Source organism: Sorangium sp. So ce375 (assembly GCF_051473855.1).
GTDB lineage: Bacteria > Myxococcota_A > Polyangia > Polyangiales > Polyangiaceae > Sorangium.
The window spans coordinates 4801273-5031958 of sequence record NZ_CP150335.1 but is presented as its reverse complement, the minus strand read 5'-3'; the positions used below and the strand labels follow the sequence as shown (position 1 = coordinate 5031958).

165 protein-coding genes and 3 tRNA genes (2 of these 168 running past the window's edge) are annotated in these 230686 nt (G+C 71.8%); 82 read left to right on the top strand and 86 right to left on the bottom strand.

The window, feature by feature from the left end; all coding sequences use genetic code 11:
• The 4 genes from WME90_RS18655 to WME90_RS18640 form a co-directional block, all read right to left on the bottom strand.
• A protein-coding gene (locus WME90_RS18655) for a hypothetical protein (protein ID WP_437282504.1) crosses the window boundary here: on the bottom strand, positions 1 to 3223 show its 5' portion. The gene continues 914 nt to the left of window position 1, outside the view; only the first 3223 of its 4137 coding nucleotides appear in the window; it begins with the start codon at positions 3221 to 3223; its stop codon lies beyond the left edge, outside the window.
• 104 nt (positions 3224 to 3327) lie between these two features.
• The gene (locus WME90_RS18650; protein WP_437282503.1) at positions 3328 to 4344 is read right to left on the bottom strand and encodes a hypothetical protein; all 1017 of its coding nucleotides are present in this window, start codon (positions 4342 to 4344) and stop codon (positions 3328 to 3330) included.
• Between the two features lie 152 nt (positions 4345 to 4496).
• Positions 4497 to 6056: a methyltransferase domain-containing protein gene (locus WME90_RS18645; protein ID WP_437282502.1), complete on the bottom strand. Its 1560-nt coding sequence runs from the start codon at positions 6054 to 6056 to the stop codon at positions 4497 to 4499.
• Positions 6057 to 6062: 6 nt separating this feature from the next.
• Positions 6063 to 6713 (bottom strand): transaldolase family protein, encoded by a 651-nt coding sequence (locus tag WME90_RS18640; RefSeq protein ID WP_437282501.1) that lies wholly within the window; start codon positions 6711 to 6713, stop codon positions 6063 to 6065.
• A gap of 231 nt (positions 6714 to 6944) precedes the next feature.
• Between WME90_RS18640 and WME90_RS18635 the strand changes: the two genes are divergently transcribed.
• Entirely contained in the window at positions 6945 to 8486 is a 1542-nt protein-coding gene (locus WME90_RS18635) for an ATP-binding protein (RefSeq protein WP_437282500.1), read from the top strand.
• A 19-nt stretch (positions 8487 to 8505) separates the two neighbouring features.
• On the opposite strand, the gene WME90_RS18630 is transcribed toward WME90_RS18635, so the two are convergent.
• Positions 8506 to 10017 carry a sigma-54-dependent transcriptional regulator gene (locus WME90_RS18630; RefSeq protein ID WP_437282499.1) on the bottom strand — a complete coding sequence of 504 codons (1512 nt, stop codon included), beginning with the start codon at positions 10015 to 10017 and terminating at the stop codon, positions 8506 to 8508.
• Between the two features lie 119 nt (positions 10018 to 10136).
• On the opposite strand from WME90_RS18630, the gene WME90_RS18625 reads away from it, so the two are divergent.
• The 6 genes from WME90_RS18625 to WME90_RS18600 all read left to right on the top strand — a co-directional run bounded on the left by WME90_RS18625 (position 10137) and on the right by WME90_RS18600 (position 17987).
• Positions 10137 to 10991 carry an outer membrane protein assembly factor BamD gene (locus WME90_RS18625; protein WP_437282498.1) on the top strand — a complete coding sequence of 285 codons (855 nt, stop codon included), beginning with the start codon at positions 10137 to 10139 and terminating at the stop codon, positions 10989 to 10991.
• The gene (locus WME90_RS18620) at positions 10988 to 11302 is read left to right on the top strand and encodes a hypothetical protein (RefSeq protein WP_437282497.1); all 315 of its coding nucleotides are present in this window, start codon (positions 10988 to 10990) and stop codon (positions 11300 to 11302) included. The genes WME90_RS18625 and WME90_RS18620 overlap by 4 nt, the downstream gene beginning before the upstream one ends.
• A 102-nt stretch (positions 11303 to 11404) precedes the next feature.
• Positions 11405 to 11881, top strand: a complete 477-nt coding sequence (greA, locus tag WME90_RS18615) for a transcription elongation factor GreA (RefSeq protein WP_437282496.1) — start codon at positions 11405 to 11407, stop codon at positions 11879 to 11881.
• The gene (locus tag WME90_RS18610) at positions 11878 to 15387 is read left to right on the top strand and encodes a sulfatase-like hydrolase/transferase (RefSeq protein ID WP_437282495.1); all 3510 of its coding nucleotides are present in this window, start codon (positions 11878 to 11880) and stop codon (positions 15385 to 15387) included. The genes greA and WME90_RS18610 overlap by 4 nt, the downstream gene beginning before the upstream one ends.
• Before the next feature lie 31 nt (positions 15388 to 15418).
• A complete protein-coding gene (locus WME90_RS18605; RefSeq protein WP_437282494.1) occupies positions 15419 to 16729 on the top strand; it encodes a tetratricopeptide repeat protein in 1311 nt (436 codons plus the stop codon).
• Positions 16716 to 17987: an outer membrane protein assembly factor BamB family protein gene (locus WME90_RS18600; protein ID WP_437282493.1), complete on the top strand. Its 1272-nt coding sequence runs from the start codon at positions 16716 to 16718 to the stop codon at positions 17985 to 17987. Before WME90_RS18605 ends, WME90_RS18600 begins: the two co-directional genes overlap by 14 nt.
• Before the next feature lie 789 nt (positions 17988 to 18776).
• On the opposite strand, the gene WME90_RS18595 is transcribed toward WME90_RS18600, so the two are convergent.
• Together WME90_RS18595 and WME90_RS18590 are read right to left on the bottom strand one after the other, a co-directional pair.
• Positions 18777 to 19337, bottom strand: coding sequence for a GNAT family N-acetyltransferase (locus WME90_RS18595; RefSeq protein ID WP_437282492.1), 561 nt, complete (start codon positions 19335 to 19337; stop codon positions 18777 to 18779).
• A 110-nt stretch (positions 19338 to 19447) separates the two neighbouring features.
• Entirely contained in the window at positions 19448 to 21169 is a 1722-nt protein-coding gene (locus tag WME90_RS18590; protein ID WP_437282491.1) for a hypothetical protein, read from the bottom strand.
• A gap of 493 nt (positions 21170 to 21662) precedes the next feature.
• On the opposite strand from WME90_RS18590, the gene WME90_RS18585 reads away from it, so the two are divergent.
• Positions 21663 to 23090, top strand: a complete 1428-nt coding sequence (locus WME90_RS18585; RefSeq protein WP_437282490.1) for a serine/threonine protein kinase — start codon at positions 21663 to 21665, stop codon at positions 23088 to 23090.
• Between the two features lie 108 nt (positions 23091 to 23198).
• Here WME90_RS18585 and WME90_RS18580 read toward each other — a convergent pair whose 3' ends face one another.
• The 3 genes from WME90_RS18580 to WME90_RS18570 form a co-directional block, all read right to left on the bottom strand.
• Complete coding sequence (locus WME90_RS18580; RefSeq protein ID WP_437282489.1) at positions 23199 to 23969, bottom strand: hypothetical protein; 771 nt, start codon at positions 23967 to 23969, stop codon at positions 23199 to 23201.
• A gap of 257 nt (positions 23970 to 24226) precedes the next feature.
• Positions 24227 to 25354 carry a carboxylate-amine ligase gene (locus WME90_RS18575; RefSeq protein ID WP_437282488.1) on the bottom strand — a complete coding sequence of 376 codons (1128 nt, stop codon included), beginning with the start codon at positions 25352 to 25354 and terminating at the stop codon, positions 24227 to 24229.
• Positions 25351 to 26337, bottom strand: a complete 987-nt coding sequence (locus WME90_RS18570; protein WP_437282487.1) for an ATP-grasp domain-containing protein — start codon at positions 26335 to 26337, stop codon at positions 25351 to 25353. Before WME90_RS18570 ends, WME90_RS18575 begins: the two co-directional genes overlap by 4 nt.
• Before the next feature lie 392 nt (positions 26338 to 26729).
• On the opposite strand from WME90_RS18570, the gene WME90_RS18565 reads away from it, so the two are divergent.
• The 3 genes from WME90_RS18565 (at position 26730) to WME90_RS18555 (ending at position 27163) form a co-directional block, all read left to right on the top strand.
• Positions 26730 to 26801, top strand: a tRNA-Val gene (locus WME90_RS18565).
• A gap of 44 nt (positions 26802 to 26845) precedes the next feature.
• Positions 26846 to 26922, top strand: a tRNA-Asp gene (locus WME90_RS18560).
• A gap of 164 nt (positions 26923 to 27086) precedes the next feature.
• Positions 27087 to 27163, top strand: a tRNA-Asp gene (locus tag WME90_RS18555).
• A gap of 159 nt (positions 27164 to 27322) precedes the next feature.
• Here WME90_RS18555 and WME90_RS18550 read toward each other — a convergent pair.
• The 3 genes from WME90_RS18550 to WME90_RS18540 all read right to left on the bottom strand — a co-directional run bounded on the left by WME90_RS18550 (position 27323) and on the right by WME90_RS18540 (position 32163).
• Entirely contained in the window at positions 27323 to 28831 is a 1509-nt protein-coding gene (locus WME90_RS18550; protein ID WP_437282486.1) for a hypothetical protein, read from the bottom strand.
• 145 nt (positions 28832 to 28976) lie between these two features.
• Positions 28977 to 30338 (bottom strand): TIGR03013 family XrtA/PEP-CTERM system glycosyltransferase, encoded by a 1362-nt coding sequence (locus WME90_RS18545; protein WP_437282485.1) that lies wholly within the window; start codon positions 30336 to 30338, stop codon positions 28977 to 28979.
• A gap of 367 nt (positions 30339 to 30705) precedes the next feature.
• Positions 30706 to 32163, bottom strand: coding sequence for a hypothetical protein (locus WME90_RS18540; protein WP_437282484.1), 1458 nt, complete (start codon positions 32161 to 32163; stop codon positions 30706 to 30708).
• Positions 32164 to 32456: 293 nt separating this feature from the next.
• Between WME90_RS18540 and WME90_RS18535 the strand changes: the two genes are divergently transcribed.
• On the top strand, positions 32457 to 33764 hold the full coding sequence (locus tag WME90_RS18535) for a glycosyltransferase family 4 protein (protein ID WP_437282483.1): 1308 nt from the start codon (positions 32457 to 32459) through the stop codon (positions 33762 to 33764).
• Positions 33765 to 33820: 56 nt separating this feature from the next.
• On the opposite strand, the gene WME90_RS18530 is transcribed toward WME90_RS18535, so the two are convergent.
• Together WME90_RS18530 and WME90_RS18525 are read right to left on the bottom strand one after the other, a co-directional pair.
• Positions 33821 to 34429 carry a hypothetical protein gene (locus WME90_RS18530; protein WP_437282482.1) on the bottom strand — a complete coding sequence of 203 codons (609 nt, stop codon included), beginning with the start codon at positions 34427 to 34429 and terminating at the stop codon, positions 33821 to 33823.
• Between the two features lie 147 nt (positions 34430 to 34576).
• The gene (locus tag WME90_RS18525; RefSeq protein ID WP_437282481.1) at positions 34577 to 34885 is read right to left on the bottom strand and encodes a YciI family protein; all 309 of its coding nucleotides are present in this window, start codon (positions 34883 to 34885) and stop codon (positions 34577 to 34579) included.
• Between the two features lie 158 nt (positions 34886 to 35043).
• On the opposite strand from WME90_RS18525, the gene WME90_RS18520 reads away from it, so the two are divergent.
• Complete coding sequence (locus WME90_RS18520; RefSeq protein ID WP_437282480.1) at positions 35044 to 35958, top strand: hypothetical protein; 915 nt, start codon at positions 35044 to 35046, stop codon at positions 35956 to 35958.
• A 161-nt stretch (positions 35959 to 36119) separates the two neighbouring features.
• On the opposite strand, the gene gloA is transcribed toward WME90_RS18520, so the two are convergent.
• Positions 36120 to 36515: a lactoylglutathione lyase gene (gloA, locus tag WME90_RS18515; RefSeq protein ID WP_437282479.1), complete on the bottom strand. Its 396-nt coding sequence runs from the start codon at positions 36513 to 36515 to the stop codon at positions 36120 to 36122.
• A gap of 44 nt (positions 36516 to 36559) precedes the next feature.
• Positions 36560 to 37033 (bottom strand): transcription elongation factor GreB, encoded by a 474-nt coding sequence (greB, locus tag WME90_RS18510; RefSeq protein WP_437282478.1) that lies wholly within the window; start codon positions 37031 to 37033, stop codon positions 36560 to 36562.
• A gap of 259 nt (positions 37034 to 37292) precedes the next feature.
• On the opposite strand from greB, the gene WME90_RS18505 reads away from it, so the two are divergent.
• Positions 37293 to 39152 carry an acyl-CoA dehydrogenase gene (locus WME90_RS18505; RefSeq protein WP_437282477.1) on the top strand — a complete coding sequence of 620 codons (1860 nt, stop codon included), beginning with the start codon at positions 37293 to 37295 and terminating at the stop codon, positions 39150 to 39152.
• A 57-nt stretch (positions 39153 to 39209) separates the two neighbouring features.
• Here the strand turns inward: WME90_RS18505 and WME90_RS18500 are convergent, their stop codons facing one another.
• Complete coding sequence (locus WME90_RS18500; protein WP_437282476.1) at positions 39210 to 39695, bottom strand: hypothetical protein; 486 nt, start codon at positions 39693 to 39695, stop codon at positions 39210 to 39212.
• 228 nt (positions 39696 to 39923) lie between these two features.
• Here WME90_RS18500 and WME90_RS18495 point away from each other — a divergent pair, with 228 nt between their 5' ends.
• On the top strand, positions 39924 to 41462 hold the full coding sequence (locus WME90_RS18495) for a PGRS family protein (RefSeq protein ID WP_437282475.1): 1539 nt from the start codon (positions 39924 to 39926) through the stop codon (positions 41460 to 41462).
• Positions 41463 to 41491: 29 nt separating this feature from the next.
• Here WME90_RS18495 and WME90_RS18490 read toward each other — a convergent pair whose 3' ends face one another.
• Positions 41492 to 42277, bottom strand: a complete 786-nt coding sequence (locus tag WME90_RS18490; RefSeq protein WP_437282474.1) for a hypothetical protein — start codon at positions 42275 to 42277, stop codon at positions 41492 to 41494.
• 293 nt (positions 42278 to 42570) lie between these two features.
• On the opposite strand from WME90_RS18490, the gene WME90_RS18485 reads away from it, so the two are divergent.
• Entirely contained in the window at positions 42571 to 43722 is a 1152-nt protein-coding gene (locus WME90_RS18485) for a di-heme oxidoredictase family protein (RefSeq protein WP_437282473.1), read from the top strand.
• Between the two features lie 81 nt (positions 43723 to 43803).
• Positions 43804 to 44865, top strand: coding sequence for an imelysin family protein (locus WME90_RS18480; protein ID WP_437282472.1), 1062 nt, complete (start codon positions 43804 to 43806; stop codon positions 44863 to 44865).
• A 166-nt stretch (positions 44866 to 45031) separates the two neighbouring features.
• Here WME90_RS18480 and WME90_RS18475 read toward each other — a convergent pair whose 3' ends face one another.
• From WME90_RS18475 to WME90_RS18460, 4 genes are all read right to left on the bottom strand, one after another.
• The gene (locus tag WME90_RS18475; protein ID WP_437282471.1) at positions 45032 to 45805 is read right to left on the bottom strand and encodes a PP2C family protein-serine/threonine phosphatase; all 774 of its coding nucleotides are present in this window, start codon (positions 45803 to 45805) and stop codon (positions 45032 to 45034) included.
• A gap of 121 nt (positions 45806 to 45926) precedes the next feature.
• Complete coding sequence (locus WME90_RS18470; protein ID WP_437282470.1) at positions 45927 to 47432, bottom strand: hypothetical protein; 1506 nt, start codon at positions 47430 to 47432, stop codon at positions 45927 to 45929.
• Between the two features lie 251 nt (positions 47433 to 47683).
• The gene (locus tag WME90_RS18465; RefSeq protein ID WP_437282469.1) at positions 47684 to 49525 is read right to left on the bottom strand and encodes an OmpA family protein; all 1842 of its coding nucleotides are present in this window, start codon (positions 49523 to 49525) and stop codon (positions 47684 to 47686) included.
• Positions 49526 to 49612: 87 nt separating this feature from the next.
• Positions 49613 to 53017, bottom strand: a complete 3405-nt coding sequence (locus WME90_RS18460; RefSeq protein WP_437282468.1) for a Kelch repeat-containing protein — start codon at positions 53015 to 53017, stop codon at positions 49613 to 49615.
• A gap of 1122 nt (positions 53018 to 54139) precedes the next feature.
• Here WME90_RS18460 and WME90_RS18455 point away from each other — a divergent pair.
• Positions 54140 to 58129, top strand: coding sequence for a thrombospondin type 3 repeat-containing protein (locus WME90_RS18455; RefSeq protein WP_437282467.1), 3990 nt, complete (start codon positions 54140 to 54142; stop codon positions 58127 to 58129).
• 354 nt (positions 58130 to 58483) lie between these two features.
• On the opposite strand, the gene WME90_RS18450 is transcribed toward WME90_RS18455, so the two are convergent.
• From WME90_RS18450 to WME90_RS18435, 4 genes are all read right to left on the bottom strand, one after another.
• Positions 58484 to 60397 carry a PEGA domain-containing protein gene (locus WME90_RS18450; protein ID WP_437282466.1) on the bottom strand — a complete coding sequence of 638 codons (1914 nt, stop codon included), beginning with the start codon at positions 60395 to 60397 and terminating at the stop codon, positions 58484 to 58486.
• 36 nt (positions 60398 to 60433) lie between these two features.
• On the bottom strand, positions 60434 to 62221 hold the full coding sequence (locus WME90_RS18445) for a serine/threonine protein kinase (RefSeq protein ID WP_437282465.1): 1788 nt from the start codon (positions 62219 to 62221) through the stop codon (positions 60434 to 60436).
• 542 nt (positions 62222 to 62763) lie between these two features.
• Positions 62764 to 63438 carry a hypothetical protein gene (locus tag WME90_RS18440; protein WP_437282464.1) on the bottom strand — a complete coding sequence of 225 codons (675 nt, stop codon included), beginning with the start codon at positions 63436 to 63438 and terminating at the stop codon, positions 62764 to 62766.
• An 897-nt stretch (positions 63439 to 64335) separates the two neighbouring features.
• Complete coding sequence (locus WME90_RS18435) at positions 64336 to 65619, bottom strand: SUMF1/EgtB/PvdO family nonheme iron enzyme (RefSeq protein WP_437282463.1); 1284 nt, start codon at positions 65617 to 65619, stop codon at positions 64336 to 64338.
• Between the two features lie 115 nt (positions 65620 to 65734).
• On the opposite strand from WME90_RS18435, the gene WME90_RS18430 reads away from it, so the two are divergent.
• Positions 65735 to 67333 (top strand): metallophosphoesterase family protein, encoded by a 1599-nt coding sequence (locus WME90_RS18430; protein WP_437282462.1) that lies wholly within the window; start codon positions 65735 to 65737, stop codon positions 67331 to 67333.
• A gap of 331 nt (positions 67334 to 67664) precedes the next feature.
• The gene (locus WME90_RS18425; RefSeq protein ID WP_437282461.1) at positions 67665 to 68882 is read left to right on the top strand and encodes a vWA domain-containing protein; all 1218 of its coding nucleotides are present in this window, start codon (positions 67665 to 67667) and stop codon (positions 68880 to 68882) included.
• A 77-nt stretch (positions 68883 to 68959) separates the two neighbouring features.
• On the opposite strand, the gene WME90_RS18420 is transcribed toward WME90_RS18425, so the two are convergent.
• Positions 68960 to 69196, bottom strand: a complete 237-nt coding sequence (locus tag WME90_RS18420; RefSeq protein ID WP_437282460.1) for a hypothetical protein — start codon at positions 69194 to 69196, stop codon at positions 68960 to 68962.
• On the opposite strand from WME90_RS18420, the gene WME90_RS18415 reads away from it, so the two are divergent.
• The 4 genes from WME90_RS18415 (at position 69195) to WME90_RS18400 (ending at position 74144) form a co-directional block, all read left to right on the top strand.
• Entirely contained in the window at positions 69195 to 70277 is a 1083-nt protein-coding gene (locus WME90_RS18415) for a BMP family lipoprotein (protein ID WP_437282459.1), read from the top strand. The genes WME90_RS18420 and WME90_RS18415 overlap by 2 nt on opposite strands.
• 20 nt (positions 70278 to 70297) lie before the next feature.
• On the top strand, positions 70298 to 71926 hold the full coding sequence (locus WME90_RS18410) for an ABC transporter ATP-binding protein (protein ID WP_437282458.1): 1629 nt from the start codon (positions 70298 to 70300) through the stop codon (positions 71924 to 71926).
• Complete coding sequence (locus tag WME90_RS18405; protein ID WP_437282457.1) at positions 71923 to 73008, top strand: ABC transporter permease; 1086 nt, start codon at positions 71923 to 71925, stop codon at positions 73006 to 73008. The genes WME90_RS18410 and WME90_RS18405 overlap by 4 nt, the downstream gene beginning before the upstream one ends.
• A gap of 77 nt (positions 73009 to 73085) precedes the next feature.
• Positions 73086 to 74144, top strand: coding sequence for an ABC transporter permease (locus WME90_RS18400; RefSeq protein WP_437282456.1), 1059 nt, complete (start codon positions 73086 to 73088; stop codon positions 74142 to 74144).
• Here WME90_RS18400 and WME90_RS18395 read toward each other — a convergent pair.
• Positions 74129 to 75397: a DNRLRE domain-containing protein gene (locus WME90_RS18395; RefSeq protein ID WP_437282455.1), complete on the bottom strand. Its 1269-nt coding sequence runs from the start codon at positions 75395 to 75397 to the stop codon at positions 74129 to 74131. The genes WME90_RS18400 and WME90_RS18395 overlap by 16 nt on opposite strands.
• Before the next feature lie 705 nt (positions 75398 to 76102).
• On the opposite strand from WME90_RS18395, the gene WME90_RS18390 reads away from it, so the two are divergent.
• Both WME90_RS18390 and WME90_RS18385 read left to right on the top strand, forming a co-directional pair.
• Positions 76103 to 77233, top strand: coding sequence for a multiheme c-type cytochrome (locus WME90_RS18390; protein ID WP_437282454.1), 1131 nt, complete (start codon positions 76103 to 76105; stop codon positions 77231 to 77233).
• Complete coding sequence (locus tag WME90_RS18385) at positions 77230 to 78894, top strand: hypothetical protein (protein ID WP_437282453.1); 1665 nt, start codon at positions 77230 to 77232, stop codon at positions 78892 to 78894. Before WME90_RS18390 ends, WME90_RS18385 begins: the two co-directional genes overlap by 4 nt.
• A 5-nt stretch (positions 78895 to 78899) precedes the next feature.
• Here the strand turns inward: WME90_RS18385 and WME90_RS18380 are convergent, their stop codons facing one another.
• Positions 78900 to 79121, bottom strand: a complete 222-nt coding sequence (locus tag WME90_RS18380; RefSeq protein WP_437282452.1) for a hypothetical protein — start codon at positions 79119 to 79121, stop codon at positions 78900 to 78902.
• Positions 79122 to 79436: 315 nt separating this feature from the next.
• Between WME90_RS18380 and WME90_RS18375 the strand changes: the two genes are divergently transcribed.
• From WME90_RS18375 to gnd, 3 genes are all read left to right on the top strand, one after another.
• Positions 79437 to 79595, top strand: coding sequence for a hypothetical protein (locus WME90_RS18375; RefSeq protein WP_437282451.1), 159 nt, complete (start codon positions 79437 to 79439; stop codon positions 79593 to 79595).
• Complete coding sequence (locus WME90_RS18370) at positions 79595 to 80635, top strand: STAS domain-containing protein (RefSeq protein WP_437282450.1); 1041 nt, start codon at positions 79595 to 79597, stop codon at positions 80633 to 80635. The genes WME90_RS18375 and WME90_RS18370 overlap by 1 nt, the downstream gene beginning before the upstream one ends.
• 98 nt (positions 80636 to 80733) lie before the next feature.
• The gene (gnd, locus tag WME90_RS18365) at positions 80734 to 81729 is read left to right on the top strand and encodes a phosphogluconate dehydrogenase (NAD(+)-dependent, decarboxylating) (RefSeq protein ID WP_437282449.1); all 996 of its coding nucleotides are present in this window, start codon (positions 80734 to 80736) and stop codon (positions 81727 to 81729) included.
• A 153-nt stretch (positions 81730 to 81882) separates the two neighbouring features.
• Here gnd and WME90_RS18360 read toward each other — a convergent pair whose 3' ends face one another.
• Both WME90_RS18360 and WME90_RS18355 read right to left on the bottom strand, forming a co-directional pair.
• Positions 81883 to 83763, bottom strand: coding sequence for an inositol monophosphatase family protein (locus tag WME90_RS18360; protein ID WP_437282448.1), 1881 nt, complete (start codon positions 83761 to 83763; stop codon positions 81883 to 81885).
• A 29-nt stretch (positions 83764 to 83792) separates the two neighbouring features.
• The gene (locus WME90_RS18355) at positions 83793 to 84110 is read right to left on the bottom strand and encodes a LysR family transcriptional regulator (RefSeq protein ID WP_437282447.1); all 318 of its coding nucleotides are present in this window, start codon (positions 84108 to 84110) and stop codon (positions 83793 to 83795) included.
• A 105-nt stretch (positions 84111 to 84215) separates the two neighbouring features.
• Here WME90_RS18355 and map point away from each other — a divergent pair, with 105 nt between their 5' ends.
• Complete coding sequence (gene map, locus WME90_RS18350; RefSeq protein WP_437282446.1) at positions 84216 to 84965, top strand: type I methionyl aminopeptidase; 750 nt, start codon at positions 84216 to 84218, stop codon at positions 84963 to 84965.
• Positions 84966 to 85013: 48 nt separating this feature from the next.
• Here the strand turns inward: map and WME90_RS18345 are convergent, their stop codons facing one another.
• Together WME90_RS18345 and WME90_RS18340 are read right to left on the bottom strand one after the other, a co-directional pair.
• Complete coding sequence (locus tag WME90_RS18345) at positions 85014 to 85505, bottom strand: hotdog fold domain-containing protein (protein ID WP_437282445.1); 492 nt, start codon at positions 85503 to 85505, stop codon at positions 85014 to 85016.
• A 75-nt stretch (positions 85506 to 85580) separates the two neighbouring features.
• A complete protein-coding gene (locus WME90_RS18340; protein WP_437282444.1) occupies positions 85581 to 87203 on the bottom strand; it encodes a protein kinase domain-containing protein in 1623 nt (540 codons plus the stop codon).
• A gap of 173 nt (positions 87204 to 87376) precedes the next feature.
• On the opposite strand from WME90_RS18340, the gene WME90_RS18335 reads away from it, so the two are divergent.
• Together WME90_RS18335 and WME90_RS18330 are read left to right on the top strand one after the other, a co-directional pair.
• A complete protein-coding gene (locus WME90_RS18335; protein WP_437282443.1) occupies positions 87377 to 88633 on the top strand; it encodes a dicarboxylate/amino acid:cation symporter in 1257 nt (418 codons plus the stop codon).
• 110 nt (positions 88634 to 88743) lie between these two features.
• Positions 88744 to 89160, top strand: a complete 417-nt coding sequence (locus tag WME90_RS18330; RefSeq protein WP_437282442.1) for a hypothetical protein — start codon at positions 88744 to 88746, stop codon at positions 89158 to 89160.
• 261 nt (positions 89161 to 89421) lie between these two features.
• On the opposite strand, the gene WME90_RS18325 is transcribed toward WME90_RS18330, so the two are convergent.
• From WME90_RS18325 to WME90_RS18310, 4 genes are all read right to left on the bottom strand, one after another.
• Positions 89422 to 89739: a hypothetical protein gene (locus WME90_RS18325; protein ID WP_437282441.1), complete on the bottom strand. Its 318-nt coding sequence runs from the start codon at positions 89737 to 89739 to the stop codon at positions 89422 to 89424.
• A 120-nt stretch (positions 89740 to 89859) separates the two neighbouring features.
• Complete coding sequence (locus WME90_RS18320; protein ID WP_437282440.1) at positions 89860 to 90261, bottom strand: SPW repeat domain-containing protein; 402 nt, start codon at positions 90259 to 90261, stop codon at positions 89860 to 89862.
• A gap of 279 nt (positions 90262 to 90540) precedes the next feature.
• Complete coding sequence (locus WME90_RS18315; RefSeq protein WP_437282439.1) at positions 90541 to 91578, bottom strand: M23 family metallopeptidase; 1038 nt, start codon at positions 91576 to 91578, stop codon at positions 90541 to 90543.
• A 239-nt stretch (positions 91579 to 91817) separates the two neighbouring features.
• Positions 91818 to 93260 carry a DEAD/DEAH box helicase gene (locus WME90_RS18310; RefSeq protein ID WP_437282438.1) on the bottom strand — a complete coding sequence of 481 codons (1443 nt, stop codon included), beginning with the start codon at positions 93258 to 93260 and terminating at the stop codon, positions 91818 to 91820.
• A 554-nt stretch (positions 93261 to 93814) separates the two neighbouring features.
• Between WME90_RS18310 and WME90_RS18305 the strand changes: the two genes are divergently transcribed.
• Together WME90_RS18305 and WME90_RS18300 are read left to right on the top strand one after the other, a co-directional pair.
• Positions 93815 to 95107: a hypothetical protein gene (locus WME90_RS18305; RefSeq protein WP_437282437.1), complete on the top strand. Its 1293-nt coding sequence runs from the start codon at positions 93815 to 93817 to the stop codon at positions 95105 to 95107.
• 480 nt (positions 95108 to 95587) lie between these two features.
• Complete coding sequence (locus WME90_RS18300) at positions 95588 to 98827, top strand: UvrD-helicase domain-containing protein (RefSeq protein ID WP_437282436.1); 3240 nt, start codon at positions 95588 to 95590, stop codon at positions 98825 to 98827.
• A 210-nt stretch (positions 98828 to 99037) separates the two neighbouring features.
• Here the strand turns inward: WME90_RS18300 and WME90_RS18295 are convergent, their stop codons facing one another.
• Positions 99038 to 100657: an SEL1-like repeat protein gene (locus WME90_RS18295; protein WP_437282435.1), complete on the bottom strand. Its 1620-nt coding sequence runs from the start codon at positions 100655 to 100657 to the stop codon at positions 99038 to 99040.
• 124 nt (positions 100658 to 100781) lie between these two features.
• Here WME90_RS18295 and WME90_RS18290 point away from each other — a divergent pair, with 124 nt between their 5' ends.
• The 3 genes from WME90_RS18290 (at position 100782) to WME90_RS18280 (ending at position 102903) form a co-directional block, all read left to right on the top strand.
• Positions 100782 to 100928 (top strand): hypothetical protein, encoded by a 147-nt coding sequence (locus tag WME90_RS18290; protein WP_437282434.1) that lies wholly within the window; start codon positions 100782 to 100784, stop codon positions 100926 to 100928.
• A 211-nt stretch (positions 100929 to 101139) separates the two neighbouring features.
• Positions 101140 to 102573, top strand: a complete 1434-nt coding sequence (gene mgtE, locus WME90_RS18285; RefSeq protein ID WP_437282433.1) for a magnesium transporter — start codon at positions 101140 to 101142, stop codon at positions 102571 to 102573.
• Positions 102574 to 102612: 39 nt separating this feature from the next.
• A complete protein-coding gene (locus WME90_RS18280; RefSeq protein ID WP_437282432.1) occupies positions 102613 to 102903 on the top strand; it encodes a SelT/SelW/SelH family protein in 291 nt (96 codons plus the stop codon).
• 156 nt (positions 102904 to 103059) lie between these two features.
• Here WME90_RS18280 and WME90_RS18275 read toward each other — a convergent pair whose 3' ends face one another.
• Entirely contained in the window at positions 103060 to 104052 is a 993-nt protein-coding gene (locus WME90_RS18275) for a serine O-acetyltransferase (protein WP_437282431.1), read from the bottom strand.
• A 7-nt stretch (positions 104053 to 104059) separates the two neighbouring features.
• Positions 104060 to 105052, bottom strand: a complete 993-nt coding sequence (gene cysK / locus WME90_RS18270; protein ID WP_437282430.1) for a cysteine synthase A — start codon at positions 105050 to 105052, stop codon at positions 104060 to 104062.
• A gap of 921 nt (positions 105053 to 105973) precedes the next feature.
• Between cysK and WME90_RS18265 the strand changes: the two genes are divergently transcribed.
• The 6 genes from WME90_RS18265 (at position 105974) to WME90_RS18240 (ending at position 113126) form a co-directional block, all read left to right on the top strand.
• The gene (locus tag WME90_RS18265) at positions 105974 to 107212 is read left to right on the top strand and encodes a hypothetical protein (protein ID WP_437282429.1); all 1239 of its coding nucleotides are present in this window, start codon (positions 105974 to 105976) and stop codon (positions 107210 to 107212) included.
• A gap of 201 nt (positions 107213 to 107413) precedes the next feature.
• Positions 107414 to 108337, top strand: a complete 924-nt coding sequence (locus WME90_RS18260) for a hypothetical protein (protein WP_437282428.1) — start codon at positions 107414 to 107416, stop codon at positions 108335 to 108337.
• A gap of 564 nt (positions 108338 to 108901) precedes the next feature.
• On the top strand, positions 108902 to 110941 hold the full coding sequence (gene ligD, locus WME90_RS18255) for a DNA ligase D (RefSeq protein WP_437282427.1): 2040 nt from the start codon (positions 108902 to 108904) through the stop codon (positions 110939 to 110941).
• A 183-nt stretch (positions 110942 to 111124) separates the two neighbouring features.
• Entirely contained in the window at positions 111125 to 111757 is a 633-nt protein-coding gene (locus WME90_RS18250) for a hypothetical protein (RefSeq protein WP_437282426.1), read from the top strand.
• A 152-nt stretch (positions 111758 to 111909) separates the two neighbouring features.
• Entirely contained in the window at positions 111910 to 112509 is a 600-nt protein-coding gene (locus WME90_RS18245; RefSeq protein ID WP_437282425.1) for an RES family NAD+ phosphorylase, read from the top strand.
• A gap of 191 nt (positions 112510 to 112700) precedes the next feature.
• A complete protein-coding gene (locus WME90_RS18240; RefSeq protein WP_437282424.1) occupies positions 112701 to 113126 on the top strand; it encodes a hypothetical protein in 426 nt (141 codons plus the stop codon).
• A gap of 52 nt (positions 113127 to 113178) precedes the next feature.
• Here the strand turns inward: WME90_RS18240 and WME90_RS18235 are convergent, their stop codons facing one another.
• Entirely contained in the window at positions 113179 to 113787 is a 609-nt protein-coding gene (locus WME90_RS18235) for a DUF4360 domain-containing protein (RefSeq protein WP_437282423.1), read from the bottom strand.
• A 265-nt stretch (positions 113788 to 114052) separates the two neighbouring features.
• Complete coding sequence (locus WME90_RS18230) at positions 114053 to 115891, bottom strand: M14 family zinc carboxypeptidase (protein ID WP_437282422.1); 1839 nt, start codon at positions 115889 to 115891, stop codon at positions 114053 to 114055.
• Between the two features lie 77 nt (positions 115892 to 115968).
• Between WME90_RS18230 and WME90_RS18225 the strand changes: the two genes are divergently transcribed.
• From WME90_RS18225 to WME90_RS18215, 3 genes are all read left to right on the top strand, one after another.
• The gene (locus WME90_RS18225; RefSeq protein WP_437282421.1) at positions 115969 to 116997 is read left to right on the top strand and encodes an extensin family protein; all 1029 of its coding nucleotides are present in this window, start codon (positions 115969 to 115971) and stop codon (positions 116995 to 116997) included.
• A gap of 238 nt (positions 116998 to 117235) precedes the next feature.
• A complete protein-coding gene (locus WME90_RS18220; protein ID WP_437282420.1) occupies positions 117236 to 118870 on the top strand; it encodes a hypothetical protein in 1635 nt (544 codons plus the stop codon).
• A gap of 49 nt (positions 118871 to 118919) precedes the next feature.
• Entirely contained in the window at positions 118920 to 120461 is a 1542-nt protein-coding gene (locus WME90_RS18215) for a hypothetical protein (RefSeq protein WP_437282419.1), read from the top strand.
• Positions 120462 to 120528: 67 nt separating this feature from the next.
• On the opposite strand, the gene WME90_RS18210 is transcribed toward WME90_RS18215, so the two are convergent.
• Together WME90_RS18210 and WME90_RS18205 are read right to left on the bottom strand one after the other, a co-directional pair.
• A complete protein-coding gene (locus WME90_RS18210; protein ID WP_437282418.1) occupies positions 120529 to 120879 on the bottom strand; it encodes a hypothetical protein in 351 nt (116 codons plus the stop codon).
• 1209 nt (positions 120880 to 122088) lie between these two features.
• Complete coding sequence (locus tag WME90_RS18205; protein WP_437282417.1) at positions 122089 to 122577, bottom strand: hypothetical protein; 489 nt, start codon at positions 122575 to 122577, stop codon at positions 122089 to 122091.
• Between the two features lie 438 nt (positions 122578 to 123015).
• Between WME90_RS18205 and WME90_RS18200 the strand changes: the two genes are divergently transcribed.
• The 6 genes from WME90_RS18200 (at position 123016) to WME90_RS18175 (ending at position 131833) form a co-directional block, all read left to right on the top strand.
• On the top strand, positions 123016 to 124101 hold the full coding sequence (locus WME90_RS18200; protein ID WP_437282416.1) for an alpha/beta fold hydrolase: 1086 nt from the start codon (positions 123016 to 123018) through the stop codon (positions 124099 to 124101).
• Between the two features lie 93 nt (positions 124102 to 124194).
• Entirely contained in the window at positions 124195 to 125262 is a 1068-nt protein-coding gene (locus WME90_RS18195) for a hypothetical protein (protein ID WP_437282415.1), read from the top strand.
• A gap of 8 nt (positions 125263 to 125270) precedes the next feature.
• Entirely contained in the window at positions 125271 to 126272 is a 1002-nt protein-coding gene (locus tag WME90_RS18190; protein ID WP_437282414.1) for a zinc ribbon domain-containing protein, read from the top strand.
• Positions 126273 to 126494: 222 nt separating this feature from the next.
• Positions 126495 to 127025, top strand: coding sequence for a pyridoxamine 5'-phosphate oxidase family protein (locus WME90_RS18185; RefSeq protein ID WP_437282413.1), 531 nt, complete (start codon positions 126495 to 126497; stop codon positions 127023 to 127025).
• A gap of 223 nt (positions 127026 to 127248) precedes the next feature.
• Positions 127249 to 128346 (top strand): AI-2E family transporter, encoded by a 1098-nt coding sequence (locus tag WME90_RS18180; protein WP_437282412.1) that lies wholly within the window; start codon positions 127249 to 127251, stop codon positions 128344 to 128346.
• A gap of 43 nt (positions 128347 to 128389) precedes the next feature.
• Positions 128390 to 131833, top strand: a complete 3444-nt coding sequence (locus tag WME90_RS18175; protein WP_437282411.1) for an ATP-binding protein — start codon at positions 128390 to 128392, stop codon at positions 131831 to 131833.
• Here the strand turns inward: WME90_RS18175 and WME90_RS18170 are convergent.
• Together WME90_RS18170 and WME90_RS18165 are read right to left on the bottom strand one after the other, a co-directional pair.
• Positions 131785 to 132543, bottom strand: a complete 759-nt coding sequence (locus tag WME90_RS18170; protein ID WP_437282410.1) for a hypothetical protein — start codon at positions 132541 to 132543, stop codon at positions 131785 to 131787. The genes WME90_RS18175 and WME90_RS18170 overlap by 49 nt on opposite strands.
• A gap of 124 nt (positions 132544 to 132667) precedes the next feature.
• The gene (locus WME90_RS18165; RefSeq protein WP_437282409.1) at positions 132668 to 133543 is read right to left on the bottom strand and encodes an Fpg/Nei family DNA glycosylase; all 876 of its coding nucleotides are present in this window, start codon (positions 133541 to 133543) and stop codon (positions 132668 to 132670) included.
• 107 nt (positions 133544 to 133650) lie between these two features.
• Here WME90_RS18165 and WME90_RS18160 point away from each other — a divergent pair, with 107 nt between their 5' ends.
• From WME90_RS18160 to WME90_RS18145, 4 genes are all read left to right on the top strand, one after another.
• The gene (locus WME90_RS18160; protein ID WP_437282408.1) at positions 133651 to 134973 is read left to right on the top strand and encodes an AgmX/PglI C-terminal domain-containing protein; all 1323 of its coding nucleotides are present in this window, start codon (positions 133651 to 133653) and stop codon (positions 134971 to 134973) included.
• Positions 134974 to 135152: 179 nt separating this feature from the next.
• Entirely contained in the window at positions 135153 to 136931 is a 1779-nt protein-coding gene (locus WME90_RS18155) for a serine/threonine protein kinase (RefSeq protein ID WP_437282407.1), read from the top strand.
• Positions 136932 to 136975: 44 nt separating this feature from the next.
• The gene (locus tag WME90_RS18150; RefSeq protein ID WP_437282406.1) at positions 136976 to 138730 is read left to right on the top strand and encodes a PEGA domain-containing protein; all 1755 of its coding nucleotides are present in this window, start codon (positions 136976 to 136978) and stop codon (positions 138728 to 138730) included.
• 45 nt (positions 138731 to 138775) lie between these two features.
• Positions 138776 to 143056, top strand: a complete 4281-nt coding sequence (locus WME90_RS18145; RefSeq protein WP_437282405.1) for a kelch repeat-containing protein — start codon at positions 138776 to 138778, stop codon at positions 143054 to 143056.
• 153 nt (positions 143057 to 143209) lie between these two features.
• On the opposite strand, the gene WME90_RS18140 is transcribed toward WME90_RS18145, so the two are convergent.
• The 9 genes from WME90_RS18140 to WME90_RS18100 form a co-directional block, all read right to left on the bottom strand.
• Positions 143210 to 144811, bottom strand: a complete 1602-nt coding sequence (locus WME90_RS18140) for a PAS domain-containing protein (RefSeq protein WP_437282404.1) — start codon at positions 144809 to 144811, stop codon at positions 143210 to 143212.
• A gap of 190 nt (positions 144812 to 145001) precedes the next feature.
• Positions 145002 to 146174, bottom strand: coding sequence for a PAS domain-containing protein (locus WME90_RS18135; protein ID WP_437282403.1), 1173 nt, complete (start codon positions 146172 to 146174; stop codon positions 145002 to 145004).
• A gap of 92 nt (positions 146175 to 146266) precedes the next feature.
• Entirely contained in the window at positions 146267 to 147127 is an 861-nt protein-coding gene (locus WME90_RS18130; RefSeq protein ID WP_437282402.1) for an SDR family NAD(P)-dependent oxidoreductase, read from the bottom strand.
• A gap of 120 nt (positions 147128 to 147247) precedes the next feature.
• Positions 147248 to 148180, bottom strand: a complete 933-nt coding sequence (locus tag WME90_RS18125) for an AraC family transcriptional regulator (protein ID WP_437282401.1) — start codon at positions 148178 to 148180, stop codon at positions 147248 to 147250.
• A gap of 77 nt (positions 148181 to 148257) precedes the next feature.
• Complete coding sequence (locus tag WME90_RS18120; RefSeq protein WP_437282400.1) at positions 148258 to 154338, bottom strand: AAA family ATPase; 6081 nt, start codon at positions 154336 to 154338, stop codon at positions 148258 to 148260.
• A gap of 367 nt (positions 154339 to 154705) precedes the next feature.
• A complete protein-coding gene (locus tag WME90_RS18115; RefSeq protein ID WP_437282399.1) occupies positions 154706 to 156574 on the bottom strand; it encodes a serine/threonine-protein kinase in 1869 nt (622 codons plus the stop codon).
• Positions 156575 to 156844: 270 nt separating this feature from the next.
• Positions 156845 to 157162 (bottom strand): Rieske (2Fe-2S) protein, encoded by a 318-nt coding sequence (locus WME90_RS18110; RefSeq protein WP_437282398.1) that lies wholly within the window; start codon positions 157160 to 157162, stop codon positions 156845 to 156847.
• A gap of 11 nt (positions 157163 to 157173) precedes the next feature.
• Positions 157174 to 159618: a nitrite reductase large subunit NirB gene (gene nirB, locus WME90_RS18105; protein ID WP_437282397.1), complete on the bottom strand. Its 2445-nt coding sequence runs from the start codon at positions 159616 to 159618 to the stop codon at positions 157174 to 157176.
• Positions 159619 to 159621: 3 nt separating this feature from the next.
• On the bottom strand, positions 159622 to 159966 hold the full coding sequence (locus WME90_RS18100) for a hypothetical protein (protein ID WP_012236117.1): 345 nt from the start codon (positions 159964 to 159966) through the stop codon (positions 159622 to 159624).
• Between the two features lie 161 nt (positions 159967 to 160127).
• On the opposite strand from WME90_RS18100, the gene WME90_RS18095 reads away from it, so the two are divergent.
• Positions 160128 to 161696: a GMC family oxidoreductase gene (locus tag WME90_RS18095; RefSeq protein WP_437282396.1), complete on the top strand. Its 1569-nt coding sequence runs from the start codon at positions 160128 to 160130 to the stop codon at positions 161694 to 161696.
• 1151 nt (positions 161697 to 162847) lie between these two features.
• On the opposite strand, the gene WME90_RS18090 is transcribed toward WME90_RS18095, so the two are convergent.
• Both WME90_RS18090 and WME90_RS18085 read right to left on the bottom strand, forming a co-directional pair.
• Positions 162848 to 163234 (bottom strand): hypothetical protein, encoded by a 387-nt coding sequence (locus tag WME90_RS18090; RefSeq protein ID WP_437282395.1) that lies wholly within the window; start codon positions 163232 to 163234, stop codon positions 162848 to 162850.
• Between the two features lie 487 nt (positions 163235 to 163721).
• On the bottom strand, positions 163722 to 164423 hold the full coding sequence (locus WME90_RS18085) for a hypothetical protein (protein ID WP_437282394.1): 702 nt from the start codon (positions 164421 to 164423) through the stop codon (positions 163722 to 163724).
• 587 nt (positions 164424 to 165010) lie between these two features.
• Between WME90_RS18085 and WME90_RS18080 the strand changes: the two genes are divergently transcribed.
• The 4 genes from WME90_RS18080 to WME90_RS18065 all read left to right on the top strand — a co-directional run bounded on the left by WME90_RS18080 (position 165011) and on the right by WME90_RS18065 (position 169122).
• Positions 165011 to 166072 (top strand): alpha/beta fold hydrolase, encoded by a 1062-nt coding sequence (locus WME90_RS18080; RefSeq protein ID WP_437282393.1) that lies wholly within the window; start codon positions 165011 to 165013, stop codon positions 166070 to 166072.
• Positions 166073 to 166149: 77 nt separating this feature from the next.
• Positions 166150 to 167391, top strand: coding sequence for a fatty acid desaturase family protein (locus WME90_RS18075; RefSeq protein WP_437282392.1), 1242 nt, complete (start codon positions 166150 to 166152; stop codon positions 167389 to 167391).
• A gap of 84 nt (positions 167392 to 167475) precedes the next feature.
• Positions 167476 to 167970: a PaaI family thioesterase gene (locus WME90_RS18070; protein WP_437282391.1), complete on the top strand. Its 495-nt coding sequence runs from the start codon at positions 167476 to 167478 to the stop codon at positions 167968 to 167970.
• Between the two features lie 630 nt (positions 167971 to 168600).
• Entirely contained in the window at positions 168601 to 169122 is a 522-nt protein-coding gene (locus WME90_RS18065; protein ID WP_437282390.1) for a hypothetical protein, read from the top strand.
• Between the two features lie 9 nt (positions 169123 to 169131).
• Here the strand turns inward: WME90_RS18065 and WME90_RS18060 are convergent, their stop codons facing one another.
• From WME90_RS18060 to WME90_RS18045, 4 genes are all read right to left on the bottom strand, one after another.
• The gene (locus tag WME90_RS18060; RefSeq protein WP_437283623.1) at positions 169132 to 170142 is read right to left on the bottom strand and encodes a lipase secretion chaperone; all 1011 of its coding nucleotides are present in this window, start codon (positions 170140 to 170142) and stop codon (positions 169132 to 169134) included.
• Between the two features lie 54 nt (positions 170143 to 170196).
• A complete protein-coding gene (locus WME90_RS18055) occupies positions 170197 to 171108 on the bottom strand; it encodes an esterase/lipase family protein (RefSeq protein ID WP_437282389.1) in 912 nt (303 codons plus the stop codon).
• Positions 171109 to 171525: 417 nt separating this feature from the next.
• Positions 171526 to 175713 carry a serine/threonine-protein kinase gene (locus tag WME90_RS18050; protein ID WP_437282388.1) on the bottom strand — a complete coding sequence of 1396 codons (4188 nt, stop codon included), beginning with the start codon at positions 175711 to 175713 and terminating at the stop codon, positions 171526 to 171528.
• A 1-nt stretch (position 175714) separates the two neighbouring features.
• Complete coding sequence (locus tag WME90_RS18045; RefSeq protein ID WP_437282387.1) at positions 175715 to 176542, bottom strand: hypothetical protein; 828 nt, start codon at positions 176540 to 176542, stop codon at positions 175715 to 175717.
• A gap of 749 nt (positions 176543 to 177291) precedes the next feature.
• Between WME90_RS18045 and WME90_RS18040 the strand changes: the two genes are divergently transcribed.
• Complete coding sequence (locus WME90_RS18040; RefSeq protein WP_437282386.1) at positions 177292 to 177708, top strand: CBS domain-containing protein; 417 nt, start codon at positions 177292 to 177294, stop codon at positions 177706 to 177708.
• A gap of 265 nt (positions 177709 to 177973) precedes the next feature.
• On the opposite strand, the gene WME90_RS18035 is transcribed toward WME90_RS18040, so the two are convergent.
• The 9 genes from WME90_RS18035 to WME90_RS17995 all read right to left on the bottom strand — a co-directional run bounded on the left by WME90_RS18035 (position 177974) and on the right by WME90_RS17995 (position 186740).
• A complete protein-coding gene (locus tag WME90_RS18035; protein ID WP_437282385.1) occupies positions 177974 to 178786 on the bottom strand; it encodes a metallophosphoesterase family protein in 813 nt (270 codons plus the stop codon).
• Between the two features lie 14 nt (positions 178787 to 178800).
• Positions 178801 to 179151 carry a BolA family protein gene (locus WME90_RS18030; protein ID WP_437282384.1) on the bottom strand — a complete coding sequence of 117 codons (351 nt, stop codon included), beginning with the start codon at positions 179149 to 179151 and terminating at the stop codon, positions 178801 to 178803.
• A gap of 123 nt (positions 179152 to 179274) precedes the next feature.
• Positions 179275 to 180615: a hypothetical protein gene (locus WME90_RS18025; protein ID WP_437282383.1), complete on the bottom strand. Its 1341-nt coding sequence runs from the start codon at positions 180613 to 180615 to the stop codon at positions 179275 to 179277.
• A gap of 125 nt (positions 180616 to 180740) precedes the next feature.
• Positions 180741 to 181757, bottom strand: coding sequence for an ABC transporter ATP-binding protein (locus tag WME90_RS18020; protein WP_437282382.1), 1017 nt, complete (start codon positions 181755 to 181757; stop codon positions 180741 to 180743).
• The gene (locus WME90_RS18015; RefSeq protein ID WP_437282381.1) at positions 181754 to 182767 is read right to left on the bottom strand and encodes an ABC transporter ATP-binding protein; all 1014 of its coding nucleotides are present in this window, start codon (positions 182765 to 182767) and stop codon (positions 181754 to 181756) included. Before WME90_RS18015 ends, WME90_RS18020 begins: the two co-directional genes overlap by 4 nt.
• 49 nt (positions 182768 to 182816) lie before the next feature.
• On the bottom strand, positions 182817 to 183866 hold the full coding sequence (locus WME90_RS18010; RefSeq protein WP_437282380.1) for an ABC transporter permease: 1050 nt from the start codon (positions 183864 to 183866) through the stop codon (positions 182817 to 182819).
• A gap of 2 nt (positions 183867 to 183868) precedes the next feature.
• Complete coding sequence (locus WME90_RS18005) at positions 183869 to 184789, bottom strand: ABC transporter permease (RefSeq protein ID WP_437282379.1); 921 nt, start codon at positions 184787 to 184789, stop codon at positions 183869 to 183871.
• Positions 184790 to 185185: 396 nt separating this feature from the next.
• Positions 185186 to 185551, bottom strand: coding sequence for a glutaredoxin domain-containing protein (locus WME90_RS18000; RefSeq protein ID WP_437282378.1), 366 nt, complete (start codon positions 185549 to 185551; stop codon positions 185186 to 185188).
• 220 nt (positions 185552 to 185771) lie between these two features.
• A complete protein-coding gene (locus WME90_RS17995; RefSeq protein WP_437282377.1) occupies positions 185772 to 186740 on the bottom strand; it encodes a quinone oxidoreductase family protein in 969 nt (322 codons plus the stop codon).
• Between the two features lie 106 nt (positions 186741 to 186846).
• Here WME90_RS17995 and WME90_RS17990 point away from each other — a divergent pair, with 106 nt between their 5' ends.
• Entirely contained in the window at positions 186847 to 188358 is a 1512-nt protein-coding gene (locus tag WME90_RS17990) for a GH1 family beta-glucosidase (protein WP_437282376.1), read from the top strand.
• Between the two features lie 250 nt (positions 188359 to 188608).
• Positions 188609 to 189013, top strand: coding sequence for a hypothetical protein (locus WME90_RS17985; protein ID WP_437282375.1), 405 nt, complete (start codon positions 188609 to 188611; stop codon positions 189011 to 189013).
• Between the two features lie 113 nt (positions 189014 to 189126).
• Here WME90_RS17985 and WME90_RS17980 read toward each other — a convergent pair whose 3' ends face one another.
• Positions 189127 to 190065: a fibro-slime domain-containing protein gene (locus WME90_RS17980; protein ID WP_437282374.1), complete on the bottom strand. Its 939-nt coding sequence runs from the start codon at positions 190063 to 190065 to the stop codon at positions 189127 to 189129.
• Between the two features lie 226 nt (positions 190066 to 190291).
• The gene (locus tag WME90_RS17975) at positions 190292 to 191008 is read right to left on the bottom strand and encodes an SDR family oxidoreductase (RefSeq protein ID WP_437282373.1); all 717 of its coding nucleotides are present in this window, start codon (positions 191006 to 191008) and stop codon (positions 190292 to 190294) included.
• 49 nt (positions 191009 to 191057) lie between these two features.
• Here WME90_RS17975 and WME90_RS17970 point away from each other — a divergent pair, with 49 nt between their 5' ends.
• Positions 191058 to 191957 carry a LysR family transcriptional regulator gene (locus WME90_RS17970; protein ID WP_437282372.1) on the top strand — a complete coding sequence of 300 codons (900 nt, stop codon included), beginning with the start codon at positions 191058 to 191060 and terminating at the stop codon, positions 191955 to 191957.
• A gap of 26 nt (positions 191958 to 191983) precedes the next feature.
• Here WME90_RS17970 and WME90_RS17965 read toward each other — a convergent pair whose 3' ends face one another.
• Positions 191984 to 194377 (bottom strand): glycoside hydrolase family 31 protein, encoded by a 2394-nt coding sequence (locus WME90_RS17965; RefSeq protein WP_437282371.1) that lies wholly within the window; start codon positions 194375 to 194377, stop codon positions 191984 to 191986.
• Between the two features lie 78 nt (positions 194378 to 194455).
• Entirely contained in the window at positions 194456 to 194803 is a 348-nt protein-coding gene (locus WME90_RS17960; RefSeq protein WP_437282370.1) for a hypothetical protein, read from the bottom strand.
• Positions 194804 to 194924: 121 nt separating this feature from the next.
• Here WME90_RS17960 and WME90_RS17955 point away from each other — a divergent pair, with 121 nt between their 5' ends.
• Positions 194925 to 195416, top strand: a complete 492-nt coding sequence (locus WME90_RS17955) for an NADAR family protein (RefSeq protein WP_437282369.1) — start codon at positions 194925 to 194927, stop codon at positions 195414 to 195416.
• Positions 195417 to 195491: 75 nt separating this feature from the next.
• Here WME90_RS17955 and WME90_RS17950 read toward each other — a convergent pair whose 3' ends face one another.
• The 3 genes from WME90_RS17950 to WME90_RS17940 all read right to left on the bottom strand — a co-directional run bounded on the left by WME90_RS17950 (position 195492) and on the right by WME90_RS17940 (position 201617).
• Positions 195492 to 197828, bottom strand: coding sequence for a peptide ABC transporter substrate-binding protein (locus WME90_RS17950; protein ID WP_437282368.1), 2337 nt, complete (start codon positions 197826 to 197828; stop codon positions 195492 to 195494).
• Between the two features lie 189 nt (positions 197829 to 198017).
• Positions 198018 to 199034 carry a UDP-glucose 4-epimerase GalE gene (gene galE / locus WME90_RS17945; protein WP_437282367.1) on the bottom strand — a complete coding sequence of 339 codons (1017 nt, stop codon included), beginning with the start codon at positions 199032 to 199034 and terminating at the stop codon, positions 198018 to 198020.
• Positions 199035 to 199154: 120 nt separating this feature from the next.
• On the bottom strand, positions 199155 to 201617 hold the full coding sequence (locus WME90_RS17940; RefSeq protein ID WP_437282366.1) for an ABC transporter substrate-binding protein: 2463 nt from the start codon (positions 201615 to 201617) through the stop codon (positions 199155 to 199157).
• 69 nt (positions 201618 to 201686) lie between these two features.
• Here WME90_RS17940 and WME90_RS17935 point away from each other — a divergent pair, with 69 nt between their 5' ends.
• On the top strand, positions 201687 to 206087 hold the full coding sequence (locus WME90_RS17935) for a hypothetical protein (RefSeq protein ID WP_437282365.1): 4401 nt from the start codon (positions 201687 to 201689) through the stop codon (positions 206085 to 206087).
• Positions 206088 to 206113: 26 nt separating this feature from the next.
• Here WME90_RS17935 and WME90_RS17930 read toward each other — a convergent pair whose 3' ends face one another.
• Positions 206114 to 207169 (bottom strand): OmpA family protein, encoded by a 1056-nt coding sequence (locus tag WME90_RS17930; RefSeq protein ID WP_437282364.1) that lies wholly within the window; start codon positions 207167 to 207169, stop codon positions 206114 to 206116.
• A gap of 218 nt (positions 207170 to 207387) precedes the next feature.
• Positions 207388 to 208419, bottom strand: a complete 1032-nt coding sequence (locus tag WME90_RS17925; RefSeq protein WP_437282363.1) for a sigma factor — start codon at positions 208417 to 208419, stop codon at positions 207388 to 207390.
• A gap of 381 nt (positions 208420 to 208800) precedes the next feature.
• Here WME90_RS17925 and WME90_RS17920 point away from each other — a divergent pair, with 381 nt between their 5' ends.
• The 5 genes from WME90_RS17920 to WME90_RS17900 all read left to right on the top strand — a co-directional run bounded on the left by WME90_RS17920 (position 208801) and on the right by WME90_RS17900 (position 213662).
• Positions 208801 to 209253: a L,D-transpeptidase family protein gene (locus WME90_RS17920; protein WP_437282362.1), complete on the top strand. Its 453-nt coding sequence runs from the start codon at positions 208801 to 208803 to the stop codon at positions 209251 to 209253.
• 105 nt (positions 209254 to 209358) lie between these two features.
• Positions 209359 to 209784, top strand: coding sequence for an EVE domain-containing protein (locus tag WME90_RS17915; RefSeq protein WP_437282361.1), 426 nt, complete (start codon positions 209359 to 209361; stop codon positions 209782 to 209784).
• Between the two features lie 32 nt (positions 209785 to 209816).
• A complete protein-coding gene (locus WME90_RS17910) occupies positions 209817 to 210584 on the top strand; it encodes a hypothetical protein (RefSeq protein ID WP_437282360.1) in 768 nt (255 codons plus the stop codon).
• Positions 210585 to 210806: 222 nt separating this feature from the next.
• The gene (locus tag WME90_RS17905) at positions 210807 to 210986 is read left to right on the top strand and encodes a hypothetical protein (protein WP_437282359.1); all 180 of its coding nucleotides are present in this window, start codon (positions 210807 to 210809) and stop codon (positions 210984 to 210986) included.
• Positions 210987 to 211055: 69 nt separating this feature from the next.
• Entirely contained in the window at positions 211056 to 213662 is a 2607-nt protein-coding gene (locus WME90_RS17900; protein WP_437282358.1) for an efflux RND transporter permease subunit, read from the top strand.
• Between the two features lie 61 nt (positions 213663 to 213723).
• Here WME90_RS17900 and WME90_RS17895 read toward each other — a convergent pair whose 3' ends face one another.
• The gene (locus tag WME90_RS17895) at positions 213724 to 214197 is read right to left on the bottom strand and encodes an SRPBCC family protein (protein WP_437282357.1); all 474 of its coding nucleotides are present in this window, start codon (positions 214195 to 214197) and stop codon (positions 213724 to 213726) included.
• Positions 214198 to 214855: 658 nt separating this feature from the next.
• Here WME90_RS17895 and WME90_RS17890 point away from each other — a divergent pair.
• On the top strand, positions 214856 to 216133 hold the full coding sequence (locus WME90_RS17890; RefSeq protein ID WP_437282356.1) for an AAA family ATPase: 1278 nt from the start codon (positions 214856 to 214858) through the stop codon (positions 216131 to 216133).
• On the top strand, positions 216130 to 216708 hold the full coding sequence (locus WME90_RS17885) for a hypothetical protein (RefSeq protein ID WP_437282355.1): 579 nt from the start codon (positions 216130 to 216132) through the stop codon (positions 216706 to 216708). Before WME90_RS17890 ends, WME90_RS17885 begins: the two co-directional genes overlap by 4 nt.
• Before the next feature lie 115 nt (positions 216709 to 216823).
• Here WME90_RS17885 and WME90_RS17880 read toward each other — a convergent pair whose 3' ends face one another.
• A complete protein-coding gene (locus tag WME90_RS17880; RefSeq protein WP_437282354.1) occupies positions 216824 to 217846 on the bottom strand; it encodes a hypothetical protein in 1023 nt (340 codons plus the stop codon).
• 52 nt (positions 217847 to 217898) lie between these two features.
• Positions 217899 to 218900 (bottom strand): hypothetical protein, encoded by a 1002-nt coding sequence (locus WME90_RS17875; RefSeq protein ID WP_437282353.1) that lies wholly within the window; start codon positions 218898 to 218900, stop codon positions 217899 to 217901.
• A 350-nt stretch (positions 218901 to 219250) separates the two neighbouring features.
• Between WME90_RS17875 and WME90_RS17870 the strand changes: the two genes are divergently transcribed.
• From WME90_RS17870 to WME90_RS17850, 5 genes are all read left to right on the top strand, one after another.
• Complete coding sequence (locus WME90_RS17870; protein ID WP_437282352.1) at positions 219251 to 219592, top strand: hypothetical protein; 342 nt, start codon at positions 219251 to 219253, stop codon at positions 219590 to 219592.
• A gap of 117 nt (positions 219593 to 219709) precedes the next feature.
• Positions 219710 to 220567: an MNIO family bufferin maturase gene (bufB, locus tag WME90_RS17865; RefSeq protein ID WP_437282351.1), complete on the top strand. Its 858-nt coding sequence runs from the start codon at positions 219710 to 219712 to the stop codon at positions 220565 to 220567.
• The gene (locus WME90_RS17860) at positions 220551 to 221468 is read left to right on the top strand and encodes an HvfC/BufC family peptide modification chaperone (protein WP_437282350.1); all 918 of its coding nucleotides are present in this window, start codon (positions 220551 to 220553) and stop codon (positions 221466 to 221468) included. The genes bufB and WME90_RS17860 overlap by 17 nt, the downstream gene beginning before the upstream one ends.
• A 9-nt stretch (positions 221469 to 221477) precedes the next feature.
• Entirely contained in the window at positions 221478 to 221909 is a 432-nt protein-coding gene (locus WME90_RS17855) for a secondary thiamine-phosphate synthase enzyme YjbQ (protein ID WP_437282349.1), read from the top strand.
• Between the two features lie 178 nt (positions 221910 to 222087).
• Positions 222088 to 222837 carry a lysophospholipid acyltransferase family protein gene (locus WME90_RS17850; protein WP_437282348.1) on the top strand — a complete coding sequence of 250 codons (750 nt, stop codon included), beginning with the start codon at positions 222088 to 222090 and terminating at the stop codon, positions 222835 to 222837.
• A gap of 11 nt (positions 222838 to 222848) precedes the next feature.
• Here the strand turns inward: WME90_RS17850 and WME90_RS17845 are convergent, their stop codons facing one another.
• Entirely contained in the window at positions 222849 to 223718 is an 870-nt protein-coding gene (locus WME90_RS17845; RefSeq protein WP_437282347.1) for an SGNH/GDSL hydrolase family protein, read from the bottom strand.
• A 158-nt stretch (positions 223719 to 223876) separates the two neighbouring features.
• Here WME90_RS17845 and WME90_RS17840 point away from each other — a divergent pair, with 158 nt between their 5' ends.
• Both WME90_RS17840 and dut read left to right on the top strand, forming a co-directional pair.
• Positions 223877 to 225256 (top strand): site-2 protease family protein, encoded by a 1380-nt coding sequence (locus WME90_RS17840; protein ID WP_437282346.1) that lies wholly within the window; start codon positions 223877 to 223879, stop codon positions 225254 to 225256.
• 18 nt (positions 225257 to 225274) lie between these two features.
• Positions 225275 to 225733 (top strand): dUTP diphosphatase, encoded by a 459-nt coding sequence (dut, locus tag WME90_RS17835; protein WP_437282345.1) that lies wholly within the window; start codon positions 225275 to 225277, stop codon positions 225731 to 225733.
• Between the two features lie 38 nt (positions 225734 to 225771).
• On the opposite strand, the gene WME90_RS17830 is transcribed toward dut, so the two are convergent.
• The gene (locus tag WME90_RS17830) at positions 225772 to 226680 is read right to left on the bottom strand and encodes a LysR family transcriptional regulator (protein WP_437282344.1); all 909 of its coding nucleotides are present in this window, start codon (positions 226678 to 226680) and stop codon (positions 225772 to 225774) included.
• An 8-nt stretch (positions 226681 to 226688) separates the two neighbouring features.
• A complete protein-coding gene (locus tag WME90_RS17825; protein ID WP_437282343.1) occupies positions 226689 to 228197 on the bottom strand; it encodes a serine/threonine-protein kinase in 1509 nt (502 codons plus the stop codon).
• 340 nt (positions 228198 to 228537) lie between these two features.
• On the opposite strand from WME90_RS17825, the gene WME90_RS17820 reads away from it, so the two are divergent.
• Positions 228538 to 230686: the 5' portion of a phosphoenolpyruvate carboxylase gene (locus WME90_RS17820; RefSeq protein WP_437282342.1), read on the top strand. 593 nt of this gene lie beyond the right edge of the window; only the first 2149 of its 2742 coding nucleotides appear in the window; it begins with the start codon at positions 228538 to 228540; its stop codon lies off the right edge, out of view.

Here is a 230686-nt window from a genome sequence, read left to right as displayed (position 1 = left end):
TCGCGAGGTAGGCGATGACGGGCAGCTCCTTCACGAAGAGCAGCTTCGCGTAGCGGCCGATGTCGCTGCTCGGCCCCTGCTGCACGAAGCTCACCGCCCACGTGTCGCCCTGCCGCTGCGCGAACTTGAGCGCGCGGTTCGTGCGGTCGTAGTAGGCCACCGCCGGCTCGCCGCCCGGACCCACCGCGATGGAGGTCCAGAGGCCGACGTCGTCGCCAGGGTCGGTCTGACCCCCTCGGAACCCGCTCACGTCGAACTTGGCCGGGTCGACCGGCGGCTCGGCGGGCACGCCGTCGATCGCTTCCCACGCGACCGCCTCGCCGTCCCACGCGCCGACCACGAGGTCGCCCCACTGGAACGCGTTCTGCCAGTCGGCCTCCGCGTAGCCGGCGACCCAGACCGTGCGCTTGTCGGGGGCGACCGCGACCGACGTGTACGCCCCGATGAGCCCGTGCTCCAGCGCGATGCAGTCGGGCGCGACGCACCGCGCTTCCACCTCCGGCTCTTCGCTGCACGAGCATCCGGCGTGCGAGCCGAGGAGCGCGACGACGGCGACCCCGGTCAGCGCGCCCTTCACGCCGCGCGCGCCTCGACGCGCGGCGAGGCGCGGCGACGATCCCCGGGCGCCGCCGCGCCGCGCGAGCCGCAAGGCCGCCGCCGCCGCGACCGCGAGGGCGAGCCAGCGGCCGCCCGACGGCCCCTCGCCGGCGCCGCCAGCCACGACGCAGCCGCAGCCGGCCGACGGGTCGACGGGGAACCGGCCGCGGAGGATCGCCTGCCGCGCCGTGCCGAGGTTCCCCTCCTCGTCCACGGCCTCGACCTCGATGTCGACCGCGTCGCCGACGTCCACCGAGGTCGTCTCCGCCGCCGTCGACCAGGGCGACCACGCGCCGTCGTCGAGCCGCACGCGCACCTTCGCGCGCGCGGCGTCCGAGACCCGGTCGCGCACCTCGAGCGGCGCCCGGCCGTCCACCGCGGCGCCGACCGAGATGACCGGCGGATCGACGTCGACAACCATCTCCACCGTCGCCGGCGTGGGGTCGAGCGACAGGGGGGCGCCCGCGATCCGCGATCGCACCGAGATCACGTGGCGCCCCGGGAGCCGCAGCCAGTCGTCGCGCAGGTCGACGATGCGCTCGCGCGTGAACGGGCGCCACGCGCCGCTGTCGATGCGGTACGAATACTCGACGGCCCGCGTGCCGTCGTCGAGCGGCGAGCTCATGACGAGCCGCGCCGTCGGCCCGTTGTCGCGGGTCATCGTCGGCAGGCGGAGCCCCTCGGCGCGCACCTCCTTGCGGCTGAGCTCGGCCTGCGTGTCGCTCTTCAGCGAGCGCTGCTGCGCCGTCGTGCCGAACGCCGCGAAGATCCCGAGGTAGTTGTCCTCCCCCTTCGTGAGCTTCCGCAGCCCGGGGGAGCCCGCGCCCTCGGCCGACTCCGGGAGGATCAGCGAGAGCCCGAGCGCCGACAGCGGCCCGTCGAGATCGATCGCCGGGATGCCGCCGCCGATCAGCTGCCCGAGCTGACCGCTGAGGAGTCCTCCCAGCGCGTCCGCGATGGACTCGGGGTTCTCCCGGAGCAGCTCGTGGTTCGTCACCTCGCCGTTCTCGACCTTGAGCGCCGCGATCACCGGGGTGAGCCCCTCGGGGGTGACCGCGAGGTTCATGGGTACATCGACGTCGAACGTCGCCGTCATGAACCGGATGAACCTGTCGAGCGACCAGACGTAGAAATCGAAGCTCGCCCGCTCCAGCTGGATACGGATCAGCGGGTCGTCGCTCCCGTTCGTGCCGTGACCGAAGGTGACCCGAGGCGGCGCCTGCGGGCGGATGACGACCGCGACCTGCTGCGACTCGCGCTGCAGCGTGAGATCCTTTGCGGAAGGGGCCAGCAGACCCAGCGTGCCGGAGTTGAGGAGAGGCACCGTCTCCGTGGAGATCCCGAGACAGAGCAGGCCGCTATTGTAGAGACCGTTCATGGCATAATTCACGAAGCGCTCGGAGATCGCGAGACCGACGTGGGGGCCGGGAAGGTCGGCTGGCCAGTCGGAGACCGTGTTGGCGACGAGCTCATCGGGGATCGGGATGCCCGCCGGGAGCGCCATGTTCGACAGCGGCACACATTTCGATGTCGGCACCGGCTCGGCGCCACCGTAAAGGCCGAGGGTGAGCCCGTTGTCGACGGGGTTGAGGTCGCCCCACGCGAGATCGGAGCCGTCGTCTCGCTCGCTCGTGCCGCCGCCGGCGAGCAGGAGGTCGAACCCGCCCTGCGTGCCGGGGGAGATGCTCGCGAGCAGCCGGCCGAGATCGATGTGGCCCTCGACGCCGAGCAGCATCGAGGCGCACTCGTCGCTCGCGTGCGTGCCGTAGCGGCAGACGCCGCCGATGTCGTTCGTGCCGTCGGGGCAGGCCGGGTCCTGCGTCGGATCCGCCTTCTGACAGAGCTGCTGGTCGAGCTGGGCCTTCAGCGCCTTGGACATGGATCCCATGAAGCTCGTGATGATCGGCTTCACGAAATCCAGCGCATCGCCGACCCACGTGCCTCCGCAGTCGAGGTGCAGGCTCGACACGAGCTGGTCCTCGTCGATCGAGAGCCGGGCGACCTTGACGCGCGAGTAGCCCTGCCGCGAGTGCTGTGGATTGACGTCGATTTCGATCGAGAGCTCGATCTCGACATCGATGTTCGTGAAGGTCTGCTCCTCGGGCGGGCAGACGTCGTTGCCGTTGAGGGTGACGTACTGGGTGCTTTCGCCCAGGAGGCCGCCGTCCAGGAAGATGGGCAGGCTCTGCAGGCGCACCGGCAGAGGCCCCCGGACGATCAGGTTGTGCGGCGTCTTGGGCTGGATTTGCAGCGCCGCGCGCCCCGCGTCGATCTCGGCCACGCACCTCGGGGGAGTCGCTGAAGGATCGGCCCCGTCCGGGCAGAGCGTGTAATCGATGGCCCCGAGGGCAACGGAGCCCGAGGACCTGGGGACGGAGAACGTGATCGCGCCGCTCTCTCCACCCCCGAGCAGCGCGCGCCCGAGGACACCCAGGTTCTGCTCGAGGAACTGGACGCCCGACTGCGTGAGCCGCGCCGAGCCGGCGTTCTCGATGCGGTCCGCGGGCTTGAAGCCGGCGGGGAGGGGGGTCATTCCACAGCCGGCGCACCCGCCGCCGGAAGCGGCACACCCGGCGATGACAAGGAGAACAAGGATGGCGGAGAAATGCTTGATGAGGCGGGGCATAAGGAACCCTCCGGGGAGCACGACCCGCAGCGCTGGGCTCGCTGGGCGCGGGCTTCAGGACGCCACGGCAAATCGTACGCTCCCCGGAGAGCCGCCCGCAAGCGCTACGGCGGACAGAGACCGGTAATCTTGACGGCGCTCGCGGCATACTCGCCGCCAAGCGTATAGGCGTCGGCGCAGTCGTCCGTCGCGGCTGAGTTCGTCGCGCTGCACCAGTCGCCCTTCAGCACGATCTTGTCGCTCGCGTCGCGCTTGCAGGTATTGGGCGTCTCACCGGTGCCGTATTCTCCGATATCGCCCGAGAGCACGACACAGAGGCTCTGCTCGATCCCGGGGATGATCACCCGGTCGACCTCCTCCAGCGTGATGAACGCGGTGAGCTTGCCGCCGTTGATGAACGCAGGGGGATCGCCGTCCGGGCCGGGGAGGCAGGCGTCCATCGGGTCGAGCCCCTCGCGGTTGTACCGTCCAATGCAGTTGTTGTCCGTCGACAGCTTCGCGTCGGTGAGCTGCACCTGGTGCAGGGGCAGGACGATCGGCTCGGTGGCCGTGTCTCCCGCGCCCGTGTCCAGGAAGATCGGGACGTTCAGGATGTCGGCCGCGCCGCTCCATGCGCCGTCGGTCAGGGGGGCGTCGAGCTCCTTGGGCGCGATCTCGAACTCGCCGGCGGTCATGTTGGCGAAGCAGTAGCCCGCGAGCGGGTCGTTCGTGGGCATCGCGCCGCCGGTGCGCAGCTTGCCGGTCGCCGTGTCGAACTCGAGCAACCAGGAGAATGTCCCGGTGCCATTCAAGTTGCACACGGGCAGCTTCATCGTCAGCCCCTGGGCGACGAGGTTGGCGATATAGCCGTGCGCGAGCACGTCGGGCTTCGTGACCGTCAGCTGCGCCATCCGCAGACCGAACTTTGTCGAGCCCTGATCGTCGTGGACGGCAATACACTCCGAAGCGACAGCCGTGCAGGTCGGGTGCGTCGGCGAGCAGTCGCGGGGAGCCCCGCCGCCGGTCCCCGCTGTTGAGCTCGAGGTCGTCTCTCCGGCGTCGTCGCCCCCGCACCCCGCTGCCGTCGCCGCGCCGATCAGCGCGGACAGACCTAGTACGCAAAAACCCATCAGAAACCGCATCTCTTGCCTCCTCTGGTATTGCAAGGTGCGGAGTATAGGCGTCGGCAATGCGATGACCACGCGATCGCGGTGACGCCGCACCGCGTCGCCATCGCCACACTCACGTACTACTTGGGGAGGCGCGCGACGCCTGGCGGTGCGCGGCGTGACGCCTAGCGGCGCTCGTAGCGGTCGCCGAGCCGAGCGCCGACGGGGAGCGCGCGCAGCAGGCGAATCATTGTCCACACCGTGCCAGCCAGCTTGCGCAGCTTCGAGGTGCCGACGCGCTCGTTGTACTCGATGGGCATCTCCACCACACGATAGCCGCACTTTGCCGGGAAGAGCAGCGTGTCGATGGGCAACGCGTCGCCCTCGCCGTCGAAATCGAACGCGCGAATCACCGAGCAGCGGTAGGCGCGCATGCCGCTGTGGACGTCCGACGTAGGGATGCCGTGCATCGCGTGCGTCATGGCGGCAAAGGCGCGGTTGGCGATGTAGTTCGGGACCGGCATGGCCGCGGGCCTCGCGCGGGTGCGCGCGCAGTTCACCACGTCGGCGCCCTCCTCCTCGATGAGGCGCCTGAGCTCGGGGATGTTCTCGGCCGGATAGGTGAAGTCGCAATCCAGGTAGATGAGCAGGTCGCTCCGGGCGGCGGCGCTGTACATGAGGAGCTCCATGGCCGGGCCGTGGCCGCGGGGCGGCACCTGCCGGAGCACGCGCGCCCCGAGCCGGGCCGCGATCTCTGGCGTCTTGTCCCTCGTGGAGCTGTCGACGCAGAGGATCTCTGCGTCGGGCGCGGCCTTCCTGATCTCGCCGATCATGGCGCCGACGCTCTCCTCTTCATCCATCGTGAGCATGCCGACCGTGAGCCGCATCCGGCGGGGGCGCGGCGGCTTCCTGGCGACGATCACGTGCTGGAACGCGAGGAGGCCGGGCGCGCGGTCGGCGACGACGTCTTCCAGCGGGCGGACGAACGCGTGATACGCCTTGTAGGGGAGCGAGCCCCCGAGATCGGTGGGGTCGTCGCCCGCGCCGAGGCCGCGGAGGATGAGCCCCTTGGCGGCGCGGACGAGCATCGGGTTCTGCTCGACGCGGAGCACCTCGAGCCCGGCGCGCTCGACGAGCCGGACGGCCGACGCGCGCGTGAAGAAGCGCAGGTGCGCGTCGTCCAGGATGCCGCTCGGCTCGTAGTCGAACCGCCCGGCGAGCAGGCCGAGGCGCACCGGCCAGGCCGCGACGTTGGGGAGCGAGACGATGACGTGGCCGTCCTCCTCGAGGTGGGGCAGGAAGCGGCAGAGCACCGCCAGCGGGTCGGCGGTGTGCTCGAGGACGTCCGCGAACAGGAGGAGATCGAAGCGCCGGTCGCCGAGCGCGTCGCGCACGGCGGCGTCGCTCGTGATGTCGGCGGCGAGGACCTCGTCGAGCGCCTCGCCGGCGCGCGCGAGCGAGCCGGGCGCGATCTCGATCCCGGTCACGCGCGCGCCCGTGCGCTTGACGGCGGCGCCGTTGAGCCCGATCCCGCAGCCGACGTCGAGCACCGTCCGCGGCCGGCCGGCTGCGGCGACGAGGGCCCGGTTCACCTCCTCGACCACATACTTGCGCCCGGCGAGGGCCTCCGGGGCGGCGCTGGGCGGCGAGCGGCGGCCCGGGGCGTCGTCGCTCTCGGGAGGGCGCGGCCCTCGGATTTCCCCGTCTTCTGCGTCTGCTCGCGCGTGGCCGGGCTCGGCGTTCACGCGCGGCTACTTAGCACGCTTCTCCCAGGCGGCGTTGAATTCGCGGATCGTCTCCTCGGTCTTCGGGTTGTGGAGCATCGCCCGCAAGATGGCGGGAGGCACGGTCACGACGTGCGCGCCGGCATCGAGCGCCTCGTTCACGTCCATGAGGTGGCGGATCGAGCCGACGATGATCTCGGCGCCCAGCCGCTCGCGATCGAGCCTCGCGCGCGCTCGCTCGATGATCGGGGTCGCGGCGTAGCCCATGTCGCGGATGCGCCCGCTGAAGATCGAGACGTACGCGCCGCCGGCGAGCGCCGCGAGGTACGCCTGGTTGAAGCTCATCACGCACGTGACGTTGGTGCGCACGCCGCGCTTCGCGAGGGCGTGCGTCACCTTGAGGCCGACGTCGCCGAACGGCACCTTGATGCAGATCCGCTCGGGCGCCCACGCGTGATAGCGGCGCGCCTCGTCGAGCATCGCCGCCTCGTCCTCGCTCGTCAGCTCGACCGACACGGGCCCCGCCGACGCCGCGAGCACCTCGCGGATGCGCCGCTCGAGATCGACGCACCCCGCGTCGCGCGAGAGGATGAGGGGGTTCGTGGTCACGCCAGCGAGCACGCCCCAGGAGAACAGCTCCTTGATCTCGGCCGGGTTCGAGCTGTCGAGGAAGAACATGCAGCGCTCCTGAGGGCTCGCTCGAGCCCCGGCGGGGTCTAGGCCAATTCGATGGAACATAGAAGGGGAGAAGGGGAGACCGTCCACGCTGCGCGGCTCGCCGCGCTGCCTTGCGGTGACGTTTGCGGCGCTGCTTGTGTGAACGGCGTTGCAAAGGAGGGGAGTCCGCGCTTCAGTTCTCTTTGTCGGGGTTCTCTCTCCGACTGAACGTTTCTGCACGGCAGCGCGTCGATGAGCAGCGGACGATCGTCGAGGGACTCGGTCGAGCACGGCGCGCACAGCCCGCTGCTCGCGGCCTGCTCGCCGGCGGGGCTCTACGTCGCCTCGCCCGCCGGTCACCTCGTCGACTGCAACGAGGTGCTCGCCCGGCTGCTCGGCTATGGCTCGCGGGAGGAAGCGCTCGCGGCGGCCGATCTCCTCATGGTCGGGGGCGAGGCGGGCGGCACGGGCGCGAAGCAGCCGTCGGCCGGGGTGGTCGAGGGCTTCCTCACGCGGCGCGATGGCTCGGCGGTCCGGGTGATGAGGACCGAGGCGCTCGCGGAAGCGCGCGGCGAGCGGCTCGTGGTCGGCGCCATCGTCGATCTCTCCGCCGCGCGCGGCGCCGACGATCGACGGCGCGAGCTCTCGGAAGAGCTCCGCCAGGCGCAGAAGATGGAGGCCGTGGGGCGGCTCGCGGGCGGGATCGCCCACGACTACAACAACCTGCTCGCGATCATCCTGAACTACACGAGCCTCGTGATGGAGGAGCTCGACGAGCAGAGCCCTTTGCAGAAGGATCTCGCCGAGATCCAGCGCGCCGCGCAGCGGGCCGCGTCGCTGACGCGGCAGCTGCTCACGGTGAGCCGGCGGGGGCTCGCGCAGCCGGTCGTGCTGGATCTGCGGGACGTCGTGCGCAGCATGGACGGCGCGCTCCGCGCCGCCGTGGGCGGCGGCATCGATCTCGCGATCGCGCTCGGCCCGTCGGGCTGCCGGGTGCTGGCGGACGCGGGGCAGCTCGAGCAGGTGGTGATGAACCTCGCGCTGAACGCGCGCGACGCGATGCAAGGCGGCGGCCGGCTGTCGATCGAGGCGCGCGCGGTACGCGTCGGCGCCGCCGGGAGCTTGCACGACGCGCACCCGGCGGTCCCGCCCGGCAGGTACGCGCGCCTCGTGGTGAGCGACACGGGCAGCGGGATGAGCGACGACGTGCGGACGCGCGCCTTCGAGCCGTTCTTCACCACGAAGCCGAGGGGGAAGGGGACCGGCCTCGGGCTCGCCACCGTGTACGGGATCGTCAAGCAGTGGCACGGCCACATCGAGCTCGCCTCCCGGCCCGGGGAGGGCACGCGCGTCGAGATCTACCTGCCGCTCTCCGCGCGCGGGGCGTCCGCGCGGCGCGCGCGCTCGCTCCACGCTGCGCCGCGCCAGGGCGATGGAGGAACGGTGCTTGTCACCGACGACGAGGACGCGGTGGTCACGCTCGCGAGCCGGATCCTCGGTCAGAACGGGTACACGACGCTGACGGCGAAAGGACCGCGCGAGGCGCTGCGCGTCTGCGAGGCGCAGCGCGGGCGCGTCGATCTCCTGCTCACCGACGTGCTGATGCCCGAGATGACCGGCGGCGAGCTCGCCGATCGCCTCGTGAAGCTCAGGCCGGACATGAAGGTGCTCTTCATGTCCGGCTACACGGGCGACGCCCTCGCCGCCCGTCCGGGCACCGCGGTGCTGGGGAAGCCCTTCACGGCCGAGTCGCTCCTCCGCGCCGTCCGCAGGGCGCTCGAGGGGGTCGCGTAGGCGGGACGCAGGGCCGTGCCTACGGCGCCTCACCTCGTTTGATGCCGTACGCGCGGATCTTCTTGTGGAGGTTCGTGCGCTCGACGCCGAGCAGCACGGCCGCGCGCGAGATGTTCCAGTCGAGGCTGGCCAGCACCTCGACGATGTAGCGGCGCTCGGACCGATCGCGGAACTCGCGCAGCGTGAGGCGAGGGCGCTCCGGCTCGTGGCGGGCCGCGCCCGCGGATGGCTCGGCCGCGCCGGGGGCGGGGGGCGCGGTCGCGCCTTCACCGGCGGCGCCCTGCGCGTCGTCCTCGAACGGGTTCTCGTGCGGATCCTCCGGGAGATCCGCGATCGTGACGACATCGCTCGAGAGGATCGCGGCGCGCTCGATCACGTTCTTGAGCTCGCGGACGTTGCCCGGCCAGCTCCGGCGCTCGAGGGCGGCGTAGACCACCGGATCGATCGCCTTCTGCTTGAGGCCGTTCTCGTTGCAGAACGCTGCCATGAACGCGTCGGCGAGCGCGCGCAGGTCGTCCATGCGGTCGCGCAGCGCGGGGCTCTTGATGGGGAACACGGCGAGACGGAAGAAGAGGTCCTCGCGGAAGCGCAGCGCCGCGACCTCGCGCGAGAGGTCCTTGTTCGTCGCGGCGAGCACGCGGACGTCGACGTGCCGGCTGTGCTCGCTGCCGACGCGGCAGATCTCGCCCGACTGCAGCGCGCGCAGCACCTTGGCCTGGGCGGCGAGGTCCATGTCGCCGATCTCGTCGAGGAACAGCGTGCCGCCGTGGGCCTGCTCGAAGAAGCCCCGCTTCGGCCCGCTCGCCCCGGTGAACGCGCCGCGCTCGTGGCCGAAGAGCTCGCTCTCGATGAGCTCGCGCGGGATCGCGGCGCAGTTGACCCGGACGAAGGGGCCCCGCGCCCTCGGCGACAGCCGGTGGATGGCGCGGCTGATGAGCTCCTTGCCCGTGCCGCTCTCGCCCGTGATGAGCACGCTCGCCTTCGTCGGCGCGACGCGATCGATCTCCTTGAACAGCCGCTGCATCGCGGCGCTCTGGCCGATCATCTCGTAGCGCGCCTGCACCTGCGCCTTGAGGTCCTCGACCTCGCGAGCGAGCCGTGAGTTCTGCAGCGCGTTCTTCACGCCCACGAGGACGCGCTCGCGGTTGAGCGGCTTCTCGAAGAAGTCGGAGGCGCCGAGCTTGATGGCCTTGACGGCGTCGTTGACGGTCGCATGCCCGCTGATCACGATCACCGGGAGCTCGCGGGTCGCGTCGTCCTGGCGCATGCGCTGGAGGAGATCGAGGCCGTTCATCCCGGGCAGGAGCAGGTCGACGAGGGCGAGGTCGACGGGGCTGTCGCCGTGCGCGAGCAGCTCCAGCGCCGCCTCGGCGCTCGGGGCCTCCGCGACCTGGTAGCCCTCGCCTTGCAGCACGAGCGCGAGGGTGCGGCGGATGTTGCGCTCGTCGTCCACCACGAGCACGGTGGGCGCGGCGGCGCCTCCGGGCGGGGCGGTGGCCGCTGTGGCGGGTGGCGGAGAGGAAGCGGGCATGGGTCGACCATACCCCAGCTCAGCCGTGCGCCACGACGCGGGGAACGGGGGAGCACAAGCCCGCCTCCTCGGCGGAAGCCCTGGCGCGCCGGCGCCGGATTGGGTACGAGGCCTGCTCGATGAGACCCTCCGCCGCTGTCCTCGCCCTTTCCGGGTGCCTCGCTGCCCTGGGCGGGCTCGCGGGCTGCGATTTCGAGCTCAACGACGGCCGCACCGCCACGCTCACCTACACCGAGGACGCGCACGCCGCGTACAACGAGGCGATGGCCGCCTTCCAGGCCAAGGACTGGGAGGACGCGCGCGCCCTCTTCGGCGAGGTGAAGCGGCGCTTCGCGTACAGCCGCTACGCCCGGCTCGCCGATCTCAGGATCGCGGACCTCGATTTCGAGCAGGGGAAGTACCCGGAGGCGATCTCGGAGTACCGCGCGTTCATCCAGGAGCACCGCACGGACCGGAACGTCGAGTACGCGAAGTACCGGATGGCGAAGGCGCTCTTCCTGGACATCGACGACACGGTGTTCCTGCCGCCGGCCGAGGAGCGCGATCAGGCGACCACGCTCGAGGCCTACAAGGAGGTTCGGACGTTCCTCCGGCAGTTCCCGCGCAGCCGCTACCGCGACGACGCGGCCTACATGCTCGAGGTCGTGACGGGTCGGCTCGTGCGCCACGAGCTCTACGTGGCGCGCTACTACCTCAAGGAAGACGCGTTCGACGCGGCCCTGGCGCGGATCGACTACGCGCTGCGGACCTTCCCGGGCTCCGGGCTCGATCCGGAGGCGCTCGTCCTCAAGGGCGAGACGCTCCTCAAGATGAAGAAGCCCGACGAAGCGCGCGCCGTGTTCGAGTCGGTCATCCGGGACTGGGGCGGCCCGTTCGCCGTGACGGCGCGCCGGTTCCTCGACGAGATGGGCCAAAGCCGCCGCGCGCCTGCCAAGGCGGCGTCGGGCCGCGCCCCCGCGGGGCCTCGGCTGTGACGCAGGCCGTCGGGCGGCCGTCCGCCGGCGCTCGCTACGTGCTGGAGCAGGCCGACGCCGGCGAAGCGCCGGGCGAGTTCGTCTACCGGGGCTTCGTGCGGCTCCCGGACGCGGACGTCCCGGTCGAGGTGCGGGTCGCCGAGGCGACCGGCGCGGCCACGGCGACGGTGGACGCCGCGGCCGTCCCGCACGGCGGGCCGCGCGCCGAGGAGCTCACCAGGACGGCGGCGGCCCTCGTGCGGAGCGCGACCAAGTCAGCGGACGCCCATGCGCGGCGGCCGCCGCGGAAGATCGTGCGCTGGCGCGGGTAGGGCGCGGAGCGCGCTGCGGTCCGGGCGCCTGGCGCCTCGGGCGATCGGCGCGCCTAGGGCCGTCGTCTCCCGGCCGGGAGCCATGCTAAAAGCGTCCCCACCATGTCCGAGAAAGTACCGATGACGCCCGAAGGGCAAGCGCGGCTCCGCGAAGAGATGCGACGGCTGAAAGAGGTCGACCTGCCCCAGGTCGTCAAGGACATCGGGACGGCCCGGGAGCACGGGGATCTCTCGGAGAACGCCGAGTACCACGCCGCCAAGGAGCGGCAGGGCATGATCGTCGCCCGCATCAGCTACCTCGAGCAGACGCTCTCGCGCGCCGAGGTGATCGATCCGTCGAAGCTGAGCGGCAGCAAGGTCCAGTTCGGCGCCAAGGTCAAGCTCGCGAACGTGGACACGGACGAGGAGCAGAGCTTCCAGATCGTCGGGCCCGAGGAGGCCGATCTCAAGGTCGGGCGCATCTCCATCGCCTCGCCGCTCGCGCGCGCGCTGCTCGGCCATGAGGTCGGCGAGGAGGTCCGCGTGAATATGCCGGCCGGGCCGCGCACATACGAGATCCTCGAAGTCTCCTTCGCATGACCGAGCGCAACGGGGCCGCGCCGATGCGCCCGCGGGGCCATGGGGGCGCCGGCCGGCCTCCGGCGGGGCCCGTGCCCTCCGGGCGAGCCCTCCTGGGGAGCCGCCCTGACACGACGGCCGCCGCGGAGGGGGGCGGCGTCGTGCAGGGATCGGTCGGCCACCGGGCTCCGGCGGCGCCGCGCCCGCAGGCCGGGCCGGCGCGCCCGTCCACGCCGGCGCCCGCGCCGAGCCGCTCGACGTTCCCGAGCCGCAACTCCGACGCGCCTCCGCGGAAGCTGGAGACGGAGATCGGGTGGCGCATGGCGGACGCCTACCTCGCGATCGCGGCGCTCGCGCTCGCCGAGCTCCTGGTCGTCGGCGTGTGGCGGTGGCGAGAGCTCCTCGGGCCCTACGAGCTCGGCCGCGCGCTGCGCGACCTCGTGCCGCTCGCGCTCTCGGCCGCGGCGCCGTGCGCCGCCGTCCTCGGCGCCGTGCTCGAGATCGTCATGCGCGCCGAGCGCAAGGCGTTCCGCGCCGTGGCGGCGCTCATCGCGGGGGCGTTCGGCGGCGCGGTGGCCTTCGGCGTCTCGGCCGGGCGCATGCTCGAGGGAGGCCGGCGCGCGCCCTTCATCGCGGCGCTCGCCCTCGTCGCGGCCGCCGCGACCTTCGCTGCAGCGCCGCGGGCCGCGCGCGCCCTGAAGCGGGCGCGCTCGGCGGCCTCCGGCTGGTGGCTCGTCCTCGCCGCGATCTGCGCCATCGTCCTGCTCGAGATCGCGAACTTGCGCGTCTTGCCGCGCCTCTATGCGGCTTTCCACCTGGGGCTCGCGGCGCTCACGCTCGCCGCGGCGACCTTCGCGACGCCGGCGCTGCCCGCGCGCGCCGCGCGCCTGGAGGACGGGCACGCGCGGCGCTCGCCCAGGCTGGTGCGCGCGGCGCTCGCGCTCGTCCTCTTCGCGTTCGGCGCGGCGCTCGCGCCCGGCGCGGCGGACAGGCTCGCGCTGGCGGACAACATCCGGCTGATCTACGCGACGCACAGCCCGCTGCTCGGCCACGTGGTCGAGCTCGCCGCCGTGCTGTCGCCGCCCGAGCCGCTCGACGCCGCGCCGCTCGACGAGCGCGCGAGCGGGCACGCCATCGATCTGCGGGGGCGCGACATCGTGCTGATCAGCATCGACGCCCTGCGCGCCGACCACGTCGGGGCGTACGGCTACGAAAGGAAGATCACCCCGAACATCGATCGGCTCGCGGCCGAGGGCGTGCGCTTCGACGCGGCGTACACGCCGACGCCGCACACGTCGTACGCGGTGTCGTCGCTCATGACGGGCAAGTACATCCGCCCGCTCGTGCTGCAGGGGCTCGGGGACGACTCCGAGACCTTCGCGCAGCACCTCCGCCGCTACGGCTACAGGACGGCGGGCTTCTATCCGCCGGCGGTGTTCTTCATCGACGGCGAGCGCTTCGGCGCGCTGCGCGATCGGGCGCTCGACTTCGAGTACCGGAAGGTCGAGTTCGCGAGCGCGGAGCTCCGGCTGGAGCAGGTGCGGAGCTACCTCGCTGGGCTCGGGCCGGAGCAGCGCTCGTTCATGTGGGTGCACCTCTTCGAGCCGCACGAGCCGTACGAAGCGCACCCGGAGCACCCGCTCGGCGATCGCGACATCGACCGCTACGACGCCGAGATCGCCACGGCGGACGCGGGCGTGGGCGCGATCGTCGACGAGGTCCGCAAGGGGCGTCCGGACGCTGTCGTGATCGTCACGGCCGATCACGGCGAGGAGTTCGGCGAGCACGGCGGGCGCTACCACGGCACCACCGTGTACGAGGAGCAGGCGCGCGTGCCGCTCCTCGTGAGCGCGCCAGGACTGCTCTCGCCGCGCGTGGTTCGGGCGCCGGTGCAGCTCGTCGATCTCCTGCCGACGGTGCTCGCGGGGCTCGGGATCCCGAGGCCGGCGCGCGTGCGCGGCGCCGACCTCGGGCCGCTGCTCGCCTCCGGCGACGAGGCGGCGGAGCAGGGCAGGGCGGCCCCGCCCGGCGGCCCGCCCTCGCTCCCGGGCTTCGCGTTCGCCGAGACGGACACGCAGACGCTGCTCGCCAAGGGCACGCTGCGGCTGGTCTGCGCGCGCAAGATCGGCGCGTGCGCGCTCTACGACGTGGCGACCGATCCGCGTCAGCTGGAGGACATCTCCGCGCTGCGCCCCGCGGAGCTCGGCGCGCTGCGGTCGGAGCTGCGCGCCGTCGAGGCGTCGCACGGGCGCTACGAGGTCCGCGGCCTCCGGAAGGAGGGCAAGGGCTGGCCCGACGCGCTCCGCCGCGGCATCGCGGGCGACGCCGACGCGGTGGTGGAGGTCGCGGCGCTGCTCGACGACGCGGACGTGGCCATCCGGCGCAAGGCGGGCGAGGTGCTGTTCGATCTGCGCCGCTCCGAGGCGGCTCCGTCGCTGCGCCTCGCGCTCGTGCGCGACGAGGACGAAGAGGTGCGGCGCTGGGCGGCGCTCACGCTCACGCGGCTCGGCGAGGGCGCGCCGCTCACCCGCGATCTCGTCGTCGATCCCGATCGCAAGTGGCGGCGCCTCGCGGCGCTCGCGCTCGCGGAGTCGGGCGATCGCCGCGGCGACGACGTGCTCGTCGCGTGGCTGCGGCAGGTGGTCCGCGGCGCGGAGCAGGACGGCGGCGCCGACGCTGGCGAGGCGACGTCGTTCGAGCGGGCGCGCGAGATCGTGGACGCGCTCGCCAAGATCCGGGTGAAGGCCGCGTTGCCGCCGCTCATCGCGGCGCTCGGCGACGTGCGGCTCCGCCCGTACGCCGCCGCCGCGCTCGCGGCGATCGGGGAGGACGCCGCGCGGCCTGCGCTCGCCGAGCGGCTGAGCCAGGAGCCCTACCAGACCGCGCGGGTCGCCATCGCGGAGGCCCTCGTGAAGCTCGGCGCCGGCCCGGAGCTCCGGGCGCCTCTCCTGCGCATGCTCGGCACGCCCGATCCGCTGCCGGGGGGGCTCGGGCTCGCGCTCCGGGCCGACATCCTCGACTTGCTCGGCGGGCCGCGCGAGCGCGATCTCGGCCGCCTGCGCCGCTTCGCGAAGAGCGGGGTGGGCCTCGGCGTCGTGATCCCGAAGGCCGGCAACGGCAAGGGCGTACGCGTCATCTGCCGCGCGCGGACGGACGACGGGCGCCCCGGCGAGGTGCGGTTCGGCAGCCCCAGGCGAGGCTGGCGCCCGCCGAAGCGGGACGGGGCGTCGATCGTCCCGGCCAGCGCGCCGGAGCTCGATCCGGAGCGCGCGGTCACGCTCGCGATCCCGCCGGGGAGCGAGCCGACCGAGGCGTTCGCGACGCTGCCTCCAGCGGTGGGCGCGCGGGCCGGCAATTACGGCGATTTCGTGGTGTACGCGACCCAGAACGTCGAGGTGCTCGCGTGCGCGGTCGTCCCGCTCAGCGACGAGATCCCGCCCCCGCCGCCTGCGCCCTGGTCGCCCGACGAGCCCGGGGCGCCGCCGCGCTCGGACGACGGAGCGCCCGCCGCTCACCGGCCAGATTGACGCCGCAGGCCGCGAGACTAGAGTCCGCCGCGTGTCGGACAAGGACCGAGAGCAGGCCGAAGAGAAAGCCGCACGGAGCGACGGAGATGTCGCCACGCGGAGTGATGGCGACGAGGATGGGACCGCGGAGGCGGCCCCGGCGAGGCCGCCCCGCGGCGCTCCGGTGAAGGACGCCGGCGACGCCAGCGACGATCGCGAAGATGGCGACGACGAGGCCGCGCAGCGCGTGGCCGATGCGCTCGGCGTCGGCGACGCGGACGAGGCTCCCGCGCGGGAGGCGGCGAGCGAGGAGGCCGTCGAGGCGGCGCCGAACCGCGCGGCCCGCCGCCGCGACGAGGCCACCGCGCGCCGTCGCAAGAAGAAGGCGACCGGCGAGGAGCTGCCCAAGGACAAGAACGCCCGCGCGAAGGAGCTGCTCGCTCGCCGCAGGGAGCAGGCCGAGGGGCGCCGCCCTGTCCAGCTGCTGCCGGGCGAGATGGTCGAGGACGCGCTCAGCCGGATGACCAGCGGCGCGGGCCGGTGGATCAAGAACAACTTCCACGTCCTCCAGTGGGGCGTCGTGGCGGCGATCGTCGCGACCGGCGGCGTGCTGTTCTACGTGTCGCGGGCCGAGAAGAAGGACGCCGCGTCCACGTCGGCGCTCGTCGCGGCCGTCGCCGCGGACCGGGGCAGGGTGCTCGCCGAGGACACGCGCACCGACGAGGAGAAGGAGCTCGACATCACGAGGACCTTCAAGACTGCGGACGAACGGTCCTCCACCGCGCTCGCCGAGTACAACAAGGTCATCGACGAGCACGCCGGCACCGGGGCGGCGACCCTGGCGAAGCTCGGGCAGGCCGGCGTTTTGCTCGACAAGAAGGACTACGCTCACGCGCTGGAGGCGTACAGCGTCGTGGTCTCGTCGCCGCTGGCCGGGGCCGATCCCGACGTGAAGGGGCGCGCCATCGAGGGCATCGCCTTCGCCCGGGAGGGCAAGGGCGATCTCGACGGGGCGCTCGCCTCGTTCAAGGAGCTCGAGGCGATCGACATGAAGGGCTACAAGGAGCTCGCGCTGTACCACCAGGCGCGGATCCTCCTGGCCAAGGGCGACACCGACAAGGCGAAGGAGCTGCTCAAGAGCGCGCACGAGAAGCTCCAGGCGCCGTCGACGGAGGGCCGCCCGTTCCAGTTCCTCGAGGCGGTCGTCGAGGAGATGCTGCGCAAGATCGATCCGGCCGCCGTGCCGCCCCGCGCCGCGTTCGGCGGTCCGAAGGGCCAGTCGATGACGCCGGAGGAGATCGAGCAGCTGCTCCGCCGCGCGCGTGAGAACGCGGAGAAGAAGGCGGGCGATGCGCCGCACTAGCCGCGCAGCGGGCGTCGCGCTCGTCTGGTTGGGCCTCGCGCCGCTGAGCGGCTGCGGCAACCTCGGCGTCGCCGCGGCGCCCGACGCGCCGCTCTGGCTGCACCATCCGGGGGGCGCGCTCGGCATCACCATGCGCCGCGAGCTCACCGCGGAGGCGCGCAAGGTCGGCGAGGCCTACGAGCGCGGCCGCCCCGAGATCGACGTCGCGCACCGGCGCGTCTTCGTCGGATCGAGCGATCACGGCCTGTACGCGGTGCGCGCGGACACGAGCGACGTGCTCTGGCGCTTCGAGACGCTCGGCCCGGTGCAGAGCGAGCCGCTCTACGACGCCGCGACCGACGCGGTCTATTTCGGCTCGGACGACGGCGCGCTCTACAAGGTGCGCGCGTCGGACGGCACGCTGCTCTACCGCTTCATGACCAACGCGAAGGTCGCGCGTCGGCCGGCGCTGCGCGACGGCGTGCTCTACGTGACGAACGCGAACGACACGCTGATCGCGCTCGACGCGGCGACGGGTGCGATGCGCTGGCACCAGCACCGGACGCCGGCGGGAGGCATGGAGATCGCCGGGTACGCGGGCCCGGCGCTCGGGCGGGACAAGGTCTACACCGCGTTCTCGGACGGGGTCGTGATGGCGTACGACCAGAAGGACGGGTCCGAGCAGTGGGCGCTCGTGGATCTGGCCGCCGAGGCCGAGCAGAGCGCGGGCGGCCAGACGCCGAAGTACCTCGACACGGACACCACGCCGGTCCTCGGGAAGATCGCCTCGGGCGACGTGGTCTTCGTGGCGGGCTATGCGGGCGGGGTCTTCGCGCTCGACGCCGAGAACGGGACCCGGGCCTGGGTGAACGAGGCGGCGGTCGGCGTCACCGAGCTGCTGCTGTGGGAGCAGCCTGCGCACCAGCCAAGGAGCGGCGGCGGTCCGATCGTGCCCGCCCGGAAGGTGCTGCTTGCGTCCTCCGGCATGACCGGCCTGTGGGCGCTCGATCCGGAGGATGGCCGCACGATCTGGCGCCGGGACCTGCCTGACGGAGGCATCTCGGCCCCCGTGCCGTTCTCGGGGGCGCTGCTGGTGACGACCACGCGCTACGGGATCTTCCTGTTCTCGCCGCTGGACGGGTCCGTGATCGACGGCATCGAGACCGGCGGCGGCATCGCGATGACGCCGGCGGCGTATGGCCGGCGCGCGTTCGTCCTGACGAACGGCGGCTCGCTGCTGAGCCTCGACGTCGAGACGCCCCCGGTTCCGAAAGGCTGAACGCACGTCCAGTTTTGGACGCGGCGGCTCGACGCAGCTGGCAGGCTGAAGGGCGCGAAGGGCGTTCCTGACGGCAGTTCCGGGGCACGCTTCGGAGTCCGGAGGCGTGCTCCTGACCGGGGCACATGGCGGCCAGCTGAGCCAGGCGACAGCGACCGCGGGCGAGGCTGACCCAGGTTGCGCCGACGGGGCGACGGCGACGAGCGCTACGGCGGGCCGGGGTGTTTTGGCCCGAGTGAGGCAAGGCCGGCGAGGCTGACCCAGGTTGCGGCGGCGACCGACATCGCGCGGCCTCAGTGCCGTGGCCGACCCAGGTTGCGGCCGCGCGGGCGGTGAGGCCGACCCAGGTTGCGGCCGCGCGGGCGGTGAGGCCGACCCAGGTTGCGGCCGCGCGGGCGGTGCCGTGGCCGACCCAGGTTGCGGCCGCGCGGGCGGTGCCGTGGCCGACCCAGGTTGCGGCCGCGCGGGCGGTGAGGCCGACCCAGGTTGCGGCCGCGCGGGCGGCGACCGCCGTGAGATCCGCTCGTCAAATAGGCCCCAGGTTCATGAATTTGCTCATGAAATCGAGCCGAGCCCCCTGCCCCCCGCACCGGCCTTGGATCGCATAAGAAACATTATGTCAACTCGCGCCGCCGGCCGACGTTTCGGCCCCCATGGCTGGCGCCGAGCGCAGCCAAGCGAACCCCGTCGCACCCGAACCCCGTCCGCCCAGCTGCCCACGCTGAAACCGCGCCCCCGCCAGCGGGCGCACACCGGCACGCGACGGCCCGATCGAACAGCCCGGCGGATTCAGCCCTCGCTGATCTCGTCGCCCTCGCCCTCGTCCAGCGCTTCCGCCGGCTGTGGCGGGATGGCCGCCCACAGGACGACCTCGCCGGATCGAGTCAGCGGAGCCCCCGCAGCCTCCCGCTCGCTCCGCCACGCGCGGACCCTCGCGGGCGCATCGTCGCCGAGCGGCGCGAAGCCTCCCTTCTTCTTGTAGAACGCCTGCGCCGAGCTCGCGCTCTCCCCGGAGCGAACCACGATCTGCTCCATGCCGAGCTCCCGCGCCCGCTCCTGGAGCTCCGCGAGCAGCCGCCCACCGATGCCGCATCGCTGGTGGTCCGGGTGTACCGAGAGCTCCTCGATGACCGCGACCCCGGGCGCCTCGTCGCGCCAGGCCAGGTAGCCGGCCACCTCGCCGTCCACCTCTGCCACACGCACGTCGTGCCGCCGCGTCAGCGCGGCGAAGTCGGCGAGCGTCCGCGCCTCGACCTCTTCCGTCCCAGCGCCACCCTCACGGGACATCGCCGCGCAGGCCTGCTCCAGCGCGACGAGCGCCGGCAGCTGAGCCTCCTGAAGTCCTGTCACGCGGATCCGCTTCGGGGCTGACCGTTCGTCTTGCATCCCCCCGAGGCTACCGCCGATGCGCGGGATGCCCCACTTCTTGCCGATCGTCGGACCCGCGGCGCCGCGGCTGCTCAGCCGCGCAGCTGGAGCAGCCGCGCGATCGTCTCGCCGTCCCCAGCGGTCAACGGCACGAGGATCCCGAGCGCTGCGCCCCGTGGCGGGGCGTTCCTGCCGTCCATCGGAACGAGCCGAAGCTCCCCGGCGCTGGAGATGCCGATCACCGCGACCCGCAGCGCCGGCAGCGGCTCGATCTGGGACGCGGGCAGCCGCGGCGGCGGCGCCTGCCATTCCCCTTCGTAGGGCGGCTCGCTCCACGACGAGTCCGCCGCGGAGCGGCCACGATCGTCCGTCGGTGCTCCCTGCGACCAGGACGCCGCCCCCTCTTCCGCTCCTTCGCCCTGCACCGCGTCCGAGGGCTCGCCCGCCAACGTCGGATCTCCCTGCGGATTCACGGAGGCGATGCCGTCGTCGGCGTCATCCGGCTCGGCCTCCGTCCAGTCGGCGCGGTCGTCGGATGCGTGGGCCCCCTCCGGCGCATCCCGCGGCACGGCAGCGGGCTTGCCGTCGCCCGCCAGATCCTGCGGGAGCATCGGCGTCTCCTCGTCCAGATCCTCGATCCGGAGCTCCATCAGCACCCGCTGCTCCTGCGGCGTCAGGGGGCGGCGCGTGGTCCCCTCGTCGTCGCCTTCCGGCCAGAGCCGCGGGCGACGCTCGGTCGCATCCTGCGAAGAGCTCGCGCCGAGCGGCGTCCCCGGCCGCCGCGCCAGCGCCGCGGCCATGGCCGTCGACGTCGGCACCGTCGCGCGCTGATCGATCGGGGGATCCGCGTCGGTCGGCTGCTGCTCCCCGCTGGCGCTATCGCGCGCCGCGTCCGCCGCGCCCTGCCCCGGCTCCTGCTGGCCAGCGAGCGCACCCGCGGCCGGGAGCTTGACCGCCGGGACCTCCTCGGTCACCGCGGTGGTCGACGACACCCTGCCGTGGGGCGACGCCGCGAAGCCGGTGATCGCACGCGCGTTCGCCGGGACCCCACGGCCGTGCGAGCCGGCCGTCGAGGCAGCCGCCGCCGGCGGGGCGCCGGACTTCGTCGCGGCGGCGGGGCGCGCCGGGAGGCCCGGCGTGGGGCCGGGCGCGCGCGTCGCGGGCGACAGCTGCGTCGGGGTCACCTCGCGCAGGGCCGCTTGGCTCACCGGCGCGGGGGCGCGCCCCGGCGCGACCGACGCCGGCCGGCCCAGCACCGCCGCGGGCCTGGGCACGCCGACGTCGCGGAACATCGCCGCCGCCGAGGTGATCGGCCCAGGCGGAGCATCGCCGGCAGGCGCGCGGACCGAAGGCGCCCGCATCGCGGCCGGCGGCGCGCTCGCGCCGCTGCGCTCGGCTCGGCCCGCCTCCGCGCCCGGCGGCCACGACGGCCGCGCCGCGAACGACGCCGCCCCCGGCGCGCTCGGCCTGGGCGGCGGCGCGCTCGCCGTGGCGGGAGGAGCGCCGGACGCATGGCCGGGCGCGCTCGCGGCCGCATTCGGCGGCGCGCTCGCGGTCGGAGGCTCTGCGCCCGCCGCCGGATCCCCCTCGATCGCCGCGATCTTCTGGGCGACCTCCGCGGCGGCCTTGAAGAGCTCGAGGGCGCGCAGGTCGGCGTTGGCGTCCGAGGCCTGCTCCGCGGCGCGCCGAAGCCATTTCAGGGCCTCGTCACGCTCTCCGCGCCCCCACAGCGCGGTCGCGGTCGACAGCGCCCAGTGCACGTCTTCGTTGTCTTCGTCGTGCGGCGGCGGGATCGGGCGCAAATTGGCTTCCATGAGGCCTCGTCGAGCAGGTCGCTCCCCGTGTATCACGACTCCAGCGCCCGCGTCTTCAACGCGAGCTGGCGCACTTTTCGCACCTTTACACGCACTTTTACACGCGTCTTTACACCCAACGAATCGCCCCCTCGCGCGGCGCTCTCCTCCGTTCCGCTCCCTTCCGCTCCGCTCCGTTCCGCTCTCCTCCGTTCCCCTGTGTTCCCATCTCCTGCCGCCGCTTCGATCGCCCTGGCCGCGCTCGCTGCGTTCTCCGTGCGGCCGCGCTCGCGTACCCTCCGCTGCGATGCATCGAGGCGCCTGCGCCCCCGAGCTTGAGGTCTGTATACGCTTCGTGGCACCCTGGCTTTGCGGGACCTCCTTCGTGACGTGCAGGCGCGGTGGCGCTGCGTCGCTCCGGCAGACGTCGAGGCTACGGGCCTCCACGAACGTAACGGTGGCACTCGAGCCCTACTCCTCCAAACTCCGCCTCCCCATCTAGTAGGACCACCGCGTGCAGATCCTGTCGGACCTCAAGCCTGGAGACACGCTGGGCCGCTACGAGCTCCTCATGCCGGTCGCCCGTGGAGGGATGGCGGCCGTCTGGGCGGCGCGCCTCGTGGGATCCCGCGGCTTCCAGAAGATCGTCGCCATCAAGACGATGCTGCCGGAGTTCGGCGACGACCCGGCCTTCGAGGCGATGTTCCTCGACGAGGCGCGCCTCGCGTCGCGCATCCGGCACCCCCACGCGGTCGAGATCGTCGAGCTCGGCGACGAGAACGGCGTGCTCTACATCGTGATGGAGTGGGTCGACGGCGACACGATCGCCACGCTGAACAAGCTGGTGAAGTCGACCGGGGGCGTCCCCCTGCCGATCCTCCTCCGCATCGCCTCGTGCATCTGCGCCGGCCTGCACGCCGCGCACGAGCTGCGCGACGACGACGGCAGGCTCGTCGACCTCGTGCACCGCGACATCTCGCCGCAGAACGTGATGGTGTCGTTCGACGGCATCGTGAAGATCGTCGACTTCGGCGTCGCCAAGGCCACGGGCCGCCTGCACGAGACGCACGTCGCCGGCCAGCTCAAGGGAAAAATCCCGTACCTCTCGCCGGAGCAGCTCACCTCGGGCAAGGTCGATCGGCGCGCCGACATCTTCTCGCTCGGGGTCCTCCTGTACACGACCCTCAGCGGCTACCACCCGTTCCGCGGCAAGACGGACGCGAAGACGATGGAGAACATCATCCGCTTCGCCCCCGTCCCCATCCGCGAGCTCGTGCCGGACATCCCCTTCGATCTCGCGGTGGCGATCGAGCGCGCGCTGGCCAAGGATCCTGCAGACCGCTGGAGCGACTGCGCGTCGTTCCAGCGGACGCTCGACCAGATCGCGATCTCTCTCGGCGCCACGGTCACGGACGGCGACATCGGCCGCTTCGTCCGCGAGACGCTCGGGGACGCCGTGACCGAGCGCCGGAAGAAGCTCGCGACGGCCATCCAGCTCGCGGACAGCCGCCTGTCGTCGCGGGGGGAGATCCGCTCCACGGCCGCGCGGCGAGACGAGCCCCGCAGCAAGCGGCCGCCCGCCGGGAACACGCCGCTCCCCGCCACGTTCGCCGGCATCCTCCCCGTCTCCCTCGACGAGCCGCCGCCCAAGTCCGCCGCGTCGATGCCGCCGTCCAGCCGCTCGCGGCCGGTCGCGTCCGCGCCTCCGGCCCTGATCACGCCGGCGCCCCGCCGACGGCGAAGGTGGAGCCGCACCATCTTCCTGCTCTTCCTGGTGGTCCTGCTGCTCCTCTCGGGGGCGGCGCTCGCCGCCCGTGCGGGCCTCCTGCCCGTGCCCGGCGAGGTCCACGATGCCCTGCGCGACGGGCGCGCGCTCCTGCGCGGCGCGCGCGAGCTGCTCCGCGGCGCCCTCGAGCGGCTGAGCGCCCTCCTGGCGGACTAGCTCCGCGCGCGCTTACCGCGACCCGCCCTCCTGGCGGAGGAGCTCCGCGCGCCCGCACCCCCGTCCGCGCGCCGTGGGTTCAGCGCCGGCCGCGGGCCACGCGGCCGGTCACCTGACGCCGGCGGACGGCTCCGGCAGGCAGACGCCGAGCGCGCAGAGCAGGAGGTTGACGTCGCCTGCCGCGCAGTACACCTGCCGCGCGCAGTAGTCGTCGTAACCGCAGAGCTGGTGGCAGGACGCCTCGTTCCCGAGCTCGCCGGTGAACGTCATGCAGGACCAGCCGCTCGACAGCCAGAGCCCCTCGGGCCGCTTCGTATCGAAGAGGCACGCGTCGGCGCGCGTCTCCGGGTCGAACACCTCCGCGGTGCAGGCGTCGCCTCCGGACAGCTTGCTCCGCGCGGCGGACATCGTGTTGAGCAGGTAGGTCACGTCGCACGCCTGCTCCGAGGCCGAGTCCCGTGCGATCCGGGCGCGCAGCTCGTCCTTCCTCGCCGCGTAGGACCGCACCGCGCGGATCGCGCTCGTGACCTGGTTGTTGCCGCCGTCGGGCTTCGTCCCCTCGGCGAGCGCCGCGAGCACCTTCTCGACGAGCTGCTCGGCCTCCGGATCGGCGCCGGCGCCCGCGGAGGCATCCTTCGCGTAGCCGAGCCGGATGGTCGAGGGCGGCGTGCGCGGCGTGCACGGCTTCGCGTGCGCCCAGAGCTCCTCGCTCACGATGGGCGGCCGCTTCGTGAGCGGCTGCTTGCAGACGCCCACCGATCCGGGGGGCAGCGAGCCGGAGGCCCGCGGCGTCGGCTGGCCAGGCCCTTCGTTGACGTACTCGGTCGACGCGCAACCCGCGGCGCCCGCGGCGACGGACAGCGCGAGCAGACAGCTCACCGAGAGAGCTGCGACGCAGCGATGCGGAGCGTTTCCCACGGCCGCACGGTAGCAGAGCCAGCGCGCGAGCAGAAATTCTCGCACGGGGGCGCCGCCGCGCGCCCCGGCCGGCGGCCGCCTCGCCGTGGCCGCCGGCCGCCTCCCCGCCGCTCCGGCCGCGCCGAGCGCCCCGTCGGAGCCGCCCGCCGCCGGGAGGAGCGCGCCTCCTGGCCGCGGGCGTCGCGGTGGCGGCTCCCGCCGCCGGACCGCTCGGGGCCTTACAGCCCGAGGCTCGACTGCTCGATCAGATCGTCGACCACGGCCTCGAAGCTCTTCGTCCGGGCGTAGACCGCGAGCTGGCGATCGGCGCTCGTCCCTTCGTCGAGGATCGTCCGGATCCGCTCGATCTCGTCCTGCGAACCGAAGATCTCCGCCGACTCCTGGACGAACTCCAGCAGCTCGCCGACGAGGAGGCGGACGGGGATCTGCTCCTGCTTGCCGAAGTCGATGAGCTGCCCATCGATGCCGTAGCGCACGGCGCGCCACTTGTTCTCCTCGATGAGCTCCTGCCGGTACTCGCGGAACCCGAGGTTGCGCCGGTAGAGGAGGTAGAGCTTGCCCATGACGGCCTGGACGAGCGCGGCCAGCGCCACGGTGTCGTCGAGGCGCGTGGTCATGTCGCAGATCCTGATCTCGACCGTGTCGAAGAACGGGTGGGCGCGCACGTCCCACCAGATCTTCTTCGCGTTGTCGATGCAGCCCGTCTTCACGAGCAGGTCGACGAAGCGCTGGAAGTGGCCGTACGACTCGAAGAGCCCCGGGATCCCGGTGCGCGGGAAGCGCTTGAAGATCTCGCTGCGCGTGCTCTTCAGCCCCGAGGAGCGGCCGAGCCAGAACGGCGAGCTCGTGGACAGCGCGAGGATGTGCGGCAGGAAGTAGCGGACCTGGTTCGCGAGGGCCATCGCCACCTCGCGATCCTTGATGCCGACGTGGACGTGCAGCCCGAAGATGAGGTTGGCGCGCGCGACGTCCTGCAGGTCCTCCACGATGCACCGGTAGCGCTCGCCGTCGGTGATCTCCTGCGTCTTCCAGTCGCTGAACGGGTGCGTACCGGCCGCGACGATCCGCATCCCCCCTCGCTGCGCGAGCGCCTTCAGGCTGCCGCGCAGCTCGACGAGCTCTCCCCTCGCCTGCCGGACGTCCCGGCAGATGCCGGTGCCCGTCTCCACGACCGACTGGTGCATCTCCGGGCGGGCCCGGCCGCGCAGCAGCTCGTGGCCCTGCCCCCCCTCGAGCAGCTGGCTCACGTACGACCGCAGCTCGCGCGTCTCCGCGTCGACGATCTGGAACTCCTCCTCGATGCCCAGCGTGAACTGGCCGTCGAGGAGCCCCTCGACCGTGGTCATGACCTTGTCGCCCCTAGCCGGACCTTGCCCACGGAGGGCCGGACGAGCCTCGACCACGCGTAGCCGTCCCTCGTCCGCCGGTCGCCTCGCGCGCACTCCACGGCGAACGCGACCATCCAGTCGACGGCGATGTTGAAGTACCGCTCCCGCAGGTGCTCGACGTGCATGTCCGGCGCCGGGTTCGTGAAATCGATCGCGTACGGGACGCCGTCGCGGATCGCGAACTCGACCGAGTTCATGTCGTAGCCGAGCGCGTTGTTGATCTTTGTCGCGTCCTCGATGACGCGGTCGTGCAGCGCCTTCGGGAGCCACCGCTCGTCCTCGTGCTGCACGTAGCAGCCGCGGAGCCCCGTGGGGCCGATCGCCTTGGGGTCGTACTGGATCGGGAGGATGCGATCCCTGCCGACGCAGATGCAGCGGACGTAGTCGTCGAAGTCGATGAACTCCTGGAGGGTCATGACGTTCTGCCCCGAGCTGTTGTAGGCGGCGAGCAGCTCCTCCTGGTTCCGCACCACCGACACGTCCTTCCATCCACCGCCGTCCGCGGGCTTGAGGATGGCCGGGAAGCGCACGTAGTCGATGATCGCCTCCCAGTTGAGCGGATACTCGAGGTTGCGGAGGCTGCGCTCCTTGACGATCGCCGGGATGTAGTCGCGCTGGGGCAGCATGACGGTGCGCGGTATCGCGATGCCGATCTGCGACGCCAGCGAGTAGCCGAAGAACTTGTCGTCCGCGCTCCACCAGAACGGATCGTTGATCACGAACGCCCCGCCGAGCGCGGCGGCCTTCAGGTAGAAGCGGTAGTGCTTCACCTCCTGGCTGATCCGGTCGATGAGCACCCGGTACGGGCTCTCGAACCGCTCGGGCGTCCCGCTGAGCTTCGCGATCTCTGCCCGGACGCCCGGAACCTTGTTGCACCTCTCGAGGAAGGCCTGAGGGAACGACTGCTCCCAGCCGACGAGGATGCCAATCTTCTCCGCCATACGTTGCTATCTCCTCAACTACGCGTACACACGGCCACCGCCGCTGACGCACAGCGTAGCGCGGACACATGGGAATTTTGCGCTGTAATTGTATCGATGAGCTCGCTTGTCGCGCGGCTCGACGGCTCTGTTCGCCGGTCTGTCCGGTGTGTTCGTGACGGCGATCGCAGGCGCAGCACAGGAGCGACGCAAGGCGGAACCGGAACTGGAGCCGAGCGGCAGCGCCCACGTCCCCCCGCGGTGCGGCGGCCTGTGAGGCAGCGCTGGGCGGACGGCACGGAGAACGGGGAACGTGAGCGGAGACGCGGGCTGGATCGGCCATGGACGGAGGCGACGAGAAATAAATCTTGACGGACTCCGTTCGGCGAGTACAGTCGCGCACCTCTCCGACGGGGCGGGTAGCTCAGCGGCAGAGCGTCGGCCTTACAAGCCGATGGTCGCAGGTTCGACCCCTGTCCCGCCCACTCCTGGGCTTAGGGGCCTGGGTGAGCTGTAGAGATGTCAGTTTGGGGTGGTAGTTAAGTTGGTTATAACGCCGGCCTGTCACGCCGGAGGCCGCGGGTTCGAGTCCCGTCCACCCCGCCAGCTTTCTTCCTGTCATCTGAGTCGATGCTCGTCCGAGCCTCCCTCGGTTGGCCTGTATCAGTCGATGCAGGCTGGCGAGGAGGTCTGGCCCGTGGCGAGCATTCTCGTGGGAAGCAAAGCCGAGCAGGCTCAGCGCTCGCTGAGCGAGCGGATCGCTGACGTCTGGGGTGGTAGTTAAGTTGGTTATAACGCCGGCCTGTCACGCCGGAGGCCGCGGGTTCGAGTCCCGTCCACCCCGCCAACGCTTCTAGAATCTCCGACGCGTGGTCGCACGCGGTCGCCCGCTGCTCATGGGAGCCGGACGCCGGCGCTCGCTGAGCCCTCACCGCGCCGCGATCAGGCCGCTGGGTAGCCCCCCTCGCCAGCCGCTCAGGGCTCGTGGCGCGTAACGCGCATCGCCTCAGTCGCTCCGCGAGAGCGTGAGCAGCGCCTTGACCTTCGCATACGAGATGTAGGGGTTGTCCTCGGCGCCCCCGAGATCGTCGTCGTCCTCGCCCGCTCCCTGGGCCCGGACCGGGATCCAGAGATAATCCGGATGGAGCTCCTTGCCGTTGACCCCGTTCACGATCGAGGGGTTCTTGATCCACTCGCCGCCCAGGATGGTGAGGTCGTCGTCGAGCTCGAGCACGTAGTGCAGCTCCGACACGGAGAGCGGGACGTCGCGCTGTTCGGGCGGCGTGAGCAGCGTATCGCCGGTGACCGAATCGGAGATCATCCAGAAGCGCGCCGCGACCCGGACGAAGCGCGTCGCGGCCGGGTTGAACCTGTAATTGTAGCAGTCGGCGCCCGCATACGCGCCGCCGCACAAGAGCCGCGCCGCCTGCCGGACGTCCACCTCCTCGATGGTGTCGATTGAGAACTGCTTGACGGGGAAGCTCCACACCTCGACGTCCCAGGTGTGGTCGACGACGAACATGAGCCGCGTTCGCTGGGTCGAATCGGTGTGGAGCGGCTTCGCTCCGACCCCGAGCAGCTGGGTCATGGCGACGTGCATGGTGGCCGGGTTGAGGTCGCGGCAGGCGGGGTCGAGGGGCCTGCCGTAGACGTCGCGCATCGTCCGATCGGCCCGCGTTTCGCAGCGGCGCCCCGAGAAGGTCACCGAGTCGCTGAAGTAGAGCTCGCTCATGAGCGCCTCGATGTCCGCCATGTGGAACAAGACGCAGCCGGGCGCGTCCGCGGCGCACTCGGTCACCTTGCCGTTGACGAGCTTCACCCGGACGTCGCGGCGCGGACCGGCACCCTCGGCGGCGACATAGGCCGACCATCCGTTGCAGTGCCCCCACCAGTACTCCGGATAGACACCCTGGTAGAGCCCGTGATGCTGGAGCTCCCAGCGCGTGGCCGGACCGGCAACGACCACCGCCGGCTGGATATAGGGAGGATTGCGCAGGTACGTAGGTCTCCGGAGGTCGTCCAGGCTCCACGTGGCGATGCTCCCGAGCATCTCCATCTGCCCCGAGTGGAAGAGGACGTCGTATTTCTCGACGGGAGAGATGTTGTCCGGGTCGGAGGTCCGATCGGTGTAGTTCTTGTAGGCCGAGTTCCAGCGATCGGCGATGCCGTTCTGCCGCTGCGGCCACCAGTTGGAGGCGAACGCGGTCGACTGCGCCTCGCCCTCTCGGAGCGTCGAGTTGAGCTGGAGCAGGGACCCGCGGAGATCAGGGTGCAGCTGCGAGGGCAAGTTGGCGCCGTCGATCGCCTCGCGGCCGTCGGTTCGAGGGATGAGGAGCTGGTGGGCTCCGCCGAGGATCTGGCCGCTCTCAGGCGAGAAGCCGAGCACGTAAGGCACCTCTCCGCCTTCGATGAAGCGGAAGGTCGAGCCGTTCAGGCTGCTCGTCGCGACGGCGACGCTCTCTCCCGGCTCCGGGTCCAGCTCCGCGCAGCCCAGGACCAGAAACACCGAGCTCACGACGCTCGCCCTCGTCCACAAATTCATCGCCAAACCCCCCGGAGACCGGCGCCCGCCGATCCCCCGGGCGTTCTCTGCAGAGGGCGCGCCACCGGGCCCGGCGTTAAAGAGCGCAGCCATTGCACGGGGCGGCTGCCGGTTCCATTCACCGTGCGCCGATGCGCCAGAGCACGACCTTCACGGTGTCGATGAGGATGGAGATATCGAACCAGAGCGAGAAGCTCTTCATATAATAGAGATCGTACTGGAGCTTCTCCAGCGCGTCCTCGGCGGACGCGCCGTAACGGCAGCGCACCTGCGCGTGCCCCGTCACTCCAGGCTTCACGAAGAGCCTCTGCCGGAAGAAGGGGATTTGCCTCTCCAGAGCGTCGATGAACTCGGGGCGCTCGGGCCGCGGCCCCACCATGCTCATCTCGCCGACGAGCACGTTCCAGAGCTGCGGCAGCTCGTCGAGCCGCGTCTTCCGGATGAACCGCCCGACGCGGGTCACGCGCGGATCGTTCTCGGTGGCCCACGCGGCCCCGTCCTTCTCGGCGTCGGTCCTCATCGAGCGGAACTTGTGGATCCTGAACGGCTTCCCGAGAGCGCCTGTCCGGATCTGCGAATAGAGCGCCGGCCCCCTGGAGTCGAGCTTCACCAGGGCGGCTGTGAGCGCCATCAGCGGCAGCGCGAAAACGAGCCCGGCCGTCGCGCAGACGACGTCGAAGATCCGCTTCGCGACAAGCGTCCGCCGCCGCACGCTGAACCCGTGAGAGAAGATGATCTGGCTCGGCTTCAGCTCGCGCACGTAGATCTTGCCGGTCACCCGCTCGTAGAAATCCATGCCCTCCTCGATCTCGACGCCGCGGAGCTTCAGATCGAGCAGCTCTTCCAGCGGGAAGGCGGCGCGGCGATCGGAGGTCGCCACGATCACCGCCCCGACGCCGCGCTGCTCGACCAGGCGCCGGATGTCGCGGTATCTCCCCACGATCTCGGCCTCGTCGATCGGCTCCCCATCTCGGATGAGCCGGCCGGCAAGGCGCAGCCCGAGGACCTCTCCGTCCTTCCGGATGAGGGCCGCGCACGAGCGGGCGAGCTCGCCCGAGCCCAGCACGACCGCGAGCTTCGAGAAGCTCTCGCTCCTCATCACCCGATCGCACGCCGCGCGCCACGCGGGGAGCACGAGCGCCGCCGCCCCGAGCGACGTCAGGAGCACCCGGTCGCCGATCTGCGCGTCCGGCACGAGCCAGAACGCGAGCCACAGCACCGCCGCTGCCAGGCCGAGCGCCCGGAACGTCGTCAGGAACAGCGCCCGTGCCCTGGGAGGCTCGGGCCCGTACAGGCCATGATAGTAGAGCGACGCCAGAGCGACCAACGAGATGCTCGCTGTCCGTCCGAAGCGCTCCCCATCGAGCGTGTGCTCCCAGCCCACGAGCACGCCCGGCGCACAGCACACAAGGAGCGAGAGCAGGCTGGCCTCGACAAACCACACGATGGCCCGGCGCGGCGACCGGAACAGCTCCAGCATCGTCCCTCCACTCGTCTAGCCCCGCGCCCCGGGCGGTCACGCGTCACGGCGCGTCGCCTCTGGCGGGGCACACACGGTTGTAGTTGAACCTACAGTAGGGCAGACCGGGGCAGATCGCCAGATGCCTCCGACGAATCTGATTCCATGACGGCGGACTGAGCCGCCGTGAGCGAGGCTGGGCGCGGCGAAATCGGCGCTGTCGCGGCCAGGATGCGCTGATGACGTGCGGGCTGTCGTAGGGAGTCGCGGCGCGGGAACGCCGGCGACGGACTGCATACGTCGAGCCCTGAGCGCCGCGTGCACCGAGGCGGATCCGCGACGCGGGTAGGCGCCCGGCCGGGAGCGCGATGGGGGTGTTGAGGGGGCTTTATCGCGTGTCGCGTGTCGCGGGCGGGCCGGCGCGCGTGGGCTGCGGCTCGTCCGGGGTCTCGCCGGAGGCATCGCCGCGGTCGTCGGGCTCGCGGCCCGGCTCGGGCGCCTGCCAGCGGCCGGAGGGCATTCCCTGGATCATCGCGCTGCGGCGCTCGTCATCCCACGCGCCGTCGGGCTCGCGGCGGATCATCCGGTGTCGGTCCGTCGACAGCGTCCCCGAGATCCCGGCCGTGACGATGCTCCTCAGCGAGCCGCCGGCCTCGCCTGCGCTCGGCGCAGGATCGAGCGCGGCGCGCACGTATTCCAGGTCGACGCCGCCGCTCAGCGCGACCCCACGCAACACAGGATAGGAGATCTCCGCGCCAGCGAGCGCCGTGATCGTGGACAGCGACCCTTCCCTGGAGGGCGCTGGCGCGCCGAGGGCCAGATGGAGCGGTGGATTGGCGGCGACGGGGGCGGTGCCGGTCGAGAAGCGAACGACTCCCGTCACGATGAGATCGCGGGTCGCGCCGCCCCGGGCGGGCCGAAAGCTCGCTTCGACGGACGCCTCGTGCTCGTGTCCGAAGCCGATCCGCGGCCCGAGCGACGTGTAGGAATACGCATAGCCCGCCGTCAGCCGATAGCGCTCTTCCACGTAGGTGAGCCCGAGCCGCGCCGCCGGCGCGATCACCGCGTCGCGCGACGACAGCACCGGCGGTGGGCTCGCGACGGTCACGCCGCCGGAGATGCGCGTCGAGACGTTCCGGGTGAGCTCGTGAGACTCGGAGAGGAGCGCGGCGCCGGCGTGGACGCGGGCCGCGCCGCGGGTGAGCTCGGTGTCGAGCAGCGCGTGCCGGTACTGGGTGAACTCGTACCTGAGCTCGGGTGTCAGCGTGTCGAGCGCGCCCAGGTCGACGGAGGTGCTCACCTCGGCGCGCCCCGTGTGCGCGTCGACGCCGACCGCCGCGGGGTCGTCGGCCGAGAGCGCGCCCGCCTGCTCGTAGCCGACGCCGAGGCGCACGGACGACCGCCGCGACGCGGTGATGGAGAGGGCCGGTCCGGCGGAGAGCGTGTATTGCAGGCGATCACCGGACAGGAAGGGATCGCGCGCGGCGAGCGCGTCGTCGGCGCGCACGCCGAGGCGGGTCGCGAGGTAACCTGCCGCGGCCATGGAGAGGTCCGCGAGCGGTGAGAGCGCCCAGCCCGCTCCCCCGCCGAGCCGCGCCGAAGCGCTGTCGGAGGAGGGCGTGACGCGATCCGCGCCGAGCGAGACCTGAAGGACCCGCTCGTAGCTCCCATCGACGCTGAACCCATAACGCGACACCTCGCCCCGGAGAGAGCCCTCGATCGAGCCCACGACGCCCGCCATCAGCGCTCCCGAGCCCACGTCCCCGACGTTCGACGCCACGCTGTGCTCCACCGCCCCCCGCGCCGTCACGTCGGAGTCCCACATCGGCAAGACGAACGAGAACACGCGCCCCCTCGCTGTCGAGCGGCAAGCCCCGCGGCGCGGAGCGACCCGATTCGGCCGCCCCTCCCCGGCAGCACGCCCGGCGCCGGGAGCGTCCCACGTTCGATAATGTTTGCAACATTACAAATCTGACCTCGGCCTGCCGCGGGGCGCTGCGTATCAGGCCCGCGCAGCGGCGCCGGAGCGCTCCGGGGAGGGGGCCAGGGCGTGCGCGGCGCGCGCTCGCGGCGTGGACGTGCGCCGAAGGGGCGAGACGGACCCCGGAGTCCATCGCTGCCCCCGCTGAGGGGGGAGGAATGAAACGTAATATGTATTACGTCATGAAGTGGGGTGTGAACGTGGGCAAGAGGGAGGCGGACTGGTCGAGGCCGCTGCGCGTCCTCTGGGTGACACGCATCTTTCCGAACCGGGTTGAGCCGCTGTCGTGTGCTTTCCAGCGGCAGCAGCTCGCTGCCCTGTCGCGCCGCTGCTCCGTGGAGGTGCTCGCGGCGATCCCGTACCACCCGGGCGTGTCGCTCCTGGGCGAGCGCACGCGCCCGGGCCGGCTGGTCGCGGTGCCTGCGCGCGACGAGATCGATGGCGTCCCGGTGGTCCACGCGCGCGCGCCGTACCTCCCGGGGGCCGGTCGGGTGCTGGCGCCCGTGAACGCGCCGCTCTACCTGGCCGGGCTCCTTCCGTACGTCCCGCGGCTGCGGGGTCGGTTCGACGTCGTGCTGGGGGCGTGGCTCTACCCCGACGCCTGCGCCGCGGCGCTGCTCGCCCGGATGCTCGGCCTGCCTTACGCGGTGAAGGCTCACGGCACCGACGTGAACGTCGTGGCCCGCTGGCGCTCGGTGCGGCCGCTCGTCGGCAGCGCGCTCCGGTCCGCCGCGTACGCCATCGGCGTGAGCCGGCCGATGGTCGAGTCGCTCGTCGCGCTCGGCGCACCGAAGGAGCGCGCGATCCTGGTCCGCAACGGGGTCGACCGCGCGCTCTTCCGCCCGGCCGATCGGCGCGCTGCCCGGCGCGAGCTCGGGCTCCCGGCGCGCGGGCGCATCGTGACCTTCGTCGGGCACGTCAGCCGGGAGAAAGGGATCCACGAGCTGCTGCGCGCGTTCGAGGCGCTCGGCAGGGACGGAGGCGAGCCTGTCCATCTCGTGATCGTGGGTGACGGCCCGGAGCGGGCTGCGGTCGAGCTGGCCGCCGCGCGGCGTGATCGCGAGCCGGCCGGCCTGCGCGAGGAGCGCGGCCGGATCATCGCGGTCGGGGCGCGGCCGCTCTCCGTGGTTGCCCGCCACCTCGCCGCCACGGATCTGCTGACGCTTCCGAGCTGGGCGGAAGGAACCCCGAACGTGGTGCTCGAGGCGCTCGCGGCCGCGCGGCCTGTGGTGGCCACCCGCGTGGGGGGCATCCCGGATGTTGTGACGTCGGGACGCACCGGCCTGCTCGTCTCGCCGCGTGACGCGGGGGCGCTCGGCCTGGCGCTCCGCGAGGCGCTCGGGCGAGCCTGGGACGAGGAAGCATTTGCCGAGGCGGCGCCGCCGTCGTGGGAGGAGAGCGCCGAGGCGCTAGGGCGGCTGCTCGCGCAGGCGGCGTTCGGGGGCGACGGCCGGGTCGCCGCCTGAAGGCGCGGGGCGCGCGGAGCGATCGATCGACGGCCGCCCGCCCCCCTCGCCCCTCATCACCACGAGATCGACCAGGCGCAGCGCGGCGCCCCGCGGTGCCTGCAGGCCGTGTGCTCGACCGCGCTGCGCCGGCTGCCAAGGAGCGCGAGGCCCGCCTCGATCCACCCCGAGATGCCGTGGCTGCACATGTAGAGAGGCACGCCGCCGCCCGAGAGGGTGGCCGTCCCCGCGGCGTCGCCGATGGCCGTCACGCTGAAGTCGCCGTACTTGAAGTAGGTCCTGTAGATGAGGCCGAAGCGCTTGACGAGCACCGGCGGCGAGCCCGCCGCAGCCATCGTCTTGTAGGTCGTCGTCAGGTCCTGCCGGGCGATCTCCGCGCCGAAGGTACGCATCTTCTCCATCCTGCCGGCGAAGAGCCCGTGCAGGAGCGCGCAGTCGATCTCGAGGAGCGGCGCCATATCGTGCCAGGCCAGCGGCATCGGCGGATCGTCGAGGTAGCGGGCCGCCTGCGGCGAGAGCTGCCGGCTCAGATCCGCCACGACCCGCTGGCCGTAGCGCTGACGCAGGGCCTCGGCGCGGGAGCCGATCAGCGTGCCCTTCACGAGGTTCCCCTCGCGGAGGACCTGAGGATCGCCGAGGAACTGGGCGGAGTCTGGCGTCGGCATACGGCGGAGCGCTCCTGGTCTTCGCCGAGTATAGCGACGGCGCCGCGCCGCTGTGCGGCGGATTTGCGTCATGCATCCGCGGACTTGTCTACCCTCCGCCTCCCTCCGCCTCCCTCCGCCTCGCGATGATTGGCGCGGCGCTCGCTGTCAGGGCTTCGAGGCGAAGACCCTGTCGAGCTCCTCCTTCCCGAACACGGGCGCCCAGGGCAGGAGCTCGTACTGCGCCAGCCCCTTCTGGGTGAAGGGATCGCCGTCCCGGATCCGATCCAGCGTCGCCCCGGCGCCCTCGTCGGGCACCCGGAGCAGGAGCACCCCGCCGTAACGGGGATCGAGCGGCCCTGACACGAGCACGAGGCCCTGCTCCATGAGCCCCTTCAGATAAGCGCGGTGGACGTCGACGGCCGTCAGCACCTCGTCGAGCGGTCGCCTGTAACGGATGATCGCAATCGCGTACATGATGTCGTGAGTCCTCGCGCCGCAATCTACCAGAGCACAGCGCGCCCGGTCGGACAGTCTGTACCTGCCAGGGCGTCCCCCGACGGAGATCGCGCGGTCCCCCTTTCCCTTCGCGCTTTCGTCTGGCAGTGTGCGCGCCCTCCGCTGGAGACACCTGTATGGCGCGACCCCCGAAAGCAGCACCTGCTCCCGTTCTCCCGTCCTCGCCGGCCGCCGCGCTCGCTGCGTACGGCCGCGTTGAGCCGAAGCTCCTCGAGCTCGGCCCCGACGACCTCGTGACCGTCTACGTCGAGGTCCCCAGGGCCGTGAGCTCCGTGCTCTCCGCCCTGCCCCACCTGCGCGAGCTCCGCGACGAGATCGTCCGGGATCTCCCGAACCATCCGATCGCGATGCTGGACGAGCTCGAGGACTACGTCCTCGCGGCCTGGTACGCCGATCTGCTCTACACCACGCCCGCGAGCGAGCTCGACACGAAGAAGCTCACCGAAGAGGCCGGCACGCTGCGCGAGGGGCTCCTCGTCGCCGCCGAGGCGCTCGCTTACAGGAACCTGCTCGACAAGCAGCGCGTCGCCGACATCCGCAAGGGCAAGGGGCACGCGGATCTCGCGGGCGACCTCATCGCGCTTGCCGAGGTCTTCCGCGCCTCGTGGGACAAGGTCCGCGCCAAGACGGCGGTCGAGGACGCGGAGCTCGAGCGCGCCGCGGATCTCGGCGTGCGCCTCCTCGCCGCGCTCGCCGCGAAGCCCGGCAAGGGCTCGTCCGCGGCGCCGAAGATCACCGACGCCGCCGATCGCCGCGCCCGCGCGATCTCGCTGGTCGCCAAGGCGTACGAGGAGTGCCGCCGCGCCGTCGCGTACCTGCGCTGGCACGAGGGCGGCGACGGCGATCTCGCCCCGTCGCTGCTGCAGAAGCCGCGCGGCCGACGCCCGAACGCCGAGAAGGCCGCCGCGGCCGCGAGCGGCGCGTCGTCCGAGCCGCCGACGAAGTCGCCCGACGACGCGTCCGCGGCGGAGGGCGACGCGATCTCGTCCCCCGAGCCGGCGAACGACGCAGCGCCGGTCGTGAGCGCCTGATCGCCCGCGCCTCGCGAGCGCGAGGCGCGGCGAGCGCAAGCAACAAAAAGAGAGGGCGCGGCAGCGTGGAGGCTTTCCCGGCCTCCTACCGCTCCGCGCCCTTCCCTGCCTCGACGCCTCTCGTCGACGTCGACCTGCTGGCCTCGACGTCCCGGGTCCGGCTACCGGCTCCGGCTCGCCTCCTCGATGAGCTCGACCTTGTAGCCGTCCGGATCCTCGACGAACGCGATCACGGTCTTGCCGTGCTTCATCGGGCCCGGCTCGCGCGTGATCTTCCCGCCCGCCGCCCGGATGCGGTCGCACGCCCCACGGATGTCGTCGACCCCGAGCGCGATGTGCCCGTACGCCGTGCCGAGCTCGTATTTGTCCACGCCCCAGTTGTACGTGAGCTCGATCTCGGCATGTTCGGGGTTCTTCCCGTAGCCGAGGAAGCACAGCGTGAACTTGCCGTCCGGGTAGTCCTGCCGCGACAAGAGCTGCATCCCGAGCACATCCCTGTAGAAGCCGATCGAGCGCTCGAGATCGCCGACCCGAAGCATCGTGTGCAAGATCCTCATGCCGATTCCCGTCTCCTTCTCCGGCCTTGGCGCCCGTGGGGCGCTCAGCCGTACCGCACTGAGATGAGCTCCATCTCCGCCTCGCCCGCCGGGCGGCGCACCGTGATCACGTCCCCCGCGCGCTTGCCGAGGAGCGATCGACCGACCGGCGAGCGCCAGCTGATGCGCCCGGCCGCGCTGTCGATCTCGTCCTCGCCCACGATCTGGTACGTGTGGCGCGCGCCGTCCTCGTCCTCGACCTCGACCGTCGCGCCGAAGAAGACCTTGTCGCCGCGCTGCTCCGACGGATCGACCACGACCGCCTTCTCCAGCCGCTTGGTCAGGAAGTGCATCCGCCGGTCGATCTCGCGCAGCTTCTTCTTGCCGTAGATGTACTCCGCGTTCTCGGAGCGGTCGCCCTGCGCCGCCGCGTCGGCGACCTCCTGAACGATGCGCGGCCGCTCCACGGAACGGAGCCGCGCGAGCTCCTCGGACAGCTTCCTGGCCCCGCTGGGCGTGATGTAAGCCGGGTCGGACATGGTCGATCGCGGGCGAGCCTACGCCGCGCCGCTCGCCAGTTCAACGCCGTGGAGCCCGGCGCGGAAGCCCCTCCGAGACCCCGCCTCGGATGCCCCGATCTCCATGGATCTCCATGCGATTCTCCACATGTCGCGGACGAATGTTGACGCGGCGCGGCGACGTGCTAGGCGAATGAAGAACTGTGCCGCAGCTGCGCGGAAGACCGGGAAGGGAACCGGCTGCCAGCGCCCCCCTGCCGCGGCAACGAGGAGGTCTCCCATGTCGAACGCTCAAACCCACCAGAACCGCTACAAGGCCGACCTCCGCGAGATCCGCTTCCTCCTGTTCGAGCAATTCCGCCTGGACGAGCTGCTCGGCAACGCGCCGTACGACGCGTGGGGGCGCGACGAGGTCTCGATGGTCGTCGACGAGGCGTACAAGTTCGCGTGCGAGGTCTTCGGCCCGCTCAACGCGGTCGGCGATCGGATGGGCTGTCGCATCGAGGCGGGGCAGGTCAAGACCCCGCCGGGGTTCAAGGACGCGTGGGACAAGCTGTACGAGGCCGGGTGGAAGTCGGTCTCGGTCTCGCCCGCCTACGACGGCCAGGGCGGTCCCTTCACGCTCTATACGGTGGTGGAGGAGTTCCTCTGCGGCGCGAACGCGGCGCTCAACATGTATCCCGGGCTGACGTACGGCGCGGCTGAGGTGATCGAGCACTTCGGGACGCCGAGGCAGCGCGACCTCTTCTTGAAGCGAATGTACGGCGGGCAGTGGAGCGGGACGATGTGCCTGACCGAGCCCCAGGCCGGGTCGGACGTCGGCTCGTCGCGCACGACCGCGGTGAAGCAGAAGGACGGCAAGTACCTCATCCGCGGCACGAAGATCTTCATCTCCGGCGGCGATCAGGACCTCACCGAGAACGTCGTTCACCTCGTGCTCGCCCGCGTCGAGGGCGCGCCCCCCGGCACGAAGGGGCTCAGCCTCTTCGTCGTGCCCAAGATCCGGGTGAACGACGACGGCTCGCTCGGCGCGCCGAACGACGTCGTCGTCGGCAACATCGAGCACAAGATGGGCATCAACGGCTCGTCGACGTGCGTGCTCAACTTCGGCGAGAGCGACGCCTGCCTCGGGGAGCTCGTCGGCACCGTCGAGCACCAGGGCATGCCGCAGATGTTCCGGATGATGAACGGCGCGCGCATCTCCGTGGGCCTGCAGGGCGTGTCGGTCGCGTCCTCGGCGTACCTGAACGCGCTCGAGTACGCGAAGGATCGCAAGCAGGGCTCGTCGATCCTCCAGTGGAAGGACGCGACCGCGCCGCGCGTGCCGGTCATCGACCACCCGGACGTGCGGCGGATGCTGCTCGACATGAAGAGCCGCGTGGAGGGCATCCGCGCGCTCATCGTCAAGCTCGCGCGCCACCAGGACGCGGTCGCCGTCTACCAGGGCAAGGACGACCGAGCGGCGGCCTACAACCAGGGCCAGGTCGACCTGCTGGTGCCGCTCGTGAAGGCCTACTCGTCCGATCAGGCGTTCCGCGTCTGCGAGACGGCGATCCAGACCTTCGGCGGCGCCGGGTACACGAAGGACTACCCCGTCGAGCAGTACTGCCGCGACGCGAAGGTCTTCTCGATCTACGAGGGCACGAACCACATCCAGGCGATGGACCTTGTCGGGCGCAAGCTCGGCCAGGCCGGCGGGTCCAACCTGCAGGCCTTCCTCAACGACGTGGCCGAGTTCGTGAAGGCGAACGAGAAGCACCCCGTCCTCGCCGCGAGCGTCAAGGAGCTCCGCGAGGCGCACGAGGCCGTCGCCGGCAGCGCCATGCGGCTGCTCTCGTGGTTCCAGATGGGCAAGATGCCGATGGTGCCGCTCGCGGCGAACCGCTTCCTCGAGATGATGAGCGAGCTCGCGATCGGCTGGCTCCTGCTCGACGGCGCGGTCATCGCGCTCAAGGCCATGGAGGGACTCCCGGCCGGCGACGCCGGCGCGAAGGACCGCGCCTTCTACGAGGGCAAGAAGCACGCTGCCCTCTACTTCGCGGCCAACGTGCTGCCGCACGCGAAGTTCTCCGCCGAGATCCTCGGGCGTGAGGACTCGTCCGCGCTCGACATCCCGGCCGACGCGTTCGCGACCGTCTGACCTCCCTCCCCGCGCCGGCCCCGCCTTCGGGCGGGGGCCCGGCCGCGCGGCGCGGGCTCACTCGGGGACGGTGAGCCGCTCCGCCAAGTCCCGGATGGGCACGGGCATCGTCGGGTCGCGCGAGACGGCCATGATCTCGGCGCGGAGCTCGCGGACTTCGGTCAACCGGAGCCACGAGAGCGCGAGCCGCGTCATGCTCGGCAGGCCTCTCGCGAGCACCGCGCGGACGACGTCCGCCGCGGGGAACGAGAAGGTCACCTCCTCCGGGGGCAAGCCCGCGGCCGTCGCCGCCGCCTCGATGCTCGCATCGAAGTCGTCCCGCCTCGTTTCCAGCACTTCGAAGAAGATCCGCCCGCGCTCGGGCGCGAAGGCCTGAGCCGCGCCGCCGCCTTCCGGCGCGAAGACCCAGGCGCCCGAGCCGTCGAGCCCCACCCGAGCGCCGGACTCGAGCGTGACGAGCGGCAGGAAGCGGCCGCCTTCGATCGACTCACCGCCGCCGGCCTCGATCCGCTCGCGCACGAGGTCCCTCAGGTCCGCGCTCATGGGGCGATGTTCGCACGGAATCCGCGGCGATGGGCAACTCGGCCGACACGGCCCGCGCCTGCCGGCGCGGCGCGGCCGTGATCCCCTCGCGCGCCGCGGCCGTGATCCCCGCCCCCGCCCGGGCGACGGCGATCGCGCTCGTGAGGGGCCGCAGGCGTGGCGATCGCGCCCGGCACGCGCAGGTCGCTTTGCGTGGAAAACGCAGAGGGCTGACCGGAATAGAATAGTATGAGGATTCGATTCAAGATTGATGCACGGTGTCTGGGGTTCATTCCGGTCGTGGCGGCGTTGAGCGGCTGCTTCAATAAGCCAGACATCGATGCGGTCCCGTATATAGAAGACGACCTGTCCGACGAGGCCTGCACTCCGAGCAAGAACAAGGCGGTCTCTTCGGAGTGCGGGGTGTGGGTCTCGAGCACCCTGGGGCACGACAGCAACGCGGGGATCTCGCGCGCGCCTTTGAGGACGATCTCGAAGGCGCTTCAGCTCTCCCCGGACAGGGGAAGGCGCATCTATGTCTGCGCCCAGACGTTCGACGAGGCGCTGCTCGTGCCGGGGGGACACTCGCTCTTCGGCGGGCTCGACTGCGACGACGGCTGGCGCTGGATAGGCGACACGAAGAAGACGACGCTCACCGCTCCCGAAGGCGAGACGCCGCTCTCGTTCGACAACGGCGAGGGCGCGGCGGTGATCGAGGATCTCCACGTCATCGCGCGCTCGATCCCGGTGACCCACACGGCGCTGGCAGGCAGCTCGGCGATCGCCGCGAACAGCTCGGGAGTCCCGGTCCACTTCACGCGGTGCATCCTCGAGGCGGGCGACGGGGCGCCGGGGGCGAGCGGCGCGGCGTTCGTGGACGGCGCTGCCGAGGAGGGCATGGCGGGCAGCTTCGGCAACCCAGCGTGCACGTCCACGGGAGTCCCCGGCGGGGTCCCGGTGGACAACACCTGCGGCACACCCGACGACCGGTCGGACGACTCGCGCGGCGGCACCGGAGGGACGGGTCTTGTGGCGTCAGGGGAGGACGGGCGCGAGGGGCTTCCGACCGACGTGATGAACGGGGGCAAGGGCGAGACCAGCGCTCGACGCTGCACCGCGGGCCAGGATGGCGCCGCCGGGGTCGACGGGGTGCCGGGCGCCGGGGCGACCGGCTTCGGCTCGCTGTTCCTGGATGGATATACCGGCCCGCGCGCCGGCGATGGGACGCCGGGCACGCCGGGCCAGGGCGGCGGAGGAGGCGGCGGCGCAAAGGGCGGTGCGGGCGCGCAGATGTGCCCGTTCGCGGCCACGGCGGGCGGCGCCGGCGGAGGCTCCGGGGGCGCGGGCGGGTGCGGAGGGCTCGGCGGCCGCGGCGGCGGCGCCGGCGGGGCCAGCATCGCCCTCTTCGCAGGGTCCGCCGTGATCCGTCTGAACGACGTGGTCCTCAAGACCGGCCGCGGCGGGAATGGCGGCCACGGGGGCGAGGGCCAGCCGGGCGGCGAGGGCGGCGACGGCGGGCTCGGCGGCCCCCTGGGCGAGGCCGCGGCGCTGAACGCCGCCTGTCGCGGCGGTCGTGGCGGCCGGGGCGGTCAAGGCGGTCGGGGCGGCGGCGGGCTCGGCGGTCACTCGATCGCCATCGCGTACGCGGGGTTCGAGCCCTCGCTGACGAACACGAGCATCGAGAACGGCGAGGCCGGGATCGGAGGGCGCGGGGCCAGCCGCGCGTATGACGGAGCGGACGGCGTCGCGGCCGAGATCTACGATATCGACCAGCAATCCAGGCAGTAGCGCGGCCTGAGGCCCGCGCCGCGAAGCGCTCAGAGCGCCGCCGGCGCGGGCCAACTCCGATCCTCCTGCATGCAGCGGAGCTGCGTCACGCGCCGTCCCTCGGCGGTGGTCACCACGATCTCCCGGACGGGCGTGTCGCGCCGCGCGCGCCGGCTCAGCTTCTCGACCACCAGGAAGCCCTCCCGCTCGCCCGCGAGGTGGAGGAACTCGTCGAACAGCGCGATGTGCCCGCCGCGCGCGCCGTCGTCGGCCGTCGCGATGCGCCGCTGCGTGGTGACGCCGATCGCCAGCGTGCTGCCCTGGGCGCGCACGACCATCGCAGGATCGAGCCCACGCTGGCTCTCGTCAGGCACGGTCCAGATCTCCGCGACCCCCGCCTGCGCGAGGCGCCGCTTCATGTAGTAGAAGGCCGATTCGAGCGTGTTGTTGCGGTACGGGATCGCCTTCGACTCCATCGGATCGACGTGATTCCGCCAGAACGCGATCAGCGCGTGTGCCCAGCGCCCGCCGTCGAGCCGGCGGTCCTGGAACGGCCAGTCTTCCGCCATCGCCTGCGCGCACACGCCGAGCAGCGCCTGCTCGTCGATCCCGCGCGTCGCCAGGCAGGGCGCGCAGTGCATGTAGGACGTGCCCCGCTCGAGGAGCGCGCCGCACATCGAGCAGATGTCGTTGCCGTAGCCAGGGCCCATGTACCGGAGCCAGCCGGCGCTGACCTCCTCGTGAGCCGCGCGGCGCGCCTCGTTCCGCTCGATCTCCCGCACTCCGTCCCGGAGGGCCATCAAGGCCGCGCGCCGCTCGTCATCTCGCTGCTTCATCCGCTGTCCTCCAGCGTGAGCCTCGTCCGCGCCGGCTCCCGCAGTGTAACGCCTGAGCTTTCGAGGCGCTTCGCGAGCGGGCGCGATCCGCCCGCGCGCGATCCGGCGTAACGACGCGGCAAGCGCGCAGTCGTTGGTTATTGACATTGACTTTCACCTACGGTTGTTGTTGACATTGACTTTCACCTACGGTTACGGTGTAGGTCGACAACATGTCGCGAGTTGCCCTGTTTTTTGCGCTCCCACTGATCTTCAACACAGCCTGCGGCGCAGAATCCGCTACAGACGATCCTTTGGCCGGCATCGAGCTGATCGGTGACGATCTCACCGATATCCCGCTGAGAGACGCCTCTGCGGAGCAGGTCGCTCGGTTCAAAGAAGGCGACGCGCTCTTCGATTTCGTCTTTCGGGAGCGCGACGGGCTTGGGCCGCTCTACATCCGCACGGCGTGCGCCGGCTGCCACGACGGCGCGGCGCGCGGGCCGGGCGCGGTCCAGAAGATGTCGTTCGTCGAGGACGACGGCGTGACGCCGGTGGCGGATCAGGCGGGGCTCCCCTACGGCCACACGATGCGCCCCTACGCGGTCGGGGGGGCGACGACGCTCTCACAGCCCGAGGGCGAGGCCGCGATCAAGCTCTCGCAGCGCCTCGGCCCGCCGGTGTTCGGGCGCGGCTACATGGAGGCGGTCGCCGACGCCGAGATCGAGCGGGTCGCGGCCGAGCAGGCCGCGCGCGGCGACGCCATCCGCGGGCGCATCAACCGCGTGGTGTTCCACTCGAAGAAGAGCGCGAACGAGTCGTTCAACGCCTTCGTCGAGGGCGACGAGAACATCATCGGCCGCTTCGGGTTCAAGGCGCGGGTCGCCACGCTCGACGACTTCACGGCCGACGCCTACCAGGGCGACATGGGGATCACCTCGCCGCTCCGGCCGGACGAGCTCCCGAACCCCGACGGGCTCACGGACGACGCCAAGCCGGGCGAGGACGTGGTCCTCGATACGGTGAACGCGGTCGCCGACTACATGCGCTTGCTCGAGATCCCGAGGCGCGCGCCCGCCGACGCGCGCGGTCAGGCGCTGTTCGCCGAGGCCGACTGCGCCGCCTGCCATGTCCCCTCGCTGAGGACGCGCGCCGACTACCCGATCGCGCAGCTCGCGGACATCGACGCCCCCGTCTATACGGATTTCCTCCTGCACGATCTCGGCTCCGATCTCGCCGACGGGCTGGCCGACGAGTCCGCCAGCTCCGTCTCCTGGCGGACGGCGCCGCTCATCGGGTTGCGCCACAGCACCTCGTACCTCCACGACGGCCGCGCCAGGACCATCGAGCAGGCCATCCTCCTCCACGACGGCGCCGGCTCGGAGGCCGCCGCTTCGGTCGCCGCATTCCGCGCGCTCTCCTACGAGGATCGCGGCGCCCTCATCGACTTCGTGCGCTCGCTCTGATCGACGTCCGTCGGCGTGCACGCGCACCCATCCACATCGCGCGCTCGCTCCAGGCGAGCGGTGACAAGGAGCTCGAAGATCATGCACATCCCCGCCCGCTTGCGGTTTGGTCTGGCCATCGCCGCCGCCGCCCTCTCGCTTCCTGCGTGCGGAAGCGACAACGAGACGCTGCTCACCGACGCGGAGTACGAGCGGCAGGCAGTGCGCGACGTGAAGGTCTTCATCCAGGGCAACATCGATCAGTTCGCCGCCGCCACGGCCGCGCTCCAGGCGGCCGCGCCCGCGCCGGACGCGGACGGGTGGAGCGCGACGAGCGACAAGGAGGCCGTCGACGCCATGAAGGCGGAGTGGAAGAAGGCGCGGCAGGCCTACGAGAGCGTCGAGGGCGCCATCGCGGTCGTCTTTCCGGATCTCGACTACTCGACGGACGCGCGGTACGACGCCTTCATCGAGGTCGAGGCCGACGAAGACCTCTTCGACGACGAGGGGGTGACCGGGGTGCACGCGATCGAGCGCATTCTCTGGGCGGACGCGATCCCCGAGTCCGTCGTCGCCTTCGAGTCGGCGCTCACGAACTACCGCGAAGCCGCTTTCCCGGCCAACGAGGCCGAGGCCGCCTCGTTCAAGGACGAGCTCTGCGCGCGCCTCGCGGCCGACGCGGCGAAGATGAAAGCCGATTTCGGCCCCCTCGGGCTCGACGCGCCGTCCGCTTACCGCGGGGTCATCGCTTCCATCGCGGAGCAGGTGGAGAAGACCAGCAAGGCGGCGACCGGAGAGGAGGAGTCGCGCTACGCCCAGTACACGCTCGCTGACATGCGGGCGAACGTCGCGGCCGGCGTGGCGACCTACGAGGCCTTCCAGCCGTGGATCCTCACCAAGGGAGCCGAAGGGGCGGAGGCCGACGAGGCGGTGCTCACCGGCTTCGACCGGCTGAGGAGCGCGTACGACGGGATCGACGGCGACGCGCTGCCGACGCGGCCGGAGGGGTGGAGCGATGCGGAGCCGACCGCCGAGCAGCTCGCGACGCCGTTTGGAGAGCTGTTCTCGCTCGTGGAGCACGAGAGCGACGACACGACCCCGGGCTCGCTCGCCTACGAGATGACCAGGTCCGCCGATCTGCTCGGGATCAAGGCGCTGCCCTAGAGGCGCTCCCCCGCTTCGGAGACGGGCCCGCCTCGACGTTTTCGGTGCTCAGCGCACAGGAGTGCGCTTCCGCGCCGAAAACGCTGATCCGGGCCCGTCTCCTGTGCGGGTGAGCGCCGCGATCGTACGTCCGTCGGCGGGGGCAGTTGGCCGGAAGGTGGCGGGGTCAGCCGGCGGCGTTCCACCGAACGAGCACGCACGTCACGTTGTCGGGGCCGCCGTGCAGGTTGGCGCGGTCGATGAGGGAGCGCGCCACCTCGGCGAGGTCGCTCTCCTGCGCGAGCAGCTCCGCGATCTCCGGCTCGGAGACCGGGCCGGAGAGCCCGTCCGAGCAGATCAGCAGGAGATCTCCCGCCTCTGGACGCTCGACCCGCGTGGCGACGTCGACGGTCTTCCCCATCCCGAGCGCCCGCGTCACGACGTTGCGGGCGAGCAGCGGGTCCACGTCGTCAGGCAGCTGCTCGCCGCTGTGCAGGTGCTCGTTCCAGAGCGAGTGATCCTCGGTGAGCCGCTCGAGCCGGCGCTGTCGGTAGCGGTAGACCCGGCTGTCGCCGACGTGCGCGATGCACGCCGAGCTCGCGTCGACGTAGACGCCCGCGAACGTCGTCCCCATGCCGTAGCAGTGCGGGTCGCGCTGCCCCACCTCGAAGATGCGCTCGTTGGCGCGCCAGATGGACGAGACAAGGCGCAGCTCGAGGGGCGTCGTACCCTCGTCGTACCCCGTCGGCTGCGTGATGTCGCCCTCGCTGTCCTTGCAGCACGAGTGAACGATGTCGACCGCCATCCGCGACGCGACCTCCCCACCGGCGGCGCCGCCGATGCCGTCCGCGACGATGAAGAGGCCGAGATCCAGATCGATCGCGAAGCTGTCCTCGTTGTGCTCGCGCTGGCGGCCAACGTCGCTGTCACCGGCGGCTTCGATACGGAGCGGGGGGTTCACGGAGCTTCCTCGTCGGCGGGACACGTGTCGGTGCCCGGAGCATCCGGCCGCGGGACGCCTCGCGCAAGTCAGGAAGGGGCTCAATTCGAGCGAAGAGCGCCGGCCTCCTCGGGTACGTGCGTCACGTGCGCAGCGCGGCGGTCGCGGGCGCCTGCAGCGGCGGATGGGCGCCCTGCGGCTCGCTGCGCTGCCCGGCCGGGGGCGGGACGCTGGCCGTGAGGGCCTCGAAGCGGCCGTTCTTCCACGTCACGAGGCCTCCCGAGAGGCGCGCGGCGCTGCCCGTCCCCGGCTCGGACCTCAGCCAGACCAGCGGACGCGCGGCGAAGACCGGCTTTGTGCAGGCGACGTCCTCGAAGGCGGCGGACCACGAGCCGGTGTTGCCGAAGAACAGCCCGCCCTCCCAGGTGCCCTCGGGCGTGTGCGTGTGGCCGAAGACGACCGCTCTGGCGCGGTGGGCGCGGGCGACCTGACGCGCGGCGCGGCTGACGCGCTGCCACGTCGCGTCGAGCGGGAGCTTCGGCACGAGGCGCTCGTAGACGATGAGCGCCGCCGGCGCGACGAGCGCCACCGGCGCGAGCCAGAGCGGCGCGAGCAGCAGCCAGACGAGCGCCACCACGACCGCGAGCAGCCCGAGGGCGGCCCGATCGAGCCACAGCTCGCGCGCGACGAGCCCCAGCCTGTCCTCGGCCGGGGGAGCGAACAGGCGGGCGTGGCGGGCCACGGCGCGGAGCGGAGCGCCCGTCTCCTGCGCCGCGGCGGCGAGGCACTCGCGCAGGCGGGCGCGCCGCTCCGGCTCGCGCCGGCGCACGAGCTCGACGAGCGTGCGGAGGGCGCCGAGCGCCCACGCCCCCGCGAGCGAGCGGCTCGAGAACATGTAGTACCGCGCCCAGTGCGCGAGGTAGCCGAACGCGGACAGCATGAACGAAGCGTCCACGTGCGGGTTGAAGTAGCCCATCCGCGACACGAGCAACCGGCAGACGAGCGAGCCCATGGTCGGCTGGATCTCGCCCGGTTTCCGCCCGAACGGGACCATGGGGTAGCGGTAGCTGCAATAGGCGTCGTACTGGTTGCCGTGCTCCACGATGATGCCGTCCGGCGTCTTGTGGAACCACGCGCGAAACACGACGCGCGCGCCCAGCGTCGCGCGCGCGTTCGGGGCGTGGGAGGTCGACGCGTCGTCCAGCGCGGCGAGCGCTGCATCGACCACGCGAGCGCGGACCAGGTCGCGCACCTCGGGCAACGTGAGCTGGACGTCGTGGTTGCCCGAGATGAACACGACGGTGTGCCCGTCCGCGACGATGCGGCCCAGCGCCTCGATGAACACCGGGTGGTCCGCGAGGATCGCCTCCATCGCCGGGACCGCGTGCTCGGCGCTGCGGGGGAGATCGTGAAAGACGCTCTGCTGGTCGATCACGCGCGGGGCGTCGAGATCGAACACATCGCCGTTGAGCACGAGCGTCAGCTCATGGCGCCCGGCGCCGCGCGCCGTGCCCTCCTTCATCTCGTCCCGAAGCGCGTCCAGCATCGCCGCGACCTCGCTGTCGGGGGAGTAAGGAGCCTGGCGGTAGCGCATCCACAGGCCGTTACCCGGCTCAAGCTCGCAAAGATGGATATCTGAGATCGCCACCGTATGGAGCATTCGATAATGTGACACACCTGCCCGTCCACGGCCGTCAGGGAACGGTCACGGTCGGAGGTCGGGCGACGGCGGAGGCGCATTCGGGCGCGGCGCAGCAAGGCGTACCGCGGCGGCGTGATCGCCCTGGACTGCGAGGCCTCGGCGCTTGTGCGGTTGCGCGGTTGTCGGGATTTGTGGTGTCTTGGGCGTTGTGTCGCTCGCGGTCGTCGTCGTCGCGCCGCGACGCCGGCGGCTGCTCCCTACGGCTTTCCCTTGCGCTTGATGATCACGAACTGCACGCGGCGGTTCTTCTGGCGCCCCGTCTTGACGCGGTTGTCCCCGAGCGGCTGCTCGAAGCCGTAGCCCTTGGCGACGAGCTTCTCTCGCGGCACCCCGGCGGCCACGAGCCACGAGAGGACCGCGTCCGCGCGCTGCTGGGACAAGGCGAGGTTGTAGGATTCGGACCCGTTGTCGTCGGTGTGGCCTTGCACCTCGACGAGCTCGATGTCCGGGTTCTGCTGGATGGCGTCGCGCACCTCGTACAGGATCTCGTCGGAGATGGGATCGACCGTCTGGGCGCGCGTCTTCCCGTAAACGACGAACCGCACCGGCTTCGATGTCGTGATCTCTTCGGTGTTTACGCGGACGAACCTGGGGCAGCCGTTCTGTCGTGGATCGGAGTCGGAGGGCCCCCGCTCGTTCGGGCAGGCGTCCGCGGCGCCGCGGATCCCGTCGCCGTCCGGATCGTCCGGGCAGCCGTTCTGCTTCGGGTCCCGGTTCGCCGGCCCCTTGGCCTTCGGGCAGGCGTCCGACGCGTCGAGGATGCCGTCGCCGTCCGCGTCGCCAGGGCAACCGACCTTCTTCGGGTCGTCGCTCGCGGTCCCGCGCACGTTGGGGCAGGCGTCGATGCCGTCGTGGAAGCCGTCGTCATCCGAGTCCACGGGGCAGCCGTTCTCCGTGGCGTCGGCGCTGCGGACGCCCGGGGTGCTCGGGCACGCGTCGTCGATGTCGAGCACCGTGTCGCCGTCGCGATCCGCCGGCGGGCAGCCGTCCTTCGCGCGATCGGGCGAAGGATCGCCCTTGACATCGGGACAGGCGTCGATGTCGTCGTTGATGCCGTCGTCGTCCTTGTCGCCCGCGACGGCGGTGGCGGACTGAGCGCGCTCACGGGCCGGCTTCGGGAGCGGCGTCCAGCCGATCATGCCGACCGCGCGGACCGGCGGCGTGCCGATGGCGCTCGTGAGGCCCGGGCCGACCGCCGCGCCGAACGTGAGGCCGTCGAGGACGCGCAGCTTGGCGCCAAAGAGCAGCTCGGCGTTGACGCTGGCCCCGTCGCGCTGCACCGGCGTGCTCGAGAGCAGGAGCTCCTCGCCGAGCGGCGCGCCGCCGTACGCCTCGGCGCCGAGCTGGAGGAGATCGTCGGCGATCAGGAGCCCCGCGGCGCCGCCGAACGTGAACAGCTGCGGCCGGTTGGAGCCGCCTCCGAGCTCGACGCCGCCGCTCGCGCTCCACAGGAAGCCGAGCGTCGAGCCCGCCGAGTCGATGCGCCCACCGAGGTTCGCCTGGACGGAGCCGCGGGCCTCCGGGTCGCCGGTGTACTGCGCCGGCGAGCCGGTGGGCGCGAACAGGTAGCCGCCGAGCCCGAGCTGGAACGGCTCTGTGTCTTCCCCGAACACGCGGAAGCGCGCGCCGAAGCGGAGATCGCCGAGCTCGGGCGCCGTCAGCTCGGTGAACACGACGCCGGGGATGCCTGGATCGTCGCCCCCTTGCGCGACGGCGAGGGGGGCGTCGATCGAGAGCAGCAGGCGATCCCAGAGCGCGAGCGAGGCGTCGAGGCGGAGGAACGCCTGCGAAGAGACGAGGTCGACGGGGTTGTCGCCGCTGGAATGGATGGGGCGGTGGGCGAAATCGAGCCCCAGGTAAGCGCGCGGCGCGAGGTGGCCGGGGGCGGCCGGCGAGGGCACGCTGAAGAAGGCGTCGCCGGCGGGCGCGGGCTCGAACCGGTCGAGGGAGAAGCCGCCGGTGGATTGACCGCGCGAGGCGCCGGCGAGCGTCATGAGGACGGCCGTGGACGCGACCGCTGCGACGGAGGAAGACCTCATCGGATGGGCACGATAGCGGGGGGGTGAGGTGGGGGGCAACATGCCGTCGCGCGCGCCGGGCAACGGCGTCCGGCGCGAAGCGCGGCGTCAGGCGCGGAGCGCAGGCCGGCGGCGGCGGAGGATGGCGCCGCCGAGGGCGACGAGGAGCAGCGTCCAGCGGCCTTGATCGTCCGCCGAGGCGCCCGCCGCGCGGCAGGAGCAGCTCGGGGCGCTCGCGACGGGGAGCTCGTCGACGCGGATGCACTCGCCGGCGAGGTTGCAGACATGCGGTGCCACGCAGTCGTCGAGCGTCTTGCAGGAGTTCCTGCAGGCGCTGCCGTCGCAGCGGTACGGCGTGCAGTCGGTGTCGGCGCCGGCGGGGACCCGCACGGTGTGGTCGCCGTCGCAGAGCGGGGTGTCCAGCGGAACGCACGCGCCCGATGCGCAGATGAAGTCGGCGATGCAGTCGGCGTCGGAGGTGCAGCTGTCCTTGCACGACGTGCTGCTGGCACAGCGGTACCCGCCGCTCTCTCCGCCGCAGCGCTCTTCCGTCGGGTCGTAGCTGCCCTCGCCGTCGCACAGGAACTGCGTCAGGATGGCGGGGCCGACCGCGCAATCGCCGCCTGGGCAGTCGCACTCCGGATCCTTGAAGCGCCTATCCTGCTTCGGGAACGAGCAGGTCCTGTCGTCCTTGCCCGTGCAGACTCCGGCACAGTCGCCGTCGCCGTTGCCGTTGTCACGGCACGTCGGATGACCCGGCAGGGGCTGCTCCGGCGCATCCGTGGAACCGAGCGGGGAGCATTTGCCGTTGCGGTTCAGGAGAGTGCACGCCTCGCATGCCCCCTCGCACGGGCCGTCGCAGCAAACACCGTCGGCGCAGTGCCCCGGTTCGGTGCCGCCCGACAGACCGAGGCACTGCGCGTCGTCGGTGCAAGGAGCGCCAAGCGGATACTTCTGCCGGCACACCCCCGATCCCGGCGGTCTGCTCGGAGCGCCCTCCGTACCGCCAGCGCCGGCATCGCCACCCACGCCGCCGGCGCCCGTAGCGCCGCCAGCTCCGCTCACGCCCCCTGCCCCTACGCCCGCAGCGCCCGCAGCGCCGCCGGCTCCGCCCGCGCCTCCGGTCCCCCTGCCGCCAGCGCCAGCACCGCCGCCCTCGCCGCCAGCGCCAGCACCGCCGCCGGTCCCGCCCGCGCCCCCTGCCCCTGCGCCCCCAGCGCCGCCCCCGCCTCCATTGCCCTCGCCGGTGTCGTAGTCACACCACCCGGTGGAATCGCACGGCAGGTCCGGGGTGCAGTAATCTTGGCAGCGATTGCCGATGCAGGTGCCCGGTGTGCAATCTCTTGTCAACGCGTTCGAGACGGCATGGCCCGCACCGTCGCATTCGTTGTGCACCTCGATGCCGTGGCCCGCGACATTCGTCTTGCAGTGGATGAGCAAGGGCTTGCCCGCCTTCGCGGGACCGCAGGTCCCGCTCGGGCTATGATCCTGCTTGCCCTCCTGCGTACACGAATCGCACTCTGCGTCGCAGGCTTGATCGCAGCAGACACCTTCAGCGCAGAACCCGGAGCGGCACTCCTCCGACAGAACGCATGAATCGCCCGGCCCTTTGAGCAGGATCTCCGCCTTGGCGCCCTCCGTCCCGCTGCCGCCGCCGACGACGAGCACGCCCCTTCCCGAGGTGATGGAGTCGCCGCCGTTGACCAGGACGGCGGCGTGCCGCGCGCGGCTCACCCCCATGGGCGTGGCCAGCGACGAGAAGGTCCGGCGCTGGCTGACGTAGAGCTCGGCGCTGCTGGTCAGCGACGCGGTGGCGCTCGCGCCGCCCGCGATCAGCACGTCGCCGGAGGGCAGCAGCGTCGCGCTGTGATGCACGCGCTCGGTGCTCATCGAGGGGAGCGCCCACTGCTCGGTGGCGCGGCTCGTGAACAGCTCGGCGGTGCTCAGATAAGCGTTGCCGCTCGTCGCGTTGACGCCGCCGGCGAGCAGCACGACGGACGGCGTGACCACGGGATCCGCCCCCGGGTTGAGCAGGGTCGCCGTGTGGAACGCGCGATCGCTCCGCATGTTGAACGGCACCGCGGCCGTGCTCCCTGTCCCGCCCGGCGCAGGCGTGTAGATCTCCATGAACTGCGCGGCCAGCGAGGAGCTCACGAGGCCGCCCGTGATCAGGACCGTGCCGTTGTTGAGCAGGACGGACGCGTGCCCCCGGCGCGGGCGCTGCATGGTGCCGGACGCGCTGAGCGAGCCCGTGGAAGGGTCGTAGAGCACGAACGAGTTCAGCGGCGTGGCTCCGAGGGTCGGCGCGCCGCCGGCGATGAGCACGCGGCCGTCGTCGAGCAGCGTCGCGGTGTGATCGAACCGGGCCGTCGACAGGGAGGGGCCGCTCGTGAACGTGCCCGCCGCGGGCACGTAGAGCTCGGTCGAGGTCTCCGCGACGCCGGCCGACGTGATGTTGAAGCGAGGCGCGCCGCTCCCGATCATGAGCACGCGGCCGTCGTCGAGCCGCGTCGCCGTGTGACCGCCTCGCCGCGCGGTCATGTCGCCGGTCCGCGCGAACACGCGGCGCAGCGGCTCATAGAGCTCGGCGGACCGGAGCGGCGCGTTCGCGTCGTCGAAGCCGCCCGCGACGAGCACCTCGCTCCCCGGATCGTCCGGGTCGAGGAGCGTGGCCGTGGGCCGCGCGCGCGCCTCGCTCATGTCGCCCGTCTGCTGCCAGTACGGGTCGACCACCGCGGGGTAGCGCACGCCCGCGCCGCCCCACGAGACCTTCACCGTGCACGCAGGCGCGCCCGGCGGGGTGACGGGATGCCGCCACGGCGCGCGCGGGCTCTCATCGACGGCGCAGCCCTCGACCGACAGGCTCGCCGCGACGCGCGCGCCGCCCGCATCCAGCACGTAGGGCGGCGCGATCCGCAGGCGCGGCACGCCCGCGGCATCGAGGAACTCGAGCGTCCGCGCGACGAGGCGGAGCCCCGCGGCCCCCGTGACGTCGACGCGGTAGCGGAGCTCCTCCATCGCCGGGGCGCGCTCGTAAAAAGCGAGATCCTCGATGCCGTGGCGATCGACGCGGTGGAGCAGATCCCCCCCCGAAGGCGCGGCGCCGGCGCGGATCGCGATGCCGTCGGCCACGGCGACGAGCGCGTCCGACGCGCCCTCGAGAGAGAAGGCGAGCCGCAGGCCGGAGCCGTCGTCGGTGATGCGCGTGGGCGCGTTTGCGCGCGCCGCGAGCTCGACGGTCGTGGTGCGCTGGCCGGCGTGCGGGGCCGGGAGCACCGGGCGGAGGTCGCCGCCGGGCGTGACGTCGAAGCGTCGCGCCGGGGCGGGCCGCCCGACGAAGGCCGTGTCGAACGCGGGTACACGGGCGCCGATCGCCTTGACCCGGACGGCTGCTGCCTCGGAGTACCTGGGCGCCGCGACGCTCGGAGCGGCGGGCGGATCGATGGGGGTCGAAGGATCGCTCGAGCACGCAGCGAGGACGAAGACCGCCGGCATGGCGGTGAGAGGCCGCATCGATCGCCGCGGCGTGGCGGCTCGTGGGAGCTTGGGTCTGGGCACGTGCCGGGTCCTTGTGTCAGGGGTCGATCCGTGCGCAACGCGGAGACCGCCGGATGCGCGCGGCCACGATACCAGAGAACGCCGTTGCTCCTGCAACCTGGGCGAAAACGTCGGGTCCGCGACGCCAACTGCCTGGGTAGGACAAGGGCCTACATGAGCGTTGACACGGCGCCGCTGCGTGCATCGTTCGAAGCGAGCGCTGCCCGGCGTGTTTGCTTGTCAGGTACGAGACGAGGGGTGTACGAAGATAGGAGTATCCTGCTCGGGAGCGTGTTCAATGCGGCGAGGCGGCCTTCTTCTGCTTGTTACTGCGACGGCGATTCAAGCGGCGTGCAGCTCGGATGGCGATGGCGTCGGAGGCGGCACGGAGACGTCGAGCGCCACGACGTCGAGCGCCAGCACGTCCAGCGCCACGACGTCGAGCGGCGGATCGGGAGGCGCCGGGGCCGCAGCCGGGGCTGGCGGTGAGGGAGGCGCGGGCGGTGCTGGCAGCGCCGGCCATGGAGGAGGCGCCGGTGGTGACGGCGGCGCCGGCGGTCAGGGAGGTGCCGGTCCCGCGTCGGGCGGCGGTGGCTCGGGCGGCAGTGAGCCCACGTACGGCTATTGCCTACCGGGGTGCAACGTGCCCGCTGACTGCTGTCAACCGGGTGAGGCGAACTGCCCGAGCATCGACTATACATGCGATGTTGCCCGCGGGGTTTGCGGACCGGCGCAATGCACGACGCCGAGCGATTGCGTGGCGCTTGGTCTTCCGGAGCGCAGCCGGTGCGTGTCGGTCGAGGGGGTCAACAAATGCGTGCTTCCATGCACTCCGGCAACCGAATCCACTGATTGCCGCGGAGACTCTAAATGCATCGGCGTTGATGACACCTCTGCCCATTTTTGCAGGGTCGCCGAATGTACCGAGGACGAGGACTGCGCCGGCTTCGGGAATCATTGCGTCGACTCGTCATGCCGCTGCACGGGTGCCGCCGGGGAATGCTCTCAGGGGGACGTATGCGCGAAGTAGCCGAAAGACCCGGCGCGCTGAAACGGCGCATTCGTCGAATATATTGCCTATTGTTCTTGATGCTGCCTATGTGCCTGCTCTTACCGAAGCAGGCGTGGGCGCAGTCGTGCAGTAATCCTGACGGAGACTGTGACTTTGACGGTGTCCGCAACGGTCGCGACAATTGCCGAAGCAGGTATAATCCAAATCAAGAGGACAGAGACGGCGATCTTATAGGCGATATTTGCGATCCTGACAACGATAACGATGGGGTGAACGACGTAGGCGCGAACGGTGCCCCGCTCGACAATTGCCCCTTTGTGCAAAATGGCCCGCTGGCGCCGACGCCTGCCGATACGTCGGATGACCAACTGGACAGCGACGCCGATGGCATCGGCGATGCCTGCGACAACTGTCCGCTTATCCCGAGCTCGGACCAGAGCGACTTCGATCGCGATGGCGACGGCGACATTTGCGACGAGGACGCCGACAACGATGGCGTCATCGACGACGTGAATCGCAACGGCATCATCGATGAGGGCGACGACAACTGCTGGCTCCTGGCGAACGCCGACCAGGCGGACCTCGACGACGACCTCGAAGGCGACGCCTGCGACGATGACGACGATGACGACGGCGTCATCGACGACGTGAACGGCAACGGCGTCATCGACGCGGGCGACGACAACTGCTGGCGCCTGGCGAACGCCGACCAGACCGACTTCGACCACGACCGGCAAGGCGACGCCTGCGACCCTGACGATGACAACGACGGCGTCATCGACGACGTGAATCGCAACGGCATCATCGATGAGGGCGACGACAACTGCTGGCGCCTCGCGAACGCCGATCAGGCGGACCTCGACGGCGACCTCGAAGGCGATGCTTGCGACGATGACGACGATGACGACGGCGTCATCGACGACGTGAACGGCAACGGCGTCATCGACGCGGGCGACGACAACTGCTGGCGTCTCACGAACGCCGACCAGGCCGACTTCGACCACGACCTGAAAGGCGACGCCTGCGACGACGACGACGACAACGACGGCGTCATCGACGACGTGAACGGCGACGGCGTCATCGACGCGGGCGACGACAACTGCTGGCGTCTGGCGAACGCCGACCAGGCCGACTTCGACCACGACCTGAAAGGCGACGCCTGCGACCTCGACGCCGACAACGACGGCGTCATCGACGACGTGAACGGCAACGGCGTCATCGACGCGGGCGACGACAACTGCTGGCGCCTGGCGAACGCCGACCAGGCCGACTTCGACCACGACCGGCAAGGCGACGCCTGTGACCTCGACGACGATAACGACGGCATCATCGACGACGTGAACGGCAACGGCGTCATCGACGCGGGCGACGACAACTGCTGGCGCCTGGCGAACGCTGACCAGGCCGACTTCGACCACGACCGGCAAGGCGACGCCTGCGACCTCGACGACGACAACGACGGCGTCATCGACGACGTGAACGGCAACGGCGTCATCGACGCGGGCGACGACAACTGCTGGCGCCTGGCGAACGCCGACCAGGCCGACTTCGACCACGACCTGAAGGGCGACGCCTGCGACGACGACGACGACAACGACGGCGACGTCGACGACGTCAACGGCAACGGCGTCATCGACGCGGGCGACGACAACTGCTGGTTCCTGGCGAACGCCGACCAGGCCGACTTCGACCACGACCTGAAGGGCGACGCCTGCGACGACGACGACGACAACGACGGCGACGTCGACGACGTGAACGGCAACGGCGTCATCGACGCGGGCGACGACAACTGCTGGTTCCTGGCGAACGCGAACCAGGCCGACTTCGACCACGACCTGAAGGGCGACGCCTGCGACGACGACGACGACAACGACGGCGACATTGACGACGTGAACGGCAACGGCGTCATCGACGCGGGCGACGACAACTGCTGGTTCCTGGCGAACGCCGACCAGGCCGACTTCGACCACGACCTGAAAGGCGACGCCTGCGACCCCGACGATGACAACGACGGCGACGTCGACGACGTCAACGGCAACGGCGTCATCGACGCGGGCGACGACAACTGCTGGTTCCTGGCGAACGCCGACCAGGCCGACTTCGACCACGACCTGCGGGGCGACGCCTGCGACGACGACGACGACAACGACGGCGACGTCGACGACGTGAACGGCAACGGCGTCATCGACGCGGGCGACGACAACTGCTGGTTCCTGGCGAACGCCGACCAGGCCGACTTCGACCGCGACCTGCAAGGTGATGCCTGCGACGCCGATGACGACAACGACGGCGTGAACGACGTGGACGGGGCAGGCGCTCCGCTCGACAACTGCCACTTCGTGCCCAACGGGCCGCTGAGCCCGAGCTCCCCGCCGTTTGACAACCAGCTCGACACCGATCGCGATGGCCAAGGAAACGCCTGCGACACGGATGACGACGGCGACCACATCGACGACGTGGACGAGGCCGGCGCTCCGCTCGACAACTGCCCCCTGCGGTTCAATCCGCTGCAGGTCGATACCGACGACGATGGGGTCGGAGACGAGTGCGATCGCGACGCGGACAACGACGGCATCGACAACCAGCTGGAGATCTTCTGGACCACGAGCCCGTTCAACGCCGACCACGACGGGGACACGATCCCCGATACGATCGAGGTGTGCCCCAATGGCGTGACCTGCACGGCATGGGACGACGATACGGGCGGCGCACCTGACGGCATCGTCGACGGGCTCCTCATCTGCATCGACGGCGCCGCTGGATCGCGTTGCTACATCGCTGTTGCGGTGGACACCGACGACGACCGTCTGCCCGACAGCCTGAAGGTTTGCGCCGAGGACGATACGCCGTGCTTCCGGCCGAGCGTCGACACGAACCTCGACGGCGTCCCCGACGCAGTCGCAGCGTGCGGAGCGGACGAGTGCCATGAGCTCACGCCGGTCGACACGGATGGCGACACGACGCCAGACGCGTTGACCGCGTGCTCGGGTGCCTGCTACTTCAGCACACCGGTCGATTCGGACACGGACGGTGAGTACGACGCGCGGGATACGGACAGCGACAATGATCACATCGACGATATCGATGAGGCCGGGGACCCGAGCGCGACGCCGTTCCCGGCAGACACGGACCGGATCGAGTCGACCCGGGACAACATCCCCGACTACCGCGACAACGATTCAGACAACGACTCGATCCCGGATGGCAGACTCGATATGACGACCGGGGGCGAGGTGCTCGACAACTGTCGTACGACGCCCAACGTGGATCAGGGCGACATCGACGAGAACGGCATCGGGGACGCGTGCGACGCGGGCGACATCGACCTGGATGGCGTCGAGAACCGCAGCGACAACTGCCTTCGCATCCCCAACCCCCTGCAGGAGAACAACGATCGCGACAGCGCCGGGGACGACTGCGATGAGGATGACGACAACGACGGGGTGAACGACGTCGACGCGAGCGGCGATCCGCTCGATAACTGCCCCTTCGCGCCCAACGGGCCAGCTCTGCCCGCGCCGCCGGCGCCGCGGGACGTCCAGACCGACACCGATCGTGACGGCCAGGGCGACGCCTGCGATACGGATGACGACGGCGATGGGATAGACGACGCGGACGCGAACGGCGACCCGCTCGACAACTGCCGTCTCGTGCAGAACCGCGAGCAGGAGAACGCAGACGGGGATGCGCGAGGCGACGCCTGTGACAACTGCCCTGATGATCGGAACGACGATCAGGCGGACAGCAATGAGAATGGGGTCGGAGACGCCTGCGACTCGACGTCCGCGGAGGGCGGCGGCGGCGCAGGCGGTGGCGGCGGCGCAGGCGGCGCAGGTGGCGATGGCGGATCCGCCGGCGGCCCGGTGGACGCGAGCGGCGGCGGCGGCGCGGCCGGCGGCGACGAAGGCGGCGGCGACGCGTCCGTGCCGAAATTCGAAGGCGGTTGCGATTGCAGGATGAGCAACGGTTCGAGCTCGCGCGCCGGCTGGGGGCTCGGACTCGGGCTCGCGCTGCTCCTGCGGCGCCGCCACAAGCCGCGTGTGGGGCCGGCCAGCCGGACCCCACGCGCGGCCTGAGCGGATCGACGGACCTCCCAAGAACCAGCGGAGCTTGGCACCGGCGTTCCCGCCGGTGCAGCCGCGCCCCGATACACCGGCGTCGAGCGGCGCTCGCTCAGACGGGGAATCCTTGCGTCACAAGGACCAGCGGAGCTTGGCACCGGCGTTCCCGCCGGTGCAGCCGCGCCCCGATACAGCGGCGTCGAGCGGCGCTCGCTCAGACGGGGAATCCTTGCGTCACAAGGACCAGCGGAGCTTGGCACCAGCGTTCGCGCCGGTGCAGCCGCGCCGCCACACGCCGGCGTCGAGCGGCGCTCGCTCACTCAGATGGGGGAAACCCGTCGCAGCGCGCGCCGAGCGCACCGGGGCGCGTCAGAATTCGTGACGCAGGCTCGCCCCAGGCGAGAACATCAAGACGAAGTCCCCCATGAGCGACTCCCGGTCGTAGGTGCCGATCCCGTCGCTCGCCGCCGCCAGCTGGATCGTCCTGTCCCACCTCGGCTTGCTCAGGCCGATCAGGAGCAGGAGCTTCAGGCTTCCGGAGAGCTCCCATCGCTCCCCGAGCCGCAGGCCGAGCCTCACCTCGGGGTCCACGTAGAAGTACGTCGCCGAGGCGAAGTCGACCACCGGGGACGTGTTGAACCACTCCTCGTCGGTCGTCCTGAACCTTCCTGTCCGCTCGTCGCGGACCTCGCCCACGAGCACCCCGGCGCCCAGCCGGAGCAGCGCAGGCAAGTCCTCGCCGAAGTGGTATCCGAACGTCGCGCCGGCCAGGAAGCCGCCCAGGCGGAGCGCGTCGCTCGCCGTGCCGTCGAGCGGCTGCGGGTAGCCGACCGGCCTGAACGTCGCCGAGCGTCCGTCGAGCTGCTGCGTCGCGAACAGCGCGCCGAGCTCGACGCCGACGCCGATCCCCGAGCCGAGCTCGTAGCCCCCGTGGATCATGCCGAGCGCGCCGAGGCCGAGCGAGCTCGAGCAGCCCGAATCGCAGCCGTCCGTGATCTCACCGCCGAGCGTCGGCGCCAGGAGGAACGACGCGCTCGCGTCGAGCGTGATCTTCGGCGGCTTTCGCCAGATCTCCGCGTCCTCGTCGCGCTCGAGCCCCATGTCGAGACTCTGTCGCTGGCCCTTCTGCAGCGTCACCGTGCGCGTCCCGGTGACGAACCCGTCGGCCTTCACGTCGACCCGGTGCGTGCCCGCCTTGACCCGGCCGAGCCATACGCCGTTGCCCACGTTGACCGAGTTGATCCACACGCTCGCGCCGGGCGGCGTCGGGTCGACGCGCAGCGACGCGTCGAGATCCTCGGCGAGCAGCGACAGCGTGGTGAGCTCCTGCGGCTTCACGGGCGCCGCCGTCGGCTGCGTCCCGAGCTTCCCTTGGCCGCGCAGCGTCACCATGTGGTCGCCGACCGACAGCGGACCGAGCCACGGGGTCTGCCCCACGACGACGTTGTCCACGAGCACGTCGACCGTCTTGCCGGCGCGCTCCACCACGCGCAGCCGGCCGGAGCGCGTCAGCCTGCGGAGCTTCGCGTTCACCGTGACCGTCTGGCCGCCGGCGACGTCGACGCGCGTCTCCACCGGCTCGTAGCCCTCCTTGAAGACGCGGACGACGTGCGGGCCCGCCGCCACGCGGATCGGCTTGACGGGCGGGTACTGCCCGCGCTCCTCGCCGCTCACCACGATGGACGCCCCGGGCTCGGCGTTCGTGATGTCGAGCGTCCCCACGAGCGCCCGCAGCTCGGCGATCTCCCGCTGCGCGGCCGCGCGCTCGGCGGCCGACATGGTGAAATCGCGCAGGAAGGTCTCGAACATCTCGAGCGCCTCGTCGTAGCGCTGGAGCTTGCGCAGCGCGATCGCGGCGTTGTTCGTGGCCACGCGCGTCGGGAAGAGCTTGCGCGAGAGGAGGAACTCCGCGAGCGCGGGGCCCCACGCCTCCTGGCGCAGCAGCGTCAACCCCTTCTCGAAGTGGAGCCGCGCTACCTGCCGGTCCGTCTCGGAGACGGGCGCCTCCTCGGCCGGCGCGGCGGCTTCCGTGGCGGGCGCGGCGCCCTCCCTGGGCGGCGCGGCGGTTTCCGCGGCGGGCGCAGCGCCCTCCTTGACCGGCGCGGCGGCGCCCGTGGCCGGCGTGGCGGGCTCCTTGGCCGGCGGCGCCGGCTGCGCGAGCGCCGGTCCGGCGGCGACCGCGACCGCGAGCGCTGCGGAGAGAGCGCGCACCTGCGGCGCCGCGGGGGGGCGCCGCGCCAGGGAGAGAAGACGAGAGCCGCCGCGCCGCGTACGCAGATCCATTCGATCGAGCACCGTACTCAGCCTGTGGTCCTGCTGCTACTTTCCGAACTCTTCGGTGTTGTCGATGATCCCATTCGGGTTCTTCGGCGCGGGGGGCGTTGCAGGCGGCGGTGCGGCGGAGGCGCTCTTCGCTGGCGTCGCCGGACCGCCCTTCGGCGAGAGCTCGACCTTCGGCGGAAACGCGCCGGTGTCGGTCACCACCACCTCGGTCACCGTCTCGCCGCCCCCCTTCTTGAAGACGCGCACCATGTGCCTGCTGCCGGGCAGCCCGGTGATGTCGAGGAGCCCGTTGCGCATCGTCACGCGCTGGCCTTCGACTTCGACCGAGGCGTCGGCGGGCAGGATGACCACCTGAACGCGCTTCGTCTCCTGCTTGACCGCCGCGGCGACCTCTGGCGTCGCAGGCGTCGCGACCGGCGGTGGCGTCGGGGGCGGGGTGGCCGACGCAGTCGGGAGCACCTCGACGACCGCCTTCGCCTCCGGTTGCGCAACGGGCGCCGGCGACGTCCGGCTGATGAAGTACACGCCTACCGCGACGACCGCGGCGGCCAGCGCGGCGCCGACCATGACCGGCATCCGCGACGCGCCGGGCTGCGTGCCGCGGTGCGACTGCGTGAGCGCCCCCGTCGTGGCGGCGCCGGCGTGGTTGCCCGCTGGAACGACCGCGCCCTGCGGCCCGCTCTGGAGCGGCGGAGGCGCGAACGACGGGTATCCTCCGCGGTGCTCCTGCGGAGCCGCGGGGTACCCGCCGCTCTGGTTCGCCGGCGAGAGCGCCGCGTAGGGGCCGCTCTGGTTCGCGGGCGAGAGCGCCGCATACGCACCGCTCTGGTTCGCCGACGAGGCCGCGGCGTACGCGCCGCCCTGGTTCGCGGGCGGCGCGCTCGTCGCGAGCCGCGGCGCGGACTGCCGGTGCATGGCCTCCGGCAGCGGCACGAGCATGCTCTCGTGGATGCCCCAGCCGTACGGAAGGAGCGGCCGGATGGCGCCGAACATCTCCTGCGCGCTCTGGTAGCGCTGCGCTGGATTTTGCACGAGACAGCGGTGCACGATCGCCGCGATCTCCGGCGCCACCCACGGCGCGAAGTCCTGCACCTGCGGCGGAGGATCCGAGCAGATGGCGATGATCAGCTCGCCGAGCGCGGTGATGTGATGGTACGGGGTCCGCCCGGTGAGCAGCTGGTACAGCACCGCCCCGAGCGACCAGATGTCGGTGCGGTGGTCGATTTCCTTCTGGCCGCGCGCCTGCTCGGGCGACATGTAGAGCGGCGAGCCGATCAGGTTCCCGGTGCGCGTCAGATCGGCGCTCTCGGTCTCGTTCGCCCGGTCCATCTTCACCTTGGCGATCCCGAAATCGAGCAGCTTGACGAGGATCTCGCCGGCGTCGCGGCGCGCGAGGAACAGGTTGTGCGGCTTGATGTCGCGGTGGACGACGCTCGCCTCGTGCGCCTTCTGGAGCCCGATGCACGACTGCGCGACGATGCGCAGCGCGAGGTCGGGCGCGAGCGGCCCGGTGCGCTTGATGAGCTCGTGGACGTCCTCGCCCGCGAGGAACTCCATCGCGAGGAACGGCAGGTTCGAGCCGCGATCGACGCCGGCGTCGAGCACCTGGGTGATGTGCTGCGTATCGATCGCGCCCGCAGCGCGCGCCTCGCGCTGGAAGCGGCTCACCACCTTCGGATCGCGGGTGAGATCGGCCGAGCTGATCACCTTCACGGCGCAGCGCCGGCCCGTCCCCGTGTGCTCGGCCTCATAGACCGAGCCCATGGCGCCCTCGCCGAGAAGCTTGCGAATCTGATATTTGCCGTCGATGATCGTGCCGATCACAGCGTTAGCGCCACTCTAAGGGATCGCTCACGGCGTAGCAACGCCCGTGAAGGCGCGGCAGATGCCGCCGGCGCGGCCTGGCTGGATTCAGGTGCGATCTCGCGGGCCGCGCCGTGTTCCCCCGGGCGGTCCGCCTTGTTTTGCCCCGTCTCGTCGCGTTTCGCCAGGTTCCCCGCGCGCATCCCGCGCTGGCACGGCAGCGAGGTGCCGTCCCCGCTGCCCGGCGACCCGCGCTGGCGGCGACGACCTCACCTCACATGGGTCGCCCCCGCCGGCGCGGGCCCGGTCGTCATCGTCGCCTCCGCTCGAGCGCTGCCGTCACGCCCCCGCCGTCCGCTGGCCGCCGGGGTGGTGGGCCCCAGGCGGCGCTGGCGGAGATCGCCCAGGAGAGCGGCGACGATGGGCCGACCCGAGATCGGCCATCAAGCCCGAGCGATTCACGCTCTCCCGTAGCGGCCTGCGCGCGGCGCCGGGCTGGTTTCCTCCGAGCCCCGCGCCGTCTCCGCGGCCAGCGCGAGCAGCCGAGGCAAGAGGCCCCGTTATTACCAGCCGAGCCCGTTGCCGCCGCCGCAGCAGCCCCCCCCGCCACCGCAGGCGCCGCCCGCGAACCCGCCATTATTGCAGGGGCCCGCGAACCCGGCATTGCAGGCGCCCCCCCCGAACCCGCTGCAAGGGCCGCCCACGAACCCGTTGCAAGGGCCGCACGGTCGGTGGCAGCAGGGGTTGGGCGGGAACGGGCAGCAGTCGGGAATGAACGCGGTATTGCACGTGGTGCAACTCGAGATGATCGCGGCAGGCACGCCGAAACCACCGAAGCCACCGAAGCCACCCAAGCCACCCAAGCCGCCGAACGGCACGCCGCCGCCGAACGGCACACCGCCGACGCCCGGCACGCCGCCGACACCCGGCACGCCCCCGGGCCCCTGGCCGACCGGCCCCTGGCCGACGGGCCCCTGCCCCAGCTGGCCGACCGGAGCCTGAATGCCGACCGGCGCCTGGCCGAGGTCCACGGGGCCCTGCACGCCGACCGGCCCCGGATAGCCGCCCCTCGTCGATGCGTCAGCCTCGAGCGCCTCGGCGGTCGAGTCGACCAGCTCGACGTCGTCCACGCCGGCCTCATCGAGATCGGCGTCGTTCGCCGCGTCGACGGCGCAGCCCGTGCCCAGCGCCGCCATCACCATCGCGAGCCCCAGCACCTTGCCATGAATCGAGAGCATGTGTTGTCCTCCTCAATATCCCGTGATGGCCGGAAGGTCCGAGCCACCTTGGGCTCATCGAAGAGCAGGCTGTGTGCCTCAGCCCTCGTGTGCAGACACTGCCGCTGAGAGAGCGCGTCACCGGCCTCGCCGCATCCGCAAAAAGGCATTCTCTGGATCGACGCCGGCTTTGGTTTTCCGGGTTCTTGACGCGGAGACCGGCGGGACGGCCCACGATCGGAGGGAGTATCGCCCGCGGGCTGCGCGCTCCATGCTGGAGATGGCGAACTCAACGCCTCAGCGGCGTGCGCCGCGCGCCGCGAGCCGCGCCTCCCTCGCGGGCTTTCGAGCAGATCACCTGCGCTCCCGCCCGCACCGCGGCCGTCGTGAACGAGCGCCGTCGAGGCCCGATCGAGCGCCGCTGACGACGGCGCGCGGCGCCTCCCCGCCCCCCCGTCTGACCCGGCCGCAACCCGCCGGCGACGTCAGGCCCCTGCGCCTGACGTGCTCAGACTGCGCCGTTTGTGCATCAACGGAGGCACGACACGAATCGATCGACTCGGGCCGTAACCGTCTGCCTCCGCCATCGTGACTTCGCGGCGGGCGCTCGAAACGCGCCGCATCGGCGAGATCGTGCGCCTATGAACCACCGAATGCGCACACGTGGGATCATGTGGTCAAATCTATGTGACGAGCCCCCGACGCTCTTCTACGCACGTCGTATGCGCATCGGGCGGCCCAGCCGCGACCGATGAACTGGTGGATTTTTCGCCGGAGGGCGCATGCGCCGATCGAGCGAGACGGAAGGGACCGACGCGCGCGCCGCGGGCCGCGCTGGAGGCGAGCGTCGCGCCGTGCTCCGGCCGCCACGGCGGGTCGCACACCTGAACGTCGCCCCCCTCGTCGATCTCCTTATCTCTATCTCTGCGCGCCTCCGTCGCCCTGGCGGTCGGCGCCCTCCTCTCGCGAGGCGCCGTCTGGCGACGCGATGTCCTTGCAGCAGCGGAATCCAAGGTGGTAGTTCGCGTGGCTGCCCTTGCTCATGAGCCGCGTCGCGTGCCAGTCGGGGGCGCGAAAGCGGCAGTCGTCGGCGTGGACCTCCATCGACGAGAACGCGAACCAGCTGCCCTTCATCTCGGTGAAGCCCCGATCGCCGTGCCGCGCGAGCTCCTCGGGCAGGATGGGCAGGCTCATGTGCTCGGCCACGTTCCCGTGCAGATCGAAGACACCGAAGCTGCTCCGGCACGCGGGGAACGCGCCGGTCGGATACGTGTTGGAGCCGCAGCGGTCCCACCCTCCGCCTGGACACCCCGGCGTACGCCAGCTCTCCGTCCCGCAGAGCGCGTGGTTCTTCGTGGGACCGTAGCTCCACACCTTCTCGCGCAGGAGGTTGTGATGCCAGCTCGCCTCGTTCCGGGGCCGCGCCCACTCGTACTCGACGTCCGGATCACGGAGGGCGCCGGCGCACGCCCCCTCCCACTCGTGCGCATCGCAGATCCGCTTCCCGATCGCCCTGCACAGGAGCGCCGCCTCGCGCGCCCTGACGTGCACCACGGGGTACTCGCAGGGCACGTTCGGGAACTCCAGCTGATCCATGCACACGGGGGCGTCCGCCGCGGTCTGACCGCGCGTGGGATCGAAGAGCGGCACCATCCCCGGCGCGCCGCAGGCCGGCTCGCGCGCCGGCGCGACGCCCGAGAGCGCTCGAATGCGGCGGCACTCCGATCGCGACATCGGGTGGCGCGTCAGCGCTGGATTGCCCTGGCCGAGCACCGGCGACTCCGCGAAGATCGCCTCGACCCGCCGCATCACCTCGTCGGGGAGCGCGAGCTCCCGCCGCATCCGCGAGAACAGCCGGAGGCGCTGCTCGTCCAGCGTGGCGGGCTCGGTGTCCTCGTCATCTGGCGTGAGCGTCACGCGCTCCGGCGGCGCTCCCCCCGCGCGCTCCGGCAGCGCGTCCGTGACGAGGGGCGCCGCGCTGCGCGCCGCTGGCGGGGGCGCCCCCGTCCACACGGCCACGGCCGAGCTGGTCCACACGGCCGCTCCCGCGCCGGCCGCGCCCGCGACGACGAGGACCGCGGCCCTGCGGCGCCGGCGCGCAGGCGCCGCGCGCGCGCCGGTCGAGAGCGCCGGCAGGGGGTCGCTCGACGTGGTCGATCGCAGGGCGCAGGCCGGCTGTATCGGCGTCTCGGGGCAGGACATCGGCGCGCGAGCTCGCGCTCACTGCTACGAGCATCCATCGATTCCGGCAACTTTCAGGGCGCGCGCGGCCCGAGCGGCGCCTTGACGGTCCTGCCCGGGGCACGTCAAATGAGGCATGGCGCGAAGGGCGGCCCTCCGAGTCCTCTACCTGGCGCTCCTGCCGGTGCTCGTCCTGCTCGCGCTGGTCCTCGTCCCAGCCCTCGTCGTCTCGAGCATCGTGAGCCAGGGCCGCGTGTGGCGGCCCGAGGCATGGAAGAAGATCTCCTACGGGAGCCGTTACTTCCGCTCGTCGTTCCGGGGGAGGCTCGGCGAGGTCGTCGACGTCATCGACGTCGTCCGCGATCGCCTGATCCTGCTGTTCCTCCTCGCCGCCGCGGCCTGCAGCGTCGGCGGGCTGGCCGTGTACCTGATCGAGATCGGGGTGCCCGCGTGGCTCTCCGCATGGCTGGACGGGTCGTTCTTCTCCTTCCTCTCGTCCGAGCTCGCGTGGTTCCCCGCGGGCGGCAGGCTCTCCTTCGGCGGCGGCGCCGCGCTCGTCCTGACCGGGTGCATGGCGCTCGCCCTGCTCGCCCTCGGGCTCTCGCTCTATGCCTGGCTCGCGTTCGCCCTGGGCGAGGCGACCCGCGTGATCCTGAGGTACGGCGGCGCCGCGACGCTCTTCCCCGATCCCGGCGACGCTATCCCCGGCGGGCGGCTCGTCCTCTGCCAGATCTCCGATCTCCACATCACGGCGGGCGGCCGCGAGCCGTACGAGATCGAGGAGGGATCGGCGGCGTGGCCCGAAGGGGCCCCTCGCCCCGACACCGCCGAGCTCACAGGCCGCCTCCGGCGCCTCGTGGCGGAGATCGCCGCGATGTCGCCGCCGCTCGTCGCGCTGACGGGCGACATGACCGATCTCGGGGAAGAGGCGCAGTGGGACGAGCTCGAGGCCGCTCTCTCCGGCATACCGGCCTCCTCGCGGGTGCTCATGGTGCCTGGCAACCACGATGTCGCCATCAACGTCGGCACGTCCCCGGACCCGTACCTCACGAAGCGGGCGGAGCGCGAGCAGCGCTTCATCGACGTGCTCACCCGCGTGGAGCGCGGCCCCTTCCAGCCTCCCCTGCACCTCCCCGCCCGGAAGCGCGCGCGGCGGCGGCTGCGCGCGATCGCCGGCCTGTATCCGAGGCGGCTCGACATCGAGGGGGGTATCCGGATCTTCGGCCTCAACTCCAACCGGTATCGGTCGCGGTTCGTGGGGTCGAACGCGATCGGGCAGATCGGCGGCGCTCAGCTCCGGCGCCTCGCCCGCGCGCTCCGCCGGGGGTCCGGCCCCGTCATCGTGCTCCTGCACCACCACGTGGCGCGCCTCGCCGGGCCGATCTCGCTCAACGACACGTTCATGATCGCCATGGATGGCCCGCGCCTCCTCGAGATCCTCGCGGCGTATCAGCAGAAGAACCCGGCGAAGAACAGCGCGCTCGTGCTCCACGGGCACAAGCACCTCGCGTTCTTCGGCCATTACCGCTCGAAGACCGGCGGGCGCGTCAGCGTCTATGCCCACCCCTCGTCGACGCTCGGCCACGAGACCGACGGCCACCTCGACGCCGTCGCCAGGTTCGCCGCGATCCGCCTCACGGACGACGGTATCTGGCGCGTCGAGACGCACCCGCTCCGCCCCGCGCGCGCCGCCGCCCCGGCGCCCTCGGCCGCGGAAGAAGTTGCAATATCGTAATGTAAGCGACACGAACGCTCCGGCCGAACCGCGCGAATTCTCCCGGGGAGCTGCGCGCCGCGCTCCGGGCCTCTCGCTCCGCCGGCCACAGCCGAGGCCGCGGTGAGACAGAAATCTACATTGCACGATATGGAGGGGCGTCGCCTTCTGGCTGCAATGCATCATTTCCGGTTCGCGCGTCGTCCCGTGCCACCGCCGTCAGCTATGCTCCCTCGACGACGGGGCACCGGGAGCGAGCTTCACGGCCGTGTCTGCTTCGGTGCCCCACGCAGAATCGACGGCTTTGGCGCCGGCGAGACGTGCCGGCCGCGCTTCATGGAGGGTTCGACTTATGAGATTGCCCACGATGGCCATTGTGTTGCTGACAGTGGGTGCGATCGGCGTTGGATGTGGGGGCAGCGGTGTCACCGACGGCGACGGAAGCTCGCAGAGCGGCCCGGGGAGCGGGGGCTCTGGCCAAGGGAGCGCCCAGAGCACAAGCGGCGATTTCGGATCGGGCGGTCCGGGCTCAGGCGGCTCCACGGGCCAAGGCGCCTCCTCGGGCGAAGGCGCTTCCTCGGGCCAAGGCGGGGCGTGCGCCACCCAGTCGGCCAGCGCCGATCTCCAGCCCGTGTACCTGGCCTTCGCGTTCGACGTGTCCGGTAGCATGGGCATGGGCGACGAGCCCTGGTACGATAAGGCGCTCAAGTGGGATCCCGTCGTCGCGGCGACGAAGCAGTTCTTCAATGATCCGCTGTCCGAGGGCATCAACGCGTCGCTCAGGTTCTTTCCGAGCGACGACGAGGACCGCGACGAGAAGTGCTCGGCCGAGACCTACGAAACACCGGAGGTCCCGATGACGCCGCTGCCCTCTCCGCTCTTCGCGGCGGCTATCGACGACGTCACCCCGGCCACAAGCGCCGACTGGCGCGGCGGCACGCCCACGCTGTACGTCATGCAGGGGACGATCTCGTTCATCGAGGCGCAGCGGCAGGCCACGCCCGGCAGGTATGCCATCGTCCTCGTCACGGACGGTTATCCTGCGGGCTGCGGCTCTCGCGCCAACAGCGTCGATCGCGTGGCGGAGGCCGCGGCCGGCGCGCTCGAGGACGGCGTCCCGACGTACGTCATCGGCGTCGATAACCCGCCGATCGAGGACGCGCCGCACGATCTCGACAACCTGCACCAGATCGCCGAGGCGGGCGGGACGGAGAACGCCTATCTGATCGACACCGGCAATCCCGGGGCGACCTCGGCCGCCTTCAAGGCGGCGATCGACGCGATCCGCGGCGCGTCCGTCTCGTGCACGGTCGAGATCCCGCCGGCTCCCGACGGGCGGACCTTCGACGCGCAGCGGGTCCGCGTGACGTACAAGAGCGGCTCCGGCAACGCGACGGCGCTGTCCTACGACCAGGAGTGCGCGAGCGAGGGCGCCTGGCGTTACGACAGCGCCGCCAACCCGACCCAGATCGTGCTCTGCGACAGCACGTGCGCCACGATCCAGGCGGACCCCGAGGCGGCCCTCGGGGTCGACTTCACCTGCGAAGATGTGATCGTGATACCGCAGTGAAACACGGACGACGCTCAGCGCCGTTGCGCTCGGCGTCGTCCGTCGCGGCGGTTCTTGACACCCTGCGACAATCCCGCTCACGATGCCTCGGTGACACATCGCCCGTCGAAGTCGCCCGCGGCCCCCTCGGTCCCTCGCCCTGCTACCCGCCGGCTCGCCATCGCGCTGTCGCTGCTGGCCGGCGCGTGCCAGAGCTCGTCGACGAGCACGAGCCCGCCCTCGGAGAAGGCGGCCGGCCACAGCGCCGCGGCGCCGACCGGCGCTGCGTCCGCAGCGCCGACGGGCGCTCCAGCCGCGGCGTACAAGGTCGGCATGGTGCTTGTGGGTCCGTACAACGATAAAGGGTGGAACCAGGCCCATTACGACGGCATCCGGTCGGTCCTCGCCAAGATGCCCGAGGTCGGCTTTGAGTATGTCGACAAGGTCAACCCGTCCGACCGCCCGAACGTGAAGGGTTCCCAGGTCGCGGACGACCTCATCTCCCGGGGCGCGCGGTTCGTCGTGTACAACTCCGACGATTACAAGGACGACGCCCTCGAGACCGCGCGCAAGCACCCGGAGATCACGGTCATCCATATCTCCGGCGATTACGCCTGGAAGGAGGGCAAGAACCACAAGCCTCAGCCCAACCTGGGCAACATCATGGGGCGTATCGAGACGACCCAGCACATCGCCGGGTGCGCCGCGGCGCTCGGCACCGAGACGGGCAAGATCGGGTATGTCGGCCCGCTCGTGAACGACGAGACCCGCCGGCTGGTCACCGCGACGTACCTCGGCGCGCGGTACTGCTGGGAGAAGTACCAGAAGAAGAAGCCGGAGGATCTCACGTTCAAGGTCACGTGGATCGGCTTCTGGTTCAACATCCCGGGCGTCACCCTCGACCCCACCAAGGTGGCGGACGACTTCATCGGCAGCGGCTTCGACGTGCTGATGACCGGCCTCGACACGCCCGAGGCCGCGCTGCAGGCCAAGAAGGCGAGCGGCGCCGGCAAGAAGGTCAAGTACGTCCATTACGACCACAAGGCCGGCTGCGACCTGGCGCCGGAGGCCTGCCTCGGCGTCGCCTACTACAACTGGGCGCCGCTCTACCGCGACGCCATCGAGAAGGCGCGCGCGGGCAAGTACGCGAGCGACTTCGTCTGGCAAGGGCCGGATTTCCGCGATCTGAACGGCGAGTCGTCGGTCGTGGGCTTCGCGCCTGGCGCCGCGCTGGGAGAGGCGCAGGCGCCGCTGGGCGCGTTCGTCATCGAGCTCGCCAACGGGCTCGACCTCTTCAAGGGGCCGCTCAAGTACCAGGATGGCACCGAGTTCCTGAAGGACGGCGAGGCCGCGACCCCCCAGCAGATCTGGTATCTGCCGCAGCTCGTCCGGGGGATCACCGGGCCGAGCAAGTAGCCGCCTCGGGGCGGTGATCCATGCAGATCGAGATCGAGCGCGTCGCGAAGCGGTTCGGCCCCGTCAAGGCCAACGACGGCGTGTCGCTGACGATCCGGGCCGGCGCCGTCCACGGGCTGCTCGGCGAGAACGGCGCCGGCAAGAGCACGCTCCTCCGCATCCTGGGCGGGCTCCTCCGCCCGGACGCAGGCCGATTGCTCTTCGATGGCCGCCCGGTGGCGCTCGCGAGCCCGGCGGACGCCCTCGCCGCCGGCGTCGGCGTGCTCCACCAGGAGCCGCTCGATTTCCCGCCGCTCACCGTCCTGGAGAGCTACCTCGTCGCCCGGCCCCGCGCGGCCGGCGTGGGAGGCGGCGCGCGCTCGCCGCTCCCGGGCGGCGGCCGCGCCGTGGGCCTCTTCCTCCCCCGGCGCGCGGCGCGCGAGGAGCTCCTCGCGCTCGCCGCGCGCTTCGGCTTCTCCGTCGATCCGGACGAGCACGTCGCCCGGCTCACCCTCGGCGAGCGCCAGCAGATCGAGCTGTTGCGGCTCCTCTCGCTGGGCGTCCGAGCGCTCCTCCTGGACGAGCCGACGACGGGGATCTCCGGGGCGCAGCAGGAGGCCCTGTTCTCCGCGCTGCGGCGGCTCAAGGCGGACGGCAAGGCGATCGTCCTCGTGTCGCACAAGCTCTCGGACGTCGAGGCGCTCTGCGATCGCGTGACGGTGCTCCGGCACGGCAAGGTGGCGGGCGAGGCGGAGATGCCGGCCGGAGCCGATCGCCTCGTCGCGCTGATGTTCGGCGAGGCGCTGGCGCCTCGGGAGCGGTCCCCCGAAGCGGGCGGCGGCGCGGCGCTGGCGCCTCAGGAGCGGCCCTCCGCGGTGGGCGGCGGCACGGCGCTCGCCCTCGAGGGCATCGCGTTCGGCGATCACCGGCTCGACGTGCGCATCGCTCGCCTGGCCGTCTGCCGCGGCGAGGTGGTCGGGCTCGCGGGCCTCGAGGGGAGCGGCCAGCGCCTCCTGCTGCGCGCCTGCGCGGGGTTGCTCCGGGCGCGGCGGGGGCGCGTCGTCGTCGGCGGGGCCGACCTGACCGGCCGCCCCTACCCGGCCTTCCTGCGCGCCGGCGTGGGCTACCTGCCCGCCGATCGCCGCCGGGAGGGCCTCATCGCGGGCCTCTCCATCGAGGAGCACGTCGCGCTGCGCGCGCCGACGCCTGGGCCCTTCCTGCACCCGCGGGCGATCCGCCGCGCCGCCGAGCGGGCGATCGAGGCGCTCCGGATCCGGGGGCTGCCCGACACCCCCGTCGAGCAGCTCTCCGGCGGCAACCAGCAGCGCACCCAGCTCGCGCTCCTCCCCGCGGATCTCGCGCTGCTCCTCCTGGAGCAGCCGACCCGCGGGCTCGACATCGCGTCGGCCCGCTGGGTCTGGGAGCAGCTCCTCGCGCGGTGCCGCGCCGGCGCGGCGCTCCTGTTCGCGTCGTCCGACCTCGACGAGCTGATGCGCTACAGCGACCGCATCCTCGTGTTCAGCGGCGGACGCGTCTCGCCGCCCGTCGGCGTCGCCGATCTCACGCTGGACCGGCTCGGGCGGATGATCGGCGGCGAGCTCGACGACGCCCTTTCCTCGGCGCCTCCGGCACCTCCATCACCCGCAGCGCCCGCGAGGTCCGACAGATGAGCGCCGAGCCGGCCGACGGATCGGGGCCCGCCGCGCGCCGGGCGGAGCGCCGCGGGGCCGTCTCCCTCCTCGTCCGCCTCCTGCCGGCCGCCCTGGCGTTCACGCTCGTGGCGGGCCTCTGCGCGCTCCTGGGCGCGTCGCCGGCGGCGGTGGCCGCGGGCCTGTGGCAGGGCGCGTTCGGCTCTGCGGATCGCGCCGCGCGGGTGCTCGCCACGCTGGCGCCGCTGCTCCTCTGCGGCAGCGGCCTGCTCTTCACGTTTCGCGCCGGCCTGTACCACCTCGGCGTCGAGGGGCAGCTCGTCCTCGGCGCCGTCTGCGCGACGGGCGCGGCGCGCGCCCTGTGGCCGCACCTCCCGGCGGGGGCCGTGGTCGCGCTCTGCCTCGGCGCGGGCGCCCTCGGCGGGGTGCTCTGGGGCGCCCTCACGGGCGCGCTGCACACGCGCGCCCGGGTGAGCGAGATCTTCGCGGGCCTCGGCATGAACTTCGTGGCCCAGGGCGCGGTCCTGTACCTCGTCTTCGGCCCGTGGAAGCGCCCCGGCGTCGCGTCCATGGCCGGCACCGAGCCGCTCGACGTCGCGCTCCGGCTCTCCACGCTGGGCGGCACCGACCTCAGCCCTGTCGCGCTCCTGCTCGGGGTCGCCTCGCTCCTCGGGACCGCCGTCGTGCTCGGGCGGACCCACCTCGGGCTCCGGCTGCGCGCGGTGGGGTTGAGCCCGCCGGCCGCAGAGGTGCTCGGCGTGCGTGCGGCGCGGCAGGTGCTCCTCGCGTTCGCGATCTCGGGCGCGCTCGCCGGCGTCGCGGGCGCGCTGCAGGTGCTCGGCACGTTCCACCGGCTCATCCCGAGCGTCTCGAGCAACCTCGGCTTCCTCTCGCTGCTCGTGGTGATGCTCGCCGGCCGGCGCGCCGCGCTCGTCGCGCCGATCGCCCTGTTCTTCAGCGCGCTCAACGTCGGCAGCCTGGAGCTCCCGATGACGCTCGGCCTGGAGTCCTCGCTCTCGGGTGTGCTCCAGGGCGTGCTCGTCCTGTTCGCGCTCCTGTCCCCCCGGGCGGCGCGCGGCGTCGGTCGGCCGGAGGAGGCCTGAATGGGAGGAGGCCTGATGCGAGGCGGTCCGACAAGGAGGGGCCTGATGGAAGGACGCCTCCGAGGGGAGGAGGCCTGATGAGCGACGGCGGCGCAGAGCTCCTCTCGCTCCTCGCGACCGCGCTCGCGGCGTCGACGCCGCTCGTCTACGCCGCGGTCGGCGAGACGCTGACCGAGCGGGCCGGGGTCATCAACCTCTCGGCCGAGGGGGCGATGATGCTCTCGGCGATGGTGGGCTTCGCGGCCGCGCTGTCGACCGGGAGCGTCCTCGTCGGCTTCGCCGCGGCGGCCGCGACCGGGGCGCTCGTCGCGCTCGTCGTCGCGATCGGCGGAATCTACCTCGGCCGCTCGCAGATCGCGGTCGGCTTCGTCCTGGCGATGCTCTGCGCGGATCTCTCCTCGGTGCTCGGCGGCCCGTACGTGCGCGTCCCCGGACCGACGGTGCCGGCGGCGTCGATCCCGGTGCTGGGGGACGTGCCGCTCGTGGGGCCGCTGCTGTTCCGGAGCGATCCCGTGGTGTACGGCAGCTACGTCCTCGTCGCCTGCATGTGGCTCTTCCTTTACCGCACGCGCGCGGGGCTCGTGCTCCGCGCGGTGGGCGAGCAGCCCGCGGCGGCCCACGCGCGCGGGGTGCGTGTGACGCGGGTGCGCGCGGCGGCGACGCTCGTCGGAGGGGCGCTCGTGGGCGTCGCCGGCGCGGCGTACTCGCTCGACTTCAAGGCGGGCTGGAGCCACCGCCACACGGCGGGTTACGGCTGGATCGCGCTGGCGATCGTGATCTTCGGCGGCTTCCACCCGGTGCGGGCGGCGCTCGGCGCGTACCTCTTCGGCGTGCTCTCGTCGGCGGCGAGCCTCGGCCAGAGCGCGCTCCCGTCGGTGCCGACGCAGGTCTTCAGCGTGGCGCCGTTCGCGCTGATGATCGCGGTCCTGGGGCTCACATCGAGCGGGCTGCTGGAGCGCGCCGCGGCGCTGCTGCCCGGCGCGGCGCGCCGCCCGCTCCTGCGCGCGTTCGACGCGACGCCTCCCGCGGCGCTCGGGCGGCCCTACCCGGCGAATGACGGAGCGGAGGAGCGGTCACGCGGCGTGGACCAGGGGGCAGAGGAGCGGCCGCGCGGCGTGGATCAGGGGGCGAGATAGCAGACCTCTAGCCAGGGCCTGTCGCTCTGGAGGGGGTGATCACTCGAGCGGTACGACGTGTGCCCGTTCGGGCCCTCTTCGATGAGGAAGCCGTGGTTCTGGATCGCGCCGTCGACCCACGCCTGGACGAGGGTGGTCAGATCGGCGCTCATGGCATAGGGACCGACGTAGGTGAGCTCCGCCGCGACGGCCTTATCGTAGCTTGCATCGAAGCTCTGCCAGGTGACGGTGTCTTCGCCCCACGGCGCGGTGATCCGGTGAACGCGGGCCGCCCCGTCACCCGAGCCGAAGGCGACTACGCCGAACTCGGCCGATGTGACGGTGGCCCCGGCGGGGATGCCGTCGAGCCCGAACCAGTAGAGCGCCTGCTTGCTCGCGCCGTTGGAGGTGCCCGAGGAGATGTAAGGGATGTGGCCGTCGCCGTAGCCGGGGAAGGCCTCCCAGATCTCGGCGTCCTCGACCACGCCGAAGGCGTCTCGCTGCAGCGTGACGCACACGTTTGTGCATGCGTCCCCGACGCCGTCTCCATCGCCGTCGAGCTGGTCTGGATTCGCCGCGGCGGGGCAGTTGTCGCAGGCGTCGCCGACGCCATCGAGGTCGCTGTCGGTCTGGTCCCGGTTGGCGACGCTGGCGCAGTTGTCGGTCGCATCGCAGGCGGTATCGCCGTCGACATCGCCGAGAGGGCACGGATCGCAGGCGTCGCCGATCCCGTCGCCGTCCGCGTCGGCCTGGTCCGGGTTGTCGCGGTTGGCGCAGTTGTCGCAGCCCGCGCCCAAGCCCGGCGCGATGCCGTCCCCGTCGTCGCTCGTGAGCGATGACAGCCCGACCTGGTAGCCGTCGCAGACGTCGCGATCCGCGCAGGGGATCGGGCCGGAGACGGCATCGTACAGGCAGAGGAGCGACGAGCCTTCGGTCGCCTCGACCTGCACGCGGGCGAAGCCGACGACCATCGACCTACCGCCGATGACCTCGACCTGGAGATCATTGCACGCTGCGGGATTGTAGAGGGCGAGGACGTCGGGCTCGGTGAACGTCCTCTGGAGCGTCGCTGTGGTGCAATCACAGCCGTTGGTGCTCGCGACCGTGTCGAGGTGGACCCCGTTCATGTACAGGGAGAACGCGCCGGCGGCGCAATCGGCGTGGCTGATGGTGTACGTGATCGCGGTCGGTGCCCCGAACGCCGTCCCGGGGACCCCAGCGAGCACGAGGAGCGAGAGGCAAGCGCTAGCAGCGCTCGTATGGAAGTATCGCATGATGTTTCTTATATTCTTAGTTTAGACAACTAACAATAACCCTGACAGGTTTTTGGTTCGCAGGTGCGCTTGCGTGCATCTCTTCTTCTCTCGTTCTCTCGCGCGCGTCGCGTAAGGCGTAACGCGTAATGCGTGATGCACAGTGAACAGCGGGGTACACGGCACGTAGTGAACGGCGGGGTACACGGCGCGCAGTGAACAGCGGGGTACACGGCGCGCAGTGAACAGCGGGGTACACGGCACGTAGTGAACGGCGAGGTACACGGCGCGCAGTGAACGGCGAGGTACACGGCGCGCAGTGAACAGCAGGGCACGCGCCGTGTGGTGAACGGCTGGGCGCTGGGCATTATTGACGATTTCTTGCGGCGGGCACGGCCAACACGCTGGCGCGCGACAGGCGGCTGGGGTATACGCTACGATCGGGCGAATATCGGTGTTCACCCAGATAGGGTCATGAGAAGAGATAGGCAGGGAGGGACCGTCAGCGCCGTTGAGCAATCCCCCGCATCCTGTTGATCAGGGACAACGAGATCGAGATGCAGCCGAAGCGGCAAAATCCTGCTCCGGCGAGCTTGCCGACGTCGCGGTGGGCTGGAGAGCCCACGACGCCCGCCGGATTGCGTGAACGCCTGGAGGTCAGCGGGCAGAAGCAAGTCCGCAACTCCGCTCGCCGCGCCGAAGAGGCTGCTGTAGACGTTGCGGTCGATGCTCCGCGAGGGACGCCCGCCGGCCACGCTCGCCGCCGCGCTGCTCCTCGCCATCGCCCTGACGCTCGCGCCGAGCATGACGAGCAGCCGCGGCGCCGCGCCGCGCATGCCCGGACCCGAGCCGTCCCGGAGCCTCGATCCCGTGGCCGTGAACCGCGGTTGCGAGCGGTGCCACGCGGAGATCGCGCGCGAGTGGCGCGGATCGAAGCACCAGCGCGCCTACGTCGACGCGCCCTTCCAGGCGGCGCTCGCGAAGGAGCCGCTGCCGTTCTGCCGCGGCTGTCACGCGCCCGAGGCGCGCTCTTCACGGCCTCCTCCGCCGGAGCGCGCTGAGCTCGGCGTCGCGTGCGTCACCTGCCACGTGGTGGACGGCGCTCCTCTCGCCGCTCCAGCACAGGCCGGCGAAGACCAGCGCTCCCCCTCCCCAGCTTCCGCGTCTGTTCCCCACCCGGTGCTGCGCGATCCGCGCTTCGCGTCGGCCGCGGCGTGTGGAGGGTGCCACGAGTTCGCCTTTCCGGACCACGCCGCACGCCGCGCGCAAGAACCGATGCAGCTCACGCTGGCCGAACACGCCGCGTCCGCCTACGCCGATGTGCCCTGCTCGCGCTGCCATATGCCGCTCGCCGGAGACGGGCCCGCGGCCCACCGCTCTCACGCGTTCGCGTCGTCGCGCGATCCCGAGGCCGCGCGGCGCGCGCTCCGCGTGCAGGCCGAGCGCGCCTCGCCGACCGCCGCGCGCCTCACGCTCCGCACCGCGCATGTAGGCCATGCCTTCCCGACCGGGGACCTCTTCCGGCGGCTTCTGGTGCGCGCCGAGGTCCTCGGGGACGACTACGCCGTCATCGCCTCGGCGCGCCGCTTCCTCGCGCGCGGCTTCGCAGAGACGCCCGGACCGCTCGGCGCCCGCGCGCGCACCACGGTGTCCGACGATCGCCCCGGCGCACCCGCGCTCGCCGGGATGCCCGTCGTCGTCGAGCTGGAGCTCGGCCCTGGAGCCGCGCGGCTCCCCATCCAATACGAGGTCGTCTATCAGCGCGTCGCGCACGCGAGCGACGGCCGCGAGGAAGACGCGATCATCGAGAGCGAGGTCTCGCTCGTTCGAGGTAGCTTGCCGAGGAACCCCCCATGAAGAAGCTCGCCTTGCCGCTCCTCCTCCTCTCGCTCACCCACGCGGCGTGCAAGCGGGGCGACAGCGAGGTGCGCCGCGATCCAGCCCCGCCAGCGCCGACGGCCGAGCCGTCCCCGGCGCCGAACGCGTCGGCGTCCGCTCCGGCGTCGTCGCAGCCTGCCTCAGCCCCGGTCGCCGCTCCGCCTCCCGCACACATCGCCGACGCCACCGTCGCGCTGCACGTCGTCGCCGAGGACGTCCGAGAGGTCGCCGAGATCGTGCCCTGGAATCAGCTGCCGTCCGATGTGCCCCGCCCGTTCTATCTCCACCCGCTGCGCGATCGCGTGCTCGTCACGTTCAAAGACACCACGATCTACGCGCTCGCGGACGGCAAGCTGACGGAGGAAGACGGCATCCCACCGTATCGCCTGCGCCTCAGCGCCTCCACGTCGGAGCTGCCTTTCATGGCCTCGGACGTCGACATCGTGTCCATCGTCGGCCGATGGCCCTCCGACGTGTGGATCCGCGTGGGCGGGCTGTTCTCGGACGGGGCACGCCTGAACAACTTCGGAAGTGCGCTCTACCGGAAGCAGGGCGACCGGTTCGTCGAGGTGCCGCTCCCTGTCGAGGCCACCGCCTGGACGCAGGGCCGCACGCTCGTGCTGTCGGGGGACCAGTTCTCGCTCGCCCAGCCGAGCGCGACCGAGCTGCCGCGCAGGGCCGCGGGAGCGAAGCGCCCCGTCCGCATCCAGGCCGAGGCGATGACGGCCCTGCCCGACGGCGAGGTGCTCGTGGTCGGCCGCGATGGCGACGAGAACGACCGGCTCGCGGTCGAGCGCTGGGCGCCCGGTCGCGCCGACTCCACCGTGATCCCCCTGCCCCCCTGGGACGGCAAGCTGCTCCGCGCCATGGTGCTCGCGACCGAGCGCGATCGCTACGTCCTCGCGCGCTTCGAGGCGACGAGTTCCCTCGCGCGCATCGATGTGGCGGAGGCCGGCGCGACCGCCGTGCCGCTCTCGCTCCCATCGAACAAGCCGGTCACGGACGCCGCGCTCGCCGCCGATGGCTCGCTCTGGATCCTGCTCGGTGACGGCGACGGGGTGGAGCTGTTCCGCCGGAACAAGGAGGGAGCCTATACGCGCGCGACGTTCCCCAAAGGCCAGGGGCTCTCGCCCACAGGGATGGCCGCCGCGAGCGCCGACGTGGTGTACCTCGCGGGATCGACGTCCAACGTGCGCTCCGTGATCCTGTCGTCTCGTCCAGGGAAGCTCTCCTTCCCCTCGGAGGAGACGGGCGCGGGGGGCCCCGACGCGGGCGCCCCGACGGCGCCGAGCGGCGGGGCGCAGGACGCCGGGGCCGCGAGCGCGCCGCCGGCCGCGCTCTCCTCGAGCTGCGCGTCGCCGTTCGTGATCCTCTTCGCCGTCAGCAAGTCAGCGCCCGCGGACTACGACTATCCCGCGACCCGCGACGCGCTCTCGGGGTGGGCCGACGGATCGAAATACCGCTTCATCGAGTACAGCCATCGCGGGCAGCGCATGCTGGGCGCGAGCGCGCCCGACGCGGCCCGCGCCGAGGCGCTCGCGGCGCGCCTCCGCGAGCGCGTCAAAGGGGCGTCGCCCGCGGTCGCCTGCTTCAGCCCTGCAGAGGTCCTTCGCGAGGTGAGGCTCGCGAGCACGCCGTGAACGGCTCAGCTGATCCCCATGGGGGCGCCGCCCTCGGCGACGAACCGATCGGCGATGTCCACGAGGAGCGCTTCGGTGGCGGGCTTGCTCTTCACCGTGACCTGCGTCTCGTCCGGCAGGAGCACGAACGAGCCGACCACCTTGCCGTCGAGCCGCACCTCGTGGCTGCCGCCGGGCGGAGCGGAGGCGACCTCGTAGACCTTGCCGTCGCGTGCCTTGATCTTCATGTCCTAGCGGTAGCACGCAGCGGCGCCGACCGCGTTCCCCCGCGGCTCCGGCCGCGGCGGGCACCCCGCCGCCGCCCGGGGCGGCGCACCTTCCCGGGCGGGCCGCCGCGGCGCGAACGCACACGCGGGGACGACGCAGGCAAGGAGCGGCAAAGAACAACGCGGTGGGACGCCGCGACGTCGGCGCTGGCAGGTGCGACGTCGGCGCTGGTAGGTGCGACGCGGCACCGGCTCGCCCCACGGAGAGAGCCCCTCCACCACGGGCGGATTGCGCGGTAGGATGCGGCCGCGCGCTGAGCGCGAGGAGTGTTCACCGTGGCGAGATTCGAACTGGTCCCGAGCCCGTCGCTCGCGTCGACGACGCGGGGCTCCGCGCGGCAGCGATCCGGGGAGAGCGTCATGACAGCGACCTCCTCGCGGATCCTCGAACCACGGGCCAACGCCGCGGGCCGCCCGCTCGACGCCGATCGCTGATGTTGACGCCAGAGCCTGGCCAGCCCCCCGAAGCCGGCGGCGGATGGATCGTCCTCGGCGTCCTGAACGAGATCCTCCTCAAGCTCGCCAACCAGCCGGACCTGAGATCGCTGTGGGAAGAGGTCTGCGCGAGCGCGCGCTGGATCGTCCCGTCCCAGCGCCTCTGCATCGTGCTCGCCAACGACGGCGGCGGCGCCCGGATCGCGGCGAGGTACGAGCACGGGAACTTCGAGTACGGGGCGCCCGAGGGCGGCGGCGTCGTCGTCGACGCGTGGATGGTCGCGGCGCTGGAGGCGCAGCGCCCCGCGTGGTTCAAGGGGCCCTGGACCGAGGCGCGCGAGGCGGATCGCGCGCGCGCGTGGCTCCTCGCGGAGGCCCCCGACGTCGTCTTCCACGTGCCGATCCAGGTCTACAAGAAGACCATCGGCACGATGCTCTTCGCCCTGGAAGACCAGCGCCAGATCGACCGGAAGGCGCTGGCGAGCGCGACGACGTACGCGCTCTACGTCGGCGCCACGTACACGACGCTGAAGAACTCGCTCGACCTCGCCGCCGCGAGCGCGCAGCTGCGCGAGCAGAACGACGAGCTCGAGCGGGTCCAGATCGAGCTGCGCCTGCAGCTCGACCGGGTCCGTGCAGCGCACGAGGCGATGCTCGAGATGTCGACGCCGATCATCCAGGTGTGGGACGGCGTGCTCACGCTGCCGGTGATCGGCACCATCGACGGCGCGAGGGCGGCCCGCATGATGGAAGAGGTGCTCGACGCGGTCGTCCGGTACGGCGCCCGCTTCATGATCGTGGACCTCACCGGCGCGCAGGCGACCGACGCCTCGACCATCGATCACCTCCTCCGGATCTTCGCGGCGACGAGGCTGCTCGGCAGCCGGTGCATCGTCTCCGGCGTGCCGACGGCGATGATCGGCCGCATCCTGGAGTCCGGCGGCCGCCTCGACGGGATCCCGGTGTTCAGCACGCTGAAGAGCGCGCTCGAATACGCGGTGGGCGCGCTCGGGCAGCCGGCGCAGCCGGCGCGCCGGTAGCCGGCGGAGCCGGAGGAGCGCCCCGGACCGGAGCGGCGACCGCGCGCCGCGCGCCGCCCGCTGTGATACGCCCGCGATCCCACACAGGAGCGTGACGGATGAAGCTCGCGATGATCGGACTCGGCAGGATGGGCGCCAACATGGCGCGCCGGCTCATGCGCGGCGGCCACGAGGTCGTCGCGTTCGATCTGAACCAGGACAGCGTGAAGCGGCTCGGCGAGGAGGGCGCGGCGATGGCGTCCTCCCTGGGCGACGCGGTGGCGCAGCTCGCGTCGCCGCGCGTGGTCTGGATCATGCTCCCCGCGGGCGCGCCGACCGAGCGCGTCGTCGAGGAGCTCGGCGAGCAGCTCGGCGCGGGCGACGTGATCATCGACGGGGGCAACACCTACTTCAAGGACGACGTCCGCCGCGCCAGAGCGCTCGCCCCGAAGGGCATCCGCTACGTGGACGTGGGGACGAGCGGCGGCGTGTGGGGGATCGACCGCGGCTACTGCCTCATGGTGGGCGGCGCCCCCGAGGCGTTCGCCCTGGTGCAGCCGATCCTGCGGACGCTCGCGCCGGGGCCGGGGGACATCCCGCGCACGCCGGGCAGAGAGGAGGCCCAGGGCGCCGCGCAGAGCACGTCGGAGGAGGGCTACCTGCACTGCGGCCCGGTCGGCGCCGGCCACTTCGTGAAGATGATCCACAACGGCATCGAGTACGGCCTCATGCAGGCCTACGCCGAGGGGTTCGACATCCTCAAGAACGCGGCGAAGGAGCACCTGCCCGAGGAGCACCGGTACGCGCTCGACCTCGGCGAGATCGCCGAGGTCTGGCGTCGGGGCAGCGTGGTGGGGTCGTGGCTGCTCGACCTCACCGCGATCGCCCTCACCGAGAGCCCGGAGCTCGCCGAGTACAGCGGCTTCGTGCAGGACTCCGGCGAGGGCCGGTGGACCGTGATGGCGGCGATCGAGGAGGCCGTCCCCGCAGAGGTGCTGTCCTCGGCGCTCTACGCGCGCTTCCGCTCGCGTCACGATCACACCTTCGCGGAGAAGGTCCTCTCGGCGATGCGGCACAAGTTCGGCGGGCACCTGGAGCGCCCGACGGGGGGCTGAGCGGCGTCCCTGGCCGCCGATCGAGCGAGGATCCGGGAGCGCGCTCCCCGCGCGCCTGGGCGCGCGGCTCGGCCAGGGAGCTCCTCATCCTCCTGCAGAGGCTCACAAATAAACGGCAAGTGTTCGAAATTGCTTCTATTTTATCCTCGCGACTCATAGGAACTCCGATGAGTCACGCTCGTCCGACTGCGCGCGCTGGCCGGCGGCGAGGAGCGCCTCGGCCAGGAGCATCGCGTCGACCGGCCAGAGCTCGGGCGGCCGCCGGTGCTTCGCCCCTGCCTCGGGGAGCGGGCGGCAGCTGAGCACGAGGCGGCGGAAGCGGTCGGGGACGGCGTCCCGGCCGTGCGCCGCGCCGAGCAGCGCGCCGGCGATCGCGGCGTTCGTATCTGTGTCGCCGCCGGCCATCACCGTGTCGACGAGCCCCTGCTCGACCGAAGGCGCGTGGAGGAGCCGGTAGAAGGCGTTCTGCAGGGCGATGAGGACCCAGCCGGCCTGGTGCGAGAAGCTCGGCGGCGGGGCGCTGCGCGCGGCCGTGAGCGCGGCGACGACCGCGCGCTCGCCGCTCCGCTCCGCCTCGTCGAGCGCGGCGGCGCACGCGCCCTCGACGCCGGCGCCGCCCACCGCCGCCGCGATCGCCGCGACGAACGCGGCGGAGGCGGCGCAGCAGACCGGGTGGGGGTGCGTGAGCGCGCTGTCCTCGCGCGCCCAGGCCGCGGCCTCCCGCGGGCGGCCCGCGCCGAGGACGCCGAGCGGCGCGGCGCGCATCACCGAGCCGTTCGCCTCGCTGGTCAGGCTCGCGGCGGCGCGGGCGCGCTCGCGGCGCGCGTCGGGCAGCGGCGCGCCCGCTGCGGCCCTGAGCGCGGCCGCCGTGGTGTTGCCGATGTCGAACGGGCCGGAGCCGTACCAGTGCACGTAGGCGTCGAGCGCGGCCTCCGCGACGAAGCCGCGCTTGCGGACGATCGAGCGCGCCAGCATGAGCGCCATCTCGGAGTCGTCGGTCGGCTGCCCGGCCAGCGTGCCCCACGTGCCGCCGTCGGCGAGGTCACGGACGCCGCCGGGGTAGAGCTGCGCGATCGGCTCCGCCGTCCGGAACTCGACGAGCGCGCCGAGCGCGTCGCCCGCGAGCTGGCCGAGCAGGCAGCCCTGGGCGCGCGCGAGCGCGCCAGCACCCTCGACGAGCAGGCTGCGCGAGGGGCGCAGGAGCCCGTACGTGCCCTGCGGCGGCGGGATGCGGCCGTGGATGACGGCGTTCCACGGGCGGCGCACGAGCTCGCGCACGACCGCGGGGGCGCCGCCGAAGAGGCGGCAGACCTCGCCCTCGCCCTGCGCGGTGTACGCGATGGGCGCGCCGTCGTCGTCGACGAGCTCGCCGCCCGCGGCGCGCACGAGCGCGTGCCCGGCCGCATAGTCCCAGCTGCGGGGCCGGCTGAGCGAGACCGCGGCGACGCCCTCGCCGGCCGCGGCCAGGGCGAGCCGGTAGGCGAGGCTCGGGAGGGCGAGGAACCGCGCGGGGGCGACGCAGCGGGCGTTGCGGGCCGGGAGGTAGTCCGCCGACTGCGAGAGCAGCACGACGGCGTAGCGATCGAGCGCGCCGCCGGCGAGCGACGACGAGACGGCGGCGCCGTTGCGCCGGATCGGCCCGGCGCCCTCGGCCCAGGCGATGAGATCTCCGTCGTCGTCGGGGTAGGCGTACGCGAAGACGACGCCGAGCACCGGGGTGCCCTCGCGGAGGAGGCCGATGGAGACCGAGGCGCCGCGGTAGCCGTGCAGGAAGGACGCGGTGCCGTCGTGCGGATCGACGATCCAGCGGTGCGACGGGTCCGCGCCGTCCCGAGCGCCGGTCTCCTCCCCGAGGAACGCGTAGGGGGTTGCCCGTGTGAGCGCGTCGCGCAGCAGGAGCTCGACCTCCACGTCGACGTCGGCGCTCGTGCCGGCGCCCCGGGGGCCGCCCGGGCGGTGGAACTCCGCGCGGAGGAGCGCGCCCGCGCGGCGCGCCGCATCGACGGCCAGCGCGAGCTCAGCTTCGTAGCCCATGCCGATCCCCTGCCTCCACCCGTGACAGCCTACTCGGTGTGGGCGCGCCGGCAGGGGCCGGCGTCGAGATCGCCCGGGGGAGGCGCGGCGCCGTAGCCGCGGAGATCGGCGACGGCCGCGTCGACCTGCGCGACGATGGTGCGGGCGTGGTCGAGGAACGCCGCGCCGGCCGGCAGGAGCCGCATGCCGCGCGCGGTGCGCTCGAACAGCCGCGCGCCGAGCTCGTCCTCCAGGCCGCGGATCTGCCGGCTGAGGGGCGGCTGCGCGATGTGGAGCCGGCGCGCGGCGCGGCCGACGTGGCCCTCCTCGGCGACAGCGATGAAGTAACGGATCTGCGAGAGGCTCACGCGGTCGATTCTAGCCCGAACGCCGCGCGCGTGAGGAGCCGCGCGCGATGGCCCGAGATCAAAACGGTATTGGATGGCCGCACGCCGCGCGCGCATACGCCTCGCATGGACGTGGACATCCTTCGGCCTCGCGCGTGCGAGGCGATGCGGCGCGCAGGGCGCGCGGCGGCGGCGACGCTGGCGGCGGTCGGGGCGCGGCTTCGGCCTTTCGTGACGACGGCGGACATCGACCAGTGGGTGCGCGAGGACACAGCGCAGCGCGGGGGCCGTCCGAGTCAGCTCGGCTACAAGGGCTTCCCCGCGGCGGTGTGCACGAGCCGGAACCACGTCGTGTGCCACGGGATCCCGCGGCGCGACGAGGTGCTCCTGCCGGGCGACATCATCAACGTCGACGTGACCACGGAGCTCGACGGCTATCATGGCGACACCTCCGCGACGTTCTTCATCGGGGAGCCGAGCGCCGAGGCGCTGCACGTGGTGGACGTCGCCAGGCGCTGCCGGGACGCGGGCATCGCGGTCGTGCGCGATGGGGCGCGGCTCGGGGATATCGGCGCGGCGATCGAGGAGATCGCGCGGGCGGAGGGCTGCGGCGTCGTCCGCGAGGTCGGCGGGCACGGCATCGGGCGGAGGATGCACCTGCCGCCGCACGTCTCGCACACCGGCGTGCGCGGGGCGGGCATGCGGCTCCGCGCCGGGATGGCCATCACGATCGAGCCGATGGTCAACCTGGGCTCGCACCGCATCCGCACGCTCGACGACGGGTGGACCATCGTCACGGAGGACGGCAGCCTCTCGGCGCAGTTCGAGCACACCGTGCTCGTCACCCGGGGCGGCTGCGAGATCCTGACGCTCTGAGCGCGGCTTGGGGGCCTGCGCCGGGGCGTCGCGACGCCCGCGGCGGCGTCACACCCCCTTGGTCACCCAGGCCCAGACGAACTCGCACTCCATCGGCGACTCGCCGCTCTCGTCCGTCACCGTGACGGCGACCGCCACGTCCCCTTTCGGCAGGTCCAGGAGGGACTGCCTCTGCTCGGGCGCGAGGGTCGCGACCGCGCGCAGCCTGCCTCGGGCGCGGCGGGTGTAGTCGATCTTCATGCTGCGAAGGAGCGGCAGCTTGTCGTCCGGCAGGTTGACGGCGACGACGAAGCCGGTCGCCGTCTCGGCCAGGAGCCCCGCCGCGGCGGCGTGCACCCCGCCGATGTGGTTCCGCACCCTGCGCCCGTTGGCGAGCTGCAGCGCCACCCGATCCGAGCTGACCTCGTCGAACTGGATCCCGGCGGTCCCCGTGAACGGCACCAGGCGCTGGAACAGCACGGTCTGCGCGCGCGTGCGCAGGAAGGACGGGAGCGCCTGGAGCGGCGCGAGCGAGCGGGCGATGAAGTTCTGCTGGGACATGGGGCCTCCGAAGGACGGCGAGCTTAGCGCATGAGGCCGTCTCCTCGTCAGGCCGCGGGCGGCGCGGATCCCACGTCAGCGCCGCCGCCGCTGCGGCTTGCTCACCGCGACCGCAGCCTCGTCTTCTGCCTGCTCCGCCTGCTCCGCTCTGGAGCGCGCGGTGTCCGCCTCGACCCGCAGCCTGCCCCGCCGATCCCCCTCCGCCTCGTCGATGCGCTGGCGCAGGGCCGCCGCAGGGCGCCGGTCCTTGCCGATCGCCCTCGCCATGGCCACCTCGTGCCTGCGGCGATGGTGCTCGTGCCACCACCGCATGCGCTCGGCCTCCTCCGCCCAGTCGTCCTCGTGCGCGGTGAACGCGACCAGCGCGTGGATGGCGACGCCGATCGCCCAGCCCAGCGGGATGATCGACGCCCAGAGCACGACGCCGAACAGGAAGGCGAGCGTGAGGAGCGCCGCGTTGACGATGAGGTAGACGCCGAGGTGCCGGTAGAAATCGCGGCGCTTGCGCCGGAGCCACGCGGCGCGCTCGGCTGCGGTCGCCGCGCCGGCCTTCCGCTCCGCGTCGCGCGCGCGCAGCGCGCGGCTCGCCTCGCGCAGCGCCTCGGGGGCCACGCCCACCTCCTCTGCCGCGGCGAGCAGGTCGTCGAAGCCGAGGCGCGCGTCGCCCCGCGGGGCGCGCGCCTCGCCTCCATCGGCGGAGGCCTGGCGCTCGATCGCCTGCGCGAGGACGTCGCGGATCTCCTCGGTCGAGAACCGCTGCGCCGCGGTCTCGCCGCCGCGAGGCGCCTCGCCCCCGCCGGGCGCCCGCGCGGGCGGCGCGGACGCAGCGGCGGCGGAAGCCTCGCCCTTCCCGGCCGCATCGAGCGCGCGCACGAGCTCGTCCATCGACGCGAACCGGTCCTCGGGGCGCTTCGACAGGGCGCGCAGCACGACCGCGCCCACCGCGGGCGGAACGGAGGCGGCGTCGAGCAGGGCGCGGTCGGCCTCGTCGGTGAGGATCGAGGCGACGACGGCGAGCATGTCGCCGGCCCCGCGCCAGGGCAGCCTGCCGGTGAGGAGCTCGAAGGCCAGCACGCCCCACGCGAACTGATCCGCGCGCCCGTCGAGCTCGGCGCCGCGGATCTGCTCCGGGGCCATGTAGACCGGCGTCCCGAGCTTGACGCCGAGGGCGGTCAGCGTCGGCAGCGCGGGCGCCTCGGTGGACGCGTTCGGATCGGCGTCGCCGGCGGCGCGGCGCGCGATGCCGAAGTCGAGCACCTTGATCACGCCGTCGTCCCGGACCATCACGTTCTCCGGCTTGATGTCCCGGTGGACGAGCCCCCGCCGGTGCGCCGCCGCGAGCGCTCGGGCGACGTCGGCGAGCCAGGCCACCCGCGTCGAGGCCGGCGCGTCCGCGCCGCCGATCGCGCTGCGCAGGGTGCGGCCTGGCACGAGCTCCATCACGATGAACGGCGTCCCATCGAGCTCGCCGACGTCGAAGATCGAGACCGCGTTCGGGTGGTCGAGCGCCGCGGCGGCGCGCGCCTCGCGGAGCAGGCGCTCGCCGGCGTCCTGGTCCACCGCGCCGCCCGCGATCACCTTGACCGCGACGCGCCGCCCGAGCCGCGCGTCGTGCGCCCGGTAGACGCAGCCCATCCCCCCCTGCCCTATGGCGGCCTCGATCGTGTACCGCTCGAACGAATCGCCCGGCTTCAGCATGGCCGGCGGCGAGCCTAATGGATCCGCGCCGGCTTGGACAGGCAACCCTTGGCCGGGAACGGCACGCGTGGCGGTCGATCCGCGGCCGCCACGCGCACCGTGGCCGTGGAGGGTCCGCGGGCGGCGCGTCAAGTCCGCGGATCACGGCGCCGCGGCTTGTGTAAGGTGGCGTCATGTCATCGCATCGAACGATGCTGCTCGGCGTCGCGGTCGGGGCAGCGGGGGGTCTCACGGCGAACGCTGTCGCGGCAGGGCACCCGGCGCTCACGTGGGTCGTCGATCACATCACCTACCCGGTGGGCCAGATCTTCCTGCGCCTGCTGTTCATGCTCGTGCTTCCGATCCTGTTCTCGGCGCTCGTCATGGGCGTCTGCGAGCTCGATCTGAAGCACGTCGGTCGGCTCGGCCTGCGGACGCTGGGCTACACGGCCGTCGTCTCGAGCATCGCGGTGCTGATAGGCCTCGTCCTGGTGAACCTGATCCGCCCCGGCGATGGCCTGCCCGAGGCGGTCCGGAGCCTCGCGCGCAGCGGGGGGATCAAGGCGGCGACCGCTCCGGTCGACACCTCGCCGGTGGGGATGATCATCGCGATGGTGCCGGACAACGTCATCAAGGCGGCGGCAGGGGGCGACGTGCTCGCGGTGATCACGTTCTCGCTGCTCTTCGGCATCGCCCTGTCGCTCACCCAGACCGAGGCGGCCTCACGGCTCCGCGAGTGCATCCAGGGGCTGCTCGACGTCTCGATGCGGCTCATCGAGGGGGTGCTCCGGTTCGCGGCGATCGGCGTGGGCGCGCTGCTCTTCACGATCACGTCGCGCATGGGCATCGGCATCATGCAGCAGCTGGCGGCGTACGTGCTCACGGTGCTGCTCGGGCTCGGCCTGCACATGTTCGTCGTCTACTCGCTCTCGGTCCGCTTCCTCGGCGGCATGTCGCCGGCGGCGTTCTTTCGCGGGAGCCGGACGGCGATCGTGACGGCGTTCTCGACCGCGTCGTCGAACGCGACGCTGCCCACCGCGCTGAAGGTGGCCGAGGAGGAGCTGAAGCTGCCGCCGTCCATCGCGCGCTTCGTGCTGACCGCCGGGGCCGCGATGAACCAGAACGGGACGGCGCTGTTCGAGGGTGTGACCGTGCTCTTCTTGGCGCAGGTCTACGGCGTCTCGCTGAGCTTTGGGCAGCAGGCGACGGTGATGCTGATCTCGGTGCTGGGCGGGATCGGCACTGCGGGCATCCCAGCCGGATCGCTGCCCGTCATCGCGATGATCCTGGGCATGCTCGGCATCCCGCCCGAGGGGCTCGGCTTGGTCCTCGGGGTGGATCGGTTCCTCGACATGTGCCGGACCGTGATCAACGTGGTGGGGGACCTTGCGGCGGCGGTGTTCGTATCGCGGGATCAGCACCCGAAGCCGCAGGAATCCGCCGGGGTTTGACCGGAGGAGGCGCGCGCCCACGCGCGGCGCCTCGCAGCCCTGGAGCGCCCGCTCCCGGCCGTCGGGGCCGAGCCGCTCGCCATCGTTCGTTGGCTCAGGCCGCCATCTTCATGGCGGGCATCATCATGCCCATCATCGGCATCATGCCCGCCATGTTCGGCATCATCATGCCCATCATCGGCATCATGCTGCCCATCATCGGCATCATGCCCGCCATGTTCGGCATCATGCTGCCCATCATCGGCATCATGCCCATCATGTGCGGCATCATGCCGCCCATCGTGTGCGGCAGCATGCTGCCCATCATGTGCGGCATCATGCTGCCCATCATGTGCGGCATCATGCTGCCCATCATGTGCGGCATCATGCTGCCCATCATGTGCGGCATCATGCCGCTCATCGGCATCATGCTGCCCATCATCGGCATCATCGGCATCGGGCTCATTGGCATGTTCATCATGGCTCTCCCCTCGGTCAGTCGTTGCGGGGAGTGGAATAACCCCCTGACCGGACCGGAGCAATGTTGAAGGCTTGGGGCGCCGCGCTTTCATCCAGGGGAGCGGACAGGGCTTCGGACGGAGCGGATGGACTGCCGAACCAAACGGAGGAACCTCCACGATAACGGCAACCAGCGCTGCCGCGCTGGCCGAAAGGAGCCCTCCGGATGAGGGGTACACTGAGGACGGGAGTCTCAGCGACCGGGCCGGGAGGCCATTCCGTTCGGGTCGAGGTGCGCACGGGAACGGGGAGCCGAGCGCAGGCGTAGCGCGCAGCAGCGCAGTCTCCCGTCACTCGTGCTTGAACGTCGCCCCCGTCACCGGATCGCGCAGCAGGATCGGCACGTCCTCGCCGGCGTTCTTCAAGCGCGCTCGCGCCTCCTCGATCGCCTCGTCGACGGCAGCCTCTGCTGCCTCCTTCGTGGCTTCCCCTGCCCCCTCGCCGCTTGCGTTGAGCTGGATCGCTCGCGTGTCCTCCTCGGCCCGACGCGCCCGCTCGCGGTTCGCCTCGGTATCGAGGGCGTCGCTCGTCTCGCCGACCGGCACCACGCTCACGAGGAAGTCGCCCACCCGCAGGCCCTCTTTAACAAGCTTTTTCAGGTCGCTCATCGCGTCGGTCCTCCCGCCACGCATGAGCTTGCCGTAACTCCGTGCGATCCACCACCCCATGTCGCGTCGATCGCCGCGCCCGCCCTCGCCATCGACGATGGAAGCGCCGCTCACGTGCGGCTAGGAGAACGATCGGTGCTCCGGCCGGTAACGAGCGCCGGCTGTCGTCGTCGCATAGGAAGAACGGTAGTCCGTCACGAGCCAGACCAGGCCGACGGCCACGCCCGATACGAGATAGAAGTTCCTTGCCGCGGGCGCCTCATCGAAGTTGAACAGCCACGGCGCCGCGACGAGGAACACGGAGACCGTGGCCTCGAGCGCCCCGTGGACAGGGAACGGGATGATCTTCGCGACCCCCAGCGGGAACGCCGTGAGCAGCGTCATCCCAAGGTGTACGGCGCCCAGGATGTAGCAGAGCGTCTCGGGCAGCCCGCCGAAGCCGAACAGCGAGGGGGCCAGCAGGAACAGCGCTGCAACAGCATAGTCCACAAACCCATGAGCTCGAGGCGACAGCATCTTCATGACCGACTCCTTGCAAAATCGATATCCGGATTCAGTGCCTTCGTCGGTCCAGGAATTTGCAAGGCGCATGCCGCCGAGAGGCTCGGGGGGAGAGGGCTGTCTTCCCCGGCGAGCTCGGCGGCCATTTCATCGTTCCATCGCGCACGAGAGAGGATCGTCAGCGGGACTGTGCGGCGCCGGGCGCATCGACAGCCGTGCTCCGGGGGACCCGGGCCGCGCTTCCGCCCGGAGCAGCGCAGCCACGAGAGCTCATGGTGGGGCACATTGCCCCGCCGTGCGTCACTTCGCGGCGGGGATCAGGAGCTCGGGATCGACCCGTGTCTCGAAGAGATTCATGCGCCAGTCGAGGTGCGGCCCGTTCGTTCGGCCGGTCATTCCGACGGTCGCGATGACCTGACCCTGCTTGACCTCATCGTTCACCTTCACGGCGAAGCCGTGCAGATGGATGAGCGTGGAGGTCAGTCCTTGCCCGTGATCGATGATGATGGTGTGACCGCTCAGCGGCAGATCCTTCTCGACGAGCACGACCTTGCCGCAGGCAGGCGCGCGCACCGGCGTCCCGACCGGCACCGCGATGTCCACGCCCCAGTGGATCCCGCCGTCCGTGCCGTTGAGCAGGCGCGGCTGGCCGTACCGCGAGGTGATGGGGCCCTTCGACGGCCAGATGAAGCCGTTCTTGTAACAGTTCCTCTTCGTGTACTTGTTCCGGATGGCGTCGAGCTTCTTCTCGGTCTGCGTGAGCTTCACGCGCGTCGCCATGTCGAGCTTGACCATGTTCTCCGGGAGGTGGTCGACCTTGTCGACCTCGAACTTGCGAGGCTCCACGTCGAAGAGCTTCTCGAGCACCTGCCCGTCGTCGAACGTGATGGTCAGCTTCTCCTGCGCCGGCGCGGTGCGCGAGAACGCGATCAGGAACTCCCCTTCATCGCTGACGGTCACGCGGTGGCCGGGGAACGCCATGCGGCGCAGCTTGCCGTTCAGCTTGGCGCGCACGAGCCCTCCCTGGACGGCGCGCCCCTCCACCGAGAGCCGGCTGTCGTCGGCCGCGGGCGGCCCGGCGTCGGCCGGGGCCGCGCTCGCCGCCGGCGCCGCGGGATCGCCGGCGTCGGCCGCCGCTGCGGGAGGGGCGCTGGCGTCGGCCTCCACGGTCGCGCTCGCCGCGGCCGGCGCGCTGCTCGCGGAGGCGAGCGGGGCGGCGGAGGCGACCGGCGCTGGATCGGCGGAGGCCTGGGCACCCGTGGCGGACGAGCTCGAAGGAGCACCGCGATCGCAGGCAGCAAACGTAAGCAGGCTTACGAAAATGACGGGGACGCGCATGGCGGCGATCGTGCCAGAGTTTCCGCACATCGACGAGAGAATGTGGATGCGCGGAATGCAGGCATGTACCGGTCGCAAACGGCCGGTGCGTCCTGCAAACGATCGCGGTGCGTCCCAGCGCAGCACCCTCACCCTCGTTGGCGCGCGATACGCCTCGCGAGCGACGGGCTCGCGAGGCTGCACGCATCAGGGCGGTGCGCCGCGTGGTGGGTCGAGCGCTGCTGGCGGTGAGGTGGAGATCAGTTATCGACTCGAGGCGTGTCGTGCCGCGCCTGCGACCGCACCGGAGGCTGTGCCTGCGGCTGCCCCTGCGGCCGACCCTGCGCCTGCGGCCGCGCTGCCCCGTGCACCTGCGGCCGACCCTGCGCCTGCGGCCGCGCTGCCCCGTGCGCCTGCGGTCGAGCTTGCCCCTGCCCCTGGGGCCGAGCCTGCGTTTGCGGCCGAGCTTGCCCCTGCCCGTGGGGCCGACCTCCCGTCGGGTGCCGGCCCTGCACCTGCGGTCGAGCTTGCCCCTGCGCCTGCGGTGCGGACCTGGGGTCGGCCTGGAAGACGGGGATCCCGGGGTCGGCGAGCAGCGGGAGGCGCTTCTGGATGAGCCGCTCGATGTCCGCGAGGTAAGCGCGCTCCTCGCTGTCGCAGAACGAGAGCGCCACCCCCGACGCCCCGGCGCGCGCCGTGCGGCCGATGCGGTGCACGTAGCTCTCCGGGATGTTCGGGAGATCGTAGTTGATCACGTGCGAGATGTCGTCGATGTCGATGCCTCGCGCAGCGATGTCGGTCGCGACGAGCACGCTCGTCGTACCCTGCTTGAAGCTGGCGAGCGCCCGCTCTCGCGCGCCCTGGGATTTGTTCCCGTGGATGGCGACCGCCTCGATGCGCGCGCGGCTGAGCTGCTGGACGACACGGTTGGCGCCGTGCTTGGTGCGGGTGAACACGATCGCCCTGCGGAGCGCGGGATCCTTGAGCACGTGCTCCAGCATCGCGCGCTTGTCGCCGCGCTCGACGAAGACCACCCGCTGATCGATGTTCTCGGCCGTGGAGGCGACCCGCGCGACCTCGACCCGCACCGGGTTTCGCAGGATGTTGTTCGCGAGCTTCTGGATGTCCGGCGGCATCGTGGCCGAGAACAGGAGCGTCTGCCGGCGCTCGGGCAGCATCGCGAGCACGCGCCGGATGTCGTGGATGAACCCCATGTCCAGCATCCGATCTGCCTCGTCGAGCACGAGCGCCTCGAGCCGACCGAACGGGGCGATGCCCTGCGAGCAGAGGTCGAGCAGCCGGCCAGGCGTCGCCACGAGGACGTCGACGCCTCGGCGCAGCGCCTCCATCTGGGGGCGCTGCCCCACCCCGCCGAAGACGACCGCGGTCCGCAGGCCGAGGTTCTTGCCATACGTGGTGAAGCTCTCGCCGACCTGGGCCGCGAGCTCGCGCGTCGGGGTGAGCACGAGCACGCGGAGCCCGCCCTGGCTCGGCCTGCCGCCCTGCGCGAGGCGCTGCAGGATCGGCAGCGCGAACGCGGCGGTCTTGCCCGTGCCGGTCTGCGCGCACCCGAGGAGGTCATTGCCCTCCAGGATGGGCGGGATGGCCTGCTGCTGGATGGGCGTCGGGGCGCTGTACCCTTCGGCCTCGATGGCGCGGAGCAGCGGTTCGATGAGCTTGAGATCGGCAAATTGCATGGACATCGGGCTGGAATCGGGCTGAAGGACAGCCCCTCCTGAGCAAGGGCGGAAAGTACGCCGCGGCACCGAGCCCTCGCCTTGGAGAGGGCTCGATCACGGAGAGCTGCCGCCTCGCGCCCCCTTGAGTGGAGGCTGCGAGGTCCAATGACAGCGACCGAGCACCGCGACCCGTGCCAGGTCAGTCCGAGGCCGCGACTCTAGTACGGCGTGGGGAGGAAGTCGAGGAGCGACCGCGATCCAGCGGCGAGCCGTCGCGCTTTGCGCGGCGCCGCGTGCTGCGCGTGGTGTTGCCCTGCCAGCGTGCAGCGTTGAGCTCTCCACCTACGCCTACGCGCGTTCCCGCGTTCCCGCGTTCCCGCTGTCGTCGCCCTTGCGCCGCCGCCGGAGCCGCGATCGCATCGCTCGCCGTTTGCGGAGCGGCTCCGCGCGCGCGGCGCACCGTGCTAGACCGTCGCCCGAGCGGAGGGCCCGCGTCTCGCGCGCTGCCGCTCGCATCGCCTCGCGTCTTCCCACGACTTCCAGCGTCTTTTCGCCTCGTCGCAACGCTGCCGCACGTTATGGCCGAAACCGCCGAAGCCTCGAAACCGCCGGCTCAGGTCGGGCACTCCGCTCCGGAGCGCCCCGGCCTTCGGCTCCCCCGTCGCCGGCTGCGGCGCTGGGTCCTCGGCGCCGTCGCCGTCCCGGCGCTCTCCGGCGCCGGGTTGTGGATCGCGGTGCACCGCATTCCATGGATGGGCCCGCTCGTCGCCAACGGGCTGCGCTCGGTGATCGGGGCCGAGAACGTGACGGCGCTCGAGGAGACCGCCTACGCCGTCGAGGATCGCGTCCAGCGGCTCTGGCGCAGGAACGAGCCGCCGAAGACGTACTGGGAGGTGCCGGAGCAGCCGGCCCCTGCCGCGGCGGCGGCTCCGTCGATGGCCGCGACGTCCGGTCCGGCAGCGGGCAGCACGGGCCCGGCGGCCGCCTTCCGGCCGACGGACGTCGGCCCCTCGCACGCGGCCTGGTCGGCCCCCGACGACGGGCGGTGGGTGCCCATCGCGGATCGCTCCCATCCCAGCGACGCGCCACGCCTCTACAAGACGCTGATCCACCCGGATCCGAACCGCTCCTGGGCAGAGCTGTTCGTCGTGGCGGTGGATCTCTCGAGGGTCGATGTCCACCTCATGGCCGGCTCGCGGGAGCCTGCGGCGACGACCGAGGAGGGCAAGACGTACGAGCGGCCAGCGAAGATCCCGGAGGCGGACCAGGAGCAGCTGCTCGCGGCGTTCAACGGCGGCTTCATGACCGAGCACGGCCAGTGGGGGATGCGGGTCGACGGCGTGACGCTGGTGCGCGCCCGGGACCAGGGGTGCACGCTCGCGCGGCGCCGCGATGGGCGGCTTCAGATCGGTCCGTGGACGAAGCTTTCGGGGGAAGAGAGCGACATGCAGTGGTGGCGGCAGACGCCGAGCTGCATGGTCGAGGAGGGCGAGCTCCACCCGCTGCTCGGCGTGCCCCAGGTCCGCAACTGGGGCGCCACGCTGGACGGCAACACGGTGATCCGCCGCTCCGCGGTGGGGCTCGACCGCGACGGCAAGGTCCTCTACGTCGGGATCAGCAATCACACGACGGCGCCCGCCATCGCGCTCGGGCTGAGGCACGCCGGCGCCTCGGTCGTGGCGCAGCTCGACGTGAACTGGTCTTACCCGAAGTTCCTGCTCTACGAGCCCGGCGAGGGCGGCGCCCTCGCGCCGGTCGCGCTGGCGAGCGGCTTCGAGTTCTCGGAAGACGAGTACATCCGCAAGCGCTCCCTGCGCGATTTCTTCTACCTGACCCGCAAACCCCAGGCGTCCTCCGCGGCCGCCCCGTGACTCCGTGATGCCTGGCATCGGCCGGCGGTCTTCGCCGGACCGAGGCATGAGGCCGCGGCGATAAGCTCGAGCCCGGCCCCTGTCGAAGGCGTGCGAACACGCACCTGCCCGGCCGCTGCGCGCGGCGTGGCGGCTGCAAGCGCCGTGATCAACGCCGGGTGAGCCTCGCCGCGCGTCCTCTTGCGACGCCGCTCGCGACTCCTGCGGCGCGCCGGTCTTTCACGGCATGAGCGTGGCGTCCAGGCGAGCCGGTCGAACCGCATTGCATCGAGCGAGCACCTTTTACCACGCGAGCGAGCCGATTGAACCGCATTGCATCGAGCGAGCGCCTTTTGCCACACGATGACGTTTCTCGCGCACTCCGACGCATTGCGATCAGCGCACCTCAATTTTCACCCATAATTCATCGATGCCGGCGGTATCCGAGATTGACAGCGCGAGGTAGCTCGATAGGTAAACAGCACCTCACGGCGGATCACCATGCGCTTCTATGCAGATCTCCATGTGCACTCGAAGTACTCCCGCGCGACGAGCGGCGACTGCGATCTCGCGCATCTGAGCTACTGGGCTCAGCGCAAGGGCATCACCGTGCTCGGCACGGGGGACTTCACTCATCCGGCGTGGATGGCCGAGCTCCGCGAGCACCTCGTGCCCGCCGAGCCCGGGCTCTTCCGTCTGCGGGACGATCTCGGCCGCGCGGTCTCGGAGCGGCTCCCCGGAGCCTGCCGCGGAGCGACCCGCTTCGTCCTCTCGGTGGAGATCTCGACGATCTACAAAAAGGGAGAGCGGACGCGGAAGATCCATCACCTCCTCTACGCGCCCGACTTCGACGCGGCGGAGCGGATCGTCCGCGCGCTCGCCAAGATCGGCAACCTGACCGCCGACGGGCGGCCCATCCTGGGGCTCGATTCGCGCCACCTGCTCGAGATTGTGCTGCAGTCGGGCGAGGGCTCCTACCTCGTGCCGGCGCACATCTGGACTCCCTGGTTCTCGGTGCTGGGCTCCAAGGCGGGCTTCGACGCGGTCGAGGAGTGTTATGGCGATCTCGCGCCGCACATCTTCGCGCTCGAGACGGGGCTCTCGTCCGATCCCGCGATGAACTGGCGCGTCTCCGGGCTCGATCGGTACCGGCTCGTCTCGAGCTCGGACGCGCACTCGCCCGCGAAGCTCGGGCGCGAGGCCACGGCCTTCGACGCCCCGCTCGATTACTTCGCGATCCGGCGCGCCCTGGAGACGGGTCACGGCTTCGGCGGTACGGTGGAGTTCTTCCCGGAAGAGGGCAAATACCACCTCGACGGCCACCGCAAGTGCAATGTCGTGCTCTCGCCGGCCGAGACGCGGGCGCTCTCGCTGGCGTGCCCCGCGTGCGGGCACCCGGTCACGGTGGGCGTGCTGCACCGGGTCGAGGAGCTCGCCGATCGAGAAGAGGGAGCGCGACCCGAAGGCGCGAGCGAGTTCCGCAACCTGGTGCCGCTGCCCGAGGTGCTGGCCGAGCTCCACGGCGTGGGCGCCTCCAGCAAGGTGGTGCAGCGGAGCTACGATGGGGTGCTGTCGCGGATCGGCCCAGAGCTGTTTCTCCTCGGCGACGCCCCGCTCGACGAGATCGAGCGCGCCGGGACGCCCCTCCTCGCCGAGGCGATCGCACGCATGCGGGAAGGGCGCGTGATCCGCGACGCAGGATACGACGGCGAGTACGGCGCGATCCGGGTCTTCCAGCCGGAGGAGCTCAAGCAGCGCCGCGGGGGCGGGCTCCTCTTCCAGCAGGAGGCCGCGGCGCCGCAGCCGCCTCCGTCCGGGGCGCGCCCTCCTGCGGCGTCGCGCCCGCCTCCGCGCCGCGGCAGGGCCCACGCCGAGCCTGGCCCGGCGCCGGCCAGCGAGGCGTCCCGCGGCGCGCCGCCTGCGCCGGGCGGCCCGGCGCTGCTCGACGCGCTCGACCCGGAGCAGCGGGCCGCGGCGGAGATCACGGACGGCGCGCTGCTCCTCCTCGCGGGGCCAGGCACGGGCAAGACCCGCACGCTCACGCACCGGATCGCGCACCTCGTCCTCGAACTCGGGGTGCCGCCGGAGCAGTGCCTCGCGATCACCTTCACCCGCCGCGCCGCCGACGAGATGCGCGAGCGGCTCTGCGCGCTGCTCGGCGAGGACGGCGGCCGCGTGCCCGCCATGACCTTCCACGCGCTCGGCCTCTCCCTGCTCCGCGAGCACGCGCAGGGCGCGGGGGGCGCACCGCCCGCGATCGCCGGCGAGCACGAGCGGACGGCGCTGCTCGCCGCGGCGCTCGGCGTCCCGGAGCAGCGGGCGGCCCGGCTCCTCGCCGACATCGCCGCCCTGAAGCGGCGCTACCCGCGCCACGCCGACGCGCACCGGTCGCCGGCCGCCGGCGACGAGATCGACCGTCACGTCGATCGCGCGTGGAAGGTGTACGAGGACGCGCTCGCCGCGCGTGGGCTCCTCGACCTCGACGACCTGATCGGGCACGCCGTCCTGCTCCTGCAGGAGCAGAGCGGAGCGCTGGCCGCGGCGCGCGCGCGGGCCCGGTATCTCTCCATCGACGAGTACCAGGACATCGACGAGCGCCAGTACCTGCTCGTGCGCGCGCTTGTCGCCCCCGGCGGCAACGTCTGCGCCATCGGCGATCCGGATCAGGCGATCTACGGCTTCCGTGGCGCGGACGTGGGCTTCTTCTTCCGTTTCCAGCAGGATTTCCCCGAGGCGCGCGTGGTGCGCCTGAAGCGGAACTACCGCTCGGCGCGTCCCATCGTCGAGGCGGCGCTCCAGGTGATCGCGCCCTCACCGACGCTCGGCGCGCGGGAGCTCCTGCCGAGCGCGGGGGGCGTGGAGCTCGTGGCTGTCCACGAGTCGCCCACGGAAGCCGCCGAAGCCGAGCGCGTGGTCCACACCATCGAGCGGATGCTCGGGGGGTCCACGTTCTTCTCGATGGATAGCGGGCGGGTGGGCGATCCTCTCGGGAGCGGCGAATATGCCTTCTCGGATTTTGCGGTCCTCTACCGGACCGAGGCGCAGTCCGAGCCGCTCCGGGAAGCGTTCGCCCGCTCGGGCATGCCGTTCCAGCGGCGCTCGGATCGCCGCGTCGCCGAGCGCGCGGGCACGGAAGCGCTCGCGCGGGCGCTCGCCGGCGCTCCGCCAGGGCCGCTCGCGGCGCGCCTCAAGGCGGCCGCCGCGCGCCTCCGGGAGGAGGTGGCGCATCCGCCCGGCCTCGCCGGCGCGGCGGACGCGGCGGACCTCACCGAGGCCGACGTGGACGCGGCGCTGGAGCTTCACCTCGCGCTCGCGGAGCGGTGCGGCGGGGACCTCGATCGTTTCTTGATCGAGCTGGCGGTGTGCTCCGAGATCGACGCGTGGGATCCGCGGGCCGACCGCATCTCGCTGCTGACGCTGCACGCGGCCAAGGGGCTCGAGTTCCGGGTGGTCTTCCTCGTGGGGTGCGAGGACGGCCTTCTCCCTCTCCGGTTTCCCGGCAGGGACGAGAGGGATATCGCCGAGGAGCGCCGGCTCTTTTACGTGGGCATGACGCGGGCGCGAGATCGGTTGTTCCTCACCCGCGCCATGCAGCGCGCGCGGCACGGCAAGGTGGTGGAGACCGAAATCTCTCCGTTCGTGCGCGAGGTGGAGGAGCGTCTGCTCCTGCGGGTCGGCCCGTCGTCCGAGGCGCAGAGGAGATCACGCGCCGCAGCCGATCGCCAGATGAAGCTGTTCTAAATCGGTCTCTGTTACACGCGCCGCAGAGCGGCGTTCTCCCCCAGATAAAGCCGTTCCAAAGCGGCTTCTGTTACACGCGCCGCAGAGCGGCGGTCTCCCGCACAGGAGACGGGTCCAGATCGGCGTTTTCGGCGCGGAAGCGCACTCCTGTGCGCTGAGCACCGAAAACGTCGAGATGGGCCCGTATCCGAAGCGGGTGACCGCCGCTCTCTAGCGGGGAGAGCCGCCGAGGCGCTTCTGGGCCGCGCACGCGGCCTTGTCCTGCGTCCGCATGCACTGGTCTGCGTAGAAAGTACGCGCGCGCTCCTTGTCTTTGCGCTCCAGGAGCGGGCCGAACGCGTCGCACGCCTTCTTCTCTCCCCACTGCGTGCAGGCCTTCTCGTAGAGCGCGTAGGCCCGCTCCGGATCGGCGGTCACGCCGTCGCCGCGCTGCCAGATCTCGGCGGCCCGCAGGCAGCCGCCCGTGCCACACACCTTCTCGTAGAGCGAGGCGGCGCGCGCCATGTCCTTCGGAATGCCGTTCCCCTTCTCGTACATCCCGGCGAGGCTCAAGCACGCCTCGGCGCCGAAGCCCTTTTCCGGACAGCCCTTCTCGAAGAACGAATACGCCTTGGCGACGTCCTTTGGAACGCCGTCGCCTTCCGCGTAGACCGCGCCGGCGGAGTTGCAGGCGCGCATGTCTCCCAGGTTGCAACCGTGCCTGTACGCCGCGATCGCCTTCACCCCGTCCTTCGGCGCCCCCTGCCCCTTGCGAAGGATGTCCCCGAGATCGAGGCAGTCCTCGGACTGGCCGCCCTGGCACGCGCGCTGGAGCACGCCCACGGCGACCCCGACGTCCTTCGTCGCGAGCTTCCCCTCGATCAGCATCTTGCCCAGCGCGCTGCAGCTCGGCCCGTGCCCGAGATCGCAGCCGCGCCGGAGGAACGCGACCGCGCGCGTCGGGTCCTTCGGGAGGACCGCCTGCGGGCCTTCGCTGAGGTACCACTCGGCCACGCTGAAGCACGTCCAGCCGTCGCCCATCTCGCACGCCTTGTCGGCGAACTCTCGCACCTTGGCCCGCCCCGCGGCGTCCGGGGGGACCTTGGCGCTCTTCATATCGCGCAGGTGCTGCTTCGCCCGGCCGTAGCACGCCTGCGCGACGCCGGCGCCGCACGCCTTCTCGAACAGCTCCGCCGCCCTCGCGTCGTCGCGCGGAAGATCCTTGCCGCCCAGGTAGTGAATCCCGAGGTGATAGCAGCTGCCAACATCGCCCTTCCCGCACTGGGCCGCGCACGACCTGGAGTCGGCGGGCTCGCACAGGTGCGCGGGCGCGAGCGGCGGCGGCGAGCACTTCGCCCCGCCCAGCACCGTCCCGGCCGGGCACGGGTTCGACAGCGTCGGCAGCTCGTCCTCCGCGTGTTTCACGGGCGGCTCGGTCGCCGCCGCCTTCTTCGCGAGCAGCGGGACGAGCTCCAGGCGCAGCGGCGCATGGCAGCGCTCCGTCGGCGCCTGCGCGTCGGGCCTCGCGGTCCGGCAGGCCTCGAGCTCCCCATCCTTGCTCGTGGTGCCGCCCTGGCCCGACGCCGCGGCCGGCCCGGCCGCCGCAAAGATCTGATCGACCGTCCGCGCCGCCCCCCGGCTGCCAGGCGCCATCGCGAAGGCCCCGAGGAGCGCGGCGCGCACGAAGTGCGTCGCGCCGTCGCAGCTGCCCGAGAGGTCCTGCACGGAGGACGCGGTCACCGTGGTCGCCATCTTCCCCGTGGGCACGAGCGCCACGTCAATCGCGGCCGCGCCGCCGCCCTCGATCGCGGTGCTCAGCGCAGGGGCGCCGAAGGGAACGTTCGCCCGCATCTCCGCAGGGTTTGTTAATTGTATTACTTTTTCAGCCCGGGTCACGCCGGCGAAGGAGTAGGACCCTGCGAGCTTGCACTGCGCGAGGAGCTTCAGCGTCGTGCAGTCGTAGGAGACGACGGCGATGCCATCTTTCATCGCGAGCCCGAGATCGGAGCGGCGTGTCGTGAGCCAGTCGACGATGAGCGGCTCGGTGTGGCCGATGGCCGGGCACCCGCCGGTGGTCTCGCTGGCGGTGCTCGCCGGCGAGACGGTGGGCCGGGGAGGATGAACTACCACCTCGGGTTCCAGGCCCGGTCCACAGGCCATCGCTGCGAACGAGAGCCCAACCACGCACAAATCGAAGGCGCGCTTCATTGGGCCGACAGAACCATGAGCCGTGGGGTCTGGTCAATACACCGAGCGCGGCCGCACGCGGCGTACGCCGGCCCGCGCCGACCGCGCCAGGCTATGCTCGGCGCGCCCCCGCTCCCGGAGCCGCCATGAGCACGTCCAAGTCCCAGGAGAGACTGCGAGAGAGCCTGAGCCTGGTGACTACCCTGCTCGAAAAGCAACGCGTCATCGAGGCCCTGACGCACAAGCAGGAGAGCAAGAACAAAGAGCTCGTCGAGGCGCTGGTCCACCGCCAAAATCTCGCGCTACTGCAGAGGAAGCTCAGGGACCTGCACCCGGCGGACCTCGCCCACATCATCGAGGTGCTCCCGCAGGCGGACCGCCTTGTGGTGTGGGCTGAGCTCGAGCCCTACCACGCCGCACAGGTGCTGCTCGAGTCCTCGTGGTCGGTCCGCGACCGGCTCATCGCGGAGACGGAGCGCCCTCGCCTCGTCGCGCTGCTCGGCCAGCTCGATCCGGACGATCTGGCGTACATCAGCGAGTCGGTCGATCCGGAGATCGTGGCGGAGGTGTACCAGTCGCTCGACGCGCGCGAGCAGTCGCTCTTCCAGTCGACGATCGCGTACCCGGACGGCTCGGTGGGCCACCTGATGAGCCCGGAGTTCGTCTCGGTGCGCGACGGCCGGGACATCGGCGGCGCGCTGGAGGACGTGCGCCGGCGAGCCGACCTGCCGCCGCACACCGAGGCGCTGTTCGTCGTCGACGCGCGCAACGTGCTCCGCGGCGTGCTCTCGCTCAAGGACCTGCTGCTCCGCGCGCCGAACGTGCCCGTGAGCGAGGTCATGTCCACGGACGCGGTGAGCTTCACGCCCCTGGAGCGCGCGAGCGACGCGGCCAAGGCGTTCGAGCGTTACGACCTCATCGCCGCGCCGGTGGTCGACGATCGCGGCAAGCTCGTCGGCCGCTTGACCGTGGATGTGATGATGGACTTCCTGCGGCGGCAAGCCCAGAGCGAGGCGCTGCTGCACGCGGGCCTCTCGGGCGAGGAGGACTATTTCGCTCCCGCCTGGACGAGCGCGAAGAACCGCTGGCTCTGGCTCTTCGTCAACCTGCTCACGGCGTTCCTGGCCTCGCGGGTCATCGGCATCTTCGAGAGCACCATTCGTGATCTCGTGGCGCTGGCCGCGCTGATGCCCATCGTGGCGAGCGTCGGCGGCAACACGGGCAATCAGACGGTGGCGCTCGTGATCCGCGGCCTCGCGCTCGACCGGCTCACGCGGGCGAACACGGGGCACCTCCTGAAAAAAGAGCTCTTCGTGGGCCTGATGAACGGCGCGGTCTGGGGCACGCTCGTGGGGCTCGCGGCCACCGCGCTCTACGGCAGCGTCCCGCTCGGGCTGGTGATGGCCGCGGCCATCCTGCTGAACCTCGTGGTCGCGGCCATGGTCGGCTGCGCGGTGCCGCTCGTGCTCCAGCGCCTCGGCCGCGATCCGGCCCAGGGATCGAGCGTCCTGCTCACGTTCACCACCGACTGCATGGGGTTCTTCCTCTTCCTCGGGCTGGCCAGGGCATTCCTCGTCTGAGCCTGCCCGCGCGCCGATCGCTCGCGCTACGCTCGTGCCATGGACACCGCCCCCGCCCCGCAGCGGCCGCTCGTCGCGATCCGGTATTGCCCCAAATGCCGCTGGCTCACGCGCGCGGCCTGGCTCGCTCAGGAGCTGCTCATCACGTTCCCTGAGGAGATCGACGTGCTCCTGTCGCCTGGCGCGAGCGGCATCTTCGATGTCACCCTCGACGGCGCCGTCCTCTTCTCGCGCGCCGCCGAAGGCCGCTTCCCCGAGCCCAAGGAGCTCAAGCAGGCGATCCGCGACCGCGTCGCCCCCGAGCGCCCCCTAGGCCACTCGGATCGATGAGCGGCCCACCTCCCGCGAGCGCTACAGCAGAACAGCAGAGCGGTTGCCCGCACAGGAGACGGGCCCAGATCGGCGGCTTCGGCGCGGAAGCGCACTCACGTGCGCTGAGCACCGAAGCCGTCGAGGTGGGCCCGTCTCCGAAGCGGGCCCGCTGCTCTAGATGTCGAAGTCGAGGATGTTGTCTAGCTCCGAGCCGCCCACCGCGGGCGCGCCGTGGGGCGGCGAGGCGACGCGCAGCCTCGGGGCCTCGATCGCGACGCGCTGGCCGCCGGCGACGCTCTTCGTGAGGAACACCGAGCCGCCCACCACGCTCCCCTGCCCCAGCACCGTCTTGCCGCCGAGGACCGTGGCGTTCGCGTAGATGGTGACGTCGTCCTCGACGGTGGGGTGGCGCTTCACGCCGCGCGCGCCCCGTGAATGCTGGGGCAACGAGAGGGCGCCGAGCGTCACGCCCTGGTAGAGCTTGACGTGCTCGCCGATGTCGGTCGTCTCGCCGATCACGACGCCGGTGGCGTGATCGATGAAGAAGCTGTCGCCGATGTTGGCGCCCGGGTGGATGTCGGCGCCCGTCCTGGTGTGCGCCCACTCGCTCATGATGCGGGGCATGAGCGGCACGCCGAGCAGGTACAGCTCGTGCGCGACCCGGTGCACCGTCACGGCGAGGAGGCCGGGATAGGCCAGGATGATCTCGTCCACCGAGGCCGCCGCCGGATCGCCGTCGTAGGCCGCCTGCACGTCGAGCAGGAGGCGCCGCCGGACGTCCGGCAGCCGGGTGATGAACGTCCGCGCCACGTCGCGCCCCCGCTGCCGGCACTTCGGGACGTCGAGGCGGCCCGCGTCGACGGTCTCGTCCTGAAAGCAGAGACAGCGCTCGATCTGTCGCTCGAGTTTGTCCCGCAGCGTCAAGACCAGCGTGCCCACGTGGTAGAGCAGGTCCTCGTCCGTCAGGTCCTGCCGCCCGTGATAGCCCGGGTAGAAGATCTGGAGCAGGAGATCGATGATGTCGGTGATCTCCTGGCGCGACGGCATGAAGCGCTTGTTGATGTGATGCCCGCGCGCGTCCGACCGGTAGCTCGCGATCAGCGCGTCGACGATGCCGTGCAGATCGCCCGACACCTCGGAGGGGGCAGCATCACATTTCTTGCTCACGTCGACCTCACGAGGCCTTCATGGTCTCGACCTCGGCGAACATCCCTTCGAAGAGGGGCCCCGAGAGGTACCGCTCGCCGGCATCCGGGAGGACGACCACGATGGTCTTCCCTTCCCACTTGGGATCCTTCGCGAGCCGGCTCGCCGCGACCATGGCCGCGCCGCAGGAGACGCCGCAGAGGATCCCCTCCTCGCGCGCGAGGCGCCGCGACATGGCGATGGACTCCTCGTTCGAGACCGTCTCGACCTGGTCGACGAAGGAGAGATCGAGGTTCTTGGGGACGAAGCCGGCGCCGATGCCCTGGATCTTGTGCGAGGACGGGGTGAGCGGCTGGCCGGCGAGCGTCTGCGTGATGACCGGCGAATGGACCGGCTCCACCGCGACGGAGTGGAGGGCGCGACCGCGGACGCGCTCGAAGTAGCGGCTGACGCCGGTGAGCGTGCCGCCGGTCCCGACGCCCGAGACGAGGACGTCGACGTTGCCGGCGGTGTCGTCCCAGATCTCGGGGCCGGTGGTGGTCTCGTGGATCGCCGGGTTCGCCGGGTTCTCGAACTGCCGCATCAGCACGTACCGGCTGGGGTCGGAGGCGGCCAGCTCCTCGGCCTTGGCGATGGCGCCGTTCATCCCCTTGGGGCCCGGCGTCAGGAGCAGCTTGGCCCCGAGGGCCACGAGCACCTTGCGCCGCTCCATGCTCATCGTCTCCGGCATGCTGAGCACGCACTCGATCCCCCGCGAGGCGGCGGCGAAGGCCAGCGCGATGCCGGTGTTGCCGCTGGTCGCCTCGACGATCGCCTTGCCTGGGCCGAGCACGCCCCGCTGCTCGGCGTCCCAGACCATGGCCGCGCCGATGCGGCACTTGACCGAGTACGCCGGGTTGCGCCCCTCGATCTTCGCCAGCACCGTCGCGCGCGCGCCGTCGGTCACGCGACGGATGCGGACGAGCGGCGTGCGGCCGATGCTCTGTGTGTTGTCGTCGTAGACGCGGGGAAAGTTGGTCATGGGGGGCCGTGAGGGTGAGTAGGGAGGTATAGAGGAGATCCAGAGGCGCCCCTCGCTGTCAAGGCCCACGTGCGCCCCGCCGCCGTCTCGCCGCATTTCCAGACCATGGCACCGCTTCGTCCGTCGTTGACGTGACGTTGGAACGACGCCCGACGCACCAGCTCGCCCGGCGGGCGTGCGCCGCGCTCAGCGCGCCCCCTCGGCAGACCGTTGGACGTGCAACGGCCCGCCGAGGGGGCGCGGGCCGGCGAGGCGCGAGACGCCTCGAGGTCAGTCCGGCCAAGGGCGGTCGGGCCGTGGAAGGCGCGAAGTCGATTACGCGTTAGACGCGAAGCTCAGGAGCCATCCAGCTCATCGTCGGAGAGGGACTGGCCTGCTCCAGCACCCACCGGGATCTGAAGTATCCCCTCGAATTTTTCGGGAAAATTCACAGAGAGGCGGGGAGACGGGGAGTAAAATCCCACAAAACCTCCCCGTCTCCCCGCCTACCTGTTCAATTTCTCGCTAAAAATGCCGACAAATGAAGGGACTCGTCAGCGCCGCGATCTCACTGCTTCGGCCCTCGGGTACCCCGATCTCCCACGAGGAACAGGCGATGACGCAGTGCGACCAAGATGGTAGCGGTAGCGGCCAGCTCATGAGAGATCTTGCCGGAGTGCGTCATTTTTCGTCTGCTGACGCTTGATAATTCACGCCTCGTGACGCCGTGCCCTGTCGGGGCGCGGCCGGCTCACAGGCGCTCACGGGCCGTTGGGTCGCATGAAGCAGGCACGGCAGGCAGCGTGCTCCCCTGGGCAATCAACGAACCACCATGGGACTACGTCAGACCAGGTCCACCTCCTTGACGCATGCTCATGCGAACCTATTATGTAGTATTTTAGCTCTTGCCATGAGTGGCATAGGCCTCGCATCATCGCTGGCATGTTCCCCGCTGAGCCCCCTTGCGCGGAGGTCCAACTGCCGCATGACGAGGATGAACCCACTTTAATTTTCCGTCGTCCGCCGCCATCGATTGGGGGCATGGCGATGCCGTTCGAATCGCCGGCTCCGGTCATGGCAGCTCCGACGCGGCGCTCCACATCGCGCCTGCTGGCCTTGAGCGCGGCTGCCGGCCTGGGCTTCGCGGCGGTGGTCGGTGCGCTCGTCTCGATGCAGCTCGGCGCGGCGGGCTTCGATCTGCGCGCGGGCTCGGCGCTCCAGCCTGCGGCGGCCGCGGCGGCCGTCCTGCGCTCGACGGGCGTGGCGGCGCGGGTCGAGGCGAAGGCCGAGGCGGGCGCGCCGGTCCAGGCGAAGGTGGGAGCGGCTGCACCTGCCATCGCTCCCGAGGATCGCGCCGACGCGACGCTCGATCGAACGGCGGTGATCCCCATCCCCGATGGGATCATCACCATCCCTGCGTCCTTCGCGTCTGCGGATGGGGCGTACGATCTGGTGATCCACTTCCACGGGGTCAACGACGTTGTGCAGGCGGGGTTCGAGCGCGCCAGGCTCAACGCGGTCGTGATGATCATCAATCTCGGGATCAGCTCCGCGGCGTATGAGACCCAGTTCTCGATCCGCTCTTATCTGCCGGCGTTGATGGCGAAGGCGCAGGCCGCGATCGAGGCGCGCGGGCTGCGCGGCGCCCGGCTCAGGCGCGTCGCGCTCTCGGCGTTCAGCGCGGGGTACGGCGCGGTTCGCGGGCTCCTGAACCAGCCCGGGTTCACCGACAAGGTCGACGCCGTGCTCCTCCTGGACGGCATTCACACCGGCTACATGCCGCTCGACCACAGCCTGGACATGGAGCGCCTCAAGCCGTTCAGCCGCTTCGCCGAGCTGGCGGCCGCCGGCAAGAAGCTGATGTCGATCACCCATTCGGAGATCACCCCGAACGGCGATTACGCAGGCACCCACGAGAGCACGGACGCTCTCCTCAAGCTCACGGGCGCGCAGCGCTCCCCGGGCGTGGGCGCCGACGCGCAGGCGATCTACGACCTGACCGGCGAGGCGGCCGAGGCGAAGCTCCGGTTCGCCCCCCTGTCCGAGGCGCACCGGGGCGCGTTCCACGTTCGTGGTTACCCGGGCACCCAGAAGCCAGACCACGTGCGGCACCTCACCCGGATGGCGGAGACCGCGTTGCCTGATCTGGTGCGCTACTGGAGCGAGACGCCCGCGCAATGACCGGTCGCGCGTCGTGGGCGCACGAACCGTCGATACCGAGATGCGTATTACGGAGACGAGGTCGTCTTCGTTTGAGAATCCGTCACAGGGCGGCCTTGAGCGTGTAGATCACGAGTGGTGGTGAGAACGGCGGCCAGAGGATCGCGCTGATCTGCGATTGGCCCTGGCTCCTGAGATCGTCGTCTGCTACCGCGCAACGCGATGGGTCAGCCGGACCTGTTCGCCAAGCGAACGTTCGCCGAAGAGACGGAGCGCCTCACCCGAGGTGCCATCACCTGGCAGGATCCACCGGAGATCCGGCTAGAGAAGGTGCAGTGTGATGGCCTGCTCCTGATCCACCGCCCGGCTCTCCTGGTAGAGCTGGCGGCGCCTTGGCCCGAGGCGCGGGGCCACGAGGAGGTCATGGTCGAGCTGAAGCTCGCCGGGGATCACGTGGACCGGAAGGCGATAGAGAGGGCCCTCTTGCGGCGGCAGGCAAGGCAATTGCAGCGGGTCGAGGAGCAGGAGGAGCCGCCCCCCTGGGCCGGCCACGAGCCGCTCTGGCTGGTCGCCCCGCACGTGCCGGAGTGGCTGCGACGGGTGTACGCGCCCAAGCGCTTCGCGCCCGGCTGCTACCGGGTGGATCCGCTCGGGCACTGCGTGCTGTGGGTTGCGGCGAACGAGCTCCCCCTGCGGGACGAGCTCATCGCATTTCTGGTCGCCCGCTCCGGGCGAGCCCTCGACGAGTTCGGCCGGTGGGTGGCTGGACGCCGGCCCATCGAGTGGGTGCTGGCCATGCTAGAGTACCTGGCGATGTCAGCGACGACCCGAGAGGAGCTCCTGTGGACGTTCGGCAAGGCCGAGGACCCGGAGGTGGAGGCCCGGCGGCAGCGCATCCTCGAGGTGCTGCTGGAAGCGAGCCCGCAGGTCCAGGAGCGGCTGATCGAGAAGGGCATCGAGAAGGGCATCGGCAAAGGACGTCTGGCCGAGGCCCGCGCTGCCCTGCGACGTGTGTTCGCTCGCCGGCAGCTCGCGCTGAGCCCGGTGGAAGACGCTCGCATCGAGGCGTGCGTCGAGCTGGCCACCCTGGAACGGTGGCACGACCAAGCCATCACTGCGACGAGCGTCTTCGAGGCGCTGCAGTAGCTCGCTCCCGCACCGGGCGTACGCCATGTCGCTCGCCCCTCGCGGCAGCGGCTTGACCCGTCCACGCCGCCCGGAACGACCATCCGACCATCGCAGCGGCGGCAACGCGCAGCACCCTCGTTGAATCGTGCGGTCTGTCGCCGATTTCATCGGGTCCGTCCTTCCTCGATCTCACCCACCCGCGCGGCCCTGCGCGCATGTTCATTTCAGACGCTGTGACATGCGTGGGAATCGGGATGCTGTGCCGGGATCCTGTGCGTGAGGGCCGAGGAGCTCCGCTGCGCATCGCCGCGGTTGGCACGCAAGGGGAGGATGCGTGCGTGGCAGATCGCCGCACTCTGGGGCGCGAATGCCGAGCTCAGCCGGCTGCGCCACGGCCAGGAACGGGAAACCGCCGGCAGACGAAGATGCCATTGCGGTATCGGAATTGCTTTTTCCACCAAAAGAAACGGTGGCGTGATGATAACCGGACAAAGACAAGCGCAAAGCGCGGCGCGGCGGACTCAAGAGGTGCGACCCGCAACCCCGACCGCCCGCCGTAAACGTGGTGTGGCGGCGGCCGACGTGGACAGCCAGCGCTCGCCCGCGGCGACGAGAGAGGCGAACACCACCGCGGCGCGCCCGACCCTGACCTACGCGGACGCGCTCGAGGGCGCCAGGAAAGGGCCGTTCCCGAGCGAGATCGAGCCCCAGCTCGCGACGCTCGTCACCGGGCCACCTCCGGGCGAGGGGTGGCTCTACGAGGTCAAGCTCGACGGCTACCGCATGCTCGCGAAGCTCCGCGGTGGTCGCGTCACGCTCCTGACCCGCCGCGGCCAGGACTGGACCGAGAAGTTCACGGGCGTCTGCAGCGAGCTCGCCCGGCTGCCTGCGCGGGAAGCCGTGCTGGACGGCGAGATCGTCGTTGTGGGGCAGGACGGCGTGACCGACTTTCAGGCCCTCCAGAACGCGCTCGGCGACGGGAACGGCGGGCGCGCGGGGCGCCTGATGTACTTCGCCTTCGACCTGCTCTACCTGGACGGCCGCGATCTCCGCGGGTGCACGCAGGTCACCCGCAAGCGAGCGCTCAAGGCGCTGCTCGCGGAAGCGCCGGAGGAAGGGCCGCTGCGCTACACGGAGCACGTCGCGGAGGAGGGCTCCGCCGTCGTGCAACACGCGTGCAGGCTCGGGATCGAGGGCGTCATCGCGAAGCGCCCGGAGGCTCCCTACCGGAGCGGGCGCGGCGATAGCTGGCTCAAGGTGAAGTGTGGGCGGCGCCAGGAGTTCGTCATCGTCGGCTTCACCGAGCCGTCCGGCGCCCGAAAAGGGCTGGGGGCGATCCTCGTCGGCGTGAACAGGTCAGGCAAGCTCGCCTACGCCGGCAAGGTCGGCACGGGCTTCAGCAGCAAGACGCTGACGACCCTGCGCAGCCGCCTCGATCCGATCGTGCGCGCCACGGCGGCCTGCTCAGGGGCGCCGCGCACGCGCGGCGCGCGCTGGGTCGAGCCCAGGCTCGTCGCGGAGGTCCGCTTTTCCGCGTGGACGCGCGACGGACGGCTGCGACACCCCTCCTTCGAGGGGCTCCGCGAGGACCGCACGCCGGAGTCGGTCACCGTGGAGCGCGAGCAGCCTCCGCCTCCATCGCGACCGGCCGAGGCGGCCGGCGCGGCGCCGGGGGGGACCGCGAGCACGACGGGCGGCAAGACCCCGCGCGGCGGTGAGAGCAGCGGCGGGCGACGGGTCGACGTCGCCGGGGTGCCGCTGACGAACCCCGACAAGGTGCTCTATCCGGCGCAAGGCATCACGAAGCTCGCTCTCGCCCGGTACTACGACCAGGTCGCCGAGCACATGCTGCCCCACGCCGAGAAGCGGCTGCTCACGCTGGTCCGCTGCCCCGCGGGCCAGGGCAAACCTTGCTTCTTTCAAAGGCACGAGGCCGAGGGGCTCTCCGAGTCCATCCGGCGGATGGCCGTCGAGGAAGACGACGGCGAGCGCACCTATCTCTATATCGAGACCCCCGAAGGGCTCGTGTCGCTCGTCCAGCTGGGGGCGCTCGAGGTGCACCTCTGGGGGAGCCGCGTCGACCGGATCGAGCAGCCCGACAGGATGGTGTTCGACCTCGATCCCGCGCCGGATCTCCCGTGGGAGCGCGTGGCGCACGCCGCGACGACGACGCGGCGCCTCCTTGAATCGCTGGGGCTGCAGAGCTTCGTCAAGACGACCGGCGGCAAAGGCCTCCACGTCGTGGTCCCGATAGCGCCGCGCAGGAGCTGGGACGAGGTGAAGTCGTTCACGAAGGCCGTGGCCGACGCGCTCGTGCGCTTCGATCCGACGCGGTTCACCGCGACGATGTCGAAGGCCAAGCGCGCCGGCAAGGTCTTCGTCGATTACCTGCGGAACGGGCGCGGCGCGACCGCTGTCGCGCCCTACTCGACACGGGCGCGCCCCGGCGCAGCCGTCGCGACGCCGCTCTCGTGGGACGAGCTCGACGCGCCGCTCGATCCTTCCTCGTTCACCATCGAGACCGTGCCGCAGCGCCTCGCCGCGATCCGGGATCCCTGGGCAGAGCTCACGCGCGTGCGCCAGTCGATCACCAGCGCGATGCTGAAACAGGTCGGGCTCTGACCTGCTCCCCGACGCCCCCGACAAACTCAGGAGGCGGTGAGCTCACCGAAGAAGAACGACACCAGCGACACAGCGAATGGCCTTCACTGACGTTCCGTTCAGCATGGTCGTAATGACGCGGAAAGATGGCGTGCGCTTGGTTGACGGCGCTGCGCGCGCGCTGCATCGTCCCCTGGATCGGCCATGGCCAAGGATCGGGACTCCAGCGCCCTTTCGGAAATTGCAGAGCGACTCCAGCAGTTCGACGGTGAACCGCTGCGGGTCGAGTTTCTGGCGCGCGGCATCGACGCGCTCACCCAGGTCGCGGAGCGGCTCGATCAGAGCGAGCTTGGCGAGGTGGTCGCGTCGCCCAGCAACGCGGACGCCCTGGTGACGGCGCTCACGCAGCCGAGCGCCGTCGGCCTCTTCTCCGCTGCGGATCCGCTCACGCCGGCCCGCCTCCGCGGCCTCCAGGCGAGGGACGCGCTCCTCGCGGCCGAGGGGGGCACGCTCACCGCGGAGGAGGTCGGCGAGGGGCTCCACCTCCCGCCCCAGGCGATCGAAGCACGGCGCGCCTCCGGAAGGCTGCTGGCCGTCAGCATCGGCCGTCGTGGCCACCTCTACCCCGCATGGCAATTTGCGGACGAGGGCGTGCTGCCGGGAATGGAAGAGATCCTGGCCCTCCTCGACGCGCACCCCCCGCTGGCGAAGGTCCGCTTCTTCCTTTCCGGCAACCACCGCCTCGACGGCGAGCGCCCGCTCGACCGGCTCCGCCGCGGCGAGCTGGACCCGGTGCGGCTCGCCGCCCGCACTTTCGGTGAGCAAGGCGCGGCCTGAGAACGCGCCGCGATGACGAGGCCGCCGCGCTCGCCAGGGATCCAGGCGAATACGCTCCGCGCACGGGGCGCCGGACATGCGGGGCCGGAGCACGGGTGGGACGTCGAGCGCGTCGTCCGTGCTGTCGATCGTCCGTGCGGAACAGATTGGCCATGAAAATAACGCTCGGGGCCCATCCGGACCCGCCCCTCGATCTCGCGACGAGGCCGCTCCCGATCGCGCTCTTCCGGCGGAGCTGGTTCCGGATCCACTGGCTCACGCGCGATCCCATGTACTTCGGTCGCTCGGGCGACAACCGCTTCGACGCGCCTGATAGCGAGTTCGGGGTGCTGTACGCCGGAAAAGACGCGCGCTGCGCCTTCATCGAGGTGTTCGGCAGCGCGACCGGCGTGCACTTCGTCGAGCAAAGCGAGCTGGCCGCGCGGGGGCTCGCGCGCATCGCGCCGCGGCGGCCGCTGCGGCTCGTGAACCTCACGGGAGAGGGGCTTGCGCGGGTCGGGGCGGACGCCCGCTTGACCTCGGGGGAATCCTACCAGGCCGCTCGCCGCTGGGCGCTCGCGATCCATGACCACCCGAGGAAACCCGACGGCATCGCGTACGCCGCGCGCCACGATCCGAGCCGCATCTGCGCGGCCCTCTTCGAGCGCGCCAGCGCGGAGCTCGAGGTGACCCGGCTCGGCCCCCTGACGGATCCGGCGCACGCGGCGCTCCTCGCCAGGCTTCTTGATACCTACAAGTTCGGGCTCGTCTGACCCTCGATGAGCGCGCGGCGGCGCGCCGTCCCAGGGCGCTCCGTCGGGCGCGGCGCCCGAGCCGGCGCCCCCGTGCGAGCTCCGCGCGCGCGCGTCGGCACAGCCGGTGCTTCTCCTCGAGGCAGGCGCGCTGCGGCGGCGCCGCGATGGGCGGAGATCGCGGGGCGCTCGGCCGAGCGGCGGGGGGTCCGATGGAAATCAAGAATCTGCGGCTGGAAACAGGCTATCTCGTGGAGCCCATACCGCTCCAGAAGGGGATTTCGGCTCACCAGATCCAGATCACCTCGGTGGGCGGACAGGGGTCGTCTCGCGTCCGGATCTCGCTCGATCCCAACAGCTGCACGGTGGACAGCTTCGGCGAGGCCAAGGCGTGCACGCGGGTGGCGCCGCTCCAGATCGAGGCGGACGTGGAGCTCCTCGAGGCGTGCGACGACAAGCAGCTGCTCGCCATCAAGTTCAAAGAAGGCAACGGGCCAGCGGTCCGGCTCGCGCTCCTGCCCCTCTGCGGCACAGGCAGGGAGGCGATCGTCGCGCGGCTCCTGATCTTCGGGGAGGACGGGGAGATCATGGCCATCCTGCCGATGCAGGGCGCGGCGGCGGGCTGCTTGGTGGCATGAGCCAGCCTGGCGCGGCACCGCCGCGCCAGGCCCGCCGGGCGCCGCGCCGACCTCAGGGGCCGGGACAGGGGCGGAACATGAGGCCGTACTCCATCCGGACCTGGAGGTCGGTCGTGTCGTTGGTGAGCACCCCGGAGTTCGCCGGCGCGAGCCGGTTCGTGACGTAGAGGCTCGTCTTGATGTTGAGCGGCCGCACGGTGCCGCACTCGGACCAGACCGTGGTCGTGAAGGTGTCCGTGCGCGAGAAGTCGCTCGTGAACGGCCCGATCATGCTCCACCTGAGCGGCCCCGACGTGAGCGGCGATCCCGAGAAATAATACGATGTCTCGTGGTTCCCCTGGACGCCCCCCTCCAGGTCGGCGAACCCTCGGTACGTGGCGTCGAAGACGGCCACTTGCCACCCCGGATCGAACCGCAGATCCACGGCCAGCTGGCAGAACGCACGGTTCGCGGCGCGGGCGGTGCCCGGGCCGGTGTGCGCCTCGAACTGGTCGAAGATGACGGTCAGCGCCTTCTGATCAGGGGTGATCACCCCCGCGGCGGAGCCGACGGGACAGCCGCTGCCAGCATAGGTGAAGTTCTCGATCCGCGCGCTCTGCGCCAGCGCAGGAAAGGCGAAGAGAAACGCCGAAGAAAAGCCGAACGCCCATCGCAGGAACATCGTCTCCCCCTTTCGCCGTCAGGCGACATCACATCGCCGTGCGTCGTCGGCGACGCGCGCGTCACCGCGGTCGCACGCCAGCCGACATGTCGTGACGAGCATGCGATGCTCGGGCGCTCCGCGCAACCCGAGCGGGGTGTTATCGCCCGGCGTCGGCGCCGCAGACTGGCAGGAATCTATCGATTGATGTGAGGCCCGCGGGGCTCACGGACATTCGACCTGATCCGGAGCGCAGACGAAGCAGGCGAAAGAGAGGAGAGGCTCGTCATGGAGCCCCGTCGACGCGGAATACCGGGACGAGGTTCAATCGCTCGTCCCAGGACGGATGGCGCTTGTAGAAGAAATCGAGCCGAGCCTTCGAGTCCTTCGCGAACGCAGGATCGCGCAGGCGCGCCTCGAACTCGACGCGCAGCGCCGGATCTGCCGCCAGCATGGCGCGGGCCTCCTCCTCGGCGACGTAGGCCTCCATGTACTCCTTGCGCTCGAAGGAGGCGTTGAAAAAGCCCCAGGCGACGAGGGAGTCGGGCGCGAGCGGCTCGAGGAGGTGCAGGACGAGGGGCGCCCGCGGCTGCGCGATGGGGATGAACAGCGAGCCACCCGGCAGATCCTGTCGCTCGGGCCGGAAGGCGCCCTGGAGCTTCACGCGCGTCCGGCCCTCGAAGGGCTGCTCGAACGCCGCCGTGTCGGCCCGGAACGCCTCGACGGCGAAGCCGGGGCGAGCCTCGGGGAGGACCTGGTAACGCACGCCGTGCAGGCGCAGCTTGTCGGCCACCCAGGCCGCGTGCGCCGCCGGGACGACGTAGCCGGCCCCGGGCGCGGTGACGGTCAGATCCGGCTGGATCCGGTCGAACAGCGGCACGCGCCAGATCTCCGGGCGAGCCTCGTCGTAGCGGGTCCACGTGCCGCCCGAGATCTCCGAGGCGCGCTTCTCGTAGGCGAACCCTCGGAACGGGAAGATGCGCGGGACCGGCCCCGCGCTGTGCGTGAGGGCGACGGGGGCGCCGGCGAGGCGCGCGCTCGCGGCGTCGGCGCGCCCGACCGCGGCGTGGAGCGAGCCGGCGTCGGACGCGGCGCGCTCGAAGAGCGCCGCGAGGAGATCGTGGACCGCGCGCACGCGCTCCGCGTGGGTGGCCCAGCTGTGCGTCTCGACGAGCACGCCGATGCGGTTGCGGGCAGCGCTGTAGGACTGCGAGAAGCGCGGCGGCCCCGGCGCGGTGGAGATCCCCGACGAGGGGTCGTCGTCCTCGCGGAAGGCGGGATAGAACGGGAGCGGCAGGTGACCGAGCGCCGAGAGGCGCGCCTGGAGCGCCCCGGAGAGGCTGCGCGCCACGGTGTCGAGGCCGCCGGGGTGCGGCACCGACGGCTCGACGAGCACGGCGACGTCGTGCTGGAACTTCGCGCCGTCGGTCGTGTGCAGGTCGACCTGGACCACCGGATCCCAGGCGTCGAGGAGCCCGAGCATCGCCCGCATCTCGGGCGCCTCGGCCTTCATGTAATCGCGGTTCAGGTTGAGGTTCTGCGCGGTGGCGCGGAAGCCCATCTCTTCAGGGCCGCGCTGGTTGGGCCGATGGTTTCGACCGAACCGCTCGTGACCGTCGACGTTGAACACCGGCACGAACACGGCCGTGGCCGCCGCGAGGGCGCCGGGCGCCATCGCGCCGTCGAGCAGCTCGCGGAGCGCCCAGAAGCCGCCGTCCTTGCCGTCGATCTCGCCGGCGTGGATGCCGCCCTGGAACAGGATCACCGGGCGCCGCTTCGCCCGCGCCGCCGCGGGGTCGAGCGTGCCGTCGGCGGAGGCGGCGATCGCGAGCATGGGCCTGCCCTCGGGCGTCGTGCCGAAACGGACGCAGCGGGCGCGGCCCGGATAGGCCTGCTCGAAGCCGCGGCACAGCCGCTCGACCTCGGCGTAGCGCCCCGTGCGCCGGAAGCCGGTCCGTTCGGCCTCGGTGACGAGCGCGGGCGGCGTTTCGTGCCGCGCAGACCGCGCACGCCCGCCGCTGTCCGGCGCGCCCCGCGCCGGGGCCTGGCGGGCCGCGAGCAGCGCGGCCAGCGCGATCCCGAGCGAGGTGGTGCGATGAAGGACGGCGACGCGGGGGCGAGACATCGCGCGAGTCGAGCAAATTCCGCGCTGAGCGGCAAGGCGTGCTCCCTCACGCCGGAGGGAGGTAAGCTGCGCCGAGGATGAGCGCGCTCCCTTCCCGCTCTCGCCGTGCGCTGGCCCTCGGGGCGGTGCTCCTCGGCGGCGCGCTGCTGACCCCGCTCGGCATCGCGTCCCTGCGCCGCGCCCGCGCGGAGCGGGTCGATGTACACGCGGGGGATCCAGCAGCGGCGACGCCCGGTCCTGCCGGCGCGGCGACGGGGCTCGCGGACGGCGGGGCCGGCCTGCAAGGCGGCGAGGCCAGCTCGCTGGCGGACGGCGGGATCGACATGTCGGACGGCGGCGGGGACGCGGGCGGCGCGCGGTTCGAGCTGCCCGCGTGGTCCGCCGCGTCGCGCGCGGCCACCTACGGCGGGCTCTCGGCCGACGCTTGCGACAGGGAGATGAAGCGCCGCGGGATCCCGCACGCCCCGGCGCGCGGCGCCCCGCTGGTCGACCGGCCGATCAGGATCACCGGCCCGTTGCACGGGGTCACGTTCCGCGGCGACGGCGTGGCGAAGCCCAGGTCGGCCTCTCCGTTCGACATCGCCGACTGCCGGCTGGTCCTCGCGCTCGACGATCTCGCGACCTTCCTCGCGACGCGCGGGGTCGTCGAGGTGGTGCACTTCAGCATGCACCGGCCCGCTCCAGCCGGCGCTGTCGCGCCGGCGAAGGCTCCCGCGAAGCCGCTGGCAGGCAAGAAGACGCCGAAGGGCGCCGGCAAGGCGGCGAAGCCGGTCGAGCGCGCCGCGAAGAAGCCGGCGGCGGCGCCCGCGCGCCCAAGCCAGCACGCCCTCGGGCTCGCCATCGACGTGGCCGCGTTCGTGAAGGCCGACGGCACCCGGCTCGACGTGAAGGCCGACTGGCTCGGCGCCATCGGCGCGCCGCCGTGCGGCCCCGGGTCGGAGCCGATGGAGCCTAGCGCCCACGCCGTCGAGCTACGGGAGCTCATCTGCGCCATTTCCACGAGAGGGTTGTTCAACGTCGTCCTCACGCCCAACGCGAACGAGGCGCACGCGGACCATTTCCATTTCGATATCAAGCGAGACGCGCACTACTTTTTGCTGGAGTGAGCGCGTGTCACGGCGCGGTGTCGCTCCTCTGCACTGGATGGATCGAGCGCCCGCCCGAAGCGAAAGGCCCGCACAACCCGCTGACCAGCGGGCCGCATTGCGTTATCGAGAGACATTTTCCACGGGCAAATGCTCCTTGATGCGGTTCCTGCTGGTTGACGCCGCGCGGCCGGCGCAACTACCGTGCACGCGGAATATGGGGATCGAGGGCAAAGCCACCACGCGGTGCTGAGGTTCCATGTCGAGGCGCTGGCCGTGCACGCGGAATATGGGGATCGAGGGCAAAGCCACCAGGGGAGCGTCCGTTGTCGCGGTTGCGCTCTGCGTATGGACCGCGAGCTCATCGACCGCGTGCACGTACTCCGATGGCTGCTGGGAGACGCGCACCTGCGCTCCGGATCCGGAGCCGCCGCCCGGACCGTGCGAGGGAGAGCCCGGCACGGCGCCGGCGCTCGACGAGTGCGGGGTGTTCGTCAGCGAGCATGGCGACGACGACGACCCCGGCACGAAGGACGCGCCGGTGAAGACGCTTCAGCGCGCGGTCGGGCTGGCCGCGAACGGACGAGGCGGCGGCGAGCTGCCGACCCGGCGCGTGTACGCGTGCAGCGAGGTGTTCGAGGAGGCGATCTCGCTGCCCTCGGGCGTCGATCTCTGGGGCGGCCGCCTCTGCGAGGGGGGCGACTGGTCGTTCGGCGGGCCCGCTCGGCGGACGACCATCGCGCCGCCCGGGGGGGTCCCGCTGCGCGTCATCGAGGGAGAGGACGCGACGTCGACGATCTCCGGCGTGCGCGTCGTGGCGGCGGACGCCTCGGCGATCGACGGCAGGTCGTCGATCGCGGTGATCCTGAGCTACGGCGCCAGGGTGAAGCTGGTGTCGAGCGTGGTCATCGCGGGCAACGGCAAGGACGGGGAGCCCGGCGAGGACGCGGCGAGCGCCCGCGCGGAGAGCGGGCAGTTCGGGAACGACGGGGCGGACGCCTGCACGGCGGGCGCCGCAACGGGTGCCCTCCCGGTCGTGACCGCGTGCGGCGAGGGCATCGAGTCGACGGGCGGGTACGGGGGCGACGGCGGGATCGAGCGGGGCGGCGACGGCGCTCCGGGACAGCCTGAGCCCGCACCGAACCCCGGGAACTGGGGCCTGGGAGGAGCCGGCGCAGGCAGCATGGCGTGCAGCAACGGGAACGATGGCGCGCCCGGCGAGGACCGTGGCCGCGCCGGCGGCGCGGCCGGCATTGGCTCTCTCACCGACGACGGGTGGATCGGTGTCCGCGGTGACGACGGGGAGCGGGGCGGCGTCGGCCAGGCCGGGGGCGGCGGGGGCGGAAGCAAATCGCGCGACGGCGAGAGTCTCCGCGTGTGCCCGGCCTCCCGACCCCAGACCGGGGCGGCCGGCGGCTCGGGGGGCGGCGGCGGCTGCGGTGGCCTGGGCGGCAAGGGCGGCGGCTACGGCGGCGCGAGCATCGGCATCGTGGCGCTGGAGGGCACGGAGCTCACCATCGAGGCCACCGAGGTGTTCGCGAGCCGCGGCGGGAACGGGGGGACTGGCGGAACGGGCCAACCGGGCGGCTTCGGCCAACACGGCGGGTACGGTGGCAAGGCGCCGGACGGGATGTGGAACGCCTGCCATGGCGGCTTAGGGGGCAACGGCGGCCGCGGGGGCGACGCCGGCGGCGGGCTCGGCGGCTCGTCCGTCGGCGTCGCCTACATGGTCCCCAACCTGGCCCTCCGGCCCGGCGCCGTGATCAAGGTCGGACCGGCTGGCGAGGGCGGTCTCGCGGGGAACGCCGCCACGAACGATGAGGCTGGCAAAGGCGGTTCCGGTCCTTCGGCGGAGACCCAGGCGTTCAGCGGGCCGAACGAGCTGCCCCGTTAGCGCCTTGGATAACGTGCGTCCCCAGGGACGCTTCCGGTGAGGCATGCCCATGCGCGTGAAGTCCGTGTTCCTTCCGTTCGTCGTCCTGCCGCTCGCCATGGCCGGCTGCGGGAACTCTCCGGAGGTGAACGAGCCGGGCGGCGCACCGCCGTGCGACGCTCCGTCCGCCTGTCCGGGCGATGCCGTCCCGGAGTCGGCGTGCCTCGAGGAACTCGCCGCGGATCGCGCCATGGACGGCTGCGGGGTGTTCGTCAACAGCGAGATCCTCGACGGCAACGACGCGAACCCCGGCACGAAGGACCGGCCGGTTCGCTCGATCCAGCGGGCGATCGAGCTCGCTCGCACCGGGCGCGGTCGCGTGTTCGTGACCACCGATACCTTCGTAGGGGCGATCAGGCTTCCTTCCGGCGTGGACATCCATGGCGGCTTCGACTTCCTCGAATGGAGGCGCCGGAGCAGCGACAACAGCGGCCGCATCGATTCCGAGGTGGATGCGCGGATCGGGGTAATCGTCGAGCCGGCGCGCCCCGGCGACACGGGGGCCGCGGACGGGGTCTCGACGCTCGATCGCGTGAGGGTCCAGAGCGGGGCCCCCATCGGGGTGCTCGTTCAGTCCAACACCGCGGTGGAGATCGTCCGCAGCGAGATCAGGACGCTCTATTACGGCACTGCGGGCCACGACGGGGAGGCATGGCCGAGCCGAGCAGCGGCTGGCCCCGATGGCCTGCTCGGTGAGGACTCGTGCTCCGCCGCCAGGATCCCCGGGGGCTCGGCGGTGACGAACCCGTGTGACGACGGAACGTCGAGCACCGGCGGCAAAGGCGGTGATGGGCTGCCCTCGGGAGCCGAGGACGGGGCCACCGGCGAACCGGTGCCGGTGGCCGATCCGACCTCAGGCCTCGGCGGCGGCGCGGAGCGTGAGGAGAGCGCCTGCTGGAACGGCCAGTCCGGGCTCTCCGGGTCCTCGGGAACGGCGGGGGCGGCCGGCCAGGGCATCGGGCGCCTCACCGAGACGGGATGGGAGGGCGACAAGGGGACGGACGGCGGTTGGGGAACGCCGGGCCAGGGCGGAGGCGGAGGTGGCGGCCGGCGCGGCGGGCTCGCCGTGTGCATGGCGGCGGACAAGGGAGGGGCCGGCGGCGGCTCTGGAGGCGCTGGCGGCTGTGGAGGCCGAGGGGGTCGAGCCGGCGAGAACGGCTCGCCGTCGATCGGCATCGCCGCGCTGCACGCCAGGGTGACGGTCCGGGACAGCATCATCAAGGCGCCCGCCGGTGGGGCGGGAGGCGACGGAGGGCCGCCCCAGCAAGGCGGCAAACCCGGACGAGGTGGGTACGGCGGCGACGGCTTCGACGCCGCACCGGCGTGCCGCGGTGGCAGCGGCGGCTATGGAGGCGACGGCGGCTACGGCGGCCCCGGGCGAGGCGGCGACGTGATCGGGATCGCCTACCTCGACGAGGACCAGCTCACGCTGGAGGGGGTCACGTACGAGCTGGGCCTGCCGGGCCCAGGCGGCGTCAGCTGGAGCCAGGACGGCACCATGACGACGGGAGAGGATGGCGTCGCGGTGGAGACGCTGCGCTTCCCTGAGTAGGCAGTGTCGCAAGGCTTTCCTGAGTAGGCAGTATCGCAAGCGAGCTCCTACGCTGACGGGCGCCTCGTCACTTCTGCGTATCAGGAGCAGATTCGGTGCCGCGACGAACGAAGATCTTCAAAATAGACTCGATCATCGTCCGCAGCTCTCGTGGAGGCTGGCGCGTAGTCGTCCACTCCAGCACCAAGCCGACCAACCTTCGGACGAAGTCACGGTCAGCCTGCCGCACGACCAGCGTCGTCGTCACCTCTCTAGATAGAATCGCATCGAAGGCGTCTCCCATCGCGCACAGAGTCCCTAACCATTCATTCGTCGGGAGCTCGGACACCGGCGCACCGAGGTCAAGCGACTCCACGATCGCAGATAGACAGTTGAGCCCCTCAGAGAGCGCCTGCGCCACTTGCCGCTCACGCGTCATTCCCCCGCTCCCCTATTTGTCAAACTGATAGCGACAAAGCCAGGTTCCAATCGGATTGATGACAGTGCAGTTGTCTGCATTTGAATACTGATAAGATCATGTCCACGTGGGCTTGCCACCCTTGCACCAGTACAGATCGCCAACTCCGCTACTCGGGCTATACGGATGCGAAGCGTGATGAACGCAGTGGGCGCCGATCGCCTCACACTGGTCTACGCACGTATTGCTGCCGGGGGATGCGCAATTCACCTGGGCTGCTGCCTCAACCGCTTCGCTGCACTCGGAACGCTCCAGCTCGTCTTGCGGATCCGGTGGCGCATATCCGAAGCCTCCGGCCCCACCCGGGGTGATGATGCCTGCGCCGACGCCCTCATCACGACCATCCCGAAGGTAGCACTCACCCATGTCGTAGTTGCACGCAGCAACGAAGCCACAGATCAGAACTACACTAGCCTTCATATCGCCTCCAGTCGCAAAACTGGTCCGACGGTCGACCTAACCGCCATATCGTCAGGGAGCATCTGCCCGCATGGAGACGACGCTATCATAGGGAGCCGCTGCATGGTGCAATGCCCACCTTGACACTATCGCCGGAGGTTGCCCCAGATCAGCAGGAAGGCGGTCATGACGCCAAGGCCGCCAAGAGGAGATAGTAAGGGCCGTCCCGGCATTTCGCCTCCTATTCCCCTGGTTTCTTGGCGTCATGGCGGTTTGCCTCCCAGACCGACTTCCCGTAGTAGAGTTAAGCTCACGCCCCGTGGCTCGCCGCAGGTTCGCTAACGAACTGCACCACTCGATACTCTTCTCAGTCGCGCGTGACGTCAATGGGTAACAAGGCGCACAAATTCTGTCCGTACGCCAATGGGGCTCGCCAGCGCATCGGGCGTATCACCGAGGCGGGAGGACAAGGCGGCAGACGGAGGCAGGGGCATGCCGGGCCAGGGCGGAGGCGGCGGTCGGCGCGGCGGGCTCGCCGTGTGCACGGCGGCGGCTCTGGAGGCGCTGGCGGCTGTGGCGGCCGAGGTGGCGAGAACGGCTCGCCGTCGATCGCGCTGCACGCCAGGGTGACGGTCCGGGACGGCGTAATCAAGGCGCCCGTCGATGGGACGGGAGGCGACGGAGGGCCGCCCCTGCAAGGTGGCGAACCCGGACGATGTGCGATGAGCTACGGGCTCGCCGGGTCATCGACCCTCTCGCCGAGCCTGCGCTTTATCCAAGCGGGAGCACCTCGACGTACTCTAATCGCCCGTCTGCTTCACGCACGAAGTCGTGCGCAAGGACGATTGTCCACTTGGTTGGTCGGAATGCGGCAGGATCGGAGCGTGGTCCGGCATCTGGCCCAGCATACCATCCGATCTCTCCGCTCGGGAGCTTTCGCCCGATGATGAGGGCGTCACCGTCGTTCGGCCAATCGTCGGGTTTATGGATGCCGATCGTTCCATCCGCCTCTTGAACGATCACAGCCTCGGGTAGGCTGTCCAGACGACCGTGATAGCTGCCGATCTCTTCGGCGATGATCTCTTGGACGGTCGGTTCGACGTTGGAAGCTGGAGGCTCGGGCTCGGGGGTCTCGGGAACGCTGGACGGCGCGGCCTCTGGTGCCGCTGTGTCAATGGCCATGCAGACATCCAGTCTTGCCCTGGTCGAGGCCAGGCGTCCAATGAAGGCGCCAGCGATACCGGCAATGAGCGCGAACACAAGGCATCTGCGAGTTGTCATTGCACCTCTCGCTACTACGCGCAGCCTGGGGGAAACAGCAGTTGCTCTCACAACAGAGCAAGTCCGCCGCCGTATGTCTTCCCGATGCCGCGAGACTCTTCCCTGTAAAGCGCGGCGTCAACCGGTAACCACGGATACAAATTCTGTCCGTGCGCCAGTGGGGCCTCTGCGCATCGGGCGTATCATCGACGCGGAATGGACAAGGCGAAAACGCGGCCGACGGCGAGGGCACGCCGGGCGAGGGCAGAGGCAGGGCGGCGCCCTCCGTGATCCCCTCGAGTGCGCCCAGCAGGGCGTACGACGGCGCTGCAAAACCCACACTGAGCGCGAAGCGCGCTTCGCGGCGCCCCCCCTCCTCCTGGCTCCCCAGGTCGGCAGTGCAATCTGGACAGATGCGGCCTTTCGTGCGAACTCTTGATGAAGAACATGTCGATCACGTGTCGTAGCCATGTTCGCGTCCTTTCCGCGGGCGAGGTCCACTGGGAAGAGTGGAGCCCCTCCCGGAACGGCGGCGCGAGCCAGCGCCCCGTGGTCCTGGTACACGGCCTGTCCGATAGCTGTCGGACCTGGAACCGCCTCGCCCCCGCGCTCGCGGCGGCAGGCCGCCGGGTCGTCGCGCTCGACCTGCCAGGCCACGGCCACTCGGCCCGGCCCGACGCTCCCTATACGGTCGCGTGGTATGCGGGCGTGGTCGCAGAATGGATCCGCTCCCTCGGGCTCGACGATTTCGATCTGGTGGGGCACTCGTTCGGCGGCAGCATTGCAATGTGCGTGGCGATCGAGCGGCCCGGGCGTATTCACCGCGTCGGGCTGGTCGCCGCGGGCGGCATCGGGACCGAGGTCGCGCTGCCGCTGCGCGTGGCCGCGGTCACAGGGCTGATCGAGCTGGCCGCGCCCGTGCTCATGGGTGTCGGCACCCACGCGGGGGTGCTGGTGCTCGGCGGCGAGTTCAACGCGGAAGAGCGCAGGCACCTCGCCCGGGTGAACGCGCGGCCAGGCACGGCGCGCGCCCTGTCGCGCACGCTCCGCCACGCGATCGACCTGCGCGGCCAGCGCCATCACCTCATGGACATCGCACATCGGCTCCCGGAGATACCGCCGCTCGCCGTCTACTGGGGCGAGCGAGATCAGGTGATCCCGGCGCGCCACGCGGCGGACATCGACCGTTACCTCGAAGGCGTCGCCGTGCGGCGCTTCGCGAAGGCGGGGCACTACCCGCACCGAGAGGCGGTGGTCGATCTCGCCCCCGATCTCCTCCGCTTCCTCGACGAGCCGCGGGCCGCGGCTCGCGTACGCGCCGGGGCGCGCGCGCCGCGCGCATCCTCCGTCGCCGCGCGCGCGCCGCAGGCCGGCCCGCGGTGGCAGCCCTGGCCGGACGCCGCGGTCAGGCGCTGGGCGCGGAGCTCGCTCTCACCGATGCTCCGGCAGACACCGCAGCAGGACGCCGGCGACTCGGCATCTCCCGCCGACCTCGGGAGCCGCCCGCCGCCCGTTCCCTGCTGACGATGCGCGGCGCCGCCCTGTCGAGGGCGCGCCCCCTTCCCAGTCGACGCCGCGCCACCCCTCCCCAGTCGACGCCGCGCCACCCCTTCCCTGTTGACGGCGCGCCCCCCGGTGCGGTTCTCTCGGGCGCTGGTGCAACTCGAATGTGAGACCTGCGGCGCGTCACTGCGCGTCGAAGCGGACCAGCGGACGGCAGTGTGCCCCTACTGCGCTTCGCCGTCGGTGGTGGAGCGGCCGCCGTCGAACGATCGACCGTCGCCGCACTTCGTCCTCGGGTTCACAACGACCCGCGAGAACGCGCAGGGCGCGGTCAAGGCGTGGCTGGGGAAGCGGAGCTTCTTCGTGCAGTCCAGCGTCAAGACGGCGACGATCGACTCGATCCGCGGCGTCTACACGCCCGCCTACCTGTACTCCGCGATGGCGCAGACGCGGTACACCGCGCAGATCGGCGAGGACTACCAGGAAACCGAGACGTACACGACGACCGACGACAAGGGAAACAGCGTCACCCGGACGCGCGTCGTCAACAGGACCGAGCACCGGCACCTCGAAGGCCAGCACGCCACCTACATCATGGACGTGCTCGTCGTGGCGTCTCGCGCGGTTCCGAACGCGGAGCTCGAGGCGATCGAGCCGTTCGACCTCCGCACGATGCGGCGCTACACGCCGGCGGTGCTCAGCGGCTGGATCGCCGAGGAGCCGACGATGACCCAGCAGGAGTGTTACGGCCTCGCGCGGCGGGAGGCGCTGGAGAAGATCGGCCGCGACCTCTCGGGCTTCATGCCCGGAGACAGCCACCACGGCCTCACGCACGAGACGCGGCTCGACCGCGAGACGCTCGAGCTCCTCTATGTGCCCCTCTGGGTGCTCGCCATGCGGCACGATCCGCGCAAGCCGCCCTTCCGGCTCCTCATCAACGGCCAGACCGGCGTGATCTACGGCAAGGCCCCCGTCTCCTGGGTCAAGATCGCCCTCGCCGTCCTGCTCGTGATCGCGCTGATCGCGGCGCCGTTCGTCCTTGCCGCGGCGCGCGACCGGGGCGGCGATCCGACCGAACGGCGCGGCGCAGCGCGGCCGCCGGCCCCCGCCGCGGCCCCCGCGACGACCGAGCGCGGCCACCCCGGCGGGAGCCGGCCCACCCCGACCGGAGGGACGCGATGAGCGCGAGCATGGACGTCTCGTCGGTCGCGAGCGCCACAGCGCCGTGCTGCGCTCGCTGCCAGGGGCCGCTGGAGCCGGGGGACCTGCGCTGCGCCGTCTGCGGCCTCGCCGCGCCGCAGGGCCGCGCCCCGGCCCCGCAGGCGGTGCAGGTGCTGCGGTGCACCGAGTGCGGGGCCGCGGTCTCGTATTCGGCCGAGGCGCAGGCGCCGAAGTGCCGCTTCTGCGGCGCCGTCACGCGGCTCGAGCAGCCGGTCGATCCGATCGATCAGGCCGACTGGCTGCTCCCGTTCGGGGTGCCCCCGGAGCAGGCCGACCAGGCGCTGCGCCAGTGGATGTCGACGCTCGGCTTCTTCCGGCCGTCGGATCTCTCGCGCGCGGCGACCGTCGAGGGGTTGCACCCCATCTGGTGGGCGGGCTGGCTCGTCAACGCGGACGCGGTGGTGAGCTGGACGGCGGACTCGAACGCGGGCGCTCATCGGAGCGCCTGGGCGCCGCACGCCGGACAGACGCGGCTGCCGTTCCGCAACCTGCTCCTGTCGGCGTCGCGCGGGCTCTCGCTCGACGAGGCCCGGGAGCTCGCGCCGTACTTCCGGCTCGACCGGGCGGTGCCGGCCGCGCACCGGACGCAGCAGCAGCTCGGCCCGCCCAGCGCGGTGCTGGAGCAGTTCGACGCGCAGCGCTCGGCGGCGCGGAAGATCGTCAGCGAGCGGATCGCCGCCAGCGCGGAGGACGCCCTGAAGCGAGGCGTGATCCCGGGGTCCACGTTCCGCAACGTGCGCGTGGCGGTGCTCCTGCACGCGCTCGAGACCCGCCGGCTGGCGCTGCCCTCGTACGTGCTCGCCTACCGCTACAAGGGGCGCAGCTACCGCGCCGTCGTCCACGGCCAGGACGCGAGCCACGTCACGGGCACGGCGCCGATCGCGTGGGGCAAGGTGGCGCTGGTGGTCGCCGGGGCGCTCGCGCTCGTCGTGCTCGTCATCGCGGCGCTCGTGCTCGCCCGCGCCGCCTAGCCCCCGCCCTCCGCGCGGCCCCGACCCGGCGCTGGGCGCCGCGCGGCCCCCACCCGGCTCCGGGCGCCGCGCTGGCGCGGTTCGGCCGCGCCAGCGGCTGTGGCGGAATGCCTCGAGCGCACGCTCGGTGCGGCACAGCAGAGCCCTGGTCCTCTCGCTCTCCCGCGCGCACACGCGCTGGTCCGGATCTCGCACCGACCGCCGGACTCGATGGAGGAAACCATGGAAACTGGATCGCGGGAGAAGCTGCTGGAGATCCTCAAGAAGTTCCGGACTGCCATGCTCGTCACGCAGGCCAACCAGGGGGCGCTGCGGGCGCGTCCGATGGCGCTCACGAAGGTCGATAGCGACACCGGGGACGTCTGGTTCATGACGAGCATCGACTCGGGCAAGGTCGACGAGATCGAGTCGCACCCGGAGGTGAACGTGACCCTCCAGGAGGGGCGACGCTTCCTGTCGCTCTCGGGCCGCGCCTCGATCGTGCGGAGCCGGGCGAAGATCGAGGCCCTGTGGTCGGAGGAGGCGAAGGTGTTCTTCCCGAAGGGCAAGGACGATCCCGACCTCGCGCTCATCCACGTGAGCCCGCGCGAGGGTGAGTATTGGGACAACGATGGCGCGGCTGGGCTCAGGTTCCTCGTCGAGGCGGTCAAGGCCTACGTCACCGGGACGACCCCGAAGACGGACGCCGCCCAGCACGGCGCGGTGCCGCTGAACGGCGGGCAAGCGGGCGATTCACGGGTGTCCGCGCGATAGCGATCTCCGCCGGCGCGCCGCGGATCGGCCCGCCGATCCGCGGCGTCACGCGCGGGCTCGCCGGCGCCACGGAAAGATCCCGGCTCTCGGGAGCCGCGGATCGAGGGAGACGGAGCGTGGCGCATCCCTTGCTCTTCTCGGGATTGCATCACGCTCCGCTCCTCCGGAGCGGAGGTACCGCGGGAACCCGTCAGCAGCGAGGTTGGGCATGGGGATCTTCACGTTGTCTCATCGAGCTCAGGTGGTCGTGGTCGCGGCGGCGACGGTCGTCGTCATCGTGGGGCTGCGCTACGCGGAGCCGTTCCTCGTGCCGGTGCTGTTCGGCGTCGCGCTCGCTGCGATTTCGTCGCCGATCGCGACCTGGGTGACCCGCCGCGGGCTGCCCGCGGCGCTCGGGGCGCTGGCCGCGCTCGTGGTCGACCTGGCGATCCTTGTGTTCGTCGGGGCGGTGGTCACCATCGCCGGGGTGGAGCTGGAAGAGAAGGTGCCGGCCTACCTGGTCCGGATGTCCTCGATGACCGACGGGCTCGCGATGACGCTCTCGGCGCGCGGCTTCCCGGTGAACCCGGAGCTCCTCTCGCGCACGATGCACACGGCGTCCCTGGTCCCCCTCCTCGGCGGGGCCGCGGTGACGGTCGCCAGCGCGGCGTCGAGCCTCGGCGTGGTGCTCCTCGTCGTGTTCTTCGCGCTCTGCGAGCTCGCCGGCGCGGGCGCCAAGGTCCGGCGGCTGCTCTCGCCCCCTGGGCGCGGCCTCGAGCACGTCGACCGCATCGTGCGGGAGGTGAAGACGTATCTGTTGGTGAAGACGCTGACGAGCCTGCTCGTGGCCGTGCTCGCCTATGTCCTCCTGGTCCTCCTGGGCGTGGACCTGGCGCTCCTCCTGGCGTCGAGCCTGTTCGTCCTGCACTTCATCCCCAACATCGGTGCGGTGGTCGCGACGATCCCGGCCGTGCTCGTCGCGCTGGCCAGCCAGGGCCCCAGCACGGCGGCGCTCGTGGCCATCGGCTACCTGCTCATCAACCTGCTGGTGGGCAACGTGCTCGAGCCGCGCGTGCTCGGGAGGACCCTGGGCCTTTCGCCGCTCGCCGTCCTGATCGGGATGCTCTTCTGGGGGTGGCTCTGGGGCCCTGCGGGAGCGCTGCTGTCGGTGCCCATCCTGATGGTCGCGAAGATCACGCTGGAGAACGTGGAGGGGCTGTCGTGGATCGCACGCATCATGGAGCCCGCCCCCCAGGAGCCCGAAGCGGCGCCCGTCAGCGGCGAGCCGGCGCCGAGCTCACTGCTGCGGCCGAGCGTCGCGGGGGTGCGACGATCCGGGTAGCGATGTGTGATGTCGGGCCCCAGGTCTCTTCTCGAACCTGCCTATGCCCACGACCCTCATCACGCGCACGAAGCCGCATCAGCGATCGGAGAGCGAGCGAGCGCTGCCTGCGAGCGCCGATTTTCGCGCCATTTTCGAGGGGATCCCAGGAAACTACGTCGTTCTCCGTCCGGACTTCACCATCGTCGCCGCGAGCGATGCCTTTCTCCGGGCCGCGAATACGCGGCGCGAGGAGCTCCTGGGTCGCAACGCCTTCGATGTCTTCCCCGACAATCCGGACGATCTGCACGCGACCGGCACGAGGAACCTGCGCGCTTCGTTCGAGCGTGTGATCCAGACGGGCGCCCCGGACAGCATGGCCGTGCAGAAATACGATATCCCGCGCCCTGAAGCCGAGGGAGGCGGCTTCGAGGAACGGTATTGGAGCCCCTTGAACTCGCCCCTCTTGGGGCCGGACGGCAAGGTCGCGTACATCATTCATCGCGTCGAGGACGTGACCGAGTTCGTCCGCCTGAAGCAGCGCGGTATCGAGCAGTGCCGGCGCACGGAGGAGCTGAAGACGCGGGCGGAGCGGGTCGAGGCCGAGGTCTTCCTGCGGGCGCAGGAGATCCAGCGCGCGAACGAGCAGCTCCGCGTGGCGAACGAGCAGCTGAGCCGGCTCGACGAGCTCAAGACCAAGTTCTTCTCGAACGTGAGCCACGAGTTCCGGACGCCGCTCACGCTCATGCTCTGCCCGATCGACGAGCTCCTGACCGGCGCGCCCGGCGGCCTCACCGGCAGGCAGCGCGAGCTCGCCGAGCTCGCGCGCCGCAATGCGCGGCGGCTCCTCAAGCTCGTGAACACCCTGCTCGATTTCGCCCGGATCGAGACCGCCCGGATGCACATGACCTACGAGGCGCTCGACCTCTCGGCGCTGACCGCGGAGGTGGCGAACGCGTTCCGCGCGACCGTCCAGCGGGCGGGGCTCCGGTTCGTGGTGGACTGCCCGCCGCTTCCGGAGCGCATCTACGTCGATCGCGAGATGTGGGAGAAGATCGTCCTCAACCTGGTCTCGAACGCGTTCAAGTTCACGTTCGAGGGCGAGATCGCGATCTCGCTCCGGTGGGGCGGCGACCACGCGCTCCTCGAGGTCCGCGATACGGGGACGGGGATCCCCGCGGGCGAGCTCCCCCGGATCTTCGAGCGCTTCCACCGGATCCACGGGGCGCGCGGGCGGAGCCACGAGGGCTCCGGCATCGGCCTCGCGCTCGTGCGGGAGCTGGTCCGGTTCCACGCGGGCGACGTCCAGGCGGCGAGCGAGGTCGGTCGGGGCAGCACGTTCACCGTCCGCATCCCCGCCGGATCAGCGCACGTGCCCGCGGAGCGCATCGGCGCCGAGCGGGAGCTCGGCACGACGGCCGTGACGGTCCAGGCGTTCGTGGAGGAGGCGTCGCACTGGGACTCCGGGCCGGCGCCGTCGGCGGCGCTGCCGCTGGGGCTGCCGGCGAGCGCAGGAGACGCGCGCCCGGCGGGGGGCCCGGCCGGCCACGTCCTGCTCGTCGAGGACAACCCCGATATGCGGAGCTACCTCCGAGACGTCCTCGCGACGCGGTGGACCGTGGAGGCCGTCGAGAACGGCGAGGCGGCGCTCTGCGCCGCGCGGTCGCGCGTGCCCGATCTGGTGCTCACCGACGTCATGATGCCCGGCCTGGACGGGTTCGGCCTCCTCGACGCGCTGCGCGCCGATCCGGCGACACGGCTCGTCCCCGTGGTGCTCCTCTCGGCCCGATCCGGGGAAGCATTGCGCGTGCACGGCGCCGAGGCGGGCGCGGACGATTATCTCGTCAAGCCGTTCTCGGTCCGCGAGCTGCTCGCGCGGGTCGGCGGGCGCATCGAGATCGCGAGGCTGCGCCGCCAGGTCGCCGAGGACGTCGAGCGCCTCCGCGAGAGCGAGCAGCGCTTCCGCTCCCTCGCCGACTGCGCCCCCATGATGATCTGGATGTGCGGGACCTCCGGCCGGTGCGAGTACGTCAACAGGACGTGGCTGCGCTTCACGGGGCGCTCCCTCGAAGAGGAGCAGGGGAACGGCTGGCTCGACGCGATCCACGTGCAAGATCGCCCGCTCGTCGCGGACGCGTGCGCCGCAGCGATCGAGGCGCGCGAGCCGTTCACGCTGGAGTGCCGGATGCTCCGCGGAGACGGCGAGAGCCGGTGGGTCGTGACCCAGGGCGCCCCGCGCTTCGGCGCGGCCGGAGCGTTCCTGGGGTTCGTCGGATCGTCGCTGGACATCACCGAGCGCAAGCGCGTCGAGGACGCGCTGGCCGACGCGGATCGCCGGAAAGACGAGTTCCTGGCCATGCTCGCGCACGAGCTGCGCAATCCCCTGGCGCCGATCTGCGTGGCCGTCGAGCTCATCCGGCTGCGGAGCCGCGGCGGGCCGCCGGACAGGCACGTCGAGGTGATCGCGCGGCAGACGAAGACCTTGATGCGCCTCGTGGACGATCTGCTCGACGTGTCGCGCATCACCCGGCGGAAGATCGAGCTCCACAAGGAGCGGATCGACGTCATGGCCGCCGTGGTGCGGGCCGTGGAGTCGACGCGCGAGCAGATCGAGGCGCGGCGGCACGAGATCCGGCTCGCGCTGCCGACCGACGCGGTCCACGTCTTCGCGGACGCCATCCGCCTCGAGCAGATCCTCGTCAACCTGCTCACCAACGCGTGCAAGTACACTGACTTCGGGGGCCACATCGGGGTGACGGTCGAGCAGCGCGGCGACCGGGTGGAGCTGCGCGTCCGCGACGACGGAATCGGGATCGCCGGGGAGGTGCTGCCCCATGTGTTCGACCTGTTCCATCAGGCGGACCGCAGCCTCGACCGGGCGCCTGGCGGCCTCGGTATCGGGCTGACCATCGTCCGCGATCTGGTCGCCCTCCACGGCGGGAGCATCGAAGCCACGAGCCCGGGGCTCGGGCAAGGCAGCGAGTTCATCGTGCGCCTGCCCGTCGCGACGGACGAGCGCGTGCCCTCCGCGGCCGACGGGGCGACGTCCGCGCCCTCGAAGAACGCGGCGCAGCCGTCGCCGGAGGCAAGGAAGCTCCGCGTCCTCATCGTCGAGGACAACGTGGACGCGGCGGACACCCTCGCCGACGCCTTGCTGGCCCTCGGGCAAGAGGTGTGGATCGCCAGCGACGGGCCGCACGCGCTCAGGGTGGCGGCGGAGCATCGGCCCGATCTCGTGCTCCTCGACATCGGGCTCCCTGGGATGGACGGCTACGAGGTGGCGCGTCGCCTGCGGGAAGCCGGGCTGTGCTCGGGCGCGCTCGTCGCGCTCACGGGGTACGGGCAGGCGTCGGACCGCCGCCGCGCCGAGGCGGCAGGGTTCGACGCCCACTTCGTCAAGCCGATGTCGCTCGATGCGCTCGCCGGGGTCATCGACTCTGCCGCGGCGCCCGGAGCCCGTCAGGGCGCCGCGGATGGCGCCGGCGCGAGCCCGAAGACGCGCTCGTGACGGGCGCTCACGTGGCACCCCATGCACGACGCGACCCGGCCGGCGGCGGTCACCTCGCCCGTGGGCGTGACCGTGCCGTAGACCCAGCCCGCGTCGGTGCCGGGCGTGTCCGGCGCGACCTTGAGCACCACGTAGGCGCCGGCGAAGCGCGATGCGCGGTAGGCGCGACCGCCGTCGCGCAGGATGGGATCGAAGTGATCCGTGGCGTCCGGCGGGGTGGCCCCGGCGCCCGGGAGGGCGGCCGCAGCGCCGTCCTCCACGAGCTCCGGAATGTAGCTCTCCTTGACCAGGACCTGCCCGACCGGCTGAGCGACGGGCGCCTGTGCCTCGACGAGCGGATAGCGATCGTGGTGCTTGGCGAACACCGAGTAGAGCTTGCGGGCGTGGCCGCCGTCCTCGGCGGCGCTCATGCGGGCGCGGCCGGGCAGCGGCATCCGGCACAGCCAGGGCGCCCAGCGGAGCTCGTCGTCGACGCGCCCCCAGGGCTTGTAGTCGCGAAAGGCCGCGGCGATGAGCGGCGCGAAGCGGGGGTCGATCTCGGACTCGGCGGTGCCCGTCGCGGGAGGCGAGCCCGGCGCATCCGCCGAGGAGGAGGCGACGGGCGCCGGAGGGGGCGTTGCGCTCCCGGCGTCGTCCGGCGTGACGGGCTCGTCCAGGGCGTGGCTGCACCCGGGCGCGAGCGTGAGGATCAGGAGCAGGGTGAGGCGCATGGAGCGGATCGTACGATCGCGGCGCCGGAAAGGTCTGCCGGGCAGCACGGTTTCGCGCGACGCGCGATCGCCGGGGTGCTGGCGTTCGCGCGCGCGTCGCAGCGCGCCCCGCCGGCGGCCGAGTTCACGGTGCGGACGGAGCAGGCCCGGCCGGCGGCGGCGCGGCGCGTGTCGGCTGGCAGCGAGGACAGAAGTAAGTCGACCGCATCATCGTCCCCTGCCGGCGCATCTGGATCGCGGCGCCGCAGTCGTAGCAGGCGTACCCCTCGCGGCCGTACACGCTGACCGGCCTCCTGCGGTCTCCCCCGGCGCGCGTCGTGCGTGTGGTCATGTAATGTGCGGTCGGCCCGCGGTACGCGCTGGCGGCGTCCCGCGACTCGACGTTGGCTTGCAGGAGGGCGCGGCCCACGTCGAGCATCGCGGAGAGCTCCTCGTCGGAGTACGCCCGGACGGGGGCGAAGGGGTCGAGCCGCGTCCGGAAGAGGAGCTCGCTCTTGTAGATGTTGCCGATGCCCGCGATGACGCGCTGGTCCATGACGGCGACGCCGAGCGGCGCCTCGTCGAGGGCGCGCAGGCGGCGGAGCGCCTCGGCGGCGTCGAAGGCGTCGCCGAGCAGATCCGGGCCGAGGGCGCCGAGGAGGCGATCGCCGCGCAGGGCGCTCGCGCGGAGCAGGCGCGCGACGGGCGCGCGGAAGCAGACGGCGACGTAGCCAGGGACCGCGAGGATGGCCGTCGCCGTCGCCTCGGACCGCTTCCAGCGCTCGCCCTCGCGGTAGAGGTGCCAGACCCCGCTCATGCGCAGGTGGGTGTGGAGGACGGTCCCCTCGTCGAAGAAGATCAGGAGGTTCTTGCCGCGCGCCTCCACGCGCTCGACGCGGCGGCCGACGAGCCGGCGGCACGGTTGGTCGCTCCGGGGCAGCTCCAGCGCGACGACGCGCGCGCCCGTGAGCGCGGGGCCGAGGGCGGCGGCGATGCGGAAGAGGGTGTCGCCTTCAGGCATGAGCGGTGTCCGGAGGCTCTGGTGCGGACCGGCCGGATCGCAAGGGGCACGAGCGGAAGGGTCAGGCCCTCACCGCATCGCCAGCCTCGTTTCGCGCTCGTCCGAACATGTATGCTCCCCTCCTCGGTCCGCGGCAGTCGAGCGTCGCGACCCTGGAGAACCCCTCGATGCCTCACCCGACCTGGTGCCCCGTCGCCCTGCTGGCAGCGTCGCTCTGCGCGTGCGCCGCGCCTGCGCCCGCGCGCGTCGACCGAGCGCCGACCGAGCGCCCGATCGCCGTACCCATCGCGCCCGCGCCGCCGCCCGTCGCTCCGGACGCCCCGCCCGACGCCGCCTCGCCGCCGGAGGTCGAGATCCGGGGCCGCCAGATCCTCCTGGACGGCCGGCTCGTCGGCGACGCGAAGAGCATCGTCGAGCTCGGCCGGTTGACCAAGATCGATGAGCTGTTCGTGCAGCTGGACGCGCGCCGCGCCCGCGAGAGCGACCGCGGCGCGCCCGCGCAGGGCGAGATCGCCGTCGTGGCGGACGAAGCGGTCGCCTGGATCGTCATCGAGAGCGTCTCCCGCACGGCGGCCTTCGCGGGCTACCCGGTGGCGCTGCTGCGCACCGGCGCGGGCGGGCTCCGTTTCCGCGCGCCCGTGCCCGGATCTCCGGGTGAAGACGCCTCGGAGCCGCCGTGGCTCGAGATCGCCGTCGATGTCCGCGAACGCGACGTGGAGGTGAGCCTCTTCGAGCTGACCGTCGCCCCGCCGAGCGCCTCGGAGGGCGGCGGGTTCGTCCGGACGCTCGTGAAGCGCGAGGTCGTGGGCCCGCAGCGGGAACGCGCCTCCGCCGCGCTTGCGGAGCTCGCCGAGGCCGCGTGCGCGAAGGCGCCGCGGACCTGCCTCGACCGCCTCGGCCTGCGCGCCGTGCCAGGAGCGAGCCTCGCCGACATCAACGAGGTCGTGTCGACCACCCTGGGCCGCGCGCGGCAATGGACGGAGCGACCGCCCGGCTCGAAGCAGGAGATCCTCATGCTCGGAGCCCTCCCCCGCGAAGGCCGGTTCACCGGCCTGCCAGGGTCGCCGCCCTCGTTTCGCGCGCTATCGATGGAAGTCTCGGGCCGGCTGCAACCCACGGAGATCCAGCAGGCCGTGCGCGCGCGGTTCGGTGAGCTGCGCAAATGCTACGAAGACGGGCTGCGCCGCGATGCCAACCTCGCCGGCCGGATCGCCGTGCGCTTCGTCATCGGCAGGGACGGCAAGGTGACCTCCGTCACCGAGGGCGCTTTGCCGCCGGCCAGCTCCCCGCCGTCGGCCGCGAGCGCGCCCATGCCGGATCGCGCCGTCGTGAGCTGTGTCCTGCGCGAGTTCGAGAAGGTCACGTTCCCGGCGCCCGAGGGCGGCGTCGTCACCGTGGTGTATCCCCTCATGTTCTCGCCTGGCTCGTGACGCCGGCGCGATAGCGCGAGCGGCCGTCTCGCGCGGCGCGGGCGGCTCCGCCGCGCTCAGGCCCGGGTGGAGCGATGAAGACACACGAGGCAGGTGTCCTGGACGCGCAGAGCTCGGCGGGTGCTCCGAGCGCCGGCGGTTCCGTCAGGACGTGACCCCTGGCGGAGGACGGACGACGGTTGCGCCCGGTCGTCCGCCTCCACTACGCTGTCGAAGCTTTGATTGGAGAGCGTTTCGGCGGAGCGTACCAGGTTGTCCGCTTGCTTGGGCAAGGTGGGATGGGCGCTGTCTACGAGGCCGAACACGTCGAGACGCGGGAGCGCGTCGCGCTGAAGTGCATTGACGGAACGCTCGTCGTTCCGGGCAAGAACGGCCTCCATCGCTTCCAGCGCGAGGTGAAGGCGATGGGCGCGATCGACACCGAGCACATGGTGCGGGTGCTCGACGCGGGGACCGATCCGGAGCGCAAGGTCCCCTTCATGGTGATGGAGTTCCTCGAGGGAGAGGACCTCCAGCACCTGCTCGACCGGGTCGAGTGCCTGGAGCCCGACACCGCGCTGAGGATCGCGGCGCAGGTGTGCATCGGCCTCCAGAAGGCGCACGAGGCGCGCGTCGTCCACCGGGACATCAAGCCGGCGAACCTGTTCCTCGCCCGGAAGGCCGATGGCGAGGTCGTTGTCAAGATCCTCGACTTCGGGATCGCGAAGATCAAGCCGGAGCCGAGCCAGGGAGGGCCGACCACGGGGCTGACGCGCACCGGAGGGATCCTCGGGTCGCCGATGTACATGTCGCCAGAGCAGGCGCGGGGCCTCAGCGACATCGACTACCGGACCGATCTGTGGTCGCTCGGCATGGTGCTCTATGTCGCGCTCGCGGGCGAGCTCCCGCACGGGCACATCTCGGCGTTCGGGGACCTGATCATGGCGATCTGCGCGCAACCGCCGCGCTCGGTCCAGGCGTTCGCGCCCTGGGTCCAGCCGGATGTGGCGGCCGTGGTGCACCGCGCGCTCGCGCTCGACGCGGGCGACCGATTCCCGTCCGCGGCGTCGATGCTCGAGGCGATCCGCCCGCTCGTGCCAGGCGGGTTTGCCCTCCGGGAGGAGCTCCTCGGCCCGGTGAGGCCGGAGACGCGCGCCCGGGTCGCGACGAGGCTCTCGCTGGCGCACGCGGCGGACGACGCGCACCGGCGGATCGCGCGGATCGTGGTGCAAGGGGGGGTCGGCAGCGGGGACGAGACGGTGACCGTGGAGGCCCCGAGGTCCGAGAGCGCGCCCGGGACGGCGTCCGGGGCGGGTGACCGGCCGCTCCACACGACAACGGGTGGGTCGAACATCACCACGAGCACCACCGGTGACTGGGAGAAGAGCCCGCAGGCGGGGGATTCGAGCGCTCCGCGAGCGCGCTGGCCAGGGAGGGCGTCGGCCGCGGTGGGGCTGGTGGCGGCGGCAGGCGTCATCGCCTTCGCGCTGGGGAGGTCGTCGCTCCGGGAGGGGAACGAGCGGGTCGGCGATCTTGCGAGGACCGTGGAGTGGACGCTCGTGCTGCGGTTCAAACCGCCGCCGGCCGTGAGCCCACCGCCGCCGGCCGTCCGACAGCGGAAGCTGCGGGTCGCGCCGGCCGGTGTGTCGGTCGAGATCGACGGGAAGCCCGTGGAAGTACGGGACGGCGAGGTGATGATCGAGGGCGAGCCGGGGACCATGCAACGCGTCCGGCTGATCCAGGGGAGGAAGGAGCTCACGGTCGAGGTGTTCATCACCGTTACCGGCCTCTCCCGCGACTCGCTGGAGATCGAGCCGGAGAAGCCCGCCCCTCCGGCGCCGACGGCTGCGAAGACGCGGCCCAGCGCGATGGGGACGCCGGGCGTGAAAACAATGGGAGCACCGCGAGTGACAGCACCGCCTGCGCCCACGACGTTGGCTGAGCACGAAGTCCCGTTGATGCCTGAAGTGTTCAAATAGGTGTGTCCGGCCACGTACAATGCGCATCGCGAGAAAGGCCCACGATGGTGCCGGGCAGAGCCGCATCGCTGACGATCCTGCTCGCTCACGTGCTCCTCTCGCGGGGCACCGCCCTCGCCCAGCCTGCACCGGCTGCCAGCGAGAGCGCTGAGGAAAGGAGACGTGAGGCGGAGACTCGCTTCTTCAAGGCCCGAGACCTTTACACCGAGGGGGCGGTCGGTGCCGCGCTCGCGGAATTCCAGGCATCGAGGGCGCTTTACCCGGGAGAGAGCTCCACGATCGGCGCGGCCACCTGCCTCAGGCGTCTCCATCGCTTCGATGAGGCGCTCGACCTGTTCGAGGCCGCGCTGCGCGCCTACCCGAGCTCGATGGAGGCGAAGACCAGGGCTGCCGTTCAGCGCGAGGTCGTCGAGCTGCGCGGCCTCGTCGGCACCGTCGACATCGAGGGAGCCGAGCCCGGCGCGGCGATCACCGTCGACGGGCAGAGCCGAGGCGAGTTCCCGTTGCTCGCGCCGCTCCGGGTCGCCGCGGGCAGCCACGCCGTGCGCGTCCATCTGGAAGGATTCGAGCCATTCGAGACGCGCGTCCAGGTCGCCGGTGGGCAGACCGCGCGCGTCTCCGCACGCCTGCACCGGCTAACGCAGGCGGGGACGCTCCAGATCTCCGAGGCGCGCGGCCGGGAGCTGGAGGTGGTCGTCGACGGCGTCGGCGTGGGCAGGACCTCTGCGACGCCGCTCTCCCTGGCGCTCGCGCCAGGCACACACGTGGTGCTCCTGCGTGGCAAGGGGTGCCTGGGAACCATGCCAGCGAAGGTGACCGTCCGGCTGAACCAGGTCCAGTCCCTGCGGCTGGAGGCGCAGGTGCTCAAGGCGACGCTGCGCATCGCGCCCGAGCCGCCGGATGCAAGGGTGTCGATCGACGCCGTGGAGCTCGGCCAGGGCATCTGGGAGGGACAGGTGTGCGGGGGCACGCACACGGTCGAGGTCGCGGCCGAGGGGTTCTTGCCCGAAACGCGTGAGATCTCCCTCCGGCGTGGCGAGCGCGAGGTGCTTTCCTTGCCGCTGCTGCGCGATCCCAGGTCGTCCTTATGGCGCAAGGCGCCGCGATTGCCTCATTTTCTGGTGGAGTTCGACACCGCGGCGCTGATCGTGGAGAGCTTCGGGGGCGACGTGGCGGGCAGCTGCCTTGGGGGCTGCAGCCGAAGCTTGGGCGTCGGGACGTACGCCGTGCTGCGCGGCGGGTATGAGCTCCGCTCTGGCGTCAGCTTCGGCGTCTCGATTGGCGCGTTGTCGGTAACGCAGCACTTGAGCGACCGGAGCACGTCGCTGAACATCGTCAGTGAACCTCCGAAAGACATCGATATCGACGCCGACGACGTGCTCAGGCTCCGCGGTGTCTTTCTGGGCGGGTGGATCGGCTATGCGACCGAAACGGACGTGCCTGTCCGCTTCCGTCTCGGCGCCGGCGGCATTTTCGGATCGATGTCCGACGCGCGGCACTTCACCCCGAGCGACGGGGGGCGCCCCGAGAGTGTCGCCTATGTGCAGCACCAGCCTGCACGCTTCGCCTTCGTCACGCCCGAGGTGCGCGTGAGCCTGCCGCTCAGCAAGCATGTCGAGCTGAACGCCGGTCTGGAGCTGCCCATGCTCTTTGCGGTGTCACGGCCGAGGTGGAGCACGAGCGGTGAAGCAGCGGTCCGCGCCGGGTCCGACGGAGCTGGATACTTTGACGACGATGCGTTCGTGGGCGGTGTGCTCGTCACCGTGGCGCCGACGGTGGGCGCTCGCTTCGATTTTTGAGGTTTTCCGGGAGGGATGATGCATTCACGGTGGTTGTCAACGGGCGTGCTGCTCTCGCTCCTGCTGCTCTTGAACGCATTCCTCGGGTGCCGGTATGGGCGCGACCCGGCGTCTCTTTCAAGCGAGACGCTGCGCGCTCGCTTCCCCGAGCAGGTGACGGAGGTGCTCGAGGCGGGCGCGGGGTTCATCGCCACCGAGGAGGGGTTCGCCAGCCGGTCGCGGCCGGGGGCGACCGGAGGCTTTCGGGCCGCTGGCGAGACGATCGAGGCGGTGCTGCCAGCAAGAGGTGAGGACGGGCTGCGCTTCCGGGGGGCGCGGGGGTTTACGATCGCGGTGCGTGAGATCGGCGCGGCGGGCGAGGCAGCGATCGAGGGCGGCGCAGTGACGTACGCGCGGGCCGGGGGAAGGTCGTACTGGACGGCGATCGCGGGCGGGGGCGCCGAGGAATGGCTGCTGCTGGAGGCCGCGGCGGTGTCGAGCGATGCGCCCGTCGCCGCGTGGGAGGTGCAAGGGGCAACGTTGCGGCAACAGGGTGAAGCGGTGGAGGTGGTCGACCTGGCCGGCAGCGCGCGGCTCCGCGTGACGGCGCCGCGGGCGTATGCAGAAGGAGGGCGGCCCATCGAGGCGCGGCTCGTGGCGAGCGAGGCGCGGATCGAGCTGTGGGTCGTGGCAAACGGGGAGTCGGTGCTGGTGGATCCGCTGTGGTTGCCAGCCGGCACGATGAGCGCCACCCGCGACGGGCATACCGCGACGCTGCTGCCGAGCGGGCAGGTCCTGGTCGCAGGCGGCTACGGCACCAGCGATGAGCCTCTTGCGAGCGCGGAGCTGTACGACCCGGCGACCCACAATTGGCTGCGAGCCGGCACGATGAGCTCCGCCCGCGGAAAGCATACCGCGACGCTGCTGCCGAGCGGGCAGGTCCTGGTCGCTGGTGGCCTAGGCACCAGCATTGAGCGTCTCGCGAGCGCGGAGCTGTACGACCCGGAGACCCGCAGTTGGCTGCGAGCCGGCACGATGAGCGCCGCCCGCGACGGGCATACCGCGACGCTGCTGCCGAGCGGGCAGGTCCTGGTCGCGGGTGGCTACGGCACCAGCGATGAGACTCTTGCGAGCGCGGAGCTGTACGACCCGGCGACCCACAGTTGGCTGCCAGCCGCCACGATGAGCTCCGTCCGCGGAGGGCATACCGCGACGCTGCTGCCGAGCGGGCAGGTCCTGGTCGCGGGTGGCCTAGGCACCAGCAATGAGCGTCTCGCGAGCGCGGAGCTGTACGACCCGGCGACCCACAGTTGGCTGCCAGCCGGTACGATGAGCGCCGCCCGCTACGGGCATACCGCGACGCTGCTGCCGAGCGGGCAGGTCCTGGTCGCGGGTGGCACCATATCTGCGCCTCGTGCGAGCGCGGAGCTGTACGATCCGGCGATCCAGAGTTGGCTGCCAGCCGGCACGATGAGCGCCGCCCGCGAATGGCATACCGCGACGCTGCTGCCGAGCGGGCTGGTGCTGGTCGCGGGTGGCCGAGGCACCAGCAATGACAATGAGCCTCTTGCGAGCGCGGAGCTGTACGACCCGGCGATCCAGAGTTGGCTGCCTGCCGGCGCGATGAGCGCCGCCCGCTACGGGCATACCGCGACGCTGCTGCCGAGCGCGCAGGTCCTGCTCGCGGGTGGCCGAGGCATCAGCAATGACAATGAGCCTCTTGCGAGCGCGGAGCTGTACGACCCGGCGACCCAGACCCACAGTTGGCTGCCAGCCGGCACGATGAGCTCCGTCCGCTACAGGCATACCGCGACGCTGCTGCCGAGCGGGCAGGTCCTGGTCGCTGGTGGCTACGGCACCAGCGATGAGACTCTCGCGAGCGCGGAGCTGCACGACCCGGCGACCCACAGTTGGCTGCCAGTCGGCACGATGAGCTCCGCCCGCTACGGGCATACCGCCACGCTGCTGCCGAGCGGGCAGGTCCTGGTCGCGGGTGGCCTAGCCACCAGCGATGAGAATCTCGCGAGCGCGGAGCTGTACGACCCGGCGACCCAGACCCACAGTTGGCTGCCAGCCGGCACGATGAGCGCCGCCCGCGAATGGCATACCGCGACGCTGCTGCTGAGCGGGCAGGTCCTGGTCGCTGGTGGCCGAGTCACCATCTATGAGCCTCTTGCGAGCGCGGAGCTATACGACCCGGCGACCCAGACCCACAGTTGGCTGCCAGCCGGCACGATGAGCTCCGTCCGCTACAGGCATACCGCGACGCTGCTGCCGAGCGGGCAGGTCCTGGTCGCTGGTGGCCTAGGCACCAGCGATGAGACTCTCGCGGGCGCGGAGCTGTACGACCCGGCGACCCACAGTTGGCTGCCAGCCGGCACGATGAGCTCCGCCCGCTACGGGCATACCGCGACGCTGCTGCCGAGCGGGCAGGTCCTCGTCGCTGGTGGCCGACGAGGCACCAGCGATGAGCGTCTCGCGAGCGCGGAGTTGTACGACCCGGCGACCCACAGTTGGCTGCCAGCCGGCACGATGAGCGCCGCCCGCTACAGGCATACCGCGACGCTGCTGCCGAGCGGGCAGGTGCTGGTCGCGGGTGGCCGAGGCACCAGCGATGACAATGAGCCTCTTGCGAGCGCAGAGCTGTACGACCCGGCGACCCAGACCCACAGCTGGCTGCCAGCCGGCACGATGAGCTCCGCCCGCTACGGGCATACAGCGACGCTGCTGCCGAGCGGGCAGATCCTGGTCGCTGGTGGCCGAGGCACCGGTTTTGAGCGTCTCGCGAGCGCGGAGCTGTACGACCCGGCGGGACGTTGGACCATTATGGCATCGATGGGTCAAGGCCGTGTTCACGCCACCGCGACGCGGCTCTCCAATCATGACGTGCTGGTCGCCGGCGGTCTCGGCTCCGTCGGCTATGAGGCGAGCGTGGAGATCTATGCCATGACGACTCACGCCTGGCGCCGCACCATGCCCATGAGCATCGCCCGCGGGCATCACACAGCGACGCCGCTGGCGAGCGGGCAGGTGCTGGTCGCTGGTGGCCTAGGCACCAGCGGTGTCCTCGCGGGCGCGGAGCTGTACGACCCGGCGACCGAGAGCTGGCTGCCAGCCGGCGCGATGACACGCGCCCGGGCATACCACGCGGCTGTCCCACTCGACGATGGAGACGTGCTGGTCGTCGGAGGTTGGGGAGACAGCGGCGGTCGGAGCGATGCCGAACGGTACCACCCGACCACCAATCGATGGACGGCCGGTAGCGACATGTCCGTCTCCCGCTGGAAGTTCACCGCGACGTTGCTGTCGAGCGGGCATGTGCTGGTCGCAGGGGGTTCGGGGGACAGCGGCGTTCTCAGGGACGCGGAGGTGTATGACCCGCGCACCGATCGTTGGACGAGCATCTCTCCAACGATGACCTCCGCCCGAACCGGCCACACCGCCACACTCCTGCTGAACGGTCAGGTTCTCCTCGCCGGCGGCACTGGCAGCAATGGCCTGCTCGCCGAGGCGGAGCTGTTCGAGCCGACGACCATGGCTTTTGCTCCCGCGGCCACGATGCACCATGCGCGCACAGGCCACGTCGCACTCCTGATGCCCGACGGTCGGGTGCTGGTCGCAGGCGGAACCGATACCGGAGGTCCGCTTTCGAGTGCCGAGGTGTATGATCCGGACAAGGATGCCTGGCTGCTGGTCTGGCCTCTGATGACCCCTCGAAACCAGCCGATGGGGGCCATGCTCGAGGACGGGACGGCGCTCGTGCTCGGCGGCCTCGGTGACGGCGACGTTCCCCTGGCGAGCGCCGAGCTGTACAAGATTCTCGGCGACGGCGCGCCGTGCAACGAGGCGACCTACTGCCAGAGCGGCTTCTGCGTCGACGGCGTCTGCTGCGACACGGCTTGCGACGCCGGTCCCTGCGATACCTGCTCGGCCCGAACGGAGATCACGTTCCCCTACGGCGCCAAGCAGCCCGGTAAGTGCGAGCTCCTGTCCGGGCCCATCTGCGACGACGGCAACGGGTGCAGCGACGGCGACCGCTGCGAGGTCGGCGAGTGCAAGGGCAGCCCCAAGGACTGCGGCACCTATGGGTGCGACAGCGCCACGAGCCAATGCCGCAATCGCTGTTCCTCGGTCGACGACTGCGCCCCCGGCTACGTCTGCGACTGGAGCAACGCCTGCGTCCGCCGGCCGCCCGCCACATACAACCTCGACAACACCGCCTGCGCCCTCTCCCCTCCCGGCGCCCCGGGCGGCTCGCCCTGGCCTCCCGCGGCGCTCTCGCTCCTCGCTCTCGGCACGCTCGGCGTTCGGCGGCGCAATGCGCGGCCCCACGCCCGCTGGAGCTGACCCTCCCAGCCCATCGCCGTCCTGGCTTCGCGCTCGCCCGACCGGGCGAGCCTCGCCGACATCGAAGAGATCGTCTCGACCACCCTCGCCCGCGATCGGCAACGACCGGGGCGGCAGCGGCCGTCTCGCGCGGCGCGGGCGGCTCCGCCGCGCTCAGGCCTTTCGATCCGCGCGCGCGCTGATCACATACCCCTTCCGCGCCAGCGCGTGCCGGAACCCGGCTTGCAGGTCCCGGTGCGTCGCGAGGTTGCCGAGCTCGATGCCGAGCTCGATCACGGTGCGGGCGATGCTGGGCGACGCGCCGACGACGCTGCACTCGGCTCCGAGGAGCCCCGCGGCGCGCGTGGCCTGGAGCAGGTGGTTGGCCACCGCGGTGTCGACCGACGTGACGCCGGTGATGTCGATGATGACGAACTCGGCGTGGTGCCGCTCGACCGCGGCGACGAGCGACTCCACGAGCTGGGCGCCGCGCGAGCTGTCCATCTGGCCGACGAGCGGGACGACGAGGATGCCCGGGTGGATGGGGATGCTCGGCGTCGAGAGCTCCTGGATGAGCTCCATCAGCCGCCGCTGGGTCTCCAGGAGGATCGACTCCTGGCGCTTCGCGTCCTCGACCTTCTTGCGCTCGGTGATGTCCTCGACGAGCCCGAGGAGATAACGCCCCTTGCCCACGGCGTCCTCCATGGGGACGAACCGGGCGCGGCCGATGCGGTCGCCAAAGCGCTTCGAGGGGACGCGGAGCTCCGGCACCTCGACCGGCACGCCCCCCGCGAGCACGGCGCGGGCCTCGGCGTCGACCTTCGCGGCCAGCGCCTGCGGCAACAAGTCGCTGGCGCACAAGCCGATCAGCTCTCCTCGCGCGTGGCCATGGAACTCCTCGAAAGCCCTGTTCACCCGCACATAGCGGAGCTCCGCCGCATCCTTGACGAAGAGCATCAGCGGGAGGTGCTCGATGATGCCGTCGAGGAGGAGGCGCGCGCTCTCGAGCGACGCCTCCGTCGCCCTGCGCTCGGTGACGTCGTCGTAGACCACGGCGGCGCACCGATCTCCCACGGCGAACGACCACGTCGTCATGACGTGCGTGCCCTCTTCCCGGGGGACGATCACCTCGCTCTCGTCCGTCCCGCCGCAGCGGATCAGCTCCGCCAGGCGCTGCGGAATGCCGACCTGCCGGAGGCTGGGGACGCTCTCGTCCAGGGTCCGGCCCAGCATCGACGCGGTGGGCCTGCTGGCGATCCGCTCGGCGGCGCGGTTCATGTAGACGTACCGGAGCGACCGGTCATCCTCCGGGTCGTCGAGGGTGATGAACGTGCAGCCGAGGTGCATGGACTCGACGACCTGCGCGCACCGGCGCTGGTGCTCCCGGACGCTGCGTTCGCCTCCATCGATGAGGCGGAGCAGGGCGCCGCGCCCGCCGGCGATCGTGCAGGCGAGCCCGCGGAGCATCCACCGCGGCGCGCCGCGGCCCTCGTCCGGGAGGTCGATCTCGGCGCGATCGACCTCGCCCGAGAGGATCGCCTGGATCCGGGCGATATCGGCGGCCGCGGGCGCCAGCGACAGGAGCACGCGATCGCCCTCCGGCGACAGCGGCAGGCTCGGCGCCCCGAGCCCCGAAAGGAGGCGATCGAGCTGCTCGTTCTTGCACAGGACGCTGCCCCGCGCGTCGATGACGAGCGCGGGGTCGTCCAGGGACTCGATCAGGAGACGTGGATCGATGTGAAGAGTCTCTGCGTGATCTTCGGCCGTCGTGTGCACGCACCCACCCCGTGAGACCGATGCGAGGGCCGAGCGCGGCCCCCGCTGCTGAAGGTCACAACCGGAGCATCATCGCTCCGTTCTCGCGCTCCTGCACCCTCCGGGTGAGCACATCCGCCGAAAAAGGAAGGCGGCATCGCGCCGGAGGCGCTCTCCGGTGCCGGAGCGAGCTCGACGGCGCGGGGCCCTGTCAGCTCACGCTCACGCCGGCGCGGCTCGCCTGCGGCGGCTGCGGCGCCATCCGCCGGATGCAGTAGCTCAGGGCGGCCCGCAGATCGCGCTGCGTCGAGATCGCGGAGAGATCGAGCCCGAGCGCGACCATCGTCTGCGCGACGTTCGGCTTGATGCCGGCGACGATGCCTTCGGCGCCGAGCAGGCGGATCGCCGCCACGAGCTCGATGAGGTGGCTCGCCACCTTCGTGTCCACCATGTCGACCCCGGTCAGATCGAGGATCGCGAAATGCGCTTGTTTCTCCATGATGCGCGCGAGCAGCGCATCCATCACCTCGGCCGTCCGCACGCTGTCGACCACGCCGATCATGGGGAGCGTCAGCACCCCGTTCCATACCTCGATGATCGGCGTCGAGAGGTTGCGGATCACCTCCTGCTGCTTCTCGATCTGAGTGAGCCTGGCCCGCAGCTCTTCCTGCGCGCGCTTCACCGGGGTGACGTCGAGCGAGAACCCCATCACCGCGTCGACCTCGTCGCGCTTGTTCAGAACGGGGATGACCCAGCTCTCCCAGTGGACGCCGTGCGCCGTGTTGTGGTCATGGGTCATCGCGCCGGCGATCGCTCCCCGCAAGATGGCGGCATCCTTCTCGGGATAGAGCTCCAGCAGGTTCTTCCCGAGGAGCTCGCCCCGCGCGAGCCCGGCGGCATCGAGCCCCTTGCCGTCGTGGTAGATGACGGTCCCCTCGGTGTCGATCGCCCAGATGACGACCTGGAGGCTGTCTGCCAGACCGTCGAGGAGCCGCTCCTTGAGGCTCGGGTCTGCAGGGCTCTGCTCGCCGCCGACGTCGGCCGGCCGCAGCGACCCATGGATCGTGCCCCCTTCGAGCGCCCGGCTCGCGTTGCACGTCAGACGCCGGTAACCCCCCTGGGCGTCCACCAGGCGCACATCGACTTGCACCGGCGCTGTCTGCTCGTTCAGCCGGGTCCACGCAGCGGCGAAGTCCGCTCGATCCTCCGCATGGACGAGCGCTGTGAGCGAACTCCCATTCTCTACCCCGGCCCCCAGCGCCTGACGGAGCGCGCCGCTCGAATTCAGCATCTTTCCATCGACATCCGCGATGAAGAGCATCTCCGGGCAGGACGCAAGAAATGTATGCAGCAGCGCCAAAGAGGCGTCCTTTTCGTTCGCCATATCTTCCCTCCCGTACGTCCCCCCTCGACAAGACGGCTTGTATCAGAAGCGCGTCGAGCTTGGGAAGCCGCGGTCGCGACTTGATGCCGAATTCACCCCGGAGCGCGCCCGGAGCCGCCGGCGTGGAGCGCCTCGACGTCGCGCTGCCGCGCCCCCTCGCGCAGCGCAGCCCCGTAGCTCGGCAGCAGGCGCGGCCGCGCCGACGCGGCGACCCGCGACTCGAGGAAGGCCGGAAAGAGCCCGGCGAGCCGCAGGAGGAGCCGGTAGACGGGGCTCGCCGCGGCCTGCCGGGGCGCCCTGTCGACCGCCCGGAGCAGCGCCTCGACCGTGTACTCGACAGGCAGGCTCACCACGCCTTCGAAGCGGATGCGGCGGCCAGACGCCGTATCGGTATGGGGCGCCACGAACACGACGACCTGGACGCCGAAGCGGCCCACCTCGCCCCGGAGCGCGTGCGACCACGCGTTGAGCGCGGCCTTCGTCGCCGAGTAATTGGCCGTCGTCGGCGACGCGATGATCCCGAGCAGCGACGAGACGTTCACGACGACGCCCGAGCGGCGCAGGAGCATCGACGGCAGGAGCGCGCGCGTCACCCGCACCGCGCCCCAGTAATTGAGATCCATCTCGGAGCGCTGCGTCTCCATCTCCTGCACAAGGAAGTCCGCCTGATCGCAGGATCCCGCGTTGTTGATCACGACGTCGCACGGCCCCGCCTCGAGCAGCCGCGCTATCCCTCGCTCGACGCTGGCGTCGTCCGTGACATCCATCGGGACGACCTCGGCCCGCCCGCCCGCGCGGGCGATCTCGCCGGCGAGCTGCTCCAGCGCGCCCTCGTCGCGGGCGGCGAGGACGACCGTGTGCCCCTGCTCGGCGAGCGCGAGCGCGGTCGCGCGTCCGATCCCGCGCGACGCGCCGGTGACAAGGATTCGTTTCGAAGTGCTCAGTGTTCCCATCGCGTCCCCTGCGACCCTCTCCGTGGTGGACCGGGCCATCCGGTCACGAGGCACCGTACGGCCGGGAGGGCCCACATCGCATCTCCGGGGCTGCGGATGAGTTCTCCTGGATTGCTGCGGTCAGCGGCGCGGCCGCACCTTGAACCAGAGCTCGAGGTCCACGCGGCCGTCTCTCGGCTCGTCCGTGACGTAGCGCTCGTGGGAGGTGAAGTCGTCGGGCGAGAGGGTGCTCTCCCTGAACCAGCACGAATAGATGCTGCGGTAGGCCTCCTGAACGCCGGTCACCTCGCCGGTATAGCGGAAGACGGCGTAGCGGCCCTCGCTCATCCGGCCGCGAAAGAGCGGGGGCGGCAGCGGGACCGTGGGCGGACAGGGCACGCAGGCGTGGTATCGACAGAGCTCGGGGGCCGTGATCTGCGGGCTGTCGTGCGGCACGCCCCAGGCATCCACGGCGTCTTCGCAGATCCCGAGCTGCCGAGCGGCGGCGATGAGCTCCGACCAGAGGCGCTCGAGCAGGGAGAGGTCGTATCCGCCCGGACCGGCGAGGCACGCGAAGTCGAGCCCGCTCGTGGTCTCGAAGCGGACGCGAGCGCTCCACGCCGCCGCCTCGCGGCGCCGCTCGTCACTCCCGCGCTCGGGTGGGAGCGTGTAGAGCTCCTCCGGGCGAAAGTCCTTCCCGTAGAGCGACGTCAGCTTGCCAAGCGCGACGGGGAGGCCGCGCTCCGGATTCCGCACCTGCGACGGGCTGCACCCGAAGTGCGCCGCGAACGCCTTCGAGAAGTTCGACGCGGACGAGTACCCCGACGAGAGCGCCACATCCATGATGCTGCGATCCGGCTCGTACGCGAGCCGCAGCGCCGACTGCTCGAGCCGCCTCCGCGTGATGAACCGCCCGATCGGCTCGCCGACCGCCGCGTGGAAGACCCGGTGGAAATGGAACTCGCTGAGGCGCGCCGCGCGCGCGACGTCCGCGACCGTGATGGGCCTCTCGAGGTTCGCGGCGATGAAGCGGAGCGCGCGCTCGATCTCGGGCCGGTGGGCAGACTCCGTCACGAGGGCCTCCGCGAGGCGGCGGCCGCGACGGCGAGCGGCGTGCCCGGAGCGCGCGGGCTTTCGGCGAACCGCATGCCCTACCCTACGACGGATCCGGCCGGCGGGGCGCTCTCCGGTGGGCTCAGCGGCAGCTCCACCACGAACGTCGCGCCCGCGCCCGGCTTGCTCTCCACCCGGATGGAGCCGCCGTGCGACGCCACGATCGCGCGAGCGATGTAGAGCCCGAGGCCGAGGCCGCCGAAGTTGCGTACCGACACCGCGCGCTCGAAGCGCTCGAAGATCCTGCCCTGATCGGCCTCCGCGATCCCGATCCCCTCATCCCGGACCACGAGCAGCGCGCGATCGGCCTGCCGCCGCACGCCGATGTGGATGGGCCTGCCTGCGCCGTACTTCATCGCGTTCGACAGGAGGTTGATGACGACCTGCTCCAGGCGATCCGGATCCCAGTGCCCGACCACGGGCGCCCCCAGATCCAGCTGCGTCCGGCAGTCGGACGCCGCGAGCTGCGGGCGCATCCGGTCGACGACCTCGCCCGCCAGCGCCGCCAGATCGACAGGCGCCCGCGCGAGCGCCAGCCGCCCGGCGTGCAGCCTCGTGACGTCGAGCAGCTCGTCCACGAGTCGCCCGAGCCGCGACGTCTGGCGGCCGAGGATCTGGACCATCGCCTCGATCCGCGCCGCGGGGACGTCCGCGAGCGAGCGGCGGCGCAGCAGCCGCTCGAAGCTCTGCGCCTGCATCTGCAGCGAGGTCAGCGGGGTCTTGAGCTCGTGAGAGGCGACGACGAGGAACTCGTCCCGCCGCTGGATCGCCTCCCGGGCCTCTGTGTACAGGCGGGCGTTGTCGAGCACGAGCGCCGCGCGGCGCCCCAGCTCCTCGGCCAGCCGCAGGTCGGCGGGGCCGTAGCGGCGCTCGGGCGCGGTCGCCAGCAGGGTCATGAGGCCGAAGTACCGATCGCGCGCGAGCAGCGGGACCCGCAGGAACGCGTGGACGCCGAGCTGCTCCCACGGGGGCCTGACCCGCGGGTCGAGCGAATGCACCTGCTGCACGAGCGGCGCGGCGCGGCCCTCTTCGCCCTCGGATCCGGCCGGCGACGCCCCTGCCAGAGCGCGCAGCGCGTCCATCAGCGCTCCCAGCTGCTCGCCGGGCACCCCCGCGACGGCCGTCGGGCCCGGCGTCCTGTCCTCCGAGAGCACCTCGACGACACACTGATCCGAGAGCTCCGGCACCGGGAGCTGCGCCACGTTCTCGAAGGTCGCGCTGTAGCCCAGCGTCATCAGCTTGCGGCTCGCCTCGGCCAGGAACCGCTCGGCCTGCTCGGCCCGCTTGCGCTCGGTGATGTCGGTGGAGATGCCGCAGAGCACGCCGGGCATGACCCGCTCGCCGAGAGGGAATTTGATCGACAGGAACGTGTGCAGCCCGTCCTCCAGCGGCACCGTCTCCTCCCACTCCATCGGCGCCCCCGCCTCGAGCACCTTGCGCTCGTGCTCGCGGACCATCTCGGCGACGGGAGCAGGGAAGAGGTCGGCGTCGGTCCTCCCGAGGAGCTGCTCGCTCGGCATGCCGAGGAGGGCGCCTACCTGCCGGTTGGCGAGCAGGAACCGGCCCTCGTGATCCTTGACGAAGACGCTCGCCGCCGAGTTGTCGACGATGGCCTGGAGCATCTCCTGATTGGCCTCGAGCGCCTGTTCCGCCCGCCGCCGCTCGGCGTTCTCCTGCTCCACCTCGGTATAGAGCATCGCGTTCTCCAGCGAGATCGCCGACTGCGAGGCGAGCAGCTCGACGACGCTGAGCCGCCCGGGGGTGAACGCCCCTGTGGCGAGGTTGTTCTCCAGATAGAGCAGGCCGATGAGCCGGGCCTGGCCCACGATCGGGAGGCACAGCACCGATCTCGGGCGCTTGCGCCGGAAATACTCATCCTCCATGAACGGGTGCCGGGCGGCGGCGTCGTCGAGCAGCACGCGCTCGTGGCTCCGGCGAACATAGTTGAGGACGGACTGCGGCAGCGCAGCCGAAGGCGCCTCCCCCGCGTCGAGCAGCCGTACCGCGCCCCCCGGCGTCTCGAGCGCCGCGATCCACAGCTGCTCATCCCGGATCAGGAGGACACTGCCCTCCTCGGCGCCCGCGTGCTCGACCACGATGCGAAGCAGCATCTCGAGGAGCCGCGAGAGCTTGAGCTCGCCAGAGATGCTCTGCGCGGCCTTCACCACCGACAGGACGTCGAACTGCTCGGCCCGTACGGCGAAGGTGGCGGTGGGGGCGATCGGCTTGTGCGGGGCGAGGTGCGGATGGCGCCGATCGAGCTGCTCCACCTTGGCGTGGGCGCCCCAGCGGAAATAGGCGGCGCGGGCGTTTCGCAGGTAGCTGTCGGCGGGCATCGAGAGGCCGCGCGCCCGGTAGAACTCCGCGGCGAGCTCGCAGGCGATGGCCTCGTGCTGGACGAAGCCGCCCTCGCGCGCCGCCGCGATGGCCTGCTCGTAGAGCCGGCTGGCCTCCGGCTCGCGCCCCAGGAGCCGGGCGATCTCGGCGCGGACCAGGGCGTGTTTGTGAAGGAAGTTGTCGGGGCCGCTCGTGGCCCACTCGCCGAGCTGCCTCTCGCACTCGATTAGCCCCTCGGGGAGCACCCACAGCGGGGATGGCTGCGCCTCATGCGCGCCGTGCGCGTCGTCGCAGACGGCCGCGAGCGCGAGCGCGCGATAATAGAAGCTCTCGGCGATGAGCGCGTGCGGACCGACCCTGGGCGGGTGCTCGGCGATAGCGCGGGTCGCCGCCGCGAGCGCCTCTCGGGGAGAGCCGAGCACGAAGAGCGCCTGCGCCTTCAAGCTGTAATAGAAGTCGCGCGCCGTCTCCAGCTCCCCACCCTCCTCCAGCCGCGCCTCGAACGCCGGCGGATCCAGCTCGGACCCGTCCGGCATCGAGAGGCGGACCGGCCTCCCGCGCAGCGTCTGGATCATGGCGTAGCCGCCGAGGAGGGCGTTATGCGCGAACCCGTAGCCGACCCCGCGCACGAAGCCGAGGCGCTCTTCGACCTCGTGGAGCACGTCCTCCAGAAGCTCGCCAGAGAGCAGCGGGAACAGCGCGGCCCAGATGCAGTTGAGGCACGCGTTGTTCAGATTACCGGACTCGACCGCGGCGCTGAAACCGTCGCGCGTGTACGAATACGTCTCTCGGTAGTGGCGTGTCCAGAAGATGACATAGTGTCCGAAGAGGATGACCACCACCGATTTCGTGGTGAGGAGGCCGCTCCTGTCCGCCACGTCGTGGCCGAGCCTGCCGAACAGGTAAGCCTCCTGATATCGCCCGAACCTCGAGCTGATCACCATCGCGAAGGCGGCGTACGCGACAGCGGAGTGCTCGGCGTTGCCGTGGCGCAGGCTGAGCTTGACCATGCGCATGACGACGAGGTTGTACAGGTTCGGATCCACGAAGAACGCAGGCAGGGACACGCTCTGCAGCACGCCCATCGTGGTCTTGATCTCCGGGTGTGTCATGGGGGGCAGGCGGATCAGGTCCTCGATGGCCCGATCTCCCAGGGCCTGCCAGACGCTCTCGGTCTCCTTCTCGATCTGCGCGTCGGTGGGGTGGAGCGGCAGATCCACGTCGCACGCGCGGAGGCAGGAGAGCCCGATCTCCACCGCGCGCGCGTATTGCCCGCGGGTGACGTTCAGCGCGGCGACGATCTCGACGACGGCGGCCGTCTCGTGCCGGGTCGTCGCGCGATCCATGAGCTCTTCCAGGCGCCGCTCGGCTTCCTCGAAGCTGCCGGTGATGTACGCGATGTGCGCGCGCTCGAAGCTCAGGCCGTAGGTCAGCTCGTGACGTGTCTCCCACGAGGCCGGCGCGAGCAGGGAGAGGCCGGCCGCGAAGAGCGTGGCGGCGGACTGGAAGGCCGCGGCCGCCTTGGCCTTCCTGCCGGCGCGGAGGTTCAGCGCGGCGACCTCGTCCCGCTCCGCCTGGGAACGCACGAGCGCTGCGCCGCGGTTGAGGTGGCCGACGACGTCGAAGAGCGCGTCGTCGCGCTCCTCGGCGCGTTGCGCCCTGAGGAGCAGCCGCCCGATCCCCAGGTGCATCTCGGCGCGCTGTCCCGCCGGGATGAGCGAGTACGCGGCTTGCTGCACCCGGTCATGGAGGAATCGATAGCCGTCCTCCCGGCGGAGGAGCAGCCCCTCCCCCACGGCCTCCTCGAGCGCGTCGCCGAGCTCCGCCGCCGGACGGCCCGCGACCACCGCGAGCGTGTCGAGCTCCACGCTGCTGCCGAGGCACGCGGCGAGCGTGAGGGCGTCCCGCGTCGGCCCCGAGAGCCGCTTCAGCTTGCCCGTCATCAGCTCGACGACGTTATCTGTGAACTCCTTGTCCCGGATCGCGGCGATGTCCCACCGCCACCCGCCCTCCTCCGCGTCGAAGGTGATGAGCCCCTCCTGGTGCAGCGCGATAAGGAACTGGAGCACGAAGAACGGATTGCCGCCGGTCTTCTCATAAACAAGCCGAGAGAGCGGCTCGGCCTGCGCTTCGGGCGCGTGCGGCGCGTGGACCGTCTCGGCGACGAGCGCCCCGACATGGGTGGCCGAGAGCGGCTCGAGGACGAGCTCGGAGACGGCGGCGCCGCGCTTCCGCGCCTCGGCCAGCGTGACCCGCAGCGGGTGCGCGGGGCCGATCTCGTTGTCGCGGTACGCGCCGATCAAGAGGAGGTGCTCGGACCCGGCGTAGGTGGCGAGCTGCTCGAGCAGCTGGAGGCTCCCCGCGTCGGCCCACTGCAGATCGTCGAGGAAGAGCGCCACGGGGTGGTCCTTCTGGGCGCACGCCGAGACGAAGCGCTGGAGCGTCGCGTGCAGCCGGCTCTGGGCCTCGGCCGGCGGCAGCTCGGGCACGGGCGGCTGAGGGCCGAGGAGCAGCGTGAGCTCGGGGAGCACGTCGGCGAGCAGCGTGCCGTTCTGGCCGAGGGCCTCCCGGAAACGCTGTCTCCAGCGCTCGACCTGCTCCTCGCTCGCGCGGAGGATCTCCTGAAAGAGCGCCCGGAACGCCTGATGGAAAGCGCGGTAGGGGACGTCCCTCGCGGCGTGATCGAACTTGCCGGACAGGAAGAAGCCCCGCTCCCTCACCACCGGCCGCTGCAGCTCCGCGACGAGCGACGATTTGCCGATGCCCGAGTAGCCCGACACGAGCACGAGCTCCGGCCGGCCCTGCGCCACCACCCGCTCGAACACGGCGAGCAGCGCCTCCACCTCGCGCTCGCGCCCGTACAGCCGCTGCGGCACCTGGAACCGGTCCGAGAGGTCGCGCTGACCGAGCGCGAAGGGCGGAATGGCGCCGCTCGCCCGCCACCTCGCGAAGGCCTCGTCCAGATCGTGCCGCAGGCCGGCCGCGCTCTGGTAACGCTCCTCGGCGGCCTTGGAGAGCAGCTTGAGCACGAGCTCCGACAGGAGCGGGGGAATCGAGGAGACGAGCGCGTGCGGCGGGGCCGGCTTCTGCGCGATATGGCAATAGATCCACGCGACCGGATCGCCGGCCTGGAACGGCAAGGTGCCCGTCAGCATCTCGTAGAAGACGACGCCCAGGGAGTAGAGATCGGTCCGCTCGTCGACCCAGCGGTTCATTCGGCCCGTCTGCTCCGGGGCCATGTAGGCCAGGGTCCCCTCGATGAGCCCGATGTGCTCGAGGTGCTGGAGCTCGCGGGGTATCCGGGACGCAATCCCCAGGTCGGTGATCTTCACCTCGCCGGTGGCGGGGTTGAGGAGCACGTTCTGAGGCTTGATGTCCTTGTGGACGACGTCGTGCCGGTGCAGCCCGGCGAGCGCCTCGACCACGCGGATGGCGAGGGGGAAGAAGCGCTCGAGCGGCATCGGCCCTCTCTGGAGCCGATCGAGCGACACGCCGCCGAAATCCTCCAGGACCAGCGCCGGCCGATCGCCGAGCAGGTCGAGCCCATAGGGCATGACGACGGCCGTTGTGTCGAGCGCCCGGGCGACCTCGTATTCGTGGCGCAGCCGCTCGGGGGCGCGAGAGCTCGCGTGGTCGCGCCGGAGGACCTTGAGCACCACGGGACGGCCGTCGTCCTCGCGTACAGCCCGGTAAAGGACGGTGTCCGAACCCTCGTAGAGGACCTCGATGACGGCGTAACGGGACGAAGGCCCGTGATCGGACGAGACGGGATTGGTGCCCACGGGAGCCCTGATGCGGGTGACGCGCGGCACATGCTGCCATGGTCGGCGCGCGTCGCCAGCGCTTCGACCGGGCGGGGCCGCGGGACATCATCCTTCCTTTTCCGCGCCCCCCGGCGCGCTCCACGCCCCACGCCGGGCCCCGACCCGAGCGCCCTCACGAGGGAGACGGCCGCCGCGCCGACGGTCGGCGACCGCAGGGGTAAACAGGAGCGCGTCCGTCCCGTGTGTCTCCCGAACAGACACGAAGAGCTTTTGCGGCGGAGAGAGCCCTGGTCCTCTTTCTCGGATCCCATGACCCACTTGCCGGCACCGAACACACCGCTTTGCGACCTCGCATTGCCGGCGCGTCACCGGCACACCAGCGTCATCAGCGGCGCACCAGCGTCTCGGTCCCCTCCAGCGTCCCGCCCAGGGTCGCCCATCGCCCCGCGAGCTGCCGGCCGCCGATCGCATAGCTGACGACGCCGACCTGCTGGCTCGGCGACCAGCCGACGACGAGCTGATCGCCCGAGCGGATGCCCACGCCCTTCAGCGCGCCGGTGCTCAGCGCCCACGTCACGGCGTACGTCTCGCCCGCGGGCGCTATCACGACCGTGCCCTTGCGAGCGCCGCCGACGATCCGGTAGCTGCCGATCAGCCCTTCAGGGCCCTCCAGCTCCTCGGCCATCACCTGGCCAGGTCGATCCGCGGCGATCCACTGCCCGTGGAGGCGGCCGCCGTCGATGCGGTAGGCGGCCGCGCCGTACGGGCCGCCGCTCGCCCATCCCACGGCGAGCGTCTGCCCCTGCACGAACGCGAGCCCCTCGTAGCCCGCTCCCTTCGTGATGATCCAGGCGATGCGGTACGTATCGCCGCTCCGGGACAGGAGAACGTTGCCCGTGTAGCTGCCCTGCCCGCCCGGGTTGCGCGACGACACGATGTCGTACGTGCCGGCCAGATCGACGTCGCTGCTCGCCGCTGGGCCCGATGGCTTGACCGGCGGCGGGGACGCCCCACCCGTGGGCGCGTCGCCGCCGTACAGCGGCGACGTCGGAGCGCCGTCGGGCGCGCGGAGGCGCTGGACGGCCAGGAAACCGCCGACCGCGAGCCCGGCGACGGCGAGCAGCCCGCCGCCGGCGATCGCGAGCAGCAGGCCCCAGGGCGCCTTGCGCGGGGGCAACGCCGGCACTGGGACGAGCGTGCCGCCGACATCGGTGCGGGAGATCCCCGGCTGGGTCGGCGCGGTGTACGGCCCGGAATGGCCGGAGTGGCCGGGATGGCCGGGATGGCCCGGCGGTGTCGGCATGGATGACACAGCCGGCAGCGGCGCGGACCTGTGGGCGGCCGCGGCGAGCACGGGATCGAGCGCCGCCATCGCCTGCGCCGCGTCGGCGAAGCGAGCGCGGACGTCGCGGGCGACGCACCGGCCGAACCAGGCGTCGAAGCCCGGGGGGATCAGGTGAGCGCAGCCGAGGTGCGCGGCGCGCGCGGACGGCGGATCCAGCGGGCCGAACAGCACCTCGCGCATGAGCGACATGACCGAGGCGCTGGGCCCACGGCTCGGCTCGGTCCAGTAGAGGCGCGCGGTGAGCAGGTAGAAGGCGAGCAGCCCGATCGCCCAGACGTCCGACGCCGGGGCCACCTGGGCGGCGAGCTCGGTCTGCTCGGGCGCCATCCAGAGCGGCGTCCCGACCGACGCGGTGACCGCCGTCGTCGCCCGCGCCTCGGCCACGATCTTCGCGACGCCGAAGTCGAGCACCTTCACCTTGAAGCGGACGTTCTGCTGCCGCGGCCGCGCGATGAAGATGTTCTCGGGCTTGAGATCGCGGTGGACGACGCCCGCGCGATGGGCCGCGCCGAGCGCGTGGCACAGCTGCCCCATCAGCTCGCGGACCTCGTCGGGCGGCAGCGCGCCGCGCTGCGCCATCACGGCCGAAAGGTCGGCCCCGTCGAGCAGCTCCATGGCCAGCCAGGGCGTCTGCGTCGCGGGATCGACCCCCGCGGCCACGACCTCCACGACGTGATCGCTCTCGATCCGCGCCCCGACCCTCGCCTCCTGCTCGAAGCGCTCGCGGAAGCGCGGGTCCTGCGCGAGCTGCGCGTGCATCAGCTTCACCGCGCGCTGCTTGCCCGTCGAGAGCTGCTCGGCGACGAAGACGGCGCCCATGCCCCCCTGGCTCAGGGGGCGAACGACGCGGAAATCGCCCCCGAGGACGGTGCCGGGGGCGAGCGGTGCGGCTGTCGTGGGGTCGACCATGACGAACGGGAACCCTCCAGGCAACGTCGCGTGACACGTGACGCGTGACGCGCTCCGGTAGCGTACCCAAAGACGCGCTATCCAGGGGCTCAGCAGAGCACCCGGCGCGGCGCACCCGAAGGCGCGCGGGCACCCCGCACGCGGGGGTAGTGGTCGAATTTGAACATGAAGGCGGGAAGGCGGGAAGAAAACCTTAATGATCTTCCCGCCTTCCCGCCTTCATGTGGACTCTCTCCGGGCAAAGTGGACCACTACCCACGCGGGCGGCGCTCAGCCCACGCCGCCCTCGATCCGCACAAGGATCTGGTTCGTCGCGCTCAGGCGGACGGGATAGGTCTTGAGCCCCTCCCCGCCGCTCAGGGCCTCTCCCGTCTCCAGGTTGAACTTCTGGGCGTGCAGCGGGCAGATGAGCGTGCAGCCGCCGAGCAGCCCGTCGACGAGCGGGCCGCCGCGGTGCGGACAGCGCGCCTGCGTGGCGAACACGCGGCCTTCGCGCGTCACGAACACCGCGATGCGCTCCGATCCGACCTCGAACGCGCGCCCCTCGCCCGGCGGGATCGCCGACAGGGGTCCAAGCGTGATCTCCATGTCGCGCCCCCTCATTGCACGATCGGCAGGACCGATCGGAACTGGTTCGTCGTCTTCGGGGAATTCGCCTCTCGCCACGGATCGCGGTACGCCTCGACCGTCTTCCGCATCTCCTCGTCGAGGCGCGCCGCGATGCCCTCGCTGTCGTCCACGACCACCGCGCGGATCTTCTGGAGGCCGACGCGCTCCACGAAGCCGTAGGTCCGCTCCAGGTACCTGGCGTTCTCGCGGTAATACTGGATGAATCGACCCATGAGCCGGAGCACGTCCTCGTGCGCGTCGACAACGCAGAGCACGTCTCCCTTGCGCACGTGGGCGCCGGCCGCGCCGCCCACGTAGATCTCCCATTGGCCGCCCTCCACCGCGACCGCGCCGACGTCCTTCACCATCGCCTCCGAGCAGTTGCGCGGACAGCCTGCGGTCGCGAGCTTCAGCTTGGCCGGCGTGTCCATGCCCTGGAAGCGCTCCTCGATCTTCAGCGCGAGCGCGATGCTGTCACCGAGGCCGTACCGGCAAAAGTCGCTCCCCACGCAGCTCTTGCACGTGCGGTACGACTTCCCGTACGCGAACCCCGAGGGCATATCGAGATCGCGCCACACGGCCGGCAGGTCCTCCTTCTTCACGCCGAGCAGGTCGATGCGCTGGCCGCCCGTCAGCTTCACGAGCGGCACGCGGTACTTGTCGACGACGTCCGCGATCCGCCGGAGCTGCGCGGCCGACGTGATGCCGCCGGCGATCTGCGGGATCACGCTGAAGGTGCCGTCCTTCTGGATGTTGGCGTGCACGCGGTCGTTGATGAAGCGGGCGTCGCGCTCGTCCTCGTAGTCGTGGTGCCATAGCGTGCGGAGCAGCGACGCCAGCCCCGGCTTGCTCCCCGGGTCCTCGTTCCCGCCGGCGAGCTCGCGGAAGACCGCGGACACCGACCTGAGCCCGCGCTCGCGGATCGCGTGGACGAGCTCGGGCTTGCTCAGCGGGACACCGGGCACGTAATAGCTCGCCGCTGGGTCCTGCTCCGCCGCGCCCCCGCACGCCCACGCCACGACCTCCGAGACGAGCTGCTTGCAGGCGCCGCAGCCCATGCCCGCGCGCGTCGCGTCCATGATCGTCCGGAGCGTCCGCTTGCCGGAGCGCACACACGCGACGAGGCCCTCCTTGCTGACGCCGTTGCAGTTGCACACCTGCATCCCCGGCGGCATCTCCTCGATCGTGGCCTGCGGCGAGGGCGCGCCGATGTCGAACAGCAGCGACAGCCGCTCTTCCGGGAGCGGTGTGCTCTTGTCGAACGCCTGCATCAGGTACGCGGCCTTGCTGACGTCGCCAAGGAGGATGCCGCCGAGCAGCCGGCCGTCGCGGATGATGAGCTTCTTGTACGTGCCCTTCTTCGGCTCGAGGAACTGCACGATCTCGTCCCGATCGTCGGCGGGCTCGGTGATGCCCATCGAGGCGAGCTGGATGCCCATGACCTTCAGCTTCGTGGCGACCTTCGAGCCGGCATAAGAGGCCTTCTCGTTGCGCTTCGTGATGTGGTCGGCCAGCACCTTGCCCTGCTCCCAGAGCGGCGCCACGAGCCCGTAGACCTGCCCCCGGTGCTGCGCGCACTCGCCGACGGCGTAGATCCTCGGGTCGTCGGGAGAGCGCATGTGGTTGTCCACGACGATCCCGCGCTCGACGGTCATCCCGGCGCGCAGGGCGATCTCCACGTTCGGCCGGATGCCCGCGGAGATCACGACGAGATCGCAGGCGAGCGCCTCGTCGTCGGCGAAGCGGAGCCCCGTCACGCGATCGTCCCCGAGCACCTCTTTCGTGCTCTTGCCGAGGTGCACCGTCACGCCGAGCTGCTCGAGCGTGGTCTTCAGCATGCCGCCCGCCGTGGCGTCGAGCTGCTGCCCCATCAGGTGGCCGCTGATGTGGACCACGTGGACGTCGAGCCCGAAGTTCTGCAGCCCGCGCGCGGCCTCGAGCCCGAGGAGCCCGCCGCCGATGACCGCGGCGCTCCGCTTGCCCCGCGCGTACTGGGCGATCTTGTGGCAGTCGTCCAGGCTGCGGAACACGAACACGCCGGGCTTCTCCCTGCCGCCCTCCAGCCGCACGCCCTGGATCGGCGGGATGTACGGCGAGCTGCCCGTCGCGATGATCAGGTTGTCATAGGGCGCCACGACCCCGTGATCGCCGGTCACCTGGCGCGAGTGCCGGTGGATGGCCCGCGCGCGCACGCCCGCGTGGAGCTGGATGCCGTTCTCGCGATACCAGGCCAGGGGGTTCAGGAAGATCTCGCTCGCGTCCTGCGAGCCGTTCAGCACCTCCGAGAGCAGGATACGGTTGTAGTTGCCATAGGGCTCGTCGCCGAAGATGGTGATCTCGAACTGGTCGGCGCCGCCGCGCGCGAGGATCTCCTCGACGGTGCGGACGCCGGCCATGCCGTTGCCGATCAACACGAGCTTTCGCTTCTTCTGCATGGCTCAGATCTCCGCCAGGCCGATGTCGATCGTCGCGAGCCCGCGCGCCCCCTCGGGCGCGCCCACGCACAGCTCGATCACGCTCTCCGGGTGGATGTCCTCGACGATCACGAGGGGCACGTGGATCGCCGCCTTGGCGCCGATCGGGAAGTAGCGCATCGGGTGGCCGTCGCGCTTGAGCAGCAGGTAGATGAGCTCGGAGGTGGAGTTTCCCGCGCGCAGGTAGATGAGCTGAGCGCGTTTGTCCCGCGGGACGGTGTACCCGACCGCCGGACGAAGGGGCACCGGCTGCTCCAGGCCCTGCCCCTCGAACGAGTAGACACCCTGTATGAACCTCGGTGTTTCCAATGTGGCCTCCCGGGCGGATCATCCGACCATCGGACGGGCGCGCGCGCCGTACGCCGCGCGCCGCGTGCGGCGCTCTGGCGCCGCAAGACGGTCATACAGCGAGGACAGTTTCGAGGGTTCGTTGCCCGGCGGCGCGATCCCGTGTAGGTCGAGTTTCCAAGGTGTTTCGATCGTCGCTGTCTTCTTCGCCCCGCCCGGCCGGCGCCGCGGAGCTCGTCGTGGTCGGGGCCGGCTCGGCGGGCGCCGTGATCGCCGCGCGGGTCACCGAGCGCGCGGATCGGGAGGTCCTGCTGCTCGAGGCCGGCCCGGACTACCCGGACCCGGAGCGCCTGCCCGCCGATCTGCGGGACGGCACCCGCAACTCGTGGCTCGCGCACGACTGGGGCTATCGCCACCGGCCGACGCCCGGGCAGATCATGTTCCTCTTCCCGCGCGGCAAGGTGGTCGGCGGCTCGTCGGCCGTGAACACGTGCATCGCGGTCCGCGGCCAGCCGTACGACTACGACGAGTGGGCCGCGCTCGGCCTGCCCGAGTGGGGATTCGACGCCTGCCTGCCCTATTTCAAGCGCCTCGAGGACGATCTCGACTTCGGCGGGCCCTGGCACGGCAAGGGCGGCCCGGTGCCGATCCGCCGCGCCCGGCGGGAGGAGCTCGTGCCGTGGCAGGCGGCGTTCGTCGACGGGTGCAGGGCGCTCGGCCACCCCGAGTGCGTGGACACGAACGATCCGCGCGCGCCCGGCGGCGTCGGGCCGCACGCGATGAACAAGATCGACGGGCAGCGCATGAGCGCGGCGCGCTGCTACCTGACCGTCGAGGTGCGCCGACGCGAGAACCTGCGGCTCCGGCCGCGCACGACGGTCCGGCGGGTGCTCGTGCGGAACCGCCGGGTCGAGGGGGTCGAGATCGAGACTGACGGTCGCGTCGAGGTCGTCGCGACGCGGAAGGTGGTGCTGAGCGCGGGCGCGATCGCGACGCCCGGGATCCTCCTGCGCAGCGGGATCGGGCCGCGGGCCGAGCTCGCGCGCCTCGGGGTCGAGCTCGTGTCCGACGTGCCCGCCGTGGGGGCGCGGCTGCTGGATCACCCGGGGGCCGCCATCGGCCTGTGGCCGCGCCGCCGCGGCCTGATCGACGTCCTGCGCCAGCCCCTCGTCCAGACGATGCTCCGCTACACGTCGCGCGGGAGCCCGTACCCGAACGACGTGATGCTCCAGCCGGGCTCGTTCTTCCCGCTGCACCCGCGCCTCACGGTGCCTGCGTTCGCGCTCGCGTGCTGCATCGGCAAGCCGCGCGGCGTCGGCCGCATCGAGCACGTGAGCGCCGACCCGCACGCGCGGCCCCGCATCGTCTCGAACCTGCTCGTCGACCGGGACGACCTGTCGCGCGCGGTCGACGCGCTGACGCTCGCGTACGAGATCGCCCGCACCGCGCCGATGCGCGAGCTCGCCTGGTTCGTGTGGCCCACGGAGCGCACGCTGATGCGGCGCGAGGCGCTCGAGCGGTGGATCACCCGGAGCTGCGGCTCGGGCTACCACCCCTGCGGTACGGCCCCGATGGGGCCCGAGGGGGACCTCTCGGCGGCCGTCGACGGGCGCGGGCGGGTCCGCGGCGTCGAGGGCCTTGTCGTCGCGGACGCGAGCATCATGCCGACCATCCCGAGCGTGAACACGAACCTGACGGCGCTGATGATCGGCGAGCGGTTCGGCGAGTGGCTCCGCGACGGCGCGGTGTAGCCGCCGCCCGGGGGCGAGGGCCCCCCTCGCCGGCCTCTCGTTCCTCTATTTCGAGGGCAGCGTCGGAATCGCGCGAAATGGCGCGCGATGTCCGGACAGCGTGATCGCGCTCTCCGGGGAGCCTTTACGCAGTGCGCGGCTTCGCCGATCCTGATGGAATGAACCTGCGTCTCGTCTCAGCGTGGGCTTTTGCTGTTAAGGAGCTGAGGCTGGCCAGGGCGCGGTGACCTGCGCGAACTCACGCCGCATCATGAGGAGAGGCTCGTGTGTACCGCGACCACGGGGAGCTGTTCGTGGTTAGATCCTGGCGGTCCGAGAAAGTGCGGCGAGCGTGTCGCGTCGACGAGGATCCGGTCCCTGTTTCCAGTCCTCCCGGAGCAGGGACCTGTAGCTCAGGAACGTGTCACCGCAGCTCCCGGTCAGACGTGTTGCCAGGGCTCCGCTCGTACACCTGCGCAGCCCACTGACCCTCCTGCGCAGCGCCGCCGCCCCTCCTGCGCAGCGCCGCCGCTCCTCCTGCGCAGCCCACTGACCCTCCTGCGCAGCGCCGCCGCCCCTCCTGCGCAGCGCCGCCGCTCCTCCTGCGCAGCCCACTGACCCTCCTGCGCAGCGCCGCCGCCCCTCCTGCGCAGCCCACGGCCCTTCCTGCGCAGCGCCGCCGCCCCTCCTGCGCAGTCCTTGCCGCCCTCCTACGCGCCCCATTTTGTGTCCTATGCAACACTTGCCCCCCTCCTGCGCAGGCCCGCCAGCCCCCGATGGCCGACCCGCTGCTCGCAGCGCGCCGCGGGCCAGCGGCTCCCCTGCGCCCGAGCGGCTCGCGCCGGGGCCGGCGCCGGCCTTCGCGTCACCGCCGTGAGGCCAGCGCCGCGAGCCTCTCGCAGAGGCGCTCGCGGATCGGGCCCTAGCGCACCGTTCACGTTGGAGTTCCGAGAAAATCAACAGAAGGGAAGAGCAACCGCAAGGGCGCGAGGGGCGCAAGGGAAGGCAAGAAAATATCTCGCCTCTGGTCCCTTGCGCCCCTTGCGCCCTTGCGGTTGCTCTCTCTCCCGCATTCGCTGCGCTGCGCTGCGCTGCGCTCGGGCTTCTTTTGCCTACACGCCAGGGAGGAGAAGCGGTAACAGGCCGACAGATATCAGGAGACTGTCATCGGCCTAGTCTGTACACTCCGGTTCGACAGGGTACCTGGTACCCGTCCATACCACCGCGTCGGGCACGTAGTAGCCATTGTCGAGCTTGTACCAGAGGTTGCTACCATACACCCAATCTCCCCTCGTGTGGCAGACGAGGGTGACCCTGGATCCGACCGGAATGGACATGGCCACCGGGCCGTTGGCGTCGGGGGTGTAGCGCAGGAAGATACGCCGAACATACCCAACCGCCAAGACGGGCACCCGGGTGAAGGCGTTCGAGGCCTCTCCGACGATCTCCTCGTTCGCCCCCGTCGCCTCGTCGCTCGATCCGGATGCCGCGATGCAGCCCATCATCCCGGTCGCGGCCGATATCGCCAGCAGCGCCGTGAATCTCCTGATGTACGTCATGTCGTCCCCCGATGTGGTGCTGATGCAATCGAGTCGAGATGGGCGCAGGACCACGCAAGCGTCATCTCGCGCCGGCGAGATGTCGCCGACACTCATCATATAAACTCCGGATCCGATCCGTCCACATGCCGCGCACACATCCGGGCGGTCGCGACCCTCGTTGTGATAGAACTCCGTGAAGTGGAGAATGGAATCGGGAAACAGAGCTGAAGGCGGAGAGCCATGACGCCCGGCGGCGCCGAGTGAAATCTCGGCGTTCGAGGACAAGGTCGTCCGAGACGCCGTGCGCGAGGTGCTGGAGGTCATCCATGGAGCATGGCGGATAGTCTCTTCTATCCAAAACTTGCGCGCGTCGACGCCGTGGAGCGGCTCGAGGTTGTTCCACACCCGCACGGCCTCGTCGTCGGACGCGGTGGCGACGCACTCGCCATCGGGGCTGAATGGCGCGGCGTCGACCGGGCACCTGGCGGGAGCTCTGCCCCGCGGATCAGCAGATCATCCCCTGGCGGCGCATCTCGGCGAGATCCTCGTCGCTCGGCAGGCGGTGCCGCCCGAGGAGCAGGTCGCCGAGCCAGAGGAGGTTGTAATTGCAGTGCATGTACCGGTGGTGCAGGTAGTGGTGGCGGGAGATGAAGCGCACGTAGCGCGTGCCGAGCAGCCACCGCATCGGCCGGGACGCGCGGGCCATGGCCTCGGCCCGCGGCATGTGCAGGTACGGGTGGAGGACGAGCGACGACAGCGGATAGACCACGAGCGGTAGCAGGGCGCCGACGAAGACGAGCGCCGGGAGGAAGATCGCGTACAGCGCGAAGAACGGCAGCACGGGGGCGGCGAACGCGAGGATCCCCAGGCCGGCCAGCGAGACGCCGTATTGCTCCCGGATCATCCGCCGGTCGCCCTGGGTCTCGACGATCCAGCGATCCAGCCGCTCCTGCTCCTCGCGGCTCTGGAACTGCCGCACGTGACTCTCACGGTAGGTCTTGCCGTGATGCACGACGGTGTGACTCGTATAGGCGCGCAAGAGGGGGCGGCCCGGGCGGCCGAGCCGCTTCGCCGCGCGGCGGACCTTGACGCTCGCGTGCAGCGCGTTCCGGTGGAGGAACGACTCCGCCATGGAGACGGTGAGATAACCGAGCACGACGCCCGTCACGATCTGAACAGCCCCTGGTGTCATGGCCACGGGATTCATGGGTAGGCTCCTCCGCGCAGACCTGCGGTCTGCAAGGGACGCTGACGCGGCCGGCCAGCAGCGCGGCCGCGATGCCGTCGTTTATGCCGGCTGCTGCATGGCAACCGCGGTGCCAGCCAGCTGCGGCGCGACGCCGCCCGTCCGGCGCCGCTCTTCGGCGTCCGGAGCCCTCACGCCGCGCGGCGCGGGCGCTCCTCCCATGGAGGCCGCAGCCCCCAGCTGGAGGCTGCTCCCTTTACCCCGGCTGGTCGGCCGGTCGCATCGACCGCCGGCAGCGCGGCGCGTTGCTCGATCGAGCAAGCGGATGTCCGCGCCGAGGCAGCCCAGACCCGCTGGATCCCCGAGGACGCGCGGGCGCGCCCGCGCCGGGGCTCAGAGGGCGGCGCCGTGAGGACCGAGGCCCGCTGGCGACTGGCATCCTTGCTGCACTGACGCCTCTCGCCGCCGCACCCACGCCGCCCCGTGTTGGCCGTCGTGGAGCGCGTGGCCGGCTGTCGCTCGGGCTCGGCTCCTCCGCGAACACCCGGGGATCGTGAGCTCGAGCCGGACAGCGCGCCTCGCGGCGGAGAAGAAGAGGGACAGGACCCATGATCGAGCAGAACGCCCCTGACCGCGCACCATCGATCCAGCGCCCCGAGCCCGTGGCCGCGGCGCGGCGGGGCGAGCGCGCGTCTCTCATGCGCCTCGTCCGCGGCCACATCGCGACCATCGCGGGCTTCGTGACGAGCGGTCTCACCCCGGAGCGCTCCTTCGCGATCCCCTGGCGGTTCCGCGTCCCCGGCGGGCCGTACGGCGCGGCGACGCTGACCGGCCTGTACTTCCCTTCCCCGGGCAGCCGCGATCTGGTCGTCCTGCTGCACGGCATGGGCGGGGACGTGCGCTCGGCCTACCTGCGCCCGGCGACGGCCGCCCTGCGCGCGCAGGGGCTGTCGGTGCTCCGCCTCGGCCAGCGCGGATCGTCCCGCGACCCGGACGACCTGCACCACGCTGGGCTCTGGGAGGACCTCGCGGCCGTGCTGAGCGGCGACCCGACGGTCGGGAGGTACGAGCGGATCTTCGTCGTCGGCTTCTCGATGGGCGGACACGTGGCGCTCCACCTCGCCGCGGCGGGGCACCCGCGGCTCGCGGCCGTCACCTCGATCTGCTCGCCCCTCTACCTCGATCGCGCGGTGAGCCACATGGATCGCCCGGAGAGCGTCGTGTACCGGCGCCACGTCCTCGGGGGGCTGAAGCGGATGTACCGGGAGATCGCGCTGCGGCGGGAGGTGCCCGTCCCGCCGTCGGCCGTGGATCGGGCGGCGACGCTGCGCGAGTGGGACCGCCTGACGGTGGTCCGCCGCTTCGGTTTCCGCGATCCCACGGCCTATTACGAGGCCCAGGGCGCCGGGAGGATCCTTGGATCGCTGACCACGCCGGCGCTGCTCCTCTACTCGCGCCAGGATCCGATGGTGCCCCCGGCGACCCTCGCCGGCCTCGGCGCGCACGGGGGGCTCTCGTCGCCCGCCCGCGTCGTCTGGATGGACGGCGGCGGCCACATCGCGCTCCCCCGCACGCTCGATCTCGGCCTCGACCCGGCCGTGCCTCGGACCCCGTACGAGCAGATCGCCGCCTGGCTGCGCCGCCACCGGGCCCCCGAGGGCGCGTCATGAGCGCTCGGATCATCGCCATGGCCGTGACACGCCTCGCTTCGCTGGAAACGCAGATGACGGAGAGGATGGAGCTTGCGATGAAGATCGATGATGCGTATCCCCGCACCGCGCCCGCGGCGAGCGACAGGGCCCCTCGCACCACCGCGCTATCGGCCGAGGATGCCCGGCTGCTGATGGCGGGGATCAAGGCGATCCGCGCCCGCACCACGGCCCGGACGGGCGCGGAGGATCTGCGCCACATCAAGCGCCTCTCCCTGCTGGGGCGCGCGTTCTCCGCCGTCGGGTACGCGACCTCGGCGCTCGGGCCCAACCCGCTCTCGATGATCCTCATCGCCCTGGGCCGGTTCGCCAGGTGGGTCGTCGTCGCGCATCCGGTCCTCCACAAGGCGTATGACGGGGTCGCCGACGGCGATCCGGCATGGAACAGCCGCACGTTCGCGCGGGGCCGTCGCAGCCTGTGGGACTGGTTCGACTGGCTGGACGCCGACGCGTGGCAGGCGCAGCACAACGTCTCTCATCATTGCTATACCGGCGACGAGCGGGATCCCGATCGCGTCGCCGTCAACATGGCGTGGCTGAAGAGCAAGCCGAAGGCCGTCCGCGCGCTCGCGCTGCTCCTGACGGCGTGTACGTGGAAGTGGATCTACTATGGCCCGGCCACGCGGAGCGCCCTCCGGAGGCGGCGCGAGCGCGCGGCCGAGGCCCCGACGGAGGGGCGCGAGCGCGCGGCCTGGTCGCCCAGGGGCCTTCTCGACCGCGAGATGCTGCTCCGCTCGTACCTGCCGTATGCCCTCGTGCACTTCGTGCTCCTGCCGCTCGCGTTCCTGCCGTTCGGCCGCGGGGCGGCGCTCGGCGTGCTCGTCAACAGCGTGGCGGCGGAGCTCCTGTCGAACCTGCACAGCTTCGCGGTGATCGCGCCGACCCACACCGGCCTCGATATCCCCATCTTCGAGGGCGCGGCGCGCAGCCGCGAGGAATACTACATCCGGCAGATCGTCGGCTCGGTGAACTACGAGAGCCCCAGCCGCGCCGCCGACTTCCTGCACGGCTACATGGGGTATCAGATCGAGCATCACCTCTGGCCGGACCTGCCGCTCCGGCAGTACCCCGAGGTCGCGAGGGACGTCGAGGCGCTCTGCAGGGAGGTCGGGCTCCCGTACCGCAAGGGCTCCGTCTGGACGCGGATCGCCGAGATGGTCCGCGCGGTGATCAGCGACGAGGAGGTGCAGCCCGCGCGCGTCGCGATCACCCACGCCGGCGCGCGCCGCGCCGGACGGGAGGACAGCGGCGGCCTTGAGCTCGCTTCCTTGCACGGATAGGCTCCGAGGCCCATCGATCGCGGGCTCGCGCGGACGTCACGGACGTCATGGACGTCAGATTCGGGAACAGGGAGAGAGGGAATCATGACGACGAATCAGGAACGACAGCTGGTGGTGACGTGGCAAGATCCTGCGCCGGCCGTGGAGAAGGTGAAGTCGATGTCCGGCCTCGCCTACCTCACGGCCATGATGAACGGGGAGCTGCCGATGGCGCCCATCGCGAGCCTGCTCGGGCTCCGGGTCGCGGCGGTGGAGGCCGGCCGGGTCGTCATCGCCGGATCTCCCGGCGAGCAGCACCAGAATCCGATCGCGATGGTCCACGGCGGCTATCTGAGCACGATGCTCGACTCCGCGATGGGCTGCGCCGTGCACGCGTCCCTGGAGGCGGGGGTCGGCTACTCGACCGTCTCGATCCAGGTCAGCTTCGTGCGGGCCCCGCGCGCCGGCGGGCCCGAGCTCCTCGCCGAGGGCCGGGTCGTCCACCTCGGAAAGCGCCACGCCACCGCCGACGGGACGCTGCGCGACGCGGACGGCACCCTGTACGCGCACGCCACCACGACGTGCCTGATCCTTCGCTGAGCGCCGCCGGCGCTCCGCCTCGATCCTGGCCTGCTGGGCGGCCTGCCCGGATGTCGGCGCCGCGCTCGCCGCGCCTGCGTCGACGAGCGCGTCGAGCACCACCTTCGGGTCCGGAGCGCACGAAGCCCGGAGAGACGGAGGACGCGGCAGCTCGTAGGGCCTCGCCGCGCCAGCGCTCCTCGTTGGCGAGGTCTTCCGGGGACGCAGGGCTCAACACCTCTTCTCCAGGACGTGGAATCACAGAGTCGTCGAGGACTCGGAGGGGATCCAAGAGAATCGCTGTGCGCTCCTTGCCCGCTGTGCTCTCTGCACCTCCATGGCCCGGATCCAGGGCAGTCGATCGACGGGGGCGAAACGCATCTCCCGGAGGAGGCCCGACGCTTGCTCTCTCCATCGCAGGTGCGTCGATGGCACCGGGAGGGGCGCATGTGGACTTCGAAGACGGGGAGAACCAGCGGTAGGTCAACAAGGGGGAAAGGCGTCGTCCAAGGGCTCTCCGGGCTTCTCGGGATCGGCCTCTGCCTCGGCATCTCCAGCGCTTCCGCCGACGGCGCGGCTCAGGCCACCTCACCTCAGTCCATCTCGCCTCAGGCCCCGCCGCAGGGTCGTGCCGGGCCTCCGCAGCGGGCCGTGACCGTCACGCAGCGCGCCCCGCAGCAGGCCGCGACCGTCACGCAGCGCGCCCCGCAGCAGGCCGCGACCGTCAGCTACGTCGCGAACCCGCGGAGGGCGCGCTGGATCATCGCGGGCGCGTCGACCCTGGGCGGCTTCTGGGCCGCGTCGGCCATCCGCGGCGCCGCCCTCGCCCTCGCGCAGCCAGAGCTGCACCTCCGCCTGCTGCCTCAGTGCTCTCAGGGCACCTGCTTCCTGGTCCGGCGCCACGAACGCACCTCGGCCAACCCCGCCTCGCTGCTGATCCCCCTCGCGGGTCCGTGGATCCACCTCAGCACGGGGCGGCACTCGGCGACCGGCGCAGTCGGCCTCTCCCTCCTCGGCGCCGGGCAAGCCGTCGGCTTCGGGATGCTGCTCGGCGGCATCGCCATGCCGCGGCAGGTGCGCGTGCCGCTGCAGCGCGGCCAGGTGCTCCAGGTGGGCGCGGCCCCGCTCGTCACCCCCGACGGGCTCGGGCTCTCGATCAGCGGATCGATGTAGGCACGCCCGTCACAGCGCGAGGCCCAGGATCGCCCGCACGCGCAGCCGCTCCTCGGGCGTGAACGAGCGCCCGAGCAGCGCCTCCTCGGCGGCGCGCCGCTCGCCGGGATCGACGACCGTCGCCTCGAGGTCCGCGCGCGCGCCTGCGAAGGCGTCGAGGCGCCGCTGCCAGGCCGCGCGCTGCCGATCGAGCTCCGCGAGCCGGTCCGCGGCCTCGGGGCCCACGGTCGCGGCCCGGTGCGCGTGCAGCTCCTCGTCCGAGGCGCCCGCGTCCCGGAGCGCCTGCTCCTCGGCCTGCTGCGCGAGCGGGCGCGTCGCGGCCTCCCGCGCCTCGCGGACGATCTCCGGGAGCGCCGCCTCGACGTCCGCGATGCGCGCGTCGCGCTCCTCCGGCGAGAGCGTCCCGTCCCCGATGATTCGGGACTCCTCGATCGTCGCCTCGAGCTCCCGCTCCTCGTCGCCGAACAGCCGCGCCGCGGACGCCTCGCCGAACCACGCGCGCCGGATCTCGCGCAGCGCGGCGAGGCGCGCCGCCGGATCGGCGTCCCGCTCGACGAGCGCCGCGCTGGCCGCCTCGCGGTAGCCGAGATACCGATCGAGCAGCGCGATCGCCTGCTCCGCCGCGGGCCCATGCGCCCGCTCCCGGATCGCCGCGACGATGCGGGCCCTGATCGCCGCCGCCGGCTCCTCGCCGGCCGCGCTGAGGAAGTAGTCGAACAGCCCGAGCAGCTCCGGTCCGACGACCAGATCGCCGCGCTCGTCGGCGATCACCGCGCCGTCGACGTCGGTGCCGCGGAGCGAGGGCGGCGCGGTGATCGCCGGCGAGCGCGGCGCCGCGGGGGGCGGCGACACAGACAGCGCTCGCCGGAGGCGCGTGGGCGCCGGCGCCACCGACAGCGCGGGCAGCGTTTCCTTCCGACCGGAGCGCGCGGCCCCGTTCGACCGCTCGGAGGGCGCCGCCGGCCGGGTCCGCTCCCCCGAGACGAGCCGCCCGACGCCGAGCGCCGCGACGAGCGCCATTGCCACGATCAGAGCGGTCCTGTCACGACGTGCCACGAAGGGCCTCCCAGGAAGCTAGAGACCGACGCCCTTCAGCCGGCTCGCGTGCGACCGGAACACGGACTTCGGGTTCGGGCCAGACAGGTTGATAAACCCGAAGAGCTGATTGACCTCGTCGAGGTGATTCATCCCATAGTCGTCGCGGACCACCTCCCCGAAGTGGGAGCTGCACCTGCCCACCATGCCGTCGTTCGACTCCGAATACAGCTTGGAGATGAGCCCGAGCGTCAGGTCGGTCGGATCGATGAGGCTCGTGATGACCGATGTCCCCGACCACGAGAAGAAGCGCACGCCGCCCTCCTCGGCGGGGCCCTGTCCGCACCGGCCGTCGGGCAGCCCGGCAGGGTAACGCGCGTTGAACTCGCGCATCCCGGCGGCGGAGAGCGACCTCACCGCGGCGATCGCGTCCTGAGGGGACGAGTGCCCGCTGAGCAGGCTGAGCACCGCGCCGAGGCTGTTGGCGAGGAACGAGAGCGCCCCCTGCGCGAACCCGCCGTCTCGCAGGTTGTCCTGGAGATAGCTGGCGAGCTCGGCCCCCTGGTGAGGAGACCCGATTGTGGTCACCGAGGCGACGAGATCCGGCCGCACCGCGGCGACATACCGGACGTCGAGCCCGCCATGGCTGTGCCCGATCAGGTTGACCTTCCCGCTCCCGGTACGCGCGACGATATCCTCGATTTGCGCGAGCAGCGCCTCCCCCCGCGCCTCGGTGCTGTCGAACGGGGGCACCGCGGTGGCATACACCTCCGCTCCGCCGGAGCGCAGCGCCGAGGCGATCCCGTCGAAGTAGTCGACGACACCGAACATCGTCCTGAAGCCGGCCATCCCGTGACAGAGCACGATGGGATACCGCGTCTGCGCATAGCTCTTCACCGCCAGCGCGGCCTCGCCGACCTCGGCGCGCTCCGCGTCCACCGGCTCATCCATCGACGCGACGCATCCTTGCGAGAGCAGCACCACGGCTGCTCCCGCCATACAGCGCAATGCGTCAATTCGCATTCGACGTCCGGCCCATCGTTTTCTCTCGACTCTCTCCTGATTTCGAGCGGGTGTGACGGCGGTGGGTAGTGCAGCGCGTGTGCTGGAGGAATGAGCTCGTCTGATCACCTGTCACCTCTGATAGAGTATTTTTTTAATTCGAATCAAGCGGAACTCACAGGCTCTCAGCGCAACAAGCACGTCGCCTACCCTGGACAATCGGCAGGCCGGTGTCCTCCCCTTCACGAGTCACGTTGGTCCAGGCGGAGCGACAGGCCATCAGCGCTGCGACGCCCAACCGCCCATGTGGCCGCGAGGCCCGGGGGAATACGGACGGACGGGGCGGAGGGCGCCCCCTCGGGGCGGCTAGGAGGTCGCCGGGGCGCCGAGGACGATGCGCGCGTTCTCGGGCACCGCCGTCAGGAACCGCTCGCGCCGCCGCGGGTCCGCGATCCGCCGCGCCCGCGCGAGCAGGAGCTCCCTGGCCTCCGAGAGCACCGCGGACGCCTCGCCGTGGGCGCCGGACGCGTCGAGCGCCTCGGCGTAGGCGAGCCGCACGAGCGACTCGCCTTCTTCCAGAGATCCGAGCGCCGCGAGCTCGCCGAACGCCGCCTTCGCCGCGGCGAGCGCCGCCGCGACCTCGCCCGCGGCGAGCAGCGCCCGCGCGCGCACGGCCACGGCGGGCGCACGCAGCCGCGGGGCCACGTGCAGCGCCGCCTCGGCCGCGCGCGCCTCCCGCTCGGCGGTCGCGGCGTCGCCCGAGAGCAGCGCGATCTTCGCGAGGTACGTCCGCGCCACGCCCTCCATGCGGAGATCGCCCCGCTGGTGGAACGCCTCCACCGCGCGCCGCTCGACGAGCTGCGCCTCGTCGAGCTTGCCGAGCTGCCCGAGCGCGTGGCCGAGGTTGTGGAGCGCCACCGTCTCGAGCTCGCGCAGCCCCATCCGGTCGGCGGCCTCCAGGGCGGCGCGCAGGGCCGATTCTGCCGCCCCGAGCTCGCCCAGCTCGGCATAGATGAAGCCGAGGTTCGCGCCGATCACGCACGCGCTGCGCCTGTCCCCGGCCTGCTCGAAGGCCGCGAGCGCCGCCTCCAGGCCCTCAAGGCACGCCTCGGGATCGCCGCCGGCCGAGGCGCGGATCGCGCGGAGCTGCTGCGCCATCGCGACGAGCTCGGCGTCCGGAGGCGGAAGCGCGCGGAGGTCCTCGTCGATGCGCGCGAGCAGCGCGTCGGCCTCGGCGTAGCGGCCGCCGAAGACGAGCTGCGCGCCGAGCTCGCAGAAGCACGCGATCCGGGCGCGGCGCAGGGCCGCCGCGCCGGAGGACAGCGCCCCGGGCGCGGCGGACAGCGGCCCCGCGGACGCGGCGGACGGCGGCCCCGCCGACGCGGCGGACGGCGGCCCCGGGGACATCCCCTCGGCGACGGCGGCCCACCGCGCCACGCGGTCGACGGCGCCGAGCTTCCCGGCCGCGGCGGCGATCTGGGTGACCGCCCGGAACCACCCGGGGCAGCCGGCGGGGAGCAGCTCCGCCGCGGACGCGCCCAGCTCCTCGGCGGCCGCGAGATCGCCCGTCCAGACGTTGGCCTCGGCCGCGACCAGCCGGAGCGCGCCGAGATCCTCGCCCTCGGCGCCGCACGCCTCGCCGCACGCGGCGCGCTCGATCGCGGCGCGCAGATCGTTCGCCTCGAGCGACTGCTCGGCCGCGCGCCGGTACCAGCGCACGGCGCGGCCGGGCTCGCCGCCACGGCGGAAGTGCTCGGCCACGCCCCGCGGATCGGCGGCGGCGCTCCGCTCGAGCCACGCGCCCGCGAGCCGGTGGCCGAGGGCGCGATCGCGCTCGGTCAGCATGGCGTACGCGGCCTCGCGGACGAGCGTGTGGCGAAAGACGTAGTCGGCGGCCTCGGCGAGGCCCGCCGACGCCGAGGCCGGCGCGACGAGCTCGCGGTCGGCGAGCGCCGTCAGCCAGGCCTCCACGTCGGCGAGGCGCTCCTCGCCCCCGAGCAGCGCCGCGACGCCGCGCTTCGAGAAGCGATCGCCGAAGATGCTGGCCGCCCGGAGCACGCGCTTGCCCTCGTTGCCCTCCGCGTCGAGCCGCGCCTCGACGGTGCCGAGCACCGAGTCGGGCAGGAGCTCCTCCTTGCCGCTCGCCACCGCCCGGATGAGCTCTTCCAGGTAGAACGGGTTGCCGCCGGCGCGCTCGACGAGGTGCGCGACAACGGCCTCGGACATCGTCTCGCCGAGCGCGGCGCGCACGAGCTCCGCGCTCGCGCGCCGCGGCAGCGGGCCGAGCTTGATCGTCTGCACCTCGCGCTCGGCCCACAGGCTCGGGAACTGCCGGTGGACGTCGGGGCGCGCGAGCGCGAGCAGGACGAGCGGGAGCTCGCGGAGGTTCCGCAGCGTCGCGTCGAGCAGGCGCACGGTGGCGGCGTCGCCCCAATGCAGGTCCTCGAGCGCGAGGAGCACGGGGCGCGCGGCGCACTCGGCGGCGAGCCAGTCCTCCCACGCGGCCCCCACGCCGTCGCTCATGCCGGCGGCGCTCTGGCGCGCCGCCCGCACCATGCGGGCGTGCTCCGTCGACGGCGCGCCGGCGATCTCGCCGAGGAACGCCGCGGCGCGATCGAGCGCCGGGCCGCTCAGGTGCCGCCCGAGCCGCTGCTTCAGCTTGCGCTGCCGCGCCCACGCCGGGTCGCGCGCGCGAAGGCCGGCGGCCCGGCAGAGCACGTCCGCGATCATGCCGAACGGCGAGCCGGGCGAGCCCGAATCGGCGCGGCCCCAGAGGATCTCGATCGGCTCGTCCCGCTGCCGCAGGGCGGCGAAGAGCTCCAGGCGGAGCCGCGACTTGCCGGCGCCGGGCGGCCCGAGGACGAGCACCGCGCTCGCGAGCGACTCGGAGATGCAGCCGGTGAGCACGCCGTGGAGCATCGAGAGCTCGCGGGCGCGGCCGACGCACGGGGTGCGCTTCCCGAGCAACGCGGGGGCGACCTCGTCCACGGCGCGCTCGCCGTAGAGGACGAGCGGCCCGCCCGGCGCGGAGGAGGCGGCGCGCGCGACGACGAAGCGCGCGCCGAGCATGTCGGCGGTCGCGCCGTCGATGCGCACGACGCCGGGGGGCGTCGCGCGGAGCTCGGCGAGGCCGCGGTCGATGACGTCGCCCTCGGCGAGGCCCGCGGAGAAGACGCCCCGCCCCGTGATGACGCAGAGCGGTGCGCCGGGCAGCTCGGCGCGGAGGGCGAGCGCGCACTGGGCGGCGCGCTCCGCGCGATCCACGGCGCTGCCGGAGCCGGACATCATGACGAGCTCCACGCCCGGGGCGAGCTGGGTGAGCCTGCCGCCGTGGAGCTCGACGAGCGAGCGGATCTCTGCGGCCCGCGCGCTCGACGTGGGCGCCTGCGGCCTGATCGAGCCGGGCGGCGGCTGCAACCTGCTCGACGCGGGCGGCTGCAACCTGCTCGACGCGGGCGGCTGCGACCGCCTCGACGCGGGCGGCTGCGACCGCCTCGACGCGGGCGGCCGCGCGCCGAGGGCCTCCGGGGCCTGCGAGGCCAGCAGCGGCGCCCGGGCCGCGCCGTGGCCGGCCTCGCCGAGGAAGATGAGGCTCACGACGCGCTGCTCGCCCAGCGTGAGGGCGGCGCGGTCGCGCGGGCCGAGGCCGTGGGCCGGCGCGCCGTCCGTCGCGTCGAGCGGCGTGCCCCCCGCGAGCGTCGGCGCGTCGGGCCGCGCGGTCCACGCGCCCCCCATCGCGGCGATCCGGTCGAGCTCTGCCGCGACCTCGGCGCCGTCTCGCGGGCGGTCGCCGGGCTTCCTGGAGAGCATGCGCGCGACGAGCTCGTCGAGGGGGGCAGGCGCGTCCGCGCGCACGTCGCGGAGGCGGGGCGGGTTCATCAGGAGCACCCTGCTGAGCGCGGCCATCGGGCTCGCGCCCGCGAAGGCGGGGTGGCCGGCGAGGCACTCGAACAGGACGCACCCGAGCGAGAACACGTCGCTGCGCGGATCGGGCGCGCTGTGCCCCTCGACCTGCTCCGGGGCCATGTATCCCGGCGTGCCGAGGACGCCGCCGGTGACGGTGACGCGCCCCGCGTCGGCGCTCGGCCGCGCGATGCCGAAGTCGACGAGCTTGACCCGCCCGGCGTCCCCGCCAGGGAGGAAGAGGTTGCTCGGCTTGATGTCGCGGTGGACGATGCCGCGCGCGTGCGCGAACGCGAGGGCGTCGGCGGCCCGGCGCACGAGCACGAGGCCCTCGCTCGCCGGCAGGACGCCGCGGTCGAGGCGCGCGGCCAGGTCCTCGCCGTCGAGCCACTCCATGGCGAGGTAGCGATCGCCTTGCGGCGTGCTGCCGTGCGCGACGTAGCGCACGATGCCCGGGTGGACGAGCGCGGCGAGGAGCGCCGCCTCCCGCTCGAACCGCTCGATCTGGACCTCGTTCCTCAGGCGGACGATCTTGAGGGCGACCGCCTCGCCGCCGAGGCGGTCGTGGGCCTTGTAGACGGTGCCCATCCCTCCGGAGGCGGCCTCGCCTTCCACCACGAAGCGCCCCGCGATGACCTCCGCGTGGCCCACGTCAGCGCAGGAACACGGTGATTGAGCCGGGGTGCGGCGTCTTTTCGACGATGAGCTTGCCCGACCGGGTAAGGACCTTGCCGCGGCAGTTCGGGAAGCTCCCGTCGCTGTTCGCGTCGTCGCACAGGCTGTCGCACGAGCCGGCGACCTGGATCGCGCACGTCTCGAGCGAGGGCCCGCACGCGCGCGTGAGCGCCGACGTCTCGGGCGGGAGGCACGCGAAATAGCGGGGCTCCTGCGCGAAGATGTCGCCGTAGTAGGCGGCCTCGCGCCTCGGGTACGCCGTGCGCTCGACCTTGTCGGCCAGGAGCTCCGCGCGATCTCCGCGGACGGAGATGCTCACCTTCCGCCCGAGATAGTTGACGCGGGCGAGGACGCAGCCGCTGACCCAGGACCGGCACGCGCCGTCGCACGCGCCGCCCTCCTCGCCCCAGCTCGCCGCGAGGCCGAGCTCCCCTTCGAAGGAGAACTCGTCGCCGTCGACGGCGATGGTGAATCCGTCGCCCGCGGGCAGCGCGCAGCCCGCGATGTACTTGAGCAGGGTGCGCGCGGCCGGGTCGCGGAGCGCCTCGGCCGTGTGCGGATTGCCCGAGAGCGCCTCGGCGGTGAGCGCGTTCGATGTCAGCGCTTTCGACGTCAGCGCCTCGGCGGTGAGCGCGTTCGACGTCAGCGCGTTCGACGTCAGCGCGTTGTGCGTCCCGGCGGCCTGCGACGCGGCGTCCCCAGCCTCGTCGGCCGGAGCCTCCGGATCGAGCGGCACCGCGCACGCGCTCGCGAAGAGCGCGGCGACGACCAGGATGAGTGCAGCCAGCTTCTGCGAGTGCTCCATGGATAATGCCCCCCTGGGAGGCCCATGAGCGCTTGGCCCACGAGCTCCCGAAGCGACCGGGCGCCGAGGCGCGGGCCAAGGGGGTACGCGCATCGAACACCGGTGCGAGATCTTGTTCAAATGCACGAGCTGCGAAGAAGCCTGCGAGTCGGGGCGGCCGGTGCGGCCATCTCCGCTACAGCGACAAATGGAAGGATGTCACTGATAACCCGCATGGCAAAGACCGACACGCACGCAACGCTCTCTTTTTTTGTGTCGAGGTGCGATCGCTCTGTCGGCGCGAGACTCCCGCTCTGTCCAAGGCATCATGGACAGCGATGCTGGCACCGGGGACGGAGGAGCGATGGGGCGAGCTCGAGGTGTGATGTAGGTAAGCCGAAGAGCGGCGCGGTGATACGGAGGTCTGTTGCCTGACAGTCCACCTTCCTGCTTCCAGTCCACCTTCCTGCCGAGAGGCGCTCGGCGCGATCGATCCATCGGAGCGGATCACGCCGTCTGGACCTGCGCCTCTCGGGCCGCAGGCCGCGCGGTCGACTTCCTGGGCTCCCCCGGCGGGCCCGCCGGCCGCCGGTCCGCGAGGGCGGCGCTGAGCTCGACCGATCCGGCAGGTGCGCTGCGCCCCGTGGCCGTCCGCAGCGGTCGCTCGACGGATGCCGTCGGCTGGGCGGGCGTTGTCTGGGCGGACGGCGACTGGACGGGCTGCGCGGTGCGTCGGTGCGCCCTTGACGCCGCCGCGCCTTGATCATTACATGCCCCAGACCATGAAGGGCCATGCGCGCAATCTGATGACCGAGCGCGTGATCGCTTTGGAGCAGGGCACGGCGGTCATCGACATGTTGCAGCTGTTCGCCAGCCATCACCTGAGCGGCGCGCCGGTCATCGACGAGGGGCACCGCATCGTCGGGTTCGTCAGCGAGACGGATCTCCTGGGCGTGCTCCTGCGCAAAGAGTACGAGGGCATGACGGCCGCCGACGTGATGAGCACCCCGCCCATCTGCGTGGACGAGTTCATGCCCACGGACGAGGTGATGACCCTGCTGCGCGCGAACCGGATCCACCACCTGCCGGTGGTGCGCGAGGGGCGCCTCGTCGGGATCATCACCCCGCAGGACATCCTGCGGTACCTCGTGGAGCGCGTGCTGCCGCTCCCGCCGACCACCGCCTGACGTCGCGCGCTCCGCGGCGCGAGGACGCTGGCCGAGAGCGCGATCCGCGGACGCTCGGCGCTCCCGCGAGCCGTCCCTGTGTCCTCAGCGGGACACTCCGCTCCTTTCTCCCCGCAATGGATGTCGTGTTGTCTCGGGATATCGCCCCGGTAGGTGATAACCGACGTTCTGGAGCATCAAGGTATGATCCGTACCGCCACACATCGTGTGGCGAAACCGATCCTCGACATCGGACATCGACGACCGAATCGGGCGCTCGCCGCCCCTACCTGCGGTCGAACTGGTACCGCGCCCGCTCGGCGCCCTCGATCTCCACCACGATGCGCTTCGGTCCGAGCCGCACGACCGCGTGCGCCGCCGCGGGGCGGCCCGGCGCGTCGTCGTCGAGGTTCTCGATCAGGCTCTGGAGCGTCACGTACGGGATGCCGCGGATCACGTCGAGGTGGTTCCAGTGCAGGTGGCCGTTGAAGACGGCGAGCACGCCGTGCTCCTCGAAGAGCTTCCGCATCGCGCGCCGCTCGCGCACGAGGCAGATGTGCGGGCTCCCCTCGAACCAGCGGTTGCCCCGGAGATCCTGATCGGCCGCGCTGTGGTGCATCAGCACGATCTTGGGCAGCGAGGACGCCGCGAGGTCCTCGCCGAGCCAGGCGAGCTGCTCTGGCCCGATCGAGATGTCGTGATCCTTGCGCTCGCGCGTGTGGAGGACCGTGAAATGGAAGCCGCCGCGATCGAAGGAGTAGTGGAGCCGCGTCACCTCGGGCCTGCCCCAGGCGGCCAGCAGCTCGGCCTCGCTCAGGTGGACGACGTCGTGGTTGCCGGCGACGTGGAAGAGCTCGGCCTTCAGGCCGCTGAGCGCGGCCATGCAGGCGCCGTAGCGCTCCCGGTCGGCCTCGGGCCCCTCGTCCTCGATGTCGTCGCCCAGGTTCACGACGAGATCGGGCCGGGTGATCTCGTTCATTCGCCTCACGAAGGCGCGCGCCAGCGCGGGCGCCTCGCCGGTGAGCTTGCGCAGCTTGCCCCCGAACGAGGCCTCCGGGCCGAAGTGCAGATCCGAGACGAGCGCGACGACGAGCTCCATGCGCGCCTCGCCGCTCAACCCGACTTCGCGCCGGGCTCCGGCGCCGCCTTGGAGCCGCCCAGGCACGCGGGAGAGCGGAAGTCCGCGCCCCCCTGCCGCTCCCACTCGTCCGGCGTCATCGCGCGGATCGTCAGGGCGTGCAGCCCGGCGCGGAACTCCTCGCGCACCACGTCGTTGACGCGACGGTGGCGATCGAGCGGGCTCAGGCCCCGGAACGCTTCGCTCACCACGAGCACCTTGAAATGGGTCTCCGAGCCCGCCGGCACGCTGTGCATGCGGCTCTCGTTCTCCACCTCGAGGTGCACCGGATCGAGCGCGCGAACGAGCTTCGTGTGGATCGACTCCTGCTTCGTCCCTGTCGTCATGGCCGCGCGAAGCTTAGCTTCCGCCGCGCCGCCGGTCACCCGGATGGCGCGGCCCGCCGCGAACAAGGCGATCTCCAGGCTCCCCGCCGACGGACGAGCCGCGCGACGCGCCTCGACCAGGCGTCACTTCGCCTGCGGGTCGGAGCGCGGCAGACCTCGCTCATCGAACAGGAGAGCGATGTCGACGTGGAACTGAGCTCTGCGAGAGGACGGCGGCGCGCTATGGGAGCTCGGCGGCGCGTGATGCGAGCTCGGCGGCGCGCGATGAGAGCTCGGCGGCGCGTGATGCGAGCTCGGCGGCGCGCGATGAGAGCTCGGCGGCGCGTGATGCGAGCTCGGCGGCGGGGTGGCGTGGCCGCCGAGCGCCTCGCCGTCCTGTGAGCCCGTCGCGAGCGCCTCCCGCTGCGGATACGCGGTGCCCGGCGGCGCCTCCCGATGCGGCGCCACCCCGGCCGGATGCCGTGAGCTCGGAACGGCCCGCTGCGACAGCGGCGCCGGCGACTCCCGCCGCGCGGTTGTCGCCGCCGGCTGCGCCTCCCGCCGCGCGTACGCCCCGGCCTGCGGCGAGCCCGCCAGCGGCGTGTCCCGCCGCACGTACGCCCCGGCTTGCGGCGAGCCCGCCACCGGCGTGTCCCGCCGCGCGTACGCCCCGGCCGCCTGCGATGCCGGCGCGGACGTTTCCTGCCGCGCGTGCGTGCCCCCTCGCGTCGAGAGCGGCGCCGACGTGTCCCGGCGCGCGTACGCCGCGCCGGCCGGCGGCGGCGGGAGCGGCGTCGGACCGGGCAGCTCACCGCGCGAACGCGACGAGGGCGGCCCCACCATGACCCCAAGGCGCTCCGAGCGCGGCACGGGCGCCTCGCGCGGGCGGTGCGGCGTCTCCGCCGGCGCCTCCGCGCCCCAGCGCTCCGGCCGCTGCGCGGCCGCGGCGGCGGCCACACGCTCGCGGTACGCGAGCTCCTGCGCGCCCGCGCTGCGCGGCCCCGAGCGTGGCAGCGGCGTCGCCTCGGGGTCGCGCCGCGACGACGGGTCCGCCTTCATCACCCCGATGGTCAAGCGCTCCGAGCGCGGCACCGACGCCCCCTCGTCCGCCGGCATCAGCGAGTAGCGCCCGGGCGTGAGCTGCCGCGACCGCTGCTTGCGGCTCTCGCGCGCCCCGGTGGCCAGCATCGCCCCGAGCTCGTCGTCCGTCATCGCCTCGTCGACCCGCACGAGCGTGCTGACCACATCGCGCGCGATCTCCTCGAACCTCTCGGGAGCGAGCGCGTAAGTCAGCGACGTGACCACGATGACCACGGGCCGACGCTCCTCCGCGAGCGCGGCGGCCATCGATACCGGGCACGCCTTGACGATGATCCCCACATCCATCGCCGCCGTCTGGCAGCGCTGGAGCAACGCCTGATCGCCGCCGATGAGCAGGGCCGTCGGGATCTGGGCGCGAAGCGTGGCGTCAGAGATTCGCGGCATCGGTCCCCGGATCCTAACCCCCCTGCCGCACCCATAGGTCAGGAAAATCCTGTCATCGGACATTCCCCGTCATGTCTGGACAACGGGCTCAACCGATGTGGGGCATTGCGCGCCGCCGGATCACATCACGGATGCGTAGGTGTCGTGGGCAACTCGGTGAGATGGCAAGCGGCCCAGTGCCCAGGACGACGCTCCTCCAGCAGAGGCGCCTGGGCGCTGCACCGATCCATCGCATAGGGGCAGCGCGTGTGGAAATGGCACCCTGACGGCGGGCTCAGCGGACTCGGCACCTCGCCGACGAGGGTCAGGCGGCGGCGCTTCCGCTCCACCTCGGGATCCGGGATCGGGATCGCCGACAGCAGGGCCTGCGTGTACGGATGTTGCGGTGAACGGAAGAGCTCGTCTGGACGAGCACGCTCCACGATCCGGCCGAGGTACATCACTGCAATCTCACTTGACAGGTGGCGGACCACGGCGAGGTCGTGCGCGACGAACACGTACGTGAGCGAGAGCTCGCGCTGGAGCGACGCGAGCAGGTTGACGATCTGGGCCTGGATGCTCACGTCCAGCGCGCTGACCGGCTCGTCCGCGATCACGAGCTTCGGCTTCAGGGCGAGCGCGCGGGCGATGCCGATCCTCTGCCGCTGGCCGCCGGAGAACTCGTGCGGATAGCGCCGCATGTACGAGGGCGAGAGCCCCACGAGCTCCATCAGGCGCGCCACCTCGCGGAGCGCCTCGTCGCGCGACGAGACGAGGCCGTGGGTCGTGAGCGGCTCGGCGATGAGGTCATAGACCGTCATGCGCGGGTTCAGGCTCGCGTACGGGTCCTGGAAGATCATCTGCATCTCGCGGCGCGCCTTCCGCAGCGCGCGCGGATCGAGCGTCAGGATCTCGTGGCCGTCGATCTTCACGCTCCCCGACGTGGGCGGGACGAGGCGCAGGATCCCCCGGCCCGTCGTCGACTTGCCGCAGCCGGACTCGCCGACGAGGCCGAGCGTCGCGCCGCGCTCGACGTCGAAGGAGACGCCGTCGACCGCGCGCACCGTGCCGACCTGCCGCTGGAGCAGGCCGCGCCGCACCGGGAAGTGGACCTTGAGATCGCGCACCGAGAGCAGCGGCGGAGGTGTGGCGGCGGTGGTCATGGCGCTCTTCCTGCGACGTCCTCGACGTGGCACCGCACGACGTGCAGCGCCCTCCTGTTGCCCTCGCCCGAGACGACGCGCGGCGGCGGCGCCTCCTCCCGGCACGCCGCGATCGCGTGCGCGCAGCGCGGGTGGAACGGGCAGCCCGGCGGGAGGCGCGCGAGCGAGGGCGGCATCCCCGGGATGGGGACGAGATCCGCGCCGCGCGCGTCGTCGAGGCGCGGGATCGAGCGCGACAGGCCGATCGTGTACGGGTGCCGCGCGGCGTGGAAGATGGCGCCGACGGGGCCCTCCTCGACGATGCGCCCGGCGTACATGACCGCCACGCGGTCGGCCATCTTCGCGACCACGCCGAGGTCGTGCGTGATGAGGAGGACGGCCGCGCCGAGCGCCTCCTTCCGCTCGCGGATGAGGTCCAGGATCTGCGCCTGGATCGTGACGTCGAGCGCCGTCGTCGGCTCGTCGGCGATGAGCAGATCGGGGTCGCACAGGAGCGCCATCGCGATCATCACGCGCTGCCGCATCCCGCCCGAGAGCTGGTGCGGGTAGTCGTCGATCCGCGACCCCGCCGCGGGGATGCCCACCGCCTGCAGCATCTCGACGCTGCGCCGGCGCGCCTCGGCGCGGCCCATGCCGCGGTGGAGCTCCAGCACCTCGATGAGCTGCTCGCTCACCCGGAGGTAGGGGTTCAGCGACGTCATCGGGTCCTGGAAGATCATCGCGATCCGGTCGCCCCGGACGCGCTCCATCCGCGCCTCGCTCGCCTCCACGAGGTCCTCGACGACGCCGCCCTCGGACTCGAGCAGGATCTGGCCGCCGACGATCCTGCCCGGCGGGTCGGGGATGAGCCGGAGGAGCGAGAGGCTCGTCACGCTCTTGCCCGAGCCGGACTCGCCGACGATCCCGAGGACCTCGCCGCGATCGAGGCTGAAGGAGATGCCGTCGACCGCGCGGACCACCCCCTCCTCGGTGAAGAAGTGGGTCTTCAGGTTCTTGACCTCGATCAGCATGGCAGCATGGTCCCTGCCGGCGCGCGCTCCAGGGAGGGCGCGCCGCCCTTCAGTCCTTCCGGATGCGAGGATCCAGGGCGTCGCGGAGCCCGTCGCCGAGGAAGTTGAAGCAGATCAGCGTGAGCGCGAGCATCAGCGCCGGGAAGATGAGCTGCCAGGGGAAGAGGTCCATCGCGTCGGCGCCGGTGGAGGCGAGCAGGCCCCAGCTCGACAGCGGCTCCTGCGTGCCCAGGCCGAGGAAGCTCAGGAACGCCTCGGTCATCATCACCTCGGGGATGGTGAGCGTCGTATAGACGATGATCGGGCCGACCGCGTTCGGCACGAGGTGCCGGAAGATCAGCGCGGCGTGGCCGACGCCGATCGAGCGCGCCGACTCGATGAACGGCTGGCCGCGCAGCGCGATGACCTGGCCGCGGACGATGCGGGCCATCGTGAGCCAGGAGATGCCGCCGAGGGCCGCGAAGACGACGACGATCTGGAAGATGGGGAAATAGCTCGGATCCGATGGGTCCTTGACGAAGAGGCCGAGCGCCACCTTCCAGGCGCGGTAGAGGACCGTCTGGTCGTTCGCGAAGAAGACCATGAGCAAGATGACGAGGATGAGGAACGGGAACGTGTAGAGCACGTCCACGATGCGCATCATGATCGCGTCGACCTTGCCGCCGAAGTAGCCGGCGACGCCGCCCCAGCTCACGCCGATGACGAAGCTCACGAGCGTCGCGACGATGCCGACGGCGAACGAGATGCGCCCGCCGAAGAAGACGCGGGCCATCAGGTCGCGGCCGAAGTAGTCGGTGCCCATCCAGTGGGCGAGCGACGGCGGCTGGGCGCCGAGCTTGAGGTCGGCCTTGTCGTACCGGTAGCTCGACAGCTCGGGGACGAGGACGCAGGCGAGGATCATCGCGATGAGCACGACGCCGCAGGCGACCGCAGCGCGGTTCTTGCGCAGCCTCCGCCACGCGTCGCGCCCGAGGCTCGACCCCTGCTCCAGCGCGTCGAGCCGCAGCGGGCCGGCCGGGCGCGGCGCGCCGCCGCCGGGCGGATCGCCGGGAGCGGCGGGCGACGCGGCGGAGTCCGGCGGGAGGGCGGCGAGGAGCATGGTCAGCGCAGCTCCACGCGCGGGTCGATGAAGGCGTACGCCACGTCGACGATCGCGTTGAAGAGCATGAGCAGGAAGCCGTAGACGAGCATGACCCCCATCACGAGGTTGTAGTCGCGGTTCGTGGCCGCCTCGACGAAGTAGCGGCCCATGCCGGGGATATTGAAGATCTTCTCGACGACGAGGGAGCCGACGAGCAGGCCGCTGAAGCCGGGGCCGAGGAAGCTCACGACCGGGAGCAGCCCGCCCCGGAGCGCGTGCTTCAGGACGACCTTTCGCTCGGAGAGCCCCTTGGCGCGGGCGGTGCGGATGAAATCCGAGCGGATCACCTCGAGCATCCCGCCGCGCGTCAGCCGGGCGATGTAGGCCGCGACCGGGAGCCCGGCGCAGATGACCGGCAGGACCATGTGCCGCCACGTCTCCCAGCGGGCCACCGGGAACCAGTAGAGCTTGAGCGAGAAGACGAGCATCAGCAGCGGCGCGAGCACGTACCGCGGCACGCTGAGGCCGACCATGGCGACCCCCATGGCCGCCGTGTCCTTCCAGGTGTTCTGACGGATCGCGCCGACGATCCCGAGCGGGATGCCCATCGCGAGGGCGAAGAGCATCGCCCAGAACCCGAGCTGCATCGACACGGGCAAGCTGAGGGCGATGATCTCGTTGACCGTGCGGTTCGGGTACTTGAAGGTCGGGCCCAGATCACCCTTCGTGACGAGGGCAAAGAGCCAGTCGCCATACTGCTTCAGCACCGGATCGTTCAGGTGGTACTTGGCGTCGAGCTGCCGCTGGACCTCGACGGGCACGGCCCGCTCCTGGTCGAACGGGCCGCCCGGCACGATGCGCACCAGGACGAACACCAGCGTGGCGACGAGGAAGAGCGTGGGGATGATGGAGAGCAGCCGCTTGATGGCGTAGGAGCTCACGGCGCGCCGCCTCCCGGCCGTCGAGCCGCGGCGTCTGCCTCGTCATCCCGCCGTCTTCCGTGGATCCCGAGCGATGTCACGAGGTGCCTCCGTGCTGCCTTCCCTCAGCGCGGCGACCGCCGCGAGGGCGCGCCGCGCCCTCCCGCATATCACGGAACCGCCGTCCGGCCGCGGCGATTCACGCGGCCGTCGCACCGCCGCGGCCGAGGCGGCCTGCGTGCTGTGCCCGACGTTCATTCCCGCCGGCTGGAGCATCCCCTCGAATATCCGGGAATATTCACAGGGAGGCGGGGAGACGGGGAGTGAAATCTCACCAATCTCCCGGTCTCCTCGCCTCCCTGTTCAATTTCCCGATAAAAAGGCCAACAGAATGGGGGATTTGTCAGCCGCGTCCGTTCATGGCTGCCCCTTGAGCTTGCCCTGCTCGCGGAGCTTCACAAGCTCCCTGTAGCCGCCTTCGAGCACCCCATCGACGAACGCCATGGGGAACGTCGGAAAGCCTGCCCAGAGCTTGATGGCGAGCCGCTCCTTCCACTTGGAGAGGTAACTCCCGTACTCCAGGTAGGTGTATTTCACGCCCTCTTCGTCGAGCAGCCGCCGCGCCTTCTTCACGAAGGGATTCTGGGCCATCCCGACGACGACCACCCGGTCGCGGCTCACCGCCTCCGCAACCTCGTCGACGATGGCCCGGTGAAAGCTGGCCACCTGGGACTTCACTGCATCGGACATCTTCTCGGGAGCAAGCGTGCGACGTTCGTTCATGCTGTGTGCGCCTCCGCGCCGGCAGCGTACCGGCCCGAGCGCGACATGGTCAACGGCCGGATCCGCGGGCGACCGCTCGCGGGCAGCTCACGGATGCGCGCCGGAGAGGGAACCAGAGAAAACCTGAGCGCGAGCAGGGGATTGCTGGCACTCCCCTGCTCCTCCGCGCCTCGAATCGCTCGTCCGCGCGGCGCGCCAGGCCGCTCGATAGCTCCGCCCGCTACGGGATGAGCAGCACCTTCCCCGTCGTCGCCCGCCCCGCGAGCGCGCGGTGCGCCTCCGCCGCCTCGGCGAGCGGGTACGTGGCGCCGATCGAGATCGTGAGCTCGCCGCGCGCGATCGCGCCGAGCACGTCGGCGGAGCGCTCGAGGAGCTCCTCGCGCGTCGCTGTGTAGTGGGCCAGGCTCGGCCGCGTGAGGTAGAGCGACCCCTTCTGGGTCAGCGTCTGCGGATCGAGCGGGGGCACCGGCCCGCTCGACTGGCCGAAGAGCACCATCGTGCCGCGCGGGCGGAGCGTGTCGAGGCCCTTCGCGAACGTGTCGCTCCCGACGCCGTCGTAGACGACGTGGACGCCGGCCCCGCCCGTGAGCCGGCGCGTCTCGGCCTCGAAATCGGCCTTCGTGTAGAGGATCACCTCGTCGGCGCCGGCCTCTCGCGCGAGGCGCGCCTTCTCCTCGGTCGAGACGGTGCCGATCACGCGCGCGCCGAGCCGCTTCGCCATCTGACAGAGGAGGAGGCCGACCCCGCCCGCGGCCGCGTGGACAAGGCACGTGTGGCCCGGACCGAGCGGGAACGTGGAGCGCACGAGGTACTGCGCCGTGATGCCCTGGAGCATCGCGGCCGCGGCGCGCCTCGGGCCGACGCCCGCGGGCACGGGCACGAGCTTCGCGGCCGGGATCCGGACGTGCGTCGCGTACGAGCCGGGGCCGCCGGTCCACGCGACCTCGTCCCCTTCCCTCACCTCGGTGACCGACGGCCCCACCGCCTCGACGCGCCCCGCGCCCTCGAGGCCGAGCGGGAAAGGCGGCTCGAGCTTGTACAGGCCGGTCCGGTGGTAGATGTCGATGAAGTTCACCCCCGCGGCCTCGACGCGGACCACGGCTTCCCCCGGGCCCGGCGCGGGCGTGGGGAGCTCCTCCAGCTGCATCACTTCAGGGCCACCAGCGGTTTTCGGTCGGATCGCGAGCATGCCGACCATGTTGTCGAGCCATGCTGGGCCGTCAAGCGACCGGCGCGAGCCTCGACGCGCATCGAACCCATTGCTGTCCCGCGAGCGCCGTGGATGATGCCCTTCCATGGCTCTCCATCCTTCCGAGTCGCTCTCCGCGAGCAACGCCTCTCCCGCCTCGCCCGCCTCCGCGCCCCCAGCTGCGCCGGCCGCCTCGGCCGGCGCAGGCCGAGCAGACGCGACGGCCGCGCCGTTTCCAGCCGACTTCCTGTGGGGCACGGCCACCGCGGCCTATCAGATCGAAGGGGCCGCCAGCGAGGACGGCCGAGGGCTCTCGGTGTGGGACGTCTTCTCGAGGACCCCAGGGAAGGTCTTCGAAGGGCACACCGGAGACGTCGCCTGCGACCACTACCACCGCTACAAGGAAGATCTCGGGCTGCTCGCCGAGCTCGGGGTCAAGAGCTACCGCTTCAGCGTCTCGTGGACGCGGATCCTCCCGGAGGGCACGGGCAAGGTCAACCCGAAGGGGCTCGACTTCTACGAACGCCTCGTCGACGAGATGCTCCGCCTCGGCATCGTGCCGATGTGCACGCTGTTCCACTGGGACTTCCCCCAGGCGCTCCAGGACCGAGGCGGGTTCCTCCAGCGCGACGTCGCCGACTGGTTCGCGGACTACACGACCGTCGTCGCCAGGCGGCTCGGCGATCGCGTGCCCTGGTGGGTGACGCAGAACGAGCCGCAGGCGTTCATCGGCAACGCGCTCCTCGAGGGGAACTTCGCCCCCGGGCTCAAGCTCCCGCCCCGAGAGTACCTGACCGCCGCCCACAACCAGATGCGGGCCCACGGCAAGCAGGTGGACGCGCTGCGAGCCGCGGTCAAGGCGGCCAAGATCGGCTACGTGCTCGCCACCCAGGTGCAGCGCCCGGCGACCGAGGACGCGGCCGATATCGAGGCTGCGCGCGAGGCGATCTTCTCGGTCTACGAGAAGCACCCGTGGAACAACGCCTGGTGGATCGGTCCGGTGCTCGAGGGGCAGTATCCGGAGAGCGGCCTCCGGCTGTTCGGCGCCGATATGCCCGAGTTCCCCTCCAGCGACTTCGACCAGATCAAGCGGCCGATCGACTACCTCGGGCTCAACATGTACTCGTCGGGCACGTGGCGGCAGGGCAAGGACGGCAGGCCGGAGCGCGTCATCTCCCCGCCGGGCTACCCGCGCGCGACGCTCGACTGGCTGCAGATCGTCCCCAGCACGCTCTACTGGGGATCGAGGTACTTCTGGGAGCGGTACAAGCTGCCGGTCGGGATCACCGAGCACGGCCTGGCGACGAGGGACCAGGTCTTCCTCGATGGCAAGGTGCACGATCCGCAGCGCATCGACGTCATGCACCGGTACCTGCTCGGCCTGGCGCGCGCGGTCCGAGAGGGCATCCCGGTCGTCGGGTACTGGGCCTGGTCGCTCCTCGACAACTTCGAGTGGGCCGAGGGCTACAAGGATCGCTTCGGGCTCGTCTACGTCGATTACGCGACCCAGCGCCGGATCCCGAAGGACTCGTTCTCCTGGTACCGAGAGGTCATCGCGACCGGCGGACGCTCGCTCCTCGGGCCGACCTCCGTCGCGTGGGACAATGTGACCGGCTGATCGCGCAGGCCCGCGGCCCGGCGCGCTCCTCGCCTCGCCTCTCCTCGCGTCCTCGCCTCGCCTCTCCTCGCGTCCTCCTCGGCGGAGCCCCCTGTCCCTGCCAGCGATTGTCGCTGGCTCCCTTTCGTGCTCCCCTGATGATCGCGGAGGAGCCCCGTGGCATCGGTCGCTCCCTCGCCGGTAGGGCGCGCAGCGCGGGGTCCGCGCCTGCGCTCCGCCGGCCCGTCAACGCAGTCGTGTGGAGGCTCCCATGTCGATCGCTGGTCCCCTCTTAGGAATCGTGATCACCCTCGTCGTGCTGGGCGTCATGGCCGTGGTGTTCGTCACCGTCTTTCTGCCCATGATGAAGAACGCGAACAAGATGCTCGCGGGCGCGAACGAGATGATCCAGGCCCAGACGGCCGCGGCCAACCTCCGCATGACGGGCCTGCCCGCGCAGGCCCGCGTGCTCGTCGTCCAGCCCACCGGCACGATGATCAACTACCAGCCGCAGTGCCGGGTCGACCTCGAGGTGTATCGCCCGAACGCGCCGCCCTACCGCGCGGCCATCCTCGCGGTCATCCATCAGATGGCGATCCCGCGCGTGCAGCCGGGGCAGGTCGTGCCGATCAAGATCGACGCCGCCAACCCCAACAACATCGCGCTCGACGTCTGAATCCGGGCGGCGTCGCCCGCGATCCTCGACCCCCACACGCTCGCGTGTGGGGGTGTCCGCGATCGGAGTCCGGGCTCACGCCTGCGACAAGACGCGGCGCGAGCCCGGGGGCCTCACAGAGGGATCTCGACGGGCACGAAGCAGGAGATGTTGGTCGTGACGCGGAAGTTCGACCCGTCGGTGTGGCGCTCCGCGTGGAAGATATCCATCGCGTAGTTGTTGCCCGGGGAGATACCGAGGTCCTTGGCCTGGGCATCGAAGTCGATGACCCCCGTCTCCGGCCCGTGCATGCTCCCGAGATCGACAGCGAGCTTGCCGTTGATGAAGATCCAGATGTCGTCGTCGCCAATGAAAGTGAACTTCTGACCGGCGACGTAGCCGAACATCAGGTGGATCTCGGTCGTGAAGAGGAAGTTACGGTCCCTGCCTTGCGGGCTGACCCCGAACCCCTCGTCCGGCGCCAGCGGGAAGAACGCCGCGCTCTCGAACACGTACTGCCCCGATCCGGGCGGCGACTCCTCGAGCGCGAGCTCCTTGTTGAACGTCATGTTCACGCCCGGCACGTCCCGGTACCACTGGTTGAAGGACTCCTCGCTCGTGATGGTTTTCTGGGTGCCGACCCCGTCCCTGCAGCCCAGCTGGGTCTCCCTGTCCGCGAAGCAGCCTATCGAGTCGAGGAACACCGGCTTCCGATCGTCGCCGAGCGTCGGCTCGATGAGCTTGCGGCGGGGTTCATCGCCCCTGAAGGTGGGCATCTCGAAGTCGGGGTGCGTCTCCTTGAAGTCGCGGTAGGTGACATCGAGGACGCTCTTGCAATCGGTGCCGCCGCCGGCGCCGCCGGCGCCGACGGTGATGTCGCCCCCCGAGATGCTCCCGAAGTCGCCGGCGGATGAGCTGCTAACGTCGCTCGTCGACGTCTCGCCGCCGCTGCTCGCGGGCGTCCCGCTGCTGCCGCCGGACCCGGGGTTCGCGCCATTGCCGTCGTCGGGCCCCGAAGAACACGCCAGGGCCGCGACTGCGAACGTCAAAAGGAAGAAAGAGCGAGGGTACATTGTGCACTCCTAGGGAGAAGTAGCACAACCATATTTCGCGGTCGCTGTCAACCGCGTTTCACGGCGATCGCTGATGAAGCGCCGCGGCAAACCCCGGGAACATGCCGTGTGCAATGGGCACGAGACGGCCGCGGTTCTTCGCGCCTCCCGCGCTTCCCGCCGCGCTTCCCGCGCTCCCGTCCTCCCATGTCCGCACCTGTCGAGTCCAGCCGCCTCTCCGGGTGGCTCAGACGAGGCGGTGTCCCCCGTCGACGCGCAGCACCTCGCCGGTGGTGAACCCGTTCCCCATGAGGAAGAGCGCGGCATGGGCGATGTCCGCCGGCGCGCCGACGCGCCCGACCGGAAGGCGGCGCGCGTGCTGCTCGAAGCGCTCCTGCTTGGCGCCGCCCGCGATGGAGTCCCAGACCGGCGTGTCGACCCAGCCCGGCGACAGCGCGTTCACGCGGACCGGCGCGAGCTCGAGGGCCAGGGCGCGCACGAGCGCCATGAGCGCCCCGTTCACCGCGGCCACCACCGAGCCCCCCGGCCCCGGCCGCTCCGCCGCGATCCCCGCCGTGAAGATGAGCGAGCCGCCCGGCTCGATCCGCGCGTGCTTGGCGACGTGGAGCGCCGCCACGAGCTTCGAGTCGATGAGGCGGCGCGCCGCCGCGATGTCCAGCGCGCGGATCGGCTGATAGTGGCCCTCCACCGCCGTCACGACCACGTGGCGCGCCGGGGAGCGCTCGTCGAACAGACTCCGCACCTCGGCCTCCTGCGTCGCGTCGGCCGCGAAGGTGCGCACCCGGCGCGGCTCCCCGAGCTCGGCCGCGGCGCCCGCGAGCCGGTCGCGCGAGCGGCCCACAAGGGTCAGAGACGCGCCGCGCTCCAGACAGGCCCTGGCCACGCCGAGGCCGATGCCCGACGAGCCGCCGATGACGACGACATGCTGCTCTGCAAGGTTCATGAGAGAGGCGTAGCGCGCGCGCCCGCGGCGAACCATGGGACGATGTGGCATGGTCCATCCCATGAACGGGATGATCTCCCTCGAGGACGTGCGGCTCTTCGCGACCGTGGCCCACCACCTGAGCTTCGTGGAGGCTGCGCGGCGCACGGGCGTGCCCACGAGCACCGTGAGCCGCCGCGTGGCGCAGCTGGAGGAGGCGCTGGGGGTGCGGCTGCTCCAGCGCACCTCCCGCCGCGTCGGCCTCACCGGCGAGGGCGCGCGGCTGATCGAGCGCGCAGGGCCGCTGCTCGACGAGCTCGGATCGGTGCTCGACCGGGCCGCGGATCGGGAGGACGAGCCCGCGGGCAGGCTCCGGGTGACGGCGCCCGTGATGACGGGCGCGCAGCGGATCGCGCCGGCGCTGTTCTCCTTCGCCGCCCGGCACCCGCGCCTGTCGCTGGAGCTCACGCTCACGAACGCGGTCGTCCCCCTTGTCGAGCAGGGCGTCGACCTCGCCTTCCGCGCCGGGCCTGTCCAGGACGCCGAGCTCGTGGCGCGGCGCCTGTGGTCGCTCCCGTACGCGCTGGCCGCGTCGCCGCGCCTCGTGCAGAGCGCCTTCAAGGGCCGCAGGCGGCTCGCGCGCGCGTCGCTCGGGTCCGTGCCCGCCGTCCTGAGCCACCCGGGCGCCGCCTGGCGCCTTCGCCGGCGGGACGGCTCCATCGAGGAGGTCCGGCCGCGACCGCAGCTCTGTGTGAACGACCCGCGCGTGGCGATCGCGGCCGCGGCGCAGGGGCTCGGCGTGGTCTGCGCTCCCCGCGAGGTGATCGCGCAGCAGGGCGAGGCGCTCGTCGAGCTCACCGTGACGGGGCGCACGGTCGAGCCCCGCGAGCTCTTCGCGGTGTACCCGTCGCGACGGCTGCTCTCCACGCGGGTGCGCCTGGCGATCGACTGGGTGATGAAGCACGGCTGACCGGCCGGCGCGCGGGCCTGCCGCGGTCAGGACACGTGCAGCGCGATCCGCTGCCAGTCGGCCGCGACCTCGATCTCGACGCCCCCGTCGATCGCGCGGTGCGACCTGGCCCCGACCACGGCGCGCGGCGCCGGCACGCCGTGGACGCGGATCGTCTCTATCTCGCGCGCGAGCGGCAGATCGCCCGTCGCGCTGCGCTCGAGCGCGAGCGTGGCGCCGTCGAAGCCGCCCGCGACCCGGGTGACGCGCGACGCGCCGTGGCCGTCCCCCTCGTCCTCGTAGAGTCGGCCGCTCACCCGCTCTGCCGCGTGGACGTGCCACGTGATCTCCTCCCAGCTCGCGCTCGTCGTGTGCATCCGCGGCGCGGTGAGCGCCACCGCGCCTCCGGCGCGCAGCCACACGGGGACGACGCCGAGCGGCGCATCGGCGATCACGTGGCGTCCGCCCTGCTCCACGTCCCCCGCGCGCTCGAGGTTCGCGAAGTCCATCCAAGCGCCGTCGGGCAGGTACACGAGCCGCTTCGACTGTCCCGGCCGCACCACGGGCGCCACGAGCAGATCGTCGCCGAACAGGAGCTGATCGAACGCGTGGAGCGCCTCGCGATCGTCCGGCGCCACGAACGACAGCGGCCGCAGGATCGGCAGCCCGGTCTCCGCCGCCTCGCGCATGAGCGTGTACAGGGTCGGCAGGAGCCGGTAGCGCCGCTCGAGCGCCGCGCGCGCGAGGCCGAGGTACGGCTCGCCGAAGCGCCAGGGCTCCTGCGCCGGCCTGCCCCGCGCCGCGTGGTTGCGCATCAGCGGATAGAACAGCCCCGCCTGCATCCAGCGCACGAGCAGCTCGCCGTTCGCGCGCCCCGTGAAGCCCGGGATGTCCGCGCCCACGAACGGCACGCCCGAGAGGCCGAGGCCGATCAGCATCGGGATGGACGCCTCCAGGTGCGTGAAATTGCTGGCGAAGTCGCCGGTCCACACCGCGGCGTAGCGCTGGATGCCGGCGAAGGCCGCGCGCGTGAGCACGAAGGGGCGCCGCTCCGGCGCGTGGCGGGCGAGGCCCTCGTGTGCGGCCCGCGACATGCCGAGTCCATAGACGTTGTGGACCTCGAGGTGGCGCCGGGCGCCGTGGCGCGCGTCGTCCGGAAGCGTGCTGCCCTCGACGGCGCCGAGGCCGGCGGTGCGCCCGCCGCTCGGCGCCGGCAGGCCCCTGTCGGGGCGGACGGAGAAGCACGCCGGCTCGTTCATGTCGTTCCAGATGCCGGCGATGCCCGCGTCGACGAAGGGCTCCTGAAGGTCACCCCACCAGCGCTGCACGTCCTCGCGCGTCAGATCCGGAAAGACCGCCGGGTCGGGCCAGACCTCTCCCACCAGGGTGCCGCCGCGAGGCAGCCGGACGAGGTAGTCCTTCGCGCGCGCCTCCTCGTACACGGCATATCCCTCATCGGCCTTGATCCCGGGGTCGACGATCGTCACCAGCCTGACCCCCTCCGCCGCGAGCTCGCGCGCGAGCCGCGCCGGGTCGGGGAAGCGCGAGCGGTCCCAGGTCCAGACCCGATAAGCATCCATGTAATCGATATCGAGGTGGACAACGTCGAGGGGGAGGCCGCGCGATCGGTAGCCGCGGACGACGCCGCGGACGTCGTCCTCGGTCTCGTAGCCCCAGCGCGACTGGTGCGCTCCGAGGCTCCAGAGGGGCGGCATGGCCGGGCGCCCGGTGAGCGCGGCGTAGCGCCGGAGGACGTCGGCCGGGCGCGGGCCGGCCATGAGGTAGACGTCGAGCTCGGGGCCCCGCGACTCCCATTCGATGCGGGTCGGGTCGCCGAGGGCGATATCGACCTCCGAGCGCCACGCCTCGTCGAGGAACAGGCCCCATGCCACCCCGCCGCGGAGGGCGGTGAAGAAGGGAATCGAGGCGTAGAGCGGGTCGGACTCCACGTGCGGCGGGAAAGCGTCGGTGTTCCAGAACGTGAATCGCAGGCCGCGTTTGTCGAGCGGGCCGACCTTCTCGCCGAAGCCGAGGTAGGCCTCGCCCGGCGGCGCCGCCAGCGAGAGCCGGGAGCGGAGCTCGTCCACGGGGAACGCCGGCCGGACCTGCCCCGAGACGGCCTCGCTGCGCGCGAGGGCGCGGCCCTCTCCATCGCTGAACGACCATGTGCCCGAGGCGAGCGAGATCTCGAGCGAGGCGCCGTCCGCGCTCACGTGGACGGCGTCCCCCTCGCGGCGCGCGGAGAGCGGCAGCGCCCCTTCCGCCACCACGGCGAAGGAGTGTTTGGGGGGCAGCTCGGGGTGCGTGAAGCTCGTCGCGGCGGACGAGGGGGCGTGGCGCACGCGCAGCACGCCGGGGCCTGGACAGCGGATCTCGATCGCGGCGCGGGCGCCCCAGAGGAGCACGTGCGCCGCGCCGATCGAGGCGTCGGTGAGGAGCATGGCGCGACTCTACCCGGGCGCGCGCGTCGCGACCACGAATCGGCCTAGCGGCGCGCCCCGCGCCGGCCGCCGCCGCTGCTACCCGTCAAACGGGTTGAGCCCCGCATACAGCACCTCGTGCTGGTGGAGCTTGATGTTCTGATCCACGCGGAACTCGTAATTGTTGAGGGGCCTGATCGGCAGGCCGATGTCGAGCCGCAGCACGAGGAGGTGCGTGGCGCGGCCGCTGTGGGTGGTGGCGCCGATGAAGAGGTTCGTGTGCGCCTCCGCCTGCGTCATGGGCTCCTGCGTCAGGTACACAACGCCCTTGTAGTCCGGACGGATCACGCCTTCCTGCAGGATCCCGCGCAGCCCTTGATCGTCCGTGTAGTGAAGAAAGACGCCGTGCTCGGAGAGGACGGCTTGGATGATCTCGTCGCCCGTCATGATCACCAATCCTATGGCGGTTCTTCTCGTCGTGTCCAGGCGCCGGGGCGGCGCCCTCGTCGGGGTGGGGGCGTCGTGTTACGGTCCACGCCCGCCGCGATGCCGGCGTCAAGGTGGCGAGGTGGCGATCTACTTCTATCTGCCGCGGGACGCGTGGGGCTGGATGTCGAACTTCTCGCCGCACGGCATCGCGCTCGACGGCGCCTTCTGGCAGACCGTGGAGCACTTCTTCCAGGCCGCCAAGTTCACCGGGACCGATCCGGCGCACGCGGACGCGATCCGGCGCGTGCCGAGGCCGCGCGACGCGGCGCGCATGGGGCGCGACCGGAGCCACCCGCTCCGAGCCGACTGGGAGGCGGTCAAGGACGACATCATGCGGCGTGGCGTGCGTCGCAAGTTCGACACACACGCCGATCTGCGGCAGATGCTGCTCGACACGGGAGACGACGAGATCGTCGAGGCGTCGCCGATCGACTTCTACTGGGGGTGTGGCGGCGACGGCTCCGGCCTGAATCGGCTGGGCCAGATCCTGATGGAAGTGCGCGCGGCGCTGCGGGCGGCTCCCCCGGCAGCGCCGCCGGCCGCCGCGCCGCCGCGGAAGCGCGGGCGCTGAGCCCTCCTCCGAGGGGCGTGGGGGGCTCGACGCGGCGGCGGAGATCGTGGCGCGCCGAGCGCCCGGCTCGCCGCTTCATGGGTGCTCACTGCCCCCTTCGATGCGCCCCGGCGGCGGCAGCTCCAGCACGGGCGGCGGCTCTCCAGCAGGCCCCTTCCGCCATTCCGGGTCGATCCAGAGCCATTTGACGAGCTGCGTGCTCCGCGCGTTGGGGATGAACCCCCTCACCCACGGCTTCACGAGCGTCGGCTTCTCCTCGAAGTAGAGCGGTATCCTGCACATCCCGTCGAGCGCCCTCCGCTCGGCCGCCCGGAAGCGACGGATGCTCTCCTTGAGATCGGCCGTGGCCGCGGCCTCGCCGATCGCCTTGTCGAACTCCGCGTCTGCCCAGCCGCTCCGGTTCTGGGGGTTCTGCGACAGGAACGTCCCGAGCCACGTCTGCGGATGGTTGTAGTCGGCCAGCCACCCCAGCCGGATCACCTGGAAGTTGCCGTCGCGGAGGTCCTTGAGCATCACGCGCCACTCCTCGTTCCGCAGCGTCGCGGAGACCCCGAGGTGGCGCTTCCACATGTCCTGGATCGCCACGGCGACCTGCGCGTGCCCCTCCCCCGTGTTGTAGAGGATCTCCAGCGGCGGAAACCCCCTCGCCCGCAGCTCGTCTCCCTCGCGGACGACCTCGTACCCGGCCTCGGCGAGCAGCGCGCGCGCGCGCGCCGGGTCGTGGCCGACCTCGGGGCTCGAGAACGGATCCGCGCCGCGCGCCCTGTCCTCCGCCGCCTGCTCGGCGTAGCCGGATCCGGTGATGTCGGGCACGTAGTGGGTCGCCGGCTTCCCGAGCCGCGTGATCTTCTCGACGAGCTCCCGTTTGTCGATCGCGAGGTTCAGCGCCCATCGGACGCGCGGATCGTCGACCGGCGGCTTCCTCGTGTTGAGCTCGTAATACACCGTGGAGAGGAACTCGCTCCGCCGGAGATCCTTCTTCCCGGACAGCCAGCCGAGGTGCTCGTAGGGGAGCTCGGAGTTGTCTCCCAGGTAGTCGAGGTCCCCTGCCCTGTAGAGCTGCAGGGTGGCGTTGTACTGGGCGACCTCCATCCAGACGATCCGGTGGATCCTGAGCGCGTCATGGGCCCAGTACGCCGGGTTCCGATCCATCGTGATCTCGTACCGGAACTTCCACTCGTCGAGCCGATAAGGCCCGTTGACGACGATGTTCTCGGCGCGAAACCAGAGCTCCGGCTCGCCGCGCGCCTCGAACGGCTCCACGACGTCCTTGCGCACGGGGAAGAGCGTCACGTAGCTCGTGAGATCGGTGAAGTAGGGCGTAGGCTGCTCGAGCTCGACGTCGAGGGTCCGGTCGTCGCGGGCCCGCACGCCCACGGCGGTGTCGTCCTCCACGAGCAGAGGCGCGGCGACGAACCCGGTCACCCCGGCGGAGCCGGCAGGCGGCGCGGCGCGAGCGCCCGTGGCCGCGGCGGGGTCGTACGTGGGGAGCCTCGTGTAGGGCTCGACGAGCGCGTACGCGGCGGCCTCCACGGGAGCGAGCAGGCAGCCCGGGAGGAAGCCCCGGCCCTCGGGCCCCTCGAGCTCGAACCAGCGGTCGGCCGCGCCGTTGCAAACGACCGGCGGGCCGGCGCCGAGGAGGGCGACCTCGGCGCCGCGCCACCCGCCGCCGGGGGCCGCGTCGCGCGGCGCGGGCGGCGGCGTCGCGCCGGCCGCGTCGAACGAGAGCCGCTCGCCGCCGCCGCTCGCCTCGTCGGGCTCGGCGTACGTCACCGAGGCCACGCCGGGAGGCGGCGCCGGAAGGGGTGTCACCGCCGACGTCACCCGGGCGGGCGACTGGCCGAGCACGACCACGAACGCCCCCCGCGGCAACGACAGCGCGGGCGGCGCGTCGGGCCGAGGCGCGCGGCGCAGCGTCGCGTCCTCGCGCAGCGCCTTGAGCTTGCCCTGGTTGAAGAGCTCGCCGTTCTTGAGGACGTGCAGGTTCGTCGCGGCGAGCGAGGCCGTCGACGGGCGCAGCACGCGCTTCCACGCGTACTCGAAGTCGTGCGCCGTCACCGGCTTGCCGTCCGACCAGCGCGCCTCCGGCCGCAGGTGGAACCGGAAGAGCCGGTTGTCGTCGCTCCGCTCCCAGCGCATCGCGACCCCCTGCACGGCGTGGAGATCGCCGGGCGCGTAGCTCGTCAGCCCCTCGAACATCTGGTGGAGCAGCGTGACGCTCACGGTGTCGACGGCCTTGCCGGGATCGAGGTACTCCGGCTCGGTGGCGTTGTTGACGTAGAACGTCGCCTCGTCCTTGCCGACGCGCGCCGTCGTCCCGACGTAGCCGCCGTCCTCGCCCGCGCAGGCCGCGAGCGGGCAGGAGAGCGCCGCGAGCAGGAGCGCGCCGGAGCGGCGGGAGGGAGCAAGCACTAGCTCCACCCTCCACGAGGCCGGCCAGGGATCCGGCGAGAGAGCTCGACGCAAAGGCGCAAAGGCGCAAAGGCGCAAAAGAAAGAACAGTTATCGTGCATTTTGCGTCTTTGCGCTCTTGGCGCCTTTGCGTTGAGCTCTCTCGCCGCTCGCGATGCAGATCCCGGGCGGGATTTCCGATCCCCGGTGCTAGTCGGCGAACCCCTTCGGATTCTGCTCTTGCCATCGCCAGCTGTCGCGGCACATGGTCTCGATATCTCGCTCCGCGCGCCAGCCGAGGAGCTCCACCGCGCGCGCCGGATTCGCGTACACCGAGGCGACGTCCCCGGGGCGGCGCGCCACGATCTCGTGGGGGACGCGCCTCCCGCTGACCTTCTCGAACGCGGCCACCATCTCCAGCACGGAGTATCCCCGCCCGGTGCCGAGGTTGACGGTGAAGCTGTCGCCGACGGTGAAGATGCGGTTCAGCGCGGCGAGGTGCCCGAGCGCGAGGTCGACAACGTGAATGTAGTCGCGCACGCCGGTGCCGTCCGGCGTCGGCCAGTCGCCGCCGAACACCCGCAGCTTTTCGCGCCGCCCCACGAGGACCTGCGTGATGAACGGCGTCAGGTTGTTCGGGATCCCGTTCGGATCCTCCCCGATGAGCCCGCTCGCGTGGGCGCCCACCGGATTGAAGTAGCGCAGCGACGCGAGCGACCAGCCCCCGGCGGCCGCCACGTCGCGCAGGATGTGCTCCACCATGAGCTTGGACTGCCCGTAGGGGTTTGTCGGCCCGAGCCGGCTCCCCTCGTCGAGCGGCACGCGCTCGGGGTCGCCGTACACGGTGGCGGACGAGCTGAACACGAGCTTCCGCGCGCCCCGCGCGTCGAGCGCCTTGAGCAGGCACACCGTCCCCGCGACGTTGTTCTCGTAGTACGAGAGCGGCTTCTCGACCGACTCGCCGACGGCCTTCAGCCCGGCGAAGTGGATGGTCGCGTCGATCGGGTGCTCGGCGAGCAGCCGATCCAGGAGCGCCGCGTCGCGGATATCGCCCTTGATGAAGGTCACCGGCTTCCCGGAGATCCGCTCCACCCGCTCCACCGCCGCCTTGCGGCTGTTGCAGAGGTTGTCGAGGATCACCACCCGGTAGCCCGCGTGGAGGAGCTCCACGCAGGTGTGCGAGCCGATGTAACCCGCGCCTCCGGTGACCAGGATCGTCTTGCTCATGTCGTTCTCCCGAGAGCGTCCGTGCCGCGCTCACGTCGATGAGGCCATGACGAAGGCCAGGGCGTCAACGGGGACATCAGGGCGCGGCCGGCCTGCGCAGCGGTTACGTCTGGGCGCACGTCAGGGCGCGCCGAGCCGCCCCGGCGCCGGGAACTCGAGCTCCGGAAACGCGGTCTCGTTCGACGGGTTGCCGCGCCAGCTCGGGTCGATCCAGAGCCACTTCACGAGCTGCACGCCGCGCGAGTTGCCCTTGAACCCCTTGACCCAGGGCTTCACGAGCGTCGATTTCGTGTAGAAATAGAGCGGCAATTTGGGCATGCCGTCGAGGGCCCGCTTCTCCGCCTTGCGGAACGCGCGGATGCTCTCCTTCGGATCGGCCGTCGCCGCGGCGGCGCGCATCAGATCGTCGAACTCCTGGTCGGCCCAGCCCGTCCGGTTCTGCGGGCTGTACGAGAGCAGCGTGCCGAGCCACGTCGCCGGATGGTTGTACTCGCCGATCCAGCCGAACCGCACGACCTGGTAGTGACCGTCGCGCACGTTCTTGAGCATGACCTTCCACTCCTCGTTCCGCAGGGTGGCGGACACGCCGAGGTGACGCTTCCACATGTCCTGGACCGCGACCGCGATCTGCTTGTGGCCCTCGCTCGTGTTGTAGAGCAGCTCGAGCGCCGGGAAGTTCTTCGCCCGGTACCCGTCGCCCTCCGGCACGACCTCGTACCCTGCCTCGGTGAGCATCGCGCGGGCGCGCTCCGGGTTGAACGAGACATCCGGCGACGCGAACGGATCGACCCCGCTCTTGCCCTCCTCGGCGACCACGGCGTCATAGCCCGATCCGGTGTAGTCCGGGACGTAGTGCGTGGCCGGCGTCTGCCCCGCCCGCGTGACCTTCTCGACGATCTGCCGCTTGTCGACCGCGAGGTTGAGCGCCCAGCGGACGCGGGCGTCGTCGACCGGCGGCTTCTTCGTGTTGAACTCGAACCAGTAGACGGAGAGGTACGGATACCGCTGGAAATCCCGCTTGCTCGACAGCCAGTCCATGTGCTCGGCGGGGAGCGAGGTGTTGTCGCCCAGGTAGTCGAGATCCCCCGCCTTGTAGATGTTCATCGCGGCGTTGTAGAGCTCGATCTCCAGCCACACGACGCGATGGATCTTCAGCTTGTCGTGGTTCCAGTACATCGGGTTCCGCTTCATCGTGATCTCGTAGCGGAACTTCCACTCATCGAGCGTATAGGGGCCGTTGACCACGATGTTCTCGGGGCGGAACCAGAGCTCGGGCTCGCCGCGCTTCTCGAACGCCTCGATCACGTCCTTGCGCACGGGGAAGAGCGTCACGTAGCTCGTGAGATCGGTGAAGTAGGGCGTGGGCTGCTCCAGCTGCACGTCGAGCGTGTGGTCGTCCGTGGCCCGGACGCCGACGGCGCTGTCGTCCTCCGCGAGGAGCGCGTCGGGCACGAAGCCCACGGGGGGCTCGCCCAGCGCAGCGCTGCCGGAGGGCGGCGCCGCGGGTTCGTACGTGGGGAGGCTCGTGTGCGGCGTGACGACGGCGTACGCCTCCGACCGGGGCGCGGCGCCCGCGCCATCCTTGCCCGGGCCGCCGGCGTTGCCCGCGGCAGGGGGGACGAGCGCGCAGCCCGGGAGGAAGCCGCGCGCGCCGCCCCGCGCGATCTCGAACCACCGGTCGGCGGCGCCGTTGCACTTGCACGGCGGGCCCACGCTGATGATGTCGACGACGGCGCCCTGCCAGCCGCCGCCGGGCGCCGAGCCGAGCGGCGCCGCGCCGCCGGCGGCCGCGCCGTCCCCTGCCGCGCCGCCCCCGCCCGCGCCGCCCCCGCCCGCGCCGAACGAGAGCCGATCGCCTGCGCCGCCCTTCGCGTCGCCCTTGGCGAACGTCACGGCGGCCGCGCCCTCCGGCAGCGCCGGGAGGGGCGCGATCGCGGTGTCCACCTGGATCGGCGAGCGCGCCAGCACCACGACGAACGCCCCCTTCGGCAGATCGCGCGCGGACGGCGCGTCGGGCCGGGGCGCGGCGCGGAGCGGAGCGGCCTCGCGCAGCGCCTTGAGCTTGCCGAGGCCGAACAGCTCGCCGTTCTTCAGGACGTAGAGGTTTGTCGCGGCGAGCGAGGCCGTGGCCGGGCGCAGCACCCGCTTCCATGCGTACTCGAAGTCGTGCGCCGTCACCGGCTTGCCGTCGGACCAGCGCGCCTCCGGCCGCAGGTGGAACCGGAAGAGCCGGTTGTCGTCGCTCTGCTCCCAGCGGGTCGCGACCCCCTGGACCGGGCGGAGGTCGCCGGCGCCGTACGTCGTCAGCCCCTCGAACAGCTGCTGTATGAGCGTGGAGCTCGCCGAGTCGTTGGATTTTCCTGGATCCAGGTACTCGGGCTCGCTGCCGTTGTTGATGTAGATCGTCGTCGTGTCCTTGCCGACGCGCGCGGTCGTCCCGGCATACCCACCTTCGCCCTCGCTGCACGCCGTGAGCGCCAGGAGCGCGAGCCCGAGCGCCGCGGAGGCGCCGCGCGCCCCGCCCCCTGCGCTCCCGCCGCCCCCTGCGCCGCCGGCACCTCGTCGCTCCGGAGCCCGTCGCATATTGCGCGCGTAGCATGGCGCTCCGGGGGCAGGAAGGCAGGGGTGCTTTCGTGTAAGGTCGCGCGCGTCATGCTGCACGATCGCCGGTCCTCCTCGCCGCGCGCTCTCCCGGTCTGCTCTGCGCTGCTCCTCGCGCTCCTCGCCGCCGGCTGCGGCGGCGCGAGCCCCCCGGGCGCCGCGCCCTCGCCGGCCGCGCGCTGCGATCCGGCGCACCTCGACGTGTGCGAGCGCGCCCTCGCTGCAGCCGTCGCGGTCGGCCGGCCGGCGCGCGAGCTCGCCCTCGGCTACCTCCAGGCCCGCGCCTCCCGGGACGCCGACGACCCGTGGGCGCGCTTGCTCCGCGACCTCGACCGGCGCGGCGGGCCCGGGCCGCGCGCCGCGATCATCGTCGAGGCGGGCGCGGAGGCCGCCCGCGCGCCGCGCCGCCCCGGCGCGGCGGAGGCGAAATGGATCCCCACCGCGCCGCTGCCGCCCCCCGGGGCGCTCGGCGCCGAGGCCCTGCTCCTCGCGATCGGCGAGGCCCTCGGGTACGACCACCTCGTCCACGCGCGCGCCCGCGGCGGCGCCGTCCAGCTCTTTCCGGCCGATCCGCTCGCGCCGTTCATGGCCGGCCTCCCGCCGATCGCGCGCGGCGACGCCTCGCTCGCGCGGGCAGCGGACGACATCGCGCTCGCCGCGCTCGTCCGCCGCGCCTTCGGCGCCGCCAGCGGCTTCCGCTACGTCGAGGCTGCGGCCGCGGCCGACGCCCTCGCGGCCGCGGTGAAGGGGCGCGATCCGAACGACGAGCCCGTCCTGCGCGGCCGTTATGCGCTGCAGCTGCTCGCGACCGCCGGGGTCGCGCTCGAGGACGAGGACGACGCTCCCTTCGCGCCCTCGACCGAACCGCCGCCCGCGCCGGGCGACACGCCTTATGGCGACCTCCTCCGCGTGCGCACGGCCCGGGACGGGCGCGCCGCGTGGCGCGCCCGCGGCGCGGCGGTGCTGCGGGCCGTCCCCGCGGACCGGCGCGCCGCGCTCGACGACCTGCTCGGCAAGGCCCCTGGCTGCGGCCGGGATGTCGCGCCCCCCATGGAAGGCCCGCGCGACCTCGTGTTCGCCGCGGCGCTCGGCGGCGCCCTGGCCCCGGGCGACGCGGGCGCCGCGCCCGGGAGCGCCGCGGCGGCGCCGGGGCGGCGCCTCCCGCTCGACGCATGGCTGCCGCGCTACGAGGCGCTCGTCCGCGCCGTCGAACAGACGAGCACCGCGTGGGCCCACGCGCCGAGCCTGCTCCACGAGCGCGGCCCCGCGCCCGCCGCGGGCAAGGCGGGCAGCGCCGTCCACCGCCGCGTCACCGAGCTCGGCCTCGCGCACCTCGCCGCGCTGCGCGCCCTCGCGGAGGCCGAGCCGCGCCGCTACCGCGCGCTCGCGCAGATCCCGCTCGCCTACAGCCCCGGCGTGCTCGCCGACGAGCCCCTCCGCGACGCCATCGTCGAGCTCACGCAGGTCGCCGTGCAGCGCCGCATGGCCGAGGCGCGCGACCCGGAGGCCGTCCTCGGCGCGGCGCTCGCCGGCGTCTTCGCCGGCATGTCGTACCCGCCCGAGGTGCAGCCCGCGCACTTCCTGGCCCTCCAGGGCGCGCTCACCGCCAAGCTCCGCGGCGACCTCACCGCGCAGACCGGCTGGGGCGTCGCCGGCCTCTACGCCGCCGACGCGCTGTACCGGTTCATCTCCGGTCAGGCGCCGGATCTCGCGTTCTCGTCCGCGCAGATCGAGCGCGCGCTCGCGCCCGCCCCGGCGCTGCCCTACCCCGGTGTCGCGGCGCTCGCGGCGAGCCTCTCCCGCTACGCCGCGCTCGGCGCCTCCGGCGCGCTGGATCCGCGGGCGATCGGCGCGGCCCGGCTCCCCCCGGAGCGCCAGAAGGCGCGCGACGCGCTCCGGCGCGCCGTCGCGGGGCTCGCGGCGCGCGAGGCCGACGCCGGCGAGGCCGACGCCGCGGAAGCGCCGCCGCCCGACCTCGTCGAGGACGTCACCGCGCTGGCCGACGGCGTCCTCGCCGTGCTCCTCACCGAGCGCTCTCGCGAGCCGACGCCGGCCTGCGCCGCCGGCCGCGGGCCGAGCCCCGAGGCCCGCCGCGCCCTCGCGCGGCTCGGCGACGTCCGCCGGCGGATCTTGCTCGCGCCGCGGTTCGCGCAGGGCGACGGCCCGTGGGCGCGCCGGGCGCGGCTCCTCGTGACGCTCCTCTCCGACGCGATCGATCTCCTCTCGGCGCCGGCGCACGCCCCGCGCGGCGGCGCCCCGCGCGGCGGCGCGGGAGAGCGCGCCGCTCCGCCGCGCTTCACCGTCCCGACCGCGGACGCCGAGGCAGCCGTCGCCGCGGGCCTCTCCGGCTGGGTCGACCGCGACCTCGCCGACGCGCTCACCGGCGGTTACGCGTTCGCCCGCGCGCTCCTCGAGTCGTCCACCGCGGAGCGCTTCGCCGAGCGGAGCGGCGCCCCGCTCGGCCGGCTGCTCCGCGGGCTCTCCGCGGCGTTCCGCGACGATCCGCCGCCGCGCGGAGGCGTCGGGCGAGGCCCCGCCGGCGGCGCGCTCCTCGACGCGCTCGCGTCGCTGCCCGCCGCGCGCGACGAAGGCGGCGATCTGCGGGGCCTGTTCGTCGGCTACGCCCGCGCGTTCTCGGCCCTCGGGCTGCGCGACCAGGCCGATCTCGCGCTGCTCGCCTCGCTCCTCGGCGCCGCCGTCGTGGGCGGGCCGTCCGAGGACGCCATCGCGCTCGCGAAGGACAGCGGCAGCCGGGTCGCCTGGGCGCTCTCGTACCTCGGCGAGATCGCGAAGGCCAAGCGCGGCGTCGCCGCGGACCCGTCGGCCTACGCCGACGCGATGAGCAAGGCGTCGGACGACGCCTGCCAGACGGCCGACACGCGCGACGTGCTCGCCCTCGTCGGCGCCGCGCGCGACTTCGCCGGCGGCCGGCGCGCCGAGGCGCGCGACGCCCTCGACCGCGTCCTCGCCGACGCCGACGCCCGCGGCCTGAACGTGCCGCGCATGACCTACCGGTACGAGGAGAAGACCGCGACCCGCGTCTTCGCGCTCAGCTTCGACGTCTCGTACGGCGCCGGGCTCCTCGAGGGGGCGAACAGCTTCCAGCTCGGCCTCGGCCTCCGCACCCGCGGCGAGCCCGAGGGCTCCCTCACCGCGGCGCTCGCGCCCGAGGGCTCGCCCCGGAGCGACGAGGACACGGCGCGCGCCTATGTCAGCGCCGCGGCGCTCGCGGCCGCCTACCACTTCCTCGAGGGCGACGCCGAGCGCGGCACCGCCGCGGCGCGCCGAGCGATCGCCGCGCTCTCGTTCGGCCTCCGGCTCGGGCGGCGGGCCCTGCGCGCGGACCAGCCGCTCGCCTGGGGCCGGGACGCGCGCGCGCTGCTCGCGATCGACGCCCAGCTCGCGGCCGAGGCCGGCCACCCCTTCCTCGCCGGCGACCTCTGGACGCTCGTCCGCGGCCTCCTGCCCCCGGACGCCGACGACGCCGCGGTCGCGGGGCTCCTCGATCCGCTCCCGGCGGGCCTCGCCGCGGTCCCCGGGCTCGACCCGCTCGTCGCGAGGACCGCGCGCTCGCTCGCCGCCGTCGCCGGCCCGCTCGCGTGTACCCAGGCGAGGGTCGAGCTCGGCGGCTACGAGCAGCCCGCCTGCGACGCCTACCCGCTCGCGCTCTCGCTGCGCATCGCCGATGTCCTCGGCAAGCTGCCGCACCTCCAACAACGCGCGCGCGCGGGCAGCGCGGCCGCGTGCCCTGCCCTGCGCAGCCTCGACGGCTTCCTCACGGCGGCGGAGCGGGGGACGTACGACCCCGACGCGTTCACGGCCGCCGTGGAGGCGCTGCGGCAGAGCGGCCGGCTCTACGACGCCGGCGTGATGCTCGCGCGGCAGCGCCGCGAGGGGCACTGCAGCCCCGCCCTGCTCGCCGCCGCGCGCGCGCTCGGCCGCACCCCCTCGCTCGGCCCGGCGCTGCGCGCGGACCTGCTCAGCGTCGCGGTGCGCTGCTCGGCCGCCGCGCTCGACGCGCGCGTCGTCGACGACCTGATGGCGCTCGACGGCGAGACGCGCGCCCTCCCCGACCTGGGCCGCAACCTGAAGGTCGTGCTCTTCACCACGGAGCTCGCCGTGCGCGAGCAGCGCTGGGACGTCCTCTCGCGGCTCTCGAAGCAGCCCGATTTCGTGGGCCGCTTCCGGGGCGAGGACGAAGGCGCCGCGGCGACCGCGCGCCTCATCGAGGCCGCCGCGTCCGTGCTCGCAGGCGAGCCTGCGCCGCGCGAGACCGCCGGAGACGGCGCGCGCGACGCGCCGTGCGGCGAGCCTCTCGCCGGCGATCGCGCCGCGCTGTGCGCCGACGTCGAGCGCCTGCGCGCGGGCGCGCTGCCGGAGCTGCAGCGCCGACAGGCCGCGCTGGAGGCGCTCACACGCGTGCTCGCCGCCGCGCGCGGACAGGCTCGCTAGCCTGCCCGCTGCCCGGCGCCGAGCGCCTACTTCACGCTGGCGGGCTTCGTCTCGGCCGGCTTCTGGTCGGCGGGCTTGGCCGCGGCGGGCTTCGTGTCCGCGGGCTTGGCCGCGGCAGGCGCGGCGGGCGCGGCGGCGGCGGGCTGCGCCGCTGCCGGGTGCGCCGCTGCCGGGTGCGCGGCAGCCGGCGCGGCGGGCGCGGCGGGCGCGGCGGGCGCGGCGGCGGGCTTCGCGTCGGCGGGCTTGGCCGGGGCGGCCTTCGGATCCGCCGGCTTCGCGTCGGCGGCCTTCGCGGCGCCCTTGGGCGCGGTCGCGGGCACGCCGGCCGGCTTGAGGCCCTTTGTGGCGGCCGCGGCGCAGGCGAGCTCGACGCCGGTGTCCTTGCCGTCGAGCCGCATGATCTTGATCTCGACCCGGCGGTTCTTCTCCTTCGCCTCTTCGGTCTCGCCCGGATCGGTCGCGCAGTGCGCCCCGTAGCCGGCGGCCCTCACCCGGTTCTTCTCGACACCGAGCGCGGTGAGCGCCTTCACCACCGCCTCGGCGCGCTTCTTCGTGAGCGTCACGGTGGCGGCGTCGTTGGCGAGCTTCTCGGAGTAGGCCGCGACCTCGACGAACTGGATCTGCGGGTTGTCCTTGAGGATCTGCGCGATGTTCGCGAGGAGCGGCTGCGAAGCGGGCTCGATATCGGGCTTGCCGGCGGCAAACGCGATCTTCTCGTTGAGCTTCACCTCGTTGCCGAGAAGGGCGACGGGCGGGACGTCCGGACAACCGTCGTCGTCCTTGTAGTTGTTCTTGACCTCGGCCTCGGTCGGGCACTTGTCGGCCTCGGCGACGAAGCCGTCTCCGTCCGGATCGGTGGACTTGCAGCCGTCCTTGGCGTCGGGCGGCAGGCCGTCCTCTTTCTCGGCGACGCACTTGTCGGTGCCGTCGTCGAGCACCCCGTCCGCGTCCGCGTCAGGGGGCGGCGCAGGCGGCGCAGGCGGCGGCGGCGCGGGCGGCGGTGCCGGCGCCTTCGCGGTCTGCTGCTGGGGCTCTACGGCGCAGCCGGCGCTCGCCGCGAGCAGCGACACTGCGAATGCCATTCCAAGCCATCTCGTCGTTCGCATCTCCTGGGCTCCTCTCCTTGGCGTCGTTGATGGCGCCGAGCGCCAGCGTGTTTAGACGACTACGGCGGAAACTGCGAGATGTAATCGTACGGCGGAGGGCCCCGTACGCCCACGGCATCTCGTCGGCGTCCGCTCCGGGGGCGACGGCGAGCCATCGAGATCGGCGCGTCGTTCGCCCCGATCGGCGCGAGTCCCTAGAGCTTCTCCAGCGAGAAACCCATGTCGTCGAGCGCGCCGCCCGACTTCGAATTCGGCGCCGCCTTCCTCGACTTGAGCATCTGCTCCGCGGGCGCCGCCGAGGTGGGCTTCTGTGCGGGCGACGGCGCCACCTTCGGGCGGGGCTTCGGCGTGGGGCGCGCGTCGATCTGGTCCTTCTTCTCGGGCTTCTCGTTGACGGGTCCAGGCGCCGGGGGCTTGTCCGTCGGCGCGCGGAGCGCATCGATCGCTCTCTCGCGCGCCGCGGCGACTTCCGGCGCGCCGCTGCCCGCGGGGTCGAGCCGGTCCGCCTCGTCGAGCTGGTCCAGGCACCGGCGGAACGCCGCCTCGTCGCAGGCGCGCAGCGCCTCGGCCCGGAGCCTCCGCGCGCGATCCAGCGCGTCGAGCGGCGAAGGCGGCGCGACGGGCGGCGCGCTGGGCAGCGGCTCTGGCAGGGGCGCCATCTCCGGCGTGTCGCTCGTCGACCGCAGGAGCCGGGCGACGAGGATCGCGAGGATGGCCAGCGCGGCGACGGCGGCGAGCTCCGCCATCCAGCGCTCCCGCATCCAGCGCCGCATCCGCGACACGCGCTGCCGGACCCGGGCGGCGGGCACCTGCTCCTCGGCGGCGATGCTCTCGAGCTTCTCGCCTTCCCCTTCGCGGGCCATCCACGACAGCGTCTGCCGGGCGTCGCGGCTCGCGGAGGCCTGCTCTTCCGCCCAGCGCGCCAGCTCGCGCGCCTCGACGGGCGGCGGTCCGACAGGCAGGTCGGGCAGCTCGGTCGCGGCCTCCCGCGCCGAGCGCCGGTGGTGATCGGCCACCTTGTGGCGCGCGATCCCGAGCAGCCAGCGACGGAGCTCCGTCGGGTCGGCCGGGCGCCCGGGCGCCGCGAGCGCGTCGCACAGGACGGTCTGCACCACGTCGTCGACCTCGCCGCTCGGGACGCGCCGCCGCACGAAATCCTCGAGGGCTCGGCGGAGCCCCGGCTCTGCCAGGGGGTTCGTCGCGGGGGTGCGGTCCTCGGTGGTCATCGGCGTGCTCATCGACCCTGCATCGCGCCGCCGCCGCGGAGTGTGACGCGCCCGATCGAGAATACGTCAGCCCCCGTCTGCGCGTCACACTCTGCAGCGCGACGCCGACGGTCGGGCATGGTCCTCAGGCCCCCGGCTGTCCTCGCTGCGGCGTTGCTCGCCGCTTCCCTTGCCCACACGGTCCCCTCCATGACCGCCGCCCCGGGCGGTGCCCCTCGCGCGGCGCCGTCCGAGCGAACGCCGCCCGCCGCGCCGCCCGCTGCCGCTCCGGCACCCCGGCAAGCGCCGCCCGCCGCTCCCGCGCCCGGCGCGTCCGCCGCCGCTGCTCCGCGCGCCCGGGACGCCGCGGCGGCCGCTCGGCGCGCTCCGGGTGCCGCTCTCTTGCCGCCCTTGCCGCCGGTCACCGAGATCCGGATCGACAAGAGCGAGCACACGCTCGATCTCGTCGCGGGCGGCGAGATCGTCCGGTCCTATCGGGTCGCCCTCGGGCCGGGCGGGGCGGGGCCGAAGCGCTTCGAGGGCGACAAGCGCACCCCCGTCGGCACGTACCGCGTCGCGGGCCGCATCAACGGCCTGTTTCATCGGTTCCTCATCGTCAGCTACCCGAACGAGGAAGACCGCGCGCGCTACGCCGAGCTCAAGCGGCGCGGCGAGGTCCCGCCGGGCCGCGGCGTCGGGCACAGCATCGGCATCCACGGCGTCGGCGCGCCGCAGCTCGCCGGCGTGCACAAGGAGAGCGACTGGACGCTCGGCTGCATCGCCCTCGACGACGACGAGATTGACGAGATCGCGCGTCGGACGCCGGACGGCGCCAAGATCGTGATCACCGACTGAACCGGCGGTGCTAGGGTAGCCGGTCAAATCGACGGGCTGTCCGTCGAGGATGGGAGCGCGACGGCGAGGCCGGCGCCGCCCTCGTGCCTGCCCTGGAGATCGTGCATGTCTCGCCGTTACTGGCTGATGAAGAGCGAGCCTCAGAAATATTCGTTCGCGCAGCTCGTGCGCGACGGCCAGACGATGTGGGACGGCGTCCGGAACTTCGAGGCCCGCAACAACATGCGGGCCATGAAGCAGGGGGATCTCGTGCTCTTCTACCACTCGAGCGAGGGCAAGGCGGTCGCGGGCGTGGCGCGCGTCAAGCGCGAAGCGTACCCCGATCCGACGGCCGACGCGGACGAGGACTGGAGCGTGGTGGACATCGAGCCGGTCGCGCCGTTCAAGGTGCAGGTCAGCCTCGACACGATCCGCGGCGACGAGTCGCTGGCCGAGATCTCGCTCTTGAAGCGCTCGCGGCTCAGCGTGGTGCCCGTCTCGAAGGAGCACTTCGATCGGGTGCTGAAGCTGGGCAAGACCAAGATCGCTTGACGCGCGGACCCGGGGAAACGACTAATCCCGGCGTGAACCTCCGCCCCGGAGCCCGAGCCCTCGCCCTCGCTATCGTCTGCGTCCTCGCCAGCGCCGCGTGCGGCGGCCCGCCCACGCCGTCCCCGATCGAGGGGGAGCCGATCTGCCCCGATTTCGAGGTCGGCGCGGCGCGCGCGCACATGCGCGGGAGCCTTCGCTTCCCGGTCACGCTGTCGGTGCGCGAGGGCAAGAATCCGATCACCCGGACGACGCTCACCGGGCGCCGGTCGAAGGACGATCCGCCGAGCCGCATCCTCCTCTCCGACGAGGACGCCGAGTACGAGATCGAGTGGGCCCAGTGCGAGAACGAGCGCGCCCCCCGGACGCACGTGGTGGGGCGCGAGGCGAAGCACACCGCGGAGTACGCGTGCGGCAACGCCACCGTGTACAAGACCGACAAGCTCGTCACCCGGAAGGGCGACGCCGCGTCGCGCACGCTCCACTTCGCGGCCCCGCCGAAGGCGGAGTGCTGGGAGAGCGAGCTCCCTCCGGCCGACGCGCCCGCGTCGCCCAGCGCGACCGCCGAGCCGGCGGTCCCCGCCGAACCGGCGGCCTCCGCCGACGCGGCCGCCGCTGATGCCGGCGCCTCCGGTGCAGGCGCCGTCGACGGGGGCGCTGCCGGCGGCGTGGACGCCGGAGCGCCCCGGGATGCCGGAGCGACCCGGGACGCCGGAGCCCCTCGCGACGGGGGTGCCGGTGGCCCGGCGAAGCCCGCCAGCGCCGGAGCCGGCGACGCTGGCAAGCCTCCGCAGGGCAGCTGAGGGCGGCGAAGGGTCCACGCCCCCGAGGCGCCAGCGGGCGGGCGACCCGCACACAACGAACGCCGGAAGAGAGGATCACCTGGCCTCTCCTCCAGCGTCTCTGCGTCTCCGGGACGGTTCTCTGCTCTTCCGCCGCTGGAGCCAGCGGCACACTTCCCGCCTCGCCCACCCCCTCCGGGAATTCCGCTCCTTCGTGCCCGGGAGACGGGCGATCTCGGCCTCGTGGATCCCGCGGTCGACGCGGCATCGGCTCAGATCGTCGTTGCAAATCCCGAACACCGCATCATGGTCGGCGCCTCGGCGGGTTCGCCCCTCGGCCCCGAGCGCGCCGCGCTAGGCGGCGACATCGAGCGCGCCGCGGCGCCGCGCGCTCCGCTGTTCTCCGCGGGAACCGTTCCCTAGAACGCGGTCCACCCCCGCGAGCACCGCTCCGATCCGGATCCCTGACCTCGTCCTATGCCCTCTCCGCAGATGCCAGAGCCCACGGCCCCTCGCTCGTCGCCCCCTCCCTCTCAGGCCCCTTCTCCCCGCGGCGCGCCGCCCTCCTCGACGGGCGGCGGGCTCGCGGCGCGCCTCGCCGAGCTCCAGGTGAAGCGGCCTGCGCTGCCGTTGCTCGCGACCGGGCTCCTCACCGTCATCGCCCTCTTCCTGGCGACGCGGCTCCATGTGCTGACCGGGTTCGAGTCGCTGCTGCCGGCGTCGCGCCCCAGCGTGCAGGAGCTCGACCGGGTCGCGGCCAAGACGGCCGGCGTGTCCACCCTCTTCGTCGTGCTCCAGGGCGGCGAGGGCACGCCCACGGCCGCGCTCCAGCGGGCCGCGGACGCGCTCGTCCCGGAGATCGACCGGATCGGCCCGCCGTGGGTCGGCAGCGTCGAGGACGGCGTGCACGAGGCCTACCGCTTCCTCTCGCCCCGCGCCGGGCTCTACGTCGACCGCGACAGGCTCACGAAGCTCCGGGACGACATCGAGGCGCGCTACGTTTACGAGGTCAACAAGGCGACGGGCGCGCTGCTCGACGACGACGAGCCGCCCCCCGAGGTGAGCGCGAGCTCGATCGAGCAGCGCCTCGGCCTCGGCGGGATCGACACGGGGCGCTACCCCGACGGCTACTACCAGTCGAGGGACGGCAAGACCGTCGTCGTCGCCATCCGCTCGAAGGTGATGGCCAGCGATTTCGCGGCCGGATCCGAGGCCATCCGGCGCGTGAGCGAGGTCGTCGAGCGCGTGCGCCCCGCCTCGTTCGACCCGGGGATCACCTACGGCCTCGCCGGCGATCTTCAGACCGGGATCGCGGAGTACGCGGCGATCAACGAGGATCTGACCGACGTGGGCGTCGCGGGCGCGGTCCTCATCGCCGCGGTCGTGTTCCTCTACTACCTGCGGCTGCGCACGCTCGTCGCCATGTTGATCACGATATCCATCGGCGTCGCCTGGACGTTCGGCGTCACCCAGCTCGCCATCGGCCACCTCAACATGGCGACCGGGTTCCTCTTCTCGATCGTCGCGGGCAACGGGATCAACTTCGGGATCATCTACATGGCGCGTTACCTCGAGGCGCGCCGCGGCGGCGCGAGCCTGCTCGAGGGCGTGCGCGTCGCCCACCGCGAGACCTGGCTGCCCACGCTCACGGCCGGCTGCGCGGCCGCGGCCTCCTACGGCTCGCTGCTCGCCACCGAGTTCCGGGGGTTCCACGACTTCGGCCTCATCGGCAGCGCCGGCATGGTGCTCTGCTGGGTCGCCACGTTCGTCGCGCTCCCGAGCGTCCTCGCGGTGATGGACCGGATCGCCCCCCACGAGCGGGAGTCGTCGAGCCTCCTCGGCAGGCTCCGCCGGCGCACCCAGGGCGGCATCGCGTTCGGCGCGCCGTTCGCGCGGCTCGCGTCGCGGAGCCCGGTCGGGCTCACGCTCGCGGGCCTCGCCCTGGCCGCGGCCGGCCTCGCCGCCACGGTGAGCTACGTGCGCGCCGATCCGATGGAGTACGACCTCCGGAACCTCCGCAACGACGAGCGGTCCCGCGCGGAGCAGATCCGCCTGAGCTCGATCGCGGAGGAGATCACGGGCTACGTCGGCACCGACGGCATGGCGATCCTCGTGGAGCGGCCCGAGCAGGTCGAGCCGCTCCGCGCTGCGCTCTACGCGAGGCGCGACGCGGCGCCCGAGGGCGAGAAGCCGTTCAAGGAGATCTACGCGCTCCAGGATCTCGTCCCGAGGGATCAGGAGGCGAAGCTCCCGCTGCTCCAGGAGATCAAGGATCGCGTCCTCAGGGCGCGGAAGCGCGGCCTCGTGGGCGACGAGGACTGGCGCCGCATCCAGGCGGTCATCCCGCCGGACGATCTCGCGCCGTTCGGGATCGGCGATCTGCCGGCGGGGGTGGCGCGCGCCTTCACCGAGACCGACGGGACGCGCGGGCGCATCGTGTACATCAGCCCGACGACGCCCGAGAGCGTACACAACGCGCACTACCTCTTCCGGTGGGCCGACGCGTACCGCGAGACGCGGCTCCCCGACGGCAGCGTCGTGCGCGGCTCGGGGCGCGCGGTCATCTACGCGGACATGTGGGCGGCGGTCATCGACGACGTGCCGCCGGCGGTGCTCTTCTCGCTGGCCGCGACGGTCCTCGTCGTGCTCGTCGCCTTCCGCGGCGGCCGCCCGGCGTTCGCGGTGCTCGGCGCGCTGCTCGTCGGCGTCTCGTGGATGGCGGGATTGCTCGTCTTGATGGACGTGAAGCTCAATTTTTTGAACTTCATCGCCCTGCCGCTGACGTTCGGCATCGGCGTCGACTACGCCGTGAACATCGTGCAGCGGTACGCGCGGGAGGGCGCTGGCGGCGCGCTGACCGCGGTGCGCGAGACGGGCGGCGCCGTGATCCTCTGCAGCCTCACGACGACGCTGGGCTACCTCGCCCTGGTCCGCTCGCAGAACTACGCGGTGCGGAGCCTGGGTATCGCCGCGGTGATCGGCGAGCTCGCCTGCCTCTTCGCGGCCGTGCTGGTGCTGCCCGCGGCGCTCGTCTGGCGCGACCGGCGGCGCCCGAAGGGCGCGGAGGCCTTCCTCGCGGTCGGCCGCCCGACGACCTGAGCGCCCGGCGCGCGCAGGCGGCCGCCGCCCTCGCCGCGAGGTCCGCGGCGCGGCGGCCGCATCAGGCGGCGCGGCGGCGCTTCGCGAAGTACGCCTTGATCGCCGCGACCTCCTTCGCGGTGAGCGCGGCGACGGCCGGGACGACCTGCGCGGGATCGTGACCTGCCGCGACCCCGAACTCGCGTGGAAACTCTAGAAAGGTCTTGCCCGGCTCGGTCGTGATGCGCCGGAGCCGGTAGGTCCCGGTGTATCGTTCGATGCCGAAGAGCTGCCCGTGGAGCCGGTACGTGACGGTGTGCTCGGTCTCGGAGCGCGCGACCACCTCCTCCAGCGAGCTCTCGCCCGAGACGAGCGTGAACGCGAACCGCGACGGCACCTTCTCCGCGGAGCCGCCGTCCACGTAGCCATACTCCTTGACGTTGTCCTCGAAGACGACGGGGATGAGCTTCGTGATATCGCGGAGCTCTCGCCAGACCTCCTCGATGGGGGCGTCCAGCACTGCCGAGTCATAGACGTGATAGCGCGCGTCGATCATGGCTCCCTCCTCCCGATGCCACCGGCGCGACAACGCGACGCGTGGCGGCGCGATGTTATCAGGCGATGTCGCGGCCTCTCGAACACGCCCTCGTCACGACGGCGTGCGCGTGGGAAGGCGAAGCGCGCCGGCGTGGACGGACGGCCCGGCTGGTCGCGAGGCGGCGGGCCCAAGCCCTGGCCGCCCCCAGCGGAGTCGATCCGTTGGGGACCCCCGGCGCAGGGCCTTCCGGGCTCACTCGATCCGTTGAGGACCCCCGGCGCAGGGCCCTGCGGGCTCACTCGATCCGTTGAGGACCCCCGGCGCAGGGCCTTCCGGGCTCACTCGATCCGTCGAGGCCCCCCGGCGGCGGGCCCCTCCCAACGGTTGCGATCCGTCGAGGACCCCTGTCGCCAGCCCATCCCCAACGGTTTCGCTCCGTTCCAGACCCGTTCGTTCCGGAACGAGGGTCGCTCACGCTTCGACCTATCGCCGAGGTGCCGGCTCGACGCACAAGCAACCCCGTCCCCTGGGGACCTCGCGATCGGCAGAGCCCCACAGGGACGCCTTTTCTTGCCTTTTGCCGCGTGACCCAGCAGATCACGCGATGCCATGGTCGGTCCGATGAGCGAACGAGAGCAACGCGCCGAGCCGACCGGCTCCACCGTGAGAGGCCGCGATGCTTGAGAGGCTGGAGCTGCACGACACCGGACCGGCGCCCGCGATGGAGTTCGAGCTCGCGCCGCGGCTCAACCTCTTCGCGGGCGACAACGGCCTCGGCAAGACCTTCGTGCTGGATGTCAGCTGGTTCGCGCTGACCGGCACGTGGGCCGGCTATCCCGCGGCGCCGCGACGTGGCCCAGCGGTCAAGCCAGAGATCGTCCGGGAGACGCGTGACGGGGAGGTCGTGCATCGGGTCTCATCGTCGTTCAACTTCGAGGAGCAAAACTGGCACACCGTCTATCCCCCCGAGGCCTCCAGGCGCTCCGGCCTCGTCTTCTACGCCCGGGTCGACGGCAGCTTCTCCGTGTGGGACCCGCTTCGACCCGCGGGGCACCTGCAGTTCCCGCTCGGCGTGAAATCGATGGGACCCGTGCCGGGGTTTCACTTCACGCCCGGCCAGATCTGGAACGGGCTCACCGCGGACGACTACGACGGCTCGGTGCTCTGCAACGGCCTGATCCGCGACTGGGCCACATGGCAGCTCCAGCGTGGCAGCACGCTGGAGCTGCTGACGCGTGTGCTGGAGGTCCTGTCGCCGAATCCTGGGGAGACCCTCCGCCCCGGAGCAAGCACGACCCGCGTCTCGCTGCATGACGTCCGCGACATCCCGACCCTTGACATGCCCTATGGCAGTGTCCCGGTGTTGCTCGCATCCGCCGGGATGAAGCGGATCCTCTCGTTTGCCTACCTCCTGGTCTGGATGTGGCGCGAGCACGTCGAGGCGGCGAGGCTCCGGAACACCGCGCCGGAGCGGAGCTTGGTCGTGCTCGTCGACGAGGTGGAGGCGCACCTGCACCCGCAGTGGCAGCGCGTGATCCTGCCCGCGCTGCTCCGGGTGTCCCGTGAGCTCGAGGCGTCCATCGAGACGCAGCTCCTCATCACGACGCACGCGCCGCTCGTCCTCGCCTCGGCCGAGCCCCACTTCGACGAGGGGCGCGATGCGCTGTTCCTGTTCGATCTTGACGGGGCCGAGGTCACCGTGTCGAGGCCCGCCTGGAAGGCGCGCGGGGACGCATCGGCCTGGCTCACCTCCGACGTGTTCGATCTGGCGCAGGCGCGGTCCATCGAGGCAGAGAAGGCGATCCTCGACGCCATGGCCGCGATGCGGCGGCCGAATCTGCCGATCGAGGACGTGAAGCGAATCCACGAAGAGCTGCACGGCGTGCTCAAGGACACCGATCCCTTCTGGGCACGCTGGCTCGTCAGGGCGCGGCATGCCGGGCTCACGCCGTGATCCACGTCCCTCTCCAGCCGGAGCCGGCGCGCTTCGACGCGCTCGTCCGGCAGCCCGGCCTGCGCGCCCTCGCCGCGAACGCGGAGCACCTCCCCCCTTACTGGCGGGAGTGCCTGGACGACCTCCGCGATAGCTACCGCAGCATCTGCGCCTATTTGTGCGTGATCGTTCCGCGAGGGACAGGAGCGCGATCCGTCGATCACGCCGCGCCGAAGTCGAAGCGCCGCGAGCTCGCGTACGAGTGGAGCAACTATCGCTTCGTGTGCTCGCTCATGAACGCGCGCAAACGCGACCTCGACGACGTCCTCGATCCGATGGAGATCCCCGATGGGTGGTTCGTCCTGGAGCTGTCGTTCCTCCAGGTGCTCCCAGCAGAAGGCCTCTACGGCGAGGTGCGCGAGCGTGTCCAGGCAACCATCGAGCGACTGAAGCTCAACGACAGGGAGTGCATCGCCGCACGGGAGCTGTACTACACGCCGTACCTGGAGGGACGGCTGCCGCTGGAGCTGCTCCAGGAATGGAGGCCGTTCGTTGCCAGGGAGGTCGTCCGGCAGGGACTGGCCAGGCGGGAGTAAAGCGCGAGGCGCCACGGGCTCTGCGCCTCTCGTCGCACCGGCACCAGCGCGCCTCCGGCTTGCCGGAGAGCGGCATCTTCGTCGCGCGTCCGGCAGCCCCCCGGCGGCAGGCCCCTCACGGCGGCATGCGCAGATCGGCGCAGCAGCGGACGCCGGTCGAGTAATCGAAGTACGTGAAGTCGTGCGACGCGACGCGCGCCATGCACCCCTCCCGGGTCGCGCGCGCATAGAACCCGCCGACGAACGTCCCCTCGGGGTCGTCGATCCACTCGTCCAGGTTGCCCACCATGTCGGCGATCGCGTCGTCCTCCCACGCGCTCGCGCACGTCGCGGTCTCGCCCGTTCGCCGCAGCAGCGGCGCCCCTGCGACGCGCACCAGGTTGAGCCTCGGGTCGCTGTGCCCGAGCGTCACGTCGCGGTGGAGCACGGCCGCCGGGTGGCTCTCGCGGAACACGTTGCACCGCCCGTCCGCGTAGGTCGGACCGTACGGGAACTGCTCGTCTCGCTCGCCGCGGCACGCCGTCCGCCACTCGTCGAGCGAGCAGAGCCGCTTGCCCGCGTTCCGGCACGCGAGCTCGGCCTGCGCGCCGGTCGTGTAGCCCTGCGGGAGCACCCCCCTGCGCGACACCGCGCGCGGCTCGAACTCGCGCTGCTTCTGCCAGCCGGGCAAGAGCGGCAGCTCCATGCGGCGCGCGTCGTCGTCCCCGAGCTCCAGCCGCATCTTCGACCACACGCGCTCGATGGACGCGGCCGCACGGCGCGACGGCGGATAGAACGCCGAGATCTCGAGCCCGGTCTCCTTGTCGAGGAGCACCGCCTCGTAGCGATCCACGCAGAACCGGCGCGCGACCCGCACCATCTCCGGCGGGCAGCGCGGCTCCACGAGCGGCGTGATCGCCCTCGGCCGCGGAGGCGCCCCCAGGAGCGGCGGCGCCACGTCCACCGCGCCGGTCCCCGCATCCGCCGGACCGGCCCCCACGTCCGCCGCGCTCGGCCCCGCGTCCGCCGCGCCGCGCTCGCCCTCCGAGCGGCAGCCCGCGAGCCCCGTCGACACGAGCGCCGCGCTCGCGAGCGCCGCGGCGGAGAGGCGGCGGCCGGCGCGAGACCGGCCGGGGCGCTCAGAGGATCGCGCCGGCATACGCTCAGAGGATCGTGCCGGCATACGCTCAGCGGATCGCGCCGGCATACGCTCAGAGGATCGTGCCGGCATACGGGTTCATGGACGCGGGCTCACGGCAGAAGAAGCGGCGGAGCACGAGGTAGTGATGGATCGGCAAGAGCCGCGTCTCCTCCTTCATCGACAGCCCCATCCGGCTGATCTCGGCGCCCGGGAACGGCGTCTTCGGATAGCAGCGGACGAGCCCGGAGAGCGCCTCGTACTCGTCGAGCAGCCCGAGCACGTGCCCCACCTCGTGGGCGAGCACAGGCAACGACCAGCCGCTCCGCATCGCGCTGAAGTACGGCGTCCTGCCGCACGTCGGCGAGAGCGGCACCGCGAGGTCGACCCGGAGCGACCGCTCGCGCGCCTCGTCCGCGAGGACGAAGTCGAAGTCGTAGCGCACCGCCAGCCCGAAGGCGCGCGCGTCGCGGTTCCAGTACCCCTCGGCCTCGTCCGACCAGCGCGCGAGCAGCGCCCGGATCGCGGCCGGCGTCGCCCTTGTCGAGAACACGCCGGAGCCCGGGCAAGCGTCCGTCGACCCCGAGCGCGCGTACGGCGTCCCGCGGCACTCCATCGCACCCCCGAGCCGCGCGGCCAGCCCGCAGTCGGGCAGCTCGAGCCAGGCTGCGTCCTCCGGCGGCTCGACCGCGATGCGCGCCTCGACCTCCCACGCGCCGCCGCGCCGCCGCACGAGGTAGCTGATCGGGCCGAAGAAGAGGCCGTAGTGCGGCATCATCCCGGCGATCCGCCGCTCCCCCTCCGGCACGTCCCCGTGCTCCCCGGAAAAGACGCGGTGAGGAGCCGGCAGGCACAGGTACGCGTCCTTCGCGACCGTGTCGGCCAGGATGTCCCGGAACGTCGCCTCCCGCCCTTCGAGGATCGCGCCGCTCATCCCCTCGAGCTCGGCCGCGACCGCCTCGACAGGGAGCTCGCGCCCGGAGGCCGCGTCCGCCGCCGCGCTGCCCGGCGCGCCAGCCCCCTCCCGCGGAGCCCCCCCGCAGCCGGCCACACCCAGCGAGAGCGCCGCGAGCACGGGGAGCGCCCCGCGAAGCGAGGGGACGAGGACGCCCCACCGCGCCGGCGCGCCCCGGCAGACGCTTTGTCTTGCGCCTGCCGCCCGAAGGGAGTTACGTCGTGCACGAAACGTTGCACGCTGGCCGCGCGCCCCAGCCGCAGCGGAGCCGCCGCCGGACGCCGTGCGCGCAGGGGGGACTCGCGTGGGCGTGGAGGTCAACCCCGCTCACTTACGGGGAGTTGAATGAAGAATCAACGCGTCCGAAGCGAAACCGTGGAACCGGCCGGACGTAGTGACGCGTAGGCGATGGGCTCGGCGCGGTCGAGGAGGCCGGCGAGACCCGATGAGCTCCAGCGCGCGGGAGCGCCATGCTGGCGAATCGCGCGGTGGGCTCGATGATCGCGACGAAGACGAGCGTGGAGGTTCAGATGACGATCGATATGGGCAAGACGTTGGCGTTGACGGCGGTTTCGGGCATGGTGGCGGGCCTCGCGGGCTGCGCCTCGTCGCCGCCGCCCGCGCCTGAGACGGGCGCCGCCCCCCCGGCCGACGCCGCTCCGGCGGCGGCGCCCGACAACACAGCGAAGGCGTGCTGTGCCGGCAAGAACGAGTGCAAGGGCAAGGGCGGCTGCAAGAGCGACAGCCACGCGTGCGCCGGCCAGAACGAGTGCAAGGGCAAGGGCGGCTGCAAGCCGGCCGACTGCTCGTAGGCTCGGCGTCCCCGCGCGGGAGCGCAGGCGTGGAGGAGCGGAGATCGCTCCTCCCGCTGCGCCCCGAGCGCCCTCGCGGCGCCTCCCTCCACCCCTGATCAAGGCGCGCGGTGAACCATGGTGAACCTCGAGCGGATGCGGCTGGGACTCCCTGACCTCGGCGTCGGCGTGGGGCTGCGCATCCCGCACTACCGCCACATCTTCGAGCACCGGCCCCGGATCGACTGGTTCGAGATCATCAGCGAGAACTTCCTGGTGGACGGCGGCATGCCGATCGCCAACCTCGAGCGCATCCTCTCGAGCTACCGCCTCGTCCAGCACGGCGTCTCGCTCTCGATCGGCAGCACGGATCCGCTCGATTTCGACTACCTGCGCCGGCTGAAGGCGCTGCTCGCCAGGGTGGGCTCGCCCTGGGTGAGCGATCACCTGTGCTGGACGGGCGCGCACGGGCTCAACCTGCACGACCTGCTCCCCTTGCCGTACACGGACGAGGCCGTGCGGCACGTCGCGGCGCGGGCGCGGGTGGTGCAGGACTTCCTCGAGGTCCGGCTCGCCCTCGAGAACGTGTCGAGCTACCTGACCTTCACGGCGAGCCGGATGAGCGAGTGGGAGTTCCTCTCGGCGGTCGCGGAGGAGGCCGACTGCGGCATCCTGCTCGACGTCAACAACGTCTACGTCTCGTCGTACAACCACGGCTTCGATCCGGAGGCGTACATCGACGGCGTGCCGCACCACCGGATCGTGCAGTTCCACCTCGCCGGCCACGCGCACCAGGGCAAGTACATCCTCGACACGCACAGCGATCACGTGATCGACGCCGTGTGGGCGCTCTACCGGCGCGCGGTCGCCCGCACCGGCGACGTCTCGACGCTGATCGAGTGGGACGACGACATCCCCTCGTTCGAGGTCCTCGCCGCCGAGGCGGAGAAGGCGCGCGCGATCCGGGAGGAGGTGGCGCGTGCCCGCGCCGCCTGACGCCGCGCCCCCGGCCGGGCTCGCCGCCCTGATGCGCCAGCTCACCCGCGTGTTCACCGCCGGCTCGCCGCTCCCGGACGACGCCGAGCTCGCCGGCCTGTGTCGCGCGCACGTCGCCGGGAGCGATCGGCTCACGCCCGCCGAGCAGGCCGACATCTACCGGCGGCAGTTCTGGCTGCGGCACAGGGACGCGCTCCGCGAGGACTACCCTGCGCTCGCGCACGTCCTCGGCGACGACGGCTTCGACGCGTTCGCCAGGGCCTACCTCGCGGCGCACCCGCCCGCGAGCTTCACCCTGCGCGACCTCGGGCGACACGTCGCCGATTTCGCGGGCGCGCACGCGGGTTTCCCCCCTGCCGTGCGGGATCTCGCGCGCGACGTGGCGCGTTACGAGCACGCCCTCGTCGATCTGTTCGACGGCGCCTCGCCCCCTCCGCTCGATCCGGCGAAGGTGACGGGCATGCCGGCGGAGGGCTGGTCCACCGCGAGGATCGTCCTTCACCCGCTGCTCGCGCTGATGCGGCTCGGCCATCCGGCGCACGCCCTCCGCGGCGAGCTCAAGCAGGGCCGGTCGCCCGCGCTGCCCGCGCCCCGCCCCGTCCACCTCGCCGTGTTCCGCGGCGCCGATCTCGTGATCCGCTGCGAGGAGCTCGAGCCGCCGGCGTTCGCGCTCCTCGAGGCGCTCGGGCGGGGCGTGCCGCTCGTCGCGGCGTGCGAGGAGGTGGCGGCCCGCGCCGAGACGGCGGGCGCCGGCGAGGAGCCGGGCGCCTACGAGGAGGAGGGCGCCGGCGAAGGGGCGGAGGCGGCGCTGGCCGAGCGTGTCGGCGCGTGGTTCCAGCGATGGACGAGCTGGGGGCTGATCGTGGACGTCGCGCGGGGCGCCCACGCGGAACGCGGCTAAGATGGCGCGGTGACCACCATCGTCCAGCGCACGCTCGAGATCCGCACGAACGGCCGAGGTTTCGTCGACATCACACACGAGGTCGCGCGCGTCGTCGCCAGCGCGGACGTCGACGTCGGGCTCTGCGCCGTGTTCCTCCAGCACACCTCGGCGAGCCTGATCATCCAGGAAAACGCCGATCCGGCCGTCCTCCGCGACCTGGATCGCTGGATGTCGCGCCTCGCCCCGGAAGGCCGCGACTACGAGCACGACGACGAGGGCCCCGACGACATGCCCGGTCACCTCAGGAGCGCCATCACCCGCTCGAGCGAGGTGATCCCGATCATGGGCGGCCGCCTCGCGCTCGGGACGTGGCAAGCCCTGTATGTCTGGGAGCATCGTAGTTCTCCCCACGGGCGCCGCGTGGTAGTGACCGTAACCGGCACCACAGCCGGGGGTTGAGTGGTATACTTGCGGCGTTCGCGTGCGGGACGCGCGGCGGACGCGTGTTGGATGAGCCCTGGATGAGCTCGGCTGCCTATGAGGCCAGCTTGCCCGCCATGTCCGGCAGGGCCTGCTCGGGGAGCCAGCGCACCACGCGACCCCCTCACCTTTCAGCGGAATCAGCGGGAAGAGAGCGATGAGCCTTCAGACGACGTTCATGGGAATTCTCGACACTGCCCGCATCTGCGTTCCGACCGTGGTGGACGCGATGATGAGGCGCGTGACGCTCGAGCGCTGCGACGAGCGGCTGGACTGGTGGGCGCGCAAGGTGCTTGAGGACGCCGACGTGGATCTGGTGGTGCGCGGGCGCGAGCACGCCGCGGGCACGAGGCCGTTCGTGGTGATGTCGAATCACCAGAGCCTCTTCGACATCCCGGTGGTGTTCCGGGCGATCCCCGGGCGGCTCCGGATGATCGCGAAGAAGGAGCTGTTCAACGTGCCGATCTTCGGCCAGGCGATGAAGGCGGCCGGGTTCATCCGGATCAACCGGGGCGATCACGTCCAGGCCAGCGCGAGCCTGCAGGTCGGCGCGTCCATGCTGCAGGACGGGACGCGGGTCTGGATCGCGCCGGAGGGGACGCGGAGCAAGACCGGCGCGCTGCTCCCGTTCAAGAGCGGCGGCTTCCGGATGGCGATCGAGACAAACACGCCGATCCTGCCGGTGGCGATCGACGGGACGCGGCACGTGCTCCGGGCGAAGGATTTCGTGGTGCAGGAGCACCACCGGGTGGTGGTCACGATCATGCCGCCGATCGATCCGGCGCCCTACGGGGCGGGTGGGCGGAATCGGCTGATGCGGGACGTGAGGGCCGCGATCGCGGGGGCGCTCGGGCACGATCCGGGGCTGGTCCACCGCGGCGCGGGGGTCGCGACGTCGCCCGCGTAGGGAGCCCGGGGTCACTCCGCTCGCCGAGCAGGCACCGGCTCGCCGCGCGGGGACGCGCTCGCGCTCTCCGGTGCCTCCGCCCGGGAGCGGTGCTCCTCCGGCGGGGACGGCCGGAGCGCCCAGGGGCTGCGCGCGGGCGCCGAGCCGCCGTCGCCCTCGCCCGGGGCAAGGTGCTCCGCCGTGAGCCAGCCCCAGAAGACATCGGCCCAGCGCGCGCCGCCCGCCTCGTTCGGGTGGATCTTGTCCTTCTGGCGCGGGAGAGGGCCTGGCACGAGCGCGTCGGAGTCGAAGAAGCGGCACGGGGCCGAGTTCGTCCGGATCACGTCGATGATGCCGGTGTCCTTGCGCCAGAGCGGCGGCGACACCCACACGCACGGGCGTCCGCCGATCGCCTTCACGATGCGGCGGATCGCGCCGGCGTGGGCCGGCGGGTTGACGTTCTCGACCTCGTTGGCGCCCAGGCTGATGATCACGAGGTCCGGCTGGTAGTTCGCGACAAGGAGCTCCATCCGGGAGGCCCACGTCACCGTGTACGAGCTGGTCTCGGCTTTCACCGCGTAGCGGACGTGGTGCTCCTGCATCCGCGGGCGGAGCGCCTGCGCGAAGCCCGCCACCGCGAACGAGTCGCCGACGTGGAGGACCGCCGTGTTGGGCGGAACGGCGAACGCCAGAGGCGCGGCGGGCGGCGGCGTGACGGCGGCCTCGGCCGGCGCGGAGGTCTCTGGCGGGCGGGCGGCGGCGGCCGGCGCGGACGCCGCCGGTGACGCGGGCGCCGGCGCGGCCATCGGCTGTGGCGCGGGCGGCGGTGTGGCGCCGCACGCAATGCCCGCCGCGGCAACCCCGGCGAGCGCCCATCTCCTGACCCGGATCTCCCTGCCCATGCTCGCTCGCTCCCGAGGCCGCGCCCTGCGCGCGGCCAGGCCAGCGGCGCCAGGAGGCGCGTGCGCTGCCGCGCGGAGAGGTCGCGGCGCACTCTACGGCCGGCCGCGTCCGCACGGCAATCATTGAGCGAACGGCCCGCACGGCTTATTACATGCGCATGAGCTTCCGTCTGTTTGGAGTCTCGGTCGACGTCCAGCTCGGGTTCTGGCTCTCCGCCGCCCTGCTCGGGTACGGGATCCTGAGCAAGCAACAGTACCAGCTGTTCCTCGTCTGGATCGTCGTGGTCTTCCTCTCGGTCCTCATGCACGAGTTCGGCCACGCGCTCGCGATAAAGCGGCACCGGATCGAGCCCGAGATCACGCTGCATTTCATGGGCGGGACCACGACCTGGCGATCGCTCCTGCCCCTCGGGCGGCTCCAGCACGTGCTGATCAGCCTGGCAGGCCCCTTCGCAGGCTTTTTCGTCGCCGGGCTCCTCCACCTCGTGCTCAGCTATGTCCCGGCGCTCTATGCCCTCCCGGCCATGCTGCTGAGCGGGATGGAGATGCTCATCTACGTCAACCTCTGGTGGGGCGCCCTCAACCTGATCCCCGTGCTCCCCTTCGACGGCGGCCACGTCCTCGAGCACGCGCTCGGCCCGCGGCGGGGCCGGCTGACGGCGGCCATCTCGGGCGTCGCCGCCGTGATCCTCGCCATCTTCTTCCTGCGGGCGGGGTTCTTCTTCTTCTCCTTCATCCTCGCCATGTCCGCGTTCCAGAGCCTGCAGCGGTTCCGCAGCGAGCCGGCGGCGTCGTCGCCCGTGATGAACCGCCGGCGCGCGGCGCTCCACGAGGAGCCGGTGCCGCCCGAGACGGCCGTCCTGCTCCAGCGGGCGCGCCAGGCCTTGGAGGACGAGCGGACGAGCGAGGCGATGGCGCTCGCGGCCGAGGTGCTCGCGCAGTCGCCGGCGCCGCCGAGGCGCGCGCTCCGGGAGGCGCACGAGCTCGTCGGCTGGTCGCACCTGCTCCTCGGCGACGCGAAGCGCGCGGGGGAAGCGGTCGCGCAGGCGCGCAAGCACGGCGAGCCGGACCCGGCGCTCGTCGGCGCGGTGCACCTCGCGCTGGGTGAGCTGAAGCAGGCGCGGAAGGTGCTGGAGGCGGCGCGGGAGGCCGGCGACGACCGGAAGGAGGTCGCGGGCCCGCTGATCCGGGTGCTCGTGGACCAAGGCGAGGTGGCGAGGGCCGCGGCGGTGGCGCTGGACATCGTGGACCAGCTCTCGGAGGACGACGCGCGGAGGATGGCGGAGATCGCGTTCGAGCGCGGCGCGTTCGACTGGTCGGCGCGGCTCTACGAGGCGATCTTCCGCCGCGTGGGCCTCGGCGAGGACGCGTACGGCGCGGCGCGCGCGAGCGCCAAGGACGGGAACCTGGAGGGGGCGCTGGAGCTGCTCCGGCGCGCGGTGGAGGCCGGCTTCTCGGATCGGGCGCGGGCGTGGTCGGACTCGGCGCTCGAGGCGCTCCGGGGCTCCGCGCTCGAGGCGGTGCTGCCGCGCCCGTGACCGGGTAGGCTCCGCCGCGTGCGCATCCAGGTGCCTTTCCTTCGCGTGGGGCCGATCGAGGTCCCTCCCCCCGCCTATCAGTCCGAGGGAGCCGTCGGGCTCGATCTCTGCGCCGCCGTCGAGGCGCCGGTGACGCTCGCGCCCGGGGAGCGGAAGCTCGTGCCGACGGGCTACGCGGTCGCCCTCCCCGACGGCCACGAGGGGCAGGTGCGGCCGCGCTCGGGGCTCGCGCTGCACCACGGCGTCACCGTGCTGAACAGCCCGGGGACGATCGATCCGGACTACCGCGGGGAGATCAAGGTCGTCCTGATCAACCTCGGCGCGGCGCCGTTCACGGTGCACCACGGCGATCGGATCGCCCAGCTCGTGATCTGTCCGGTCGCCCTAGCCGACGTGGTCCTGGTCCCCGCGCTCGCGCCGACGGCGCGCGGCGCGGGCGGCTACGGATCGACCGGCGTGCGGCGCGAGGAGCCCTAGCTCCGCCGGCGAGGGATCCGGAGAGAGAGGCCGGGGGCTCACAGCGACCTGAGCTCGTCGATCAGGAAGCTCCACACCGCAGCGACGCGGGGGACGTCGCGCAGGGCGCGGTGGCCGACCAGCCAGAGATCGTCCGTGGGCCACTCCTGCGCGCTCGCCTCGAGCGCGCTCGCGAAACGCAGCGGCGCGAGGGCGTGCACGCGCAGGTACGGCTCGGGGACGAGCAGGGCGCCGAGCCCGATCTCCGCCGCGGTGAGCTGTGACACGAAGAAGCTCGTGCGCAGGGCGATCTCCGCCCCCGGGGCGTGGCGCGCGAGCCAGCGCGCCGCAGGGAAGCTGGCGAGGTCGCGATCCCAGGCGATCCACGGCACGGCCTCCCACGCCTCCACGCGCCCGGCGCCCTCCACGAGCTGCTCCGAAGCGGCGGCGACCCAGCGCCCCGACGCGAGCTTCGTCACGACGAGGTCGGCGCCCTCCGGCCGGATCGAGCGGAGGGCGAGGTCCGCCTCGTGCCGGGTGAGATCGAGGACGCGGACGGACGCGTCCAGCTCGACGCGGATCTTGGGGTGGAGGGCGCGGAGGCGCGGGAGCCTCCGGACCACGAACGAGTCGGCGAACCCCGGGGCCACGCTGAGGCGGACGACGCCCTCGGCGTCGGACTCGGCGCCCGATGCGTCGCGCGCGAGGCGCCGGTGCGCGGCTTCCATCGCCTCGGCGGCCGGCAGGACGAGCTCGGCGACGCGCGTCGGGACGAGGCCGTCGCGGGTGCGGTCGAAGAGGCGCGCGCCGAGCGACGCCTCGAGCGCCGTCAGGCGGCGGCTGACGGTGGACGTGTCGAGGCCGAGGCGCGCGCCGGCCTGGCCGAGGCTCCCGTGCCGGTGGACGGCGAGGAAGACGCGCACGTCGTCCCATCGCGTGTCGCCGAGGTCCTGCGGCTTCGCGGGCATGCGCTGCGCTATCGATCCGACGAGAAGAGCCGGAACACCGCGATCCCGATGCCCAGGACGACGAGGCCCACCGCGACGTGGAAGAGCCCGATCGGGCCCACGCCGATGCGCCGGCCGTCGAAGAGCAGCGACGCGGCCGCGAGGTCGAGGAGGGTGATGACGACGCCCGCGCCCGCGAGCCGCACCGGCAAGGCGAACATCGCCATGAGCTCCGCGGTGCTCAGGCTGGGACGCGCGGGCGCCCGCTCCATCATCGAGGGCGGCATCCTCGACGGCGCGTAGGACGGCCTCGCGAACGGCGCGGGCGCGGGAGGAGACCAGTCGAGCGCGAGCGGCACCACCGGCTCGGTGGGCATGCTGTGCGGCGGCAAGCGGCCGCCGCGCTCCGGCAGATCGAGCTCCCGGGTCGCCGCGAGCGGCGCCGGCGCCGTGAGGCCGGGGCTCTGGAGGAGATCCGGCGCCCGCGTCGCTCGCGGCGGCGGGGGCGGCGCGGGGAACGCCGAGGGGCGGCTGCGGGCAGCGGGCGGCGCGTGGCTCCGGCTGGGCACCGCGATCGGCGGAGCGCTCCGCGGTAGACCGAGCGCTTGCTCGACCTCGTCCCAGAAGGCCCCGATGTCGCGGAAGCGCTCGCGTGGATCCACGGCCAGCGCCCGCCGGAAGGCGGCCTCCAGCACGTCGGGCACGAGGATGCCCTCGCTCCTCGGCGTGGGGCGGCGCTTCTCGTCGAGCACCGTGCCCATCATCGCGACGTGATCCCCGGCGATGATCTCGCGGCCGGCGAGCGCCTCGACCGCGGTGACCGCAAGGCCCCAGACGTCGGTCCAGGGGCCCGTCTTGCCGAAGCGCTTCGGCGCCCACTGCTCGGGCGCCCCGTACGCGGGCGTGAACGCCGTCGAGAGGCCGCCCGACGTGGTCGCGGTCTGGCCCGCCATGACCGTCGCGGCGTCGCGGGCCCGGGCGATCCCGAAATCGAGGATCTTGACGACCTCGGCGCCGTGGATCTGGGCGAGGAAGATGTTCGCCGGCTTGAGATCGCGGTGCACCACGCACGTGGGGCCGCTCGGCCCGGGGAAGTGGTGCGCCGCCTCGAGCGCGCGCGCCACCGGCGTGAGCAGCCGGATCACCTCCACCGGAGAGAGCGGCGGCGCGCCCCTCGCCGCGCGGGAGGCGATGTGGTTCGCGAGCGTGCCGCCCTCGAGCCACTCCAGCGCGATGAACGGCACGAAGACGCCGGTCGCGGCCGAGATCACGTCGTGGTGCAGCGGCCTGACGACGGCAGGGATCGCGGCCGACAGGCGGAACAGGAGCTCCGCCTCCTCGCGGAACTTGTCAAGGAACTGCGCGCGCAGCTGCTCGGGCAGCGTCTCCGGGACCTTGAGGCACTTGAGCGCGACCGGCGCTCGGAACGCCTCGTGGTACGCCCGATACACGACGCCGAACCCCCCTTCGGCGACGACCCGCTCTACCTTGAATGCCCCCTGGGTCGTGCCGACGATCCGGAAGACATCCTCGGCCATCTCCCGGAGGGTACACGAGCTCGACGGGGCTTCGAAAGAGCCCGGGGCACGGGCCGGGCTCGCACCCGCGCCCACCAGCCCCGAGGCGCGCTGCCGGAGGCCCCGCAGCTTCCCCGCACCCACCGTTTGAGCGCCAGCCCCTGTCAACGCCGGCGCCGACGTGCCCCCCGTGCCAACCCCGTCCGCAGCTGCCGCACCGCGTCGTGCGTGCCAGCCCCATCCCGACCACCGGCCCGCTACCCCTGCCCCCACCCCCGGTACCGCCCCCCGAGCCACTGACCGTCCGCCCAGACCACACTCGGTGGTCCGTTTTACGCCGCATCGCGCTAGGCTGGCCGCCATGCCACCGCGCCGCCGCGAGGTCGATCGACCTCTTCGCAAAGAAGTTCGCCTGCTTGGACGCCTGCTCGGGGAAGTGCTGATCGAGCAGGAAGGAGAAGAGCTCTTCGCAATCGAGGAGCGCATCCGCACGCTCGCCATCCGCCGGCGGCGCGGCCCCAGCGACGGCCGCGCGCACGCGGCCGCGGAGCTCAGCAAGCTGCTCGCGGAGCTGCCCCACGATCGCATCGAGCCGGTCATCCGCGCGTTCACCGTCTACTTCCGGCTCGTCAACCTCGCGGAGCAGCACCACCGCATCCGCCGCGCGCGCGCGTACGCGACGGATCCGGGCGCGCGGCCGCAGCGCGGCTCGATCGAGGCCGCGATGCACACGCTCAAGAAGGCCGGCGTGCCCGCGGAGCGCGTGCGCGCCGCGCTCAGGACGCTCGACGTCACGCTCACGCTCACCGCGCACCCGACCGAGGCCGCGCGGCGCACCGTGCTCGAGAAGCTCTACCGCATCGCGAAGAACCTCGAGGAGCGCGACCGCTGCCAGCTGACGCCCGACGAGTCGGCGCGCAAGCTCGCCGAGATCCGCGAGGAGATCACCGCGCTCTGGCAGACCGACGAGGTGCGCCGCGATCGCCCCACCGTCGGCGACGAGGTGAAGAACGTCGCCTGGTACATCGAGGAGATCCTCTGGGATCTGCTCCCCGAGCTGCCCGCGGCGATCGGGCGCGCGTTCGAGGCCGCCTACGGCGAGCCGCTCGACGCGGAGTTCGTGCCGCTCCGGATCCACTCGTGGGTCGGCGCCGACATGGACGGCAACCCGCTCGTCGTGCCCGCCGTGCTCGAGGACGCGCTGTTCGCCTACCGCATCCGCGGGCTGCGCCGGCTCATCCGGGCGGTGCGCGACCTCGGCGGCGCGCTGTCGCAGTCGGTCCGCCACGTCACGCCGCCGCCGTGGCTGCTCGCCTCGATCGAGGAGGACGCCGCCGCGATGCCCGAGGTGTCCGCGCGCTTCGGTCCGCGCACCGAGGGCGAGCCGTGGCGCCGCAAGCTGAACTTCATCGAGGCGCGCCTCACCGCCACGCTCGATCACGCAGAGCACGGCCGCGCCGAGGCGCGCGCGCGCTCCGGGCAGGGCCCCGCGCGCGAGGGGCGCGCGTTCGTGCGCCCCGAGGAGCCGACGCTCGCGGCCGCCTACCGCGAGCCCGCGGAGCTCGAGCGCGACCTCGCGGTCGTCGCCGACAGCCTGCGCGCCGCGCGCTGCGCGAGCTCCGGCGAGCGGCGCGCGCGGGCGCTGCTCTCGCAGGTGCGCGCGCTCGGGTTCGCGCTCGCGGAGCTCGAGATGCGCGCGCCGGCCGAGGACGCGCGCGCGGCTGCGGCCAGCGTCGCGGAGGGCCGCGTCGAGCCGGCGCAGATGACGCCCGAGGCGCGCCGCGTGTTCGAGGCGCTCCAGCGCATCGCCGCGGCGCAGCGCGACGGCGGCGAGTCGTCCTGCCGCACGCTCGTGCTGTCGATGACCCACAGCGAGAACGACGTGCTCGCCGCGCTCGCGTGCGCGAAGGCCGCCGGGCTGTGGGACGAGGCGCGCTCGTGCGCGCGGATCGACGTCGTCCCGCTGTTCGAGTCGCTCGCGGCGCTGAACGACAGCGCGAGGATCCTGCGCGCGCTGCTCGCGCACCCGGAGTACCGGCCGCACGTCCTCGCCCGCGGCGTGCAGGAGGTGATGATCGGCTACAGCGACTCCGGCAAGGAGGTCGGCCTGCTCGCGGCGAGCGCGGCGCTCCGGCGCGTGCAGGAGACGCTGCCGAAGATCGCCGCGGAGGCGGAGCTGCCGCTCCGCGTCTTCCACGGCCGCGGCGAGTCGGTGGCGCGCGGCGGCGGACCGGCGCACCAGGCGCTGCTCGCCCTGCCGGCCGGCAGCGTCGGCGGCCGCTACAAGGCGACCGAGCAGGGAGAGGCGCTCGACCACAAGTACGCGCGCCCCGAGCTCGCGATGCGCACGCTCGAGATCATGCTGAGCGGCGTGCTCCTGCACACGCTGGGGGCGCAGCCGCGGCCGCCCACCGCGTCCGAGCTGCGCTACGCCGCGGCGTTCGACGAGCTCGCGGAGACGGGCCGGCGCACCTACCGCGGGCTCGTCTGGGAGGAGCCCAAGTTCGTGG

Bases quoted from the DNA above. Each gene is read 5' to 3' on its own strand.
- bufB (WP_437282351.1), top strand. From the start codon at position 219,710: ATGGTGAACCTCGAGCGGATGCGGCTGGGACTCCCTGACCTCGGCGTC.
- gnd (WP_437282449.1), top strand. From the start codon at position 80,734: ATGAAGCTCGCGATGATCGGACTCGGCAGGATGGGCGCCAACATGGCG.
- WME90_RS18260 (WP_437282428.1), top strand. From the start codon at position 107,414: ATGGGTCAGCCGGACCTGTTCGCCAAGCGAACGTTCGCCGAAGAGACG.
- WME90_RS18345 (WP_437282445.1), bottom strand. From the start codon at position 85,505: ATGTCCCAGCAGAACTTCATCGCCCGCTCGCTCGCGCCGCTCCAGGCG.
- WME90_RS18430 (WP_437282462.1), top strand. From the start codon at position 65,735: ATGGCGCGAAGGGCGGCCCTCCGAGTCCTCTACCTGGCGCTCCTGCCG.
- WME90_RS17840 (WP_437282346.1), top strand. From the start codon at position 223,877: ATGAGCTTCCGTCTGTTTGGAGTCTCGGTCGACGTCCAGCTCGGGTTC.
- WME90_RS18630 (WP_437282499.1), bottom strand. From the start codon at position 10,017: ATGCCCGCTTCCTCTCCGCCACCCGCCACAGCGGCCACCGCCCCGCCC.
- WME90_RS18385 (WP_437282453.1), top strand. From the start codon at position 77,230: ATGAAGAAGCTCGCCTTGCCGCTCCTCCTCCTCTCGCTCACCCACGCG.
- WME90_RS18130 (WP_437282402.1), bottom strand. From the start codon at position 147,127: ATGGGAACACTGAGCACTTCGAAACGAATCCTTGTCACCGGCGCGTCG.
- WME90_RS18020 (WP_437282382.1), bottom strand. From the start codon at position 181,757: ATGACCACCGCCGCCACACCTCCGCCGCTGCTCTCGGTGCGCGATCTC.
- WME90_RS18480 (WP_437282472.1), top strand. From the start codon at position 43,804: ATGCACATCCCCGCCCGCTTGCGGTTTGGTCTGGCCATCGCCGCCGCC.
- WME90_RS17830 (WP_437282344.1), bottom strand. From the start codon at position 226,680: ATGCCCGCGAAGCCGCAGGACCTCGGCGACACGCGATGGGACGACGTG.
- WME90_RS18240 (WP_437282424.1), top strand. From the start codon at position 112,701: ATGGAAATCAAGAATCTGCGGCTGGAAACAGGCTATCTCGTGGAGCCC.
- WME90_RS18085 (WP_437282394.1), bottom strand. From the start codon at position 164,423: ATGAATCCCGTGGCCATGACACCAGGGGCTGTTCAGATCGTGACGGGC.
- WME90_RS17895 (WP_437282357.1), bottom strand. From the start codon at position 214,197: ATGATCGACGCGCGCTATCACGTCTATGACTCGGCAGTGCTGGACGCC.
- WME90_RS18420 (WP_437282460.1), bottom strand. From the start codon at position 69,196: ATGCCGACCTTGTACGCCGCGGCTGGAGCGCCCGTCGGCGCTGCGGAC.
- WME90_RS18200 (WP_437282416.1), top strand. From the start codon at position 123,016: ATGAAGAACATGTCGATCACGTGTCGTAGCCATGTTCGCGTCCTTTCC.
- WME90_RS17915 (WP_437282361.1), top strand. From the start codon at position 209,359: ATGTCTCGCCGTTACTGGCTGATGAAGAGCGAGCCTCAGAAATATTCG.
- WME90_RS18465 (WP_437282469.1), bottom strand. From the start codon at position 49,525: ATGAGGTCTTCCTCCGTCGCAGCGGTCGCGTCCACGGCCGTCCTCATG.
- WME90_RS18295 (WP_437282435.1), bottom strand. From the start codon at position 100,657: ATGCGGGCGAACGTTCCCTTCGGCGCCCCTGCGCTGAGCACCGCGATC.
- WME90_RS18415 (WP_437282459.1), top strand. From the start codon at position 69,195: ATGGTGCTTGTGGGTCCGTACAACGATAAAGGGTGGAACCAGGCCCAT.
- WME90_RS18040 (WP_437282386.1), top strand. From the start codon at position 177,292: ATGCCCCAGACCATGAAGGGCCATGCGCGCAATCTGATGACCGAGCGC.
- WME90_RS18165 (WP_437282409.1), bottom strand. From the start codon at position 133,543: ATGCCTGAAGGCGACACCCTCTTCCGCATCGCCGCCGCCCTCGGCCCC.
- nirB (WP_437282397.1), bottom strand. From the start codon at position 159,618: ATGCAGAAGAAGCGAAAGCTCGTGTTGATCGGCAACGGCATGGCCGGC.
- WME90_RS18160 (WP_437282408.1), top strand. From the start codon at position 133,651: ATGTATGCTCCCCTCCTCGGTCCGCGGCAGTCGAGCGTCGCGACCCTG.
- WME90_RS18570 (WP_437282487.1), bottom strand. From the start codon at position 26,337: ATGGCGGAGAAGATTGGCATCCTCGTCGGCTGGGAGCAGTCGTTCCCT.
- WME90_RS18110 (WP_437282398.1), bottom strand. From the start codon at position 157,162: ATGGAGATCACGCTTGGACCCCTGTCGGCGATCCCGCCGGGCGAGGGG.
- WME90_RS17935 (WP_437282365.1), top strand. From the start codon at position 201,687: ATGCTGCACGATCGCCGGTCCTCCTCGCCGCGCGCTCTCCCGGTCTGC.
- WME90_RS18115 (WP_437282399.1), bottom strand. From the start codon at position 156,574: ATGGTCGACCCCACGACAGCCGCACCGCTCGCCCCCGGCACCGTCCTC.
- WME90_RS18530 (WP_437282482.1), bottom strand. From the start codon at position 34,429: ATGCCGACGCCAGACTCCGCCCAGTTCCTCGGCGATCCTCAGGTCCTC.
- WME90_RS18400 (WP_437282456.1), top strand. From the start codon at position 73,086: ATGAGCGACGGCGGCGCAGAGCTCCTCTCGCTCCTCGCGACCGCGCTC.
- WME90_RS18150 (WP_437282406.1), top strand. From the start codon at position 136,976: ATGGTGCCGGGCAGAGCCGCATCGCTGACGATCCTGCTCGCTCACGTG.
- cysK (WP_437282430.1), bottom strand. From the start codon at position 105,052: ATGACCAACTTTCCCCGCGTCTACGACGACAACACACAGAGCATCGGC.
- WME90_RS18175 (WP_437282411.1), top strand. From the start codon at position 128,390: ATGCCCACGACCCTCATCACGCGCACGAAGCCGCATCAGCGATCGGAG.
- WME90_RS18545 (WP_437282485.1), bottom strand. From the start codon at position 30,338: ATGCTGGAGCTGTTCCGGTCGCCGCGCCGGGCCATCGTGTGGTTTGTC.
- galE (WP_437282367.1), bottom strand. From the start codon at position 199,034: ATGAGCAAGACGATCCTGGTCACCGGAGGCGCGGGTTACATCGGCTCG.
- WME90_RS18250 (WP_437282426.1), top strand. From the start codon at position 111,125: ATGGCCAAGGATCGGGACTCCAGCGCCCTTTCGGAAATTGCAGAGCGA.
- WME90_RS18090 (WP_437282395.1), bottom strand. From the start codon at position 163,234: ATGACGTACATCAGGAGATTCACGGCGCTGCTGGCGATATCGGCCGCG.
- greB (WP_437282478.1), bottom strand. From the start codon at position 37,033: ATGTCCGACCCGGCTTACATCACGCCCAGCGGGGCCAGGAAGCTGTCC.
- WME90_RS18300 (WP_437282436.1), top strand. From the start codon at position 95,588: ATGCGCTTCTATGCAGATCTCCATGTGCACTCGAAGTACTCCCGCGCG.
- WME90_RS17870 (WP_437282352.1), top strand. From the start codon at position 219,251: ATGCTGGCGAATCGCGCGGTGGGCTCGATGATCGCGACGAAGACGAGC.
- WME90_RS17960 (WP_437282370.1), bottom strand. From the start codon at position 194,803: ATGACGGGCGACGAGATCATCCAAGCCGTCCTCTCCGAGCACGGCGTC.
- WME90_RS17995 (WP_437282377.1), bottom strand. From the start codon at position 186,740: ATGCTCGCGATCCGACCGAAAACCGCTGGTGGCCCTGAAGTGATGCAG.
- WME90_RS18340 (WP_437282444.1), bottom strand. From the start codon at position 87,203: ATGCTGAAGCCGGGCGATTCGTTCGAGCGGTACACGATCGAGGCCGCC.
- WME90_RS17965 (WP_437282371.1), bottom strand. From the start codon at position 194,377: ATGCTCCTCACCGACGCCTCGATCGGCGCGGCGCACGTGCTCCTCTGG.
- WME90_RS17845 (WP_437282347.1), bottom strand. From the start codon at position 223,718: ATGGGCAGGGAGATCCGGGTCAGGAGATGGGCGCTCGCCGGGGTTGCC.
- greA (WP_437282496.1), top strand. From the start codon at position 11,405: ATGTCCGAGAAAGTACCGATGACGCCCGAAGGGCAAGCGCGGCTCCGC.
- WME90_RS18215 (WP_437282419.1), top strand. From the start codon at position 118,920: ATGCGCGTGAAGTCCGTGTTCCTTCCGTTCGTCGTCCTGCCGCTCGCC.
- WME90_RS18500 (WP_437282476.1), bottom strand. From the start codon at position 39,695: ATGAGCGCGGACCTGAGGGACCTCGTGCGCGAGCGGATCGAGGCCGGC.
- WME90_RS18495 (WP_437282475.1), top strand. From the start codon at position 39,924: ATGAGGATTCGATTCAAGATTGATGCACGGTGTCTGGGGTTCATTCCG.
- WME90_RS18330 (WP_437282442.1), top strand. From the start codon at position 88,744: ATGGCGGGCATCATCATGCCCATCATCGGCATCATGCCCGCCATGTTC.
- WME90_RS18055 (WP_437282389.1), bottom strand. From the start codon at position 171,108: ATGGATGAGCCGGTGGACGCGGAGCGCGCCGAGGTCGGCGAGGCCGCG.
- WME90_RS17980 (WP_437282374.1), bottom strand. From the start codon at position 190,065: ATGTACCCTCGCTCTTTCTTCCTTTTGACGTTCGCAGTCGCGGCCCTG.
- WME90_RS18525 (WP_437282481.1), bottom strand. From the start codon at position 34,885: ATGTACGCGATTGCGATCATCCGTTACAGGCGACCGCTCGACGAGGTG.
- WME90_RS18220 (WP_437282420.1), top strand. From the start codon at position 117,236: ATGTCGAGGCGCTGGCCGTGCACGCGGAATATGGGGATCGAGGGCAAA.
- WME90_RS18405 (WP_437282457.1), top strand. From the start codon at position 71,923: ATGAGCGCCGAGCCGGCCGACGGATCGGGGCCCGCCGCGCGCCGGGCG.
- WME90_RS18460 (WP_437282468.1), bottom strand. From the start codon at position 53,017: ATGCGGCCTCTCACCGCCATGCCGGCGGTCTTCGTCCTCGCTGCGTGC.
- mgtE (WP_437282433.1), top strand. From the start codon at position 101,140: ATGAGCACGTCCAAGTCCCAGGAGAGACTGCGAGAGAGCCTGAGCCTG.
- WME90_RS18590 (WP_437282491.1), bottom strand. From the start codon at position 21,169: ATGGAAGCCAATTTGCGCCCGATCCCGCCGCCGCACGACGAAGACAAC.
- WME90_RS18380 (WP_437282452.1), bottom strand. From the start codon at position 79,121: ATGAAGATCAAGGCACGCGACGGCAAGGTCTACGAGGTCGCCTCCGCT.
- WME90_RS18185 (WP_437282413.1), top strand. From the start codon at position 126,495: ATGGAAACTGGATCGCGGGAGAAGCTGCTGGAGATCCTCAAGAAGTTC.
- WME90_RS18490 (WP_437282474.1), bottom strand. From the start codon at position 42,277: ATGAAGCAGCGAGATGACGAGCGGCGCGCGGCCTTGATGGCCCTCCGG.
- WME90_RS18265 (WP_437282429.1), top strand. From the start codon at position 105,974: ATGTTCCCCGCTGAGCCCCCTTGCGCGGAGGTCCAACTGCCGCATGAC.
- WME90_RS18015 (WP_437282381.1), bottom strand. From the start codon at position 182,767: ATGCTGATCGAGGTCAAGAACCTGAAGACCCACTTCTTCACCGAGGAG.
- WME90_RS18625 (WP_437282498.1), top strand. From the start codon at position 10,137: ATGAGACCCTCCGCCGCTGTCCTCGCCCTTTCCGGGTGCCTCGCTGCC.
- WME90_RS18000 (WP_437282378.1), bottom strand. From the start codon at position 185,551: ATGAACGAACGTCGCACGCTTGCTCCCGAGAAGATGTCCGATGCAGTG.
- WME90_RS18070 (WP_437282391.1), top strand. From the start codon at position 167,476: ATGACGACGAATCAGGAACGACAGCTGGTGGTGACGTGGCAAGATCCT.
- WME90_RS17880 (WP_437282354.1), bottom strand. From the start codon at position 217,846: ATGCCGGCGCGATCCTCTGAGCGCCCCGGCCGGTCTCGCGCCGGCCGC.
- WME90_RS18450 (WP_437282466.1), bottom strand. From the start codon at position 60,397: ATGGATCTGCGTACGCGGCGCGGCGGCTCTCGTCTTCTCTCCCTGGCG.
- WME90_RS18410 (WP_437282458.1), top strand. From the start codon at position 70,298: ATGCAGATCGAGATCGAGCGCGTCGCGAAGCGGTTCGGCCCCGTCAAG.
- WME90_RS18075 (WP_437282392.1), top strand. From the start codon at position 166,150: ATGAAGATCGATGATGCGTATCCCCGCACCGCGCCCGCGGCGAGCGAC.
- WME90_RS17930 (WP_437282364.1), bottom strand. From the start codon at position 207,169: ATGGCATTCGCAGTGTCGCTGCTCGCGGCGAGCGCCGGCTGCGCCGTA.
- WME90_RS18425 (WP_437282461.1), top strand. From the start codon at position 67,665: ATGAGATTGCCCACGATGGCCATTGTGTTGCTGACAGTGGGTGCGATC.
- WME90_RS18170 (WP_437282410.1), bottom strand. From the start codon at position 132,543: ATGCGCCTCACCCTGCTCCTGATCCTCACGCTCGCGCCCGGGTGCAGC.
- WME90_RS17900 (WP_437282358.1), top strand. From the start codon at position 211,056: ATGCCAGAGCCCACGGCCCCTCGCTCGTCGCCCCCTCCCTCTCAGGCC.
- WME90_RS17985 (WP_437282375.1), top strand. From the start codon at position 188,609: ATGTCGATCGCTGGTCCCCTCTTAGGAATCGTGATCACCCTCGTCGTG.
- WME90_RS18310 (WP_437282438.1), bottom strand. From the start codon at position 93,260: ATGTCCATGCAATTTGCCGATCTCAAGCTCATCGAACCGCTGCTCCGC.
- WME90_RS18045 (WP_437282387.1), bottom strand. From the start codon at position 176,542: ATGGAGCACTCGCAGAAGCTGGCTGCACTCATCCTGGTCGTCGCCGCG.
- WME90_RS18010 (WP_437282380.1), bottom strand. From the start codon at position 183,866: ATGCTCCTCGCCGCCCTCCCGCCGGACTCCGCCGCGTCGCCCGCCGCT.
- WME90_RS17940 (WP_437282366.1), bottom strand. From the start codon at position 201,617: ATGCGACGGGCTCCGGAGCGACGAGGTGCCGGCGGCGCAGGGGGCGGC.
- WME90_RS17975 (WP_437282373.1), bottom strand. From the start codon at position 191,008: ATGAACCTTGCAGAGCAGCATGTCGTCGTCATCGGCGGCTCGTCGGGC.
- WME90_RS18640 (WP_437282501.1), bottom strand. From the start codon at position 6,713: ATGTTCTTCCTCGACAGCTCGAACCCGGCCGAGATCAAGGAGCTGTTC.
- WME90_RS18575 (WP_437282488.1), bottom strand. From the start codon at position 25,354: ATGACCACGGTCGAGGGGCTCCTCGACGGCCAGTTCACGCTGGGCATC.
- WME90_RS17925 (WP_437282363.1), bottom strand. From the start codon at position 208,419: ATGACCACCGAGGACCGCACCCCCGCGACGAACCCCCTGGCAGAGCCG.
- WME90_RS18315 (WP_437282439.1), bottom strand. From the start codon at position 91,578: ATGCGCGTCCCCGTCATTTTCGTAAGCCTGCTTACGTTTGCTGCCTGC.
- WME90_RS17825 (WP_437282343.1), bottom strand. From the start codon at position 228,197: ATGGCCGAGGATGTCTTCCGGATCGTCGGCACGACCCAGGGGGCATTC.
- WME90_RS18440 (WP_437282464.1), bottom strand. From the start codon at position 63,438: ATGCTCTCGATTCATGGCAAGGTGCTGGGGCTCGCGATGGTGATGGCG.
- gloA (WP_437282479.1), bottom strand. From the start codon at position 36,515: ATGAGGATCTTGCACACGATGCTTCGGGTCGGCGATCTCGAGCGCTCG.
- WME90_RS18535 (WP_437282483.1), top strand. From the start codon at position 32,457: ATGAAACGTAATATGTATTACGTCATGAAGTGGGGTGTGAACGTGGGC.
- WME90_RS18320 (WP_437282440.1), bottom strand. From the start codon at position 90,261: ATGAAGATGCTGTCGCCTCGAGCTCATGGGTTTGTGGACTATGCTGTT.
- WME90_RS18035 (WP_437282385.1), bottom strand. From the start codon at position 178,786: ATGGAGCTCGTCGTCGCGCTCGTCTCGGATCTGCACTTCGGCCCGGAG.
- WME90_RS18245 (WP_437282425.1), top strand. From the start codon at position 111,910: ATGAAAATAACGCTCGGGGCCCATCCGGACCCGCCCCTCGATCTCGCG.
- WME90_RS18230 (WP_437282422.1), bottom strand. From the start codon at position 115,891: ATGTCTCGCCCCCGCGTCGCCGTCCTTCATCGCACCACCTCGCTCGGG.
- WME90_RS18600 (WP_437282493.1), top strand. From the start codon at position 16,716: ATGCGCCGCACTAGCCGCGCAGCGGGCGTCGCGCTCGTCTGGTTGGGC.
- WME90_RS17970 (WP_437282372.1), top strand. From the start codon at position 191,058: ATGGTCCATCCCATGAACGGGATGATCTCCCTCGAGGACGTGCGGCTC.
- WME90_RS18030 (WP_437282384.1), bottom strand. From the start codon at position 179,151: ATGACGACAGGGACGAAGCAGGAGTCGATCCACACGAAGCTCGTTCGC.
- WME90_RS18060 (WP_437283623.1), bottom strand. From the start codon at position 170,142: ATGGCGCTCGTCGCGGCGCTCGGCGTCGGGCGGCTCGTCTCGGGGGAG.
- WME90_RS18650 (WP_437282503.1), bottom strand. From the start codon at position 4,344: ATGCGGTTTCTGATGGGTTTTTGCGTACTAGGTCTGTCCGCGCTGATC.
- map (WP_437282446.1), top strand. From the start codon at position 84,216: ATGGACGTGGACATCCTTCGGCCTCGCGCGTGCGAGGCGATGCGGCGC.
- WME90_RS17990 (WP_437282376.1), top strand. From the start codon at position 186,847: ATGGCTCTCCATCCTTCCGAGTCGCTCTCCGCGAGCAACGCCTCTCCC.
- WME90_RS18335 (WP_437282443.1), top strand. From the start codon at position 87,377: ATGTCATCGCATCGAACGATGCTGCTCGGCGTCGCGGTCGGGGCAGCG.
- WME90_RS18225 (WP_437282421.1), top strand. From the start codon at position 115,969: ATGAGCGCGCTCCCTTCCCGCTCTCGCCGTGCGCTGGCCCTCGGGGCG.
- WME90_RS18360 (WP_437282448.1), bottom strand. From the start codon at position 83,763: ATGGGCTACGAAGCTGAGCTCGCGCTGGCCGTCGATGCGGCGCGCCGC.
- WME90_RS18210 (WP_437282418.1), bottom strand. From the start codon at position 120,879: ATGACGCGTGAGCGGCAAGTGGCGCAGGCGCTCTCTGAGGGGCTCAAC.
- WME90_RS18305 (WP_437282437.1), top strand. From the start codon at position 93,815: ATGGCCGAAACCGCCGAAGCCTCGAAACCGCCGGCTCAGGTCGGGCAC.
- WME90_RS18435 (WP_437282463.1), bottom strand. From the start codon at position 65,619: ATGTCCTGCCCCGAGACGCCGATACAGCCGGCCTGCGCCCTGCGATCG.
- WME90_RS18505 (WP_437282477.1), top strand. From the start codon at position 37,293: ATGTCGAACGCTCAAACCCACCAGAACCGCTACAAGGCCGACCTCCGC.
- WME90_RS18395 (WP_437282455.1), bottom strand. From the start codon at position 75,397: ATGCGATACTTCCATACGAGCGCTGCTAGCGCTTGCCTCTCGCTCCTC.
- WME90_RS18280 (WP_437282432.1), top strand. From the start codon at position 102,613: ATGGACACCGCCCCCGCCCCGCAGCGGCCGCTCGTCGCGATCCGGTAT.
- WME90_RS18135 (WP_437282403.1), bottom strand. From the start codon at position 146,174: ATGGCGAACGAAAAGGACGCCTCTTTGGCGCTGCTGCATACATTTCTT.
- WME90_RS18190 (WP_437282414.1), top strand. From the start codon at position 125,271: ATGGACGTCTCGTCGGTCGCGAGCGCCACAGCGCCGTGCTGCGCTCGC.
- WME90_RS18610 (WP_437282495.1), top strand. From the start codon at position 11,878: ATGACCGAGCGCAACGGGGCCGCGCCGATGCGCCCGCGGGGCCATGGG.
- WME90_RS18080 (WP_437282393.1), top strand. From the start codon at position 165,011: ATGATCGAGCAGAACGCCCCTGACCGCGCACCATCGATCCAGCGCCCC.
- WME90_RS18325 (WP_437282441.1), bottom strand. From the start codon at position 89,739: ATGAGCGACCTGAAAAAGCTTGTTAAAGAGGGCCTGCGGGTGGGCGAC.
- WME90_RS18455 (WP_437282467.1), top strand. From the start codon at position 54,140: ATGTGCCTGCTCTTACCGAAGCAGGCGTGGGCGCAGTCGTGCAGTAAT.
- WME90_RS18520 (WP_437282480.1), top strand. From the start codon at position 35,044: ATGGCGCGACCCCCGAAAGCAGCACCTGCTCCCGTTCTCCCGTCCTCG.
- WME90_RS18390 (WP_437282454.1), top strand. From the start codon at position 76,103: ATGCTCCGCGAGGGACGCCCGCCGGCCACGCTCGCCGCCGCGCTGCTC.
- WME90_RS18025 (WP_437282383.1), bottom strand. From the start codon at position 180,615: ATGCCGCGAATCTCTGACGCCACGCTTCGCGCCCAGATCCCGACGGCC.
- WME90_RS18635 (WP_437282500.1), top strand. From the start codon at position 6,945: ATGAGCAGCGGACGATCGTCGAGGGACTCGGTCGAGCACGGCGCGCAC.
- WME90_RS17850 (WP_437282348.1), top strand. From the start codon at position 222,088: ATGAGCCTTCAGACGACGTTCATGGGAATTCTCGACACTGCCCGCATC.
- WME90_RS18290 (WP_437282434.1), top strand. From the start codon at position 100,782: ATGCCATCTTTCATCGCGAGCCCGAGATCGGAGCGGCGTGTCGTGAGC.
- WME90_RS18235 (WP_437282423.1), bottom strand. From the start codon at position 113,787: ATGTTCCTGCGATGGGCGTTCGGCTTTTCTTCGGCGTTTCTCTTCGCC.
- WME90_RS18370 (WP_437282450.1), top strand. From the start codon at position 79,595: ATGTTGACGCCAGAGCCTGGCCAGCCCCCCGAAGCCGGCGGCGGATGG.
- WME90_RS17890 (WP_437282356.1), top strand. From the start codon at position 214,856: ATGCTTGAGAGGCTGGAGCTGCACGACACCGGACCGGCGCCCGCGATG.